Genomic DNA, 229,551 nt, shown 5'->3' with positions numbered 1-229,551 from the left:
CATGATTTAATGCATTTTGTCGACGAATGTCATAAATATGGAATCGGTGTCATTTTAGATTGGGTGCCGGGGCATTTTTGTAAAGATGCTCACGGTTTATATTTGTTTGATGGTACACCGACCTATGAATATAAAGATAAAGATGTACAAGAAAATCCAGTATGGGGAACTGTCAATTTTGATTTAGGAAAGAGAGAGGTACGTAATTTCTTAATTTCAAATGCGTTATTTTGGATGAGATATTTCCATATTGATGGTTTCAGAGTTGATGCAGTTGCGAACATGTTGTACTGGAATAAAGAAGGACAAGAGCAAAGTAATGAGCATGCTGTTTCATTTTTAAGAGAGTTAAATGAAGCAGTGTTTGCAGAGGATGAAGATTTTCTTATGACGGCAGAAGATTCAACAGCTTGGCCACTTGTAACAACTCCAACGTATGAAGGTGGGCTTGGATTCAATTACAAATGGAACATGGGCTGGATGAATGACGTGCTGAAATATATGGAGTGTGCGCCTGAATATAGGAAACACATTCATGAGAAAATGACGTTTTCTTTACTATATGCGTACTCTGAAAACTTCATATTACCGCTTTCTCATGATGAAGTCGTTCATGGGAAAAAGTCGTTATTAAATAAAATGCCAGGTGATTACTGGGATAAGTTTGCTCAACTTCGTTTATTATATGGATATTTCTTTACTCACCCAGGAAAGAAGTTACTTTTCATGGGAGGAGAATTCGGACAGTTTGATGAGTGGAAAGACCTCGAAGATTTAGATTGGAATTTACATGATTTTGAAATGCATCGTTATATGCATGATTACTTTAATGAGCTCATAGCATTGTATAAGCGCTCAAAACCACTTTGGCAACTTGACCATTCACCTGAAGGTTTTCAGTGGATTGATGCTAATAATAATGAGCAAAGTATTTTCTCTTTTATTCGCCAAGGGGATAAACAAGAAGATGCGTTAGTTGTCGTATGTAATTTTACGAAAGCTACATATGATAACTATAAAGTAGGTGTACCAGATTTCGAGTATTATAACGAGATTTTAAACAGTGATGCACAGCAATATGGCGGTTCGGGGCAAGTGAATAAGAAACGTCTTAAGACAATTCTAGAACCGTACCATAATCAAGCGGCACATGTAGAGATTACAATTCCACCATTTGGCGTATCCATATTACGACCAGTGAAGACGAGAAAGGGGAGCAAAAAACAAGATGGCTCAAAAACAAAAGTGCGTAGCAATGTTACTAGCAGGGGGAAAAGGTAGTCGTTTAAGTGCATTAACAAAAAATTTAGCCAAGCCAGCTGTTCCATTTGGTGGTAAATATCGCATTATTGATTTTACGCTAAGTAACTGTGCGAATTCTGGTATTGAAACGGTTGGGATTTTAACACAATATCAACCACTTGAACTTCATAATTATATCGGAATCGGAAATGCGTGGGATTTAGACCGAGTAAACGGTGGGGTCACAGTATTACCTCCTTATGCGGAGTCTTCAGGGGTTAAGTGGTATACAGGTACGGCAAGTGCCATTTATCAAAATTTAAACTATTTAAGTCAGTATGAACCGGAGTATGTTCTTATTTTATCAGGCGACCATATTTATAAAATGGATTACAGTAAGATGCTAGATTACCATATTGAGAAAGAATCGGATGTATCCATTTCTGTTATTGAAGTACCTTGGGATGAAGCGAGTCGCTTTGGCATTATGAATACAAATGAAGAGATGGAGATTGTTGAGTTTGAGGAGAAACCACAATTTCCAAGAAGTAATCTTGCATCGATGGGAATCTATATTTTTAATTGGTCAATTTTGAAAGAGTATTTAGAGATGGATGCAAGAAATCCTGAATCTAGTAATGATTTTGGAAAAGACGTCCTTCCGCTTTTATTAGATGAAGGGAAGAAGCTAATGGCGTACCCGTTTGAAGGATATTGGAAAGATGTTGGAACGGTGAAGAGCTTATGGGAAGCGAATATGGATTTGCTTCGCGATGAAACATCACTGAATTTAAACGATCGTAATTGGCGTATTTACTCTGTTAATCCAAACGAACCGCCTCAATATATTGCTGAAAAGGCGAAAGTAGAAGAATCGCTTATTAACGAAGGGTGCGTCATTGAAGGGGACGTGAAGCATTCTGTGTTATTCCAAGGAGTGACGGTGGAAGAAGGTAGTATGGTGATTGATTCTGTCGTTATGCCAGGGGCTAAGATTGGTAAAAATGTTGTGATTGAAAGAGCGATTGTTGGATCAGAAATGGTTATCGAAGATGGAACAATCATTCGTCCAGAAAAGAATGTTGACGATGTAGTATTAATTGCTGAAGGGAAATAGAAAAGGGGGATGAAATGAATGGGAGAAAAAATGTTAGGAATTATTAATGCAACGGGAAGTTTTCCTTCCTTAAAGAAAGTAACAGGGCATCGTTCACTAGCGGCGTTACCGTTTGGGGGCCGTTATCGACTCATTGATTTCATGCTTTCAAATATGGTGAATTCTAGTATTCATAGTGTGGCAGTTTTTACAAGCCATAAAAACCGTTCGTTAATGGACCATGTTGGTTCAGGAAAACAGTGGGATTTAGATAGAAAACGAGACGGACTATTTTTATTCCCGCCAAACTGCCAATGTGACCAAGATGAGTTTGGGTCTTTTGCACACTTTAGAAGACATATTGATTATTTTCTAAGAAGCAGAGAAGAGTACGTTGTTATTACGAATAGCCATCTCGTAACAGCATTAAATTTTCAAGCTGTGTTAGAGCGACATATACATACGGCGGCTGATATTACGGAAGTTTGCCATGAAGGGGTTTCGCTTCAAACATACGTGTTAAAGAAACAATTATTATTAGATTTATTTGAGACATATAAAGATGTGGAGCAATACAGTTTATTTGATGTAGTGAGAGAAAAACGCGGGAAATCATTACACATTGCTACATATGAACATACTGGATATGTAGCAATTATTGACTCGATCGAAAGTTACTATAAACATAGCTTAGAAATTTTGCAACCTGCTATTTGGAAGCAATTATTTAAGAAAGAAGCGCCGATCTTTACGAAAGTAAAAGATGAGCCACCAACTCGTTATCTAAAGGGTGCAGTCGTGAAAAATACAATGATTGCAAATGGCAGTATTATTGAGGGGGAGGTAGAAAACAGTGTTATTTCCCGTTCAGTTAAAATTGGAAAAGGATCAATTATTCGTAACAGTATTATTATGCAAAAGAGCCAAATTGGAGATAACTGTATAATAGACGGTGTTATTATTGATAAAGACGTGAAAATTGGCGACGGTGTCGTATTAAAAGGAAATATCGATGAGCCGTATGTTGTAGAAAAAGGAAGCGTACAAAACAGTACGATTAATAGTTATTCCTAAAGAATCAGTGGGGGCTTTTTCCTCCACTGATTAAAGTTTTAATTTAAATGAAAACTCGAAGGGAGGAAGCTGCAAGAGGAGTAATAAAAACTTTTCGCGCAGTGGGACAACAAGTGAATATTTTATTTGCAGTATCAGAATGTGTACCGTTTGTGAAATCGGGAGGATTAGCTGATGTAGCGGGTGCGCTCCCAAAAGAGCTGAAAAAATTAGGAGTGGACGTTCGTATTATACTTCCGAATTATAGCCTCATTCCGAAAAAGTTAAGAGATGGGTGTACGTTACATAAAGTAATTAACGTCCCGCTCGGGTGGAGAAATCAATATTGTGGAATTTTAAAAGGTGAGCAAGACGGAATTACGTATTACTTAATAGATAATGAATATTATTTTAAGAGAGATTCTCTGTATGGTCATTATGATGACGGGGAGCGTTTTTCTTATTTCTCAAAAGCAGTGTTAGAGTGTATTCCGCACCTTGATTTTGAAGTGGATGTTCTTCATAGCCACGATTGGCATACGGCTATGGTTAATTTCTTACTTCGTGAAAAGTATCAAGATAACCCGTTATATGAGCGTATTAAAACGGTATATACGATTCATAACTTGCAGTTCCAAGGAGTATTTCCTCCTGAAGTGATGTACGACTTGTTAGAGCTTGGTGATGAATATTTTCATAGTGAGCAGCTAGAGTTTTATGGAAACATAAACTTTATGAAAGGCGGTATTATCGCTTCGGATCAAATTACAGCGGTGAGCCCGACGTATAAAGAAGAAATTCAATATGAATTTTTCGGTGAGAAGCTAGATGGATTACTGCGAAAATATAATGATAAGCTTAGCGGCATTGTAAATGGTATTGATACGAGCGTATATAATCCAGAAACGGATTCGTATATTAAGGCTCAGTATGATGCAGAGTCATTATATGAAAAGAGTGAAAATAAACGCGCTTTGCAGCGTTATTTTGGTTTGCCAGAAAAAGAGGATACACCAATTATTTCAATGATAACGAGATTAACGAAGCAAAAAGGTCTTGATTTAGTACGCACTGTATTCCGCGAAATAATGGAAGAAGATGTACAATGTATTATTTTAGGTTCAGGTGATTCGGAATATGAGCAATTCTTTGAGTGGATGGCATATGAGTATCCGGAGAAGGTAAAAGTTTATATCGGATTTAATGAAGAATTAGCGCACCAAGTGTATGCGGGAAGCGATTTGTTTTTAATGCCATCGCTGTTTGAACCATGTGGACTTGGACAACTTATCGCATTAGCGTACGGTACGATTCCAATTGTAAGAGAAACAGGTGGATTAAACGATACAGTACATTCTTATGATGAAGAAACAGGCGAAGGAAATGGTTTCAGTTTCACGAACTTTAATGCACATGACATGCTGCATACGGTTCACCGTGCAATTGAATTTTATCACGATAAACCAGTGTGGGAGCAGCTTGTAAAACAAGCGATGACTGAAGATTATAGCTGGGAGCAATCGGCTCTTGCTTATAAGGAATTGTATAAAAGTCTCATGGAATAACATGTAGGTGGTGAAAAAATGTTTACTCATGTTGAAAGTTTTAAATCAACTTTTCTAGAAAAGTTAGAGACGATGTATGGGAAAAGTTTCAAAGATTCTACAACTCGTGATCAATATAATACGCTCGGTCATATGGTACGTGAGTATATGAATAGTCAATGGATTGCAACGAATGAGAGTTATCGATCCGGAGAGCAAAAGCAAATGTATTACTTGTCTATTGAGTTTTTGCTTGGACGTTTGCTTGGAAGTAACATCTTGAATTTAGGTATTAGAGATGTATGCGAGCAGGGGTTATCTGAACTAGGGATTTCGTTGCAAGAGTTAGAAGAAGTGGAAGCAGATGCAGGCCTTGGTAATGGTGGGCTTGGACGCTTAGCAGCCTGTTTTCTCGATTCACTTGCATCTTTAAACTTACCAGGACACGGCTGTGGAATTCGTTATAAACATGGTTTGTTTGATCAGAAAATTGTTGATGGTTATCAAGTTGAATTTCCAGAACAGTGGCTTCTTCATGAAAATGTATGGGAAGTAAGAAGGCATGATCAAGCTGTGGAAGTAAGTTATTTCGGCAGTGTTGAACCGCTAGAAATTGACGGGCGTTTAGAGTTTAGGCATACAAATGCAGAAGTCATTATGGCAGTGCCATATGATGTGCCGGTAGTAGGCTATGAGACGAGTACTGTAAATACACTTAGACTTTGGAATGCTGAACCAGTTCCGTTCCCGCAAAACTGCAAAGATATTTTGAAATATAAGCGCGAAACAGAGGCTGTATCGGAGTTTTTATATCCAGATGATACGCATGATGAGGGGAAAATACTTCGTTTAAAACAACAGTATTTCCTCGTATCAGCAAGTTTACAAAATATCGTTCGAATGCATAGAGAAAGATATGGTGACCTTCGTCAACTACATGAAAAAATTGCGATTCACATTAACGATACACATCCGGTTTTAGCAATTCCAGAACTGATGCGTATTTTACTAGACGAAGAAAAGTTAACATGGGAAGAAGCTTGGCACATAACGACGCAGACGATTTCTTATACGAATCATACGACGTTATCAGAAGCACTCGAAAAGTGGCCAATTCACATTTTTAAACCATTATTACCGAGAATTTATATGATTATTGAAGAGATTAATGAACGTTTCTGTCATGAACTTTGGGAACGTTATCCTTATGAATGGCATCGCATTGAAGACATGGCAATTATTGCGCATGATCTTGTGAAAATGGCTCATTTAGCAATTGTCGGTAGCCATAGCGTAAACGGTGTAGCAAAAATTCATACGGAAATATTAAAGCAGCGGGAAATGCGATTGTTTTATGAATTTTATCCAGATAAGTTTAATAATAAGACGAATGGAATTGCTCATAGGCGCTGGCTTATGAAAGCAAATCCACAGTTAACAAATCTCATTTCAGAGGCGATTGGAACAGAGTGGAAGAAAGAACCGATTAAGCTTCAATCGTTGCAAACAGTTCAATATGATGCTAGTTTCCAAGAGGAATTTGCAGAGGTAAAACAAGAGCGTAAAGAGATTTTAGCGGAGCGCATTCATAATACAATGGGGATTACGATTGATCCAAATTCTATTTTTGATGTGCAAGTGAAAAGATTACATGCTTACAAACGACAATTATTAAATGTTCTTCATATTTTATATTTGTATAACCGTTTGAAAGAGGATGCTAGTTTTACATTTTATCCGCGTACTTTTATTTTTGGAGCGAAAGCATCACCTGGCTATTATTACGCGAAAAAAATTATTAAATTAATAAATGAACTCGCAAGAAAAGTAAATAATGACCCGTACGTCAGTCAATATATGAAAGTTATCTTTCTAGAAAACTATCGAGTTTCTTTAGCGGAAGATATATTCCCAGCGGCGGATGTAAGTGAACAAATTTCAACGGCGAGTAAAGAAGCATCGGGAACAGGTAATATGAAATTTATGATGAATGGTGCGATTACACTCGGAACGTTAGACGGAGCTAACATTGAAATAAAAGACCGGGTCGGTGATGATAACTGTTTTATTTTCGGCTTAACAGCGGAAGAGGTTCTTCATTACTATCAAAATGGTGGATATCGTGCAAGTGATTATTATCACCACAATAGGCACATTAAAAAAGTAGTTGATCAATTAACAAATGGTTTCTTTGCACAATCGGGAGCAGAATTTGAAGCGATTTATGATTCTCTCGTTATTCAAAATGATGAATATTTCGTTCTACGAGATTTTAGCCCATATGCTGAAAAACAAGAAGCTGTCGGTAGAGCTTATGAGAACCGAACAAAGTGGCTAGAAATGTCGATTTTAAATATTGCACAGTCTGGTCATTTTGCGAGTGATCGAACGATTTTGCAGTACAGCAATGAAATTTGGGGTATTGGTAATGCAGTTAAACAGTTTTAAAGAAGTTGCTATATTGGGAGATATATTATCGATTTACCAACAAAAATGGATATTAATAAATAAAACGGGCTTAATAAAATTAAGCTCGTTTTATTTATTTTGCTTAAGAAAGAAATGGAACAGTGGTATATATGATACCTGCCCCATCATACTCTCCTGTCGCAAAGTATGAAAATGTAAAGAAACCTGTGACCGTAAAAATTACAATAAGAAAAAGTGTGAAGATAAATTTTAACATGTAAGGTCCCCTCATCCAAAAATAACTTCATAGAGTATTATAGTATACGAATATTTTATTTCCAATTGTTTACTGGTTAAAAATGAGAAGTCAGACATGTTTTGTATGTTGTAATGGAATGATTATTTGTAATGGATTTTGTATTTTTTGTAAATGTCATATTGTGATGGACGTGTGCATACTCCCAATCATGATCATTAAAATTTATGTTTCGGGGAGGGAGAAGTGGAACGACATCGAACAAGTTGACGAAACGAAAGCTACTAGCTACTTGTAGTTTATAATAATTTCGAAAAGCGATATCTCCTACTTTTGGAGAAGCGAATGTATAAAGTCCATACTGTGCGAAGGCAGTATTTATACGTGCATCTAATATGTGTAATGTGGCAAGCGCACCACCTAGACTATGCCCAGTAGCTAGCAGTTTTTTATGTGCTGGCAATGATACGAGCATATCCATAATAGAATCACGACAAGACTCATAAATAGAGAGAAAGCCGTTATGGACATTTCCGCTATTTAAAGCATAAGGATAAGGTTTTTGATTGACGAGAGAGTCAATAATCCAATCAGGGTCTGTTTGAGTGCCCCTGAAGGCAACGATAATTGTATCCTCAGATTCTAATATAAACCCGAACCATTCTGTTGTTTGAATGGCTTTTCCTTGAAACCCTTGTACATATTGAAAACCATCTGGTATTTCGAAAATACCATTTTGTTTATATTGTTCATACGTTAACTCACAACAAGAAGCTAACAGTATGGCAGTGTCTTTATCAAAGGATAAAGGAGTACGCATTAAGGAAGCCCTCCTTAAGAAAAGGTATAGTTTAATATATGCGGTGAGGAACTTGATTCATGCTTTTGGAAAAAAGACTTGAACCTACAGTTACGTGAGGGAGTATGATTTTTGTAAACATATTGTTAGGAGGAGTGTAAGATGAGCAAAAGAGAAGGCTGTTCAATTGGTGAGTTTTCAAAGAGGACAGGCACATCAATACGGACACTACAATATTACGATGAAATTGGACTACTTAAACCTGGAAAGAATGTTAGCTCTGGTCACCGTTTGTACAAAGGAAAAGATATATTAGAGCTACAGAAAATAGTGAGTCTTAAAGTATTAGGATATAGTTTAGAAGAAATACGCGTTATGCTGAAAATGCCAAGTTTGAATGTAAATTTAAAAGAAACGTTGGAACAACAAAGAAAAGCCTTTGAAGAAAAGAGAAGACACATTGAAGTTTCGATAAAGGCGCTTGAACGAACAATGGTATGTCTTGAGGAAGATGAAGAGTTGGATAGTGACATATTAATGAGTCTAATTAACAGCATTCAAAAACAAAACGAACAACGTTTATGGCTTAAAGGATATGTATCAAAAGAATTGGCTGATGGATTATATAATAAGTCGGAAGAAGAGGGCATAGCACTTGATAAAGAGTTTGTGCGTTTAGCAAAAGAAGTGAAAAGGTTATTTGGAAGACAAATTGAGGATTCAGAAGTGCAAAAATTGGTTGATGAACATATGAAGGCGACTCTTAAGTATGTTGGTGAAGAGACAATGTATTCTTTAGGTAAATTAGAGAATGTAGAAGAACAATATAATAATATGATGCCATCTCCTTACAAAGAAGAAGAAGAGGCATGGCTTAATGAAGCGATGGAGTATTATATGATTCGAAATGGTATGTATAGCCCTCCGCAGTAAAAATAAAGTGCCATAGTCATAAACTTTAGAGAAATGCCTCCGATGTTTTTTTGCATTGGAGGCATTTTTTACTCTTTTCCATCTAAAAGGTGAACAAGGCCACCTAATATACTACTTTCACCAGTACTTTATAATGCTGGTCTTGTAAGAGGTTTGAAAAAATAGCCTGTATATATTTGAACGATGATTACCTATTTACTTGTGTTTGTTCGCACTATATACCGAAAATTTCGGGAAACGAAACATATTATTTATCTGTTTGTTTTTGCTTTTTTTTCAAATACTCCGCACGTAATTGTTCAAGTTTCTGCTTTTTATCAAATTTGGCAGGCTTCTGTTTTTCATGAAACTTTGCCACAGCTACCTGACTTTTGGAATCCAATTGATATTTTCCCACTTTGTTCACCTACTTTTCTTGTCTTGAAAGAGAATCTATTCAACAAATATAATATACCTTATTTTACTGAAGTAAACCTTATTACTTTATTTCATCTGCTTTTTCTCGTTTGTAGACGTAAATTAAAACACCCTTTCACTGCATTACTGCAAGCAAGGGTGTTTAATTTTAGTATTATATTAGTCGATGGACAAGCCTGCATAAGGGCCCTTTTTACTCTTTCCCATCCAATAAACGACCAAGGCCGCCTAATACACTACCTTCGCCAGTACTTTGCGCTGCTGGGCTTGTAAGGCGTGCTGCTAATCGGCTAAGTGTTAAGGACTGAATCCAAACTGTTCCAGGACCTTCTAATGTTGCGAAGAATAAACCCTCGCCGCCAAATAGAGCTGTTTTTACTTTACCAACGAATTCGATATCATAGTTAATATCTTTTGTCATGGCAACGAGACAACCTGTATCAATGCGAAGTTTCTCACCAGGTTTTAATTCACGTTTATATACAGTTCCACCTGCGTGCATGAAAGCAAGGCCGTCACCTTCAAGTTTCTGCATGATAAACCCTTCACCACCGAAGAAACCAGTTCCTATTTTTTTCGTAAATTCAATTCCGATAGAAACACCTTTTGCGGCACAAAGAAAGGCATCTTTTTGACAAACTACTTTTCCTTGATATTCTGTTAAATCTACAGGAATAATTTTACCAGGATAAGGAGCAGCAAATGAGACGTGGCGTTTGCCGTGACCTGTATTTGTAAATACAGTCATAAACATACTTTCGCCTGTAACGAGACGTTTACCAGCGCCCATTAATTTGCCGAATAAACCGTTAGATGGGCCAGAACCGTCACCAAAGATTGTTTCCATTTCAATGTAATCTTCCATCATCATCATTGCGCCAGCTTCTGCGATAACGCTTTCTTTTGGATCTAATTCAATTTCAACAAACTGCATATCATCGCCATATAACTTATACTCGATTTCATGTGCTTGCATTTTTTCACCTCATAAATATGTAGTAATTATATTGTACAGAAGTTAAAAGAATTAGAGTACTGTATTTTTGTTAATTTTTGAATAAAAATAGAATAAAAATTTAAGGTTATACTAGGATTATAAAAAATGATGGAATGAAAGTGTTCTCATTTGACGTTTTCGATATAGCATGATATAGTGAAAGCACTATTGAGCTACATAATGTGGTACGGAAATAAAGCACGTTGTATTAAAGGCTGTAAGCTTGTTATACATTCATGTCCTTTATATCCACCTTTTCATGTGGATTCATAGTTTCATTTTTATTTAGGAGGTACATGACATGCAAACAGGTAAAGTTAAATGGTTTAACGGCGAAAAAGGTTTTGGCTTCATCGAAGTTGAAGGCGGAGAAGACGTATTCGTACATTTCTCAGCTATCCAAGGCGACGGCTTCAAAACTTTAGAAGAAGGTCAAGAAGTTTCTTTCGAAATCGTTGAAGGAAACCGCGGACCACAAGCAGCTAACGTTACAAAAAACTAATTAGCTAGCGATAAAAAGCATTCCGATTTTCGGAATGCTTTTTTTTATTCTTTGGAACTAGATTCATTTGAAGATAATTCACCTTTGAAGGTACGTTCTTCAAAATCATCAAGCATTTGTTCATATTCTTCATGCTCTTCTGTAGCGAAAACTTGTGGGTTTTTCCCGTACATATCCGTACCGATAAAGTTTTCAAAATCCTCCACGTAGCCTACGTTTTCTTCACTATTTACATACATGCCATTATAGTTTTTTGAATCTTGTCTTTCTAAATCAGACGGCGTTTCAGATGTTCCGTAATTTGCGACATCTTGCCACGCATCTTCCGCATCGTACTCAACAGAATGGTCCTCATCATGCTTGTGGAAAGAAGGAGACAACACTTCTTCTTCAACTGGTCGTGTATTCATATTTAACTTATTTGTCGCGTGCTGTATGCATGTTGTAGCAGTCGGCATTGCTTCCAATCTTTCAAATGGAATTTCTTCGCCAGACACTTCGCAAATGCCGTACGTACCTGCTTCTATTTTTTGTAGGGCATGTTTCGTCTCCTCAAGCTGTTTATGCCAAAGTTCAATAAGCCCGAAGTCTTTTTCCCGTTCATATAGCTCTGTAGCCATATCACCTGGATGGTTGTCATAGCTAGACAGTTCTCCTACTGAATCGCGTTCAGAAGCACGATCTGTATTTTCATGAGTTTGTATCGTTTGTTCCAGTTCTTGTTTTTGTTTTTCTAAAATGGATTTAAATTGACCTACTTGTTGTGGAGTTAACATAGTCGTCCACCTTCCTACAATTCAGTTTCTTTACATAGTATGAGCGTTGAGAGTAGGAATTATGAGATGAATTTCAGATATGAAAAAGGAGCCGCATAAGCAGCTCCTTTTATAGAAAGTATCCAAGTAATAATCCGATTCCCATTAGGAAACCGAAGATTGTATTTGTTTTTGCTGTTGCAATCATCGCAGGTACCATTTCCATTGGAATGCTTTTGCCGATAAAGCCTTTCGTCGCTTTAAATGCTTTTGGTGCACTTAAAAATACGATAAGCATCCATGGTGACACGATGCCCACGATAATTAAAGCAATTGTCCAAATGTAGGAAACGATGAACATCGAAGCAAGTACACCAACAGCTCTTTCACGTCCAACGAGAATTGCTAACGTTTTACGACCGTTTTCTTTATCGCCATCCAAGTCACGAATATTATTAGCTAGTAAAATGGCACCAATTAAAATGGAGCTTGGAATAGATAGTAAAATGACTTCTGATGTTACAGTGCCAGTTTGAATAAAGAATGAAATCCCAATAATAATGACACCCATAAATAATCCGGCTGTCAACTCTCCAAATGGTGTATATGCAATTGGAAGTGGGCCACCTGTATAAAGGTAAGCAACGGCCATACAAACAAGACCGATTGCAGCAAGCCACCAGCTAGAATTCATACAAATATAAACACCTAATAGTATTGCGATGCCGAAAAATCCAAATGCTAAGTTAAGCACTGTTTTTGGCTGAATGCCATCGCGAACGATAGCGCCGCCGATACCAACTGAACCTTCGTGATCAAGTCCTCTTTTATAATCAAAGTATTCATTAAACATGTTTGTTGCTGCTTGAATGAGAAGACAAGCAAGAAGCATCATAAGGAAAAGAGGAAGATGTATTTGATTTATACCTCCGACCTGCATCGAATATGCTGTTCCGATGAAAACAGGTACGAAAGCGGCTGTTAATGTATGGGGACGTAGTAAACTCCACCAGATGCGCCAGCCTGTTTGCTTACTTGGCTTTGGCGCCGTAGGAGAGGAATTCGTTTTGACGTTCATTTCCATGTTGAATCCTCCTTTGGTCACATATTGTACACAACTAAGTGTAGAAAAAGCATCATTTAGTGTCAACGTTTATTTTCTAGGAAGAGAAGGTGAATTTCTCAGAAATGCTAAACGTTGACAGGCCTTTCGTTTGAGGTGTATCTTAAAATCAAGCGTAATTATGACTATTTTTCGCCCATAGGGGGGAGACAATTGTGATTCAAACGAAACAAAAAGGCTTGCAAGAAGTTCTTATTGCAGCTATCAAGCGTGCAACTAACGAAAAAATATTGGTTAGTTTTGTAAAACAAATAGACTGGGTGGATCCGCTTCTGTTCTATGCAGCAGGAAAAAGGATTTCATTCGAAAATAGATGTTATTTTGCAGACCCGGCTCAGCATGTAATATTTGCAGGAATTGGCTCTGTTTTCACTATAGCAAATTCTTCTCATAAGCGCTTTCAAACCGCTCGTGACGAGTGGGAGAAAGTAAAAGAGAATGCATTTGTCCAAAGAGATGAATATGAATTTGGAACGGGTCCGCTTTTATTTGGTGGTTTTTCATTTGATCCAGAAAAAGAGAAAACGGACCTATGGAAAGAATTTAAAGATACGACATTTTCACTACCAGCATTTTTATTAACTGTAAAAAATGAAAAAGCATGGTTAACGATGAATACATTTGTTGCAGCAACAGATTGTGCAGAGACTCTTTATAATGAAATGATTTCTTTAGAAGAGAAAATTTTTGAGGAGAGTAAATGTGCGCTAAACGGATCGAAATTAACTGTTATTTCTAAAGTAGAAGTGGATCCGAAAGGCTGGATGAAAGCAATTGAAAAAGTACAAGATGAGATGAAGCAGGGTAACGTGCAGAAGGTTGTATTGGCGAGGGAACTAAAAGTAGAGATGAACCATTCGATTGATTCTGCTCTTGTTTTAGAAGCACTTCGCATTGGTCAACCGGATTGTTACGTATTTTCTTTTGATTATAAAGGAGCATGCTTCTTAGGAGCGACGCCTGAGAGATTAATTCGCAAAGAAGATGAGAAATTTACATCGATGTGTCTTGCTGGTTCAATCGGTCATGGTCATTCTATAGAAGAAAGTGAACGAAATAGTAATGCGCTTCTTCATGATGAAAAGAATTTAGCTGAACATGGTTATGTTGTTAACATGATCCGCTCGGTACTAAATGAACATTGCGAATACGTTAATATTCCGGAAAGCCCAGGTTTATTAACAACGAAAAACTTAATTCACTTATATACGCCTGTAGAAGCAAAAGGCGATGCGAGTCTTTTAACAATGGTAGAAGAATTACATCCAACACCAGCTCTTGGCGGGACACCTCGTTTGGAAGCGATGAAACTGATCCGTGATGTTGAATTGTTAGACAGAGGGTTGTATGGTGCACCGATTGGCTGGATAGATGATGAAGGAAATGGTGAATTTGCGGTTGCGCTGCGCTGCGGATTATTAAACGGCGAGAAAGCATCCTTATTTGCCGGTTGTGGTATTGTAATTGATTCAATCCCGCAGCTTGAATATGAAGAAACAAGTTTGAAGTTTAGACCGATGCTTGGTGCTTTGGAGGAATTAATGAAATGAACAATCATATAGAAGCATTATCATATTATTTAGGCGCGTTCGTGGATGAACTGACGCGTCTAGATGTATGTGATGTTGTCATTAGTCCAGGCTCACGGTCAACGCCGATTGCTTTACTAATGGAACAACACGAAGGAATGAACACATATTTACATGTAGATGAAAGATCAGCTGGATTTTTCGCGCTCGGTATTGCGAAAGCGAAAAAACGCCCAGTAGCATTATTATGTACGTCAGGAACAGCAGCAGCTAATTACTATCCAGCTGTATGTGAAGCTTTTCATTCAAGGGTCCCGCTTATCGTCTTAACAGCGGATAGACCGCATGAATTAAGAGATGTGGGTGCACCACAAGCAATGAATCAATTTAATTTATACGGTACTTTTGTGAAACAATTTACAGAGATGGCACTGCCAGAAGCGAGTGAAGCGATGTATCATTACGCTCGTATGACGACGCAGCGCATAGTAGCAAATGCTTGTTTAGCGCCGCAGGGTCCTGTTCATCTTAATTTTCCAGTTCGCGAGCCACTTATCCCTGATTTCTCACTAGAAAGCTTATGGGATAAAGGACGTAGTGAATATACAGGAGTAGTTCAGCAAGGAAACGTGACGATGCCGAGTGAATATGTAGATTCTCTTGTAGGGCGCCTTTCACATATGGAAAAGGGGCTTATTATTTGTGGAGATGATAGTCATTCAGAAATTGCAATGTTTGCAACGCAACTAGCTGAAAAAACTGGCTATCCTATATTAGCAGACCCACTTTCTAATATTCGTAGCGGACACCACGATAAAACGATGGTAATTGACTGTTATGATACATTTTTACGAAATGAGCAGTTAAAAGAAAAATGGAAACCGGACGTGTTAATTCGCTTTGGTGGTATGCCTGTTTCTAAATCATTAACGCAGTTCATAAAAAAACAAACGAAAGCAGTTCATATCGTTGTCGATGAATCAGGACAATGGAGAGATCCAGCTCTTGTTGCGACAGAAGTTGTGCAAGCAAGTGACATTGAATTCTGCAAGGCAGTAATAGAAAAAATGCCAGTTATGAAGAAGAATGATTGGTTCGTAATGTGGCAACATATAAACGAAAAAACGAAGGAAACGCTTCGTGAAATGGAAACATATGAAACTGCATTTGAAGGAAAGGTTATTACAGATATTGTGCGCGTATTACCAGAAGACGCAACGTTATTTGCGAGCAATAGTATGCCAATTCGTGATACAGACTCATTCTTCTTCACATCGGATAAAAACATCCATGTGATGGCAAACCGTGGCGTAAATGGTATTGATGGAATCATTTCGACAGCTTTAGGAGCGAGCATTATTTGCGATCCACTTGTATTAGTGATTGGTGATTTATCATTTTATCACGATTTAAATGGGCTATTAGCAGCGAAATTACATGAATTAAATATAACAATTGTCGTTGTAAATAATGATGGCGGGGGTATTTTCTCATTCTTACCACAATATGAGAAAAAGGAACATTTTGAATCATTATTTGGAACACCAATTGGACTTGATTATGAGCACGTTGTCAAAATGTACGGTGGTTCATTTAGCCGTGTAAATGGTTGGGAGCAATTCCGTGAAGAAGTACAAAAGGGAGCAACGACAAAAGGTTTACACGTTGTGGAAATTTGTACGAACCGTGATGAAAACTTAACATTGCACCGTACGTTATGGGCAAAAACACAGGACGTAATTACTACATCGTTGCAAGGTGAATCAAAATGAACGTAACACTGCAAGGTGTATCGTATGAATATGAAGTAGTTGGAAGCGGGGAACCACTTCTACTTCTTCATGGTTTTACGGGAAGCATGGAAACGTGGCGTTCCTTCGTTCCTTCTTGGAGCGAGCAGTTTCAAGTCATTTTAGTAGATATTGTTGGGCACGGAAAAACGGAAAGCCCTGAAGATGTGACGCATTATGACATCCGAAATGTGGCATTGCAAATGAAAGAACTATTAGATTACCTTCATATTGAAAAAGTACATATACTTGGCTATTCAATGGGCGGTAGATTGGCGATTACGATGGCATGTCTATATCCAGATTATGTACACTCTCTTTTATTAGAAAACTGTACAGCTGGGCTCGAAAACGAAGAGGATAGAAAAGAACGTCGTGAAAAAGATGATCGACTTGCCGATAAAATTGAGCGAGAAGGCATAGAAAGTTTTGTATCCATATGGGAAGATATTCCACTTTTTGAAACGCAAAAACGTTTAGCAAAAAACGTACAAGAAGCGGTACAAAAAGAGAGGCTTGCTAACAACCCAAAAGGGCTCGCAAATAGCTTGCGCGGCATGGGAACTGGGGCTCAGCCTTCATGGTGGGATGAGCTGAAAAACTTAAAAATACCTGTTCTTTTAATGAACGGAGAATATGATGAAAAGTTCTTCCGCATATTAAAAAACATCGAAAAATGCGTGTCTGATGCGAAATTTGTCAAAATTCATGGCGCTGGCCATGCAATTCATGTGGAACAACCGGAAAAGTTTGATACAATAGTAAAGGGATTTCTAAAAACTATGCAGTGATACTTTTTTCAGCAAGAAGGAAGCCACACTTATAGGTGAAATCAGAAATATACAAGGAGGTAGTTGTAATGGCTATTGAATGGGTAAAAGAAGGCAATTACGAAGATATTATTTATTCAACATACAATGGTATCGCAAAGATTTCGATTAACCGTCCTGAAGTACATAACGCATTCCGTCCAAAAACGGTAATGGAGTTAATCGATGCTTTTGCACAAGCTCGTGATGATGCAAATGTTGGCGTTATCATTTTAACAGGTGAAGGTGGACGTGCATTCTGTTCTGGCGGCGACCAAAAAGTTCGCGGTCATGGTGGATATGTAGGTGACGACCAAATCCCTCGTTTAAACGTATTAGACTTACAACGTCTAATTCGCGCAATTCCTAAACCAGTTATCGCAATGGTAGCAGGTTATGCAATCGGTGGTGGACACGTACTTCATATCGTATGTGACTTAACAATCGCTGCAGACAACGCTGTATTCGGACAAACAGGTCCTAAAGTAGGAAGCTTTGACGGTGGATACGGAGCTGGTTACTTAGCTCGTATGGTAGGCCACAAGAAAGCTCGTGAAATTTGGTACCTATGCCGTCAATACAATGCACAAGAAGCGCTTGATATGGGCTTAGTAAACACAGTAGTACCATTAGAAGAGCTTGAAGCAGAAACAGTACAATGGGCACAAGAAATTTTAGCAAACAGCCCAATGGCACTTCGTTTCCTAAAAGCTGCATTCAACGCAGACACGGACGGTCTAGCTGGTATTCAACAACTAGCTGGAGATGCAACGTTATTGTACTACACAACTGACGAAGCAAAAGAAGGTCGCGACGCATTCAAAGAAAAACGCAGTCCGGACTTCGGTCAATTCCCTCGTTTCCCGTGATGAAAGCGGAGCCGAATGTTTAGCCCCGTTGGCTAAGGTTCTTTCGCACAGAAAGTGTTTTTTACGTTCTCGTGCGGAAGGTTCTTAGACGGAAGGGGCTAGGAGGCGTAGCTAGATGAGATTAAACCGGAAACAAAACAACTAAGAGACTTGATATCATATCAAGTCTCTTTCTTTCATGAAAGGAGAATGAATGATGGAGACGATGCCAAATTGGTTAATGCAACGTGCATTTTTAACACCAGATCGCACTGCAATTGAAATAGAGGAAGAGAAAGTTACTTTTATGGAGCTGCATGAAAAAGTAGTATCTGTTTGTGAACACTTTACGCATGTTGGAGTGGAGCGAGGGCAAAAGGTGGCTGTTCTGATGAAAAATGGTATGGAGATGATTACAGTTATTCACGCCCTATCTTATGTAGGTGCAGTAGCTGTGCTTTTAAATACGCGTCTTTCAAGAGAAGAGCTACTTTGGCAAATGGATGATGCTGAAGTTATTTGTTTAGTGACGGATCAACAGTTTGATGCGAATAATGTTCCTGTCTATTCATTTGCTGAAGTGATGAATGGACCGAGGGCGGAAGCATTTATACAAGAGGAATTTTCTTTAGAAGAAGCGATGACAATTATTTATACGTCTGGGACGACAGGCAAACCGAAAGGCGTTATTTTAACGTACGGCAATCATTGGGCAAGCGCAGTCGGTTCGTCGCTTAATTTAGGACTTCGTGATGATGATTGTTGGTTAGCCTGCATGCCGATGTTCCATGTTGGCGGGCTATCTCTTTTAATGAAAAACATTATGTACGGCATGCGTATTTTACTTGTTCCGAAATATGATGCTGATTTTATTCATAAAGCACTTCAAACGAGAGGCGTAACGATCATTTCTGTCGTATCCAAAATGTTAACAGATTTATTAGAGAGACTTGGAGAAGGGACATACCCTGCTTCTTTACGATGTATGTTACTTGGCGGAGGACCAGCGCCGAAACCGTTATTAGAAACATGTGTGGAAAAAGGAATCCCAGTGTATCAAACGTACGGTATGACAGAAACATCTTCGCAAATTTGTACGTTATCCGCAGATTACATGTTAACGAAAGTAGGATCAGCTGGAAAACCACTATTTCAGTGCCAACTTCGTATTGAAAAAGAGGGCGTAGTAGTGCCACCATTTGCGGAAGGTGAGATTGTAGTAAAAGGACCGAACGTAACAGGTGGTTACTTTAACCGTGAAGATGCGACGCGAGAGACTATTCAAAACGGATGGCTTCATACTGGCGACCTCGGTTATTTAGACGAAGAAGGGTTTTTATACGTATTAGATCGCCGCAGTGATTTAATTATTTCTGGCGGAGAGAATATATATCCAGCTCAAATTGAAGAAGTGTTGCTTTCTCATCCGGCAGTAGCGGAAGCTGGTGTTGTCGGCATGGCTGACGATAAATGGGGACAAGTACCAGCTGCTTTTGTTGTGAAAAGTGGGGCGGTAACAGAAGAAGAAATTCTTCATTTTTGCGAGGAGAAATTAGCGAAATATAAAGTGCCGAAGAAAGCATGTTTCTTAGAGGAATTACCACGTAACGCTTCGAAAAAATTGTTAAGACGAGAGTTAAGACAATTAGTGGAGGAGATGTAGGTGGAGATAAAAAAAGCGACACTGTATATAACGGAAATGCCACTCGTCATCCCGTTTGCTGCAAGCTACGGGACTTACGAAAAGCGTGAGAGTATCGTTATTGAATTAGAGGATACGGACGGGTACATCGGATTTGGGGAAGTCGTTGCATTCTCTGAACCGTGGTATACGGAAGAAACGGTGAAGACAGCGCTGCATGTACTGCAAGACTTTTTAATACCTGATTTATTAAAGGCTGAAATTTCTCATCCGAATGAGGTACCGGGTCTATTTCAACATATAAAAAGAAACCGAATGGCAAAAGCCGGAATAGAGGGGGCTGTTTGGGATTTATATGCGAAGCGTCAAAAGAAATCGCTAGCGACAGTACTTGGCGGAACTAGTCATGAAATTGAAGTCGGCGTTGTAATTGGCCTTAATACGATTCCAGTTATGTTAAAACAAATCGAGAAGTACGCGGAAGAAGGATACGAGCGTTTTAAAGTGAAAATAAAGCCAGAGCATGATTATGAGTTATTAAAAGAAATTCGAAAAGAGTTTCCGCATATCCCGCTAATGGCTGATGCAAATTCAGCATATACATTAGCGGATACAGAGAGGCTGAAACGACTAGATGAATTCCAATTAATGATGATTGAACAACCGTTAGCGGATTACGATTTTCTTGATCACGCGGAGTTGCAAAAGAAAATTGAAACGCCGATTTGTTTAGATGAAAGTATTCATGGTTTAGAAGACGCACGCGTTGCGATTACGCTTGGTAGTTGCCGCATCGTTAACATTAAGCCAGGGCGAGTGGGCGGATTAACAGAGTCGGTTCAAATTCATAATTATTGCATGGAGCATAACATACCAGTTTGGTGCGGTGGTATGGTGGAGATGGGGATTTCACGAGCGCAAAATGTTGCTCTTGCTTCATTGCCGAACTTTACGATTCCAGGCGATATATCCGCTTCTAGCAGACATTGGGAGAAGGATATTATTTCGCCGGAAGTGATGCTTGAGAGCGGGAAAGTGATTGTACCACAAAGCGTTGATACTGAGTATGAAGTAGACCGCGGAAGGCTGGCGGAAATCACGAAGCAGCGGATTGTTTTTGAACGGTAAATGGAAGTTGCGTTAGGATGCCCGCAAATAGCGAGAGGATTTTATCGTTCATTGTCGGTAAGTCGATATTTCTTGTTGAAGTGCTGATGAAACTTTATTCACTAACATAAAATCAAGAAAATGGTACTCTTATGGGGCATAGCCACGTCGCTATCAAGCTAAGGCTTTTAAGTACCCCCTAAACGAAAAATTTATTTCTCTATAGTTAGTAATTGGGGGAAATCAGTTCATTTTTTGTTTTTGAGATGTTTACTTTTCTTAAGTTGATAGGCAATGGATCACCATATCAAAAAAGATAATTGTACGTTAAGAAATATTTTTGAAACATGTTAATTAGCTCACAGTTCACTATGCATCTTGTTTTGTTAAATATATTAAACCACCTCCCGATATTCGAGAGGTGGTTCATGTTTATTTATTCACAATTCTATTATATGAATTAATGGTTAAAAAGTAGTAAACAAGGTAGATCACACCATACGTTATCATAGCATAAATAAATGAAATGACATCTTGTTGTATGTCCATGCTATATTGTAAGGATACTGACATTGTTAAAATGGCTGCATTTAGTATGCCAATAATTAGCGGAAAGAGAAATATAAATAATGTTTGTTTTGCTATGGTAGTCCGTACTTCTTTTTTATTTACACCAATTTTCCGTAAAATTTCATAACGATTTTTATCTGAATGTGCTTCTGTTAGCTGTTTGAAGTATATAACACTTCCTGTTGCAACTAGTAAAACTAATGCTAAAGAGCTAACTACAAAGATTTTCATTCCCGTAAGTGCCTTTATTTTTTTATACTCTTTATAGAACGTACGCATATGAGTATCGTTCCCTGCTAGCGTCATTACTATTTCAGATGTTTCCTTTGTTGTTTTTTCATCCGCTACTTTATAAGCTTTATATGTGATTGGACTGATTTGTTTTGCTACACTGTCAAACTTTGCATTATCAATTACAATGTATAAGAGCTCAGAACCAGAGGTTAGTCGTATCGCTTTTTTTTCTAACTTGTTGAGCTTAAAAGTATAATTTCCCGCAGGTAACTGAATATTGACTTTATGATCAATAAAATCAGTGGCTGGTTGATTAATGTATTGTTGGAATGCAATAGCATGCTCACCAGAAAGATTTGGTATATCTCCTAGTTTTAGAATTTTGTTCATTTTATGAAATCCACTTTCTGAAATCAAATTAACAGATAGATCATTTTTATTTTGGAATGGTGCTGAAGTATTCCCTTTTACTTGAATAACCGGAATATCTAGTTGCGCTGTAATCGGATGATCTTTGTCTTTTGAAATAACCCGTTTGATTTGATTGTCAGATGTTTCATCTTTTGAAAGATGAATATAGCTAAAAGGAGCTGTTTCATGAGCATCTTTCTCAGTGATAGAATATTCCGAGAAGCTCGCTTGAAGATATGGCAGTGCTACAGAAATTAGTAATGCGATAATTGTAAGCATAAGGGCATTTCCTTTTATACGATACAACAAGTGAGATGTTCCAATGATGTTAATCCCTTTATAGTAGTTCGGTTTATTTTTTTGTGCACGCTTTAGTAAATACACAGTTAAAGAACGAAATAATAAATATGTTCCAATAGCGACAAGAGGCATAGAAAGCATTGTTGCCCCGTTAAACATAAACCAATAACTACTTACGAGTAAAATAATCGAAACTACGGCAGAGACGATAGATGCTTTTGGTACTTTCTCCCCTTTTTTCTCTGCTTGGAATAATTCAATTAATTTAAAGCGATAAATTAAAAGATACGATTGAAGGGATGTAAAAATTGTAATGGCCGTAAATGTAATAGTGGTATTCATAATTGCTTCCATAGGAATACTAAAATTCACATCGACTGGAGCACCTACGAGTTTAAGGAGTAACATGATAAACAATCTGGATAATATTACCCCTAATACGAGCCCGCATATTAAAGTGATAGCCCCGATGATTACATTTTCAAAAAATAGCATTCTTGCGATGGTTTTTTTTCTAACGCCAAGTAGGGAGTATAGACCTACTTCTTTTTTACGTTTTTTCGTGAAAAATGCATTAGAATATCCAATGAAAACTGCTACGAATCCTATTAAAACGAAAGAGGTTTGTGACATTGTACCTTCCATATTATTAACGGCGTTTTTAATTTCTGGTGTATACAATAATGAGTTGAAAGTATAGCAAATCACGACACTAATCACCATAGAGAAAATGTAGAGAAGGTAGTTGTTTAAATTGCCTTTAATATTTTTTTTCGCTAAACTAAATAACGTCACTTGTACCACCTCCAAGAATGGACAAAACATCTAATATCTTTTTGAAAAAATCTTTTCCGGAAGAATTCCCCTTTACAAGTTCGGTAAACAGCGTACCATCTTTAATAAATAAAACGCGTTTACAATAGCTAGCTGCAAAAGCATCATGTGTTACCATGAGGATGGTTGCGTTATCTTCTTGGCTTAAATTTTGTAAGCTCTCCAATAAGTCTGCTGCCGATTTTGAATCGAGTGCACCAGTCGGCTCGTCAGCTAATATTAAGCTGGGTTTAGATACCATTGCACGTGAAGCAGCTGTACGCTGTTTCTGTCCCCCTGAGATTTGATACGGGTATTTGTCTAAAATAGAACGAATACCAAAACGCTCTGAAATCTCATTAACTCTGTTTTCTATTTCTCGTACATCCATTTTTGCCAGTGCAAGTGGCAATAAAATATTATCTTTTACTGTTAACGTATCCAATAAATTATAATCTTGAAAAATGAAACCGAGTTTATCCCGCCTGAATGCAGATAATTGTTCTTCTTTCATATTTAGTATGCTCGTCCCATCAATCAAAATCTCACCGGACGTCGGTTGATCTATGGTCGCCAAAATATTTAAAAGTGTGGACTTTCCGGCACCTGAAGGTCCCATAATTCCAACAAACTCACCTTCGCGAACAGTTAAATCAATATCATGTAATGCAGTAAATGTATTTCCTTTTGTTCCATACATTTTTTTGATTTGTTTTGCGTCTACTATTGATTTCATATATATAATTCCTCCATTAAAGACGTTATTTTTTCTTACAGGATTTATTCTATATGATGTAACCCTTCAATAACCTTACAGTTTTTTAGGTTAACCTTACAGTTTTGTCACCTTACAATAAATATTCCTTTTTTTCTTTATTTTTTCCACTATAATGTGAAATAGAAGATTATGCCATCGTAATTTAATGCAGCAGTATGGGAAGTAAATATACAACGTAAATTATCTTTAATATAAGATTTTGGAGGAATAACCGTGAAAATTATGATTGTAGAAGACGAAAAAACGATTAGAGATATGTTGGGAGAGACAATAGAAAAATGGGGATTTACTACAGTAAAGGTAGAAGATTTTGACCAAGTATTATCAATATTTTTAAACAATAGTCCTCATCTTGTACTAATGGATATTAATTTACCATCATTTGATGGATTTTACTGGTGTAATAAAATGAGAGAAACTTCAAAAGCGCCGATTATTTTTCTTTCATCTCGTAATACACCAATGGATATGGTAATGGCGATGAATATGGGTGGAGATGATTTTATTAATAAACCGTTTCATACTGATGTTTTAATGGCAAAGATTAATGCGCTCTTGCGCAGAACGTATACGTATATAGAAGACATAGAGTTAAATGTTATTGAGCATGATGGGGTTGTGCTCAACCTTAAAACCTACAATGTTTCTTATGTGAATGAAGCCATTACGCTAACTAAAAATGAATTTATTATTTTAAAACTTCTCATGCAAAATAAAGGAACAGTTGTAAGCCGAACAAAGATAATGCGCAGTCTTTGGGCTGATGAAAGATTCGTGGACGAAAACACCTTAACCGTTAATATTACACGGATACGCAAGAAAATTACTGACCTCGGTAAGGAAGGATTCATTACTACTAAGAAAGGGTATGGGTATATCATTTTATGAGTTTTTTTCAATATATAAAAGATAAACGATTCTTTTTCATACTGTACTTTATATTAATGTTGTTTGTTTCATTAATTATGGTTGTAAATGATAGTCAGAATCTCGTGATTAAAAATCTGTTCTATACTCACATTATTTGTTTCCTTTCCGTAAGTCTGTATATTACTGTTGGATATTATTATCGGAGATCTTTTTACCTGGAGTTAAATAATCTAATAGAGAATCAAAAGGAAGATTTTCCTATAGAATTGATTGAGCCACAAAATTATGAACAAGCTTTATATGTCAAAATGATAAAAATAGTACGGGACAATCATTCTAAGCAACTTCAAAAGTTGATTCACGAGAAAGTAGATCACCAAGATTTTATTATGTCCTGGGTTCACGAGGTAAAGCTTCCAATTGCCGCAAGTAATTTACTCATTGAGAACAGTACGGGAAAAACAGTAGATTTTCTTGTAGATAAGTTTGAAGATGAGCTGAACAAAATTGATAATTATGTGGAACAGGCTCTTTACTATTCACGGATTGACTCGTTTTCTAAAGACTATTTCATTACAGATGTACAGTTGAATCAAATCATTAAACAAAGTGTAAAAAAATATGCCAAAATCTTTATCACGAAACGAATTCACTTTCATATGGAGGAAGTGCAGAAATTCGTTCAAAGTGATAGCAAATGGCTTGCATTTATCATAGACCAAATCACTGCAAATGCTTTAAAGTATGTAAATGAAGGTGGAGAGATTTTTTTTCGTTTTGAGGAGGATCATGAAGAAAAACGATTGCTTATTCAAGATACAGGCATTGGGATAAAGCAAGAAGATATACATCGTGTGTTCGAAAGAGGATTCACAGGTTCTAATGGAAGAACACATACAAAATCTACTGGGATGGGGCTGTACCTTGTAAAACAAATGGTTTTGAAATTGGGACATGATTTTTCTATTCAATCACAAGAAGGAAAATATACAAGGGTTACCATCCATTTCCCAAAAATAAGAAATTACTATCATTTCCTGTGAAGAGTAGACCAGGAATGCTTTTAGAATACTTTTAAAAAATATTAAAGTATGTCTATATGTATAAAGAGTTACCTAATATAGAAAGACACCCAAAAGTTATCAAAGGTTCTAATTCGCCTTTTCAATCTTCTACAGCAAAACGGGCGGAAATCTCATCGATATGAGAAGAAAACGGTCTTTGATATATTAGGTATCGTTTACAATTGTACCATGTCTGATAATCAAGCGGCTTAATTCAAAAAATGAAACCCTTTAGGGTTTATTTCGTATGCTAATCTTTAAATTTCCTTATATTTTTCATGTTGTAAACCTCCATTGTATTAATAATATTATTTTATATAGTATCACAAATATAATAGGTTAATAGTCATTATAATGTGAAGAAAGATACTTAATTGACGGAGAACTAAACAAAATAATGGATAACAAAACGATCGAACTTTTTATAAAAATTGCATAGTAATTTATGCTCTTAAGTTGATGGGGATTATTCTAGTAGGTAACCATTTCTCATTGTACAAATTGCATAGACTAGTTTAAAATCGAGCGTATAAAGGGGGCGTAAAATGAAGCGCATTTCAATTTTAATAGCTGATGATGAGGCAGAAATTGCTGACTTAATTGAGATACATTTAGAAAAAGAAGGGTACCATGTTGTGAAAGCAGCGGATGGGGAAGAGGCAGTTCATATTATTGAAACGAAGCCAATCGACTTGGTAGTTTTAGATATTATGATGCCGAAAATGGATGGTTATGAGGTGACGCGTCAAATTCGCGCGAAACATCATATGCCGATTATTTTTTTAAGCGCGAAAACTTCGGACTTTGATAAGGTGACAGGTCTTGTACTAGGTGCGGATGATTATATGACGAAGCCTTTCACACCAATAGAATTAGTTGCACGTGTAAATGCACAACTGCGTAGGTTTTTTACGTTAAATCACCCGAAAGTAGCGGAGAGTAAATCTGCTTTAGAAATAGGCGGAGTCGTAATTAATCCTGAGCGCAGGACGGTTGATGTGTATGGTGAGCAAATTGAATTAACGCCGAAAGAGTTCGATATTCTATATTTATTAGCAAGTCATCCGAAGAAAGTATACAATGTGGAAAATATTTTTCAGCACGTATGGGCAGATGATTATTATGAAGGTGGAAATACAGTAATGGTACATATTCGTACTTTGCGGAAGAAACTTGGAGAAGATAAAAGAAAGGATAAATTAATAAAAACAGTGTGGGGAGTAGGTTATACTTTCAATGGCTAATATGATGAAAAGCTTTCGATTTAAAATGATTGCCTTATTTGCGTTAAGTATGGTGCTTGCAGCAACTGTAACTTATATAATTTATAAAGGATTGCAGTTGTATTATAAAACGATGGTTCGCTACGAAGAGCCTTTAGCACAATTTAGGTCAATGGTAAGGGAATTTGGAGACATTAACTTCTTTTTAATTTTCTTTATTCCGTTATCTATAATCTTTTTCTTCTTTTTGACAAAACCGTATTTAAAATACTTTGATGAAATTTCTAATGGGATTCATCATCTTGCGAACGGTAACTTTACGAATAAAGTTCAAGTTTCATCAAATGATGAGTTTGGAAATATCGCGCGTGAAATAAATGTTGCAAGTGAAAAGTTAAAAGAAGCTGTTGAAAGAGGAGACTTTGCTGAAAGTAGTAAAGATCAGCTTGTTGTGAATTTAGCTCATGATTTAAGAACACCATTAACATCCGTGTTAGGATATTTAGATTTAATTCTTAAAGATGAAAATTTAACCAAAGAACAAATTAAACATTTCTCCACAATTGCATATACAAAATCGCAAAGACTGGAAAGTTTAATTGATGAGCTATTTGAAATTACACGTATGAATTATGGCATGCTAAAGCTGGATAAAAAGCCGATTGATATAAGTGAGTTGCTTATACAGTTAGAGGAGGAATTGTATCCGTTATTAGAAAAACATCATTTAGAAGCTAGATTGAATGTCGATCCTCATTTACCGATGTACGGTGATGGAAAATTGTTAGCTAGAGTATTTGAAAACTTGTTAACAAATGCCGTTCGTTACGGGTATGATGGGCAATTTGTTGATATGAATGGGTATGTTGATAATGGAGAAGTTGTCGTACAAATTATGAATTACGGAGATAGCATTCCAGAAGAAGATTTACCTTATCTTTTTGATATGTTTTATACAGGTGATAAAGCGAGAACAGAGAACCGTGGCGGGACAGGCCTTGGACTATTTATTGCGAAAAATATTGTCGAGCAACATAACGGTACGATTTCTGCTGAGAGTAATGTAGTTAGAACAATGTTTGAAGTGCGATTGCCAAAAGCCGAGAACGTAATAATTTAATAAAAATTTAAACTTTACCCCACTTTTTATTTTAATAGTTTTTTCTATTCTATACGTAAGTTACGTTAAGGAGGAACTAGAAATGAAAAAGTGGGTATTTATTTCTTTTTTTATAGCATGCACAGTATGTGTAGGCGTTTATATATCACCGTTATTTCAAAAGGAAATCGATGTTAAAATTGTCGGGAAAGATGAGCTAGTAAAGGCGGCAAACACCGAGAGGAAAGAGATTACGAAGGAACAAATTTATAAGGGTGATTTATTATTAGTTAATAGGGATTATCCAGTAAAAAAAGATAGTATTAGGTCTGATATTATAAATATAAATCATAATAGTGAATTAGTGAGAGGCTATGTAATATTTGATAGAAATCTTCGTTTATCAAAGGATGTTGTGAAAAAGTTTTTGAACGTTGTCGATGCGGCTGGCAAAGAAAGTGTTAACCATTTTTTGATTAGTAGTGGTTATAGAGATTTCCAAGAGCAAAAACAGCTATATGAAAAAATGGGATCTGATTATGCACTTCCAGCAGGATACAGTGAACATAATTTAGGATTATCACTGGACATTGGGTCTACTCAAAAGAAAATGGAGAAAGCGCCTGAAGGAAAATGGATTGAAGAGAACGTATGGAAGCATGGCTTTGTATTACGTTATCCGAAAAATAAAAGTAACATTACTGGAATTCAATATGAGCCATGGCATATCCGTTATGTCGGCCTACCTCATAGCGCAATTATGCAAAAAAAGAATTTTACACTAGAGGAATATTTAGAGTTTTTAAAAGAGAAAAAAGAGGTTTCAACTGAAGTAGAAGATAAGAAATATACTGTTTCTTATTATAAAGTTTCTGAGAATACGAAAGTGAACGTTCCAGCAAACAAGCAGTATGAAATTTCCGGGAACAATATGGATGGGGTTATTGTGACGGTTCAGGAATAGAGAAAAAGGCTGTGCCATTTGGGGCAGCCTTTTCTTATATAAGAAAGGAAGTGACGTTTTTTGTCGGTAAATCGATATTCTTTGTCGAATCGTTAATATATTATAAGTTATGATAGATATAATTGAAAAATCGTTGATATATTGTAAGTTATGATAGATATATTCAAAAAATCGTTGATATAATTTCCTATACTATTAGCATTTTGGAGGAACATCTTTTTATGTATTTTTAAACGTTATAACGTTATATTTACTTCTCCCTTTTTTTGTGTTACGCTAAACGTGTGAAAGAGATATAAAATGAAACTTTAATGTAAGCGTATTCTTATGGCTTCTTATAGAAAAGGGTGGAAATACAATGACAGAACGATTCGTACTACGTAATGTGAAACGTGTGAACGGGGAAGAGATTGACATTGTAATTGAAAATAACAAAATCGCACAGGTGACGAAAGCTGGTGCTGGCGAGGGTGGAAAGGTTCTTGATTACTCTGGTACTTACGTATCGAGTGGTTGGATTGATTTACACGTTCATGCTTTTCCAGAGTTTGATCCGTATGGCGATGAGGTGGATGAAATTGGCGTTAAGCAAGGGGTAACGACAATTGTTGATGCGGGTAGTTGCGGTGCTGATCGCATTGCAGATTTAGTAAAAAGTAGAGAGCAGGCAAAGACAAATTTATTTGCCTTTTTAAATATTTCTCGCATCGGTTTGAAACGAATTGATGAATTATCCAATATGGAATGGATAGATAAAGAGGAAGCGATAGAAGCAGTAGAAAAGTATAAAGATGTAATCGTTGGGTTAAAGGCGAGAATGAGTAAAAGTGTCGTTTGTGATAGTGGAATTGAACCGCTGCATGTAGCGCGCGCTTTATCCCATGAAACATCATTACCGATTATGGTACATATCGGTTCAGCGCCTCCTCGTATAGAGGAAGTTGTACCTCTTTTAGAAAAAGATGATGTCATTACACATTATTTAAACGGGAAAGAAAATAATTTATTTGATGAAGAAGGAAAACCGCTACCTGTGTTACTAGATGCGGTGAATCGCGGCGTGCATTTAGATGTTGGTCACGGTAATGCTAGCTTTTCTTTTAAAGTAGCAGAAGCGGCGAAGCGTCACGATATTGCCTTTAATACAATTAGTACGGATATTTACCGGAAGAATCGTATACATGGTCCAGTGTATAGTATGGCTCACGTTCTTTCGAAATTCCTTTACTTAGGTTATCCGCTAGAAGAAGTGATTGATGCGGTTACGAAAAATGCGGCAGAGTGGCTTAAGAAACCAGAGCTTGGCCGCATTCAAGAAGGAGATATTGCAAACTTAACTTTATTTACGGTTAAAGATGAGAAGGTTACGTTAATTGATTCAGAAGGGGATCAGCGCATTGCTGAAAAAAGAATTGATACGAAAGGGGTTGTAATTAATGGGTCATTCATTGAATGCTAAGTACGGATTAAAAAGAGTAATTAATGCGAGCGGTAGAATGAGTATTTTAGGTGTATCTGCTCCTACAGATACGGTAATGGATGCGATGAAACATGGTGGACAAAATTATGTAGAAATTGCTGATTTAGTAGATAAAGCAGGAGACCATATTGCGAGAATTCTAGATTCAGAGGCAGCGGTCGTTGTGAATTCAGCATCGAGCGGAATTGCGCTTTCTATCGCTGGTATCGTTACAGAAGGAAATCGCCGTAAAAGTGAAAGACTTCATCAAGAAGTAATCGCGAAAAACGAAGTGATTATGTTAAAAGGCCATAACGTTCAATACGGTGCTCCTGTTGAAACGATGATTTACTTAGGTGGAGGAAAACTCGTTGAAGTTGGCTACGCAAATGAAGGGAAAGCAGAACATATTGAAGATGCGATTGGCGAAAATACAGCAGCAATTCTTTATGTGAAATCACATCATGCAGTGCAAAAAAATATGATTTCTGTTGAAGAAGCATGGGAAGTAGCGCAGCGAAATAACGTACCACTTATCGTTGATGCGGCAGCTGAAGAAGACATTCAAAAATATGTGAAGTATTCAGACCTTGCCATTTATAGCGGTTCAAAGGCAATTGAAGGACCTACTTCTGGTATTGTTGGCGGGAAACGAAAATATATCGAATGGCTGAAAGTGCAATTACATTGCATCGGAAGAAGTATGAAAGTCGGGAAAGAGACAACTTTTGGCTTACTTCAAGCGCTTGATGAGTATGGAGTAAAAGAAGATAAGAGCGAGCAAGAAAAAGAATTGCTACAAGTACTTATGCCGCTAAAAGAATTAAATGGTGTAAATGTAACGATCGTTCAAGATGAAGCTGGAAGAGCAATCTTTAGAGCTCGTATTCATATTAACGAGAAAGAGTTAAATAAATCGGCAAAAGACGTTGTGACTGCATTACGCGAAGGGGAAATCGCAATTTATACACGTGATTATGGAGTAAGACAAGGATTCTTTGATATCGATCCACGTCCACTTCAAGGTGATGATATACATGTGATTGAAGAAAAAATGAGAGAAATTGTAGGGGGAAACTAAAATGACAAACATTCAAAAACGTTTTTATAAAGGACGCGTAGCATTAAATGTATTAGCGAACAATATCCAAAATGCGAAAGATATTTTTGAAGCAGCAGAAGGTTATGTAGTAGTGGGAGTGTTATCAAAAGACTACCCAACAGTAGAAGAAGCTGTTACAGCTATGAAAGCATACGGAAAAGAAATTGATGACGCTGTATCAATCGGGCTAGGAGCAGGAGATAATCGTCAAGCAGCAGTTGTAGCTGAAATTGCGAAGCATTATCCTGGTAGTCATATTAACCAAGTATTCCCTTCAGTTGGAGCGACACGTGCAAATCTTGGCGGAAAAGATAGCTGGATTAATAGTTTAGTATCACCAACAGGAAAAGTAGGGTACGTAAATATTTCTACTGGTCCAATTAGTGCAGCAGGAGAAGAGAAAGCAATTGTTCCAATTAAAACAGCAATCGCACTTGTACGTGATATGGGCGGAAATTCATTGAAGTACTTCCCGATGAAAGGTTTAGCTCATGAAGAAGAATATCGCGCAGTTGCGAAAGCTTGTGCAGAAGAAGGATTTGCATTAGAGCCAACAGGCGGAATTGATAAAGAAAACTTCGAAACAATTGTACGTATTGCACTAGAGGCAAATGTAGAGCAAGTTATCCCGCACGTATACTCTTCTATTATTGATAAAGAAACTGGTAATACGAAAGTAGAAGATGTTCGTGAATTATTAGCAGTCGTGAAAAAGCTAGTTGATCAATATGCGTAAGAAAATTGCAGCGTTCGGCGAAGTAATGATGCGCCTGCAAGTACCTGGATATGAATTGTTGTCGCAAGCTAACACGTTAAATTACTCATTTTCAGGTACAGGTGTGAACGTTGCAGCGGCACTTTCTCACTTAGGGCATGAAGGGCTTCTTATTTCAACTTTACCGGAAAATTCGGTTGGAGATGCAGCTTTATCTTACCTTCAAAAGTTAGGTGTGCAAACCTCGCGTGTTTCAAGAGGCGGTAAATATGTAGGTATGTATTTTTTAGAAAATGGATTCGGTGCACGTGCAAGCCGCGTTACATATTCGAATCGATTAGAAAGTAGCTTCAATACGGCATGTGAAGAAATGTATAAATTTGAAGAAATCGTAAAGGAAATTGATATCGTTCATTTTTGCGGTATTACACTTGCGATGAATGATACGGTGCGTCATCATATGAAATCTTTAGCGAGAGCAGTTAAAGAAAACGGAGGAACCGTCGTTTTTGATTGTAATTATCGTCCCTCACTTTGGGGAGAAGACGGATATGAACAGGCAAAACCGCATTATGAAGAAATGCTAGGACTTGCTAATATTGTTATGATGAATGAAAAAGATGCGATGTTCGTTCTTGGGATGAAAACAGAAGAGACGGAGCGTGAGGCGCAGCTGCTGGATCTCATTCCAAAGGTAGCTGAAACGTATCATATCGCTACAATCGCTGGTACTCATCGCTCTATTAACAGTGATAATACACATTCGCTTCGCGGGTTTATATGTAAAAATGATTCGTTCACTTTTGCAAAAACACTTACGTTTTCTGTATATGATAGAATAGGTGCTGGAGATGCTTATACGAGCGGAATTATTCATGGCGAGATAAAAGAGTTTGCACCAGAGAAAGCTGTTTCATTTGCGTCAGCAGCTGGAATGCTAGCACATACAATCGTCGGTGATACGCCAATGTCATCAGAGAAAGATATACTTCGGGCGATGACGGCATCAGTAGGTGATGTAGAAAGGTAGTGGGTGTAACAGTGAACGTAACGAGGAAAAAAGGACCATTATATTTACAAATAAAAAATATTATTCGTGATCGAATATTGCATGGCGTATATGCGATTCATACGAATATTCCTTCAGAACCGCAATTAGAAGAAGAGTTCAAAGTTAGTAAGATTACAGTGCGTAATGCGATTAAAGAACTCGCTCAAGAAGGATATTTGGAAAAGAAGAGCGGCAAAGGAACGAAAGTGATTCGTAATACTTCTGCGACAAAACTGTCAAAGGGTAAGAAATTTACAGAAGTGTTAGTGGAAGAAGGATATAAAGTACAGAAGAAATTATTAAAAGCAGAAATCGTTCATAATGAAGAAGGAACAGTGCCGTTTCGATTATTCGGTAAAGAGAGTTTTCGTATCGAGCGCCTATATATGTTAAATGATACGCCGTACATTCATTATACGCACTATTTCTCAGCTCGAATGGCAAGTACAGATTTATCGGACTTTGATTTACAATCGCTTTATGATTTAGTTGAAGACCGAGGTATACATTTAGAAAACTTCAGAGATGAATTCGCGGTTGGCCTTGCACCTAATTTCGTTGCAGAAGCGCTAGGTGAAAAAGAGGGAACAGCGTTATTAAAACGTATGCGCTATTCTTATGATGAAGTTGGCGAAGTAATTGAATATAGCGAAGGCTACTACAATACAGAAATGCAGCATTATGTAGTGAATTATGACGTATAAAAAAGAGGGGATGTTCCCTCTTTTTTTATAAAGTAAGGGGTAACTAACTGTTGCGATTTATTTAACCAATTATAACGAAAGTTAATTAAATATATCAGTAAGCCCTGCTAGTCAAGTGATTGGCTAGTAGTGAGGGTTTAACTGCGGGCAATCCCTAAAGCTGATTGAACTACAACGTGGCTAGAAATGGCGAGCGTGAATGTTGCGAAAGCAGAAAAAATCAATCAGATTGTGCAAGGTTAAATCCTAAACACTAGAACAATGGGTCTTCCGCCTCGAATCATCTAAGTCAAAATAGATAAGATGAACGTTCAACGACTATCTCGTATAACTGACGAGAGTACATCACAAGCCTATGGTGCTGGAAAAATTAAAGAGATAAACATATAGTCTGCGCTCATGTGAAAATATGAGAAGTTCATAAGAGAACTGGCTAAGGAATTGAGCCCTTAGTTGAACGAGATAAACTTAATTAAATCTATCAAACTTCCTTGAAAATGCAGAACATACGTGCTATGTTAGATTCAATGAGGTAAGAATAATAATGGAATTTTTACGAGTTAGTTAAGTATCAGAATTAACAGGTTTGCATCCGAGTAGTCTCAGGAGAATGCTGGTGGAACACGCTACGATTCAGAAGAACAAATCTTTCATTAAAGGAGTTACATTCTGATGATATTGGCGAAGAAAGTTAGACTGATTCCAACGCCTGAACAAGAAAAAGTACTTAGAAACCATGCTGGTGCTGCAAGATTCGCTTATAACTATTGTAAAAGAATGAGTGATAGATACTATAAGCTATTTGGAAAATCTGTTTCACAGTTAGCTTTACAGAAACGATTTACAAAGATCAAGAAGCGAAAGAGGTATGAGTGGTTAAAAGACATCAACGCACAAGTTCCCAAACAGGCTTCAAAAGATTTTGATAAGGCAAGGAAGCATTCGTTCAAAAAGTACAAAAATGGTTATCACACTTCTTATAAATCTAAAAAAGATGTAATCCAAGGATTTTATGCCAATTATGAAAGACTGATTATAGGAAAAAAAGTCGTTCATATTCAGTCTATTGGAGAAGTGAAAACAAGCCAACAACTACCAAGAAACAAAAAACCATCCAATCCAAGAGTTACCTTTGATGGTCGTCACTGGTGGATGAGTGCAGGATTCCAAGAAGACTTTGAATCACAAGAACTAACGAATGAATCGATTGGTGTGGATGTTGGTTTAAAAGAACTTTTTGTAGCTTCTAATGGTATGAAAGAACGAAATATAAACAAAGATGCCAAGGTTAAAAAACTTTTGAAAAGGAAAAAGTCAGCGCAAAGAGATATGTCTAGGAGATTTAAAAAAGGTGTGAAAATTCAATCTGCCGGGTATGAAAAAGCGAAAGCTGAGCACCTGCGGTTATCTAGGAAAATTACGAATATCCGAAATAACCATATCCATCAAGCAACAGCTAAATTGGTGAAAACCAAACCAATGAGGATTGTTGTGGAAGACTTACCTATCTCAAACCTGTTAAAAAACAAAAAACTATCGAAAGCATTTTCATTTCAAAAATTACACTTCTTCTTTCAATGTTTATCATACAAGTGCGAGAAGTATGGCATTGCGTATGTAAAAGCTGATAAATGATTCGCTTCAAGCAAGATTTGTTCATGTTGCGGAGTAAAATACGACCATTCAGTTCAACCAGAAGGACAGTGGAGTTTAAAAATTCGTGAGTGGCGTTGTGCTTCATGCAATAGCCATCACGATAGGGATGTAAATGCGTCGATAAATTTATCAAGATGGGTAAAATAAATGCTTGATAATAGGAGGTAACGATACTGCCTCGTGTGGAGTGTTATACCCCTCGTCCCTTTGGGGCTGCGAGAACACGATGAAGCACTAACTTGTGTAAATTTGATTGAATTGTATAGATTTAGTTAAGTTTATCGTATCGGTTATACCTGAAAATGAACCAGAGCTTGTTCGAGTTACGACAGTATCAACTGATTTGCCAAGTCGTAAAGTTTCATTCTTTATTATTTTATTACCAGTTGTATTGATGATTTTATCAGTAGTTGCACCATATATTTCATTACCGAAAAAATTGACTGAATTTTTCGTGTTTATAGGAAGTCCAGTAATCGCCTTACTTATTTCATGTTTCGCAGCATTTTATTTACTTGGTATCAAACAAGGTATTAATAAAAAGATGATTAAAAAATTAACAGACGAAAGTTTATTACCGGTCGGTTCCATTATTTTAATTATCGGTGCAGGCGGTGGATTTAAACAAATATTAATTGAAAGCGGCGTTGGAACAGCTATTGCACAAATGGCAGAACATATTTCGTTATCACCAATCGTATTAGCTTTCATGGTAGCTGGTTTAATTCGAATTGCAACAGGTTCAGCTACAGTAGCATTAACGACAGCAGCAGGGATTGTTTCACCAGTTATTCAGCACATGTCTGGTGTGAATTTAGAGCTTCTCGTTATTGCAACCGGTGCAGGTTCATTAATGTTTTCTCACGTAAATGATGCAGGGTTCTGGCTTGTAAAAGAGTATTTAGGTTTGACGGTGAAGGAAACGTTTAAAACGTGGACGGTACTCGAGACATTGTTATCATTTATTGCATTTGGTTTTGCTCTTTTGTTGAATATGTTTCTTTAGGAGAGGAGATCAGATTTAAACGAATAAAACCTACAGAGGAAATGTAATTTCTCTGTAGGTTTTATTTGTTTTTTGTGCTTTCTATTACTTAATGGAACGGACATACTGATCTTCTCCATCGTCTTTGACAAAGACTCCTAGCTCATTCAAATCTTTGCGTAAATGCTTCTTTTTTTTCGAGTTTCCTTCTCGAAGGGCATTTCGTCTTTCATACAAAATAGTATTTATGCTTTTATTAAATCGCTCATCCTCTAATTTCCATAAGCTATACTCATGTTTATAAGGATCTTGTTCCACCCAGGGGAAGCCTTGCATTAAGAAAGTATCTTTAATTTTGCTTGGGTTAATGTCAGATGTTTCACGTAACCATTCTCGGTCTTCTTGATCAATGATAACCACTTGACGCTTATCTACAAAAACGGCTTTTACATTTGATCTGGTGATTTGTTTCTTTTGATCGTCCTTATTCACGTGAATGCTTTCCGAAGTAATGTTCATCTTTAAAGCGTCACTATAAATAATTAAAGAAAATAAAATTCCTGCAAAAACACCAATTAGCATGAGGATAATAGGAAGCCAGAAGGGGTTAATAAAATTTAAAAGTTCTATAATTTTTGAATCAGAAAAGAGAGGAATCCTTTTTATAATCTCTATTAATTTAGGTGAAAAATATCCAATAATGCCTAAAAGGATTGGGCTTACTATAGCAAGTAATTTTTCTAAAAAACCTAATCCAATGACAGATGCCTTTTTCATGTGTAGTTCATCCTTTCATATATATTTTTTTAATCAAGGCATATTTAAACAGTGAGTTTCTTCACCATTTTTATGAGCTCATCTGAGTAATTTTCTATGGATATAGATGAATTTGCCTTCAGCATTCTTTCTTCGATTGCTCCTAAAATAAATGAAGCTAATGTGTCGGTTTGGAAAGAATCGGAAAACACGCCATTTTGTTGACCAGTCTTCAAAATATCTAATAACATCGTTCTAAGAGCATCCTCCTCTTCGTCGTCTTCGATTCTGTAATAAGGAACGTTCTCTTCATTTCTTGCATTAAAGACAATCTCAATTAAGGCAATATTATTTTTGTAATGAGTTTCTTGATAAGCCAAGTGTGCTTCAATAAAAGCCTCTAGTTTATTTATTTCAGATTGAGCTAATAGTACTCGATTACTAATAAATTCATGTTGTTTGGTAACTAAAAATTGTAATGTGCGATTCATAAGGTAAAGCTTATCGTTAAAATGATAAGAAATAAGTCCGGTGCTAATCTTAGCTTTTTTTGCTACCTTCGTTAAGCTTAAGTTGTTATATCCAACCTCTTCTAATGTATCAATACATGCAAGAATAATTTGTTCACGCCTAGCCTCTGCAATAAAAGAATCAGTCACGCTATTCAACTCCTAATTTATATGATTTAAATGTATAATCAAAAAATTGATTGGTCGTTCAATTAAATATTAGTAAGAAATTAAGAGCATGTCAAATGTTTTATGCTTACATCTGGATAAGGCTCATTCGCTTTTTAATAAAGCCCAATTCCTAAAACAAGCCCGTTTTTAGGTAAGCCAAGCTTCCTATTCGCCCTGAAAACATAATATAAATGGAATCCCCTCATTTAGAACAAGAGGAACTTGTTATGAATGATACTAAAGGAGGAATAGGGTAATGAGCGAAAAGTGTGAACACAGACATGATGATTGCGATCGTAGACGTGGATGCGGAGGCGGTTTTGCGCTTCTAATCGTATTGTTTATTTTATTAATTATCATCGGTGCTAGCTGCTTCGGCGGAGGCGGCGGTTGTGGCTATGGTGGTTACGGCGGTTACGCAGGCGGCTATGGTGGATATTGCTGCTAATTATTAAAAACTATTGAAAATGGCCTTGTGCGTATTGCACAAGGCCATTTTATTCATATTTTTATATGCTGTGATAATTTATTAATGTACAGAGAACGGATTAAGAAGAAGAAAATAATCTCGATAATCCCGAAAAAGGTGAGTACGATACATGTCTCTTTTAGTAAGGAGAAAGAAAACATACTTTGTAAAAACTTAACCGCAAATAATGTGTGAACACCAGCAACGATGTAAGGAACGAAAAATAAAATTCCTAATTGAATCGTTGCAGAGCGAAACATTTCTGATTCAGTTAAGCCAAGATTTGTAATCGTAATATACTTTTGTCTTTCAGTTGTTAAGTCATTATACATACGGAAATATAAAACACTAGCTGCTCCGATAAAGAAAATAAAGCCGAGAAATGCCCAAATAAAGAATTGAGCGACTGCATTTCCTTTACTATGAACGAGTTCATCCGTAGCTGTATAAATATAAAATGGTTTAATGAAATCTTCTTCATTTTTATGTGCTTCATACAAGGTTTCTGCATCATGATTTAAGCTTTTTAATATATTTTTTGTTGGGACAATTGCATTTTCCCAATTTTCCACGAAGTAGTTATAGACTGTAATTGTTTCAATATGAGGAATCATATTTTCAATTACTTCATCTTGCATCACAATTAAGTGAGGTAATGCAAAGGGAGGCTCAATTCCTCTATTAATAAAACCTTTAATTTGAAATTCCTTTTTATTAGAGCCAAGTGTAATCGTGTTCTGCTTCGCAAATGGGTTAGACACGAGATTTAATAACACTGGTGAATAGCGAGAAATATTATAAACTTGTGAAGAATCGAGAGTGATTTTTGGTCTGTTTAATTGCTGTGCTATTGCGTTATAATCACTCATTTTCATAATGGCAATTGATTCTTTTGAAGCTGTATCTTTTAAAACGGTAAATTTATATTTGTCATATTGAAAATTAGCATTTGTAAGTTCAGTTTCAATCGTAGTAATATGCTTTTGTTCAAATGCATTAACACCTTCTGATGTATAGGTGAATGGTATTGGATATCGTTCTAGTATGGGTGCTTTCGTATTATTGTTTGCAGCAAATAACCCGATAATAATTGTAAATGCAAGTGCAGATAGCATAGAAACAATAAAGAGTACATTAATATTACTGCGTGTACGAGAAACTAAATCTGAAATCCATAACATATTTATTTGTTTTAAATAAAACTTTCTTCGTTTCTTTAAAATATAGATAAAGAGAAGAAATGTTTGTGAAAAAAATAAATACGTCCCAACTACTACAAGCGGTAAAATAGATAGCATAATTAAGAATACAGATCCATTTTGTGCATTTTTTTCCGTTATGTAGCCTTGCGGATAACCAGCAATATAATAGCATAGTCCTAAACAAGTTAAAGCAAATAGTGAAATCAGTATAGATGGTTTTTTTTCGCTCTTCTCTTTGTTAACGCCCTTAATAAGCTTCGTTGTTTTTCGAGTACGAATAAACATTGGTGTAAATGTAGAAACGATTAAAAATAAGATGATAAACGTTACGGTTGTAACGATAATCGCTTCTGTTGGCCAATATAAATAGAGACCTTTCGCGTTTGTTAATTTCGAAGTGACTAATAAGAAAAAGTTAGAAAATACAAGTCCACCTTGAATGCCGATAAAGATGGATAATATCCCAATTATCATGTTTTCGGTAAATAACAATCTTTTTAATTGTCTCTGTGAGATACCAAGAATAGTGAGTATCCCGAATTGCTGCTTCCGCACATTTAAAAATGTTCCAATTGAATATAAGAGAAAGAAGAACGAGAACATAACAATCACAAGCTGTGCTGTACTAGCTAAATTCATTAGAGGATCACGTTCTTGAAAGCTTTGTACACTCTGTAAGCGTGGATGATATGCGTATACAGTAAATGAAAAGAAAACCATGATAGAAAACGCACTACTTACAAAGTAGGCGAAATATGCTTTTGAATTACGTGAGACATTTTTAAATGCGAATTGCCAAAACGTCATCCACGTCTTCCTCCTAATAAGGCTAGAACATCTAATATTTCTTGATAAAACTTCTCGCGATATAATCCGCGGTGCAGTTCATTGTAAAGCTCTCCATCTTTAATGAAAATAACACGGTTACAATAACTTGCTGCAAACGGATCGTGCGTAACCATTAAAATCGTTGCATCTTCTTCTTTGTTTAATTTCGTAAATAACTCCATTACATCAATAGCGGCTTTCGAATCTAAGTTCCCTGTCGGTTCATCAGCTAGTAAGAGAGAAGGGTGATGAATAACAGCACGTGCTACTGCAGTACGCTGTGCTTGTCCTCCAGAAACTTCAAAAATACGTTTGTCTAAAATATGATCAATCCCAAGCTTTTTTGAAATGTTATCAAGCTTTTCATCCATTTCTTTTAATGGAACATTATCTAATGTTAAAGGTAGTACGATATTTTCACCGATTGTTAGTGTATCTAGTAGGTTAAAGTTTTGGAAAACAAATCCTAACTCTTGGCGGCGGAAAATAGCTAACTTCTCTCTACGAAATGTGTGTGGTTTTTTTCCGTTAATAACGACGTCACCAGAAGTAGGAGAATCAATTGTAGAAATAACGTTTAAAAATGTAGATTTCCCGCTACCAGATGGCCCCATAATGGCAACGAATTCCCCTTTATCTACGTGTAAATTTATATTTTTTAAAGCAGTATGAGGGACTTTTCCCTCATATACTTTTGAGACGTTTTTTATGTGTAATACTTCTTCCATAGTAATCACCTTTCTACTTTTAAAACTTAATATGTTGTGATAATTTTTGCATATAAAAGGAACGAATTAAAAGGAAAAATAAAATTTCAACTGTTCCAAAAATCAACAGTACGACTGTAATCTCAGCGAAGAACGAGAGATGTAAAACTTCTTGTAGCATCTTTGTCGCAAACATCGTATGGATTGATGCCATAATGTAAGGCACGAAGAAAAGAATCGCAAGCTGAATTGTCGATGAACGTTTCATTTCAGTTTCAGTTAAGCCAATTTTCGTAATCGTTATATATTTTTCTTGCTCATTTGTTAAATCTGTATACATTCGGAAGTAAAGAACACTACCAGCACCGATAAAGAAAATAACACCTAAGAAAGTACCAATTAAGAAGAACGAAGCGACATTTAGTTTTGTTGTGTATAGAGAATCGCTCGCTTCACTTGCATGGAACGGTGGATGCTCTGCTTGAATTGCTGCATTGTCGTTATTGATTTTTGTGATAAACGATGAACCGATATTATGTGCTTTTTCCCAATCTGTAACTTTGAAGTTATATACACTCATTTGTTTGGAAACTGTGGATAAGGATTCTACAGTTTCATCAGATAGTATGAGTAATTGGTATATTAAGCTGTTTGGGAATGGGCTATAACTTTTATATTCTTTCACTTGTAGTTGTAAATTGTTTTGAGTAAGTGTAAGAGTATTTTTCTTTTCTTCATTGTGAAGTGTTCCAATAACTTGATCATCTAAGTCTTTCATAAGAATATAAGATTCATTCTTATTTACCGTGAGTTTTTCCCAATTTAATGCTTTAGCAAGTACATTATAGTCACTTTGTTTAATTGCGTAATAGAGCTGCGTGTTATCTTCAGCTGAAGATACTTCATATATATCCGTTTTAAATTTCGTATAAGTAAAATGCTCTTCATTAAATTTCTGCTCTAACCAGTTTAAATGTTCATCAGCTAATGTATTTTCAGTATGTGATAAATACGTAAACGGGAAAGGGTTTTGTCTAATTGCATCAAACTTTGTAAATTTCCCAAAACCGTATAAGAATGTAATCATTGTAAAAGCGAGTGTTGATAGCATCGCTACAATAAAGAGCATGTTAATGTTTGTCCGAATGCGCGCTGCTAAATCCGAAATCCAAAGCATATTAATTCGTTTCATATAAAACGTTCTTCGCATTTTTAAAATACGAATAAGTAAAAAACTAATTTGTGAAAAGAAAAAGTATGTTCCAGCTGCAATAAGCGATGGAATAACAAATATACTAGAGACGGCATATAAAAGCCCAATGGTATCGCCTAACGACATAAAATATAATGGATTGGATTCTAATACATATCCAGTTATTAAACATGCCGCACCAAATAGAGAGATGAGCACGGATGCTTTTCTTTCTTTTTGTTGTGTTCCTTCTTTTAAAAGACGTACGGCTTTTCTCGTACGAATGAGCATCGGTGTAAAAGATGATACGAGAATGAAGAGCCCAAGAAAGATGATGATAGTTAAAACGATAGCACTTGTAGGCGGATATAAATATAAACCAGGTACGTGTGTAATTTTGGCGGTAACTAATAAAAAGAACTGTGAAAAGACAACTCCAAGTTGAATGCCAAAAAATATAGAAAGAGCACCAATTAACATATTTTCTATAAATATGAGTCGCTTTAATTGTTTTTGAGATATGCCAAGTACTGTTAAAATCCCGAACTGTTTTTTTCGTACTTTTAAAAACGTCCCGATTGAATACAGTAAAAAGAAAAATGAAAAGAACACAATGACAACTTCTGAAATTGTCATTAATATGTTCAGAGAATAATTCACGTCTGTCATATGCAATTTAGGATGAAATAAATAAACTGCAAATGAGAAAAAGATTGCGATGGAGAACGCACTGCTTACAAAATAGGCGAAATAAGCTCTGGCGTTCCGCGTCACGTTTTTAAATGCAAACTGCCAAAATGTCATTCACCTGAACCTCCTGATAGGGTGAAGATGAGAAGAGCATAGGAAATACTCTTTTCATCAAGTTTGTTTTAAATATTTTGTCCACTCGTGTATTGTGATAATTTTTGCATATAAAGTGAACGAATGAATACGAAAAATACGATTTCAACGAATCCAAAAATAATAAGAACGGCTGAAACCTCTTTGAACAGAGATAAACCAATTACATCTTGTAACATTTTTGTTGCAAACATTGTATGAATGGATGCCATAATGTACGGAATGAAAAATAAAATACTAAGTTGAATGGTTGCAGATCGTTTCATCTCTGTATCTGTTACACCGATTTTAGAAATCGTTATATATTTCTCTTGTTCGTTCGTCAAATCCGTATACATTCTAAAGTAAAGAACGCTACCAGCTCCAATGAAGAAAATAACTCCTAAAAATGTCCCAATTAGGAAAAATGCAGCACTGCCTGATGTTATTTTGTATAACGATCCTGCTGATTCAAAGGAGCGAATAAGAGGTCCTTCATACTGGGATTTATTTCGATCTTTTTGCACTTTTTCTATAAAATTATCAGCAATTTCATATGTCTGTTCCCAGTTTTGAATTTTGTAATTGTATGCTGATATATGCTTTACGGTGCTAGGTAAGTTATTTACGATAACATCAGGCAAAACTATCGTTTGATATGAAAAGCCAGATGGAATTGCATTCACATGCTCATAGCCTTTCACTCGTAATTTCGTATTTGTACTAGAGAGTGTAATGTAATCTCTTTTGTAGCTTTGCTCAAATTCGTTGAATATGGTGTTATAAGATGTCCCTGTTAGCACATATGCTTCGTTATCATCCATAAATAGTTGTTTCATTCGTAAAGAATCTGCAAGTTTGTTATAGTCACTTTGCTTAATTGCGTATACGTCATTATAAATAGCTATATCTTTATCTTCTTTTAGTGGTGTTTCATATATATCAGCTTTTATTTTTTGATAGGGGAAATGCTCTTTTTGTAATTGTTGCTCAAGCCAATTTAAATGCTCTGTAACAAAAGGGTTCGCATCATAAGAAAAATAAGAAATTGGGAAAGGAGAAGTTCTATTAACTTCTAGCTTAATAAATTTCCCGAATCCATATAGAAACGTAATCATTGTGAAAGCGATAGTAGATAGCATCGCTACAATAAAAAGCATATTAATATTCGTTCGAATACGGCTTGCTAAATCCGAAACCCAAAGCATATTAATCCGTTTCATATAAAATTTTCTTCTTTTCTTTAGAATATAAATGAGTAAGAAGCTAATTTGAGAAAAGAAAAAATATGTTCCGATTGTAACAAGCGTTGGGATAACGAAAATACTTGAGACCATATATATAACACCGATTTGCGGGCTTACTGATACGAAATATTTAGGATTTCCAGCTAACGCATAACCACCAAATAAACAGATCGCACCAAAGAAAGAAACAAGTATGGATGGTTTTCTTTCTTTTTGTTTTCCAACATTTGTTTTTAAAAGGTGTACCGCTTTTTTTGTACGAATAAGCATTGGTGTGAATGCAGATACAATGATAAAAAGACTAAGGAAAACAATGGTTGTTAAAATAAACGCGTTAGTCGGACCGTATAAATATATTCCTGGAACATGCGTAAGTTTGGCTGTTACTAATAAGAAAAATTGAGAAAAAACAACTCCAAACTGCATGCCGAAAAAGATAGATAAAACCCCGATTAACATATTCTCCATAAAAACAAGACGATGTAATTGTTTTCTCGATATTCCTAAAATAGTCAAAATCCCAAATTGTTTTTTTCTAACTTTTAAAAAAGCACCAATGGAATATAGTAAAAAGAAGAAAGAGAAAAATACAATTATTACTTCTGAAAATACCATTAATCCTGAAATTTCAGAGGTCATACCAAAGTTTTGTAATTTCGGATGGAATAAGTAAACAGCAAATGAAAAGAACACAGCAATGGAAAAGGAACTACTTACAAAGTAAGCAAAATAAGCTCTCGAGTTGCGCGTGACGTTTTTAAATGCAAATTGCCAAAATGTCATAGATTATACCTCCGGCTAGAAGATATAGAAGTAGTTGTATTGCAAAAAATGTATGAGAGTGAGTTCTCATACATTTTGCTTGCATATGTTACGATCATGCTTCGGTCACCTTCTCCGTATGTTCTGCCTGATTATTTGCAGCGTTGTGGAAGATGATTTTAATCGTCGTTCCTTTACCAACTTCAGAATCTAGTTTGACCGAGTGACCTAAATAATCACAAATTTTACTTACAATATAAAGGCCCATACCAGTAGATTCTCCGAATGCGCGACCGTTTTTCCCAGTGTAAAACGGTTCAAATACTCTTCGAATATCTTCTTGCGGAATACCAACACCTTCATCACGAACTTCTAAAATAATATCTTTTCCGTTTCGGTAAGCAGATAAGAAAACTTTCTTTCCGCGCTCACCAGAGTAACGAACAGCATTTGTCATTAACTGATAGATGATAAATTTTAGCCATTTCGCATCAGAAGCAACTTTTAAATCAGAATGGACTTCTAAAACAGGGAAGACACCATTACGAATGAATAGTTCTTTTAAGCCATTAATATTTTTTGTTACCGTATCTTTTAATGAAATCGTCTCGACATGGAAATCTTCATGGAAGTTATTTAACCTAGCCATGTATAAGGCCATATCAAGCCCTTGGTTTAGACGCTCTAATTCTTTTTTAAACTTTGGAATTAAATGCTCGTCTTCCATTTCTAGCACCATAAGCTGCATAACAGAAACAGGTGTTTTCATTTGATGTACCCAATGGTTAATGAATAGTTGATGTTCTTGTTGTTTTACTTCATACGATTGTAGTTCTTTTTGGAAGAGGCGGTACTGCGTACGCACGAGTTCATTGACACCGTGAGGCATCGGAGCAGTCGCTCTTTCAATAAACGCATCTTCCATTTTTTCTGGTTGCTCACTTAATCTATGGTACATTCTACGATTGCGAACGTAACGATAAGCGAGGAAACAAATGAATAAATATAAACTTAAAACGACGAAGTAAAATTTATTGTTTTGAAATCCATCTACTGCATCATAAAGAACGAAAATGATACCGAAGTTTAATACGTACAGTAGGAAAAATGCAAAATGATCACGTAAAAATAGCTTCATGCTTATTCACTCCAAGTTGCGTTAAAACGATATCCAAGTCCACGTACTGTTTCAATAGAGTTCTCAATACCAAGCTCATTAAACTTTTTACGAAGACGCGTAATGTTTACGTTTAATGTATTTTCTTCAACGAAGCTCTCGTCATCCCAAAGCGCAGCTAATAAATCTTCACGGCTTGCTGTACGAGGGAATTTAGATAATAACATTTCAGCTAAAATAGCCTCTTTCTTCGTTAAAAGAACTTGTTCAGATCCGAAGTGAATTTCAGGACGTTCTGGGAATAGTTTTAAACCTTCTACTTCAACGATACGTTCAGAAATATTTGGTGCATAATCACCGTAAATACGACGTAATTGTCCTTTAATTTTCGCCATTACAACGTCGTAATGGAACGGTTTTGTAATGTAATCATCCGCACCGCTTTCAATTGCCATAATTTGTTCCATCTCACCAGCACGCGCTGAAATGAAAATAATTGGACAAGTAGATTCATGACGAATTTGACGGCACCAGTAGAAACCATCGAATTTCGGTAAGTTTACATCAAGTAAAACAAGATGTGGTTTCACAGCGTTAAACGATTCCATAATATCATCGAAATTCTCCGCTACCACAGCCTCATAACCGTACTTCTGAATGTGAGATTGCAGTAATGATGAAATATTTGGATCGTCTTCAACGATTAAAATTTTATACATATGTATATTCCTCCTCAAAAAAACAATTGTAGCTATAGTGTATCATGTGTTTCAAGTCTTTTCATTATGTTGAAAGATAAGCTAGTAAACAGTATAGGTTAAAAGTGAGAAAAGTAAAAAGGGCGCTGGATGAAATTGACAAATAACGGTAATCGGTTTAACATTTAGATAAATATCTAAATGTCTAATTATTGAAAGGAAGAAAGACATTGAATCAAGCATTCAAAGCATTAGCAGATCCAACAAGGCGAAAAATTTTAGACTTATTAAAAGAAGGTGATCTAACCGCTGGTGAGATTGCTGAACATTTCAATATGACAAAACCAAGTATTTCACACCACTTAAGCGCACTTAAAAATGCTGAACTTATTCAAGATGAAAAGAAAGGGCAATTCGTTGTGTACTCTTTAAACACAACGGTCTTTCAAGATTTGTTGACTTGGGTGTTTACATTTACGAATAAGGGGGAAGAGGGGAAATGAGGAAGCATCTTTTTGCAATCTTATTAATTGTTATAACTTGTTTAGCTTGGGCGTTTGCTTGGCCACATTTACCGGATACAATTGCAACGCATTGGAGCGGCGGTAAAGTAGATGGATATTCTTCTAAATTGTATGGAATGCTTTCTATGGTTGGAATTATGATTGTTTTATATATTTTTCTAAATGTGTTACCAAAGATTGATCCAAAGAAAGCGAACTACGAGAAGTTTTCTAAAGCTTTTATGATGATGAATAACGGGATATTACTGCTACTATTTGTAGGGAATATAGATATTATTACAAGTGGATTAGGATACAATTTATTCATTAATCGCGTGCCGGAATTATTAGTAGGTATTTTATTTATAGTCATCGGAAACTATTTACCACAATGTAAACCAAACTATTTTGTAGGTATAAAAACGCCGTGGACGTTAAGTAGCGAAGAAGTATGGAGAAAGACACACCGTTTTAGCGGAAAGGTGTTTGTTGCATTGGGGATCATTATGATTTTAAGTGTTTTTGCACCAGTAACGTGGAAATCTTTCGTAATGGTTGGAATTGTTATTGGTGCAGTAGGATTAACGATGGGATATTCATATATTGCTTATAAAAAAGAAATAGGGGCCTAATAAAAAATTATGGGGGAGAGAGGATGAAAAGACACGTATTACCATGGAGTTTAATTATTGGCATTGCAATTGGATGGTATATTGTATGGCCATATTTACCAGAACAAATTCCACGCCATTATAATGCAGCAGGAGTAGTAGATGGATATTTTTCTAAAATAGAAGCAAGTTCATTCTCGATAGGTAGTATGGTAGTGCTCTATATGATATGGCTAGTTTTTGGATTCATAAAAGATAAGTCTACACAGCAATCCAAAGTTCTTTCAGCGATTAATTATGCCATTCTCTTTATCGGATTTGGATGTAACATATTTGCACTATTAGCAGCGTCTAATTATATTGCATCGGGCTCAATTGCATTTAATTTTGGACTTGGAACATTGTTTCTTGTACTAGGTAATTACATGCAACAAACGAAGCCGAACGGGTTAGTAGGCATTCGAATGGACTGGACATTAGAAAATCCTGTAGTTTGGAGAAAAACACATAGATTTGCTTCGAGGGTATTTGTAATAGGTTCACTTTGTATATATGCCGGGGCTTTGCTTCCAGATCTATGGGGATTGGAATCATATTAATATGTATTATCGTATCAACAATAAAGTCATATAGTATTTATAAAGAAGAGTTGAAAATGTAAATAAAGCTGCTTTTCCTTTTAGGGAAGAGCAGCTTTGTTTTTTTATCACTTCTTCAAAACCGGTATCCAAATTTCACTTTTAAAGTTTGGAGAAGATATGTGTTTCTGTTCATTCCACAATACTTCCGGTCCTTCCGCTAGTTCATAGTTCGAAGAAGGGAACCATTCAGAATAAATACGCCCCCATACATTTTGTAGTGCATCAGGAAATGGACCGACAGCTTCAAATATAGCCCATGTTGAAGCTGCGACTTCAAGTTGCGCGAATTGCTCTGGACAATCCTTTGTTGTGGCTACTCCAATATAGTGATCAAGTTCTCCTTTTTCCTCCATTCTTCCTTCAGAAAAATTAGTAGAAGCACTAATAATTCCAGTAGGTTCAATGTTTGAAAGGGACTTTAATGTTTGAATAGACTCTGGGTTTAAACTTTTCCACATAGAAGCAATTTCTTCATTTACACCGTTAAAAACGATTGGTACTCGTTTTGTAATACCTATAATTCGAAAGGGCTCTTTTTCTTCAATTCGATAGTTCATTTCATTTCCTCCTTGAATGGATAATTGGAAGGTCATTGGTGAATAAGCCTTCAAAGAATGGCTACTATTTCGGGCCTCTGAAGGTGTTATACCGTGCAAGTTTTGAAATGCACGAGCGAATGAATCTGGTGAGTTGTATCCATATTTTATAGCGATATCAATGACTTTTACATTGTTGTTTTTTAGTTCAAAGGCAGCGAGAGTAAGACGTCTACAGCGAATATATTCTGATAGTGATATGCCAGCTAAAAAAGAAAACATTCTCTTGAAATGATATTCGGAGCAGTAAGCTATTTTTGTGACTTCTTTAAAATCAATTTCATGTGTAAGGTTGTTTTCGATATACTGCATTGCAGCATTCATATTTTTAAGTGAATCCATATTATGACCTCCTCTGTACATAGAATAGCAGGAACGGAATAGCTCCATCCGACATTTCGTGCACAACTTTGTAGGTGCATTTTTTACCTTACAAAATTGTAATGTTCCTGTAAGGAGAATGAATGGATGGTATGATATCCCAATGTTATAGTAACAAAGTACTTTAATTCATTACGTTAACTTTTTGATTTCTTTACTTATGTGCCTTACATAACTGTCATGTTTGTGTAAGAAACATCGATAGTGGCAAGAGTAGAGAGTGTATATAGTTGAAAATAGAGAATAGAAGAAATGAGGGATGTCGAGATGAAAACAGTATTAGAAGCAAAAAATATTGAAAAAGTATATGACACGGGTGGTAATAAATTTGCAGCGTTAAAAGGTATTAACTTACAAGTAAAAGAAGGTGAGTTCGTTGGAATTATGGGACCTTCTGGTTCTGGTAAGACGACTTTACTAAACGTTCTTTCTACAATTGATAATGCGACGAACGGTGAAATTTTAATTGATGGAAAAGATATTGTGAAAATGAATGATGATAAGTTAGCGTTATTCCGCCGTGATCATTTAGGCTTCATTTTCCAAGATTATAACTTATTAGATACGTTAACAGTGAAAGAGAATATCGCTTTACCACTTGCGTTATCAAAGGTGAAAGCGAGTGAGATTGATCGCCGCGTTCTTGAAATCTCAAAGAAATTTGGCATTGATCATATTTTAAGTCAGTTCCCATATCAAGTATCTGGTGGACAGAAGCAGCGCTGCGCAGCATCACGTGCAATCGTTACGAACCCAAGTATGATTTTCGGAGACGAGCCAACTGGAGCGCTTGATTCTAAATCTGCAACAGATTTACTTGAAAGTATGAAGTCATTAAATGAATATGATAACTCAACAATTTTAATGGTAACGCATGATGCATTTGCAGCAAGTTATTGTAAACGAGTTATTTTCATTAAAGATGGTGAACTATATAAAGAATTGCACCGTGGTGAATCAACGCGTAAACAGTTCTTCCAAAAAGTCGTTGACGTAATGTCTTCTATTTCTGGAGGTATGGCTGATGACCTTATCTAGCATTGCCCTCCGCAACATACAGCGGAACTTTAAAGACTACTTTGTATATTTCGCATCTATGATTTTTAGTATTGTTATTTATTTTACATTTAAAGCACTGCAATATAATTCACAAATGGAAAAAGCAGCAGAAGCTTCAAAAAAAATTAGCGGAGCGTTCCAAGTTTCCAGTGTGATGCTTATCATTTTCGTAGCAGTGTTCATTATATATTCGAACGGATTCTTTACACGTAAACGTAAAAAAGAAGTTGGCTTATATTCGTTATTAGGTATTCGTAAAAGACAAATTGGTAAAATGCTCTTTTATGAAAATATGTTAATGGGATTAATGTCATTAGTAATCGGGATTGCGATCGGTAGTGTCCTTTCGAAATTATTCCTTGAGTTATTAGTAAATATGATGGGATTAAATTTAAACGTTCATTTTGAAGTACCGATGGCTGCCATTATTGATACAGCAATTATTTTCTTTGTGATTATTTTATATACATCACTTCAAGGATATCGTTTAATTTATCGCTTTAAGTTAATTGAACTTTTCCGTGCAGAACGTGAAGGAGAAGCAATGCCAAAAGGATCTGTCATCATGGCATTAATTTCAGTTTTCTTAATCGGTTCAGGTTATTTTTTAGCGCTAATGTACATGAAAGCAGTTATGTATGCAGACTTTATGGTCGTTGCATTATATATTTTATTAGCGACAGTAGCAGGGACTTATTTACTGTTCATGTTCTTCACAGTATTTGTATTGAAACGTGCAAGAAATAATAAGTCAGCATTTTATAATGGTATGAATATGGTAACGACATCGCAGTTACTATATCGTATTAAAGGAAATGCGAAATCATTAGCGACAATCGCTATTTTAAGTGCAGTTACATTAACAGCGGTTGGTACGTCAGTTACGATGTATTACAACACATTTACGCAATCAAAAGTTGCTGCGCCGTATAGTTATTCCTATGAGAAAAAAGATGCAGCATTAGATAAAAAAGTAAATGAAATACTTGCTGGAGAGAAGAATAATCACCCAGTCACATATGAATCAGAAGTTGAAATGATTCCTGTGAAAGGAACATTTAAAGGTGAAAGAGCTGATCAAGTTCTGAACACACACTATAATGTTACGAATCAGTACCAGCTTATTTCTCAATCAAGCTTTAATAAACATGTGAAACATTTAGATGTAGAACCTGTAAATTTAAGTGCGAATGAAGCTTTCGTATATGATAGCTTATATATTGAGAAACTTGATTTTGGTCCTCTTTATACAGGAAATACAGCTGTATTCCCTGTTGGAAATGAGTCAAAAGAATTAAAAATTAAAGGTGTAAATAATAGAAGCCTTACAAATTTAAATGAACTATTTGTAATCGTTCCTGATAAAACATATGAGCAAGTGAAACAAGTAAACGAAACGCGTACTGTAAAAAATATTGATGTAAAAGGTGAGCGAAATAGTAAAGAGTTAACAGCAAAATTAGCAAGCATTATGCCAGCTGGAGAATCAGAAGTTTTAAAACCATTTAACGATTTCTATACAGGATTCCAAATGGGGCTTGAAACGACAGGCTTAATGATGTTTATTGGGTTATTCTTAGGATTAGTATTCCTATTAGCAACAGGCTCAATCATTTACTTTAAACAATTAACAGAAGCAAGTGCTGACCGTGATCGTTACATTGTCCTTCATAAAGTTGGTGTAACGAAGCAAGAAATGAAGAAAGCTATCGCAAAACAAGTAAGCTTTATCTTCGCTATTCCGTTAGTAATCGGTATTTTACACAGCTTATTTGCACTAAAAGGTTTATCAAATATATTACCATTTGAAATTATGATTCCGCTTCTCATTAGTATTGGAGTATACGGTGTCATCTATATTGGATATTACTTCTTAACGGTTCGTTCTTATTATAAGATCGTGAGTGCGAAGTAATAAGGGGCAGCTATCGCTACACGCGATAGCTGTTTTTTTTATTCTTCATAAAATCTTAAGAAACTTCCTCAATTTTTATTAAGAAACGATAGTTATACTTAGACACAAGTTAAAAACTATCGAACGAATGAGGAGAGGTTTACATGCAGCTCATTACATTTTTACATGAATTTATAAAGCATCCAAAACATACTGGTGCAATTGCGCCAAGTTCAAAAATATTAGCAAAGAAAATGGTCGATGTAATTGATTTTAATAAAGCGAAATGTATTGTAGAGTTAGGGCCTGGCACAGGGGTTTTTACGAAAGAGATTATGAAGAGAAAAAAGAAGGAAACAATATTTCTTCTTATTGAAATTAATGAAGTATTTTTCAAAGAATTAAAAAGAAAGTTTAAAGATGAGCAGAATGTCATTGTTGTACACGGTTCAGCTGAAAATATAAAGAAGTATATGGAGGAGCTCAATATAGAATGCATTGATTACGTTTTATCAGGGTTGCCTTTCACTTCTTTACCAGAAGAAGTTTCAAAGCGCATTTTAAATAATGCGATGGAAGCGATACATGAGAATGGTGAATTCATTACATTTCAATATTCACTTGTGAAAAAAGGGTTTATACAGCATTTCTTCCCTGAAATTACACTAGAAAAAGTATGGCTCAATTTCCCGCCAGCCTACGTCTTTAGTTGCAAAAAAGAACTAAGGAGAGCGTATGCATAATGGAATTACATGAATTATTATCCTATATCGAGCAATACGGTTATTGGGCATTATTTTTCTGTTTATGGTTAGGTATTATCGGTATGCCAATTCCAGATGAAATGATTGTTATGAGTGGTGGTTTCGTATCTTCAGTAGGTATATTAAGTGTTGTTCCTTCATTTGTATTAACATATTTAGGTGTTGTATCAGGGCTTTCTTTAGGATATATATTAGGGAAGGTATTTGGCACGAAGGTACTCCATAAATTGATGAAAAAGAAAAAAGCGAAGTATTTAATAAAATCACAAGAAATGGTTGATAAATACGGACAGTACGCGTTAGTTACAAGCTATTTCATACCAGTTGTAAGACATATCGTGCCGTATTTAGTTGGAATGAATAATATGTCATTTAAGACGTATGCTTTGTATTCTTATACGACAGGATTTGTTTGGACACTCGTTTACTTTGTGCTCGGTGCTTTATTTGGACAACATATTGAAAGTATTGTAGCGATCGCGATAGAATATGGCGTGTATTTTGGCGTGATTGTTTTTATAGTTACAGGTATTCTTTATTTATATAGACAAAAAAGAATCACACTGATGAGTAAATAGAAGTAAAGAAAGTTTCTTCCAGTATGAAGGACAAGATAGGATTATAAGTATAAAATTATCTTTATTTAATGGTAAAATATAGGTAAGTAGTTAAGGAAGGAAGAGCGTTGTGCTACTTATTTTTAGCCTTATCTTAATTGGAATTATGTGCAGTATGAAAATAGTATCCTTACACATGATAGAACGACAAAAGGTAGAGGAACGATATGTATATTGTCCAAAATGTGATACGAAAATTAGAAGAGGAAATTCAGCTCCTTTTTAAGTAAACATTAATCCACCTAGTTCTCTTTCGTTTGTTTATTAGCTAAAATGGAATATGGATAACAATAGTATGTAAACGAAAATAAATATAGATGTACATATGGAGTGCTATATTTGGAGATTTTAATCATAGTAGGATGCCTATTAATAGGAATTATTTTGATTAGTATAAGTAATTATCGATTTATAAAAGAATTAAAAGAAAAAAATTCAAAGAAAGAGAAATGGAAAGTAGTAGCTGGAAATTTGATAGAGTTATTTAGTGATCCATTGCATGGAGCGCCGTTCTATTTTTTAACTGGGGGTCTCTTTTTTGTAATCGGACTGTTGTTATTTCTTTCTATGGGAATGGGTTGGCTTGAAATTGATTAAGGCGTATTAACAAAGATATTTCATAGTTGTATTGCGAAGAGGAGAGAGCAAATGCCGGTTATAAGAGATATACAATTGAGTTTTCTAAAAGTAAAAGAGCATACCAGAAACATAGAGGCATTACAGTTAACATCTACAAGCAACTACGATGAAGACATCTCTTTTGGTAAAGAGACGAGCAGTATTACTTCTTTATATTGTCGACATATGCCAAAGTTAAGAATGGATTATGAGAAAGGGATTTTGATTCATTGTGTGGATGATATTTCATTACTCGATGAGTGGGAGAAGAAATATAGAATTTTCCCTGAATATATGAATGTTTTTGTGGAGTATGAGAGTGTGAAGGCTTTTCCATATTTATCAGATAGAGAGAAAAAAGAATTAGCCCTTCAAATCGTTCATGTTGAAATGAAACGTTTAGCTGTGAAATATGATTGGGATATAGAAGAGTTAGAAAAAGTGAAGAATAAGATACTAGAATTGAATTATAGAAACGAGTTCGTATATATAAAAAAGAGTAGTCCGAATAAAAAATACGTATGTAGTATAACATGTCAGCATGAAATGGCTTATGCTGACGTGTACTTAGAAATAAGAGAGTATAGAACGAGGCGGTTAATCAAAAAGGAAAAGCTTATCAAAGAAGATATGTATAAGATGTTTCATCATGTTAGTGAAGTGGCTTGGAAGTTAAACCATAAAGTACTGCTGATGAACGATAAAGGAAAAACTGTATGGATGTTAACCTTTTTAGAGAAAGATATCCCAGCTAATTTAGTTTGGAAGATTGAAAGAATAGATTGAAAATAGATGAGAAGTGGAGTGCATATGATGGAGACACAAATCGTTATTGGAGTACCTGGTTTATGGAAAGATAGAACAGAATTAATAAAAGAAGTTGTGAGTAAAAGTAACTATATATTAGCGGGAAATGTTATGCACCATAAGGAGAAAGAGATTGGCTTTGAAATTGATATATATAAACAAGACCCTTCTTTGAGAGAGGCTTTCTTCTATGCAGGTGGTGAGCGTTTTGATGAAGAATTGCTTCAGGAGTTGGAGAAGCATACTTATACAGTGTATGTTATTGCAAAAGTTGACGATACAGAGAGATTACAAGAAGTAATTGATGTAGGAATGGAACTTTTAAATGCAGGTGGACTTGCTTTAAAAGTTGAAACAGCAGGTGTGGCTTATTCGAAAGAAGAATGGCAAGAGCTTGCAGAGAATAAGGAAATATTCCCGATGTATTCGCACCTTGTAACTTTAGTTGGAGATGAAGAGGACGGTTACTATTCATGTGGAATGCAAGCATTTAATCTACCAGACGTTGTTTTAGACGGAGGGATAGATCCGGAAGTAGCTGTAGATTTATTAAATGATTTTAACCTACATAATATATTGGAAAAACCTAATTTGAAAGATGGAGATACAATTAGTTTCACAGAAGATGCTCCAGTGTATCTTTTATCTCATTATATAGATAATCGTTATGAACAAGAGGATCCATTTTATAACCAGTGTGGGGTATGGAAGTTAGAGAGTGCTTCGGCAAAGAAATCTATCTTTCAAAAATTGGGGAGTGTGCTAAAAGGATGGAAAAATACATAAAAGAACAGAGGGGTATATGTGATAAATATAAAGCGGAGTATGTAGAATCTCCGAATGACTTGAAATTAGGAATAGCGCAAAATGTGAAAGATGGTATCGCTCCGATTAATGGGTTACGAATGCCTATAGAAAATGGAACGACAGGTTGGTACATTTGGGCTGGTGAAGAAATGGGGACAGAAGAAGATTTCTTTCTTCCTTTACACGTTCAACATATTGATGAATGGGCACCTGAAATAAAGAAGTATTTAGGGTTACCACCTGGTTGGAGATTTTTAATTGCTGGAGATTACGAGGACGTGTGGTATGATCCGAATTTGTTTGATGAAGATTTAGAAGAGGATGCAGATGAATGGGAAGAAAATATGCTACAAGAGTATGGATGGTACATGCATAGCATATTAGCAGAAGATATTGATGGCATCCATGCTAATTATCATACGCATGGTCTAAGAGATAACTTTAATCATCAAGATTTACAAATAGCATTAAATATGGATCCTGAAGTCGCGCATAGTGTTTTTTGTACCATAATAGAAGAAATAAAGAGCGGAAAAAAGTTTGAACAAGGGATTGAGTATACGAATATTATTGAAGGATATCCCATTATTATGAAGTCTTTCGTAGAGATGGATCGAGAAGTTTTGAGGGTTTTATTACCTGATGAAAGAGGGATTCTTCCTACGAGTCCAGAGTGTGATAAATGTTATAAGACTCAATTGGATGATATTGAGGAGAGTTGATAAAAAAGAGCTTGAAACTATTCAAGCTCTTTTTTTATGACTATTTATGTCCTAAAATATGCTCAATCTCATGCAAACTTAATTTACTTGCCTTAGCAATCGTTTCAAGTGGTATACCAAGATCATACATATTTTTAATCATTTGAATTTTCCCCTGTTGAACTCCTTCTTTTCGACCTTGTTCAATGCCCTGTTCAATGCCTTTTTCAAGCCCTTTTTTAATTCCTTGTTCCATTCCTCTTTTTATTCCTTCTGTCTCTGCATGGGCGAATTTTGCTGTTTCATCCATTAAAACTTTCTCCCTTGCGTCATAGGCTTGCCGGAAAGAAGAATCTTGACTCATACGTTCCCATTTATTTATCGCTTTTTGTAAAATAGGATCTTCGTTCATAGCAATATCCTCCAATAGTTTAGTTAAGTGCTCATCCTCATTTGCTGAAAGCAATAAAAGCCAACGAACAAATGGATCTTTCCACGGATTTACTTTTTCTTCATGCCATTGTTCAGTTAACTTTGGAATTTCTATAATGTGGATTTCTATGTCTTCACTCAGGAGTTTTTGTTGTTGTGTATTCCATAATATGCTCGTTGTATGGAAGGCTGGGTGTTCCGAAAACATTACGAAGTTTAGTAAGTTTATGGTGATGGTTTTGTGAAGTGCACTGTAGGGCATCCCTTTTTGTAGTTGAGATGTGTATAGTCTTCCCCAATAATATAAACTGCGTTTAACCATATCGTGATTATTATTGAGTTGTATTTCTACATTAACTTTTGTTCCTGTGTCTAATGTCGCTGAAATGTCTAAAATAGATAACTTATCCTCTTCATATTCCCTGTGTAAATGTGGATCTTCTAGTTGTAGAGAAGCAATGGGCGACTCTAAAGACTCTTGTAACATAGCATTTAAAAATGCAATTAGAATATCTTCGCTACCATTCGTACCAAACAATTGTTTAAATGCAAAATCAATGCGTAAATTAACTAACTGTTGGTTGAACAAAGTTTGTCCTCTCCCTTATATGAAGGTGCTTCTTTCCTTCATTGTACATAAAAAGAACTAGAGTATGCAAACAAGCCATTCTTCTATTTTTTAGTAGTGTTATTAGAATGTCACAGTTAAGTATGGTTATGTTATACTCTAGTGAAATTAAAAAAATATTTTTGTTTATATCGAGGTGAAGATGCTACATATGCAAAAAGATATTTTAAAACTATTAGATAAAAAGCAAAGTAACTATGAATTTCCTGCATTTGATAATGAATATATGGATATTTCGCAAGTGAAATTCTCTCTTTTCTTTAACGATACTAAGGATTGGTTAATGGTGTTTCAACTTGTTGGTGTAGGTTCATTAGGTGTATGTAATGATATTCAAGTATATGGAGATAGAATTACTCATTCAATGGGTGATGATTGCATTTTACAATTAAATGATGGCAATTATGAGTTGTTTGATGATGAAGGTGAATTTATGCCGAATATTTATAACGGCAGTCTAAAAATTCGTGAGCATCATTTTGAATATGAATTTACAGAAGAGGATTATATAAATAATGGAATAGAAGTACAAACGACAGAGCATTATCCAACATACTTTATGCGTATGCTTGCTACTAATGAGGAAGCTCAAAAATTATTGTGGTGGGATAAAGGAGAAATTTTAGAAGAGTTCGGTTTAGAAGGCGACTGGGAAGTAGCGTATGAAACGGAAGAATGGAAACATGTTGAAGACGAAAAAGTAAGTGAAAATGAATTCTTCCAATCAGTAGCCTCTGCAATAGAGAAGAAAGATCCAAGTGTTATTGTGAATGAAAATGCTAATACGCATTGGAGAAATTGGGTAGAGTTTGATTGTGACTGAAAAGGATAGGAGAAAGAATAAAAAATGAAAAGAAGAAGAAAATCCGGAGAAAAAGTACAAATGCATCGTTTTGCACTACCTCTATGCTACGGAAGTGAAGCGCCATATTATTATTACGAGGTAGCGCCCCATGAAAGAGAGGGACGCTTCCATTTAACATCGGATCTTTGTGTAATGGATGATGAACATTATTTTATTAGAGGATGTTTAGAGATTCCTATCATTGATTACCACGAAAATTTCATATGGACTGTGTGGGTATCACTTAGTAAAGAAAGTTATGATGAAGTATTAGAAAAGTGGGATGAGAGAGGCCGAGAAAATAGTGATCCTTATTTTGGTTGGTTATCTGTAGAAATACCAGTTTATCCAGAAACATTAAATTTAAAAACAAATGTACATATAAGAGAAGTTGGAACGGCACCGTATGTTGAATTAGAGCCAACCGAGCATCCTTTAGCAATCGAACAAAGAAATGGAATTACTTTAGAGAGAGTTAAAGAAATACAAGAAATGATTCAACGACATAGCTAGATTAGAAGAGAAAAAACGAGTGCTAGCACTCGTTTTTTTCTTTACACAACCGCAGGATTATAAATCATCGTAAAGTGTCCTGGTAATAATTCAATGTGACAAGGTGTATGAAGCGAACTTTCTCCATCTGTATCTACTTCTTTTTCTTCTTTCGTTTCAATATAAATGGATTTTGCTTTTACGTGGAAGATGTCATTTTCATTTGAATCCTCGAATAGTTTCTTTCCGATGTAATCTTTAAATGCTTGAATACCTGTTGATTTGACTACGAAAATATCAAGTGTTCCGTCATCACATTTTACGTTCGGAATAAAGGATGGAATACCACCAAGATATTCACCATTTCCAACCATGACAAGGACAGCTTCGTCTTCATATACTTGTCCGTCATAAGTAATTTTTACTGGGAATGTTTCAGCATTTTTTACAGTTCGAATTGTGCTTAAATAGTAACCGATTTTACCAAGCTTTGCTTTTTCTTCTGCATCGATATTGTTTGATACTTCAGATACGAGACCAATCCCCCAGAAGTTTAAGAAATGTTGTCCATTTGCTTTTGCAACGTCAACTGGTTTTATATGTTCTTTTGTAATAAGTTTTGCCGCTTCTGCAATGTTTTGCGGAACACCAAGTGTGCGAGAGAAGTCGTTGCAAGTTCCACCTGGAATAATTGCAAGTGTAGGTCTAGTTTCGAGAGGTGCTAAGCCATTTGTGCATTCAAATACTGTTCCATCCCCACCAAAGACGATAATTAAATCTACTTTACTAGCAAACTCTTGGCAATATTTTGTTGCATCACCTTGTTTTTTCGTATGAAGGATATGTAGATCAGGAAAAGCTGCGGCAAGAGGTGGTACGATTTTTGTTAAATTTGTATGTAAGTCACCTTGACCAGCTTTCGGATTTACGATGAGGAGTACTTTTTCAAATTTTGTCTTTGTCATTTTTATTCTCTCCCTTTGTCTTTTACGAATCGTGATAGAAAATAAACTTCCATCAGTAATTGATGGAAGCTTATTTTATTATATTACTCCGTTACAACTGAAGCGATAAATGGTAAGTTACGATATTTCTCAGCACAGTCGATACCGTAGCCAACGATAAATTCGTCTGGAATTTGGAAGCCAACATATTCAGCTTTTAAGTCCACTTTACGGCGTTCTGGTTTATCAAGTAATGTACAGAACTTGAGTGCCTTTGGTTTATGCATAAAGAAGTGGTCTTTTAAGAAATGAAGTGTTAAACCAGAATCGATAATATCTTCTACAACAATTACGTTTTTTCCAGTAATGTTTACGTCGATATCTTTTAGTAGTTTCACTTTTCCTGTCGTTTCTGTTTGATTTCCATAACTAGATGCAGAAATGAAGTCAATTGTTACATCGTTTTTAATGTGACGAATTAAATCAGCAGCAAATACGAATGAACCTTTTAATACGGCGATAACTACGATTTCTTCTCCTTCAAAGTCACGTTCGATTTGAAGTGCTAATTCTTTCACTTTTGCTTGTAATTGTTCTTCAGAAATTAAAGTGTCTTTTATTTCAATATTCATTGTAATCCTCCTACAGTGTAAAACTTGCGAACATTTCGACTGTAAAGGATAGAATAGAAAAAGTCAAAGAAGATAGTAATTTTTTACAAAGACAACGACAAAATCATCTGATGATATGATATACTAAGTATATTAAGAAAACGCTTCCATAAAGGGTGAATATGATGAAGAAGAAACAGTACACAAGTGTAACATTTATAAAAGCATTACTTTTAACAATTGTTCTTGGCCTGTTGGCTTACGTAATTGATGTACCTGCGATTCGTATTTCATTAATTGGAATGACTTTAGTGTTAGGAGCAATTTCGCACGGTATGATGTCGCAGCTAAAAGAAGCTGGACTTGATGATATGAGAGATCATATAGATAACAAGTAAGAAACCTTCATTATATAGAGTGAAGGTTTTTTTGTTTCTTACAAAAATGTAAGGTAGTTGTAAGGCAAATCGATAGTTGCATAATAGCATTTTGGATAAACTATGGGTGTAAGGTAAAAGGCAAGCATATTTTAGGTAAATTAAGTTTTAGGCACTCTATATGTGAAAAAGGAGTAGGAGGGCATGGAGAAACGTTGGACGACCTTTTCTTTTTTAGCGACTAGTAACACCGTAATGCTAGATGGAAAAATGGATTTTTTGCACTTGTTTGATCGTGAAGATGATCATTCTTCTTCTAAATTTACAATGAAATGGAATAAATGGAGCGAAAGTTGTAGGTTTGAAGAAGAGGCCCCTAACGAAGAGCAAAAGATTATTTTAACAAACCCTATTAAAGCGTGGGTTGTTCAACGTCGTAAGTGTAACGTCAAAAATCACTTCAAGAAAACTGAGCCGAGACAATTAGTTATCGCTCCGGCCCGTTCTACTTCCAAATCACGCGAAAGTAACATGTAAATATTGAGACACACACCCGAAAAAACATCGTACATATTACGATGTTTTTTTCTTTTTCTACAATGAAATCTTTAAATGAAATATATTTCATCTGCATCTTATATTTATATCTCTTGCTTATTCTAGTAATACATCCGGTGCGAGTTGATGTGAATAAAATATAAGGAGAGAATGAAGATGAAAAAGAGACTATTACCAATTTGTGCAATGGCACTTTTAACAGTAGGATATTCTTCAGTAGCGAGTGCGGATACTGGAACAGTAACAAAGGAAGAAGAAGCGCAAGTGCAACAAGATAAAGCTAAAAAAGAAGAAGCAATTAAGGAACAGCAAAAAAATGAAGTAGAGAAAAAACAAGCGGCCCAAGTACAAGAAAAAAATGATATGGCTAAAAAAGAGGAAGCAATAAAAGCTGAGAAAAAGAGTGAAGAAGAGAAAAAGAGAATAGCGCAAGAACAGTTAAAAAATGATATGGCAAAAAAAGAAGCAGCGATAAAAGTCGAGCAAAAGAATGAAGTAGCTAAAAAAGAAGTAGTAAAGCCAGTTGTACAAGGTGAAAAATTACCAAATACAGCATCAAATAATGTAGCAATGATGGGATTAAGTGCATGTCTTGTAGCGATAGGTACATTATTTGGTTTGAATCGTCGCAATAAGATTAAAGTGTAAATAAAATATTTTCCTATAAAGAATGGAATAATTTCATATATTAAAAATGGTAGGTTACTCCTACCATTTTTTGCATGGAGGGATGAAGAATGAAGTTACTCAATTATATCGGTATCATATTGATGGCTATTGGGCTATTCATGGGATCCTATTACGCTGTGGAATGGTATAAAGGAAAAAGCTCTGCTCAAGAATTAACGAAAGAAGAAATAAAGAGCCTTAAAAATATACAAGATACTCAACTTTCTCATGAAACACCTGTAACTTCTCAAGTGCCTTCTTCTCAAACAGAACATAAAGAAGGTGAAAAGGTAGCGATGTTAAACATACCGAAAATAAAGAAGAAGTTTTCTATATATTGGGGAGCGGATGATACGACTTTGAAAAAAGGAGTTGGTATGTTTGTTAGTGATTTAACGACAACCCCATCTGGAGGAGGACATACTGTACTGAGTGGACACCGAGATACTGTATTTACAGATTTAGGAGAGTTGAAAGAAAAGGATACTCTTGTTTTAGAGTATGATAATAAAACGTACACATATGAAATTCAAAAGACATGGATTACTCATGCGGATGATCGTACTGTTATTATAAAAAAAGAAGAACCGATATTAACACTGACAACTTGTTACCCATTTGATTATATAGGGGATGCACCAGATAGATATATTATCGAGGCGACGTTAACTGGCAGTTATTCAAAGTGAAATTATAGTTTCTGAAAACGGGAGGGGGATATATCAGTTATGTCAAAAAACATTTTAATTGTTGAAGATGAAGACATATTACGTGAAATATTAAAAGATTATTTTTTAAGTGAGCAATATGTAGTGTTTGAAGCGAGGGACGGGAAAGAGGCTTTAGTTGTATTTGAAGAAGAAGAGGTTGATTTAGTTATTTTAGATATTATGTTGCCAGAACTCGATGGATGGTCTGTTTGCCGAAGGATTCGAAAGACGTCCGAGGTGCCTATTATTATGCTAACGGCGCGCGTAGATGAAGACGATACGCTACTTGGTTTTGAACTTGGGGCAAATGACTATGTGACGAAGCCGTATAGTCCGCCAATTTTATTAGCAAGAGCGAAAAGGTTGTTAGAAAGCAGAAAAGTGACAAAGCAACTTTTAGAGAATGAAGATGATACATTATCAATCCACGATATTCACGTTCATTTTCCGTCACGCACTGTTACGGTAAATCGAACTGATATTAATTTAACGCATACAGAATTTGAAATATTAGCGTATTTCATGAAAAATCAAGGAATCGTTTTAACGCGAGAGCAACTCATTTCAAGAATTTGGGGATATGAATTTGCTGGTGATGATCGAACGGTTAATAGTCATATTCGTAATTTAAGAAATAAATTAGGAGAGAAAGCAAAGTACATTACAACTGTAGTACGCACAGGTTATAAATTTGAGGGCAATGTATGAGGAATGGAATTGTACTAAAATTATTTACTCTTACAACAGCATTGTGCATGTTGATTTTAGCGACGATATTTATTGGACAAACGATATTTTTTAAACAATATTATGCGAATCGAAAAGTGGAAGATATTAAAGTGAATTTAAATTCCTTTGGGAAGAACTATTTAAATCATGCAGGAAATGCAGAAGAAATTCAGAAACTAGAGCAAGACTTTTTAAGAGAAAATAATACGTGGATTACGACATTAGATAAGAACGGGAATTTAAAACATGCAGATGATTTTTATTTTGAAGTAACGATAGATCGTAGGCAACAAAAGAGCTTTGGACAACAAATATTCAAAATTCCCTTAGGTAATCTCGTCAATATAGAGGAGATTGATAATAAATTATCAGAGCATTTTTTAGGGCAAGAAATTTATTTTTCTGGAGTGAGAAAAGAAGATAGTTTTATTCCATTCTCTTTTTCTTTATCTAAACAGAATTTAAGCGGATCTAATAAACCGCTAGAAAAAGCATTTAATGAGAAAATGAGAAAATTATATGAGGAGAAAAAGAAAGCAACCGGGGAACAAGTTGTTAAGGAGAAGAGGCCAGCCGTTCAGGAGCAAGCTGCCCCAGAACCAGATGTTTACATAGGAGGGCGTGTTACGAAAGTACAGTTTCCAGATGTAAAAGGCCCCGTAAATCCAATTTATAAAAATACTTTATTTTTGGATAGTATAAAAGAATTTCAAACGGATGTATTACTAAAAGAGAGTAATCAAATAGAGTATTCAACAAAGACAATGGACTATGAAAAGAATGATATAAAATATAAATTATTAATGAAACCAATAAAAGAAAAAGATGGATCAGTAACATATATTTATGCGATGGCTTCTTTACAGCCCGTAGATGAAGCTGTACAAATGGTGCAAGATTATTACATCTATATCATTGCATTTGTAGTCGTTCTTATTTTTTTAGCTTCGTTTTATTATTCAAAACAAATTGCAAAACCATTATTAAAAATAAATGATACGACGAAGAAAATAGCACAATTAGATTTTACAGAAAAAATACCGATTACTTCAAAAGATGAAATTGGAGATTTATCGAAAAATATTAATGTGCTATCAAATAAACTCCATTCGCATATTGGGCAGTTAGAAGAAGATATTGAAAAGGAAAGAAAGTTAGAAAAGACGCGAAAAGAATTCATTTCTGGTGTTTCACATGAATTAAAAACACCGCTAAGTATTATGAAAAGCTGTATTTCTATTTTAAAAGACGGGGTAGCTGAGCATAAAAAGGATTATTATTTTCAGGCGATGGAGAGAGAAGTAGACAAAATGGATACGTTAATTTTGGATATGCTTGAGTTAGCTAAATTTGAATCTGGTACATATAAAATGAAAAAGGATTCGTTTTATATTGATACAGTAATTGAAGACATATGTGAACATCTATCTGTGGAAATAGAGAAAAAAGAGCTTCGTGTTCATAAAAATATATGTTCATTTGAAGTGATTGCAAATCAAGGCCGGATTGAACAAGTCATCGTGAATTTCATTACGAATGCCATACGTTATACACCAAATAAAGAAGATATTATTATTTCTACAATAGATGAGAAGGATCGTATAAAAGTGTGCATTGAAAATAAAGGTACTCACATTGAAGAAGAACAATTAGATAAAATTTGGGATCGTTTTTATCGAGTGGATACAGCTCGTCAGCGTTCACAAGGTGGGACGGGGCTTGGGCTTGCCATTTCAAAGAATATTTTAGAACTACATGATACTGAATATGGGGCAGGAAATACAGAAGATGGTGTGTTATTTTATTTCTATTTACCGAAAAAAGCGTAGAAAATATAATCTACGTTTTTTTAAATTATTTTCATATTATCTTTACCTAATCTTTATTTTTAATCAGTATAATTTGTTTAGAATATGAGGTTATGTAAGGAGTCGATGAACCGTGCATAGCAATTGGCTAAGTATAATGGTATTTATTTTCTTTTGCGCATTTATTGTATTTTTAATTAATATTACGATATGAAAAAAGAGCGCTCATTAAGCGCCCTTTTTTTGTGTATTCATTTGATAAGCACTGATGCTTTTGAATAAGCGTGGTGAAGTGATAAATAAAAATATAAGTAAAACGGTACATAGAATATAGGAACCAATCATTGTACTACCGTTAAATATTAAAGAATATAGGAAAGCCGATTGGCCTTTTGGTGCATATTGTCCCCAGAAAATGATACCAGCGATAAAGTGACAGAAGTAACGAGCTAGACTACCGATAAAAGTAGCGACGATAATGTATCCAATTACTTTCTTTCCTTGGTTTGGTTTTGATGAAGGTTTGTCTTTACGGCTACCTAAATTTGATTGTTCTTCGCTAGTTTCATTTGACGCTAAAAGCGCCTTTTGAATTGGACGGTAGAATAAACCAGCAAATCCAATGAATGCGAAAGCAACAAAGTATTCAATTAATACTTGAATTGGTGTGACGATAATGGCATCGCCTACGACAATTTGTAATAATCCCCAAATTAAGCCTCCTAAGAAAGCCATTTTGAAGCCCCAGCGGTATGCGATAATAAAAATAGGAATCATAGCAAATGAAATGGAACCGCCTGTTGCTGATATTTTGATTGAAAGTGGTAAAATGTCGATGACCAAGGCGAAGGCTGCAAGAATAGCAGATTCGATCATCGCTTGTAAATTGGTGTTACGCATGTTGTCTCCCCCTAAATCCAAGTTGTACAAAAAAGAATAGATATCATAGGAGGATACGAAATACGTAAATAAAAATGAGGTATGTATTTCGGACGTTTGCACAATCCCTGCGTTAGCATTAACTAACAGGTTCGAAGGGTCGGAACGAAGTGTTCCCTCTCAGCGGCATGGCTCCCCCAGTGATAACGAGATTCTTTATTTGCTATTGTTTATTGTAAGCGAAATGGATGAGAATGGCAAACAAATGCTGTATGACAATAATTGAAATAGAATTGTAGCGAAATGTTAATAAATATGAAGCAAAAGGGTATAGTACAAGAGAAATTGGGTGTGGTATAATTTTTTTGAAAATAATTATCATTCTCTTCTGAGGGGGAAGGTTATGAGCTTAGTAGATATTAAAATTGGAGAGAAAGTGTTAGTAAAAAGTATTCAGTCTTTAGATCAGCTATTAAAGCGTAGACTAGCTGCTTTCGGTCTTGCGGAAGGAAGCGAACTTCGCTTGAAACAGAAAGCGATGTTCAAAGGTCCTTGTACATTGGAGTGTCGTGGACAGTTAATTAGTATTCGTCATTGTGACGCGAAAATGATAAAGGTGGAATTAGCGTGAATAAGGTAGCTTTGCTAGGGAATCCGAATACAGGGAAGACATCATTATTTAATGCACTTACTGGTTCTTATGAATACGTAGGAAACTGGAGCGGTGTAACAGTAGAAAAAAAGGTTGGTAAATTAAAAGATAGACAAGGAACATTAATTGATTTACCAGGTGTGTATGATTTAAATCCAGTTTCACGTGATGAAGGTGTTGTAACAAACTTTCTATTAACAGAAGAATTTAATCATATGTTAAATATTGTAGATTCTTCGCAGTTTGAGAGAAATATGCATTTAACGTTGCAATTACTTGAATTTGGTAAGCCGGTCTCAATTGGTTTAAATATGGTTGATGTGGCGAAGCAAAGAGGAATTGTCATTGATGTAAAACGATTATCAGAACTATTAGGTGTAACAGTCGTTCCTGTCGTTGCAAGAAGTGGAAAAGGTTGTGAAGAACTACTTGCGACTCTTAAAGAAAATGACAAAAAGGAGAAAAAGCCATTCCTTATTTCATATGGTGTACAAATGGATGAAGGAATTGGAGAAGTAATTGCTCTTTTAGAGACAGCGAATTATGAGCATCCGAGATGGTTAGCACTTCAATTTTTAAGCAATAACGAAGTAGTAGAAAAAGAAATGAAAGCATTACCAATTTATAAGGAACTCATAGCCATTCGATCTCGCTTAGAAGGAAAACTTGATTGTACGTTAGAAGAGCACATTTACAAAACTCGTGAAGCGTATATTGAAAAGTTAAAAACAAATGTTATGAAGCATGAGAAAGAAGGAAAAATTCCTTTTTCAGAAAAAATTGATAGATTAATTACACATAAAATTTTAGGACTTCCAATCTTTTTAGCAGTTATGTTTTTTATTTTTCAGGTTACGTTTACGTGGATTGGTACACCTTTATCGGATATGTTAGATGAGTTTTTTGGTGGTCAGCTTACGGATTGGGTGACGGCTGGACTTACAAGTATTGGAGCTTCTGATTTTATTCAAGCACTCGTTACAGAAGGTATTATTGCCGGTGTTGGTGCTGTATTAGTATTCGTACCACAAATCTTTGCACTATTCTTTTTCATTTCATTATTAGAAGACTCAGGATATATGGCGCGAATTGCAGTTGTTATGGATAGAATTATGGAGTTCTTTGGCTTAAACGGTAAAGCTTTTATTCCGATGATTATCGGTTTTGGATGTAACGTTCCGGGTATTATGGCAGCGAGAACGATTGAACAGGAGAAAGAGCGCTTACTTACAATTTTAGTAACACCGTTTATGTCTTGTTCAGCACGATTACCTGTATATGCATTATTTGCGGGCGTATTCTTCCCTAATAGTCAGGCGACTGTTGTATTTTCTTTATATGTCGCAGGTATTGTTCTTGCGTTATTAGTTACAAAAATTATGTCTCTTACGATTTTGAAAGCAGAAAAATCTATTTTCGTAATTGAGCTACCGCCTTATCGTGTGCCACAAGCGAAAACGTTATGGCTGAGCACGTGGGAGAAAGGAAAGGGATTTGTTCGTAAAGCTGGTACATTCATCTTTGGTGGTTCGGTTGTTATTTGGTTATTAAATTATGCAGGTCCATCAGGATTTGGCGTTGATATGGGAGATAGCTACTTAGCGATGATTGGTGGATTTATCGCACCATTATTTGCACCGCTCGGCTTTGGAACGTGGCAAGCTGCGGCATCCCTTTTAACAGGATTTTTAGCGAAAGAAGTTGTCGTTTCTACAATGGCAATTATTTATGCGGTTAAAGAAGATGTGCTTGGAAATGTAATGGGAGCACATTATACAGCATTATCAGCTTATGCATTTATGTTCTTTATTTTATTATATGTTCCGTGTTTAGCGACCGTAGCTGTTATTAAACGTGAAACAGGATCAGCGAAATGGACGATTTTCTCAGTCGTGTATCCACTCGTAGTTGCTTATGTATTAACGCTCATTATATACCAAGTTGGATCCCTACTCGGATTCTAGAAGGAGATGTATTGTGATGATGGTCAATATTATAATTGGAGCTATCATTTTTGGTTATGCAGCATATACGTTAGTTAATTTTGTAAAGAGAAGTAAAAAAGGAAAATGCGCGGCATGTTCTTTAAATAAGTCATGTCAGTCGCAAACTTGTAGCCCGGATATGGAGCAAATTGCTCATAATAAATAGAAAAAAGCTTTGCGAAATTTCGCAAAGCTTTTTTGTTTTACTTTTTACTTTTTAATTTTTACAAGTTGAGAAGCTTCTACGCCTTTGTAACCAGGGAATTCTTTACTCGGGTCTTTATCAAATTTTAATACACCTACAGATTTTTCATCACCTTTTACATTGCTGTAAGTTGCGTCATCAACAATCGCATACATATCTGTATATGCACGGCCACTTCCGATAATTGTGTTGCCTTCATATTTTAATTTCGCTCCATCAAGTGTAGCATTTTCTACTTTCTCTTTTGCGAATAATACACCTTGTTCTGTTGTTACAGCTGGTAATTTATCAAGTGATTTCGTGTTGTCTTTTTCATCAACTTTGCTAAGTAACTCTTTTTTCACTAGTTCTTCACCAGTTTTCTTATCCATTACAAGAACTTTTTTACCATCTAATGTTGTCATTTTCATTTTATAGAAGTCTTTTTCTTTCACTTCTTTTTTGTTTTTATCTGTAATTTGTTGAACTTGTTCTTCTGAGCCGTACAGTACAAAACCGTTCGCTTTCTCTCCTAATAAAGAACAACCTGATAATGCTCCAAATGAAATTGCTGCTGCTAATCCGATTCCTACTAATTTTTTCATGATGATTTCTCCTTTTATATGTTTTATAGTAAATACAATTTTTGTATTAGTGCTTACATGTGAAGAAGCTTGTTTGTTGCTTCTGGTATTAGTGTATAAGAAATATCGGAATGCAACTATCGAGTTAGCTTACAGTAACATTACACTTATGTAATTTAGTGAAATTGCACAAAAGTAAGTTAATTTCAAAGAGGGATAATGAGAATATATTAGAAATGCAATATTGTATATAGAATGTCATATTATAATGGATGTATTTTGGAAATAACATGTAAGGACATATTAGTTTTGTTATAATAAACACATAGGCTGTAAAAATGAATATTCTTTACTGTAAAGGGAGATTTTTCAGTTTTCCAAGTAGTGAATTTGAAATATGAGGTATATCATAGGAGGAATTTAGATGTCTGTATTTAAACGATTAAGAGATTTAACAATGTCGAATGTGTACTCGTTAATTGAAAAAGCGGAAGATCCAGTTAAGATGACGGATCAATATTTACGCGATATGCAAGCGGATGTACAAGAAGCTGAGAAAAGTGTAGCAGCTCAAATCGCACTTGAGAAGAAATTCAAAATATTATTTGAAGAGCAAGAAGCACTTGTGAAAAAACGTGAAGAGCAAGCTCATATGGCTGTTCAAGCTAATAACTTAGATCTTGCGCGTCGTGCATTAGAAGAAAAACAAAATGCAGAGCAAAAGATGAATGAGTATAAAGCAAGCTACGAGCAAAATAAAGCTGCTGCTGATAATCTTCGTCTTAAGTTAGAAGAAATGCGCAAGCAATTAACAGAGCTGAAAAATAAACGTGAAACACTTGTAGCACGTGTAAATGCAGCGAAAGCACAGAAGAATATTAATCAGGCGATGTCTGGATTTGATTCAAATTCAGCAAAGGCTGGTTTAAGCCGTATGGAGGAGAAAGCTCTTCAATTAGAGGCTGAAGCGGAAGCAAGCGGTGAAGTTTATAAGAAAGAAAAGTCATTAGATGATGAATTCGCAAGCTTAAACAAAAATTCTGCTGTTGACGATGAATTAGCTCGTATTATGAAGCAGTATGAGAAATAATATAGAATAGAGACAAATGAACCGACATGTCTAAACAAATTCATGTCGGTTTTCTATTATATTTTTGAGGAGGTTTTGCAATGACATGGATGAATGTAGTTGCCATGCTTGTATGGACTGGAGCGAGTGCAGTACTTTTATTTGCAATTATGTGGGTTGATTCGATTTTTACAAAATACAATGATTTAAAAGAAATCAAAAATGGAAATACAGCTGTAACAACTCGTTTTATTATGAAATTATTTGCACAAGGGTACATTTTATCTCAATCGATAACGAAAGCAAATGATTTATGGCAAGCACTTCTTGCATCAGCAGTTTCTTTCGTTATTTTATTAGTGGTAGAAATGTTTATCGAATTCGTATTAAAGAAAATGTCTGGTCTTGATTTAGAAGAAGGTACGAAAGAAGGTAGCGTTGCACATGCGATGTTAGCCGGATCATTACATATTGTTGGTGCACTTATTTTAGGTGCTTGTTTATAAAGAGAAAAGGAGGGGTAGATCATGAGTTTATTTAAACGAATTAAAAATATAATGAAAAGCCCAGAGCCACCGAAGCCGGAAAAGAGTCTTTTAACGTTAGCTCCTGGTGATATGATTGAAGTTTCATTAGTCATGTACCAATTAACTGGGAAAACGAGTATGCATTCTCGCAAGGAAATTGTTTTAACACTGCAAGACGGGAAAGACATTCGTTATTTAAAAATTGAAGATCGTGAAAATACGTATTACAAATTATATACACCAATTGATGGTCGCTTAGATTCAATTGAGGAAATTCCGACGACAATTGAAATGGATGATACAGAGTACCATATGGAAGAACAATATAACGGACGTGTTGTTGTGATGGGGAAAACACCATTCTCAGCTTCAGAGGAACAGTACGTCTGGGAATTCCAATCAGATAATCGAAAATTATTGCGTATTGAATGGCAAAATGGTCGTACAATGATGTATGAGGGAGAAGCAATCATTCCTGCTGATGTACAAATTATAAGAGCAACGTAAGGGGGCGTAATCATGTCAAACCGATTGTTTACCATGATTAAATCGTTTGTGATCCCTATACTTGCTATCGTTACATTACTTGTTGTTGCTGGTTATGCCTTATCAGGTTGTCAAGGCGGGCAGACAAAGTCGATTCAAGACCGTTATCCGCTTGAGTCTGTCGCAAAGGAAGGTAAACAAGAATCTTACGTGTATAGGGCCGCCAATCGGTCAGTTCCTGAAGTCGCGAAGGAACTTATAGCCGAAAGGAAACCGAAACAAGCATCTAAAGAAGACGAAAATCAAATGTTTCTCGTTTATTCGGATAAAATGTATAACCTTCAAAAGGATAAAGAGAAACCATCTGATACGTTAATTGAAGTAAGTAATGAAGAATTTGTCCGTCAAAACTACCAACCGTCCTTCTTGCAAGGATATATTATGGGTAGCATATTAAACGATATATTCGGTTCACGAAAATCATCATATGGTGATTATCGAGGATATAATGACAGACAAAATCATAAACCAGTTATTCCAGAGAGACCACCTACGAAAGAAGAAAAGAAAACCCCACCTCCAATTACGAAGGAAGGGAAAGGGTCTATCATTAAGCGAGGCGATAATGTAGATTCGAAACCATCAGTAGGTGATAAGGGAAGTATTACTGAAAAAGGAAGTAATACGACGCCCCCACCTTCTACTGGAAGCAAGGGTAAAATTACAAAAACACCAGGTGGTTCAAGTGGATCAGATGTGAAGCCGAAATCATCTATTAAAACGCCGCCAAGAAATACATCTCCTCCGAAAACGAGGGTCGGTGGTTCAGGGAAAATTACGAAGAGAAGATAGTAGAGAGACCGAAAAGTGTAAGTTGCTTTTTGGTCTTTTTGTGGAAATTAATTCCTTATAACTGGTACAATTGAAGTATAAGGAGGGGATAGTATGACTACGTATAAAAGATTTAGTGTAATTATGTTCCTTGTATTATTCCTCAGCTTGTTTATTAGCACGACAATGAAATTTCATTTTGTAGTAGGTATTCTATGGATACTGTGTACATGCACTTTATTGTTGTATATCCCGCTGCGTTTTCAACATGAAGTGACGGCTTTTCAAAAGTATGTAGCGTGGATTAAACGTGGGAGTCGGTGGGGCGAGTAAAAATATATCTACTTACTGAAAAAAACTGACAACGATAGCAACTTAATAATAAGAAGAGGGTGTGCCAAAATGTTAGCACACCCTCTTTTTTCATAATGATTAATGAATATCACGTTTCTTGAAATTACCGCCTTTTACTTCTGCTACATCATAAACGGTAATAAAGGCATTAGGATCGATTTCATTAATAAGTTCTTTCATTTTACTTTCTTCTAAACGGTTAATTACGCAAGAAATTTCTTTGAATTTCTCTCTTGAATAACCACCGTATACTTCGTTATATGTTGCACTTCGGCCTAAACGATCACGAATTGTTTCTACCATCAATTCAGGCTCTTTTGTAATGATTTTAAATGCTTTCGAACCACTTAAACCAACTTCAACGATATGAATCACTTTCGAAGCAATAAAGTAAGCAATTGCCGAAAGGATAGCTCCTTGAAGACCGAATACGGTTGATACGAAAATAAATACGAACATGTTTAAGAATAAAATAAGGTCACTCGTTCCAAATGGTAACTTACGAGAAAGCAATACAGCAAGCATATCGATTCCATCTAATGCTCCACCGTTACGCAATGCTAGTCCCATACCAAAACCGATGATAATACCACCAACAACTGTAACTAATAATGTATCGCCTTCAATAATAGCTGGTATTCCGTGCATGACAACGGTACCTATTGCTAATGAAGCAATCCCGATAATGGAATAAATAGCAAAGCTTTTACCGATTTGCTTATACCCTAACCAAACGAAAGGAATGTTAATAACTGCGATTAGAGCTCCTAATGGCAATCCAAATAATCTTGAACTAACGATACTTAAACCAGTTACACCACCGTCTGATACGTTATTTGGAATTAATACTGCTTCTAATCCGTACGCTGTGATAAATGCCCCAATAATAATCATCAAAGCTTTAGAAGCAATTTTTAGCTTATTGGGCTTGTTTTTGATAATTTTCTCCATGTAATTTCCTCGTTTCAAACTAGTTTCTTATTTGTTACGTAATTCACACCTAAATTCCATTTTAACATTTAATTTGAAAAATTTCTCCTTTAATGGATGTATGCAGGGAATATTATGACCATATTATTATTTAAAATACAACAGTAGAAGATTAGAGAGTGGTCATAATTTTAATATGAAAAAGTAGAATGAATAGTATGGATATATACATTTGGGGCACTAACCTTAGGGAGGGGATTCTGTGGGATACTGTACGAAATGTGGAAATGAAACGAACGAAGGCAATAAATTTTGCGGACAGTGCGGGGAGAGTCTTAGCTATAAAACGGTAGAGGGAAGTTTTCCAAATAGCAGTTCTAATAGTAGTATAGAAGTTTTTTTTTTAGTTGGTTTCATCACTGGATTAATATCTTGGTTTATAAACTTATGGGGGCTTATTGGTAGTGTAGCTATCGTATTTTCTATATTGGGTTTAAACAAAAAAGTGACAGGTACGAGTAAAACATTTGCTATTGTTGGATTGGTTTCTGGAATAATTAATGTGTTGTATGCTGTTATGTTACTTATTTAAATCTAATGAACTGAAAGATATAAAAAAGGCCCCCCTTGTATAAAGCATTCAGGGGACCTTTTATTTAATAGCTATTAAGAAACAATAAAACTAAGGGCTGTTAGGAATAAAGCGAAACCTAAAATAGTTCCACATATTTTCATATGGCGCTTACGTCCCATTACGACAATCGCAACATATTCACGGATCATTGCGTTAGGCCAGTAATAAAATGCAGTTTTTGATCCGATTCCTTGGCTGTTAAGACCAGCTTGTCTTGCATATATACCAGCGCGGAAAAGGTGAAAATTATTTGTAGTAAAAATACTTTTGTATTTACCTTCAGGCTTTAAAGAATCCATAATTTCTTTAGAGAATGACATATTTTGATATGTGTTTACAGAGCGATTTTCTTGCACTGTATGTTCAATCGGAATGCCTTTTTCAACAGCGTAATTTTGCATTGCTTCTGCTTCAGGAAGTCCTTCATCTGGACCTTGACCGCCAGAGAAAATAATTGTTGGTGGTGTATTCACAGCAGCTTGTTTCCAATAAAAGTCGATAGCTTTATTAATTCGGCTTGCAAGTAAAGGTGGTACTTTATCATTAATTAAGCCGCTACCGAGAACGATAATGAAATCTTGATTACGTCTTGGTCTGTTGAATTGGTATAAAAAATATGCGCTTAAGAAGTTAGATAAATGCACAAAGAAATACATAGTTATAAGAGAGATAGCAGCAAAGATAAATTGAAAATGCTCTGAGAATAAATTTGCTGGATTTATGATAGGGAGCATTATAAAGAATAAAATCCCTAAAGCAGCAATTAAAGTTAAAGAGTTTGTGAAGCGTCTTCCTTCACGTTGCATTAAAATTTTTGCATTAAGAAAGAGTCCAAACATTAAAGCGACTATAGCAAAAGGAATCATTACAAGTAGTGCTAACATGGGGATGATAACGATAAAATGTAAATCGTTATTACCAGACTCAAATGAGGCTATAGCGCAAAATAATAGAAATGAACAGATAAAGGCATTAAATAAAAAGCCGTTTATTATTTTTCGCGGATCTTTTAAATAGGAAATAAGAAAAATAATAAATAGTATAAGAGGAATAATTCCGAAATACATCATAAATATAGTACACCTCAATTTGTATAAGAATTTGACATACCTTTTATATTACATGATTTTATAAGTAAAAATGAAAGAAAAAATGATTTTGAATTTTCTCAATAAAATATATAGATACGTATGTTACAATATATTCAAAGCGATATATTAAAAGTAAAATGGTTGAAAAGGCACTCAGTAGAGTGCTTTTTCTTTTTGTATGCAATTGTGCATATTATATTTTTTTTCAAATGAAGAGGATTACAATATAAGTTGTAGACAGACTTTATAAAGCAGAATTTCATACAAACATTTCCCTCTACTTTTTGTATCTAACAATCGTATAACAATAAATAATTCTGTTTTATAGTGTCTGTTTTTGAAAGGTGGCTTCTTTGAAGGCACCTTTTTTTTATTAGTATAGATAGTTTTCACTGTTAGCATAGTGTAAACTATCTATACTAAACATTAGCAATCTTCCGTATAAATATTATCAATTTACTATATATTCCAGTGGTGTTAACCTACATATGAAAGGCTTTCTTTTTCAAAATATTACCCCTAATAAAATTTTGAAGAAGTCAACTGTCTCCAAACTTGTCTTTATGCTTAAAGAAAAAGCACTCAATTTGAGTGCTTTTTCTTATTGAAACATGCTATTTTTCTAGGCGATTTTCATAAAATAAAAGTAAAGAAATGAAAGTGGGTGACAAAATGCCGGCAGTTGTGGAAGGTGTTATTATTGAAAACTGCAATGGAACAATTAATGTAGGTGACAAATATAACGTACAGCCGATTGAAAAGACGAAGGCTTATAATGGATCGGGATCATCAAATACAGGAATGAAAGTACAAACGTTTAGCGGGATTAGTACAGCTGATGTATGGGATAATGATGTGTATGATCAAGTTATTCAATCAACGTTATAATTTTAAAATGCAAAATTGCATAAAGTAACATGTTTGTTGTATGTTACACTTTAGCTGTGAGCTGTTAATGATTCTTCTGTATTATAGTTGTTAGATTGGAAATATAACATCTTATCCCGCATTAACGGACAGTAAGACTCCCACTTCAAGAGTCAGCTGTAGTAAAGAGGTTAAGAGGAAGATTAACTGCCCGTAAATGCCCGATTGGTTCAACTAATAATCCGTAGGGGTGCCCCCACGGATTAAAGTTTCACTTTATCGAAAATCATACATGAAAAAGACACTTCAAACGAAGTGTCTTTTTTATTTTAGTGATATCCTTTAGCAGAGTCTTTATGAATTTTATTTTTAAAAATACTGTAGCTCCAAAGCTGATATCCAATAACGATTGGTACCATGACCATTGCTACGAAGAACATAATTTTTAAGTTTAATTGACTACCAGCTGCGTTGTATAACGTTGTACTGTATGCATCGTTAATACGGGATGGTAACATTCTTGGGAACATACCTGCAAAGCCAGTTGTCATAAACATTGCGATTGTTAGGCAAACGAATGTGAATGCAAGGCCGATTTTATGTTTGTACACCATAATAAGTGCGAGTACACTCATTAGCATTGCAAGTACTGGAAGAATGAATAGTACCGGATATTCCGTAAAGTTTTGGAATAAGTTTGTCCGATTAGCAGTCGCTACATAGAAGATAGCTAAAATAATAGCTGCTGCCATTGAAAATGGTCTTGCGATTTTATAAGCACGGTCGGATACTTCACCAGTCGTTTTAATCATGACCCAAAGGGCACCGGATACGACAAATATAGCAGTGAAGAACAACCCTCCTAAAATACCGTAATGGTTTAGTAAGCTAAGTAAATTTCCTTCATAGCCATTTTTTCCGATTTGTAGTCCGTAATACAAGTTAGCGAATGTAACACCGAATAAGAAGGCGATTAGGAAACTGCCAATTGCAAATGCCCATTTACAAGTTTTTTGCCAAATCGGTGAATCATCTTTATGCATGAATTCCAGTCCAGCGGCACGCGCAAACAGTGCAAGTAATACTAAGAATAACGGTGTATATAGATAACTAAACATATTTGCATATGTGACTGGGAAGGCAGCAAATGTTGCGCCACCAGCTGTAATTAACCACACTTCATTACCGCCCCAGAATGGGCCAATTGCTTCTTGTAATTGATTTCGTTCTTGTCGATCTTTCGTAACGAAAGGAAAGATCATTCCGTTACCAAGTGCATACCCGTCAAGGATGAAGTAAACTGTCCAAATCACGCCCCATAAACCGAACCAGATGATTGCAAGCATATCATGAGACATGGGCCACACCTCCCTCAGTAGCAGGTTCTTCTAATGCTGCAGGTCCTTTTTTCGCGAACTTCAGCATTAAGTATACGTCTGCGATTAAAAGTAAAGTGTAGAACAAAATTAAACTAATTAATGAGAACCAAATTTGCGGGACAGATATAGGTGATACAGATTCTGCTGTACGCATTAGTTTATATACTGTCCAAGGTTGGCGACCTACTTCAGCGACAATCCATCCTGCGTTAATCGCGATATAAGGAAGTAAGACAGACCATATTGTAATTTTTAAATAACGTTTTGAGTTTTCTAGTTTTCCTTTTCGGTTTAAATAGAAGCCATACCAAGTTAATGCCATAAAGAACATACCAAGTGCAACCATTAAGCGGAAGCTATAATACACGAGGTTAACATTTGGACGTTCATCTTTCGGAATATCTTTTAAGCCAATAATTTCGCCATCAAATGAGTTTGTATAGAAGAAGCTTCCGAGTTTTGGAATCGTAAGGAATTCAAAGTTTTTCTCATTTTTTACATCAGGAATTTGAACAATTGAGAAGCCTTGTCCTTTTCCAGTTTCCCAAACTGCTTCCATCGCAGCTCCTTTTGCTGGTTGATATTTAGCTGCTGATACACCAGATTGATGTCCCATAAACGGTGTAATTGTTGCGGCGAATAAGCCTAACATTAAACCAAACTTAAATGATTTTTTGAAGAATTCCACTTCATTTTTACGTAATAAGTGATAGGCACTAATTGCCATAACGAAGAAAGCACCTACGATATAACAACCAATGACAGTATGGAAGAACATATTCCAAGCGTATGGATTCGTAACGAGTGCCCAGAAATCATTTAATTCAGCGCGGCCATTACGTACTACGTAGCCAACAGGGTTTTGCATAAATCCGTTTGCTGTAATAATCCAAAGTGCGGAAATGTTTGTTCCAAGTGCAACCATCCACATACAGAAGGCACGGAACTTTGGTGAAATTTTGTCTTTACCGAATAACCATATTCCCATGAAAGTAGATTCTAAGAAGAAGGCAACGAGTGCTTCGATTGCGAGAGGTGATCCGAAAATATCTCCCATATATTTGGAGTACTCAGACCAGTTCGTTCCAAATTGGAATTCCATCGTAATCCCAGTTATAATCCCCATTACGAAGTTAATTGTAAATAATTTACCCCAGAAATTTGCCATTTTACGGTATGTTGGATTCAATGTGCGGGCGTATTGAGTTTCCATACATGCTACTAAAATGACAAGTCCGATTGTCAAAGGTACAAATAAAAAGTGATAAAAAATAGTAATTGCAAATTGAAAACGACTCAGTAACAGAACGTCGGACATAATAAATATTCACTCCTTTTTTACATTATCTACAATCAGTTTATAGTGAAAATACGTTTAAAGTATGTGAGACTTGTTACAAAGCTGTGTGTATATTTTGAAAGAATTATGTCGATTATCTGAAAATATCTTATTTTTACTATAAAGCGATATCCTTTTTGAGTTTTTCATATTTTGGTACACTATATAAGTAATGTAAATGAGAGAAAAGAGGGTTTTTTACTATGAAGTCATTAGAAGAGATTTTACAATACAATGAAAAATTTGTTGAAGAGAAAAGATATGAAGAGTATGAAACGGGAAAATTCCCGAATAAAAAAATGGTAATTATCTCTTGTATGGATACTCGTCTTGTTGAATTATTACCAAAAGCAATGAATATGCGTAACGGTGATGTGAAAATTATTAAAGTAGCAGGAGCTGTTATCTCACATCCATTCGGAAGTATTATGCGTAGTATTTTAGTTGCTGTATATGAACTTGGTGCTGATGAAGTTTGTGTAGTTGGTCACCACGATTGCGGTATGGCAAAAATTCAAGCAAGCAGTACAATTGAGAAGATGAAAGAGCGGGGTATAACAAATGAGAAATTAGATACACTCCGTTATTCTGGAATCGATTTAGAAAGATTCCTACAAGGGTTCTCTAGTGTAGAAGAAAGTGTAGAACATAGCGTATCGATACTTCGCAACCATCCATTACTTCCAGAAGAAGTACCTGTTCACGGTCTTGTTATAGATCCTGATACAGGAAAATTAGATTTAGTTGTGAATGGTTACGACAATTAAGAATTTACTTTGTCATCCTTTTTATCTGGGACAGGATCAAATCCTCCCGGGTGGAAAGGGTGACATTTTAATATACGCTTACAAGTAAGCCAAAAGCCTTTGAGGGCACCATGTTTTTGAAACGCCTCTAATCCGTAATGAGAACAAGTCGGATAAAAGCGGCAAGTTGGTGGTGTCATCGGAGAAATGAACTTTTGATAAAAGCGTATAATCCCAATAAAAATCTGTTTCATAATGATCTCCTTTTCAGCATAGTCTTAAAGTATTATAGCACGACTGTACATAATACTTTACTAATGTGCATTTCCGTTATATCATATTGGATATAACGGAATTAAATTAAAAGCGGGAGAGATGTTGTATGCCATCAGTAGAAAGCTTTGAATTAGATCATACGATTGTAAAGGCACCTTATGTAAGACATTGCGGAGTTCACAATGTAGGTAGTGACGGTATTGTAAATAAATTTGATATTCGTTTTTGCCAACCGAATAAACAAGCAATGAAACCAGATGTTATTCATACGTTAGAACATTTATTAGCATTTAATTTACGTAAATATATTGATCGTTATCCGCATTTTGATATTATCGATATTTCACCGATGGGCTGCCAAACAGGATATTATCTTGTAGTAAGCGGAACACCGACAGTACGAGAAATCATTGATTTATTAGAATTAACATTAAAAGATGCGGTTCAAATTACAGAAATTCCAGCTGCAAATGAAACGCAATGTGGTCAAGCGAAGCTTCACGACTTAGAAGGAGCACAACGCTTAATGAACTTCTGGTTAAGCCAAGATAAAGATGAACTTGAGAAAGTGTTTGGATAAGAAGAAAAACTGCCTGTGAAAGGGCAGTTTTTTTATTGTGCTAAGAGCAACCATACTCTTCTTTTTTATGAAAATATATTACATACTCCAACATATAAAACAAAGGCAGAACAGAGAAAATAAACAAATGCTTTCATTTTTTGCTGCTTCTTTATTTCATCGATTCCAAAAAGGATACACATAATACTTAAAAGGATAAACACGTAAGGTAAAAGAATAGTGAAGTTTGCAAAGAAGCTAAATAGGGCGAGAGAAAGAGCGATAGTGGCGATTATAATTTGAATGTTTTTTAACATGGAATCCCCCTTAAGTAGAAAGAAATAGTTACTGAGAGAAAATAATTATAAATGCTAAATTGGTCAAAATTTCATTCTACATATAACGAAAGTAGTTTGATATTAAAAAGAAGAATATGAGACTGGAAACGAAAAAATACGGGATACTCATTGATTTTCGTCCGGATTTCAATTCATTAATTCCTAGAAGAATAAAGAAACAAATGAGAATAAATTGTACGTATGGGAGAAGTGAAAAATTATCGGTAACATGGATATAAGTGCTTAGAATGAGTAAGAGAAGCATGAGAAATGCTAAAAAACTCCGTAATATAGTTAGAGTTAGCATTGTATAGCCTCCTTTAGACCATTTATCGGAATATTTCTGTGAAACCAATAAATAAAGCAGCGGCTCCTGCTAGTAGAGCGAGCACACTACCTCCTGTTTGCTGTTTTAATATTTCCTCTAAACTTATGGTGAGGGCCATAACTCCTAAAGAGATAAACATATACGGCATTATTTCTCTATTACTAGTAAAAAATCCATAGATTGCTATAGATAAAGCAATAAGTGATAAAGTAATCCGTACTCTTTTTAGCATGCATGTACCTCCTTTTATTTGATATAACTAATGATGAGAACAATCCAAATGAAAGCACCGGCAATAATACAAATAAATCCAGTTGCTGATTCCTTTTTCTTTATTTGTTCAAATGCGATGAGAAACATTAAAGCCCCTAATAGAAATTGTGAAAGAGGTAAAAAATTATTTTGACCTGTATATAATCCAATTGCCGACATAACGATCACAGTGAGTGCTACTATGATGCGAAGTATACGAAGCATATTAGGAATTCTCCTTATTCTTTTTTGTATAAGGATTGTCTTCTAGTTTATCGACGGAATGTTTATAAGCATAGCCTTTATTAATTGTCATGATGGAGAGTACGAGGATGATTAGGACGATGATAATACCGATAATTAATATTTTGAACATAAAATCCCTCCTTTTCTTTATTTTACATAATTTTGTAATTGATGAAAACAATAGAAAATAAAAGGATGAAAGAAGGGTGTTACATGGAGACGAAAAAAACATATTATATATCAATAGGAAATGGTCAAATTTCACAAGTGAAGACGGCGGATACGTATAATTTTGAGATTTCCGCAAATGATGAGGAAATTACGGAATTAAGAGAGCACTTTGATCAAGCATATGTAGAAGATTTAGGGTCATTTGTACGCTCCCACGTTCCATTTGTTGAGTATCATCATGATTCAAATAATGACCGATATGATGAACAACTACAAAAAGCATATAAAATGATTTACGATTTAGGAAATCATGAGACGAAAGAATTAGTCGCGCAAATGGGAATAATCAATGGATTGTAATTGGATAATATTATGCAGAAAAGCGAGAATATGCTACAATTTGTGGTAGGAAAAACTTGTAACCATCAATAGGGGAGTAATGGCATGTACAAATTTAAAGATTATTACCACAACACTGTACAATTATCGTTTGAACGTTATCCATTTTCTCCTGAGCCAAAGCATGTTTGGGTTGTATGCCGGTACGGGGATCAATGGTTATTAACACATCATTTACGTCGCGGTCTTGAATTTCCAGGTGGTAAAGTAGAAATAGGGGAAACACCGGAAGAAGCGGCAGTTCGAGAGGTTCATGAAGAAACCGGCGGCATAGTTTCTGATTTAACTTACTTAGGACAATACAAAGTATCTGGAAAAGACAAAATAATCATTAAAAACATTTATTTTGCAACAATTAGTGCGGTAGAAGAACATACGCATTACGAAGAAACGAAAGGGTCTGTTTTATTAAAAGACATTCCTGACAACATTAAAACGAATAGAAAATTTAGCTTTATAATGCGCGATGACGTATTAGCGCGTACGATGAAACATATAGAAGAAATCGGCTGTTTTACGAAGTAAAGTGGCCGGTTTCTTTTTTTTGTATGTAAGAATAAATGTAAATATATCTTTACATTATTTTGGGTATATTATACAATTTTGTAAAGATATATTTACATTTTAGGAGGGGGAAGATGGATAAAAGAAAAGGAACGACTGTTGCTGTGTCTATGGTTAAATTAAATGTCTATGCATTTCTTATAATATTTGTTTTGGCATTTGGAATTAGTTTTTTACATGCACTTCTTTCAGGCGGGGTTCAAGTTGAAATTACGTTACCAACTGTGTTTCTTTTTATTATCGCAATGATTGTTCTCGTTTGTATTCATGAAGCGATACATTTAATTGGCTTTCGCTATATCGGAGGTGTTCCGTGGAGTGAACTAAAATGGGGCGTTAATTGGAAATTAGGTGTTGCATATGCTCATTCTAAACAGGCGGTTACAGTAAAGCAAATGAAGAAAGTGTTAATGCTTCCGTTTTTACCAACTGGAATTTTGCCAATTGTATTGGGATTAGCTATGAATCTGGAGCCACTCTCATTTTTAGGAATTCTACTAACAGCAGGTTGTATCGGCGACATTGCCTTATATCAAAAAGTTTCAAAATTTCCAGATGATGCGCAAGTGATAGATCATCCGAGTAAACCGCAGTTTACAGTATATGAATAATAAAGGAAGAGGAGGCGTTTTTGAACAACTGCCTCCTCTTATTATTTTTTGTCGGTGAATCAAGATATCGTGAAAATTGTTGATATAATTTAATTACTATTATTGTGTTTTTATCTCCACCTCTAAAAACAAAAGCACCTCCAACAAATCATCTACGATACGTGAATGCTTAAAATCACCCCAAAACGAATCTTTTTTCCAAACACCAAGAATTCCTACTTGTTCAGAACCAAGCACATCGTTTTCTGGATGATCTCCAACATAAAGACATTCTTCTGCCTTAACATCTAGTCTTTGCAAAGCACGTTCGAAAATTTCAGGGTGAGGTTTTTTAATTCCTTCAGCTTCTGAAACGAGAATGGTGTTTGTATACGTATGTATATGTAGTACTCGAAGGTTGCTCATCTGAAATTCAGTAAAACCATTTGTGATAATACCAATTTTAATGTTTCGCTGTTTTAACTGTTGAAGTAGTTCATGCGTGTTTTTGAAAGGAATACAATGATGTTGGAAGTTTGTAATATAGTCGTGTAGCAGTTGCTCTTGCGTTAAAGTAGTAATGTTGTATTCGGAAAGGAGAGTAGCATATACTTTATCCTTCCACGTATAACCATTATTATCGAGTTCAAGAAATCGAGAACAATACTCTGATTTCTCTATACTCATCAAATGTGAGGAGAAGCGATTATATTGCTCATAAATAAATTGTTCTAAAGATTGGCGCCGATCTAATAGTGTTCCATCTAAGTCGAATAAGATTGCACGAATCATGAGAAGCCTCCTTGCAGTTTTATAATTAATTATCGCATATTCGTTAAAAAATGATTATTATATTTTTGTAGAATGTATTGATGGAGGACTGTATGAAGAGACTGTATGGCAAGTTAGTAGGGGTTATCGTTGCAATCGGCTTACTAGCAGGATGCGAAAGTTCTATGAAGAGTGTGAAAGAAAAAGAAGTGTGTAAAACAGACGAAGAATGTGTGGAAATAGGAGATAAGAAACTTCAAAAAGTATATGAAAAAATAGATGGATTATCTGAGCTTGAAGCAGTAGAAGATTATGAAATAGAAGAGCATGAAAGTGCGGATATGAAAGAGGCAGAGCAGAAAAAAGATGATGAGGATGATGATGAAAGTTATTTCTTTTTAGCTTCTTATTATATCGATGGTGATGAAATTGTAGATCCTTATTTTGAAAAAATAGAACGGAAACGTTTAAATAAAGTATTCGCTGAAGATAAAGAAGCGAAAGAAGAGGTGCTACAACAACGTCAAGATAGAGGGTATCATGAAGACTTATGGGATATGTATCGTACACTCATTCCAGCTAAATATCGTGGGAATATAACAGAATTTGATTTAATAACAGATGGTTATGACGGTGTTGTTGCCCATGTTATGCCGAGTATGGAGAATCCGAAAGACTGGACTCTTAGCCTAGATACGCTTGATTCTGCGGTAAATATCGATGAAGTGATGAAAACATTAATTCATGAGACGGCTCACGTGTTGACGCTCGGGCATAAGCAAATACCAGTAGATGAAAACTATGTAAAGGCTTTTGAAGAAGATAAAGATATTTCAACGTACCGAAATAAATGTGGAAATCTTTTCTTACAAGAGGGATGTGCGAAGGGAAAATCTTATATTAATCAATTTTATAACTCTTTCTGGAAGCCTATTGAGCAAGAGTGGACAGAAAAGAAAGTAGAAGAAAGTGAAGAAACTCAAATTGAGTTTTTTAAAGAAAAGCAAGATGAGTTTGTCTCACAGTATGGAACGACAAATGTAGCAGAAGATATCGCAGATACATTTACAGCGTTCATTTTACAAGATTCAAAAAAAGTGAAAGAAGGAACAGAGTTAAAATATAAGAAAATTGCTTTCTTCTATCAGTTCCCTGAGCTTGTAAAAATGAGAGCGGAAGTGCTGTCAGGATTATATGATGTTTCGAAAACGATAGAACAACAAAGTGGAGACTAATGTAAGTTATGTGTTCGATATAGTTTCGTTAAAGTAAAGCGTGAAGAATTTTTAATTCTTTGCGTTTTTTTATGTTGATAAAATTGAAAATTCTGTATTTTTATTTAAAAGAAGAAGGAACTGGAGGTATAAAATAGAATTAGTATAAAAATGTCACAATTTAGACACAATTATAATGCGCGTGTTGTAGGGACTATAAGTTTACTCTCGAGGAGGTAATGAAACGTATGAAAACGATTCTTGCTGTTGCTGGTCTCATTTGGGTAATGTCTCACGGTTTTCCGATTTTTGAAGGGGAGCAAATTCGTAGTGCTTTGAATGAAAAGTTTAATGATTATCATGTGATAGATCGAAAAGATAATGTCGTTACAGTACGTGTGAAAGACTGTTTCCATACAGTTACGGTTGCGGATGGAAACATTACAAATGAAACGAAAATGTGTGATAAAAGGTAAAAGAAAGAAGCTGACTATAGCGTACTGTTTTGAGTCAGCTTCTTTTTCTTTTTCCAATTAGAATTTTTTCAAATGCCTCAACAAATACATACATAAGAGTTGCAAGAACACATGTGAGTAGTACGCTAAGTAAGACGAGTGTGAAGTTAAAGACTTGGAATCCGTAGCTAATTAAGTAGCCAAGTCCTTGTTTGGAAACGAGAAGTTCTCCGAAAATAACACCGACCCAGGATAAACCAACGTTTACTTTTAACGTTGAGATAATTGCTGGAAAGGATGCAGGGAGAACGACTTGCTTATAACATTGCCATTTATTTGCACCAAATGTGTCCATCACTTTTATATAGTTAGAATCGACTTCTTGAAATGCACTGTAAATAACGAGAATGGTAATGATGATGGAAATGATTACTCCCATTGCGATAGAAGATGAAATGTTTGGACCGAAAATAACGATGATGATTGGACCGAGTGCAACTTTTGGCATTGCATTTAGGACGACGAGATAAGGATCAAGTACGCGGGCTAGAAGTGGCATCCACCAAAGGAACGTGGCAATAATAGCACCAAGTACTGTTCCGAGAATGAAGCCTACTCCTGTTTCCAGTAATGTCGTCCATATGTGGACCCAAAGTGAACCGTCGATCCATTTCGTTAAGAAGAGATCCCAAATACTCGAAGGAGAGCTAAAGAGTAAAGGATCAATCCATTCTTTTTTACTAGCTATTTCCCATAGTGCAAAGAAAAGAATAAGTAGTAAAAGTTGTAGCGAGCGAGCAATCCAAGCGCGTCTGCGTTCGTTCTTTCGAAATTGTTCATGTAGTTGTTTTATATTATCCAAGTCGTTCCAGCTCCTTCCATATATCTTGAAAGAGGGCTGGGAAATCGTAGTGATGGCGTGCTTCTAACGGTGATAAAGAACGGATACTTTCCGGGACGATAAAGATTTTTGCGATTTTTCCGGGATTCGCTTGCAGTAAATAAATACGATCACTCATCGCGATCGCTTCTTCAATATCATGAGTAACAAGTAGTGATGTTTTCTTATATTTATTTAGTAAGTTGAAAACGAGTTCTTCTAGTTTTAATTTCGTTTGATAATCGAGTGCGGAGAATGGTTCATCTAGTAATAAAATTTTCGGATCAGTCGCTAATGTTCGAACGAGAGCGGCACGTTGACGCATACCGCCGGATAGTTCACGAGGATATTGTTCTTCTACACCATGAAGACCGACTTGTTTTAAAAGATTTAAAGTATGTTCTTTCATCTGCTCATCATAAATCTTTCGAATATGAAGTCCAAGCATAATATTTTCTTCAATCGTTTTCCAAGGGAATAAGTAATCTTGTTGCAACATATATCCCATAGATGATGTTTTCGTTGTAATCGGTTCACCATCTAAAAAGACGATACCGTCAATTGGATCAAGTAGTCCAGCAATGATTGAGAGGAGCGTTGTTTTACCGCAACCACTTGGACCGAGTATAGAAATAAATTCGCCTTCTTCCACTTGTAAGCTCATATCTTCGAGAATAAGTTTGGCATTCTCTTTTGCAAAAAAACAGTGAGAAACGTTACGTATTTGCAAAAAACTCATACACTTCGCCTCTATTTCTTAATAACGCTTTCGGCAATTTTTGTATTGACGAGCGCTTCATGTGGGACTTCTTTTTGTAATTCACCAGCGTCTTTCATAATAGTTTGGAGCTGTTTCCATTCTTCTGCATCTAATAGTGGATTTGTCGCATAAGAATGTTGCTTTTTATACCGTTCAATTACTTTTACTGTAATGTCTTTTGAAGTGTCTTTAAATAGCGGGGAAACAGTATCAGCAATCTCTTCTGGACTATGTGTATCAACCCATTGCTGTGCTTTATAGAGAGCACGTGTGAACTTTTCAGCAGCAGTTTTATCTTTCTTTAAGAAACTTTCTTTTGCCATGAACGTTGTATAAGGAACAGTACCAGATTCATTTCCGAATGAAGCGACGATATAACCTTTACCTTCTTTCTCAAGTATACTTGCAGTCGGTTCAAAGAGCTGTACAAACTCTCCAGTACCAGATGCGAAGGCATTTGCAATATTAGCAAATTCGATATTTTGAATTAAGTTTGTATCTTTATGAGGGTCAATGCCATTTTTCTTTAAAACGTATTCTCCAACCATTTGCGGCATGCCGCCTTTACGTTGTCCTAAAAACGTAACACCTTTCACGTCATTCCAATTAAAAGAGTCTAGTTTTTTACGTGAAACTAAAAATGTCCCATCTGTTTGTGTAAGCTGTGCAAAGTTAATGACAGGGTCTTTCGCTCCTTGTTGATGAACGTAAATAGACGTTTCAGAACCGACGAGAGCAATATCAATTCCGCCAGATAATAGGGCGGTCATCGTTTTATCGCCACCAGCTGTTGTTTGTAGGTCAATATTTAGTCCTTCATCTTTAAAAAATCCTTTTTCAATCCCAACATATAATGGGGCATAGAAGAGAGAATGGGTAACTTCGCCGACGCGAATGTTTTGAGTTTGTTCTTTCGTACCTTCTTTTTTACTACTACAAGCAGCAAAAGTAAAAACAGCTAGTAACATGATGCAAAAAATCGCGATTAATTTTTTCACTATATAACACCTCCTAGAAGTCACTCTACAAGCATGATATGTAGGTAATCGCCCATATGTGAGTGTAGATAGCAGGAATTTTTTTGGTGGTAAAGAAGTACAAATATAAGGGGTGATAAAATGGAGTACGAATACGATGATAGCGTACATTTACATCTTGATTATTTCGGGACGGAATGTGATATGGAATCGATTGCTTATAAGAGAAAGAATGAAGACGTATGGGATGTGTATTTTAATTTTGGAGTATACGGTATTCAGAAAGACGATGTAAAGTTAGGGAGATTTATGGACGAATATGCTGGTCATTACGTTTTTTCTGTACATGCTCGCGATCTTAGCTGGGAATTTGGAAGTGCCCAGTTTGAAGAGTGGGTTTTGAAAAATCGGATAGTAGAAAAAACGCTACAAAAATAGGAGGAATTTTGTGATTGGATTTCTCATCTTATTATTTATTTTTGTGGCCGGATTTTTTATCATGCAAATGCTTATTTACCGATTTGCAAAGAAAAACATCCATAAATATACAAAAATAAAGTGGTTTCATATGTGGCTACATATGAATATGAAAAAAGGTCCGAGATTAGATTTTTTTGATTTTGTAATTATAGTACTCGTATGTATCGTATGGAAAATATGGCTGCTTCCCTTTATATAATACACATACTAATCATTTTCTCTTTTATCATAAAATAACGAAAAGAACCTGTCTTGTGGCAGGTTCTTTTCGTTATAGTAATAGTTGTTAAAAACGTGCAACGCCTTTTTATTAATTCTTTCGTATTTTCATGTTAAATCTTTAATAGCAGGACTTCTAAAAAATAGTTATTGTATCATAAAGTGGAATGCTGAAATTAAGTTTTTCAAGAATGAGTAATTTGTATACCACAATTTAACTATTGATTAAGGAAGTATTAAGGAAATATATTTATAGTAGAAGCAAGTTTGCAGACGAAATATAGGATATATGTTATTTTAATACAAATAGTTTTTACGATGCGGGGTGAAATTAATACATAGAAACGAGGGAATGAATTGAAATATGGTTCTACACTTTTTCATCTTCCAAAAAGAAATATATTAATTTCTAGCATTATAAGTAGTATGGTGACATTATTAGTAATAACTATGCTGTTTATGATTTTAAAGGTTTTTAATTTAGACATGATGAAAGATCATTTAAATCAAAAGCTTGTTTTAAGTGTTATGATGATTTTCATATGGGGCATAACATTTTATATTACTCATTTCAATAAAAAAGAGATGTCTATATGTAAGGCATCCCTGAGAGTGCATTTTATATTATTTTTGCTAGCTCATACAGTAGCATTATTTTATATTGTCATGCAAGTTAATATGATTTTCATAGAGACAATGAATTGGATTTACTTTTATAATATGCAGTTTATATTAAGTTTTGTAGTAATTTATGCAATATATATTCTTGTATATAATTTAATAGGTAAGGTTTTTCTAAGTATGGTTTTAACGAGCTGTACGTTAGTCATTTTAGGTATTGTGAATTATTTAAAGCTTATTTTCAGAGGCGATCCGTTATATCCTTCTGATTTCACACAAATTACGCATATGCAATCTGTTATACCGATGGTGATGGACTATTTTAGCTGGAGCTATATTTTTGTCATTATCTTAAGTATCGTAGCTTGTATTGTTGCAGGGATATATATGAGAAGCAATATTCAAAATGTAAAGATTCATCTAGGAATAAGAGCCTTATTAGTAGTAGGATCTATTTTTGTTCTATATGCGTACGGTAATTTTGCGAATACATTTATGAATAAAGTATTTCAAAAATCAGGTGTAGATTTTGTTTTGTGGAATCAAAATGAGAACTATGCTTCAAATGGTTTTGTACTTGGGTTTATTAGCAATTTAGATACAACAGTTATGGAAAAACCAAAAAATTATTCTAAAGAAAATATGCTTCAAATAGCAAACGATATAAAAAAACAATATAGTGGAAATATAGGGAGCCAAAAGAAAAAAGAGAAACCGAATATTATTTTTGTAATGAGTGAATCGTTTTGGGATCCGACGAAAGTAACTAACCTTTCTTTTAGTGAAGATCCTGTACCAAATTTACATCATTATATAGAAAACTTTCCTGGTGGACAAACTATTTCTCCTACATTTGGGGGAAATACGGCGAACGTTGAATTTGAGGCATTAACAAGTTATTCAATGAGTTTGTTAAAGCCAGGTTCTATACCATATCAGCAGGTTATTACAAATAAGAAAGAAATTCCATCAATCCCTACGGCGTTGAAAAAAGAAGGTTATTATACAAGTGCAATTCATTCATTTGGTCGCACATTCTTTAAACGTGACGATGTATATAAGGTGTTAGGATTTGATAAGTTTAATGCAGAGGACACGATGGAAAATGTGGATATTGATGGAGATTATATTAGTGATTTAGCGATGAGTAAAGAGATAATTGCTGAGTTAGAGGAACAAAAACAGCCAACATTTATTCATGCAGTTACGATGCAAAATCATTTTCCATTTACAGAAGGCCGATTTGGTGAAAACCTAATAGAAATTAGCGGTCTAGAAAATGAAGAATCAAAGGGAGAATTAGAGACGTATACAGAAGGATTAAGACGTTCAGATGAGGCCCTTCAATATTTAATAGAGCAACTAGATAATTTAGATAGACCTACATTATTAGTATTCTTTGGAGATCATCTTCCATCATTAGGAACAAATAAATCTTTTTATAAAGAAAATGGGTATATAACGAATGAAAAAACACCGAGCGAACGTTTAGCGATGGCGCAAACGCCGCTATTAATGTATGCAAACTTTGATATGCCAAATGATAATTTAGGTTTAGTAAGCCCAATTCATTTTTCTAATCTTATTTTTGATTATGCAGGATTAAATAAATCCTTATTTTATCAATTTTTATCGGAACTTTACAAGGAAATACCAGTGCTTAGAGATGAATTAAAAGTTGATAAAAATGGAGAAGTAATCAATGATTTAACAAAGAAACAAAAAGAAATGTTAGAGCAATATAAAATGCTTCAATATGATTTACTCGTTGGAAATCAATATAGTAAAGATATCCTCTTTAAATAAAAGAAACAAAAAGAACTTGTATAACGATACAAGTTCTTTTTTCATAGTATTTAACGGGGTAACCAGACAAGCTGGGTTTAGGGAGTATTACTTGTACATTTAGTATATATGAAAATATAATCGTTTTATTTGTGTATTTGTGAGAAATGTGTGAATTTTATGTTTTATAAAAAACGATTATGTTAACTTTCATTCTTATATTGCAGTTGTTATGTTTGTAAAAATTTTATCAGTTCTTTATTTAATTCATCCGCTTGATCGATTGGTGAACCATGACCACTATTTGTAAGAGCATGTAACTGAGAATTTTTAATTCGTTGTTGCGTAAGTTCAGCACTTTTGTAAGGAATTAGTTGGTCGTGAACGCCGTGGAAGATTTTTGTTGGGACGTTAATTTTATTTAAATCTTTCGTTACATCTTCATTTGCAGCTGCTTGTAAAATTTTGATAAGGGCATAAGAAGCGGACTGCATACCGAGATAAGAAAACCATTCAAGGGTTGCAGCTCCTAAGTTTCTATTGAAAAAGGATAAAGATACATCATTTAAAAATTTTGGTAAATTAGCATACATTTGATTAATGAGAGCATCTGCTTGTTCTTTCGGTACACCGTAAGGGGACTCTTGATTTTTAACGAAAGAGGGAGAGACAGCGTCAATTAATGCGAGCTTAGAAATGCGGCGCCCATTATAGCGAGACATATATCGAATAGAAAGAGCACCACCAACTGAGAAACCGACTAATGTAGCGTTCTCTACTTGGAGTGCTTCTAGAACAATTGCGATATCATCGGCTAATCGATCATACGTGTAACCAGTCCATGGCTTATCAGATTGTCCATTCCCTCGTATATCCATGGCGATACAGCGAAAGCCATGCTCTGGTAAAACATTGAGTTGATATTGATACATTTGATGATTTAAAGGCCATCCGTGAACGAAGAAAACAGTCTTACTACCTGGACCAGGATTAACGTCTTGCACAAAAATATGCACATCTTTCTCGACAGTAACAAACATAAATTCCCCCCTATTTTATGAATATGCTCTATCCCAAAAGCGTTGTTTTGTCATAGCTTTAATAAATTCATTTGCTAGTCGCGTAGGGTCTTGTTCTATTAAAACACCAGGCTTTCCTTCGATATTTAAAGATTGAATAATAGAAGAGCCGTTTTGGAAGGAGCCAATCGGCTTAAAGTGATTATATGATTCTACGACAAATGAACTTGCTTTGTTAAGAAAATGATCATCCATCTTTCCGCCAATAAGAAGTAATCCATCATAAAGGAGTGGTGAGCCTGTTAAGAAAGTATCATTTACTTCCCACTGTCCATTTGGCGTTCCCTGCACTATGCCTAATCGTTCGGAAACGATCACTGGTTGAAGACCTACTTGTTTGAACTGATTTATTATATATTGTGCGCTTGGTCCATCATATCCATTTGCAACAATGACACCTACTCGTAATGTATTAGGACTAAAGGTTGTATTTGCCATACTTAGTGCTGGAGATGATTTTGTAACGTTGGATTCTTGCACATTTGGGACTTTTGCTCCGAGAGCTTCTGCAACTAAAGTAGCCAATTCTGTACTAATATGTCCAATCATATCCACGACTTGTTGGCGGACAGATTTACTTTTGACTTTTCCTAATTCAAAGGAGAAAGCCTGCATAATATGGATTTTTTCGACGTGACTCATACTATTCCAAAATAAACGAGCTTGAGAGAAGTGGTCTTTGAAGCTAGCAGCAGTTTCCCTTGTTTTATGACCAGATACAGTAGAAGGATATGTAACGAATCCCCCATTTGTTCCAGGTACAGTATAAGGAGAATTATTTGCTAAGGAATTGTTATGGTAGGCAACTTTTCCTTTGTCGATTATATATTTAGACGCACCATCTCTTTGGTTGTTATGAAATGGGCATATTGGACGGTTAATCGGTAGTTCTTGATAATTTGTACCAACGCGTGCTAATTGTGTGTCTGTATAAGAAAAGAGTCTACCTTGTAAGAGAGGGTCATTGGTAAAGTCAATACCACGGACGATACTTCCAGGGTGTAGTGCCACTTGTTCAGTTTCAGCAAATACATTATCTACATTGCGATTTAAGGTCATTTTCCCAATGATTTTAACGGGAAAATCTTCTTCAGGCCAAATTTTCGTTGCATCTAATATATCGAAGTCGTATTTAAATTCGTCCTCTTCTTCTAAAATTTGAATGCCAAGTTCGTACTCAGGATAGTTTCCAGCATTAATATTTTCCCACAAATCACGGCGATGGTAATCTGGGTCAGCACCACCTAGTTTTTGTGCTTCATCCCAAATTAACGAATGAACGCCAAGCTTTGGCTTCCAGTGGAATTTCACGAATCGTGACTTTCTATTTTTATTAACTAGACGAAATGTATGAACGCCAAATCCTTGCATCATTCGAAAGCTTCTTGGAATTGCACGATCGGACATAATCCACATCATCATTGCAGCTGATTCTTGATTGTTGGCGATGAAGTCCCAAAAAGTATCATGTGCTGTTTGACCCTGTGGAATTTCATTATGTGGCTCTGGTTTAAGGGCGTGAATAAGATCAGGAAATTTAATGCCATCTTGAATAAAGAAAATGGGAATATTATTTCCTACTAAATCAAAATTTCCTTCTTCTGTATAAAATTTAACGGCGAATCCTCTTACATCTCGATTCGTTTCATTTGCTCCTTTTGATCCAGCTACTTCAGAGAAACGAATAAAAAGCGGTGTTTTTTTTGAAGGGTCTTGTAGAAAGGGGGCCATTGTTAGCTCTTCTAAAGATTCATATAACTCAAAAATGCCATGTGCTCCGTATCCTCGTGCGTGAACGACTCGTTCTGGAATTCGTTCACGGTCAAAGTGAGAAAGTTTTTCTCGCATAAGGAAATCTTCTAGAAGGGTAGGGCCACGATCACTGGCAGTTAAAGAGTTTTCATCATTTGAAATTTTAACACCTGTATTTGTTGTCATCTCCTTTCCTTCATTTTCACGCGTGAAAGATTGGAGTTGTTCTGTCTTTTTATTTTTTTTGCCGTCCATAAAAAACACCTCCCATAATATACGTATTATTGTTTATGTTTTTTATGCTTGTATATAGCATGAAGATGTTGCGTCGTTGGGATGATTTTCCTCAAATGTTCGATTTATCTTTGTTTGTCTATGAAAATCATTTATTATAATAAATGGTATTCTTCGAGATATTATTTTGAAGGGGTGTTGAAGTGAAAGAAAGTTTTCTATCATATAAAGAAGAAGAAAAGAATGCAAAAATCCTTTTATGGGTGTTATATGTCATTGTTATTGTATATCAAATTTTCTATGCAATCGTATTAGACGATAAATCAATAATGGATAAGGGATACAACATAGTATGGCAAGTTATTTGCGGAGTAGCAATACTGTGCGTGAATATATATTTAATGAAAAAAGAGAAGGCAAACCTTGTTAAATATGCATGGATATTTGCATACATAGGGATAGAAATCGCTAATATATTTTCATATATTTTTTATAATAAGGCGGCGTTTGATGCGATAAATATAATAGAAATTATTCTCATTTTCTTTGTACCCATATTTTTAAATAAAAAATTTTATGTGATTTTACTTTCTTCTATTGTAGGAAAATATTTGATTTATTTATTTGTATTAGAGGAAGTAAAAGCATTTATGTATCTTATTATGTATACACTTATGCTAATTGCGGCGTATATCATTTTAAACCGATTTTTACAATATCTTTCAGCTGTAAAGGAAAGTATTGCGATTGCTAGTGAATCGCAAAAATTAGCAGTAATCGGAAAAATGGCAGCGACGGTTGGACATGAAATTAAAAATCCACTCGCTTCATTAAAAGGATTTACGCAATTACAACGAGAGAAGCATGAAGAGGATCCTATTTATAAACGTATGATTTTTGAAATAGAAAATATGAATAATATGATAAGTGAGTTAATGGAAGTTGCTACATGCAAACCTTCTATTTATAAGAAACATGATGTAGGAAAAATTGTATTACAAGTAATAACAAGTCTTCGCGAAAAAATGAATGAATTAAACGTGCAGTTTATTTCTAATGTGGAAGAAAAAACAATAGAAATTGAATGTGATGAACGAAAAATAAGAGGAGTCTTTTTATATACGATAAAAAATGCTTTAGAGGCAATGGAACAAGGTGGCATATTACATTTGCAATTAGAAGATAAAGGAAAAGAATATGTAATAATCAGTATAATCGATAATGGTCATGGTATTAAGCAAGAAAACTTAATTCGTGTTACAGAGCCCTTTTATACAACGAAACAGGATAAAATTGGTCTGGGACTTACGGTAGCGAATCGAATTGTCGCCGAGCACCTTGGTGAGCTGCATATTTCAAGTGAAAGAGATACTGGAACGAGAATAGACATCATTCTCCCAAAGAAGTGTGGAAATACTGAAATCGAAGTGGAAGAAAAGCTAGGAGTTACCATATGAATAAAGGCTATATATTTAAAAACGAAGAAATAAAGGCGCTGAAAGCATTTTTAAGTTTATTTTTCATTATATTTTTTGTATATGATCTTGCCTATGAATTTATCGTACCGTTAATCGGTGGAGAGCAAGAAGGTGTAGGAGAGTTTGAAGATGGTTTAGGTTTATGGCTTTACTTTTTGATGGTGGTATTGTTTTGCGTTGGGATATACTTTATGAAATGGAAGAATGCTTTTGCGGTAAAGTATATTATTCTAATTGGCTATAATGTATTAGATTTTATCCATAACATTATGATTTATTATGGTAGCGATGCAGAATTTGACGGTGGAAATATAGTAGAAGGATTTTTTATTTTGTTTGCACCAATCTTTGTGAATAAAAGATATTTCTGGTTAATTCCAGCGATACTTGTCGGAAAGTATGCTCTTACAGGAATCATTATTCAATCTTCTCTCGTTTTAATCCCAATGGCATTATATAGCGTATTTACTATCATATGTTGGATTATATTTTTGAGGGTTCAGTCTTATGTTCGGACGCTTGAGATGATGGACAAAGAAATAAAACAGACAGAAAAACTAGCAGCTGTTGGAAAGATGGCAACGGTTATTGGTTATAAGATTAGAAGACCTTTAGCAAACTTAAAAAAACTTGTGAATAAACAAGCAGACAAGCATCCAGAGGATAAAATTTATAGTGATATTATGAAACAAGAAGTAGATCGGATTCATATAATTGCTACAGAACTTAGTGGATTTGAGAAATCTAAATCACTAGAATCAGAAACTCATAACATACAAGAAATTATCTCTTATGTTATTCGAGTTATGGAAAAGCCTGCTTTAAAACAAGGAGTCTACATACAAGGTATTTACAGTAAAGACTTACCATCAATTACATGTGATGAAAAACGATTAAAACAGGTCTTTTTTAATTTAATTAAAAATGCAATTGAAGCAATGTCAGTTGGCGGAACAATTACGATTAAAGTTACTGTAAAAGATGGAATCATCATTCAAGTGAAAGATGAGGGATGCGGCATTCCGAAAGATAAAATTCCAAAGTTAAATGAAGCCTTTTATACAACGAAAGAAACAGGAACTGGTCTAGGTTTAGTAGTTACAGAAAAAATTATTAAAGACCACAACGGTAAAATGAGTTTTGAAAGTGAAGTTGGGGTTGGAACGACGGTTGAGGTTATGTTACCACTGCATTAAATAGAAAAAACATCACTTCCAAATAAGTGATGTTTTTCTATTTTATCTTGCTATTTGTGGATAGTAAAAATCTCATTTTATCGATAAAGAATGTATGATGTATTTCTAAGATCAAAATGTTTTTTTAGTTTTTATTATGGATTTTCCAGTAAAAAATTTAGACTATAAAAATTAATTGTTTTTTTCTAAAAAAACTATTTTCTTTTTTGGGTTTTAATGGTATATTCAAAACACGATAAATAAATACCTATTTTTGGCACACTATTCGAAAGGATAGGTCGCAAAGCTAAGAGTCTAAAGTAATGAAAATTACTATGATAGTCTGGTTGCAGTTTGGATTTTCACACATAGTTGTATGTATGAAAATCGAAGAGGCAACCGGATTTTTTATTGTCTTAAAAAGAAAAAATAAATGGGCACACTATTCGAAAGGATAGGTCGCAAAGCTAAGAGTCTAAGGTAATGAAAATTACTATGATAGTCTGGTTGCAGTTTGGATTTTTACACATAGTTGTATGTATGAAAATCGAAGAGGCAACCAGATTTTTTATTGTCTCAAAAAGAAAAAATAAATGGGCACACTGTTCGAAAGGATAGGTCGCAAAGCTAAGAGTCTAAGGTAATGAAAATTACTATGATAGTCTGGTTGCAGTTTGGATTTTCACACATGTTGTGATGTATGAAAATCGAAAAGGCAACCAGGCTTTTTATTTTCTAGGAATACACATTATGATTGTAAATTTAGCTGAATAATAAATTTAATGTTCGAAATATTCGGTTCATAAGAAGTGAGGGAGGGAAGTACATTGCAAAATCAAATAGGTAAATTTGGGCGTATACTTCTCGCTGGAGGAATATTATTTACGCAAGTTGGTGTGCTAGATTACTCTGCAACGAAAGTTTATGCGGTTACAAACGACGAGCAAGGACGTTTTATCGTTCATATGGATAAAGAAGAAATAAAAGTTGATGAAAATGTAGTATTAAAGATTACAAATACAAATAAACAAGATGCTAATATCGAGCTGAAATTATCTAATGAACAGCTGTTCAATGAAGCAGAAACGAAAAAAATGAACGAAAACAATAAAGCGATTCAAAACATTTCAGTAACAGAAGATCACATTGTAAAAATTGAAAAGAATGAACAAAGTAATTTTATCGGTGACGTATATGTAGTCATTCAAATGAAAAAAGCTGGAGAGTACAAATTTGAACCGATAGTGAAGTTTGAAGGGAATGAAAAGAAAATTGAATCTCCTTCTCTACATGTTGTAGAGAAAAAAGAGGCTTTAAATGTAGACATTTCTGATGAAAATCCAAAGGCTTCAGAGGAAGTTATGAAAAAAGAAATAAGTGAAAAAGTGAAAGTATCGGAAGAAAATAAAAAACAAGAAATAAATTCTACTAATGCTGAAGTTCCAAAAGAAACGAAGACTTTAGCGAAAGAAAAGGTTAATGAAGAACTCATACCAAAGGAAAATGAATTAAAAGAGAGCAATAGGATAAACGAAAATAATCAGGAATTACCTGCTATTCAAGCTGAGAAGGTATTAAAGAGCAAATCTCTACTAGCTGCTAGTCCTGTTACAAGTATTCTTAAATATCCAAATGTAAAGGTAATAAATAATAGAACAGGTGAAGGGCCTTCTATCTCGGGTAAATATGCTTTTAGATTTGTTTGGAGCCCACAAGTAACATATGAGGTAAAGGGTAGTAGCAATGACAGAACTGGTCAAAGTCAATATACATTTAGAAATTCAAATAGAGAACAGTACGTATTAGTAAAAAAAGCTGGTGAATATCAAGGGAAATGGATTGATGTCCGTATTAATATTCACTCTATGACAGCTTCATCTGTAGATGTTAAAACACCAATAACTAAAGGTGATGCAAAAAACTTTTTACAATTATATGGGAACGGAAGGTCAGGACAAACTTATAATGCTTCCTTTGAATTTTATGAACACGGAACAAGTAAAAAAGTACCATTAACGGCAATGTGGAATTTCAAAAGGATAAATAGTTATAAAAATGTAACGTTACGTAATGATGGTAGTCATTTAACGAATTTATACGTGTATGATACGAGTTCAATTAGGTATCAAGACAAAGGGAATAATAAAATCGAGTTTTCTGGAACAGCAGGTCCAGTAGCTACTCCAGAAGCAGATATGACAATTACATTTGATAATTTAACAGAATTACCGCTAGAAGTTAGATTAAATGCTTCAGGTGTTAATGTATCATACGACCAATTAGCGATTGCACAAATTGAAATTCCAGCTCCAAGTGTAATAGGAGATATTGTGGAAGATAATTCCCGTCAACTTTCTTATAAGGTATATCAAAATATGCCTGCTCAATCGAAAGAGATTCACTATGCGAAATCTTTTGTATTAGAAAGTGAAGTGAATAAGGATTTTACTGTGAATGATGTTTCCATTCAAGATGTGGAGAGTGGAGATGATGTAAGTAGCTTCTTTGATATTAGCAGGACAAACAATAAAGTCACTGCGGTTGCGAAAGTAAATGCGCTAAAAACAGAAGAATTCAACGGGAAAATTTATGAAATGACAATTACAGGTTCTCCTGTAAAAGGTGCTAATGTAATGAAATATTACAAAGATGGTTATCTTGAAATACCGGTGTCAGCTAAAAATTATTTAGATGGCGATAAGAATGGACAAGATAGTAATCGAGATGGAATCGCAAAAATAAGGTATAAAGGTATTCCAACTGGGAAACCAGTCCCACAAAAAGTAGTGCAAGGAACAGATTTAACAAAAATGGATATTTCTAAATTTGTGACAGATTTATCTGTAGATACGAATTTGGATGTAGATAAACCAATATCAGTAGTGAAGTTAATCAATATTCCAGATACCAAAACAATAGGGAATCATACTGTAACGGTTGTAATTGAAACGAAGCAAGGTGTACAAGCGGAGATTCAAGTGCCGGTTACTGTCGTTGATGGGACTTTAAAGTTAGTAGACGTACCAAAAGAAATTACATTTGGAGATTTAACAATTCCATCGAAAACAACGACATACGCACCGAAGACGATTTCAAATCCTTTAAAGGTAACCGATGATCGTGTTAAAAAGCAAAAATGGAGTGTATATGTAAAGGAAATCACACCATTAACTTCAGCACAAAATGACACATTGACAGGAGCATTGATTTACAAACGAAATGGAAAGGATACACCTTTAAGTACCTCTAGTATAGAAGCATTCTCGTATATTTCTAAAAACGACGAGGAGGTTTCACTAAATTGGAAGGAAAACGAAGGAATTCATTTACAAGTAAAACCAGGGCCGAATGTCAAAGCAAATACTAAATATGCTGGACAGCTAGAATGGACATTAACCGATGCTCCTCTCTAAAAATATATGAAATATATAAATTTTAGAAAGGAGAGAGTAATGAAAAAAATAGTTGGTATTATCGTTTCCACAGTTATATGTGTGCCGTTTCTTATGGCAAATGTAGTAACGGCTACAAGTACGAATTCAAAAGCGGGTATTACATTTTCGAATAGCTATACACCAAATACATCAACTGATCCGACAAAGATAAATACAAAAAAAGAGACAGTTGATAAAAATAAAAATGGAGATAAATATTTACCGAAAACAGGAGGCCAGACACGGGACTTCAAACAATATATAGGATTGTTTTCGATTGTTTTATCTCTATATGTATTCAAAAGAATTAGGGGAAAGCAAGTGTATTCAAAATAAAAAATAGATGAAAACAGAGAAAAGGGGAAGGTACATATGAAACTAGCAAAATTAGCATTAATCGGTGCAGTATCATTAACATCAGTTGCAGCAGTAGGAACTTCAGCATTTGCGGAAGAGAAAGCAAATATGAAATCAAAAACAGATGTAACGTTTATTGAAGATACAAGCACAACAGATCCAAACAATCCAGAAAATCCAAATGAAAAAGTTACACCAGAGAACCCTGGTGACCATGAAATAGGAACAAAAGGTCCATTAAGTATTAACTACGTTTCTAACTTACACTTCGGCGAGCAAGTTATCTCTGGTAATGATCAAACGTACTTTGCAAAATTGGATAAAGTGAAACAAGGGAGCAAAACAGTTGAAGTACCTAACTTCGTATCTGTAACAGATAACCGTGGTACAAATGCAGGATGGAAATTGAAAGTAAAGCAAAATGCACAATTTAAAAGTGGTAATAGTGAGTTAACAAATGCAGCTTTAAGCTTAAGTAACCCAGCTGTAAATTCTGTAACTGATGCACAATATGCACCTACAACATTTAAAAATAAAGTAACGCTAGCTCCAGGTGGAGATGCGGTGGAAATTACTACTGCCGCAAAGAATAAAGGTATGGGTGATTGGACGACTGCATTCGGTAAAGGAACAGAACAAGGTAAAAAGAGTGTGAGCTTATTCGTACCAGGTACGACAGCGAAAGAAAAAGGTGCGAAATATTCAGCTGAGTTAACTTGGACTTTAGAAGATACACCAAACTAAGCTTATACAAGATTTAAAATTAAGAATGACTGAATTTTAAAAATAATCATAAAGGGGTATAAAACTATGAAACTAGCAAAAATAGCATTAATTGGAGCGGTAACATTATCATCAGTATCAGTAGGAACGTCTGCATTTGCAGCTGAGAAAGATGGCGGGAAATTAGACTCAAAAGCATTCATTAAATTCGAGAAAAATACAGATAAAATTGATGTTGTTAATCCAGAGAATCCAGATGAAACTGTAGATCCAGTTGATCCAGATAAAAAAGGTACAGATGGTCCACTAAGTATTGATTATGTATCTAACTTCAACTTTAAAACACAAAAAGCATCAGGGAATAACGAAATCTACTTTGCAGAATTAGATAAAGTAAAGAAAAAAGTAGACGGTTCTGTAATTGACGTGCCGAACTACGTTCAAGTAACAGATAATCGTGGTACAAATGCTGGATGGCATTTAACAGTAAAACAAAATGGTCAATTCAAAACTGCAGATGATAAAGCGTTGGATGGCGCGGCATTAACATTAAAAAATTCAGCTTTGAAATCAAATGCAGGTAGCGACGCACCAACAGCAGAACAATCTATCACATTAAATCCAAGTGGTGCAGCATCTGATTTAATCGATGCAAAAGAAAACCAAGGTATGGGTACATGGGTAAATACGTTTGGTAAAGATGCAACAGAAGCGAAACAAAGCGTAGAGTTATCTGTACCAGGTAAAACGAAAAAAGAACAAACACAATACACAACTTCACTAACTTGGGAACTAACAGACGCTCCTATGTAAGTAAGAGGAATTTTAAGATAAAAGAGGAAAATGAGAAGAGATAAGGGAATGGCTTTAACCTTGTCTCTTTCTTGTCTATAAAATGGATATGAAGGGGATTACATAAGAGATGGTAAAAAAACTATTTACTAGCTTACTATTAATTACATTCTTCATGGTAAACGCTTTTTCAGTATATGCAGCTGAAATGAAATTCGCTGTGACAGCAGTTATACCAGAAAATCAAATTGATAAAAATCAAACGTATTTTGATTTGAAAATGCAACCTGGACAAAAGCAAACAATTCAAGTCCAAATGAAAAATGATACGAATAAAGAAGTTGTGGTAGAATCGTTTGCTAATACAGCAATTACGAATAGCAATGGTATTACAGATTATAGTACAGTAGAACCAAAAACGGATTCTACTTTGAAATATCCGTTTTCTAAAATTGCTAAAATGCCAAAAGAAACGAAAGTCCCAGCTAACAGCATAGTGACAGTTGATATAAACCTAGAAATGCCAAATGAGTCGTTTGATGGTGTTATTTTAGGTGGTTTATACTTTAAAGAAAAAGAAGATGAGAATGCAAAGAAAAAAGATGAAGGTGTGCAAATTGAAAATAAATATGCATACGCAATTGGTGTTGTTTTAAAAGAAACAGATGCTGAAGTAAAACCAGACATGAAATTAAACGAAGTAAAGCCAACACAAATTAACGGGCGTAACGTTGTTACTGCAAATTTACAAAACGTAAAGCCAGCAATGTTAAAAAATTTAAGTGTTGATGCAAAGGTATATAAAGAAAAAGGTACAGACATTTTATTTGAAGCGAAAAAAGAAAATTTAAGAATGGCGCCAAACTCAAACTTTGATTACGCTATTAGCTGGGAAAACAAAGCATTTGATCCAGGAACGTACCGAGTAGAAGTGAAAGCCACTGATGGCGATCAAAAATGGGAATGGACGAAGAAATTTACAATTGAAGGAAAGACAGCTGATAAGTTAAATGATACAGCGGTAGAAGCGAAAAAAGACTACACACTATATTACATTATCGGCGGAGTACTACTGTTAATTATATTATTAGTTCTTGTATTCTTCTTAGGTAGACGTTCTAAAAAAGAGGACGATAACGAAAAATAATATATTGATAGTGTAAAAAGAAATTAATGGATGTTTTACTACGAAAAATATATAATGGCTTTGTCTGTTATTTGTTGTAGTTCATTTATATTTCTATTTGTTGACCCGAATCTCGGGTCTTTTTTTATGAAATGAATTGCTATATGTTAGTAATTAGAAAAACAGAATATACAGCACTTGCAGTATGAATATAAAGAGCGGTTGTATCCTCTCACAAAAATAGGTTTCCAACTGTAATACTGGTAGCACCAGTAAAGTCGGTGCTACTAGTAGGTTCATTTTTCGGCACAACGAAAGCATTTACGTAGGTACATGTGCTTTCTCATTTATCTATTTTTTTGTGGTCGGTTGTATTGTGTATATAAATTAAAAAAATGATAGTGTTAGAGCCACCATTTCTCCTGCGGAAGCAAAATAACATCCACATCAAAATTCTCTTTAAACCAATCATACATCAATGTCTCTTTCACTAAATATTCAGAGGCAGAGTGTGATACCCCAATTAGAGACATATTCGTTTCTTTTACATAATCCATAATGAGAGAGTATTTATGTCGGCCGTAATCATTGTCGATATGGCAATGGATTTCTCCTGTAATATATGCTTCAGCACCTTTTTCTTCTGCTTCCTTCATTAAAGATACAACATCGCCACATCCAGCGATAATTGCGATTTTTTTGATGGAATCATGTCGTTTACCTTCGAAGTCTGTGTAAGGAATCTGGAAGAGTTGTTTTAGATGTTTTTGGAGTGCTTCTGTTGATGTTTCATCTATTTCACAAATAAGGCCAATTGGTTCTTGTTCTGGACCTCCATATGCAAAGTCGTCCACTACAGTAGCGTTTAATGCTTTTGCAATTGAAATACTCGTTCCATGTGTTTGATGAAAATCCATTGGTACGTGACATGTATATATAGAAAGTTGTTTTTCTTTTATTCCTTGCAAATATTTTTCAGGAATTGGTATGAAACCGCGGCCTGATCTTCCAATTGGATCACCGCACTCCATTACAAGGGGATGGTGCATAAAGAGTAAATCACCGGGTGTGGATTGTGAAATGAATGTTTCAAGAACGTCATCTGTAGGGAATACAGCTAAAAATACTTTGTTTACATTTTCAGATCCGTGCATCATAAGGCCGTTAAATAAATCTACAAAATTTGCTTCGAAAAATTGTTGCCAAGGAAATTTGATAGGATCATATACGGCTGGGATAAATCGACTAAAGGCGCTATCTTTTCCGTATTTTTCAATTTGAAATAAGTGATCGAGTGATTGCTCTATTTTTTTTAAGGCTGGCATGTTTAAAAATCCTCCTTAAGATGATTCTTGCTTTATGAGTTGTTTATATTCTTCGTAGCAAAATAAGAAGCGGATAGGAAACAAATAAAACCTAGAATCCAGCTAATAGAAGGAGAATAGGGAAGTACATGCTGTAATAGCATTCCGCTAGAAATGAAGAAAATACTAAATAGACCTAATAACATAGGATAGCGTTGTAGTTTGAACACAGATAGTAAACATCCTTTCTCCTGCATGAACTACTCATAAAAGCTCGATTGCTGAAACTTTATCACATATATTGTATATTAGTCTTAATTTTCTGTATATAACTTTTAAGAAAAATGGTGATACAATATATGAATGATAAGAGAAGAGAGGATGAAGATTAACATATGTACGTTACTGTAACAGAAGCAGCATATAAAAAGATTATGGATACGATTCCAAGTGAAGCGAAATATATAAAGTTATTTTACGATAATGAGGGTTGCGGTTGTGTTATGAGCGGAATCATCGATTTAGTAGCTGTAGCAGAGAAAGATGAGCGCGATGTGGATATTGAATCAAGCACAATGAATTTTATCGCTGATCGTACAAAGCTTGTATTTATGGATGATAAGTTAACGGTTGATTGGCATGAAGGTGGAGGAACTTTTCAGTTGAAGAGCCCAAGCCAGTTTTATAATCCAAATATGAAATTACACGTTCGAGTATAGTAAAGGAAATGTGAGTCCAAAATGTATTTTGGACTCACATTTTTTTATTTTATAAGTCGCTATTATTGTCGATATATTGAAAAAATCGCTGATATAAATGGAGTTGCGCTGATATATTCAGAAAATCGCCGATATAATTTCATTTACCAAAACGTCCCAATAGTAAAAAGGTTTTTTCACATAATGAAATGTACATGTGATTGAATTTTCTGTATAATCTTATTTGCGGAGGGGATACGCATGAGAAGATGGGGAATTGAGTTATTAATTTTAAGTGTTGTTATTATTTGGGGGATTAACTATACGATTGCAAAGTATGGATTTTTAGAATTTACAGCAATTGAATTTACTGCACTTCGTATGATGGCGGCGGCACCGCTCCTGTTACTTCTTACCTTTTTTATTGAAAAGTCGGTTTATATGGAGCGAAAGGATATACCTAGATTAATCATTGTTAGCGTTGTAGGTATTGTACTGTATCAAACGTTATTTATGGAAACTGTCAAATATACATCCGCTACAAATGCCTCTTTACTCATTTCTATTTCACCTATTTTTACAACTGTATTTGCGATTTTTCTGAAACAAGAAAATTTTTCTTCTCGAAAGTTAATCGGTTCTATGATTGCTTTTGTTGGTGCAGCATTAGTTTTAGTAGCAGGACATTCACTTACTAGTTCTTTTTATGGCAATGGAATTGGACTTATTACATCAATATGCTGGGGGCTTTATCCTGTTTTAGCAGGACCATTAATTAAAAAATATTCAGCATTACGTGTTACAGCATGGTCTGCATTAGTGGGTGCGATTCCGCTATTATTGTTAAGTGGTCCGCATGTGTTTGTCATGCCATTTCACATTACTCACGGAATGACACAATTTGCTTTACTATATTCTATTTTCTTTGTCACAGTATTTGGTCTAGTAATGTGGTATGTTGGTGTTCAAAAAATTGGGGCGTCACATACGATGGTATATATGTATATAACGCCGCTTGTAGCTGTTTTATTTGCAGCTGTCTGGGCAAATGAATATGTATCGTTTCAACAGATCATCGGTGGAATTATCATTTTTGTCGGTCTATGGTTTGTGAAATCGGAGAAAGTAAAAGTTCATTCTATTGCAGGGGAACCTATATCAAAATAGGAAAACAGATCACCTATGATCTGCTTTCCTATTTTTTTATTTTTGGTAAGAAGATGAGAAATAAGATAGCAGTAATAAGTGGGATTAAGTTTAAAAATGGAATACGGAAGAGTGTAATAAGAATAATACCTGGAAGAAGAACACCGAGGACAGCGTAAAAAATGCTATGGTTTTTCGTGTACCAATACAATGAAAGTCCGATAAGTGCAGGGATAATGAGGTGAATGAGAGCCATTAAAAAATAAATCATTAGACGCCCCCTTTATTTGTGTGCTTATTACATCATATCCGTATGTTCATAGATTGATATCATTTTTTTCATAAATGGACGAAAAAAGTTTGAAAAACCGTCACAAAATATGAGAATATAATGTTTGAAATCTTGTATAATATTATTTTCTAAAAACATTTAAACAACATAAACATACTGTTTATGTTGTTTTTAATTTGAGTGAAATGGATGTAAAGAATATGAATTTGAAAGAATTTTTTTGTCGGATAGATAAGAACGAATGAAGAGAGGTACAGCATGATTAGTATGTCACTAAGATCATTTAAAATCCAATCGTATTATATACTAGGTATTTTGTTACTAGGTTGGATGTTAACACCGTTTTCAGCACACTTTTTAGGCGCTGGAATTGGGCTTATTGTAAGTATGTATTGCGTTTGGCTTTTAGGGAGAAGAATTGAGAAGCTTGGAGATAGTATTGTAAAGAAGACGAAAGCACCGACACTCGGTATGTTTAACCGTTTTGCAGCTGCCATTTTGGGTGCTATTATTATGTACGAAATTGAGCACCACATGGTTATGTGGGCATTTGCAGTAGGGATTATGGGTGGTTATTTCTTAATCGTTGTGAATTTAGGATACTATAGCATGAAAGATGAGAAAGAACTAACAAAGAGCTAAAAGAGATAAAAAGATAAAAGACTTCTTTTTAGATGGAATAGATGATCCAGCCACGAATAGAAGCGGTCAGGGCCTTTTTTAACCCCATACGATGTGAAACCCGAGAGATGTAGCGAGTAGGGATATAATGTATATATTCGAAGCTGTAATTTTATAATCTAGGTCACAGATGAAGAGATTAGCATTTCACTTTATATAAGATATAGAAAGAAGCTTACGTTTTCACGTAAGCTTCTTTTTTATGTAAGTGTGTGTAACCGTTAAGCCGCATTGGGTTTTGTCGGTGAGTACGCGAAACTTTACGGTTACACGACACTTATTCATATGAGTAAAGGGTTATTCCAACAGAAAGTTTTAATTTAAGCGATTGGACCGCCTAAGTTAATAATATCTTCAGAAACGCTTTCGAACTTTTTGAAGTTCTCTTTGAATTCATTTGCAAGCTCGATTGCTTTTGCTTTGTAAGCAGCTTTATCAGCCCAAGTTTGTTCAGGCATTAACACTTCGTCAGGTACACCTGGTACGTGAAGTGGAACTTCAAGACCGAAGATGTCATGTTTAGCTGTTTCAGTTTTTGCAAGTTCGCCGCTTAATGCTGCTTGAATCATTGCACGAGTATAACCTAGGTTCATACGTTTACCAACTCCGTACTCGCCGCCAGTCCAGCCAGTGTTTACTAGGAATACTTTCGCATCGTGTTTCTCGATTTTTTCACCAAGCATTTCAGCGTAGCGAGATGCATCAAGTGGTAAGAATGGTGAACCGAAGCAAGTTGAGAATGTAGCTTGCGGAGATGTAACGCCGCGCTCTGTTCCTGCTAGTTTACTAGTGTAACCACTTAAGAAATGATACATAGCTTGCTCTTTTGATAACTTACTGATTGGAGGCAATACGCCAGATGCATCAGCAGTTAAGAAAATAATTGTATTTGGGTGTCCAGCAACACTTGGCAGTACGATATTGTCGATCGCATGCATAGGGTATGCAGCACGAGTATTTTCTGTTAAAGTAGTATCGTTGTAGTCGGCGATACGCGTTTGGTCATTAATGATAACGTTTTCTAAAACAGATCCAAATTTGATTGCATCGAAAATTTGTGGTTCTTTCTCGTGAGAAAGGTTTACACATTTTGCATAGCAACCGCCTTCAATATTGAATACACCGTTATCAGACCAACCGTGCTCATCATCACCGATTAATTTACGGTTTGGATCAGCAGATAATGTTGTTTTACCTGTTCCAGATAAACCGAAGAATAGTGCTACGTCGCCTTCTTCACCTACGTTTGCAGAGCAATGCATAGAAAGGATATCTTGTTCAGGTAATAAGAAGTTCATAATAGAGAAGATTGATTTTTTCATTTCTCCAGCGTATTCTGTACCACCAATTAGTACGATACGTTTTTCGAATGAAACCATAATGAATGCCTCAGAGTTTGTACCGTCAACAGCTGGATCAGCTTTGAAATTCGGTGCAGAAACAATTGTGAACTCTGATTCATGAGTTGTTAATTCTTCTTCAGTTGGACGAATGAATAATTGATGTACAAATAAATTGTGCCATGCATATTCGTTAATAACTTGAATTGGTAGGCGGTAATTGCGGTCAGCGCCTGCAAATCCTTTGAAGACGAATAACTCTTCTTTTTCTTTTAAGTATTCTAAAACTTTAGTATATAATTTATTAAAATGTTCTTCAGAAATCGGTTGGTTCACAGCTCCCCAAGCAATTTTGTCAGCAACCGATGCTTCTTTCACAATAAATTTATCTTTAGGAGAACGTCCTGTATATTTTCCAGTTGAAGCAGAAACGGCACCAGTCGAAGTTAATTTCCCTTCATTTCGCATTAATACTTTTTCCACTAATTGCGGAACACTTAGTTGAATCTGTGCATTGCTTCCGTTCAATAATTCGTGTAAACCAATTTGGACATTCACAGTACTCATATTTATATACCATCCTTTTCATTTAATGAAATATTTCTCGTAATCCCCAACAAGAGTATAACACAATTATATAAATAATGTATACTATTTATTTCTTTTTGTTTGTGTGAATGCATTATTTCCCTATTAATATTTCATTTCAGGCGTATTGAGAAAAACTTTCAGGAAAATGTGAATATTAATTGACAAATGAATATCATTTCTTTAGTATAGGTTGGGACGGATACTCTCTTATCCCGAGCTGGCGGAGGGACAGGCCCGATGAAGCCCAGCAACCTCACTTGTATTGATAAATGCAGGTGAATAGGTGCTAAAACCTGTGCGAGGCTACAGGTCTCGAACGATAAGAGCGAAGGGCAAAAAGCAGTATGCAAGTAGCAAATTAAACCTTTCCTCTATGTAAAGTAGGAAAGGTTTTTCTGTATGCTTGTGTGGGAGAATAAATGTATGTCGCAGTTTGTGGCAAATTAAGGATGAGTTCCGTACAATATATACAATTACTGTAGGGAGGTTTACCACATGACAAAAAAACGTCATCTGTTCACATCTGAGTCTGTAACTGAAGGACATCCAGATAAAATTTGTGACCAAATTTCTGATTCAATTTTAGATGCGATCTTATCAAAAGACGCAAATGCACGTGTAGCTTGTGAAACAACTGTAACAACTGGTTTAGTATTGGTAGCGGGGGAAATTACGACTTCTACTTACGTAGATATTCCAAAAATCGTTCGTGAAACAATTCAAGGCATTGGTTACACACGCGCAAAATACGGATTCGATGCAGAAACTTGTGCTGTTTTAACATCTATCGATGAGCAGTCTGCTGACATCGCTATGGGTGTTGACCAAGCGCTAGAAGCACGCGAAGGTCAAATGACTGACGCTGAGATTGAGGCAATTGGTGCAGGAGACCAAGGTTTAATGTTTGGTTTCGCATGTAATGAAACACAAGAGTTAATGCCACTTCCAATCTCGCTTGCTCACAAATTAGCTCGCCGTTTAACTGAAGTACGTAAAGATGATACATTATCATACTTACGTCCAGATGGAAAAACGCAAGTTACAGTTGAGTATGATGAAAATGGTAAACCAGTACGTGTTGATACTATCGTAATTTCTACACAACATCACCCAGATGTTACATGGGAAGAAATCGATCGCGACTTAAAAGAGCACGTAATTAAAGCTGTAGTACCAGCAGAATTAATGGATGGAGAAACGAAATTCTTTATTAATCCAACTGGCCGCTTCGTAATTGGTGGACCACAAGGTGATGCTGGTTTAACAGGACGTAAAATCATCGTTGATACTTACGGTGGATACGCTCGCCATGGCGGCGGTGCATTCTCTGGTAAAGATGCAACAAAAGTTGACCGTTCTGCAGCATATGCAGCTCGTTATGTTGCGAAAAACATCGTAGCAGCTGGTCTTGCTGACAAAGCAGAAGTACAACTTGCATACGCAATCGGTGTAGCACAACCAGTATCAATTTCAGTTGATACATTCGGCACAGGTAAAGTATCTGAAGACGTACTAGTAGAACTAGTTCGTAACAACTTCGATCTTCGCCCAGCTGGTATTATTAAAATGCTAGACTTACGTCGCCCAATTTACAAACAAACAGCAGCTTACGGCCACTTCGGACGTACTGATGTAGATCTTTCATGGGAACGTACAGACAAAGCTGCAGCTTTAAAAGAGCAAGCTGGTCTATAATATATGAAAAAAAGCTTTGCGCGGTGAGCGCAAAGCTTTTTTTATTTCGTTTTACTTACAATTTGAATGCATGATTTGCAATATACTTCGCCTTCTAGCTCAATATACTTTTTCGTATTAGTCATGCCTTTTCATACGTTTGTATTTCCTTTTTACATGATTTACAAAGGGTGGTTTTTTACTGGAACATATGCAATCAACCTTTCATTTGACGTGCTTTACCTGCGCAAAAGGCACTGCTTAGTAAAAATAGTGTCGCGAATATAATGCTTACTAATGTAGCGTATGGAATTGCACCTTTTAAGGAAAAGCCGACAGTGATTGAAGCGATGAATAAGAGGATGAATGTTGTTGTTAATTTTTTATAAAGTTCCATACTATGTAGACCTCCAATTTATTTTTTAGTACAAGTTTTAAAATTGAATTCTATTATGTAGAAAATATAAAGAGTAGCTAAAGATGTGTAGTCTAGGAGTATAAGAAAGTGCACTTTCCTTTTTGTGGGTTAGTATACTTATATTGTATCATGGCGCATTATTGGCTTCATACATAATTGTGTAAAGATATGTATGATAAAATGAAGAAAAGTCTTTAAGAAAGGAAAGATAAAAAATGAGTGTAACTGAACATAAAAAACAAGCTCCAAAAGAAGTGCGTTGCAAGATTGTTACGATTTCCGATACACGTACGGAAGAAACGGATAAGAGCGGACAACTATTACATGAATTGTTAAAAGAAGCGGGCCATACAGTAACCTCTTATGAAATTGTAAAAGATGATAAAGAAAGTATTCAGCAAGCAGTGTTAGCTGGTTATCATAAGGAAGATGTAGATGTTGTATTAACAAATGGCGGTACTGGTATTACGAAGCGTGATGTAACAATTGAAGCAGTGTCAGCTCTATTAGATAAAGAGATTGTCGGGTTTGGTGAGCTGTTCCGCATGATTAGTTATTTAGAAGATATCGGAAGCAGCGCAATGTTAAGTAGAGCAATTGGCGGTACAATTGGACGCAAAGTAGTTTTCTCGATGCCAGGGTCGAGCGGAGCGGTTCGTCTTGCGATGAATAAATTAATTTTACCGGAATTAGGCCATATTACATTTGAGCTGCATCGCCAATGAGTAAGTGGGCTGGAATTGTATTAGCGGGCGGTATGTCGAGTAGATTTGGTGAGCCAAAAGCGTTAGCGAGCTGGCAAGATAGTACTTTTATTGAGCATATTTTGAAAGAGATGACAAGTGCGCTCCAAGAAGTGGTAGTCATTAGTCATTCTGATATAAAAGAGCGAGTAGAGCAATTCGTACAAGTTCCTGTTATAGAAGATATTCCGCACTATAAAGGAAATGGGCCGCTTGCCGGCATTGTATCAGGAATGGAATACATAGAAGCAGATTGGTACGCTATTATGCCTTGCGATGCGCCAAATGTTTCGCATGAATGGTTTACCATTTTACTGGAGCAAACGAGCAATGAATATGATGCGGTTGTACCTATTATTAATGGAAGAAAACAGCCGCTACTTGCAGCGTATCATAACCGCGTGAAAGAAAAGATTTATGCTTTACTTCAGGAAGAAAAAAGAAGTATGGGGCAGCTTTTATCACAATGTAATGTGAAGTATGTTTCTGGAGAAGATGTACAAGTGAATGCGGGTTGGTTTATAAATGTAAATACGAAAGAAGAATATGTGCAGGCTCAAAAAGACCTTTCAAATGAATGAAAGGTTTTTTTGATATACAGAATTGGGGAACAATTGCTGTATAAAGGTATGTGAGTAAGTTGATTTTAAGGGGAATTCTTAAAATCATTATACAGCAAAAACACTGTATAACCATATATTAATTTTTATGGGTTTTTATTACAAGTCTGTTTAGTTATGTTTATTTTTGCTATAATGAATATGGAAATAAATGATATTTCACCTTATGTATCATTCATTCAACTAAAATTTACAAGTGTGTAATAAACTCCCTTCGTTTTTTGAAGGGAGTTTTTCTGTTCAAGCAAGTAACTCTGATGCGGTATGCTGAATGACTTCTTCATACTGGTTAAGTAAGCCGCGAAAGATCTCATCCCAGCTTTTTGATTTCGCAAAAGATGAAGCTGCTATTCCCATTTGCTCAAGTTTTTCTTCATTTTGCAATAAAGAATAAATGGATGATAGAAATGCATCCACATTTTTAGGGGGACAAAGAATTCCGTTTTTTCCATCTGTAATAATATTTTTAACCCCGCCACTATTTGCACCAATAACAGGTGTACCGCATGCGAGTGATTCAAGTACGACATTTCCGAATGTTTCAGTAGCTGATGGAAATACCATTATGTTAGAACAAGCATATGCTTCAGCTAAATCCCCGCCTTGTAAATAGCCAGTAAAAGTGACATTTGTTTGCGGAACAGCTTCACGCAAATTTGTTGCTAGAGGGCCGTCTCCTGCGATGAGCCAATGAATGTCGTTTCGAGTATGCGATGTTTTAACGATAAGGTTTTGCAACGTATCAATATCTTTTTCAGGAGCAATTCGTCCTACATAGGAAAGAACATACTTCGCTGTAATATTATATTTTTTTCGGAATAGGTCTGTATTGTAAGCTGGATGAAAGAGTGTGCAATCTACACCACGTGCCCAAATGGAGAGGGCCTGAAAGCCTTTATTTTTTAATTGATGTAATGTTTCAGGGGAGGGAACGAAATTTTTTTGCATATGACTATGAAACCATTTTAAATAGTTCCAAAGCATATTGGAGAGAAATTCAATTTTGTAATAGCGTAAATACGCATCGAAATCAGTATGATAAGAACCGACAACTGGGATGTTTAATTTTTTTGCGTAATACAGTCCACAAAGTCCCATGTTGAAAGGTGTGGCAATGTGAATAATGTCAGGTTTAAAGGAATGAAGTTCCCGTTTAATACGCGGAGTAGGAAAAGAAAAGCGACATTCTGGATATAATATTGTTAACGGGATACTTCTCATCTTGTTCACATTAGCCACGAAATTATCTTCAGCTGTATGTTGAGGGGCGAAAACAGAATAGGCGATCTGTTCTTTCTGAAAGTAACTTGTTAATCGTTCTAACGTTTTCGTAACCCCGTTAACTTGTGGCGTAAAAGTATCGGTAAAAATGGCGACTCTCATCATATCACTCCTTTATGTGAAAAGTGGGATGAATTGATAAAAAGAGATGATGCCAGAGCAAGTGCCAAGGCACATGCCGACGAACACATCTGACGGATAGTGAAGCCCTAAATAAATACGAGAAATACCGACGCATAATGCTAACGGTAATAGGAAAGCAAGTAAGCTTGGATTATAGCAAATAAATGGAATGAAGACAGAGAAAACGGCTGTTGTATGACCAGACGGGAAAGAGTGGTCTTTTAATGGATGGACTGGATATTTCGCATCCTGAATTGTTAAATACGGACGTTTTCGTGGATACCACCTTTTTAATATTTGTACAGGAATATGGCTAATTGCTAAAGAAATAGCATCAGCGATTGCCGCTTGGTGTAAAGTCCCTTTTGCAAAAATTAAAAAGAAAAGTGTAAGTGCAATGGAGAAAGTAGCACCCCCGATATGGGTAATATTGCTGAAAAAGATATTTAATGTTTTTTGATCAAAGTAGCGATTAATTCCTTTAAAAATGTAACATTCTATTTTATATAATCCACTGACCTTCATGAAAATTCTCCTCCCTCGTTTACATATATATGGAGATATTAGCTTTTATTTTAATAAGATTTTGTTGAGGGAGTAATAATGTTTTGTAAAGAAAAAGTTAGTTTTTATATAAAAAAAGCTGCCAGTATTATGGCAGCAGTAAAATCATTTTTGTAGTGATTTATAATATTGACCTTTTTCAACATACTGCGTACGAATACGCTCCATATCTTTACGGTCTGCTTCTGTTAATTCACGAATGACTTTCGCGGGGCGACCGAAAGCTAACGTGTTTGGTGGAATTTTCTTTCCTTGTGAAACGAGGCTTCCAGCGCCGATAAAAGCTCCTTCGCCGATTTCAGCACCATCTAATATAATGGATCCCATTCCAATTAAAGCATCTTTTTTAATATGACAGCTATGTAAAATAACTTGATGCCCAACTGTAACATCATCTTCTAAAATAAGAGGATACTGAGGGCTTTGGTGGAGGGTACATTGGTCTTGTACATTTACTCGGTCTCCAATGATTGTTGGTGACACATCACCACGGATGACCGTATTAAACCAAATACTTGATTCCTCTCCAACGGAAACATCGCCTGTAATCGTAACATAGTCAGCGATAAAAGCACTACTCGCAATTTTCGGATTTTTTTCTTTGTAAGGATATATCATGTAAAGTCTTCCTTTCCTAGAGACTAGTTTTAGTGTATCAAATTATGAGAAAGAGTGAAATGGAGGAGGTCCGTATGTGGAATTATGAAGCAGAGGAAGCGAAAGCTGTCATTGTTATTGTGCACGGCGCAATGGAATATCACGGACGTTACGAAGCCGTTGCGGAAATGTGGAATCATATCGGCTACCACGTCGTGATGGGGGACCTTCCGTCACATGGAACGACTTCAAGAAATAGAGGACATATTGATTCATTTGATGAATACATAGAGGAAGTTAAATTATGGGTGAAAGAAGCAAGAAAGTATAGATTACCTATTTTTCTATTCGGTCATAGTATGGGTGGTCTTATTGTCATTCGTATGATGCAAGAAACGAAGAGAGAAGATGTCGAGGGTATTATTTTAAGTTCGCCTTGTTTAGGGGTAGTGACTGGACCCTCTGCTCCGCTGCAATTTGCTTCAAAAATATTAAATATTGTGGCTCCAAAATTGCAATTTGCAACGAATCTTACGGTGGAAATGTCAACACGTAACCATGAAGTGAGAGATGCAATGGAGAATGATTCTTTGTTCTTGCGCAAAGTATCAGTACGTTGGTATAGTGAATTGATTAAGTCTATCGAAATTGCTCATAAAAAAATAGATGATTTTCCAGATGTTCCGCTCTTGCTAATGCAAGCTTGTGAGGATAAACTTGTAGATAAAACACGTGTCCGCACTTGGTTTGATAATGTTAAAATAAGTGATAAGGCTTTTAAAGAATGGCCGAATTGTTATCACGAGTTATTAAATGAGTATGAGCGTGATGAAATTTTGAGTTATATTCAGTCATTTACTGAAATGCATGTCAATAATATAGTAAAAACAAACAAATAAATCATTATTTGTACATTTAATAGAGGAGATGAAGGAAGAAGTGAACGTACCGAGTAATCCCATAACGCTCATGGCGAAAGTATACCGTGATGTGTTTCCGGTTGTACACCATGAGCTAGCGATGTGGAAAGAGCGTGCCTACCATATTCCGAATGATGAGCTTCATAGTCAGGCAATCGCAAGTATTGAGCATAAAACGTTTCATTGTGAGGGTGGTGGCATTTTATCGCTGCTAGCAAATGAACACCGAGAGGAATGTATTCGTTTTATCGTAGCGTATCAAACAATCAGTGACTATTTAGATAATTTATGTGATCGCAGTACATCACTTGATCCGAATGATTTTGCCGCGCTACATGAATCAATGTTAATGGCACTATCACCTGAAGTGGAAGGTGGCGGTAATTATTATCGTTATCGTGATGATCAAGATGATGGTGGTTATTTAGATGAACTTGTTGAAACATGCCAAGATGTTTTAAAGAAAACGAAGCACTATGACAAAATTGCTCCTGTTCTTCATGAACTGGCTTGTTATTATTGTGATTTGCAAATTCATAAACACGTGAAGTTAGAAGAAAGAGAGCCGCGCCTGAAAATTTGGTTTGAAGCACATAAAGAAAACTTACCTGAGATGAGCTGGTTTGAATTTTCAGCATGTGCCGGTTCTACGCTTGGAATTTTCTGCCTTGTAGCATATGCATTTCATGATGAATTACATGATGAAGATATTGCGAAAATTAGACAAGGGTACTTCCCTTACGTACAAGGACTTCACATTTTACTTGATTATTTCATCGATCAAGAAGAAGACCGCATAGGCGGAGATTTGAATTTCTGTAGTTATTATGAAAACGAGCAAGCTATATTAGATCGTATGAAACACTTTGTAGAAGAAGCAGAGAAGAGCATTGGTGATTTGCCTCATGCGAAGTTTCATCGTCTTATAAGCCGAGGATTGCTTGGTATTTATTTATCAGACCAAAAAGTATCAGCACAAAAGAATATGCACAAAATGGCACGGCGCATTGTAAAATACGGAGGGCTTACTTCACGATTCTTCTATTGGAACGGGAAGATGTACCGAAAGAAAATGGCGCAGTGATGAAGAAAACCACTCATGTAGAGTGGTTTTCTTTTTATTATGATCGTATTTTTGAAAATACATATATGAGAAGTTCAATCGCAAAAATAACTAAAACAGATAGTCCGAATAAAGGCATGACAGCGCCTAGTATAATCATCATGATAAAGAAAACGAGTACGCTTTTCTTATCTCTTTGCTTTGGAGGTGCTGCTAATTTTCCTTTTGGCTTTCTTGCTAACCACATTTTTACTCCGTAATAAATAAGAAGTAATAGAGATAATGTTGTTAGTAAGCATAATATTTTATTTGGCCATCCGAATAAATGTCCTTCGTGAAGTGGGATGCCGTAAGTGAACCATTGTGCAAGTAATCCATAATCACGATAGTCCGTTTTTGAAATGAGTTCCCCGCTATATTGATCAAAGTAAGCTGTTATCTCTTCACTTGGTGCAACATGCATCCCTGTAATACCAGAACCGCTCGATTTCGAAACAGTGAATACACCTTTCGGATCAGCTGGTAGTGAAATAACATATGGCTTCTTTATTTCAATTCCTTTTTGTAATTCATCGACAGAAATTGCTTTCGGTTCATTTGAATTCGATTCAGGAGGAGCTTCTTTTCTTGTTGCCCACGGCAATTCTTTTACCTTTGATTCAGGCGGTGCCATGTACAATTTTGGATATCCGAGTGATTCATTAGAAGATGCAATTTTATAAATTTGGTTCCCCATAAATCCTGACCATGGCAATCCAGATGCGATTAGCAGAAAGAGAGGAATTGTAAATATAATACCGATAATAGAATGACGTCTTTTTGCTTTTTCTCGCTTATTGGATGATGGTGTGTTTTTGAATTGGCGTATACTCATGTACAATCCGGTTACGATTAAAAAGATTGTCCAGCATGCTGCAAGTTCTACAGTATAGTTGACGACAGTGCCACCAACTAAAAGAGAACTATGTAATTCCCTCATTATATTGGCAAACGTTTCACTTGCGTTTTGATCCCCAACAATTTGATTATTACTATCTAAATACACATATTTTTGTTGCCCAGTATACTCATTTGCAATTGTAAGTCTCGTATTATAATCCCCATTAAACTCACTAATTTTCGCCACGCTATAATGTGGATATTTTTTCTCTGTTAAGGAAATAGAATCAGACATCGAAATAGATTCTGTTTGAGCACTCTTCCCAAAATATAAATCTTTATAGATGAAATCTTCAACTTCCTCCCGAAATAAATACCCAATTCCGCTCAGTGACAACGTAATAAGAAGCGGCGTAATAAAAAGTCCAGCATAAAAATGCCAACGCCAAAAAATGTAATGAAGCGAACGATTTTGTTTCATACTTTCAGTTCCCCTAACCTTCCCTATATGAATAACTACTTATTTAATATAGCGAGATTAAGTGTGATTACTTTGAAAGAATTGTGAAGAAAGTTAAAAGTTTTTAGGGTTTTCAACGTTTATAAATGTTTCTACTTATTTGATAAATACATTTCAACAACCGCTTCAGCAAGACATTGAGCAGAATCAACAAAATCCTCACTCGCCACCACATTCAAATCGGTACATGCGATAATTGCAGTATCTACTTCATCTTCCAACTGTAAAACGAGCGCATTCCATAATTCGCGAGCTTCTTCAACCTCCCCAGATTTAATATAAGTAATGATTTGATTAATCATTTCCTGCCATTTTTCATGATGAATATACTCTATATTACGTTTTACAATCCCGTCTTGGTAAATACCGGCTTGAATTGTCGCTTCTGTTGCGAGAAGAGCAACTCTTTTTGTATTTTCAGGAATTGCTTGTAACGTTTCATCGACTATATTTAAAATCGGGATAGAAAGCGAACGCTGTAATTCTTCAAAATAAAGATGCGCTGTATTGCACGGCATAGCGATAAAGTCTACGCCAGTACTTTCAAGTTTTTGTGCCCCTTCAATAATCGCTTTTTTCATCGTCTCGTGATCAATAGGACGATCCATGTAAAACGGTGTTGGGCACGAATAAATCATCATATGAGGAAAGTCCATATCATGTTTTGCTCCGTATATTGTTTGGCACCTTGCTACAACTGTATCGACGAATGGACCAGTTGATTTTGGCCCCATTCCTGCTAGTATTCCGATCATTGGTTTGTCTCCTTTAAGAATGTATATATCCATTATATAGGAGAATAAAAAAAGACGTGCAGTGAATGCACGTCTTTTTTTGTTATGTTTTGTCGAACAATCGATATATCCGAGAAATCGTTGATATATTGTAAGTTATGATAGATATATCGAAAAAATCGTTGATATATTATCGCTTCTCAATCGCCACAATAAATGGCGGGTTATTTTGTTGATTAATGAAGCCGTATCGCAGTACGTGTGCTTGTTTTTGGTCTAGTTCTTCGGCAAATTTGAGAACAGCGTCGCGTTCTACTTGTCCTTCTGGGTGTCCGTGGTAAATAACAAGGACGATGATACCTTCAGGTGCCATTACTTCTAATAATTGTTCGATCGCTGAGATTGTTGAGTTCGGTTTTGTAACGATATGCTTGTCTCCGCCTGGAAGGTAACCTAAGTTGAAAATTGCGCCTGTTACTTTTCCTTTTGCATCTTCCGGTAATACGGATAGAAGCGTATCGTGACTATCGTGAACTAAAACAGTACGTTCAAAAAGCTCTTTTTCTTTTAGACGAGTTGTTGAGCTTTCAATTGCCTCTTTTTGAATATCAAATCCAAATACTTTTCCGTTATCTCCAACGATTTCAGCTAGGAAGCAAGTGTCATGGCCGTTTCCTAAAGTTGCATCTACAGCGTAATCGCCTTCTTTTACTGCTGTTTGCAAGAGAGTGCGAGCAAACGGTAATACACGTTCTAATTTCATTTTTGTTTCTCCTCATTTGCATATTTTCCTTGCCAGCTTCCGCGGCGCACAAATTCTGCATCGATGGAATTTAATACTTCCCATTTATTTAAGCTCCACATTGGGCCAATCATTAAATCAGGTGGACCGTCACCTGTGATACGGTGCACAATTACGTCTTCTGGAATAATTTCAAGTTGGTCAACAACGAGACTTACGTAATCCTCAAGAGAAAGGAACTCGAGTTGTCCTTTTTCATATTGCTTCACCATTGGCGTTCCTTTTAATAAGTGAAGTAAGTGGATTTTAATTCCTTGTACGTCAAGCTTCGCTACTTCACGAGCTGTTTCCATCATCATGTCGTAATCTTCAAGAGGAAGACCGTTAATAATATGAGAGCAAACTCTAATGCCGTGCTTACGTAATTTATTTACACCTTCCACGTAAGATGGGTAATCATGAGCGCGATTAATAAGGTTTGCAGTGCGTTCATGAACAGTTTGTAGTCCGAGTTCAACCCAAAGATAAGTGCGTTTATTTAAGTCCGCTAAATATTCAACAACATCGTCTGGTAAACAATCCGGACGAGTTGCGATAGAAAGACCGACAACGTCTTTTTCTGCTAGAAGCGGTTCGAATTTTTCTTTTAACACTTCAAGTGGTGCATGTGTATTTGTGTAAGCCTGGAAATAAGCGATACATTTTCCATCTTTCCACTTTGAGCGCATTTTTTCTTTCATTTCATGATATTGCGTTATAACATCATCGCGGCGATCGCCAGCGAAGTCACCAGATCCAGCAGCACTGCAAAATGTACAACCGCCATAAGCAACTGTACCGTCACGGTTCGGGCAATCGAAGCCAGCATCTAATGAAACTTTAAAGATTTTTTCACCAAATTCATTTCGTAAATGATAATTCCATGTATGATAACGTTTATTGTCGTTTGTATATGGAAAAGGGTTTTGAACCTTCATTACTTTCCCTCCTAAGCCGAGTCAAAATAACACAAAATCCATTATAACATACTCATAAGGTTCATAAGGAAGGGACACACTAAAGGGGAATTGAAGCAAGGAGGGACAATTATGGCAGAGCGTCAATCACTTGAATCGTATATTACACAAGCGGAACAAGCGGTGGAATATGCGAAAGAACAATTAGATCTTGGTATGAGACAGGAGCATTATAATACGATGGAGTATTCGGATGCGCAGCTACAATTAGAACAAGCATATAACGATTTACAAACGATGCAACAACATGCGAATGATGAGCAACGTGAGCAATTAAATAGAGCACGTATGGCAATTCGCCAATTGCAACATCAAATGATTATTACACCGCACTAATAAGGAGTGAATGTAATGGCGAAACGTTCAGATCAAAATAACCCAGAGCAAAAAACGCAAAATGGACATAACGCTGAGTTTTCGAATGAGCTTGATCCGATTGTTCAAGTGAAACAGCGTAATAGTAAAAAAGGACAACCTCAAAAATCGAAACAATCAGAGTAAACCAGGTCGAAATATGACCTGGTTTTATTTTGCTATATGACAATAATGTAAGATTTATGTAAGGTTTGTCGATAGTTGTGAACAGCTTTCTCCAGTAGAGTAAGGAAGGATTAAATTTTATACAAGGAGTTGCTTTATGGGGAACAATATTACAAACAAGCGAATTGATGAGTTAGATTACATTCGTGGCTTTGCATTACTGGGGATTATTTTAGTAAATATTCTTGCACTACTTCATATTAAAATCCCAGATCCTAATACAGTGGATGCGAGCTATCAAAGGTTTCTATACTTATTTGTAGAAGGTCGTTTCTTCTCAATCTTCTCATTCTTATTTGGAGTAGGATTTTATATCTTTATTTCAAGAGCGATTGCGAAAGGGAAAAATGGCTATGTTTTATTTTTACGTCGCTTAGTTGCATTATTTATTTTTGGTTTAATTCATCAAATGTTTCAGCCTGGAGAAGCACTAGCGTTATACGCAATTTGCGGGTTAATCGTTTTACCGTTTTATAAAGCGAAAAAAGAAGTGAACCTAGTACTAGGACTTATTTTGACAATTGCCTTCAGTGTAATGGGAGTTAAAGAACTATTACCACTTGGCTTAATTTTATTAGGGCTTGCTGCAGGACAATATCGTGTATTTGAAAATCTCGCGCAAAATATAAAGAAAGTCGCTATTTTTACAGGTATTATGTTTGTTTTAAGTGTCATAGCTGTATGGTATCAATATGGGCACGTTCCTGCTGAACCATTTATAAATATGATACTTGAGAATGAGGATGGAACAATGAATGCTGCAAGCCAATTTTTAAAAATTGGTGTTACAGTTGGACCGATTATTTCAGCTTTCTATGTTGGAGCATTAATTTTATTACTCCAATTAAAACCAGTTCAAACATTGTTAGTACCACTGAAATATTATGGCCGCATGGCTTTAACGAATTATATTGGACAAACTGCAATGATTTTAATCGCAGGAAGTGTATTTAACTTTGCAGAAAACTTAACGTACATGCAGACTTTATATGTGTGTATTGCAATTTATGCAATTCAAATTGTATTTAGCGTAATTTGGATGAAAATCTTTAAAATGGGTCCATTAGAATGGATTTGGCGAGTTGTTACGTATTGGACGGTAACACCTTTAAAGAAATAGAGAGAGAAATGGGCTATTCCTTTTGTGGAACAGCCCATTTTTATTTTCATCTTTTTCGGAAAGTTGATATTCCTTCGCGAATCGCCGATATATATTGGAAATCGCTAATAAAATTTCATTTATCAACGAACCTTACACACTTATCTTTTTTATATTACAAAAGTGTAAGGTAAATGTAATGTTAACAAATAGCAGTTCGCCTCTAAAAAGCGCAAAATAGGTAATGGAAAAACAAGCGTAGGAGGATATATATGACGAAACCAGTTGTAGACGTGAAAAACGTTCAAAAAGTGTACGGTAAAAAAGGTGAGAACCAATCACATGCATTAAAAGGTGTTTCATTCTCAATTCAAGAGGGTGAGTTTGTAGGGATTATGGGACCATCTGGTTCTGGTAAAACGACATTATTAAATGTAATTTCAACGCTTGATAAAGCAACGGGCGGCGTTGTTGAAATTGCGGGTACGGATATTACGAAAATGAAGCAAGGTGAGCTTTCTGATTTCCGTTCACAAAAATTAGGATTCATCTTCCAAGACTTTAACTTATTAGAGAACTTATCTATTTATGAAAACATCGCACTTCCATTATCTCTTCAAGGTGTCGCGTCACGTAATATTGGACCGAAAGTAGAAAAAGTAGCGGATATGTTAGGGATTACAGAAATTCTTCAAAAGTATCCATCTGAAGTATCTGGTGGACAGAAACAACGTTCAGCAGCAGCGCGTGCTTTAGTACATGAGCCTGCAATTATTTTAGGGGACGAGCCAACAGGAGCGCTTGATTCTAAAAATGCAACGAGTTTACTTGATGCGATGACAAACTTAAATAAAGATCAAGGCGTATCTATTATGATGGTTACACATGATCCGTACAGTGCAAGTTACTGTCAGCGTATTTTATTCATTCAAGATGGTGAGCTATATAAAGAAATTCACCGCGGCGGTACACGTGAAGAGTTTTATAAAGAAATTTTAGATGTGCTTGCGGACTTAGGCACACAAAAAGCGTAAGAAAGGGGGTTCTAGAGCATGTTATTCAAACTTTCCATGTCAGGGCTAAAGAGTAAGCTAAAAGATTACATCGTCTTACTTGTCGGTCTTGTCATGTCGATTTCAATTTTTTATATGTTTCAAACGTTAGCACTAAATGAATCATTTCTTGAATCTAATTCAGTGATTAAATCAATCGGATTTGTATTCCAAGCAGGTTCATTTTTATTAGCAATCATAACGTTCTTCTATATTTTATATGCGAACTCTTTCTTACTATCTCTTCGTCAAAAAGAGTTTGGTATGTATATGATGTTAGGAGCAAAAAAGCATAAAGTTACATTACTTATGTTTATTGAGACAATTGTATTAGGCGCCGCATCTCTTGCGATCGGTATTACAGTTGGTGTAGGACTTGCAGAAGGTATCGGTCAATTATTAATGAAACAATTAGAATTTGCTGGTGAAGGCTATAAAGCATTTTACCTGCCATCAATGACTGTTACTTGTATTTTCTTCTTTGCATTATTTGTACTATCAGCAATTATGAACAGTATTAAGTTATCACGTATTTCTGTATTGCAACTTGTACATGCAGATGCACAAACAGAACGTGTTGCAGTAAAAGGAAAAATGACAGGTTTAGTTGCATTCCTAGCGGTTATTTTATTAGGAATTGGCTATGCATCAATGATTTATATGGAAAAATTAAGAGAGATGGGAATCCTTATTGCATTAATTACAACAACAGCTGGTACTTACATGCTATTTGGATCACTTCTTCCAGTCATTATTAAAAAGTTAAAAAGTAATAAAAAGCGTAGTGAAAAAGGACTTAATGCTTTTACATTTGCACAATTAAATTTCCGTATTAATAGCTTAACGAAAGTACTTGCAACAGTAGCGATGTTAGTTGCTCTTGGAGCTGGTGCAATTTCAGGTGGTATGGCGTTTAAAAATAACGTTATAAAAATGGTTGATGGTTTAGTAATCTATGATTCAGTAGTTCATAATCCGACAGCTGAAGAAAAGAAAATTTTAGACGGTATTACATTTAAAGAGAAAAGCGAATATCGTTACAAAGTAGATGATAAATACGTTTACTATGTAAAAGAAGATTTAGAGAAAAATCGTCCTTTAGTAAAAGATATGGAAAATATGAAGTCGATGAAGGATTTAGTAAATACGAAGAAGGCTTCACAGGAATTACCAGTAGGCGCAGTTTCTAGAGAAATGAATGAAAAAGATGCGAACGCTAAAGAACTTCCAGAAGAATGGGTCGATGCTTTTAGCACAATTCATCCATATTATATATATGAAGATCATGCAATTAAAATTGTAGATCAAAAAATGTACGATGGGATAAGTGGTAAAGAAGGTATAGCATTTATCGGAAAAGCAGATGATTTCTTAACATATACAAAAGAATGGAAAAAACTTGACGAGTTGCAACTAGATAAATATAAAAATGTAACAGCTGAAAGAATGAACAGTAAATATCAATCTTACGACATGTTCTATGGTGTTGCGAGTGGAACAGTATTTATGGGCTTCTTCCTTGGAATTGCTTTCTTAGCAATGATGGCAAGTTGTTTAATGTTCAAAATTCTTTCTGGTGCCTCAAAAGATATTACGCGTTATCAAATGCTTCGTAAAATCGGGGTACGCCGTGAATTATTAACAAAATCAATTTATAAAGAGTTATTCTTAGTATTCTTATTCCCAGCAATTGTAGGTATTGCTCACGTATTAGTTGGTATGAATATTTTCGGATTTATTTTACTTGATCCGTACTTCCGTATTTGGGTACCGATTGTTATCTTCGTAATTATTTATGCAATTTATTACTTCATTACCGTTCAATTGTATAAAGGAATTGTTCTTCCGAAAGAAGATTAATAAAAAACCGAGCGAAATTGCTCGGTTTTTATTATTTTCAGAAAAAACACTTTAATGTTACTGAAATATATAATATAATGTAAATAAGTAACGTAATATAAAAGTAGAAGCAGCTGGATAAGGAAAGGAGGAATCCAATCTATAGAAAGAAGCTGAACTTTTATCCCCTATTTCTTTTCAAACCACAACGTATTTGTACAATCGTAAATTTCCAAATTGAAAATTGCTTGAATCACAAAAGTATATTGTGAAAATAATGGATAATACATGGAAATCTCATAGCATGATAAGGTAAAATGGACAACATGATGAGAAAATTACCGTTCATAAGATGAGGAGAATACATGTATGGAAGTTGTAGAGGCATTAAAAGATATAAGCCAAATTGAAGCTATGAAAAAATATTTAAAAGAGCACTCCCAGCGAGATTATCTTTTATTTGTTATTGGAATTAACACAGGATTAAAAATTACAGAACTACTTAGTATGAAATTTGAAGATGTATTAAATGAAGACGGGACTATTAAAGAGTTTTATACTCTTCCTGTGAAAGATGAAAAATTTAAACAAGATATTTATTTAAATACAAAAGTAAAAGAAGCGCTTTTAGATTACGTACAATCTATTGGCGTTAAAAGAGAAAATTACGTATTTCAATCTAATAAAACGCCAAATTCAATTACGCGCCAACAAGCGTATCGTGTAATTCATAATGCTGCAGAAGCAGTTGGAGTTGTTGGTAAGATCGGAACAAATTCAATGCGAAAAACGTTTGGATTTCATGCGTACAAAAGAGGGATAGCGATTGCGTTATTGCAAAAACATTTCCATCACGCGACTCCATCAGAGACGCTAAAGTATTTAGGCATCTCAAAGGATGAGACCTTTAAAACGGAGATTGATGTCGATTTATAAAAGCCGTAACTAAAAAAATTAGGAGGCGGAAAATATGAATATTAGAGAGAGTGAACTGCCGGGTATTGGATGTAAGTTTGAAGTGATTACAAAAGGTAATGAAAAGATGGTTATCGTTATTCATGATGATGGCCGAAGAGAAATGTACCATTTTGATGCTGATCATGAGGAGAGTATTTCAAGCGTCTCTCTTCGTGATTCCGAAGCGAGACAAATTGCAGCTATATTGGGCGGAATGGTATATAGGCCACAAGCTTTAGATACGATTGAAATGGCCTTTGAAGGATTATCAATTGAGTGGTTTAAGGTGGAAAATAATGCACCAGTGGTACAAAAAACAATTGGTAGTTTACATGTCCGAAACACATATAATGTAACGATCATTGCCATTTTGAAAAAGAATATGAAGAAGTTCTTTAATCCAGGTCCAGATTCTATCATTGAAGCTGGCGATATGCTTGTATTATCAGGCGAAAGACATGAAGTAAAAAGAATTATTAATGAGTTGCTTTCAGTAGGAGGGGATTCATAATCGATGGATACTTTAATCTTTGAAGTTGGGACTGCGTTAGTATTAGTCGCTTTTGCAGCTATTCTCGCTGCAAAGTTAAAGTTCTCGATTATTCCGTTTCTCATTATACTCGGTATGCTAGTGGGGCCACATGCGCCAGATTTAGGGCTTATCGATTTAAGATTTATTGAAAGCGGAGAAGTTATTTCCTTTCTCGGCCGTGTTGGCGTTATATTCCTCTTATTCTATTTAGGCTTAGAATTCTCAATTAAAAAATTAATTAAATCTGGAAAATCAATTGCTTTTGGGGGGACTGTTCATATATCGCTTAATTTTATATTAGGTTTACTTTACGGATATATAATGGGTTTCCCCTTATTAGAAACATTAATTATTGCTGGGATCATAACAATTTCATCGAGTGCAATTGTTGCGAAAGTAATTGTTGATTTAAGAAGATCTGGTAATAAAGAGACGGAGCTAATTTTAGGAATCATTATGTTTGATGATATCTTTTTAGCAGTATATTTATCAGTCGTTTCAGGATTAGTACTCGGAGGGGCAACGTCATTTGTAGGTGCTCTTACATCTATTTTAATCGCAGTAGGGTATATGCTACTATTCTTTGTAGTTGCTAGAAAAGCTACACGATTCTTAAATAAAATGTTAGATATTTCGTCCAATGAAATTTTCATTATCGTAATATTCGCTATTTTATTCTTTGTAGCAGGATTTTCAGAAACGATTCATGTCGCGGAGGCAATTGGAGCATTATTATTGGGGCTCGTCTTTTCAGAAACAGAGCATAGTGATCGAATTGAACAGCTCGTTGTTCCGTTTCGTGATTTCTTTGGAGCTATATTCTTTTTCAGCTTCGGTTTAAGTATAGACCCATTTTCGCTTGGGGGAGCAGTTTGGTTGGCATTAGGAGCAGTTTTCATTACTCTTATCGGTAATTTTACTGCTGGAATGGTAGCGGGGCGTAAAGCTGGGTTATCGCATAAGGCTTCTACGAATATCGGTTTAACACTTGTATCACGCGGAGAATTTTCCATTATCGTCGCGAATATTGGAATTGCGGGCGGCTTAATGGCAACGATTAAACCATTCTCAGCTTTGTATGTTTTAATATTAGCATCGTTAGGACCTTTGTTAACGAAAGAATCTGGGAGAATATATTCCTTATTAGATAAAATATTTAAATGGAGCGCTAAAGAAAGTGCAAAGCGAGAAAAAGAAGTTGGATAGTATAAATAAGGGTAGACTGCATGAAAATTTCATACAGTCTACCCTTTTATATATTGTTACTGTTGTCGTTTTTTGTCGGTAAGTTGATATATTTTAATAATCGCTGATATATTTCAAGTTGTGGTCGATATAATTGAAAAATCGCTGATATATTTTGAGTTGCGGTCGATATATTTCCAAAATCGCTGATATATTTTCAAGCAGGGATAAATATAATTTCATTTACCGTCGAACCATTATCTGAATTTCATCAACTATTAATCAGTTGCCTTCCTATTTAAAAACGACTACAATTTTACTGTTATATATATGAACGAAAAAAATAGAATAGGAGGGGAAACTATGCCAAGGAAAGTATGGCTATTAGTAGCTGGGATGATTATTAATGTCACGGGTGCTTCTTTTTTATGGCCTTTTAATACAATTTATTTGCATGATCACCTAGGCAAATCTTTATCTGTGGCCGGAATGGTATTAATGATCAACTCGCTTACTGGTGTAATCGGAAACTTGCTCGGCGGTGTTTTATTTGATAAATGGGGCGGTTATAAATCAATTTTAGTAGGGATTGTCATTACACTTGTATCGATTTTAGGTCTTGTATTCTTCCACGGTTGGCCGTTATATGTTGTGTGGCTAGCGTTAATCGGCTTCGGTTCTGGGATGGTCTTCCCATCGATGTACGCGATGGTTGGTACGGTTTGGCCAGAGGGCGGAAGACGAGCGTTTAATGCGATGTATGTTGGACAAAACGTTGGTATTGCGATTGGAACAGCGTGCGGTGGTTTAGTTGCTTCATATCGTTTTGATTATATTTTCTTAGCGAACTTTATTTTATACTTTGTTTTCTTCTTAATTGCTTTTATCGGATTCCGTGGTATGGAAGACAAGAAAGAGCCAGGAGTGCAAAAAGAAGTCGAAACGAAAAAAGGGTGGTCACTTACACCTGGATTTAAAGCACTTCTTATCGTGTGTGTAGCATATGCTTTATGCTGGGTTACATACGTACAGTGGCAAGGAGCGATTGCAACACATATGCAAGAATTGAATATTAGCCTTCGTCACTATAGTTTATTATGGACGATAAACGGAGCGATGATTGTTTGTGCGCAGCCACTTGTTAGTATGCTAATTCGTTGGATGAAGCGTTCTTTAAAACAGCAAATTATGATTGGAATCTTCATTTTTGCGGCGTCATTCATTGTGTTAAGTCAAGCGCAGCAATTTACGATGTTCCTCGTTGCGATGGTAACATTAACAATTGGTGAGTTATTTGTATGGCCTGCGGTTCCAACGATTGCAAATATACTTGCACCAAAAGATAAATTAGGGTTTTATCAAGGGGTCGTAAATAGTGCGGCGACTGTAGGGAAAATGTTCGGGCCGGTCGTTGGCGGAGCAATTGTGGATTTATACAATATGGAAGTATTGTTTATAGCAATCATGGTAATGCTTGTAGTAGCGCTTATAGCAACGAGTATTTATGATAAACGAGTAAAAGTAGAAGAAACAGTTGAAGAAAAAATTGCAGTTTAGTTTGACGGAACATGTTCACATGTTTTAGAATATATTTAAATAAAACAACCTTTAGAACAAGGGAGATAGCTCGGCTGTCTTAAGATGAATTCGTTAGTTATTAAGAGTAACGATTAACCGAGAAGTCCTCGCTTTAAGTAAGCCCTTAAGAGATACTAGGTGAAGGATAGTTCACTTAACTTATATGTGTAATAACAGTGAGAAGGAGTAGTAGTAATAGAAGCTGGTTTAGAGAGTTGACGGTCGGTGCAAGTCAATCCACGTTTCGTTATGAACTCGCCTTTGAGTTGCAGTTGTGAAACTAATAGTAGCAATTGCCGTTAATCCACGTTACGGATCTAAGCGAATGTATATTTTTACATTAATTTAGGGTGGTACCGCGGGAATCTATAACCTCTCGTCCCTTTCTAGGGATGAGAGGTTTTTTGTATTTTGGGCGGTGAAAATAAATAGAATTTCAAGGAGGGTATCTCATGAGCTTTAATCATCAAGACATTGAGAAGAAGTGGCAAGGGTACTGGGAAGAGAATAAAACATTCCGTACGCCAGATGAGACAGAAAAACCAAAATTTTATGCACTAGATATGTTCCCATATCCATCAGGTGCAGGCTTACACGTAGGACATCCAGAAGGTTATACAGCGACAGATATTTTATCTCGTATGAAGCGTATGCAAGGGTATAACGTTCTTCATCCAATGGGATGGGATGCATTTGGTCTTCCAGCAGAGCAATATGCACTTGATACTGGAAACAGCCCAGCAGAATTTACAGAGCATAATATTAATACGTTCCGTAACCAAATTAAATCATTAGGTTTCTCTTACGATTGGGACCGTGAAGTAAATACAACAGATCCAAACTACTATAAGTGGACACAATGGATCTTCCTGAAATTATTTGAAAAAGGTTTAGCTTACGTTGATGAAGTACCTGTAAACTGGTGCCCAGCACTTGGTACAGTACTTGCAAACGAAGAAATCATTGACGGTAAGAGTGAGCGTGGTGGACATCCAGTTGAGCGTCGTCCGATGAGACAGTGGATGTTAAAAATTACAGCTTACGGAGATCGTCTATTAGAAGATCTAGATGAGCTTGATTGGCCTGAAAGCTTAAAAGATATGCAACGTAACTGGATCGGTCGTTCTGAAGGTGCAGAAGTACACTTCAACATCGAGGGTACAGACGAGAAGTTCACGGTGTTCACAACGCGCCCTGATACACTATTTGGTGCAACATATTGTGTACTTGCTCCGGAACATGCACTTGTTGCAGAAATTACAACAGCAGAACAAAAAGAAGCGGTAGAAGCTTACATTAACGCTGTAAAAATGAAGAGTGACCTAGAGCGTACAGAACTTGCGAAAGAGAAAACTGGTGTATTCACTGGTGCTTACGCAGTTAACCCAGTAAATGGTGAGAAATTACCAATCTGGATCGCTGACTATGTTCTTGCAACTTACGGAACAGGTGCTGTAATGGCAGTTCCAGCTCACGATGAGCGTGACTATGAATTCGCATCAGTATTTAATCTTCCAATGAAGGAAGTTGTAAAAGGCGGAGATATTACGAAAGAAGTGTACACAGGTGATGGTGCACACGTAAACTCAGCATTCCTTGATGGATTAAATAAAGAAGAAGCAATCGCAAAAATGATTGAATGGCTTGAAGCAACGAGCGCAGGAAATCAAAAAGTAACGTACCGTCTACGTGACTGGTTATTCAGCCGTCAACGTTACTGGGGTGAACCAATTCCAGTAATTCACTGGGAAGATGGTACAATGACAGCTGTGAAAGAAGAGGAATTACCATTAGTTCTTCCGAAAACAGAAAACATCCGTCCTTCAGGTACAGGTGAATCACCACTTGCTAACATTGACGAGTGGGTAAATGTTGTTGATCCTGAGACTGGTAAAAAAGGTCGTCGTGAAACGAACACAATGCCGCAATGGGCTGGTAGCTGCTGGTACTACCTACGTTACATCGATCCAAACAATAGCGAAGCACTTGTAGATCCTGAAAAAGTAAAACAATGGCTTCCAGTTGATATTTATATCGGTGGTGCAGAACATGCTGTACTTCACTTGCTATATGCTCGTTTCTGGCATAAAGTATTATACGATATCGGTGTAGTTCCAACGAAAGAGCCATTCCAACAATTATTCAACCAAGGTATGATTCTAGGTGAAAACAACGAGAAAATGAGTAAATCAAAAGGTAACGTTGTAAACCCTGATGATATCGTAGCAAGTCACGGTGCAGATACACTTCGTCTATACGAAATGTTCATGGGACCATTAGATGCTTCAATCGCTTGGTCTGAAAATGGTCTTGACGGAGCTCGTCGTTTCTTAGACCGTGTATGGCGTCTATTCGTTCAAGATAACGGTGAATTAAGTGAGAAGATTACTGACGCACCAAATAAAGAGCTTGAAAAAGCTTACCACCAAACAGTGAAGAAAGTAACAGAAGACTATGCAGAGCTTCGCTTCAACACAGCGATTTCTCAAATGATGGTATTCATCAACGATGCATACAAAGCTGAAACACTTCCGAAAGAATATGTAGAAGGTTTCGTAAAAATGATTGCACCAGTTGCACCTCATATCGGGGAAGAGCTATGGAGCAAACTTGGATACAATGAAACAATCACATATGCAAGTTGGCCAACATTTGATGAGTCTAAACTTGTAGAAGATGAAGTTGAAATCGTTGTTCAAGTTATGGGTAAAGTTCGCGCAAAACTAACAATGAGTAAAGACGCATCAAAAGAAGAAATGGAACAACTTGCACTTGAAGCAATTCAAGACCAAATTGAAGGGAAAACAGTTCGTAAAGTAATTGTTGTTCCTGGAAAACTTGTTAACGTTGTTGCAAACTAAATCATTTAAAAAAGCTCAGAGCGTTTATGCTCTGAGCTTTTTTGTGTAGAAAATAATCTCAGGGTCACCTTCATCTAAATTTTCAATTATTCCACTACGTACAAATAAAAGAGCGGAATTCCAATACAGACAAACACCTATTTTTCTATAGGAAATATGATAAAAAAGGTAGGCTAAATTGAGTAGAAGAGGTGAAAGGAATGAAAGGGATGGACAATAATGCACCACATGGTTTCTTCGGGAGTGGGTCGGATAGTTATGAACAAATGATGTTAATGGGAGGAGGACAACAAGGATACGGTGGAATTCCGAGCTGGATGGGCGGAACACCTGGAGGGTTTTCTACATCAGTAGCGGGTGTACAAACTGGAATTCCAACATTAACAGGAGGATTTCCATCATCGGTAGCCGGAGTGCAAACTGGAATCCCGACATTTGTTGGCGGAGCAGCGGGAGGAGTACCAGTAGGCGTACCAACTGCATTTCCATCTTTCGTTGGAGGAGTACAGACAGGATTTCCTGTACCAGGAGTAGGTGTTGTAGCAGGAGGAGTAGGTGGATATCCGCAAGTAGTTCACGGTTACCATGGTCATCATCACCATCATCAAGGTCAACACGGCCATCATGGTCATCACCATCATCAAGGTCAACACGGCCATCATGGTCATCACCATCATCAAGGTCAACACGGCCATCATGGTCATCACCATCATCAAGGTCAACACGGCCATCATGGTCATCACCATCATCAAGGTCAACACGGCCATCATGGTCATCACCACCATCAAGGTCAACACGGCCACCAAGGTCACCAAGGTCACCAAGGTCATCACCATCATCAAGGTCAACATGGTCATCAGGGGCAACAAGTACATCACCAAGGCCACCACCACATTCATCCGCAAGCTGTTCTTTATCAAACTCATCAAGGCCAACACGGTCACCATGGACAGCACCACCAAGGCCAACATCATGGACACCATCACCAAGGCCATCAAGGCCAACACGGTCACCAAGGTCACCAAGGTCACCAAGGTCACCAAGGTCACCAAGGTCACCAAGGTCACCAAGGTCACCAAGGTCAACAGCACCAACAATATCAGCAATATCAACAACAGCAACAATCTTCTCCTTGGACAGGTGGAATGGGAACAGGAGGAGCAGGGGCAGCAGCAGGAGCAGCTAGTATTAGTGGGGCAGCAGGACACGCGGGGCACGTGGGTCATTAATGAGTTGCAGAGAAAAAGACATAATAAAAAACTGCTAGGAAATCCTAGCAGTTTTTTTCAGCTTCTTGACGCTGACGTTCAATTTCAGCACGAAGTTGCGGCTCTGGTGCTTGCCAGCCTTCTGGTTTTAGAATTTTGCCATCACCTTCACGGAATCGAGGTTTTCCATCAGGGAATAATTTTGCCATGTTTGCATTATTTACAATTTCGAATCCTTTATCTGGACGTACGCCCATTTCTGTAAACGTTCCGAATGCAAAGTAAATAAGGTCAATTAGTGCATCGTATTGATCTTCAACAGTTGTTGCTTCTAGAAATTCTTCTAGCTCTTCTTGCATAAAACTCGCACGAATTTTTGCGCGCTCTTCAGCTAATTTGGTTGGAGTATGTGTCACAGGATGTCCGAATACTTCGTGCATTTTCGCAACAAGTTCGTACCCTTTATCTAAACCTTTTTCGTTTGTCATGTTGTTTCAATCCTTTCTCGTTTTCTGCCGAATTTCATTGTAACATAAGGTGATTATGAAATGAAAAGAACATCTTATCGAAATAAGATGTTCGCTCGTTATTCTTCTTTTTTTATTAAAAGGGATGAAATAAGATCGATGCCAAAAATACCGACCAGTAACATTGGTATAACGACAAGCAAGTAACGTGTGAAGGAAACATTTTTTAAGTATGTATGAGCAAATAAAAAGACGCCGAGAAATAAAATACCATTTAAAATAGGCTTTACTAATTTTTTAGACATAAGCTCCCCCATAAATATCTTCTCTCTCTATTTAATAATAAAAAACTCCTCTCTCCGTTGTATCATGCTGGAGAGAGGAGTTCAATCATTTCTCATTCAATGACACCAGAATTTGTAATATTTACGGTGTATTTTATATGAACTGGAACATCTTTATACATTTGTCTCCATTCTTCTAATTTGAATGGGCGATAATGTTGCTTATACTTTGCACCTAGCCCGAGAGGATCGACGTTTAAAGATTTAAACTGCTTAATTAATTTGGCAGCCTGTATGTCCAATTGTTTTTGGACATTTTTTTCAATCTTTTTTGTGTTCTTGTTATTTTCTAAGTTAATTTGTTTCGATAGTTCTTGAATACGTGCATCAAGATGAACGTGAATGAAAAAGGAAGGCTTCCCGTTTTTAATTTTTATATCGTAAGTTGGAACAGAACGAATATTATTAATCATTACGTACGCAGAATCTGTTTTAAATTCATGTGAATCTAATTTATGTTTCTCTAATAGTCCTTTAAATATGAACATATCTTTTTCCGCAATTTTACCGATATATTTATCCTTTTTAAAAAGGCCAATTCCGGTAATTTTTATTTTATCACCATGCTTCTTTAGAATGGGAATATAGTAGTCTTTTCCTTCTTGGTAATAGCGAAATGCTCCTATATGTAGATTATCCGCTGGTAAAGGTCCGGTCTCCATGTTATGTTCTAGCAATTTTTTTATATAAATTGCAACGTTGTATGAAGTCGAATATTTGCCTTTTAAAAGTTCAGTACCATTCCCATCTAATAAAGCAGCATATAAAGCGTTCCCTATATTCACATCTCGAAGTAATGTATCGAATGAAGTAGACATTCCTGTTTTGGCAAGTCTTATTGTATATAGAGCGACACGCATTTGTCCGCTAGCAAATGGTTGAGAAGACTCTAAAGATGTGTCTGCTTTTACTTGTTTTACCGCATTTGCACTGCCTTCAAAAACTTGAACTTTATTTCCTTTTTTCTGAATGGGACAAACGAATGTCACTTTTACTTTATTATCTTTTGCGACATCAAAAACGCTTCCTTGAATAAGTTGTACATCATCGATAATATTTTTTTGTAAACATCCAGTTAGACTGAAGAATGTTATACAAGAAATAAGTATTAATTTACTTGTGCTTTTGATTTTTTCCATTTTCTTTTCACCCACACAATAATAAATAGGATTGGGATGTATACGTAAATGAGCCAAAAACTAACTTTTGATACATTACTAATAAAGTTATTAATATCGTGTCTGTTTGTTAAAAGTTGCGAAACAATGAGAGTGATAAAGATAAAAGCAATTAAAACACCCCTTTGTTTTACACGGAATATTTCATGAGTTCCTCTCATTGACGCCCATAAAGGGAGGATAAAACTTGAAATAATAACGAGTGCATAGCCTGAAATTGCAATATATTCGAGTCTTTCTATAAATGGTAATTGAATGACTTGGGTCATAGAAAGTTGTGCCCATATTGTTTTTAACAATTGCTTCTCACTAAAAAATGCAAAGGCTAAAAGGGTACTAAATAGATATAGAAGATTTGAAAATAGTGCTCCAAGCTGAGCGTATTTATGAGATTGCATAGGCTTTTTCACAAATGGATACACCATGAGGTAAATCTCAAAACCGGTCATACTGTAGATTGACAGTTGAGCGGATTTTAAAATGTCTGAAAAAGAATGTGTGAATATAGGTAGTAAATTATCCCAATGTGAATATTTCAAAACGAATAAGCTTAGAAATAAATATCCTAATGTACCACCAACAGAGATGACGCAAATACCGGTAATGACACGAAATCCAGAAGAGATAATGTAATAGCTAACTAAGCATAAAAAGAGTGTTAACATAAAGGTGGAAGCGGTAGGAAACATCCATACTTGAATAATTTCAACATATGTTCGGATGACTGAAATACTAACGATTAAAAAATAAGCCATAAAGATGATGCTAATGCCATTTCCTAGCCATTTTCCAAATGTTTGCCGATGTAAATCAACTAAATTCCCATTTGTTTCTTTTAATAAGACATACATCATCCATATAATAATATGGATGAAAATTCCTGTGATTATAACTCCCATCCAGCCGTCGTATCCAGCGGCTTTTGCGATAATTCGAGCGAATCCGAGAACTCCAGCTCCGAACTGTGCACCGTGAATTAAGAAGAAAACAAAGACAGGAGATATTTGATATTTTTCTTGAACGTTACTCATCGAATGCACCTCATTTCTTAATCATCAAAGTCTGATCTATGTTTTGTTGAAATTCCTTTCGCTGCTTTTTTTACATGTTGTGGCCTTGCTTGTACATCTCTTGTATCAATCATTGTTAAAGGAAAACGAATCCAAGAATCTTTAACAGATTGTTGTCTTGTTGGATAAAACAAAGCGTACGGCTTGCGTAAAGAAGTAAGCCTGAATAGATGAGTAAATAAGAAGATAAATCCAAGAGAAATCCCGAACAATCCGCCTATTTCTGCAAACATAAGAAAAGGAAAGCGTAGTAATCGAACAGCGTTACCCATTTTATAAATAGGTGTAATAAAGGAAGCAAGTGCTGATAAGGCAACGATAATTAATAAAATATTGCTCGTTAAACCAGCTTGTACAGATGCTTGCCCGATTACGATACCGCCTACAATACCGAGCGTTTGACCAACTTTCATTGGTAACCTTGCGCCGGCTTCTCTTAATAAATCAATTGCAAGTTCTAAAAAGAGCGCTTCAATTAAAGGTGGGAATGGTACTTGTGCCCTTGATAAAATCAAAGTTTCAAGTAAATCACTTGGAATAAGTTCATAATGATAATTTAAAACTGCAACGTATAACGGTGTAGCGCAAATTGAAAATAGAACGGCAATTAATCTTAAAATCCTTGAAAATGTAGCGTACATCCAGGAGACGTTATAGTCTTCTGGTGAAATGAAAAAATCGAAATAGGATACAGGTGTTAGTAAAACACTTGGAGAACCATCAACGAAAATAGCGATTTTTCCATCAATTAGTGCTTTTGTAACTCTATCAGTGCGTTCTGTATTGATATAGAGAGGGAAGATTGATTTTTCACCCATCAATTCTTGTATATAAGCACTATCATTAATTTGATCATACTCAAGAGCGCGTAATGATTCTTCTAGAAAATCTACATTATCTTTTTCAGCGAGGTTGTCTAAATACATCATGACAACTTTTGTTTTGGAAAACTCGCCGATAATCATTTCTTTTGTTTGTAAATCCAAAACAGGAAGACGTTTTCGAACTAAATTAATGTTTGTATCAATATCCTCTACGAAACCTTCTTGCGGACCAATAACAGTTGATTCGTTTAAAGGAGGGGTTGGCGCACGATAATTATCAATTGCAATGTTTGCAAGCATACATTTTTGATCTTGCTGATTTAATTGAATGATCGCATGCCCCTTTAAAACCATATCCTCAATTTTTTGTAAATCGTTCGTAATTGTAATGCCGCTCATCGGAATATGTTCTTTTAGTTGTTCTAGAGAAGCACAAGGTTTCTCTAAAAGAGTAGGCATTAAATATTTCTGTAATTTCTCTCCATCAAGTGAAGGGCGATAGTAAGAAATCCAATAAGGCATCGTTTCATCGTCAGATGTATGGTAATTAATAAAATCACTAGACTTTTTAAGTTTCTCTATTAAATCTTGTAGGGAATGAATACGGTCTTTTTCTGGTTTTGTAAAGTCATAAATACTATTACCTCCAGAGCTTTGTTGCTTACTTTGAGAAGGTTCATCTTGCTTAGTATTTTGTTTTTTATCTTGAGAAGAATCACCTTGCTTAGCGCTTTGCTGCTTATCCTGAGAAGAATCACCTTGCTTAGCGCTTTGCTGCTTATCCTGAGAGGAATCACCTTGCTTAGCGCTTTGTTGCTTATCCTGAGAGGAATTCTCTTGCTTAGCGCTTTGTTGCTTATCCTGAGAGGGATCCTCTTGTTTAGCACTTTGTTGCTTATCTTGAGAAGAATCACCTTGCTTAGCGCTTTGTTGCTTATCCTGAGAGGAATCCTCTTGTTTAGCACTTTGTTGCTTACCTTGAGAGGAATCCTTTTGTTTAGAGCTTTGTTGTTTATTCTGAGAAGAATCCTCTTGTTTAGCACTTTGTTGCTTATCCTGAGAGGAATCCTTTTGTTTAGAGCTTTGTTGTTTATTCTGAGAAGAATCCTCTTGTTTAGCACTTTGTTGCTTATCCTGAGAGGAATCTTTTTGCTCGTTATTTTTACCCTTATTATGTTTCATACTTCTAGTCTGTTCTTCGTTATCACCCTCTTGATTGTTAGAATGCTGCTCCCAGTTATCTGTTTCGTTTGCTTCTGGTGTATTTGATTTTTTTTTCTTACGTAACCAATTCCAAATCATATGTACGCCCTCTTTAATCTTGTAATATAGTGCTATTTTGTGGCTAATTTTGTATATTATTCATTTATTTATGAAAAGAAGAAGGAGATTAGTTTGCACAGAAAAAAGTCTTTAGTAAGCAGTTCATACTATAACGGGGAGAGGGAGAGTCTGTGCAAATTGTAAAAAAAGAGAAATTTGTTTTAAAAGAGTTTGCGTTTGAAAATGGCAGAGAAATTCCTGTTCAAATGGGATACGAGACATATGGTACGTTAAATAGAGAAAGGTCAAATGTGATTTTGGTTTGTCATTATTTTAGTGCAACAAGTCATGCGGCAGGAAAATATACAGTGCATGATGAGGAGTCTGGTTGGTGGGATGGGCTCATTGGACCTGGGAAAGCAATTGATACAAATAAGTATTTTGTTATATGTACGGATAACCTTTGTAATGTGCAGGCGAGGAATCCATATGTGATTACAACAGGACCGAAATCGATTAATCTAGAAACTGGAGAAGAATATGCTATGGATTTTCCGGTTTTTACATTTCTTGATGTAGCTCGTATGCAATATGAGTTAATAAAAGGTATGGGAATTTCAAGGTTACACGCTGTAATCGGACCGTCGGCGGGGGGAATGATTGCACAACAATGGGCGGTTCACTATCCACATATGGTAGAGCGGATGATTGGCGTTATTACGAACCCACAAAATCCAATTATTACGTCTGTAAACGTAGCAAAAAATGCGATTGAGGCAATTCAACTGGATCCAAGTTGGAAAGATGGAAAATATGGAGAAGAGCAGCCTATAAAGGGGCTTCATTTAGCGAGTAGAATGATGTTTATGAATGCGTTTGATGAGCATTTTTATGAAATGGCATTTCCTCGTAATAGTATCGAGATAGAACCTTATGAAAAGTTTTCTACATTAACATCATTTGAAAAAGAGATAAATACAGCGACATATAGAAGTATAGAGTTAGTAGATGCAAATTCATGGATGTATACTGCGAAGGCAGTTTTATTGCATGATATTGCACATGGGTTTTCTTCACTAGAAGAATCTCTTTCTAACATAGAAGCGAATGTACTTATGATTCCGTGTAAACAAGATTTGCTTCAGCCGTCTCGTTATAATTATAAAATGGTAGATATTTTGCAAAAACAAGGAAAATATGCGGAAGTGTATGAGATTGAAAGTATAAATGGGCATATGGCAGGAGCATTTGATATTCATTTATTTGAAAAAAAGGTTTATGAATTTTTGAATCGGAAAGTATCTAGTTTTGTGTAAAAGACAAATGATGGGGAAAAGGTGCAATGTTTGTAGTAGGCACCTTTTTTTACATAATTTGTAGACGGAAAATATATGTAGCGATTGCTATACCGAAAAACGCTATGCTGAGCAATAGAAATAAGAATGACATTTCTTGTGGGGAGTTTATTTTTCTATTATTTTTCATACTAAGAGCAATAATTGCAGCGAGTAAGAACACAATGCCCATAATGAAAAGAAAAAGCGTCATTTTAATCGACTCCTTTCATAAAACAAGTATATTGAGGATACAATGTGCTAGTTATGTTTGTAAAGAATAAATTTTTAGAGAAAATTGAGAAATAGTTTTTCGATTCTTTGCGTTCTTTCTTTTGCGTGCTAAAATTGGTAGAGAATGTTTGTGAAAAAGAAACTAAAGGTTTTATTGTATATAAGGAGGAACTACATATGACAGAAGTTAATACAATTACTACAGAAGAGGTACAAGAGCGTTTAGAAAATGGAGAAACGTTATTTCTAGTAGACGTAAGAGAAGATGAAGAAGTAGCGGCAGGAAAGATTCCAGAAGCTGTACATATTAAAATGGGCGATATCCCACATAAAGTAGATTTCTTTAATAAAGAGAATGAATATATCTTTATTTGTCGTTCGGGAATGCGCAGTGAAAATGTATGTCATTATTTAAATGAGCAAGGGTTTAAAACAGTGAACATGGTTGGCGGTATGCTTCAATATGAAGGTGAAACGAAATAGTTAATAGTTAAAAACTTGAAGCGAGTCTGTTTCAAGTTTTTTTCTTTTGCATACAGTATAAAAAAGGAGGAGGGGGAAATGGGAATTAATTTGCGTAAAGTGAAAATTATTAATAATACAGGCGCTGTTAATGTCGGTGACTGTTATGATATCTCGCCTTTAGCTGTGGCGAAAGTATATGCAGGTGCTGGAGGATCGAGTGCGGCTATTTTTTTAAATGGAAAAAGGCAGCCAGAAGCGGTGATTAGAACATCGGTATTTCTTCCGCCTTTGGCAACAAGTACACGTACGTTAGGTTCATAAAGGAAAGGTAGAGTGTAATTATGCCTGCGCATATAAAAGAATTTGTTATTGTTAATAATACTGGGAATATATTTACAGGTGATAATTTGAGTGATACTTCATTTACTGCTTCGAAATCATATAGTGGTTCAATGGGGTGCACTTGGATTGATGTTGTTACAGTAATAGGGACGGAGACGAAGCTTTGTTTACAGCCGGGTGATTCGGTGACGACAACATATACAAGAGGCACTCCTGCTGGTACTGTAACAGGAACAAATATGGGGCAAAGTGTAAATGCATCGGGTATAGCGCAAGCTGTCCCTAATACAGATAATATGGATTCAATTGCAGGACTCCCTTAAGGAATTAAGGGAGTTTTTATTTATTTGAAATAAAAATAGTCTTGGAGATTATTTTTGTAAATAGATTAAGAAGAGGTTTATTTATTATGAAAAAGACGGTTTGTAGGTGGTGAAAGTGTGAAGAATCGTGATAATAATCGGAAGCAAAATTCGTTAAGCTCTAATTTTAGAATTCCACCCGAACTTATTGGACCTACTTTCCCCCCTGTTCCAACTGGATTTACAGGTATAGGGATTACTGGTCCAACAGGTCCACAAGGTCCGACTGGACCGCAAGGACCGAGAGGATTTCAAGGTCCAATGGGGGAGATGGGTCCGACTGGACCTCAAGGTGTGCAAGGGATTCAAGGGCCAGTTGGACCAATAGGCGCAACGGGACCAGAAGGGCAGCAGGGGCCACAAGGATTGAGAGGACCACAAGGAGAAACTGGAGCGACAGGACCTCAAGGGGTGGAAGGGTTACAAGGGCCGATTGGTCCAACGGGAGCGACTGGGGCACAAGGTATACAAGGAATACAGGGATTACAGGGGCCAATTGGAGCGACGGGACCTGAGGGACCTCAAGGAATTCAAGGCGTCCAAGGGTTACCGGGTGCAACTGGTCCACAAGGAATACAAGGAGCACAAGGGATACAAGGAACACAAGGACCGAGTGGAAATACAGGTGCAACCGGAGCAACGGGTCAGGGGCTAACAGGTCCGACTGGAATAACAGGCCCAACAGGGATAACTGGACCATCTGGAGGACCTCCTGGTCCAACGGGGCCAACTGGTGCGACAGGTCCGGGTGGTGGACCGAGTGGAAGTACAGGTGCGACTGGAGCAACGGGAAGTACTGGGGCTACAGGAAGTACAGGGGTAACAGGAGCAATGGGAACTACAGGTCCGACTGGAAGTACGGGAGCACAGGGCTTGCAAGGAATACAAGGAATTCAAGGGCCAATTGGCCCAACAGGTCCAGAAGGACCGCAGGGGATTCAAGGTATTCCTGGTCCGACAGGAATAACTGGTGAACAAGGAATCCAAGGAGTTCAGGGTATTCAAGGGGGAACGGGAGCAACAGGAGATCAAGGTCCACAAGGTATACAGGGGGCTATAGGTCCTCAAGGGGCCACAGGAGCAACAGGAGATCAAGGTCCACAAGGAATACAAGGAGTACCAGGGCCATCAGGAGCAACAGGACCACAAGGAGTTCAAGGGATACAAGGTCCAATGGGCGATATAGGACCAACAGGTCCAGAAGGCCCAGAGGGACTTCAGGGCCCGCAAGGAATACAAGGAGTACCGGGGCCAGCTGGAGCAACGGGTCCAGAGGGGCCACAGGGGATACAAGGAATTCAAGGACCGGTAGGAGCAACAGGCTCACAAGGTCCCCAAGGAATTCAGGGAATTCAAGGTGTGCAAGGGATAACGGGAGCAACAGGAGTACAAGGAGCAACTGGAATTCAAGGTATACAAGGAGAAATAGGAGCAACGGGTCCAGAGGGTCCCCAAGGAGTGCAAGGTGCTCAAGGGGCGATTGGTCCAACAGGTCCAATGGGCGCACAAGGAGTGCAAGGAATACAAGGGATTCAAGGCCCAACAGGTGCACAAGGAGTGCAAGGTGCTCAAGGAATACAAGGAATTCAAGGTCCGACGGGTGCAACAGGAGATACGGGAGCAACTGGGGCGACAGGGGAAGGCACTACAGGCCCAACAGGAGTAACTGGTCCGACAGGGGTAACAGGACCATCTGGAGGACCAGCAGGACCGACCGGCCCAACGGGGCCATCAGGTCCGGCGGGAGTGACTGGTCCATCGGGTGGACCACCTGGCCCGACAGGAGCAACTGGGGCGACAGGAGTAACAGGGGATACCGGGGCGACGGGCTCAACTGGAGTGACAGGAGCGACAGGAGAAACGGGAGCAACCGGAGTGACGGGTTTACAAGGTCCGCAAGGAATCCAAGGTGTGCAGGGAGAGATAGGTCCGACGGGTCCCCAAGGTGTTCAAGGTCCCCAAGGAATTCAAGGAGTAACGGGGGCCACTGGAGATCAAGGTCCGCAAGGGATTCAAGGCCCACAAGGCGACATAGGTCCAACAGGCCCACAAGGAATTCAAGGCCCACAAGGTTCTCAAGGAATCCAAGGAGCGACAGGGGGAACAGGAGCACAAGGCCCACAGGGAATCCAAGGTCCGCAAGGTGACATAGGTCCGACTGGGCCACAAGGTCCAACTGGAATCCAAGGGATACAAGGAGAGATAGGTCCAACAGGTCCAGAAGGCCCAGAGGGACTTCAGGGCCCGCAAGGAATACAAGGTGTGCCAGGGCCAGTTGGAGCAACGGGTCCTGAGGGTCCTCAAGGGATACAAGGCATTCAAGGACCGGTAGGAGCAACAGGCCCACAAGGTCCACAAGGAATACAGGGAATACAAGGTGTGCAAGGGATAACGGGAGCAACAGGAGCACAAGGAGCAACTGGAATTCAAGGTATACAAGGGGAAATAGGAGCAACAGGTCCAGAGGGGCCCCAAGGAGTGCAAGGTATACAAGGGGCGATTGGTCCAACAGGTCCGATGGGCGCACAAGGAGTGCAAGGTATACAAGGGATTCAAGGAGCAACAGGAGCACAAGGAGTGCAAGGACCACAAGGAATTCAAGGAGTGCAAGGTCCGACGGGAGCAACAGGAGAAACGGGAGCAACCGGAGCGACGGGAGAAGGAACTACCGGTCCAACAGGAGTAACCGGTCCAACAGGGGTGACTGGCCCGTCAGGAGGGCCTGCAGGACCGACCGGCCCAACGGGGCCATCAGGTCCGGCGGGAGTGACAGGTCCATCAGGTGGACCACCTGGCCCGACAGGAGCAACAGGTGCGACAGGAGTAACAGGAGATACCGGGGCGACAGGCTCAACTGGAGTGACAGGAGCGACAGGAGAAACGGGAGCAACCGGAGTGACGGGTTTACAGGGTCCGCAAGGAATCCAAGGTGTTCAAGGAGAGATAGGTCCAACCGGTCCACAGGGTATTCAAGGTCCGCAAGGAATCCAAGGAGTAACGGGGGCAACAGGAGCACAAGGTCCCCAAGGAATTCAAGGCCCACAAGGCGACATAGGTCCAACCGGCCCGCAAGGAATTCAAGGTCCACAAGGTCCTCAAGGAATCCAAGGAGCGACGGGGGCAACAGGAGCACAAGGCCCACAGGGAATCCAAGGTCCGCAAGGTGACATAGGTCCGACCGGCCCACAAGGCCCGCAAGGAATTCAAGGCCCGCAAGGAATCCAAGGTCCAACGGGAGCAACAGGAGCAACCGGAGCGACCGGTCCCCAAGGAATTCAAGGCCCCCAAGGAATTCAAGGCCCGCAAGGAATTCAAGGTCCAACGGGAGCAACAGGAGCAACCGGAGCGACCGGTCCCCAAGGAATTCAAGGCCCACAAGGAATCCAAGGCCCGCAAGGAATTCAAGGTCCAACGGGAGCAACAGGAGCAACCGGAGCGACCGGTCCCCAAGGAATTCAAGGCCCGCAAGGAATCCAAGGTCCAACGGGGGCTACAGGAGCAACCGGTTCACAAGGTCCAACTGGAGATACAGGTCCAACCGGAGCTGGAGCAACAGGAGCGACCGGGGCGACTGGAGTTAGTACAACTGCAACGTATGCGTTTGCGAATAATACATCAGGAACCGCTATTTCCGTTTTATTAGGTGGTACGAACGTACCATTACCGAACAATCAAAATATTGGCCCAGGAATAACCGTTAGTGGTGGAAATACTGTATTTACAGTTGCGAATGCAGGAAACTATTATATAGCCTATACAATTAATTTAACGGCAGGTTTACTTGTAAGTTCTCGTATAACTGTAAATGGCAGTCCGCTTGCAGGAACGATAAATGCCCCGACAGTCGCTACTGGTTCATTTAGTGCAACAATAATCGCTAACTTGCCTGCTGGAGCTGCTGTTAGCTTACAGTTATTTGGAGTAGTTGCAGTAGCTACATTATCTACGGCAACGCCAGGGGCTACTCTAACTATTATTAGATTAAGTTAATAAGCAGAAAACCTTGAAACTTTTATGTTTCAAGGTTTTTTATCCTTGTACTTGTAAGTAAACTCGTTAACCAGGGGGAGTGGATACCCTCTAATTATTTAAAGTTTCACTTTATTCACTTGAGCAAAAACATCGCAGTTCGAAAATATATTATAATAGAATGAAAAGAAAGAAATTTGGCAGAAAGGGAGGGTGGCGATGCAGGAGATGGTTAAAGATTTTTTTGGACGCCCACTTCAAGATTTACGTATATCTGTCATTGATCGTTGCAATTTTAGATGTACATATTGTATGCCAGCGGAAATATTTGGGCCAGATTATGCTTTTTTGAAAGATGAGTTTTTACTAACTTTTGATGAAATTGAGCGTTTGGCAAAATTATTTGTTAACATCGGTGTACGAAAAATTAGAATTACTGGCGGTGAGCCACTACTTCGTAAAGATTTAGCAAAACTTATTGCACGTCTTGTGAAAATTGATGGGCTAATAGATATAGGGTTAACTACAAATGCTATCCATTTAACGAAACAAGCGAAGGCATTAAAAGAAGCTGGATTACATAGAGTGAATGTTAGTTTAGATGCGATAGATGACGACATATTTAAGAATATTAATGGTCGAAATATTAATACGAAACCGGTGATTAAGGGAATTATAGCAGCTAAAGAGGCGGGGCTGGAAGTAAAGATAAATATGGTTGTGAAAAAAGGGATGAACGATCATCAAGTACTTCCGATGGCTGCGTATTTTAAAGAGCAAGGAATCACGCTTAGGTTTATTGAGTTTATGGATGTTGGTAGTACAAATGGGTGGAATTTTGATCAAGTGGTTACAAAGCGAGAATTGATTGAGATGATTCATAAGGTGTATCCGCTTGAGCCAGCTGAAGCCCATTACTTTGGTGAAGTTGCGAAGCGATATCGGTATGTTGGAACAAATGTTGAAGTTGGTTTTATTACATCTGTTTCTGAGTCATTTTGTGCCTCTTGTACGAGGGCGAGAATTTCGGCAGATGGAAAGTTTTATACGTGCTTATTTGCGACAGAGGGTTTGAATGTAAGAGAACTTCTTAGAGGGAATCTGTCGGATGAGGAGTTATTAAGTGTTATACAAGATGTATGGATGAATAGAAAAGATAGGTATTCGGATGAACGGACAGAAGAAAGTGCAAAAAATCGTCCGAAAATCGAAATGTCTTATATAGGAGGATAAGAAAGGGGGCTATCGCATGCAGGAGCGATATTCAAGACAAATATTATTTTCTGGTGTTGGAGAAGAAGGACAGAGAAAAATAAGAGAGAAGCATGTGCTTATTATAGGTGCTGGTGCTCTCGGTGCGGCCAATGCAGAAGCGATTGTTAGAGCAGGGGTTGGAAAAGTAACGATTGCTGATCGGGATTATGTAGAATGGAGTAATTTACAAAGACAACAACTATATACGGAAGAAGATGCAAAGCAGTATAAACCGAAGGCGATAGCGGCTGCAGAACATTTACAAGCAATTAATTCTGAGGTGGAAATAAATCCGGTTGTGACGGATGTAACGGTGCAAGAAATGGAAGAGTTAGTGCGTGATGTAGATTTAATATTAGATGCGACAGATAATTTTGAAACGCGTCTTCTCATTAATGATATTTCACAAAAGTATAATATTCCATGGATATATGGTGGTTGCGTCGGGAGTTACGGAGTAACGTATACAATTTTACCAGGGAAAACACCGTGTTTTCGCTGTTTAATGGAGCATCCGGCGAGCGGAGCAACATGTGACACAGCTGGTATTATACAACCGGCAGTACAATTAGTAGTTGCGCATCAAATTACGGAAGCGCTGAAAATATTAGTAGAAGACTTTGGGGCGCTTCGTGAAACGATGTTATCGTTTGATCTTTGGAATAATCAACAGATGGCATTTAAAGTGAATAGGCAGAAAAAAGATACTTGTTTATCTTGCGGAAGGTTACGTACATATCCGAGCTTAACATTTGAAGCACAAACAAAAACAGAAGTGTTATGTGGGCGAAATACAGTACAAATTCGCCCGGGTGTGCGGAAGAATTTTAATTTAGAAGAAATTAAAAAGCGCTTACAAAGAAGCGTAGAGATAAAGGCGACACCTTATTTATTATCATTTCCGGTAGAAGAATATCGTTTTGTTTTATTTACAGATGGCAGGGCGTTTATTCATGGGACGAATGATATGAATGTAGCGAAAAGTTTATATGCAAGGTATATAGGTTGAACCTAAAGGAAACCCTTTAGGTTCAACGGAGAGAGGATTATGAATTTCTCGTATAATCTCCACTTTTTCCACCTGTTTTTTCAAGTAAGTACGTTTCGCCGATAATCATACCTTTATCGACAGCTTTACACATATCATACACAGTAAGAGCGGTAGCGGAAGCAGCTGTTAAAGCTTCCATTTCAACACCGGTGCTACCTTCTGTTTTAACTTTTACTTCAATGAGTAAACGATATTGTTCTTCTGATTGTTTCCAATCGAAAGAAACGTCAACACCTTTTAATAATAAAGGATGGCACATTGGGATAATATCAGAAGTTCGTTTCGCAGCCATAATGCCTGCGATTTGCGCAACTGCTAATACGTCACCTTTCCCAATTTCATTGTGAGAGATTTTATCGTAAATTTCTTTCGTAACGACAATGCTAGAGCACGCAATTGCTGTTCGAACGGTTGTTTTTTTATCGCTTATATCAACCATTTTTGCGCGTCCTTGGTCATTAAAATGTGTAAATGAAGACATGGAATTCCTCCTTGAAGTAATTTCTATTGAATACATAAAGTTTAATCGAGATAAAAAAAATTGCAAATATGAGGTGAGAAACGATGGTAGAAAAACGAATTCCAATTCAAGTTGCTGAGGCAGTAGAACGGGTAATGAAATATGCGAAGCATGGTGAAGTAGAAGAAATTTCTATTACGGAAAGTTACGGGAGAATTCTCGGGGAAGATGTTGTCTCAGATCATGACGTTCCTCATTTTGATCGTTCCCCTTACGATGGTTTCGCCATTCGAGCAGAAGATACGAAAGGAGCAACCCAAGAAAATCCAATTGAATTTGAAGTAATAGGAGAAATCGGGGCGGGGTCTGTTTTTTTAGAAGAAGTAGGAGCTTTTAAAGCGATTCGCATTATGACAGGAGCAGCTATTCCAGAAGAATGTAATGCAGTCGTAATGCTCGAGCTGACAGAAGGGTTTGAGAAGAACGGGAAAACATATATGAAGTTAAAACGCCCTTTTAATAACGGTGACAATGTGTCGTTTAAAGGAGAAGACATAAAACAAAATCAAGTTCTCGTTAAGAAAGGTGTTGCAATTAATCCAGGTGTTGCGGCCTTACTAGCAACGTTTGGATATAGCACTGTGAAAGTTGTAAAACAGCCTGTTGTCGGTATTGTAACAACAGGAAGTGAATTATTAGAAGTACATGAGCCTTTAGAACCGGGGAAGATTAGAAATAGTAACTCGTATATGATCGCAGCTCAAATTATGAAAGCTGGCGGGAAAGTTCGTTATTATGGTCAACTCGCCGATGAGCTAGATGCATGTTTTACAGCTGTTCAATTAGCGATGGATGAGGTCGATATTTTAATTACAACAGGCGGTGTATCAGTAGGAGATTATGACTACTTACCAGCTATTTATGAAAGGTTACAGGCGAATGTACTCTTTAATAAAATAGCGATGAGACCGGGAAGTGTAACGACAGTAGCTGAAGTTGATGGGAAGTTACTTTTCGGTTTATCAGGAAATCCGTCTGCTTGTTATGTAGGCTTTGAATTATTTGTGCATCCAATTATAAAAACGTATTTGTATGCGAAGGAACCTCACGTATATAGAGCGGATGCTATTTTACAAAAAGATTTTTCAAAGCCAAATCCATTTACTCGTTTCGTAAGAGCAAACGTAACGATTGTGGACGGGGCGTTACAAGCGATGCCGGTTGGTTTAGATAAATCGAGTGCGGTATCTTCACTTGCAGATGCGAATGCTTTTATCGTGTTACCTGGAGGAACGAGAGGATTTGAGACTGGGATGAAAGTATCCGTATTATTGTTAGAGCACTCTGAGGGATGTGATTGGCCATGGGCAAAGCCCCTTCAATCTTACAAATAGTAGGATATCAAAATAGCGGAAAAACGACACTTGTAGAGAAAATTGTGCATGTGTTAGCTGAAAGTGAAATAAAAGTTGCTACAATTAAACATCACGGGCACGGAGGTTTTCCAGAAGTAGCGCAAAAAGATAGCGAAAGACACCGTAAAGCTGGTGCTGTCGTAAGTAGTGTAGAAGGTGCTGGATTGCTTTCACTTTCTTCACTAAGAAAGAAATGGTCCTTGCAAGAAATTATTCGCTTATATGAGTTTTTTGAAGTGGATACAATTTTAATAGAGGGCTGTAAAAAAGAGAACTACCCGAAAGTAGTGTTACTTCGTTCTGCGGAAGACGTTGAACTTTTACATAAAGTAGAAAATATAGTGGCGATTATTACGTGGTATGATGTCCCGGCAAATATACGAGAAGAATATAAAGTATTTCATATAACAGAAGAAGAGTTGTACATAGACTGGTTTTTACAAACGGTTAGGAGTGCGAAATGACAAATACATATTATGAAGTAATTGATACAGAAATCTCGATTGAAGAGGTAACGAAGAAAGTGATTCGACGTGAATGCGGTGCTGTTACAACATTTATTGGAACGGTTAGAGAGTTTACGAAAGGGCGTCGTACATTATACTTAGAGTATGTTGCTTATAAGACGATGGCAGAAAAGATGCTAGAGAAAATTGGTCTGGAAGTGAAAGAGAAATGGCCGGGTACATATGTTGCGATTACACATCGCATCGGTACGTTGCAAATTTCTGATATAGCGGTTGTTGTTGCTGTTTCAACACCACACCGTAAAGCGGCTTATGAAGCAAACGAATATATTATGGAACGCATAAAACAAATTGTTCCGATTTGGAAAAAGGAGTTTTGGGAAGATGGTGACTCATGGATTGGTGATCAATTAGAAAAAACACCATATCCGGCGGGAGAGCCTGGGAAGGAGCTATAAGTATGATTCGAGTATTGTTATTTGCGCACTTGCAAGAAGAGGCAGGAACAAGTGAATTACAAATAGAGAAAGAAAATATTACGGTTGCAGAGTTAAAAGATGTTGTTGCGAAAGAATATAATGTACCAGTTTCAGAGCCAATTATGGTTGCGATTAATGAAGAATACGCAAATGAAGATGACAGGGTCCAAGATGGTGATGTGGTTGCACTTATACCACCAGTGAGTGGTGGTTAATATTGGATTCATTAAAACGACTTTCCTAAGTAGGGGAAGTCGTTTTTTTATGGCGTTTTTGAGAACACTAACTTATAGGATAAGGAGGACGTTATGAAAAAAATATGTGTAATTATTACAGCGATATGTTCTATCTTTTTCTCTTCTCCAAGCGATTCTTTCGCGAAAGAATCAAGAGAACAGCTTTTAGAGAGTGCGTTATTGAATAGGTACTATTCGGTTATTAGACAAGTGACAGAAGATCAATATGAATGTGATGCAGTTATAAATATAAAGCGTCTCGGCAGGAAAGATGAATTTGTTCCTAGATTTGAAGTGACGCTACAATTTCTTACATTTCAAGGGGCGCATAATCCGCCAAATGACAAAGTTACACTTATTTTGGAGGATTATTTAGATCATATAAAGGTAAAAAATGTGGAGCGAGAAAAAAATGTTTCTAATGATGTTGTAGAAAAGATTTGTGCTCGCAAAAAAGAAAAAATGAAAGCTCATTCTAATGATTGAGAGCGGTAACTTATTCCGCTATTTGCGGGATGATTAAAGTTTCAATTTATGACATTTTACAGAGAAAGGTAATGGGCGATGGATATATTTTTAGCAATTTTACCAGCTATATTTTGGGGGAGTATTGTGTTATTTAACGTAAAACTGGGCGGGGGACCGTATAGTCAAACGCTTGGAACAACGTTTGGAGCACTTATTTTCTCAATTGTTGTTTATATTTTTATGAAGCCAGTATTAACACCTACTGTGATTGGGGTTGGAGTTGTGTCAGGTTTATTTTGGGCGCTTGGTCAGGCGAATCAATTGAAAAGTATTGATTTAATGGGCGTTTCGAGGACGATGCCAATTTCAACAGGACTTCAATTAGTTGCGACGACTTTATTTGGCGTTATCGTATTTCATGAATGGTCCACGACAATATCGGTCGTCCTTGGGATTTTAGCGCTCGTTTGTATTATTGTCGGTGTTATTTTAACATCACTTCAAAGTGAAGAAGAAAAGAATGCAGAGCAAGCAGCAAATTTTAAAAGAGGTATCATAATTTTATTAATTTCAACAGTCGGTTATTTAGTTTACGTAGTAGTGATTAGACTATTTAACGTAGATGGTTGGTCAGCTTTATTACCACAAGCAGTTGGTATGGTATTAGGAGGGATTTTGCTTACCTTTAAACATCATCCATTCAATAAATATGCAATCCGAAATATTATTCCAGGATTAATTTGGGCAGCTGGAAATATGTTTTTATTCATTTCGCAGCCGCGTGTTGGAGTCGCAACAAGTTTCTCGCTATCGCAAATGGGGATTATTATTTCCACGCTTGGTGGGATCCTTATATTAGGTGAAAAGAAAACGAAACGCCAATTAACGGGTATCGTTGTCGGTATCGTTTTTATTATTGCAGCCGGAATTATGTTAGGTATAGCAAAAAGTTAAAGGAGGTATTGAAATGTATAGTGATTTAGAAGGAAAAGTGGTCGTTATTACAGGATCAGCAACTGGTCTTGGTAGGGCGATGGGAGTAAGGTTTGCTAAGGAAAAAGCGAAAGTGGTTATTAATTATCGCTCACGAGAATCAGAAGCAAATGATGTGTTAGAAGAAATTAAAAAGGTAGGCGGAGAAGCGATTGCTGTAAAAGGTGATGTCACGGTCGAATCAGATGTTGTGAATCTCATTCAATCTGCTGTGAAAGAATTTGGTACGCTTGACGTTATGATTAATAATGCAGGGATAGAAAACGCGGTACCGTCGCATGAAATGCCACTTGAAGATTGGAATAAGGTAATTAATACAAATTTAACAGGTGCTTTTTTAGGAAGTCGTGAAGCGATTAAATATTTTGTAGAACATGATATTAAAGGGTCTGTCATTAATATGTCTAGTGTTCATGAGAAAATTCCGTGGCCACTATTCGTGCACTATGCAGCGAGTAAGGGGGGGATTAAACTGATGACAGAAACGTTAGCGCTAGAATATGCGCCAAAAGGTATTCGAGTAAATAATATTGGACCAGGTGCAATTAATACGCCGATTAATGCAGAAAAGTTTGCTGATCCTAAAAAACGTGCTGACGTAGAAAGTATGATACCGATGGGCTATATTGGAAACCCTGAAGAAATTGCAGCAGTAGCAACTTGGCTCGCTTCTTCAGAGGCGAGTTATGTAACGGGCATTACGCTATTTGCAGATGGTGGAATGACGTTATATCCATCGTTTCAAGCTGGGCGTGGGTAATATAAAAGGACGAAGAGATAAAACTCTTCGTCCTTTTTTTACAAAAAAAATAGCGGCCAGCTATTTTAAATTTAGTGATTAATTGTATCTTGAAGAAATTCTGTTGCTTGATGTTCAGTAACATTTTGTACGAGCGCGACTTCGCTAATCATCATTTTTCGTGCATTATCTAGCATTTGTTTTTCGCTCGCATTTAATGCTCTCTCTTTATTGCGGCGAAGTAAATCCCGAACAACTTCTGCGCTATCTTGTAAATTGCCATTTTTCATTTTTTCCATATTCATTGTATATCTTTGTTTCCATGAGAGTGATGGGTCTGACTCCCCGTTTTGAAATTCAAGAAGTATATCATCTAACGTACCTCGATCAACGATATAACGAATACCCGATTTTTTTAATTGATCCATCGGAAGCATTACTTGCATATCTTTACTAATGATGCGTATCACACAATATTGACGTGAAGTACCTAATATTTCTTTCTCTTCAATTGCTTCAATGATTCCTGCACCGTGCATTGGATAAACGATTTTATCACCAATTTGAAACAAATCATCCACCTCCATATGTGGTAACCACTTTTAATGATAGCATACGTATGTAAAAATGTCAAATTTTATATAATAACATAATATTTATATTCGAGTCAATAAGATAAAGTGCTTTTTTATGTTTTTTTTGGGACCTTATTTATCGTGATTTTTTTAGAAAAATAGTACAGGTGAAGAAAGAAGGCATATCCACTTATTTTTAAGCATAAAATGTAAAAGCGCTAATACAATATACCTAAATCCGTTCTTTGCAAAGGAGGGAGAGAAGGTGGGGCGCACAATAAAAATTGATATTACAAATAAAGTTGTAGCTAAATTTAGACAAAATTATTTGGAATTATATACGAGTAAATTTATGATAGGTAAGTTTTATGTCTATACTGAAGATAAAGAATATGTGTTAGAAGACGGATATATATATGAGAATGGAAAGTTTTATCGCATCATAGATACGCACCGTGGCAATAATCAAGCGGCGGAGGGCTGCGATCTAGGACGGTGTTAACATGATTCGTGTGAAAGTATTTGATGAAAGTCACGAAAAAGACTTGGAAGATGCTGTAAATGTTTTTTTGAAAAAGATTGATGATAGCAACTTTGTAGATATTAAGTATCAAGTTGGTGTTTCCATTAACGACGATGAAAACCAAATTTATTGTTTTTCAGCAATGATCGTTTATAAAGCATAAAAAAGAGCTGGGTGAGCCAGCTCTTTTTTATGCTTTATGTTGGGACAACATGTGTCGGTAATACATTCATAATAGATTGGGGGGCGCCTAATTTCTTTGTCGTTAAAAGAGGCTCCCCTGTTTCATGGTTTTGGGCATCTTTACACATACCAAGGTGATAACGATCACCTAAAAATGGATCAATATAAAAACCGTTTTTGAATACTTTATCATTTGGATGTTTTTCATGATGAATATCAGAGCAGTTAATACAATAGAACATAGCGTTCAACCCCTTTTTATTTTGTTTGAAAAAAGTGAGTCGGTAGTCATTTCGCTCCTAAGGAAATGTTGAGGAGAAGAGAAATAACTACCTACTCAAATGGTGGGCATATTCCTTCTGATTTGTCATATCTCGCGTATTGTCCCTGAGGGAAGGAGGAGAGACGAAGTACGCATGATATAAGTAAGGCGTTTCTTTCAATATGAATGATGGAGTTTCATGTTGAGAGAAGTTTTTATTTTGTATTGCCTTTGTGAGTATATTATGAGGAAATGCTAAGAGGGTGTTTGTCCTGTTGAAAAAATGTTGAGAATTTCTCAACAGTAAAAGAATTAGCGTTGACATGAAACTAAAAGGTGTTATATTATCGAAGTGTAACCAAAAGGTGTTATGTTATAACGCCGAGTAAAGGAGAATGAACATGGAACAACAAAATACATTAAATGATATTAAACAAACAATCGTTTTTAACGCGTCTATTCAAAAGGTATGGAGTGTAGTATCAACTGCAGAAGGGATTGCGTCATGGTTTATGCCAAATGATTTTGTATTAGAGGTAGGACATGAATTTCATGTGCAATCGCCATTTGGGCCATCACCATGTAAAGTGTTAGAAATTGATGAGCCAAACCATTTATCTTTCTCATGGGATACAGATGGCTGGGTTGTTTCATTTAATTTGAAAGACTTAGGAGATAACAAAACAGAATTTACGTTAATTCACGGCGGCTGGAAACATCCTGATGAAATTCTTCCGAAAGCGAATGCGAAGAGCTCTATTATTCGCGATAGAATGAGCGGTGGTTGGGTAGCGATTGTAAATGAAAAACTGAAAAAGGTTGTCGAAGGCTAAGTGTCCTCGTCAGCAGCGAAATATGATGTATTTCAAGCAATTGCTGATCCAACCCGCCGAGAAGTAATACGGTTATTAAGTGACAAAGAGTTACCGATTTCCAAAATAACGGATCATTTTCCGATGAGTCGTACTGCGGTTGTAAAGCACCTTCATATTCTTTCGGAAGCGAATTTAGTAAGTGGAAGAAAAAGCGGAAGAGAGAAGATATATCGTTTGCATCCAGAACCATTAGAAGAATTACAACAGTGGCTCTCGTATTATGAACGTTTTTGGGATAATAAATTATCCATGCTGAAACATATTGTGGAGAATGAAGAATAAAAAAAAGGGTGACCAAAATGGTCATCCTTTTTATTGTTGCTCACTTGTTTGTGTAGCTGGCTTTAATAAAAGCCAAGCAATAATTAATGTAAATACTGCTAATACGAAAGTGCTCATATAAATGACATGTACGCTTGATGCTAATGCGGATTGTGATTCGGTTACTACGTTTGCTGTAGTACCGCCATGTCCACCAGATACAAGATCAAGATTTTTAATACCACGTGCGTGAATCATCGTATTGAAGATTGTACCGAATATTGCAGCACCTAACGTTTGACTAAATGTATTAATAAATGTATTTAAACCAACAGCTGTTCCGCGTGTATGAGCTGGTACGGCTGCTTGAATTGTTACCATGTAAATCGGTGTCACAAGCCCCATTCCTAAGCCGAATAATCCGACTGCTATATAAATGAGGAACGATGGTGAATTGGTTGATAGTGTAAATAATAAGAACGTAGCGACTGATAAAATGCTAGCTCCAAGTAAAATGATTTGTTTCGTTTTTAATTTGCCTACTAAGTTACCAGAGAAAATAGCGCCAAATGTCCACATAACAGGGATTGGCATTAAAATAAGTCCAGCTTCTGTTGCATTTTTCCCTAATACACCTTGACTCCAAATTGGAAGGTACATTGTAATACTAATAATCATTGCGCCAGCAATAAGAGTTAATATATTTATCGTAGATAATGTACGGTTAGAGAAAAGTGCTAGCGGAATTAATGGTTCCGGAGATTTTTTCTCGATGAACAAGAAAATAATGAATGAAATAGCGGCAAAGATTAATAGGCCGATAATTGTCATGTCTCCCCAGTTTTGCTTACTGCTACCTGTTAATAATGCATATAGTAGAGCGATTGTACTTAATGAAAAAACTGTTGCACCAAGATAATCGATATGATGTTTAGCAGGTTTAATAGATTCTTTGTAGTAAATTACAATCATTAAGCAAGCGATAATTCCGAATGGGACGTTTAAGAAGAAAATATAACGCCAAGAAAGAGAATCAACTAAAAATCCACCTACTAACGGTCCGATAACACCGGATACACCCCAAACGGCACTCATCCAACCTTGTGCTTTCGCGCGGTCTTTCGCTTCGCTATATAAGTCTCCAATAATCGTCATTGTGATTGGCATAACAGCACCAGCACCGATACCTTGAAGCGCGCGGAAGAAAATTAATTGTTCCATCGATGTAACGACTCCGCAAAGTGCAGAACCGACTAAAAAGATTGTAGCCCCGATCAGTAAAACCTTTTTACGACCGAATAAATCAGCGAGCTTTCCGTATATTGGAGTCGAAACAGCTGTTGCAAGCATATAAATTGCATATACCCAACTAACAAGTTCGACGCCTGACAAATCACTCGTTATACGAGGGATTGCTGTACTAACAATCGTTCCTTCTACCGCAGAAAGAAACGTCATTAACATTAAAGACATCATGACTTTTTTTCTCATTTGTTTTCCCCTTACCCTTTTTAAATATTCAACAATATAAAATATAAAGGTACTAAGGTATATAAAGCAACAAAAAAGCAATGGAAAGTTACATGGAGCAGATGTTTATCGCTTCTTGTCGGTAAGTCGATATATTTGAGAAATCGCCGATATAATTACAGAATCGCTGATATATCTGTGGAATCGCCGATAATGATTTCATGGCAATATTAAAAAAGAAACAGGAATCCCTGTTTCTTTTTTTAATATTGCATTTTCGCGTTTTCTCCAGCAGTCGTTCCAGCAATTCTACCAGTAACAAGGGCTGATGTAATATTATAGCCACCAGTATAACCGTGAATATCAAGAACTTCTCCGCAGAAATATAAGCCGTTCGTAAATTTAGAAGACATTTCTTTCGGATTAATTTCTTTCACGGATACACCTCCGCCAGTAACGAATGCTTTTTCAATTGACTGCGTACCATTTACATTCACAGTAAACTCTTTAAAGTCTTTCACAAGTGCACGAATCTTTTCGTGAGAAACTTGTCCAGCTTGTTCACTACCGTCAATTTCATTTTTTTCTAATAAGAATAGGAAGTAACGTTCAGGGACATAACCTTTTAAAACGTTTTTAATTCCTTTTTTCGGATCTTCTTTCATTTGTTTCAGCATGCGCTGAAATAATTGCTCACTATTTTCCTCTGGCAATGCATCAATACTCATTTGTATTGTATTCGTTTTAAACTTTTTAAGTGCTTTCACGACGAATTGACTACAGCGAAGAGCAGCAGGACCAGATAGGCCGAAATGAGTGAAGAGCATGTCCATTTTGTGAGAAATGATAGCTTTTCCTTTCGGGTTTAATACGCTTAAGTTTATATCACGTAAAGCAAGACCTTGTAATGAGCGATCACGTATAAACGGCTCGTTTGACAGGATAGGTACTTCTGTTGGGAATAATTCTGTAATTGTATGACCTGCTTTTTCAGCCCAAGCGTATCCGTCTCCAGTAGATCCAGTTTGAGGAACTGATTTTCCGCCAACAGCGATAACGACGTGATTTGTTTCTAACACTTCGCCTGTTTGCAGTATAACTGCTTTCGTTTGACCATTTTCATATTCAATCGTTTCAACAGGTGTATTTGTACGGATTTTTACACCTAAGTTTTTTAATCGTGTTAAAAGTGCGTCTACAACAGATTGCGCTTTGTTTGACACAGGGAACATGCGACCGTGGTCTTCTTCTTTCAATTTAACACCAAGATTTTCGAAGAATGTAATAATATCTTCATTATTAAAAATAGAAAAAGCGCTGTATAAGAAGCGACCGTTTCCTGGTATATGTTTAACAATTTCATCAAGTGGTAGACGGTTTGTTACGTTGCAGCGTCCGCCACCAGAAATCGCAAGTTTACGCCCAAGTTTATTTCCTTTATCAAGAAGTAAGACATTTGCGCCTTCTTCTGCAGCACCAATTGCAGCCATTAGCCCAGAAGGACCGCCGCCGATGACAATAACATCATAATGCATAATATATCGACCTCATTTTCTACATTTCCTGCCTAAAAGAATAGCATGTTTTCCCTTAAAAGAAAAATAGAGTGAAGTACTGCTTAATGAGAGAATTGTGGTACAATACAAAAGTTAGAGTTCAGCACTATCCTGCTATTTGTAGGCGATAAGACTAAAACCTCAAGATTTAGGAGAAGTAAATAGGGAGTCTGTTAGCCTGTAAATGCTCGAATGGTTCAACTAATAAGGAGTAGGAGAGAAGTCTCCAACTAATTATAGTTTCACTTTATGTAGATGTAGGAGGATTTTTGTATGTCCGATTCGAAATTTCTGCGCGGAACGCTTATTGTTACGCTAGGGACATTTTTAGTAAAGTTCTTAGGCATGATTTACGTCTTTCCGTTTCATGCATTAGTAGGCACAGAAGGCGGAACGCTCTATACATATGGATACATTCCATATACGATCTTTTTAAGTATCGCAACGGCAGGTGTGCCGCTTGCTGTTTCAAAATTTGTTTCCAAATATAATGCGCTTGGCGATTATAAAACGAGCCGGAGAATGTTCCGCTCGGGAATGGTTATGATGATAGTAACAGGAGTTCTTTCGTTCCTAGTACTGTACATGACGGCGCCATTGTTTGCAGAAGCGATGCTTGGTAAACAAAGTATACACAATAATGTAGGAGAAGTTACGACGATCATTCGTCTTGTAAGTTTCGCACTTATTGTTGTACCAGCAGCGAGTTTAATTCGTGGTTATTTCCAAGGTCACCAGTCTATGGGACCAACTACCGTTTCACAAATTATTGAACAAATTATTCGTATCGTCTTTTTATTAGCTGGTAGTTTTATCGTTATTAAAGTACTTGGCGGTACAGTTGCAACAGCAGTTGGAGTAGCGACGTTTGCTGCGTTCGTTTCAGCGGTTGGAGCACTCGGTGTGTTAATTTGGTACTGGTTAAAACGTAAAAAATATTTGGATCAATATTTAATTGAACAAACTGTACCAGAATCAACAGTAAGTACCGTTCAATTGTTTAAAGAGTTATTCGCATATGCGATTCCTTACGTTGTAATTGGGTTAACAATTCCTTTATATCAACAAATTGATACATTGACATTTAACTCAATTATGCAGGCGATTGGTCAAGGTGATATCGCAGAGCGAGCGCTTGGTATTTTCACAATGTGGACGCATAAGTTAATTATGATTCCTGTATCACTTGCAACAGCGTTTAGTTTAACGCTTGTACCAGCAATTACAAAATCATTTACTGAAAAACAATACCGCTATTTGAAATTACAAATTACACAAACATTCCAAGCAAATATGTTTTTAACATTGCCAGCAGTTATCGGTATTTCAACACTTGCATATCCAATTTACACTGCTTTCTATGACTCAGATCCATTAGGTGGACAAGTATTAATGTGGTATGCACCAGTTGCATTGTTATTTGCTTTATTTACAGTAACAGCGGCAATTCTTCAAGGGATTAATCAGCAAAAGCATGCGATTGTCGCGCTTATTATGGGTGTTATTTTGAAATTTGTATGTAACGTAATCTTTATTCGTTATTTCGGTACAGTAGGAGCAATTCTAGCGACCGCAGTTGGTTTCTTAGCTTCTGTTTGGTATACAAATCGACAAATTAAAAAATACGCACACTATTCATTCGGTGTTGTATATAAAAGAACATTCCAAATTGCAGTACTGACACTTATAATGGTCGTTGCTGTAAAACTATCACAATGGCTTCTATCCTTCATGATTTCGCCTGATGGCCGTATTGGTGCTCTTATAACAGTTGCGATTTGTGCAGGTATTGGTGGTCTTGTTTACGGATTGTTAGCAATTCGCACAGGAGTACTTGAAAGAGTATTTGGCGGAGAAGCATTAGATAAAATTCAACGTAAACTTGGTAGTAGATTTAAAATAAAGTTGAAATCAAGAGGGGCGTAATTACGTCCCCTTTTCTATGATAAATAAAGAAGGTGAAAAACGTGAGATTAGATAAATTATTAGCGAATATGGGATATGGAAGTAGAAAAGAAGTAAAGAAATTATTGAAAGATGGCGTTGTGAAAATTGATGGAACGCCAGTAAAAGATGCGAAAGTTCATGTAAATGTAGAAGAGCAAGAAGTTATGATTCACGGTGAAGTTGTGGAATACAAAGAGTTTGTTTACTTAATGATGCATAAACCACAAGGTGTTATTTCAGCGACGGAAGATGATAATCATGAAACAGTAATAGATTTATTAGAATTAGAAGATGCAATCTTTGATCCGTTCCCAGTTGGACGACTTGATATCGATACGGAAGGTTTCTTATTGATAACAAATGATGGGAAGTTATCACATCAATTATTATCTCCGAAAAAGCATGTGCCGAAAAAATATTATGCACACGTTGCAGGAGTAGTAACAGAAGAGGATGTAAAAGAGTTTGCTAAAGGTGTTATTTTAGACGATGGCTATGAAACAAAGCCCGGTGCGCTTACAATATTGAAAAGCGATGATATTTCTGAAATTGAGCTTGTGATTACGGAAGGGAAATTCCATCAAGTGAAGCGTATGTTTGAAGCGGTAGGGAAAAAAGTAGTCTACCTAAAAAGAACAGAGATGGGTCCGTTAGTATTAGATGAAGAACTAGAACTTGGACAATACCGAGAGCTAACAGATGAAGAAGTAGAAATGTTAAGAACATATCAAGTAGATACTGAAAAGTAGTACCTTTATAGGTGCAGAAAAAACCCCTTTCTAATAGTTAGAAAGGGGTATGTATTTATTTACATACAATTATTTTTCGTTATGAGGTCATTCTCACTTTCTTTCCTGTTGTTGTCCACTTACCGCGGCAAGGGCTATACACGAGTTCATTAAACTGCAACACATTTAGATCACGTTGTATCGTTCGCGGTGTGATCCCGAACTCATCTACAAGGTCTTTCGTCGTTACCGTTCCGTTTTCATTGATGTACATATAAATTGATTTAATGCGTGTTAGCATACGAGTAGTTGTAGGTTTCAAGAGAAAACCACTCCTCTACTAGTTTTTTTGACCCCATTCAGGAAAGAAGGTCGTTACTACCATTGTACTCTACATGATAAAATTCATGCTTTAATCTACTTAAATTTTACAAAAGTTTAACAAATATTTATATAGAAAAATATTGGTAGTTGACATTGTATATATGGTCAGTCAACTAACACATAAAATTCTACGTAAAACGCCAAATTCCTGCAAATTTTTTTGAAAAAATAAAAGAAAAACTAATAAGAAATGTCTGAAATATTACAATTGTTCGGTATTTAGTTTTCGTGTATGGCATAAGGGATTTCGGTTTGCTATGATGAAAGAGATAATATAGTGAAGGATGGATGCGTGATGTCAGCGATTAATTGGACTGAAGAAGTTGCAAAACGAAAAGATGATTTAATTCGTGATACACAACAATTTTTACAAATTAAAAGTGTATGGGAAGAAGAATCGGCGAAAGAAGGCGCACCATTCGGTGAAGGTGTAGAAAAAGCGCTATCTTTCATGTTACATAAAGGAGAAGCTGAAGGTTTTGCTTCTAAAAATTTAGAAGGATATGCAGGTCATCTTGAAATGGGACAAGGAGAAGAGTTAGTAGGTATTCTTTGTCACGTTGATGTTGTACCAGAAGGAGATGGCTGGACGACTCCTGCGTATAGTGCGGATATTCGCGACGGAAAGATTTTTGCACGTGGTGCAATTGACGATAAAGGCCCAACGATGGCAGCATATTATGCGATGAAAATTGTGAAAGAATTAGGCTTACCTCTTTCAAAACGTGTTCGTATGATTATAGGAACAGATGAGGAAAGCAATTGGAAATGTGTAGATCACTACTTTAAAAACGAAGAAATGCCAACAATCGGTTTTGCACCAGATGCAGACTTTCCAATTATTAATGCAGAAAAAGGAATTTCTGATATACAAGTTGTGCAAAATGGTAGTGAAGAGAAAAAAGGTACATATGAACTTGTTTCATTTGATTCAGGGCGTCGTTTAAATATGGTTCCTGATTTTGCAGAAGCGGTTATTACAGGAGAAGATGTAAATGCACTTACAGTAGCATATGAAGAGTATTTACAAACTGCTAAAAAAATAGGGAAATCGACTATAGAAGGCAATACAGTGACGTTGCAAATAGAAGGAATTTCAGCGCACGGATCTACTCCTGAAAAAGGAGAAAATGCAGGTTTATTATTAGCAAACTTCTTAACTACAGTTTCACTTGATGGAAAAGCAACTGCATTTGCGACATTTGCAACAGAAACATTTACTGGTGATATTTTTGGTGAAAAAGCTACTATTGCTTATAAAGATGAAATTAGCGGTCCATTAACAGTGAATGTTGGTCGCCTTTCTTATACGAAAGAGAATGGTGGTAATTTAGGATTAAACGTACGTTACCCAGTTACGACTAACTTTGAAGAAATGATTGCAAAGTTAAAAGAATATGTAGGTACGTATGGATTTGCAGTAGCAGACTATTCTAACTCTCGTCCGCATCACGTTGATAAAGATCACGAGTTAATTCGTACGTTGCAACGTGTATATGAGGAACAAACAGGTGAAAAAGCTGAATTGTTAGCAATCGGCGGAGGTACTTATGCTCGCTCATTAAAAGCTGGTGTGGCATTTGGACCGCTATTCCCTGGAAAAGAAGAACTTGCGCATCAAAAAGATGAGTACATTGAAATTGAAGACTTATTAAAAGCAACAGCAATTTATGCGCAAGCAATTCATGAACTAGCGAAGTAAAGTGAAACTTTAATCGCCGATATATGAATAATGACCGCTCTCTACTTTAGAGGGCGGCTTCTTTTTAATTGAATGAGATAAGAAAGAAAAGAAACAATAGAAAGAAGGAGACGGTGTACATGGATAGGCATTATTTTGTCGCAATTACGTTACCAAATCATATAAAAGAAGTGCTGTCTAACTATAAAGAGGATACGAATGCGGAATTACCATTTCGCTCGTGGGTACATAAGGAAGATTATCATATTACCCTTTCCTTTTTAGGAGGTGCGACAGAAGAACAGTTAAAAGGGATAAAGAATGGATTACAAACACTTACAAAAACAAAAGAACTATCGTTCACGTTACAAGGTTTTTCAACGTTTGGTAGAGAAGATCAGCCCCGTATTTTTTGGGCGAAGGTAAGTGAGAATCACGGTTTGTTTCAGTTGCAAAAGCAAGTACATGTCATTTGTGAAGAAAATGGATTTTCTCTAGAAACACGCCCGTATCATCCGCATATTACTGTTGCTCGTAAATGGATAGGAGAAGAAAAGTTTCATTTAGAAAGTATAAAAGAAGTACCTGAAATATCATTTCAAGCAGATACAATTACTTTATACGAATCCCACGTGAAAGAAACCCGGAAGTATAAATCGATTGCTGAAATAAAATTACAAAAATAGAATGGTGAAAACGTTTTTTATGCAGGTGAATATAATATAGAGAAGAATGGAGTTACTGTATAGAGTCTTGTTGATAAGAAAAGCCTTATCATTTGCAGCTCATTTTATCTCGCTCATTAAAGTTTCACTTTATTTTAACTTTGAGAATGATGGTGATTTTTTTATGTTGAAAGTAAAACGTCCATTTGATGCCTATTTAGATGAAATGAATAAAATTACAATTTTGCTCCCACATGCGTATGGAACAAGTCGGACATTTCGTTTGCAAGAAGGAAGTAATGTGAAAGATTTACCGATTGCTCATACGATTGCGCTTCCAGATGCAACGAAGTATGAGTGCTTTATAGAAGAGCCGCTAGATGTGGGAAAGTATTATACAGTACGAGATGAACGGAATGAAGAAACGGATTTACAAATAGGTGCTGTTATTCGAACAACAATTTTCGATGAAAAGTATTATTACGAAGGTACAGATTTAGGTGCTGTGTATCAAAAAGAAGAAACGACATTTAAAGTATGGGCCCCAACTGCAAGGCTTGCGAAAGTAAGAATTTATAAGAGCGATAAAGAATATGCCGATCATGAAATGTACAGGGGAGAAAACGGAGTTTGGATTCAAACATTACAAGGTGATTTAGACGGAGCACGCTATACATTTCTCGTTTGTATTAATTTAATATGGAACGAAGCTGTAGATCCTTATGCAAAGTCGGTGACGGTAAACGGAAAACACGGTGTTGTTATCGATTTAGAAAAAACGAATGTAACAAGAAGAGAAGGATTACCACCATTACAATCAATGACAGATGCCATATTGTATGAACTGCATATTCGTGATGCGACTATACATCAAAATAGTGGAGTGATTCAAAAGGGAACATATAAAGGATTGATGGAAGAGGGAACAACAGGACGGAATGGGACTTTAACAGGGTTGTCTCATATAAAAGATTTAGGTGTTACACATGTTGAACTATTACCGTTATATTGTTTCGGTGGTGTAGATGAGGCGAATCCTTCGTCTGCCTATAATTGGGGCTATAATCCATTATATTACAATGCACCAACAGGATTTTATGCTACAAATCCCTCTGATCCGTATAACAGGATAGTAGAGTGTAAACAGTTGATCGAGACATTTCATGAGCATGGCATTAGGGTAATTATAGATGTTGTATATAATCATGTTTATGAAAGAGAGCTATCATCATTTGAAAAGCTTGTTCCAGGATACTATTTTCGTCATGGTGAAGATGGTATGCCTTCTAATGGGACGGGAGTCGGAAATGATATAGCATCTGAACGGAAAATGATGAGGAAATTCATTGTAGAGTCTATTTTATATTGGCTTACTGAATACAATGTCGATGGATTCCGATTCGACTTAATGGGAATTTTAGATGTTGATACAATGAATATGATAGAAAAAGAAGTGCGAAACATAAAACGAGATGCTTTGTTATTAGGAGAAGGATGGGATTTACAAACACCGCTTCCTCGTGAGGAAAAAGCAACGTTAAATAATGCGAAGAAAATGCCACATATGGCGCAGTTTAATGATCAATTTCGTGATGGGATAAAAGGGAGTACATTTCATATAAATAAGCGTGGTTTTGCATTTGGTGGGCATGTAGACTGTAATCATTTGCAGTATATTGCAGCAGGAAGTCTTTTAAGTATGAAAGAAACAGGGCTGTTTCTAGAGCCGGCGCAAAGCATTAACTATGTAGAATGTCATGATAATATGACGATGTGGGATAAACTAGTGCGCAGTAATGAAGAATCAGAAGCGATTTTGAAAAAACGTCACCTGCTAGCGAGCGCAATGGTTATTCTTTCACAAGGTATTCCTTTCTTACATGCAGGACAAGAGTTTTATCGTACGAAGAAAGGAAATGAAAATAGCTATAATGCAAATGATGAGATCAATCAATTAGATTGGGATCAAAAAGAGAAAGAAATAGAGACCGTTAACTATATAAAAGGTTTAATTGCGATTCGTAAAGAGCATGGGGCATTCCGATTACAAAACGCAGACCTTATAAAAAAACATATGACTTTTTTACAAACATCTACAGAAGTACTTGCATATCACCTAGAGCATGCAGAATCGTTTGGGCCGTGGAAAGAGATTATCGTTTTATTTAATAGCGGTTTAGAAGCTAAAACTGTGCAACTTCCGAAAGAAGAAACGTGGCATGTGATAGTAGACGAAAAGCAAGCGAAAATAGAGCCAATTTCTTCATTTAGAGGAAAGGAACTTAGGCTCGCTCCAATTAGCACGTATATATTGACGATAATGTGACAAATCGCTACTTGACGATGAGAATGTAATAAATGTAGAATTGACAAAGGTGACGATTTTGATAAGTTGTCATTCTATGACAGGTTTTGTAAAATAAAATAGAGAATTTTTGGCTGAGGCTAATTTTTCTTTTCATTTACAGTAAAATATATGAATCCACAACATGTGTAGAAATGTTGCGGTTTTTCTTTTCATAACTATAAAAGATAAGGATTTGTTAACGGGTAATGAATATGGAATGGTTGGAACAATTATTAGGAAAAGAGTGGAGTCTTGTACCGGCTGGTGGAGTAACGGGCGATGCATATATTGCGCAAAACGGACAACAGAAGTTATTTTTAAAGCGGAATACATCGCCCTTTTTAGCGGTATTGTCAGCAGAAGGAATTGTTCCAAAATTACTTTGGACAAGAAGGGTAACGAACGGTGATGTAATTTCTGCTCAAAAATGGCTTCCGGGACAGAAGTTAGAGCCAGAGGATATGAAACTAGAACGTGTTGCGAAACTTTTGAAGAAAATTCACTCCTCTAAAGCGCTTGTACAAATGATTCAAAGACTTGGGAAGCAACCGCTTCACGCACAAGAGTTATTACAACAACTGCAACTCGTTTTAAGAGGAGATATAAGGGATGATGAAACAATTCAGCAAGGCCTTCAATATTTAATGGATTCATTAAAAGCTATTGAATACAATGAATTCGTTGTATGCCATTGTGATGTAAACCATAACAACTGGATATTGTCGGATGAAGATGAGTTGTTTTTAATTGATTGGGATGGAGCTGTAATTGCTGACCCAGCTCTAGACCTTGGTATGTTATTATATTGGTACATTCCGCGCCAGGAGTGGAGTGAGTGGCTCGGTTTTTATGATATTGAAATGGATGAATCGCTGCTTAGGCGCATGAGATGGTATGTGATAGCACAAACGATTTTGTCTATTCAATGGCATACAACAAAAAAACAGCAAGCAGAAGCTGAATATTGGCATCAATATTTACAGCAACTACTTGCTTCAGAATAATACTTAAGAAAAATTGTCCATTCCAGCAATCCACTGAGTAAGTTGTTCTTGATTATTGGAAATATGGTTGTCCAAATTAGAGGAAGATTTACCCGATTGACTATAAGAATATACATCGTTTAGCATTGTTTTAGCGTCACTACTTATATTATCGTTTGCGAGTAACGATTGAATGAGGCGCTCTAATTGCTCGCATTCTGAAACTGTCCCGCAGCAATCACTTTGGTGGTTGACTAAAATATCTTTCAGCACTTCTAATTGATGTTGTTGATTAATTGGCATGAACGGATCATCCTTTCGATTGTTTTTCTCTTCAAATGTAAGAGAAAAAGCTGTTTCGTCATGGAATGTTTAATGCTGTATGTAGTTTTTATCAAAATGGTACATCTTATACTTGAAAGAAACGGACCGAGTGCTCGTACGTACTTGGTTTTTTGTTTGGTAGATTGATTAAAAAACAGAAAGAAGGAATTATTCCTTTAAAATAGTTTTGTAAAGAGAGGGAGACATCTATGCGTTTAAGACATAAACCATATGCAATGGATCGAATTAATGAGTATTCACATATCGTAATCGGAAACCCAGAGGAGCGCGCTGGTAATTGGAAAGAAGTATTTGGAAATGAACAACCAATTCATATTGAAGTAGGTACAGGTCGTGGCCGCTTTATGTATGATATGGCAAAAGCGAATCCACATATTAATTATATTGGAATTGAAAAATTCACAAGTGTTGTTGTAGATGCACTTGATAAATTAATTGAAGAAGAAGTGCCGAACTTAAAGTTAATTAATAAAGATGCTGAAGATTTAACAGTTTTCTTTGCAAAAGGTGAGATTGATCGCGTTTATTTAAACTTCTCAGATCCATGGCCAAAGAAGCGTCATACGAAGCGTCGTTTAACGTATAAAACGTTTTTACGCAATTATGAAGAAGTGTTAGTAGAAGGCGGAGAAATTCATTTCAAAACAGATAATCAAGGTTTATTTGAATATTCTCTTATGAGTATGGCTGAGTATGGTATGTTACTAACGTACTTAAGCTTAGATCTTCATAACAGCGACTTTGAAGGTAACATCATGACTGAATACGAAGAGAAATTCTCTAGTAAAGGTCATCGTATTTACCGAGTTGAAGCAAAATATCGTACAGAGCCTATGCAGTAATGCATAGGTTTTTTTACATCTAAAATAATCAGAATTTTATGTTAAGATTAATTGAAAGGGGGATGTGTAATGGAACAGTTACAAATTGGAGATATAAAAGTAACGTGGTTAAAAGGCGGAAATACACATTTAGATGGAGGGGCAATGTTTGGTGTTGTGCCGAAAGTACTTTGGTCACGTAAATATAAACATAATGACACACATCATATTTACTTACGAACAGATCCGTTACTTTTACAAACGAAAGATGGAAATATGCTCATTGATTCAGGAATAGGAAACGGTAAGTTGAATGAGAAGATGAAACGAAATCAAGGTGTAACAGAAGAATCATCGGTTTATGAATCGTTAGAAAAACAGGGATTAAAGCCTGAAGATATTCAATATGTTTTAATGACACATCTTCATTTTGATCATGCATCTGGTCTAACAAAATGGGAAGATGATCACCTTGTGCCGGCATTTCCAAATGCGAAAGTTTACGTAAGTGAAACAGAATGGAATGAAATGAGGAATCCAAACATTAGATCACGTAATACATATTGGAAGGAAAATTGGGAGCCAATTGTAGATCAAGTTGTTACGTTCCAGCAAGAAATAGAAATTACAGATGAAATCAAGATGGCGCATACGGGTGGGCATAGTGATGGACATGCAGTCATCGCTTTGGAGAGTCAAGGGGAAACGATGCTACATTTAGCAGATCTCTTGCCGACGCACGCGCATCAAAATGTATTATGGGTAATGGCATACGATGATTATCCGATGACCTCGATTGAAAATAAACAAAAGTGGATGAAGTATGGTGCTGACAAAGAGGCGTGGTTTACGTTTTATCATGATGCATATTATCGTGCTGTGAAGTGGAATGAGGAAGGGCATATCGTAGAAAAAATAGAACGGAAAACGAGTATAGAAGCATAAAAATAGGAAGTTGTTCCATCATATTTATTGGAGCAGCTTCTTTTTTATTGTGGGGTTTTGTCGGTAAGTCGATATATTTAAAAAATCGCCGATATAATTTGAGTTGCGCTGATATATTCGAAAAATCGCTGATATAATTTTAAACAATACTCGCAATTTCAAAAAAATAAGAGGTTCACCTAATGGGAACCCTCCGTTTTATGCTGCTATAACCTCTAAAACAGTACCTGTTTTAGCATCAACTAAAAATTCAAATCGTTCTTGTATATCATCTAACATTGTTGTAAGACCGCCGCGATAAACTTCATATGCGACATCATATTTTTCAAATGTCTCTGGAACCATATGTACCCAAGAGCCAGTAATTTCACCTTTATGACTTAATGCTTGTTTCACCATTTTCAATGCTTTTTCTGAAGAAATATGGGATTGTTCTTGTACTTTGTTTGCAACGAGATAACCAGCTGCGAACCCAACGCCAAGACCTGCTACTAAACCTTTCCAGCTCATATATTCACCTCAATTCTATAAAATAAAAATAGTGTACCAATAATAATTATAAAGCAAATACAGCTAAAAAAGAAGAAACTAGAAACATTTCGAAAATTTCGTTACAATAAAAGAGGTATTCTACTAAGGTTTGAAAGAAGGGGACTTCGTGAATAAAGAGACATTGCAATTATTTCGTACGTTAACAGAATTACAAGGTGCATCAGGTTTTGAACATGATGTACGCCGTTTTATGAAACAAGAATTAAGCAAATATGCGGATGAAATTGTACAAGACGGTTTAGGTAGCGTATTTGGTCTGAAAAAAGGGGACGAAACTGGCCCGCGTGTTCTTGTAGCAGGTCATATGGATGAAGTAGGTTTCATGGTTACGCAAATTACGAAAAACGGAATGCTTCGTTTTCAAACGTTAGGCGGCTGGTGGAGCCAAGTTTTATTAGCGCAGCGTGTACAAGTTATGACGAAGAATGGTCCTGTTATTGGGGTTGTTGGTTCTATTCCTCCTCATTTATTAAGTGACGCGCAACGTGCAAAACCGATGGATATAAAAAATATGTTAATTGATATAGGTGCAGATAGTTATGAAGATGCGATTGAAATTGGTGTAAAACCGGGACAACAAATCGTGCCGATTTGCCCATTCACACCGATGGCAAATGAGAAGAAAATTATGGCGAAAGCTTGGGACAACCGTTACGGATGTGGTCTTGCAATCGAATTGTTAAAAGAGTTAAAAGATGAAACATTACCAAACACATTATATTCTGGTGCTACTGTACAAGAAGAAGTAGGCCTTCGCGGAGCGCAAACCGCTGCAAATATGATTCAACCAGACATTTTCTATGCGCTTGATGCAAGTCCAGCAAACGATGCATCTGGTGACAAAACGCAGTTCGGTCAATTAGGAAAAGGTGCCCTTCTTCGTATTTACGATCGCACGATGGTAACACATAGAGGAATGCGCGAATTCATTTTAGATACAGCAGAAACAAACAACATTCCGTACCAATACTTTATTTCACAAGGTGGTACAGATGCTGGCCGTGTACATACAAGTAACTCTGGTATCCCATCAGCAGTAATTGGTGTTTGCGCACGCTACATTCATACACATGCTTCAATTTTACATGTTGATGATTATGCAGCGGCGAAAGAATTAATTACGAAGCTTGTAAGAACAACAGATAAAACGACGTTAGAGACAATTAAGAATAACGCGTAGAGAAGAAGGGCGAAAAACCCTTCTTTTTTTAGATTGAAGAGATGGCCCATCCATGAGTGGGAGCGGTCAGTGCCTAATTGGTGCTCGAATGTTGTATTAAGACCCTGGATAGGAAAAGAGAGGAAGGCTGTTTTTGTTTTTGAAGACGGTAATGTTGCTAGAAAAAACCTTCTTTTTTAGGCTGAATAGATGACTTGGTGATATGTGGTAGTGGTTGATACTTAATTCGTATCTGATGCGGATATTAGAATAGAATGATGAATTTTTATAGAGGTGAACGAAATGAAGGTAGTAGTTGGATCGAAGAATAAAACGAAGGTTGGCGCTGTGGAGAAGGTTTGGAAAGATGCTGAAATTACATCTCTTTCTGTTCCTTCAGGAGTAGCAAATCAGCCGTTTTCAGATGAAGAGACGATGCAAGGAGCGATTAATAGAGCGAAGCGAGCGCTAGAGGAAGGAGGAGCTCAAATTGGTATTGGGCTAGAAGGCGGTGTAATGAAAACGGAGTACGGTTTATTTATGTGTAATTGGGGCGCGCTAGCAACAAGTGATGGTAAAATATTTGTTGCCGGCGGGGCACGTATTACGTTACCGGATGATTTTTTAGCACCTCTTGAAGAGGGCAAGGAGTTAAGTGAAGTGATGGAAGAGTTTGTACAGAGAAAAGATATTCGTAGTCACGAAGGTGCAATCGGTATTTTTACAGATGATTATGTTGATCGCACGGAATTATTTGTACACGTTGTTAAGTTACTTGTTGGGCAATATAAGTATGACAAAAAGCAAGCATAAACCTTGCACCATGCGTGATGTATGGTAGTATAAAAGAAAGATTATAACATGAAAACATGCACTCGTTAGAGGAGGAAATATAGATGAAGTCATTAGAAAGCATGGAGCAATTCCAACAATTAAAAAATGAAGAGAATGTAGTCTTTATGTTCTCAGCAGAATGGTGCCCAGACTGCCGTTTTGTAGACCCATTTATGCCAGAAGTAGAAGAGAAATATAGTGATTTCTCATTTTACTATGTAGATCGTGATGAGTTTATTGATCTATGTGTAAAATTAGACGTATTTGGCATTCCGAGCTTTGTAGCGTACAATAAGGGTGAAGAAACGGGTCGCTATGTAAACAAAGATCGTAAAACACAAGAACAAATCGAAGAGTTTATTGAAGGTTTAAAATAAGGCAATTTGCCAATTGAATTGTAAAACAACCTCTACCTTCGCGGGGGAGGTTATTTTTTTGGAAGGGAGGAAAAAGAGATGAAGATGACAAGTAAAAAGATGAAAGACGAGTTAATGAAGAAATTATCTCGCCCAGAATGGGACTTTCAGTATGATAGCGAGAAAGAAGTTCTACGTATTGAACAGAAAGACTCTAAAAAAGGTATTAACGTATCGCTTCCAGGAGTTGTGGCAAAATGGGAAGTGAATAAAGAAAAAGCAATTGAAGAGGTTGCTTATTATGTACAAGAAGCGCTAATTGCGATGCATAAAGAAGAAAATAGCGGAGCGAAAATTTTACCTGTTATTCGCTCTACTTCTTTCCCGAAACAAGCAGAAGAAGGAAATCCGTTTATTATGACGGATCATACGGCGGAAACACGTATTTACTATGCGTTAGATTCGAATAAAACGTATCGACTAATCGATGAGCGTCTGTTACAAAAATTAGAACTTACAGAACAGCAAGTACGTGAAATGGCATTATTCAATGCTCGTTCATTAGGTTATGAATTTAAACAAGACACAGTAGCGGGTAATACATTCTACTTTTTAAACACAAATGATGGATATGACGCGACGCGTATTTTAAACGAATCGTTACTACAATCGATGCGTGAAAAGATTTCTGGTGACATGGTTGTTGCTGTTCCTCACCAAGATGTATTAATTATTGCTGATATCGTTAACGAAATCGGTTATGATATTATTGCACAAATGACAATGAAATTTTTTGCCGAAGGGCATGTTCCGATTACATCACTTTCATTCGTATATGAAGATGGAGAGTTTGAACCAATCTTTATTTTAGCGAAAAATCGGAAGAAGACAGATGGAAAAGAGAAAGGATGAACGAAGTGAACGTTTTTTACAACCTTGAAGGAATTGGTGACACTTTAATTGTTGCCTTACAAGATATTACTTTAGAGAACCGTACTTTTGATCGCAAAGGAGATGTTGCTCGCGTTTATGATCGTGAAAGCAACGTAACGGGAGGATTCAACATCTTTAATGCATCTTCTTATTTAGAAGTAACAGAAACAGGTAACCTTACATTAACGAAAGAGCTTGTTGAGAAAATCAACGAAATTTTAGCGAAGAACGGCTTTGAAGAAACAGTAGAAGCAGATCTTTCTCCGAAATTTGTTGTAGGTTATGTAGCTGAAAAAGAAAAGCATCCAAATGCTGATAAGTTAAACATCTGTAAAGTAGAAATCGGTACAGAAACATTACAAATCGTATGTGGCGCACCAAACGTTGATGCAGGACAAAAAGTTGTCGTTGCAAAAATCGGTGCTGTAATGCCGAGCGGTATGTTAATCAAGCCAGCTGAGCTTCGCGGTGTTCCTTCTTCTGGAATGATCTGCTCTGCACGTGAATTAGAGCTTCCAGACGCTCCACAAGAAAAAGGTATTCTTGTATTAGAAGATAGTTTTGAAGTTGGACAAGAATTTAAATTTTAATTGATATAAGAAAAGAGAGGTTGTCCTTTTGGGCAGCCTCTCTTTTTTGTCATTTTTGTTGGTAAGTCGAAATTTCGTGTTGAATTGTTGATATATTGAGAGTTGTGATAGATACACTCAAAAAATCGTAAATATGGTCAGGGTGTCACCTTTTGTCTTAAAATCTATATTGTATTTTATAAACAAACTAGTTAAAATTTAGAAAAATAGAAGGGGATAGACGTATGAAACAACAACCAAAAATCGCAGAACTTCTAAAACGAATTGAAACTTCAAAACAGCAAGATGTTGAACTAGGTACTTATGAAATATATGTGTTTAGTGAAAGTGAATTAGAAAAAGGACAAATCGGTTACCGATATGATAAACATAAAAAGTCATTAATAAGTGAAGAAAACGGAAAGTGGCAAGAAGGATGGATTGCAATTGGATATGAAACGGATATGGGCGATCCAGTTTTCGTAAATATAGATGATGACGCTTATCCAGTTTATACTGCAGAACGTGGTACAGAAACATGGCAGCCAGTTTATATTGGAAATATGGATGAGATTATAGGGCAATTATAAGAAAAACTTTGAATCCGGTGCAAAGTGATGGGAGAGAAGTATGAAGTATATAAAAATAATGAGCATGATTGCATTCATTGGAATATATATGGCCGGTTGTTCACAAGAGCAGCCGAAAAAAGAAACTACATCTTCTATACAAGAGAAAAACAAAGATACCAAAGAAGACGCACCGGTAGAAAAGCAGCAAGAACAAGAAAAGAACGAAGAATCGCAAGTAGAACAGAGGCAAGAGGAAGTATCAGCCGAGGAAAAGAAAGAAGAAACTACAACGGTGCAGCCAATTGAGCAACCAGTGCAAAATAATGAACAAAAAGTAGAGAGTAATGAAAAGCAAGGAAAGTTTCTCGTCGTTATTGATCCAGGGCATCAACAAAAAGCGAATTTAAATTTAGAGCCGATTGGACCAGGGGCAACAACGCAAAAATATAAAGTGACAGACGGTACAACAGGTGTTGTGACGAAAAAGAGAGAGGCTGTACTTGTATTAGAAATGGCTTTTTTATTAAAAGAAAAGCTTGAAGCAAAAGGGATACAAGTGTTAATGACGAGAATATCACAAGACGTTGATATAAGTAATAAAGAACGGGCGACATTCGCAAATAATCATAAGGCTAATTTATTTTTACGTCTTCATGCAGATGGTTCTGAAAATCCAAACCAAAGTGGATTTGCTGTATTGACGCCGGCAGAAGGAAGTCCGTATACGAAAGAGATTTATGCGGAAAGTCTTCAAATCTCTCAAACGATAGTAAATAAAATGAGAGAAAATCAGCAAGTGAAAGTAAATGGAATTAAATTTAGGGATGACCTTTCTGGATTCAATTGGTCCAAAGTACCTGGCGTACTATTAGAACTTGGGTTTATGTCAAACTATGAAGAAGATAAAAAATTATCTGACCCGCAGTATGTAAATTCTTTATTGCAAAGTGTAACGGATAGTGTAGATGCATATCGGAAGAGTAAAGCTTAAGCGCAGTCTTACATGAAAGGCTGCGTTTTTCCATATGAAAACACTCGTAAATTAGAATATTGTGGATAAATATGACATGCTTAATTTTACCTGCACTTTTTGCCGAATGCTGATACAATAAAGGATGTTACTATTTAGTAGAAAGAGTGGTAAGCATGTTAGATTGGATGAAAAAGCTGTTTAACAAAGAGGAAGAACAAACAGCGATGAATAAAGAAGTACCAAAGCAAATTGAAAGTCAGCCGAAAATTCCTCGTGTAAACCACTACACTGAAGCAAGAGAAGCACAAATGGCAAGTAGGAATGCAGGTAAATGCCGTTTTCCTTTAGTACCGGATAATGGGTTCGATGAAGAGGATGAAAGCGAAGTAAATCACTTTGAAGAACAACCTGTTCAAGGAGTAGCATATGAAGAACCGACTGCCCAAAGAGGAATAAAGGTGGAAAGAAGCAGACGACCGTATGTGGAAAAGGTAGTTTCTACATATGAAGAGCCGGAAGTGCAATATGAACCGGTGCGGGAGTCTGTCGTTAAAAAGGCATCTGCACCTTCGCAAGAGAGTAACCGTAGACCATTTCGTCCAACAGAAATGATTTCGCCAATTTATGGATATAATCGTCCTTCAGTAGAGAAAAAGGTTGAAAAGCAGGAGGAAGTAAAAGAAAGAGAAGATCTTGAAATATCTGTAGAGGGAAAAGCAGTTGTTGATGCATGGTTAGAGAAAAAAGGATATAAATTATCTGATTTCTCAGAAGGACAAGCAACGTCTTCTGCTCCAGGTGAAGTAGTTGAACAGAAAGGCCAACAGGGCAAAAAAGAAGAAAAATCAGTTGTTGATCAATGGCTAGAGAAAAACGGTTATGAAATTGAACGCCAAGTGCCTTTAGTAGAAGAAAAAGAAGTGATTAAAGAAATGAGTACACCGCAGGAAGTTTCAGCGGATGAATTACTTCATAAAACAGTAGCTGAGCAGATGGAAAGTGCTAAGCTAGAAAAAGATGTAGTGGTGTTAAACGAAAACAATCTACAAGGAGAATTAGTGGCTTCTAAAGTAGAGCATGAGGATACAATATTATCAGAAGAAATTAAACGTAATACAGAAATAAAACAACCTACTATTGAAGTAGAAAAGCAAGCTCCAGAAGAATCAGTGATTGTCAAAGCAGAAGAAAAACTTGAAGAAACAATCATTGTGGAAATACCAGAAGAGCTAGAAGAAGTAGAAGTAATTGCAGAAACAGAAGAGCTAGAAGAAGTAGAAGTAATCGCAGAAGCAGAAGATTCAGAAGAAGTGGAAGTAATTGCGGAAACAGAAGAGCTAGAAGAAGTGGAAGTAATCGCAGAAACAGAAGAAGTAGAAGTGATTGCAGAAACAGAAGAATCAGAAGAAGTGGAAGTAATTGCAGAAACGGAAGAGTCAGAAGAAGTAGAAGTGATTGCAGAAACGGAAGAGTCAGAAGAAGTAGAAGTAATTGTGGAAACGGAAGAGCTAGAAGAAGTGGAAGTAATTGCGGAAACAGAAGAGCTAGAAGAAGTAGAAGTAATCGCAGAAGCAGAAGATTCAGAAGAAGTGGAAGTAATTGCGGAAACAGAAGAGCTAGAAGAAGTGGAAGTAATTGCGGAAACAGAAGAGCTAGAAGAAGTAGAAGTAATTGCGGAAACGGAAGAGCTAGAAGAAGTGGAAGTAATTGCGGAAACAGAAGAGCTAGAAGAAGTAGAAGTGATCGCAGAAACAAAAGCGCCTGTAGTAGAGACATTTGTAGCACTTGAGGAAATTCAGCAAGAAGATGAAGTAATTGAACAAAACAGTGAATTCATACATGTAGCTGAGGCTGATGAACAGACAAAGAACGATGTTCAAAGCTTTGCGAATGTTTTAATTGCAGAAACAGAAGAAAATAAACGAGTTGTAGAAGAAGCACCGGTCGTAGAAGAGCAATCAGTTGAAGAAGAAGTGCCGGTCGTAGAAGAACAACCCGTTGTAAAAAAAGAAGAACCAAAACGTGAGAAAAAGCGTCATGTACCATTTAATGTTGTTATGTTGAAACAAGATAGAACACGATTAATGGAAAGACATGCAGTTAGAGCAAATGCAATGCAGCCTTCTGCTAATGTACGAGTAGAGAATAAGCCAGTACAACAAGAGGTAGCAGAACCACAAGTGGAAGAAAGCCCAGTGCAGCAAGTAGTAGCAGAACCACAAGTGAAAGAAAGCCCAGTGCAGCAAGTAGTAGCAGAACCACAAGTGGAAGAAAGCCCAGTGCAGCAAGTAGTAGCAAAGCCACAAGTAGAAGAACAACCAATGCAGCAAGTAGTAGTAGAACCACAAGTGGAAGAAAGCCCAGTGCAGCAAGTAGTAGCAGAACCACAAGTGGAAGAACAACCAATGCAGCAAGTAGTAGCAGAACCACAAGTGGAAGAACAACCAATGCAGCAAGTAGTAGCAGAACCACAAGTGGAAGAGCAACCAATGCAACAAGTAGTGGTAGAGCAAGTACAAAAGTCAATTTCAAGTACAGAACCAAAAGAGAAAGCATATGTTGTAAATCAAAGAGAGAACGATATGCGAAATGTATTGCACACCCCACCGACATATACTGTTCCGCCATTAGCGTTGTTGTCAATTCCACAGCAATCAGCGCTAGATAATACAGAATGGTTAGATGAGCAAAAAGAATTATTAGATACAACGTTTAATAATTTTCATGTTGGAGCACATGTTATTAATGTATCGCAAGGGCCAGCAGTAACTCGTTTTGAAGTGCAACCAGACCCAGGCGTGAAAGTAAATAAAATTACAAATTTAAGTGATGATATTAAGTTAAGTTTAGCTGCGAAAGATATTCGTATTGAAGCGCCGATTCCAGGAAAGAGTGCAATTGGAATTGAAGTTCCAAATAAAGAAAGTAAGCCAGTATTTCTTCGCGAGATTTTAAGAAGTCCTGTGTTTACAAAGAGCGAATCACCGCTTACAGTTGCGCTTGGACTTGATATTTCAGGGGATCCAATTGTAACGGATATTCGAAAAATGCCGCACGGACTTATTGCGGGTGCGACGGGTTCAGGTAAAAGCGTGTGTATTAACGCGATTTTAACGAGTATTTTATATAAAGCAAAACCACATGAAGTGAAGTTAATGTTAATTGATCCGAAGATGGTTGAGCTTGCACCATACAATTCTGTTCCGCATCTTGTAGCACCTGTTATTACGGATGTAAAAGCAGCGACAGCTGCGTTAAAGTGGGCAGTTGATGAGATGGAGCGTCGTTATGAATTGTTTGCGCATGCTGGTGCTCGTGATTTAACTCGCTATAATACAATTGTAAGTGAGCGAGATATTCCAGGTGAGACATTACCTTATATCGTTATCGTTATTGATGAGTTAGCCGATTTAATGATGGTAGCACCAGGTGATGTTGAGGAAGCAATTTGTCGTATTGCGCAAAAAGCACGTGCTTGTGGTATTCATTTATTAGTTGCGACGCAGCGTCCATCTGTAGATGTTATTACAGGTTTAATTAAATCAAATATTCCAACGCGTATTGCGTTTACTGTATCATCTCAAGTTGATTCACGTACGATTATCGATATTGGGGGCGCGGAAAAATTACTTGGCCGTGGTGATATGTTATTTTTAGGGAACGGTACATCTAAGCCAGTTCGTGTACAAGGTGTATATGTATCGGATGATGAGATTGAAAAAACAGTTGATCATGTGAGAAAGCAAATGAAGCCGAATTACTTATTTAAGCAAGAGGATTTATTAGCGAAAACAGAACAGGCTGAGTCGGAAGATGAACTGTTCTTTGATGCATGTCAATTTGTTGTAGAACAAGGGGGAGCGTCCACATCTTCTGTACAGCGAAAATTCCGTATTGGTTATAATCGCGCAGCACGTCTCATTGAAGAGATGGAATCGCAAGGGATTATTTCTGAAGCGAGAGGAACTAAGCCGAGAGATGTCCTTATTTCTGAGGATGAATTTGCTGCTATGCAGGAAACGAATGTATAGTCCACGGTTTTGCTGTATACTAATAGAAAATGTTGGATAGTAAAGTAGGGAGTAAAGCGACATGAAAGAAATTGAATTAAAATTAAAAGGTGAAATAAATCGACTAACAAATAAAACATTTAAATTTGACGAACGCGTTGGGGAAGGTTGGTTCTCCGCCGTTTACTTTTTAAAAACTAGAGAAATTATTGAAGAATTTCGCCCAAAAAGTGTTGTAACGATGCAATTTTTCCAAAAAGAAAATGCAGTTCTTTGCGGAACAGATGAAGTAATTGCATTGCTGCAAACATTCGCTAAAAATCCTGAGGAACTTGAAATTAACTCTTTAAAAGATGGCGATAAAATTAGTCCATTTGAAACAGTGTTAACAATTCATGGTCCTTATGAGAATTTCGGATTTTTAGAAGGTGTTATTGATGGGATTTTAGCTCGTCGTACATCGGTTGCAACAAACGTATATAATGTTGTCCAAGCTGCACGTAGTGTAGATAAAGAAAAACCAGTTATTTTCATGGGAGATCGTGACGATCATTATACACAACAAGCTGGTGACGGTTATGCAGCATACATCGGAGGTATGAGCGCACAAGCGACGCATGCGATGAATGAATGGTGGGGCAGAAGTGGTATGGGAACAATGCCTCACGCATTAATTCAAATGTTTAATGGTGATGTTGTAGAAGCGGCAAAAGCATATCATAAGAAATTCCCAGAAGATGAATTAGTTGTACTAATTGATTACAATAATGATGTTATTACAGATGCACTTCGTGTAGCGCGTGAGTTTGGATCAACATTAAAAGGTGTGCGTGTAGATACGTCTCGCACAATGATTGATCAATACTTTATTCGCCACCCAGAAGTACTTGGAACATTCGATCCACGTGGTGTAAACCCATCGCTCGTATTTGCACTTCGCAAGGCGCTTGATGAAGAAGGATTCCAGCATGTAGACATCGTTGTAACTGGTGGATTTGATGAAAAACGTATTCGTGAATTTGAAGCTCAAAAGGTACCTGTTGACATATACGGGGTAGGAAGTAGCTTGTTAAAAATGAATATTGGCTTTACTGGTGATAATGTAGAATTAAATGGGAAACCAGAAGCAAAAGCTGGTCGTAAATATCGTCCAAACCCACGTTTAGAGCGTGTTCAATTAGAAAAAAGAGAAGATATGTAAAAGAGAGAAAAACTGATAGGTGATTGACCCTATCAGTTTTTCTGTTATCATAGTATAGCGGCTTCTTTTTTGCTATAATGGACTTGTTATGGACATATAAAGAAGTACGTACGAGTTTATCCTGATAAGTGAAGGGAAAGAATAACTTCACTACATCAAAAATGTATGATGATTACCAAAATAAGAAAAGATTCATATACTGTCTTATAGATAGGCCGTTGTATTAGTTCGAAATGTTGGAGGTTCTTTAAGATGACAGTTTACCATTTTGTAGGAATTAAAGGAACAGGAATGAGTTCATTAGCGCAAATTCTTCATGATATGAAGCATACTGTTCAAGGGTCTGATTATGAAAAGCGTTTCTTTACACAAACAGCGTTGGAAAAGCGTAGTATCTCGATCCTTCCTTTTGATAAGAATAATGTAGAAGAAGGACAAGTGATTATTGCAGGAAATGCATTTCCTGATACGCATGAAGAAATCGTAGCAGCAAAAGAATTAAACATCCCAGTCCATCGTTACCATCACTTCTTAGGTGACCTGATGAGCCAATACACAAGTGTTGCTGTAACTGGTGCACACGGAAAAACATCAACAACAGGTTTGTTAGCCCATGTAATGCAAGGTGCACACCCGACATCTTACCTTATTGGAGATGGAACAGGGCATGGGGTAGAAAATAGTAAGTATTTTGTATTTGAAGCTTGTGAGTATCGTCGTCATTTCTTGTCTTACAATCCAGACTATGCAATTATGACGAATATTGATTTTGATCATCCAGATTATTTTGCAGACATCAATGATGTATTCAGTGCATTCCAAGAGATGGCATTGCAAGTGAAAAAAGGCATTATTGCATGTGGAGATGATGAAGAACTTCAAAAAATTCAAGCGAAAGTACCTGTTATTTTCTATGGATTTGGAGAAGATAATGATTTCCAAGCACGTAACATTCAAAAGAGAACAGATGGCACGATATTCGATGTATTCGTTCGTAATACGTACTATGACACGTTCAAAATTACAGGATACGGCAACCATAGCGTATTAAATGCATTAGCAGTAATCGCGCTTTGTCATTATGAAAACGTTGATGTAGAAGCAGTAAAACATCAATTAACAACTTTTGAAGGCGTAAAACGTCGCTTTAATGAAAAGCCGATGGGAGAGCAAGTAATCATCGATGACTACGCACACCATCCGACAGAAATTAATGCAACGATTGAAGCAGCTCGTCAAAAACATCCAGAGCGTGAAGTTGTCGCTGTATTCCAGCCACATACATTCTCACGTACAGAAAAGTTCTTAGATGAGTTCGCAGAAAGCTTAAGCAAAGCTGACCAAGTATACTTATGTGATATTTTCGGATCAGCACGTGAAAACAAAGGTGAATTAACAATCGAAGATCTGCAAAAGCGTATTGACGGTGCAGAATTAATTACAGATACAACAACGGATGTATTAAAGAAACATAAAAACGGCGTTCTAATTTTCATGGGCGCAGGTGACATCCAAAAATTCGAAGCAGCTTACGTAAAAGAAGTTCAAGTTGCAGAGAAATAATAGAAAAGACGCATAGCGGTGGCTGTGCGTCTTTTTTGTTGTGTTCAACTTTTATTTATGTATTGACCTAGAGCTAACTCTAGGTTGTAAGATGAAAATGTAAAAAAAAGGGGGAGAGAACATGTATAAAATCGGTGAAGTAGCAGAATTAACAGGGATGGGCATTCACACTTTGCGCTACTATGAGAAATTAGGTTTATTACCACCACCAACGCGATATAGCGGTATTCGTCAATATACAGAAGGCGATGTACGTTTATTAAAATTTTTATATTCATTAAAACAAACTGGGATGTCATTAGAAGAGATGGCTGAGTTTGCAAGTGATGGGTGCATTATAGAGGAAATTAGGCAGAAGAAAGAGGAAGTACCAGCGAAAGTAAAAAAGAGAATTTCCATTTTAACAACGCACTTGGAGCGATTAAAAGAACAGCAGGAACAATTGCAAAAAGTTGTTCAGCTAACGGAGGAGAAGTTAGAAATTTATTACGGTTTTCTAGAAGAAAAGGACTTGGAGGCTGGCAATGAAAAATAAAGTATATACGCAGTTATTAGGTTTTGCGATATTTACTGGTGGGACATTTAATGCTTCGAAATATGCGGTGCAGTATTTCGAAGCAATTCATATAGCAGCATGGCGTTTTGGGATTGCTGCATTTGTGATGTTATGTTTGTTAAAAATACGAAAAGATTTTGATTTGGAAGTATGGATGCAGAATAGGACCTATTATCTTTTGCTAGGTATTGTCGGTGTATTCGGCTTTAACTTCTTTTTCTTTTTAGGTATGAAATATACAGAAGCTGTTAATGGTGCACTTATTATGGCGACAAATCCTCTCGTTACGACGCTGTTAGCAAGTGTCATTTTACGAGAGAAAATTGTGAAGCGCCAAGCTATTGGAATGTTACTTGCACTAATTGGCGTTGTTTTTGTACTTACACAAGGTTCGTTTACAATACTACAACATTTATCATTTTCAAAAGGGGATTTTTATATTTTATTAGGGAATATTTGCTGGGCGTTATACGGCGTGCTAGGCAGACGGTTTATTAAAACTGGTAATCCAATACAAACGACGACATATACGATGACTATTGGTGCACTTGCCTTTATTATCATATCTTCTACACAAAAAAGTATAGTACCAGTTTTAGAAATTCCTTTGTTGGCATGGGGAGCAATTCTCTTTATGGCAATTGGAATGAGTGTGCTTGGTTACTTATGGTGGAATAATGGAATTGCTCAAATTGGTGCAGCAAGGACATCTTTATTTTTTAATCTAGTGCCTGTTGTTACAATACTTATTTCTTTTATTGGAGGAGTCAATATAACATCTGCACAATCTGTAGGAATGATATTAGTTATTACGGGAGTATCGTATTCTTCTGGTTTTATACAAAGAAAATCAAAAGAAAGTGTTAATATTTAACTTTTTACACCTAAAAATGTTAGAATAATAAGAAAAATAAAAGGGGACTAAAAAATATGTTCACACTCCGAGTAGATGACGAAATCGAACTACAATTATTAGAAAAACATCATAAAGAGGAATTATATCAATTATTAGATCAAAACCGTAATCATTTAAGAAAATGGCTCCCTTGGGTAGATGGGACAAAATCTGCTGATGCTTATGATGAAATTTTCCCGATGTGGTTAAAGAAGTTTGCAGAGGGAGACGGTTTTGAAAGTGGTATACGTTACAAAGGAAAGCTCGTTGGGATGGTAGGTATTCATCCAGTGAGCTGGGGGAAGAAAGCCGCGAGTCTTGGGTATTACCTTGCAGAAGATGCTGGAGGAAAAGGCGTTATGACGCGTAGCGTGAAGGCTGTGCTTCAATATGCATTTGAGAATTTAAAATTAAATAAAATGGAAATCCGATGCGGTGTTGAAAATGCGAAAAGCCGCGCAATTCCAGAACGTTTAGGATTTAAGTTAGATGGTATTTTACGAGATGAAGAATGGCTATATGATCATTTTCATGATATCGCTGTATATAGTTTACTAGCTTCAGAATGGAAAGAGATTCGATGAACGAGAAGATTCGTATTGTTCCATATGAAGGTACGTTTCAAGAGGAAGTAGTAGATCTTATCGTTCATATTCAGCAAAAAGAGTATAATGTTCCCATTACGAAAGAAGAGCAACCTGATTTACTTGAAATAGAAACATTCTATCAAAAGGATCACGGAAACTTTTGGGTAGCAATTTATGATGGTAAAGTAGTTGGAACAGTAGCTTTATTAGATATTGAGAATCATCAAGTAGCGCTAAGAAAAATGTTCGTGAAGAAAGAGTTTCGCGGAAAAGAATGGGGCGCATCACATATGTTGCTTCAAACAGCAATTTCATGGGCTGAGGATAAAAAATTAAAAGATATTTACTTAGGAACAACAGTAAAATTTTTAGCGGCACATCGTTTTTATGAAAAGAATGGTTTTCAAAGTGTGAGTATAGATCAGTTGCCGAAAAATTTTCCAGTGTTACAGGTAGATAAGAAATTTTATAGGTACATTGTGTAAAAGGTCATTTAGAAATGGCCTTTTTCTATGAACTAAAATGGAAATAGTGGTATAATTTGGATTAGGGGGTGTAGGTATGAACTTTCCAATTCAAAGAAGTAAGTCAGTAGTCATTTTTGTTTGTCTTACGTTAGCTTTTATGTGTATATATCCAATTTTCATGCTTTTCACTAATAAAGCGCATTGGATATCGGCGTTGATTGGGATGGGTTTATGCTTCATTGTAAATGTACCACTTGTTTGGGAAGTATTTATTAAAAAACATAAAGTAGAAAATGGCGTATTAAAGTACGGTGTTTTAAATGACGATATTGTATTGAAAGAGATAAGAATAATTCGTCAAGTTGGGAAATCGCTTGAAATTACGACGAATGCATATAAAGTACATATAATTGCGATGCCACAAAATATGAATAAATTTTTGGCGCTTATCAAGAAAGAAAATCCACATGTGAAAATAGAAATGGTAGGTAAGAAATGAAATATGTAAAACCTTTGTTTTGTTTGGAAATTTTGCTTGTGTTTGCTATTTGCACTAGAGTATATATGAAATGGGATCTGCCTTTATATGAACCAATATTAATAGGTACTATCGCAGTGGCGCTTTTATATTATTTTCATTTTCAGCAAACAAAAAGTAAGAACAGTAGATCGATATAGGGTGAGGATAATAAAAAAACGCTCGGATATAATTCCAAGCGTTTTTTATTATTTTAAGTTCTCTGGGTTTAAAGCTTCTAATTCAGGTACAACGAAGCGTCCGTCTTTACGGATTAGTACGTCGTCGAAGTAAATTTCACCGCCGCCGTATTCAGGGCGTTGGATGCATACTAAGTCCCAATGGATGTTTGAGTTGTTACCATTCCATGCATCGTCGTAAGCTTGTCCAGGAGTGAAGTGGAAGCTGCCATCGATTTTTTCATCGAATAGGATGTCTCCCATTGGATGTAAGATGTATGGGTTTACGCCGATTGCGAATTCACCAACGTAGCGTGCGCCTTCGTCTGTATCGAAGATTTTATTAATGCGTTCTGAATCGTTTGCAGTTGCTTCAATGATTTGGCCGTTCTCGAACTTAAGTTGTACATTTTCAAATGTATAACCGTTGTAAGGAGATGGTGTGTTGTAAGAAACTGTACCGTTAACAGAGTCACGAACTGGTGCAGAGTATACTTCACCATCTGGAATGTTTAAATGACCTGAGCATTTAATTGCTGGAATGTCTTTAATAGAGAATGTTAAGTCAGTTCCAGGACCAGTTAAACGAACTTTATCTGTTTTATTCATTAATGTAACAAGGCTATCCATCGCCTTATCCATTTTACCGTAGTCTAAGTTACATACTTCAAAGTAGAAGTCTTCGAAAGCTTCTGTACTCATTTTAGCAAGCTGTGCCATAGAAGCATTTGGGTAGCGAAGAACAACCCAGCGTGTTTTTGGAACGCGAATGTCTCTATGAACTTTTTTGCCAACCGTTTGGCCATGAACTTTCATACGCTCACTTGGAACGTCAGCTTGTTCATTAATATTATCGCCAGAGCGAAGACCGATATAAGCGTCCATGTCTTTCATTACGCTTGCTTCATATGCAGCGATTTGTTCGAAATGTTCTTCAGTAGCACCCATTAATAAAGAGCGATCTACTTGATGATCTTTTAAAGAGACGAATGGGAAACCACCAGCTGCATATGCTTCTTTTACAAGTGCAGTTACAAGTTCTTTTTGTAAGCCAAAGTTTTCAATTAATACTTTTTCACCTTTTTGTAAGCGGATAGAGTAGTTAATTAAATTGTATGCTAACTTTTCAATACGTGGATCTTTCATATGTAAAGCCTCCCTACTAATTATGTATCCTCTCCTATTGTAACCTACTTAGTGGAATTTGTTGAATGATTTATGTTACAGTTAACGAATAAGTATGAAAATTCTAATGATGAGATAGGGATTAGAATGAAACGGAAAATGATTGTATAATAGGGGAAAGTATGAAAAAGATAAAGGAAGTGATGAAATGCAAGTTCTTTTATATGTAAGTGCGGCTATTATCGCGGTTGCTTTCGCAGTATTAGTAGTGTATGTATGCAGAACGTTGTTATCGGTTCAGAAGACGTTAGAAAACGTTGCAAGCACGTTAGAAGGTTTAGAAAAACAAATGCAAGGAATTAGCGTAGAGACAGAGCAATTATTACATAAAACGAATGCGTTAGCTGATGATATTCAACAGAAGTCACAGTCATTAAATAAAGTGGTAGCGGGTGTAGATGGGATTGGAACGACAATCCAATCTTTAAATACGAAGCTTCGTAATGTATCAGACTCTGTAACGGACGAAATTGAAAATAACGCTGATAAAGTAGCGCAAGTTGTACAGTGGAGCAGTGCGGCGATTGAAGTATACAATCATTACCGTGCGTCGAGACAAGAGAAGAAGGTTGAAAAAGAAGAGCGTAAATTAGAAAGAATTGAGAAAAACGCTGAAAAGAAAGAGAAGCGCTCTAGATTTCGTATGAGAGGTGAATCGTGATGAATATGACAAAGCTTGAAACAATTGAAGAGCTTGAAGTCTTAGTAGAAAAGAATGAGCCGTATGTTCTTTTTAAACATAGTACGACATGCCCGATTAGTCACGGTGCATACACAGAATTTCAAGCGTATTGCAGTGAAGAAAGAGAAGTGCCAGCGTATTACTTATACGTACAAGATGCAAGAGATGTGTCAAATCGTGTTGCAGAACAATACAGTATTAGACATGAATCACCGCAAGTGCTATACATAAAAGATGGGATGGTAGTATGGAATACATCTCATTGGAATATTAAAAAAGATGCTTTAGAAGAGAATATAAAGTAAAAAGAAGCAAGCTAAAGGTGCTTGCTTCTTTTTTTTGTTTTTGTTGAAATATATTTAATGGTACACTATTAATAGTTCAAACTAAATAACTAGATTGTTGAAAGTAGGTTTTAAGTAATGAAGAAAATGGCATTATCCTTCGCAGTCGTAAGTTTATTACTGGGAGCTTGTAGTAACAATAGTAATACGATTAGTAAGAAGGATGAAGTTATACAAAAAGATACAAAAGAAAAAAGTATGATTCCGAGAACTGCTGTTTCTAAAGATTATTATAGAACTGTTATTCCTTTAAAAGAACAAAAGGTTATTAATACAGCTAATATAAAAACAAATTCTAAATTAGATTTAGCAGAGTATGAAAATGGTTTAATAAATATTGCAACGCAGCAATTTGATACAGAGAGCCACGTACTGCAATTAAATCAGTATATTCCAGAGAAACTAGTTGATGAACTAGTTGCGAAAGTAGAAGCGCCAGTTTTGACGAATATTATAGAACAAGACTATTTCGGAAAACAGAATTCAAATGAATTAAGTTTATCTGGTGTTATGATTGGCTTAGCTATGTCTTCAAGTGTATCGAATGAAGAAGCTATGTCTAAAGGGTCTGAAGTTGCTAAACAACTTATTGAAGCTATTAACAAAAATGATAAATATAACAAATCTCCAATTACGTTTGCTATCTTTAAGCAAGAAAGTACAAGTTCTTTAAAAAATGGTACGTATATTGCTAGTGCTACTGTTCAAAAGAATGATACGAACCTTGGAAATTGGAGTACAATTGATGAAAAGTCGTATTCATATCCTTCTGATGAATTTACACAAGCACATGGAGAAGATAATACAAAAATAACTAACTTTGCTAAGGAAATAAAAGGTTTTTCTACTGGAGATTTTATTCCAGTCAACGCAAAAGTTTCTTATAAGAAAGATCAAATGGATACATTAAATATGAATATTGTTATTAAATATAACGGTAAAACAGAATTAATGGCTCTTACCCAATTGGCTGCGCAAGGTATGTTGGACAAATTGCCTAAAGATGCGAAAGTACAATTACAGATCAAGTCCGAGAGTAAAATTGAGGCCGTTATTATAAAAGAGAAAAACAGTGATAAACCGTTTGTTTCCTTCTTGTAAAAAAGACAGTATGTAAACTGTCTTTTTTTTATTTTAAATGAAAATATACAATGTTTTTTGATGATAATTCATTGCTGTATATCGTGTGACAATCGTATATGTATCAACTATAATAAGTTATCTTAAAAAAGTAATATATAGGAATTTGAAAGATGTGGCTTTTTTATGGCATCACAACAATTAGGTCGTTTAAGTTCTGAAATTGATCAACTTAATTTACAAATATTAGAGTTATTAAACGAAAGAGGTCGTCTCGTACAAGAAGTTGGTACTTTAAAAGAAGTATAAGGTGTGAAACGTTTTGATCCTGTACGTGAAAGAAATATGCTGGATTTAATTGTAGAGAATAATAATGGTCCATTTGAAACTTCGACTTTACAACATATTTTCAAACAAATTTTTCAAGTTGGTTTAGAGTTACAAGAAGAGGATCATCGTAAAGCACTACTTGTGTCTTGTAAGAAAAAATAGAAGATACGATTGTTGAAATTAATGCGTGGTGGTGCTTTCAAGCCACATACTTCACCGTATGATTTTCAAGGTCTTGGATTAGCAGGATTACAAATTTTACGCCAAGTAGCAGATAAATATGATTTGGCTGTTATTAGTGAAATTTTAAATCCAAATGATATTGAGATGTCATTAGATTACGTTGATGTTATTCAAATTGGCACTCACAATATGCAAAACTTTGATTTGCTAAGGGCAGCTCGTGCTGTAAATAAACCAGTATTATTAAAACGTGGTCTATCAGCAACGATTGAAGAATTCATTAATGCGGCAGAATATATGATGGCAAAGGGAAATGGGAACATTATTTTATGTGAACGAGGTATTCGCACGTATGAAAGAGTGACGCGTAAGACGCTTGATATTTCCGCTGTACCGATTTTAAAGAAAGAAACACATTTACCTGTTGTTGTCGATGTAACGCATTCTACAGGGCGACGTGACCTTCTCTTATCAACTGCAAAAGCAGCGATGGCAATTGGTGCAGACGCAATTATGGCTGAAGTACATCCAAATCCCGCTGTAGCTTTATCAGATGAGGCGCAGCAAATGAATATTCCGCAGTTCAATGATTTTATGAATGAATTAAAATCATTTGGAAGTAAATGATAAAAAATTTTAATGAGCTGTTCCAATAAGGCGTTTTGGGGCATCTGTATAGAGACTGTCATTGTCGATTTTTGTCGGTAAGTTGATATATTTAAAAAATCGCTGATATAATTAGAGTTGTGGTAGATATATTTAAAAAATCGCTGATATAATTAGAGTTGTGGTAGATATATTTGGAAAATCGCTGATATATTTCGAGTTACGGTTCATATATTCGAAAAATCGTCGATATAAATTTCATTTACTATCGTACTGCTTAAAATAAGATTTCTACTTAGGAAACATCTATTTTTTTACAAAAAATGCTCTTTTTTCATAAAAAATACGAAAATACGAGAAAAGAAGCGAATTTTTTCGAAACTTTTGCGGGAAAATATTGTATGAGCCTGCGTTTTTATCGTATCATTAGTAAAAGGAAGAACTCGGGACGATTGGTGGCATCTGCAAATAGAGTTGATGTCTTTTTTTCATTCAAGTAACCGATACATAAAAATAGATAACAAAAATAGAAGGAGTGTGCGATGAGATGAACGTAACAATCTATGATGTAGCGCGCGAAGCGAACGTTTCAATGGCTACCGTATCACGCGTTGTGAACGGTAACCCAAATGTAAAGCCTACAACAAGAAAGAAAGTATTAGAAGCAATTGATCGTTTAGGGTACCGCCCAAATGCGGTAGCACGTGGACTAGCAAGTAAGAAGACAACTACAGTAGGTGTTATTATTCCTGATATCTCAAATACGTTTTATGCAGAACTTGCACGTGGAATTGAAGATATCGCAACAATGTACAAATATAACATCATTTTAAGTAACTCTGACCAAAACAAAGAGAAAGAGTTCCATTTATTAAATACGATGCTTGGAAAGCAAGTGGACGGAATTGTTTTCATGGGTGAAGATATTACAGACATTCACATTGAAGAATTTAAAAAATCTCCAGTACCAATTGTATTAGCAGCGTCATTCGATGAGCAAAATGAAACGCCATCAGTAAATATTGATTATACACAAGCAGCTTACGATGCAATGAAGCACTTTATTGAGCAAGGACATAAGCGTATCGGTTTCGTCTCTGGTCCATTCATTGATAAAGCGGGAAGCGCGAAAAAGTTACAAGGTTATAAAAAAGCTTTAGAAGAAGAAGGTATTTCATATGATGAAAATCTTGTAATCGATGGAGATTACACATATGACTCAGGTATCGAAGCATTCGAAAAGCTTTGGAGCAATGATGAAAAGCCAACAGCAATCTTCGTATCGTCTGATGAAATGGCACTAGGTGTAATCCACGCAGCACAAGACGCTGGATTAAACGTACCAACTGACGTAGAAGTACTTGGTTTCGATAATACACGCCTTGCATTAATGGTTCGTCCGCAACTTTCAACAGTTGTACAACCGATGTATGATATCGGTGCAGTAGCAATGCGTCTATTAACAAAGTATATGAACAAAGAAAAAGTGGAAGATCACACTGTTATCTTACCTCACCGTATCCAATTTAGAGATTCAACGAAGTAAGTATAAAAAAGCTCACAGCATTTGCTGTGAGCTTTTATTTGTATTCAGGATAGTATTTTTGTACTACTGTATCTGCCGTGTTATTTTTCTTAACGTGTAAAAATCTTGCGTACAATTCTTTTCCAGTTTCAAATGGGGTATCGTCTAATTCAAACACATGCAACACTTTTCGGAACGTCCATGTGATTTGCTCATCATACATATTATCGTATGTGTGCTCCGATTGTATAGCTATCTTTTCACCTAGTTCATGAGCTTCTTCTAAACTGTTTGCTTTAACAAGAATAATACTTTCTTCAAAAAGTGTATCGTGATTCTCTTCATAATGCTCATCAATTTTCGTAGGATCAGGCTCACCAGCATGAACAGACTCAAACAATAATTTTACAGCGTACACATTATGCTGCATGTTTCACTTTATAAATAATACTTGCGACAAGTGAAGCAGGTATTGTAAATAAGTTACTTTGATAATGGTAATGTACTTGGGATTCTTCATAAGACATGTTGTCATATAGTTCGTTTTGTGAGACATTCATTTTTTTCTGTTTTTCTTTGAGCATTTTAATGTAGTTGTACTGTATTGGGACGAGAATGATGAAATAAGCTAATACGATTAGTGAAATCCAAATCATTATGAACACTCCCTTACAAAGAATATTTGTATATGGTAATTATATCAATTTATATGAAGAATATCCATATTTTCCTAGTGGTCAATTTCTTTTCCAAAATGCAAAAAGTTCTTCAGCGCTTCGTAAATTATGTTCAAGGCATGTTTGGGCAGTGCGTTTTAAAACTTTGTATTAACTGTTCTAATCTAGAAGGATCATATTGTTTCACATGGCCAGTAATAATGGTTTCATCTTTGTCTAAGTCAATTGTAATTTAATCGAATCGCTCTACTTGTTTAAAATATCCTACAATATCATCTTCCAATTGAAATTCTCCATAGTTTATAGCTTATTTAGAAGATTTCTCTATAAATTGTATGATTCCTTGTTATATGTCACATAAGTGCAAATTTACCTATTATAGGGCAATGTCATGTATAATAGAAAGAAAAGGCTTGTGAGGGGGGAGAAGAGATGATCGTTCTTTGGATAATTACGCTTTGTATGACTGCTATTTTTGCATATATGACGTTAAAACAAAATGGTTTAAAGCGATTTGTTCCAGGAAGTATTCTTGCAGGAATTGCCCTTATCACGTATGTAATTTCTATTTTTATTGAAAGTGTATCAGTAGATATGAGCACAAGTTTAATGTTTATTGGTATTACACTATTTGCAGGTAGCATTATGGTACTTATGGTTGCTGGTATTATTTTATTTATTCATATGAATTCGGAAACGTTATAGCATATAGAAAAGGCATGTCCCGAGGGACATGCCTTTTTATCCGTTCAATTATGCTCTATCTTTAGAAGAGTTTTGCTGTTTTAGTAAGTCGCGAATTTCGCCAAGAAGTTCTTCTTCTTTTGTTGGTTCTGGAAGTTCTTCCTCTTTTTCTTCTTCTCTTTTAGATGTTAGTTTGTTGAAAACTTTAACAAACATAAAGATAGCAGCTGCAATAATTAAGAAATCAAAAATAGTTTGGATGAAGTTACCATACATAATAGATGATTTACCGAATGTAATTTTTAAATCTGTAAAGTCAACGCCACCTAATACCATACCAAGTAATGGTGTGATGATATCTTTTACTAAAGAACTAACGATTTTACCGAATGCAGCACCGATTACAACCCCGACAGCTAAATCGATTACATTACCTTTGAATGCGAATTTTTTAAACTCGTTCCACATGTGTTAATCCCATCCTTTCCACGATTCATTATGAAATTTATAATTCCTATCAACATATTCTATAGAAATTTACGAGAGAAATAAAGAGGAAATGGGAATGAAAGTAAATTCTGAAAAATGTATCCGTTTTAATTTTTGTTTACATCATCTAGTAAAGATTGTAGCATTTGCTGCGTTTTTAATCCTTCTAATCCATCTACAACAGGCTTTGTATCGCCTTGTACACACTCAATAAAATGATGAACAGCATCTTCAAAACCACGTTGTTTTAACGTCGTATCCCATGATGGGGAACCACTTTGTGAAATTGAGTTTTCCTGTTCAATTTCAAATGTATTCATATTTTTTACGCGAATGATTTTCCCTGGCGTTACAAGTTCAATTTGTTCTAAATTTGTACCGGCATGGCGATGCATTGCAGTAGAAAGTAACAGTCCACTTGGAGTTGTATATGTATGATGTCCGTAAAGAAGTTCATTCTTTTCATTGATTTGCATCATATTGTGAACGACGTTAAGGTCATTATTAGCTAACCAGCGAGCTGTATCTACAATGTGTAAATAATCATCTAACATAGTGAAATCGTACGTATATGGCCCGACTTTATTTGTGCGATGCTTTTCAATTCGAATCCATGAAATATCATTAGCCTGTTCTTTGGCAGCGACATACATAGGAACGAATCTGCGATTAAATCCGACCATTAATTTTCGGTTATATTTCTCGCTCAACTCGACTAGTTGCTCAGCTTGTTCCACTGTAGCTGCTAGCGGCTTATCAACATAAACGTCGATCCCTTTTTTCAGAAGTTCAGAAACGATTTCATAATGTGATGCAGTTGAACTATGCACGAAGATTGCATCGCATTCCGAAGCTAACATTTCAATAGAATGAAAGTCTTGAATCCGGTATTGCTGGCAAACTTGTTTTCTTTTTTCTGCGTTAGGTGTAAACGCCCCTACAAAATTCCAATCTGTTTCTTTTGTAAGTGTTGGAAGATAGGCCTTTTGCGCAATACTTCCAAGTCCAATCATCCCAATTTTAGGTTTGTTCATTTTTATTCCCACCCTATTAATATTAATGTAACGGCTTAAATGTAGCATAGGGTGGGGGAGGAAGGCAAAAATTAGCTTTTTACTTACGTCCTTCTAACAAAATCTTCTCTATCTCTTCAAAGTTATGAGCGCGAGCATGCTCTAACGGGGTAACACCATCATGGTCTGGAATATTTACATCTGCACCGTGCTCAATAAGAAGGCGAATGACTTGTTGCTGTGTTTCGTTTCCGTTACTTAGTACGATGGCTTCCATTAAAGCTGTCCATCCGAGGTTATTTACATGATTTACATCAATAGTTGTTCGAGTGAGGAGTTCTTTTATAACGTCAATATAGCCATGTTCTGAGGCTGGGATAAGAGCTGTTCCGCCGTAACGATTTGTAATCATAGGATCTGCACCAGCATCAATTGTTAGCTTTAAAATGTCTAAGTAACCTTCCGCACCGGCGTATAGAAAGGGATTGTTTTTCATGTCATCTTGGATGTTTACGTCAGCACCAGATTCGATAAGCGCTTTTGCGGTTTTTACATCATTTTTGTATGTAGCAATCATAAGTGGAGTGCGTCCTTGATTATCCGTCGCATTTATATTTGCGCCTTGTTTTAGTAAAGATATAACAGTATTCGTTTCATTTTTTTCAGTAGCTGCTAGTAGTGCAGTCTCCATGTTTGTCATCTCCTTTTTTACTTCTTGTTCTTGCGAGCATCCTTGTAAAAAAATTACGCAACATATCATACTGAATGTTTTTTTGAACATGGAATTTCAACCTCCTAATTTCAACTGTAAAATAGGAACATTAAATTTTTATAAACTGACGCTAAAATTACTATAAAATCGCTTGAGTATTTGAACATATATTTTTATGCTTATGAATATGAAGGATGGGTAAAGTGAGGATGTAAATGATGTCTATTAAAACAAGGTTTTTATTTTCTTATATTGCTGTAATTCTCGTTTCTATTACGCTCATATTAGTCGCGGGATTTTTAATTGTTTTTTCGATAACAGGTGACTTGGAAGCAGTGAAAAATTTCTATAAAAGTTCTTACATTCAAAAGCCGCTTACATCAGAAGAAGAGAATGCCTATCTTGAATTAAAATTAGCGGCAAAGCAACATCAATCTCAATTATTAGATGAATCGTTCGTTTCATCAATTGAAAAAGAAGGCGTGAAAATAATTGTAAGAAAGGGAGAAAACATTTCTTATGCTACAAAGGGTTTTGAAAGTTCGACTTTAACAGAAGCCCTTCCGAAATTTGAAGCAGCAAATATTAATAGTCGTGGTACAACGGAACTAGGTGATACATTTTATCGATATGTAAAATTTGATTTTTATTTTGCAGAGAAAGAAGAAGGGAGTATATTTGTACTAAAAAAGCAAAGTTCATTTGTAGATCTTACACAAAAATTATTTCCAATCTTATTCGTATCGCTTTTACTATTAGCTATTTTACTTATTGGGTTATTAAGTTATCTCGTTTCAAGAAGTGTAATAAAACCAATTTTTGTATTGAAAGGCGCAACAGAGAAAATTAAAGAAGGAAATTTAGATTTTCAAATGCCAGTTACATCGCACGATGAAATAGGTCAATTAAATCAAGGATTTGAGGAAATGAGGAAGAAGTTAAAAGAATCGATTGAAGTACAAACGCAGTATGAAGAAAATCGAAAAGAACTTATTTCAAACATATCGCATGATTTAAAAACACCGATTACATCTATTATCGGATATGTAGAGGGAATAAAGGACGGGGTAGCAAATACGCCAGAAAAAATGGATAAGTATTTAACGACAATTCACACGAAGGCAAAACATATGGACACACTCATTGATGAACTCTTTTTGTTTTCAAAGCTCGATTTGAATCGAGTTCCATTCCAATTTGAGACAGTTGAATTAAATACGTTTATGCAAGAATTAATAGAAGAGATGCAGATGGATTTAAGTGAAGAAGGTATAGAAGTTAACTTACAATTACATTCATCGCCATTATATGTAACGGCTGATTGCGAAAAGATAAATAGAGTTATATCAAATTTAATTCATAATAGTGTGAAGTACATGGATAAAGAAGAGAAGAAAATTACTGTAACAGTATCGAGTGATAACAATAAAGTTATTGTGAAAGTGATGGACAATGGATCAGGTATAGAATCTGATACGCTACCGTATATCTTTGAACGTTTTTATCGTGCAGAACAATCGCGAAATTCTAGCACAGGTGGAAGTGGACTTGGTTTAGCAATAGCGAAGCAAATTGTTGAAGAACATGGCGGGGAAATTTGGGCGGAAAGCGAGCTTGGTAAAGGCGCAAGCATTTTCTTCTCATTGGAAAAAGTAGAGGAATGTGGTGAGTAAATTGAAAAGAATTTTACTAATAGAAGATGAAGTAAGTATTGCAGAATTACAGCGAGATTATTTAGAAATTAATGATTTCCAAGTTGATGTAGAGCATTCAGGAGAAACAGGTTTACAAATAGCCCTGCAAGAAGAATATGATTTAATTATTTTAGATATTATGCTCCCGAAAATGAACGGATTCGAAATTTGTAAACAAATACGTGCTGTAAAAGATATTCCGATTCTACTTGTTTCAGCAAAAAAAGAAGATATAGATAAAATTCGCGGGCTCGGATTAGGAGCGGATGATTATATAACGAAACCGTTTAGTCCAAGCGAATTAGTTGCAAGAGTAAAAGCACATATTGCCCGTTATGAAAGATTATCAGGAAATGTAAGTAAGCAACGTGATACGTTATATATTCACGGAATTTCTATCGATCAACGAGCGAGGAAAGTTTTTATAAACAATGAAGAAGTGGCATTTACAACGAAGGAATTTGATTTATTAACATTCTTTGTAACACATCCAAACCAAGTATTAAATAAAGAACAGTTATTTGAACGCATTTGGGGATTAGATTCCGCTGGTGATTTAGCCACTGTTGTCGTCCACATTAGAAAGCTACGTGAAAAAATTGAAAGAGATCCTGCCCACCCGCAATATATTGAAACAGTATGGGGAGCTGGTTATCGTTTTAATGTGTAGGGAACCTGCCGAGTAATTGGCAGGTTTTTTGTATGTTATTCGAATGAAAAGGAAGGGATAGGTAATTTATGTTAAAATGTAAAGAGAAACAAAACAGAGGAGAGCATGGGGAGCGTGCTATATGTTGGGGGATATATTAAAAGATAATAAATCAAACAAGGCTTTAAAGATTGGAACTAATATCGTACTTATCTTATTGATTATTGGTGCAATACAAATGTTTTATGATGAAGATTCTACGAATGATCATTTTGGTTGGTTCTTTTTTGCGATCTTTTGGGTAATTAAAAGCATTTCTAGCTCTAAGGAAAGTTTAAAAGATAGAGATAAAAAGTCGGTATTACTTGATGTGGGTTTAGTTGTTATTTCTTGTATTTTTTTAGTTGTTTTTAGTGTGAAATATTTCTTTTGAAAAAAGCTCATAGTCTTATAGAGGCTGTGAGCTTTTTGTCAGTGTTTAGGTTTTCTTAATAATAACGGTACTAACGATTTATAAAATGTTTGAGTAGTAGAAGTAAACTGAGTAGCCTCTTCTAAAAAAGGATAATGGTTGCTGTTTTCAAATGGAATGAAGATAGAATTACGTATCCCATCATGCATCTTGATAGAATACTGAATTGGGCACTGTACATCATATCTTCCGCATATAATAAGTGTCTTTGTTTGGATGGAAGGTAAATACTCCCTTAAATCAAATAACGGATATTCATTGACGAAAGCATTCATCCGGCTAACGGACATTGTTTTTTTGATTGGTTTACAAAAATAAGAGTTGTAGTTTTCTGGTTTATACAATGATAATTTTGTTCTCTTAGTAGATAGTTTTTTCCGTCCTTCACTTGTAAGATGAGGGCTTTTTAAGTTTTCGATGAGCTCTTGCATATAATGAAATTGTGAATGTTCGGGATGATAAATGCAAAATGGTGTTTCGGTATAGTTACTTGCTGCAGCTCCTACTACGGCTAATGATTGTAAGGAATTTGGATATGTAATCGTATATAAAAGTCCAAGCATACCACCTGTTGAATGGCCAGCGAAATGCCATGTTGGAAGTTGTAATGCTTCTCGTATGGCTTCCAAGTCGTGGATTGTTTCAATCATGCTTAATTCGTTTTCTGACTGGGCGGTTACAGAGCTACCAGTATCTCGTAAATTAATGAGAAATACACGATGCGTAGCAGTAAAAACATCCGCAAAGTAATCACCAGTTTCATTAAATTGTGAATAGTGATGTGTAATACAAAGCGATTCGCCATCTCCTTTTGTAAAGAGTTCAAATGTGCCACGTTTCGTGTGGATCATTTGTCGTTTCCACATAATATCACGACCTTTTCTCATAAAAGTTGGGCCAGGCTGTTATGAAATGAAGATATATCGGCGCATCTCGAAATATATCAGCGATTATCAAAATATATCGGCGCATTTCGAAATATATCAGCGATTATTAAAATATATCGACTTACCGACAGAAACCGACAATAAATAAAAGGAGGCTATTCAAAAACGAGCCTCCTTTTCGTTTAGTATAAAGATTTTGTCATATTATTCCGAATAATTTCAAGGGATTTTGCTACAGTTAATGCATTTTTTTCTTCAATTTCTGGTTTACGGGGGATAGGTTTATACATGTTGTCTGGATCTTCCCATGTGAGGGGAAGTTCTGTTTCTGCTTGTCCTTTCCAAGCTTCAATCCATTCTGGAGGGAGATAACCTGAGATGTTTTGGATGTTGTTCATTTCGAGCCAAATGAGCGCCCATGCTCTTGGTACGACGCGCCAATGGTCATAGCCGCCACCACCGACAGCGATCCAGCGACCGTCGCAATATTCATTAGCAATTTCACGAGCGAGCTTCGGTATTTCGCGGTAAATATTCATTGTTGCACAAAGATGTGTAAGTGGGTCATAATAATGTGCGTCAGCACCATTTTGCGTTAAAATAATATCCGGTTTAAAGTACGCCGCAACTTCTTTTACAACAGTTCGATATGATTCTAAGAACGATTCATCTTCTGTAAAAGCATCGAGTGGAACGTTAAAAGAATAACTATAACCATTACCTTGTCCACGTTCGTTTACAGCGCCAGTTCCAGGGAATAAATAGCGACCAGTTTCATGCAGTGAAATGGTGCATACGTTAGGGTCATCATAAAATGACCACTGAACGCCATCGCCGTGATGAGCATCTGTATCAATATATAAGACGCGTAAACCGTATTTCTTTTGAATATATTTCATTGCGATAGAACTGTCGTTATAAATACAAAAGCCAGATGCTTTGCCGCGAAAGCCGTGATGTAAGCCGCCACCTAAATTGAGAGCGTGCTTTACTTTCCCAGAAAGAACAGCATCGACAGCTGTTAATGTACCACCAACGAGCAATGCGCTTGCTTCGTGCATATTTGGGAACATCGGTGTATCTTCTGTTCCAAGTCCATATGTCATCGCAATTGATTTTTCTAACTTTCCTTCTCCAGCACGTTTTACCGCATTTATGTACTCCTCTGTATGAACGTAGGCAATTTCTTCATCTGTAGCCATCCGTGGTGAGATGATTTGGGAAGAAGAGATGAAACCGCCCTTTTGTAATAAATCATACGTAAGTGTGACGCGCAGTTGGTTAAAAGGATGATCAGGGCTAAATGAATAGCCCCGAAAGTCATCCGAATAAATAAACGCGCTACTCATGCTTGCATCCCCATGATGTTCGGCCATAATACGCGATAGCCTTCTGCTTCAAGTGCATCAATCACTTTGAGAGGATTCATCGTTTGAATGCGGAAAACAAGTACTTTATCATTCTCATCTTTTGCTGGATAGACGAGAACGCTCACGATATTTATTTGTAAATCACTAAAAATAGCAACGACTTTTCCAAGAATACCAGGCTCGTTTTTTACTTGAATTTCAATTTGTGAACTCGGTTGATGTGCCCCTGTTAATTTCACTAACGTGTGCAGTACTGTAGATTCTGAGATGATACCAACTAACTTACCAGCCTTTGTAACAGGAAGGCAGCCAATTTTATTTTCAAAAAATAAAGTAGCAATTTCCTCAACGAAATCGAGAGGATGGCAAGTCATTACAGGATGTTTCATAATAAGTTCAAGCGGTTGCTGTAGCATATCGAGTGAAACTTGTTCATCTAGAATAGACGGACTTGCATCTCTTACATCCCGATCAGAAATAATGCCTACGACGTGATTATTTTGATCGACAATTGGAATGTGCCGAATTCCTTTCGTGCGAATCGTTCGGATTGCTGTTTCGATTGTATCGTTTGGATGTAGTGTAACTACATTTTGATTCATAATTTCTTCTACAATCATTCCAGTTGCCCCCTTTATTAATACATAAAACGATTGTGAAAACGTAGACGATCAAAAGCTTGAATAGAATCCGTATCAACGCGTTTACCGATGCGGACCATTAAACAGTTGGCAGGATGTGAACAAATTTCAGGATCGTCTGTAGCCATCCATTGTAACCCGCCGGCATTCATCATCTTTTCCATTACTTTTCGGTATTCCCACACATTCAATCCTGTTTGTTTCAAATCCCAGTGCCAATAATATTCAGTCGTCAATATAATGTAATCTTCCATATAATCGTCCATCATAGAAACCTCTAGTAAGTTCTTTCCGACAGAACTCCCGCGGAAGGCTGGGACTACTTCGATTGCCCCAAGCTCAATTAAGTTTTCCATTTTTCCTTCTGACCATCGTTCAAGTGGATCAGGATATAAATATGTAACATATCCAACAATCATTTGGTCATGTCTAGCAATAATGAGTCGAGCTTCTGGTAATTTAGAAATTTCGACAATTGCTTTATATTGCTGTTCAGCAGGACGAAATGCAACTAAATCTGGATGAAATTCATACATTTCAAGATTATGTGTAGAGACAGGACCTTCAATAATTAAAGTGCCTTTCGCTGTTTTTAAGTTTCTAGCATTGTATATTTTTTTATGAATCAATGTATTGCTCACCACCTTGAGGGTTTGTGAATCTATTAATATCGTACTTTATAATATATGCGATGTGAATCGAATTTTGTCATTAAAAATTTGTCTAAAAATCAACAAATATACTGAAAATTTTAAATAATATCATTATAATAGATAATAGAATACATAGGAGGGGGATGTAAAGTATGAAAGTAGAAACGCTTCCTGTCATTAAAGGAGAAAATAATTTGCCGAATTATGATGAGGCATACGCGAATTTTAACTGGGAAGAGGTTAATAAAAACTTTACTTGGAATGAAACAGGCCGAGTAAATATGGCGTATGAGGCAATTGATAAGCATGCGAAATCCGATCGAAAGAATAAAGTAGCTCTTTATTATCAAGATGGATCGCGAAAAGAGAAATATACATTTAAGGAAATGAAGGATTTTTCTAATAAAGCAGGGAATGTCCTGAAAAATTATGGCGATGTAGAAAAAGGCGATCGCGTTTTTATTTTTATGCCACGTTCTCCAGAGTTATATTTCGCACTTTTAGGTGCAGTGAAATTAGGAGCAATTGTTGGACCGTTATTTGAAGCATTTATGGAAGGTGCGGTTCGCGATCGTTTAGAAGATAGTGAAGCGAAGGTGTTAATTACAACGCCTGAGTTATTAGAGCGTGTACCATTAAATGATTTACCTGCTTTAAAAACAGTTTTCCTTGTTGGGGATAATGTAGAAGAAGGCGGTAAAACGGTAGCGTTCAATCCTTTATTTGAACAAGCTTCAAAAGAATTACATATTGAATGGTTAGGCCGTGAAGACGGTTTGATTCTACATTACACGTCTGGTTCTACTGGTAAGCCAAAAGGTGTGCTTCATGCGCAAAACGCAATGGTTCAGCACTATCAAACGGCGAAGTGGGTATTAGATTTAAAAGAAGACGATGTATATTGGTGTACTGCTGACCCGGGCTGGGTAACGGGAACAGCTTACGGTATTTTCGCACCGTGGTTAGTTGGAGCGTCAAATGTTATTTTAGGTGGACGCTTTAGTCCAGAAGCTTGGTATGAAGCACTGCAAGATTACGGTGTGACGGTTTGGTACAGTGCACCAACAGCGTTCCGTATGTTAATGGGAGCTGGACAAGACGCAATTAAAAAATATGACTTATCACAAGTGCGCCACGTATTAAGCGTTGGTGAGCCGTTAAATCCAGAAGTAATTCGCTGGGGTATGAATGCATTTGGACTTCGTATTCATGATACGTGGTGGATGACAGAAACAGGTGGACAAGTTATTTGTAACTACCCTTGTATGGAAATTCGCCCAGGCTCAATGGGTAAACCAATTCCAGGTGTGAAAGCAGCGATTGTTGATAATGAAGGAAATGAAGTTCCTCCATACACAATGGGTAACTTAGCAATTGCGAAAGGTTGGCCATCTATGATGCGTGCAATCTGGAATAACCAGCAAAAGTATGAATCTTATTTCATGCCGGGAGATTGGTACGTATCAGGTGACTCTGCCTATATGGATGAAGATGGATACTTCTGGTTCCAAGGACGTATTGACGATGTAATTATGACGTCAGGTGAGCGCGTTGGTCCGTTTGAAGTAGAAAGTAAATTAATCGAGCATGCTGCTGTTGCAGAAGCAGGTGTAATTGGTATTCCTGATCCGGTGCGCGGCGAAATTATTAAAGCATTTATCGCACTTCGAGCAGGATACGAACCATCTGATGAATTAAAAGAAGAAATTCGTCAATTTGTAAAGAAAGGCCTAGCAGCTCATGCAGCGCCAAGGCAAATTGAATTTAGAGATAAATTACCGAAAACGAGAAGTGGTAAAATTATGCGCCGCGTATTAAAAGCGTGGGAGCTGAATTTACCAACAGGTGACTTATCAACGATGGAAGATTAAGAGAGGAAGGTCTGAACGAAAAATGTTCAGGCCTTTTTTTATGTTATTATTAACTTATGTATATAAGTTAAAAGGGGGAGTATGATGAAAACAGAAAAAGAAAAGATGATACTAGGAGAAATGTACATACCGGCTGATCCAGTTTTAGTACAAGAAAGAGAGCAAGCACGTATATTAACGAGAAAATTAAATGATACGCCAGAAGAGCAATTAAAAGAGCGTAGCGAAATCGTAAAAGAATTATTTGGAACGACAGGAGATAATATTCATCTTGAATCTTCTTTTAGATGTGATTACGGTTATAACATTCACGTTGGCGAAAATTTTTACGCGAACTTTGACTGTACGATTTTAGACGTATGCCCGGTAACAATCGGAGTGAACTGTATGTTAGCTCCAGGTGTTCACATTTATACAGCAACACACCCGCTTGATCCAGTAGAGCGCATAAGCGGATCAGAATACGGAAAACCAGTTACAATTGGCGATAACGTATGGATTGGCGGAAGAGCAATTATTAATCCAGGTGTAACAATTGGAGACAATGCGGTGATCGCATCTGGTGCTGTCGTAACGAGAAATGTACCTAATAATGTAGTAGTTGGCGGGAATCCCGCAAAGATTATAAAAAAATTAAAATAATATTTGAACGAAGTGTCTTCCTCGTCTGTATACATTTGTGAAAGAATAGATGAGGGAGGCTTTTTTATGTCTAATAAATTACTTCTTGCTTTTGCTTTACTTGGAATTATAGTCGTATTTTCTTGTGGTTTGCTATTACCGATGCCAATCGGATTTAAAGTTTCAATGATTACAGCTGGCGTTATGATGATTGTTATGTTTTCAATCATTATTCCGTTTGATAGAAAACATATAGTACGGAAAAAAGGATATAAAATTGATTTTACAAAAACAAAAGTGTACTTTCGCTGGAATGTATTTGATACGATTTCAGCTTGTCTGGCAGTGTATGCATGTATATGTGTGCAAGTATTAAATATTTTAGTTTCAACCGGGCAGACAATTCAAAACCCGTGTGTTCAATTTTTTACGAATCAATCGCAAGTATGGATTATTGTTGCTAGTTGCTATTTAATTTCCCGTATTTCGTTAACGTTAAAAGGAATAAAGGAGATCAAAAATCATGGCGCAGATTGGGATTGAGGAAGAGCTCATGCTTGCGTATCAAAGTGGAGATAAACAAGCGGGAGAAAGACTATATATTTTAATCAAACCAACGCTATACACATTTTTATATCGATTTAACCGAGATGAACAATTAAGTATCGATCTTGTGCAAGATACGTTTTTGACGCTAGAGCGTAAGAAACATATGTATGAACCTGAAAAGGGCAAAATAAAAACGTATTTATTTCAAATCGGTTATCGTCTTATGATTAATAAATTAAATAGGAGAAAAAAGTGGCGTACGCTTTTGCCATTTTTAGTGCCGATTCCGGAAAAAGAATTTTCTCACGAAGATCGGCTCACAGTAAGAGAAGCAATTTTGAAAGTTCCAGAAGAGCAAAGAGCGGTCCTAATCCTTTCTTATTATCATAATATGCAGCAAAAAGAAATTGCAGAAATATTAAACATTCCGATTGGAACAGTGAAGTCGAGACTCCATAACGGGATAAAGAAATTGAAACAATTGCTGGAGGTGGATGAAATTGAGCGAAAATCCCTTTAAGAGTGAATATAAGTTAAAGCAACATTTAGATAGTGATCATGTAGAAATACCAGACTTTCCAAAAACGGTAAGTCGATTCGATCGATTAATCGGGTTTCTTGGTTCCCCGGCGAAAGATCCTGTGGAGGCGACCATTGGAAATGATTTATCGGTTGTGTTTCATGTATCGTTGTTAGTTGGGCTTCCGGTTATTTCTATAATTATGATATTAATTATAGGATTTTAAATAGGGTAGGAGAAATGAAGTGCATAGTGAAAGCTATGTGCTTTTTACATTTAGACATATTATGAAATTAATTCCAAATTAAATAATAATATGTTAATATACAAATATATAATTAATGTATTATTGAGGGGAAGATAAATTATGAGACAGTGTTCCAATTGTGGAAGTCAGGTGCGACAGCATGATAATTTTTGTGGGGATTGTGGTATGAATTTAGAGAAACAACAATGTTCAGAGGAGATATTAGAAACGAACAATGAATGGAATGTAGAGAATAAGAAAAAAACTAGTTTTCTAGCCCATAAACGATTCGTAGTTGTAAGTGCAATAGCCTTAATAATCGTTGCAAGCACTATTTATATTTTTTTAACTCATTCTTCTACTTTTAATAAGATGAAAGGGTATTGGTATGCTGGCGGTAAAGGGGCTTACCTTCAGATTCAAGAAATAGACGATAAAAATATTGAAATAGTGTTTTATGAAAAGAGAGGGAAAACAGAAAGAGTTAAAGGGAGTGTAGTAGATTATAAGGATAATCAAGTAATATGTAATATGTCATACCCTTGGAATGGAAGAGTGAAATTGGAATTATTGGATGATACAACGTTGTACATGAGTGAAGAGGGAAAGAAATCGCATAAATTAAAACTGACAAAGGTTTCCGAAAAGGAGATGCAAGAGTTTTATGGAGGGGAAAAATCTTCAAGGTAGTTTGTATATAGTATTTTCTTCAATTTGACACATGCTAGTAAATAATGATATAAAGAAAAGTATATGAATAATTGAGCGTGGAAAGGGAGAAGTAGTGATCATTTCCCTGTTTTAGAGAGCTGATGGTCGGTGAAAATCAGCACATAGATGATCGCGAATTACGCCCCTAGAGCATCTTTTTTCGATTGAATTGTATTCAAAAGGGAAAAGACGGTGCTAAGCCGTTATGTAAATAAGGTGGTAGGCTTTTTGGCCTGCAACTAGGGTGGTAACGCGATAATCAAAATCGTCCCTTATTTGAAGGGGCGATTTTTTTATGTTTTCAACCTTCACGCCAGTAATGAACTTAAAGGAGAGTATGTAGGATATGGGTATTTTACAAGATCTTGAATTTCGCGGTCTAATTAATCAGCAAACAGATGCTGAGGGCCTTGAGCAATTATTAGAAAAAGAAAGCGTTAAATTATACTGTGGTTTCGATCCGACAGCAGATAGCTTACACATCGGTCATATGTTACCAGTATTAATGTTACGTCGTTTCCAATTAGCTGGTCACCAACCAATCGCACTTGTTGGTGGTGGTACTGGTATGATCGGTGACCCAAGTGGTAAAAAAGCAGAGCGTACATTAAATACGAAAGATACAGTTGCTTACTACACAGAAAGCATTAAAAACCAACTTTCAAACTTCTTAGAGTTCGAAAACGTGGACAACCCAGCAACAATGGCTAACAACTATGACTGGCTTGGTAACTTAGATGTAATTTCATTCTTACGCGATATCGGTAAAAACTTCGGTTTAAACTATATGTTAGCAAAAGATACAGTAGCATCTCGTTTAGAAACTGGTATTTCATTCACTGAGTTCAGTTACATGATTTTACAATCATACGACTTCTTAAACTTATACCAACACCATAATTGTCGCCTACAAATCGGTGGTAGTGACCAATGGGGTAACATTACAGCGGGTCTTGAATTAATCCGTAAATCAGAAGAAGATGCGAAAGCATTCGGTTTAACAATTCCACTTGTTACTAAATCTGACGGTACGAAGTTTGGTAAAACAGAAGGCGGAGCAATTTGGTTAGACCCAGAGAAAACAACTCCTTACGAGTTCTACCAATTCTGGATTAACACAGATGACCGCGATGTTGTTAAATACTTAAAATACTTCACATTCTTATCTCATGAAGAAATTCTTGAGCTTGAAAAGCAAGTAGCTGAAGCGCCAGAAAAACGTGCAGCACAAAAAGCATTAGGTTCTGAAATGACAAAACTTGTTCACGGCGAAGAAGCATTAGAGCAAGCGATTAAAATTTCAGCTGCATTATTTAGCGGTTCTGTAGCAGAACTAACTGCAAGCGAAATCGAGCAAGGATTCAAAGACGTACCATCTGTAGAACGTACTGCAGAAGATACAGTATTAATCGACTTACTTGTAGAAAGCAAAATCTCTCCATCAAAACGTCAAGCACGTGAAGATGTAACGAACGGCGCAATCTACGTAAACGGTGAGCGTACACAAGCGTTAGACTACGTTGTAACAGAAAACGACCGCATCGAAGGTAAATTCACAATCATTCGCCGCGGTAAAAAGAAATATTTCTTAATTCGTTACTAATTAGAAACGAATATAAACAAATAATACCCCGAATTATAGGCTGAAAAGTTTATGATTCGGGGTTTTTTATGTATGGATTTAAATCGCCAGATCTTTTTTTGAAAATAGAATATAAAGAATTAATATGAGCATATAAAGTAAACTAACTAGCATAACGATAAATGCTGTTGGATAAAATTTTGCTGCATATATAAAGAAATCAATTTGATAAATATCTTGGTAATTTGAAACGGTGCCTTTGAAGTAATTCGTAAACTTAGCGCTATATTTCCATTCATCAGGATTATCTATTAAATTACTCCCCTGATACCAACTCATCAGTGCTGAAGTAATAAACAACATAAATGAACTTCCGAGTTGAACCATTTGGTTTATTGTCAAAAAGAATCTACCTCCTATTTTATGGTTATTATAGCGTGCATTCATATGCTTGTAACCATTTTGTTGTAATCTCCTTTTCGAGTTCATACGGAAATCACATGTAAGCGGTATGATAAACGTATAACAAATAGAAAGGAGTGGTAAAATAAAATGTCACTAGAAGCGCTCATTATTTTTTCTTTGCTAAATGCGGGTCAGCTTGCAGAGAATTCGAAGGTGGATGTACATAAAGAGCAGAAAGATGCTTATGTATATGTTCAAAAAGAGGAAAATAAATAATTTTATTTTATATATAAACGAAAAAAGCCAATCCACAGGATTGGCTTTTTGTCATTAACGAGAGTAGAACTCTACGATTAATGCTTCGTTGATTTCAGCTGGTAACTCAGCACGCTCAGCGTGACGAGTGTAAGTAGCTTCTAATTTGTCAGCATCGAAAGTTAAGTATTCTGGTACGAAGTTGTTAACTTCGATCGCTTCTTTAACAACAACAAGGCTGTTAGATTTTTCGCGAACGCTGATAGTTTGACCAGGTTTTACACGGTAAGATGGGATATCTACGCGAGCGCCATCAACCATGATGTGACCGTGGTTTACTAATTGGCGAGCTGCACGACGAGTGCGAGCTAAGCCCATACGGTAAACTAAGTTGTCAAGACGAGCTTCAAGAAGGATCATGAAGTTTTCGCCGTGCTTACCAGGCATTTTACCTGCTTGGTCAAATGTGCGACGGAATTGACGCTCAGTCATGCCGTACATGTGACGAAGTTTTTGTTTCTCTTGTAATTGTAAACCGTATTCTGAAAGTTTCTTACGTTGGTTAGGACCGTGAGGACCTGGTGCGTAAGGGCGTTTTTCTAATTCTTTTCCTGTGCCGCTTAGAGAGATTCCAAGACGACGAGACAGTTTCCAAGCTGGACCTGTATAACGAGCCATAGTTGACTCCTCCTTTAAAAATGTTTTTATTTACGTAAAATAAAAACAGACGTAATCGATATTTACGGGCATTTTGTTTTCATGTACCTTCGCTCCAGCAGCAGGGAGTTACGAGATACACCTCCGTAGAGGAACAAAATACAAACGATAAACTCACATTACAAGGCTGCCTTTTTATTTTACACAAACGCTATTATATCTTTTACCCAGAGTTTCGTCAAGCGAGTACGTTTTTGTTTTATGCATATAAATTTTGGAAATTAATATAAGAAGGAATTTAAAACAATATAAAAGAAGAGATAGAAACACAAATAAAACGCTTACATAAAATGTAGTAAAAACGTTCATCAGTTTTTTACTGGTGAATATGCGGTAATAAAAACATAAAGGGGATGTTTTTATGAAAAAGAAGCATATGGAGACAGCGTTAATTCATCACGGTTATACACCTGAGGAACATAAAGGAAGTTTAACACCACCTTTATTTCAAACCTCTACGTTTACATTTGAGACTGCGCAGCAAGGAGAGGCGAGTTTTGCGGGAGTGGATCCATCTTATATTTACTCAAGGCTTGGAAATCCGACTGTGAAATTATTTGAAGAACGTATGGCGGTGTTAGAAGGAGGAGAAGAAGCACTTGCCTTCGGATCTGGTATGGCAGCTATTTCAGCAACTTTAATCGGTTTTTTAAAGGCTGGAGATCATATTATTTGTTCAAATGGATTATATGGGTGTACGTACGGTTTTTTAGAAGTGTTAGAAGAAAAATTTATGATTACGCATTCGTTTTGTGAGATGGAGACAGAGGTTGATATTGAAAATAAAATTCGTCCAAATACAAAGCTTATTTTCGTTGAAACACCGATTAATCCGACAATGAAATTAATCGATTTAAAACAAGTTATTCAGGTTGCGAAGCAAAATGGTTTACTTGTCATTGTTGATAATACGTTTTGTTCACCTTATTTACAAAGACCGCTTGAGCTTGGCTGTGACGCTGTTGTGCATAGTGCGACAAAATATATTGGTGGCCATGGTGACGTTGTAGCGGGTGTAACAATTTGTAAAACGAAAGCGTTAGCTGAAAAGATTCGCCCGATGCGAAAAGATATCGGCGGCATTATGGCGCCGTTTGATGCGTGGTTATTATTACGCGGGTTAAAGACGTTAGCGGTAAGAATGGATCGTCATTGTGATAATGCAGAAAAAATTGTATCGTTCTTAAGAAAACATGATGCGGTAGAAGGTGTTTGGTATCCAGAAGGGGAATTAGCATCTCGTCAAATGAAGCGCGGGGGCGGTGTTATTTCTTTTTCAGTAAAAGGCGGAAAAGAAGAGACGCAAGCATTTATTAATGACCTCCACTTTATTACAATTGCGGTGAGTTTAGGAGATACAGAAACGTTAATTCAGCATCCAGCAACGATGACGCACGCTGCGATTCCAGCTGAACTAAGAAAAGAAATGGGCATTTTCGATAATTTAATACGCTTATCGGTTGGTTTAGAATCTTGGGAGGATATCGTTTCTGATTTAGAGCAAGCATTAAAGAAAATATCTACTGTTAATCAATAAAAAAAGAGTGAGCTATCGGTTTTGTACAGGACGTACTAAATCGATAACTCGCTCTTTTCTTTTTACATATGTTTTAGGAGTGTTTCCACAAACTTTTCTAAATAGCACTGATCTACTTCATCAAAACGATTCTTTTCAGGACTATCAATGTCAAGTACACCAATGACAGCTCCTTCTTTCACAATCGGTACAACGATTTCTGAATTAGAAGCACTATCGCAAGCGATGTGACCTGGGAATTGGTGAACGTCTGCTACAAGCTGCGTTGTTTTCGTTTCAGCTGCTACGCCGCAAACGCCTCGTCCAAATGGAATGCGTACGCAAGCAGGCATTCCTTGGAACGGTCCAAGGACAAGCTGATTTCCTTCTGTTACGTAAAAGCCAACCCAATTAACGCGATCTAAAAATTGGTTTAATAATGCGGACGCATTTGATAAGTTTGCGACTACGTTTGATTCGCCAGTTAATAACGCATCCAGTTGTTTAATTACTGTCTCATATTGCTGCACACGAGATCCTGCATAACTTTCTTTAGTAAACATGGAAACAGCTCCTTTTTTATCGAGATGTGTAAAACATTAGCAAAATACGATGTATTTCACATGACTTTGTCGATAGAAAATTAAAGGAATTTGTCTTAAAAGTCAAGAAATTTAAACTATAGCTGTTCATTGAGAGGAAGTGAGCGCATGAAGCAGACGAAACAAAAAGTAATTGATGCGGCAATATCGTTGTTTAATACGAAAGGTTATGATGGAACGTCGGTGCGAGACATTGCAAAGCGAGCGGATGTGAATGTAGCGAATATTTCATATTATTTTGCTGGGAAGCAAGGTTTATTAGAACAGCTTATTACTGATTTTTTAGAAGGGTATATTCATGTGATTGAAATTTCGTTTGAACAGAGAGAGTATTTGTCGGCTAAAGATGTGATGGTGCAAATGGTGCGTGGGATGTTACGATATCAATTTGAAAATAGAGAACTAACACGTTTCTTCTACCGAGAGCTTTCGCTTGATACGACATTAATTCGTGAAGTAATGACCGTTTATTTTTCTAAAGAAAGATATTATATAGAGCAAATTATTAGACAAGGACAAATGAAACAAGAATTTCAGAAAGTATCATTTACAATGTTTATGACGCAATTAAAAGGTATGATAAATATGCCGTTTTTATATCCACAATATATATCAGAAGTACTGCATTCTTTCCCGTCTGAGACATTTTTCATAGAAATGTATACGAAAGAGATTGAGCAATGGATGGAACAAGCATTATGTAAAGCAAATATGTACCATGAATGGCCAAGAGCTGTTCATATGTGAAGAATCCCCACCTAACGAACTGAGGTGGGGATTTTTATGTTTACTTTTCTTTGCCATAAATTGTTACATAATAGAGCGATAATTGTTAATGCAGCTCCAGCGATTTCAATTTTATCGACTGTATAACCTCGAAAGATAGAACCGATCAGGGCAAGGATAGGAACTAAATTCATAAATAATATGCCGTTAATAGATGAAATATAGCGATTTCCCATATTCCAGCAAAATACAGCGATAACTCCTGCGATAATCGACATATAAAAGAGCTCAAAACGAACGCTCACAACTGTACGCAGTGACGGCATAGTAACTATATTTGTATACGTTAAGAAAGTAACAATAACGATGAGTGAAATGGAGCCAAATAAACAAGTTAATGTCGTATATCGAAGTGGTGACCAAGATTGAAAACGAGCACCCCCGTTTGTATAAATGACCCAGCAAGTAACGCCGCATAGCATCAATATATTTGTCGATAAGTGGCTTGCAGCTCCAAATAATAAGTGAATATTTCCTTTTGAAATGACAAGCATAACACCGAGTAATGCAACGAACATACAAAGGAATGTGTAGTTTTGTGGGCGCTTGTTTTTTGTTATCCATTGTAATGATAAGGCAATTAGTGGCATGAGAGACTGAATCATCGCTGCATGGATTGCTCCAGAAGGCCCGGCAAGTTGTTGTCCGTAGAAAACGAGAAAACCATATCCTGCGAAACCGACTGTCCCGTAAAAGAACAGAGAAAGTGTTCTTTTTTCTAAGTGGAGTGAAGTCTTCCCTTCAGTAATTAATAGCAAAATAAGAAAAATAATAGCTGCTGATCCATAGCGAATCGTTGTGAAGAAGAACGGATCGATAAATTGCAGGGCATTTGTCATTACAGGAAACATAAATCCCCAGGCAGTTACGGCGAGTAAGCATAGAAAGGATCCGAGTAGCATTTGTTTTTTGTTCAAGAGTATCTTTCCCCTTTACATTTCGTTATAGTAAGTTGATGAAATAAGTATAAAGAGTAATTGTTTATAGGAGGAAATATCGATTTCTTATAACGGTTATAACTTTTTGTTAGAGGTGTGTACGATGGATTTGGAGGCAGTACGATCGTTTATCGAAGTGAAGCATACGCGAAGTTTATCAAAGGCAAGTAAGATTTTACATATATCTCAACCAGCGCTTAGTAAGCAAATTCAAAAGTTAGAAGCGGATTTAGAGGTTACTTTACTTAAGCGTTCTGCGCAAGGAGTGGAGTTAACGGAGGCAGGAGAGTTATTTATAAAAAGAATGCTACCGATTTTGGAACAAATAAATGAAGCAAAAACAGAAATGAGGGGGTATCAAGAGAACCGAAAGTTTTCAATTGGTATACTACCGAGTTTAGCAGAACATTATATATTAGAATGTAAAGATGTATTAGGTGATGAGTTCGAAGTAGAGTGGCAAATCGGACATACGGAAGTATTAAGAGATTTATTTAAAGCGCGGGAGATTGAAGCGATGTTCATCGATTCAGTAGTAGAAGGTGCTACGTATATAAAAGAAGTGCAACAAGAGAAAATTGTTTGTGCCGTTTCAAATAATCATCCGTATAAAGAGAAGAAAGTCATTCAAATAGAAGAGCTGCAAAATGAAAAATTAATTGTATATCCAGAAATATGCGATGTAAGGAAAATGATTATGAACATGTTTCATGAGATAGATGTAAAACCAACTATAGCTGTGGAAACATCTTACGCAGAACCGATGCTTGCAATGGTAAAAGCTGGCCTTGGCATCACTTTACTTCCAGAAAGGGCAGTAGAGCAGTCTGTAAGGCAGGGAAATGTACATGGAATTTCTGTTGAACCACCACTCATGCGGAAAATTTCTTTCGTATCTCATACGAAAGATTGTTTGTTATTACAATCATTTGAGGATAGGTAGTGAGGTAGGCGGAATATTGAGAAAGATTACAATCGCATTGAAAGAAACATGAAATTTTAAAAAAACTAGGTCAAAAACAAGCCATTACATGGTATGATTAGTACATTGTTAGTTGTTAAATATAGGGGAATTCCCTTTTTATACATAATGCCTTCCATTTCATAAACGGAACGGACAAAAAAAGAGATATAACTAGGAGGCTTTTTTGCATGGATTCTATCCTGACGATCGTTATCATTGTAGTAAGCTCTATTCTAGTGCTGCTCATGATAGAGCTTGTGATAAGAAATCGTTCATATAAAGATATTGAAGCACTGGAGCAGTGGAAACAAGAGATAAAAGATAAACCTGTGGCAGATGAACTAAAACGGGTAAAAGATTTAAACATGACGGGTCAAACAGAAGAACTGTTTGGTAAATGGCGTGAAGAATGGGATGAAATTGTATCAACAACCCTTCCGAAAGCTGACAAAGATTTAGCGCAAGCGCGAAAATTCGCCTCGCAATTCTCCTTCCGAAAAGCAAAGCATGCGATGAACGAATCCATAAGTGGTTTAGATGACGCTGATAATCGTATTACAGGTGTTTTAAATGAATTACAGCAATTGTTAGAAAGCCATGAGAAAAATAGCTCGGAAATTGAAGGGTTACGTGATACATATCGTAGTATGAAAAAGAGTGTTCTTGCTCATAGACATATGTATGGAGCAGCAGAGCAGAAAATCGAAGAGATGCTAGACGCTGAATCTAATAAATTTAAAAGCTTTGAAGAAGCAACAGATAATGGTGACTACTTAAAAGCGAGAGAAATTGTTATTAGTTTAGAAGAAGGTTTAGCAAGTTTAGAAATCATTATTCACCAAATTCCAGATTTATTAGTAGAGTGTCAAGCGACGCTACCAGTTCAACTGGAAGATTTATTACAGGGTCATAATGATATGGTAAGACAAGGTTATGTATTAGAGTATTTGGAAATCCCTAAAGAAGTTCGTGATATGACGACACAACTAAACACATGTTTAATGGATATACAGGAGCTTCATATAACAGAAGCGGCTGAAAAAGTGGAAGACTTAAAAACTCGTTTAGATGGTTTCTATGATCAACTTGAGCAAGAGGTGCATGCGAGACATTATGTGGAGCAAAAAACACTTTCTGTTTATGAAGACTTAGAAGAAATACGTATCGAAACGATTGAAACGAAAACAGAAACACAACTTGTGAAACAAAGCTATCAATTGCAAGATAAGGATATTGAATCTCAAAAAGTAATTGAAAAGCAAATGCACATTTTAACGAAACGTTTTGAAATGCTACAATTACGCGTTGCTGAACAAGATATTGCCTTCTCTATTATTCGTGAGGAACTAGAAGAGGTTTATGAGCAATGTGAAACGTTAAAAGTACTTCATGCAGAATATAAAGAAATGCTGCAAACGATGCGTAAAGAAGAATTTGAAGCGCGTGAGAAGTTACAAGAAATGCGAAATACTATTTTCGAAACGAAACGCTTTATGCAAAAGTCGAATTTGCCAGGTCTTCCAGAGAGTATTGTGGAAGATTTAAAAAGAGGGCAAATGGCAATGCAAGCTGTATATGAACAATTAGAAGTGAAGCCGTTAAATATGAACGCTGTAAATAGCAGTTTAGAAGAAGCATACACAACTGTGAACGGTGTAGCTGAAATGACAGAAGAGTTAATTGGACAAGCGTATTTAGTTGAAAAATTAATTCAATACGGTAACCGTTACCGCAGTCATGATGAAAGCCTTGCAGAAAGCTTAAATTATGCGGAGAAATTATTCCGTGAATATCAATACGATGCAGCTTTAGAACAAGCCGCTTCTGTACTAGAGCAACTTGAACCTGGTGTTGTTCAAAAAATAGCTGAATATGTAGACAATGAACAAACCCTTTCATAAAAGGGTTTGTTTTTTTGTGTAATTTTGCAGGCGATGTTGCTATAATGAATAGCGGAATACAGTAAGGTTATTCGTTTCAAAATAAAGTGAAACTGTAATCAGTGGGGGTATCTCACTAATTATTATTCACTAATCGGGATAAAACGGAACCTTTGCGTAGTCTTAGCGTAATGACACGTATTTATGATATGATTATATGATGTGATAGCGCTGAAAGGGGAAGAACGATGATCTATTTTGATAATAGTGCGACGACGAAGCCATATCCAGAAGCTCTTCAATCGTACGTGACGGTTGCTGGGAAATATTTTGGTAATCCTTCTTCTATTCATTCGCTTGGAGGAGAGGCAGAGCGTCTATTAACACAATCAAGAACGATTGCAGCGCAGCTTCTTCACGTTAAACCTTCTGAAATTATTTTCACATCAGGTGGAACGGAAGGGAACAACCTTGCGATTAAAGGGATAGCGATGAGGAATCGTTCGCGCGGCAAACATATCATTACAACAAATATTGAACACGCGTCTGTGTTTGAGGCATATAAGCAATTAGAAGAACTCGGATTTGATGTAACATATTTACCGGTTAACGAGCACGGTGTCGTATCGGTAGAGGATGTAAAACGAGCACTTCGTGAAGATACGATTCTTGTGTCAATTATTCATGTGAACAACGAAACTGGAGCAATTCAGCCCGTTGCTGAAATTGGAACGTTATTATCGAATCATCCGAAAATAAGATTCCATGTAGATCATGTACAAGGGATAGGAAAAGTACCGCTTGATTTATATGCTTCTCATATTGATCTTTGCTCAATATCTGGACATAAATTCCACAGTGTAAAAGGAACGGGTCTTCTTTATATACGTGATGGCGTAAGATTAGATCCGATTTTATCAGGTGGTCAACAAGAGCTTAAGTATCGCTCTGGTACAGAGAATTTACCTGGCATTGTAGCGATGGTGAAAGCACTTCGCATGACAATGGAACAAGTGAAAGAAAAGGTAGCTCATTTGCAAAGTTTACAAGCAGAGCTTGTCAGCTTCTTTAAAGAGATGGAAGATGTGACGATTAATACATCGCTTGCATATGCAGCGCCGCACATTTTAAATGTATCATTTGTTGGTTTAAAACCAGAAGTAGTCGTTCATGCTTTAGAAGAGCACGGTGTATATGTATCGACGAAGTCTGCTTGTTCTTCAAAAGCAAATGAAGTGAGCAGAGTGTTAGTGTCAATGGGAGTGCCGCATGCAGCAGCTGCAAGTGCTATTCGTATTAGTTTGGCACCAGACAACACGATGGAAGAAGTAAAACAATTTGAAGGTATTGTAAAAGAGACGATGCCAAAATTATATGAAGTGATGAGGTAAAGAAATATGATGACATATGAATATATTTTAGTGCGTTACGGAGAAATGACGACAAAAGGTAAAAACCGTTCTAAATTTGTAAGCACATTAAAAGATAACGTGAAGTTCAAACTGAAAAAGTTCCCAAATATTAAAATTGATGCAACGCATGACCGTATGTACATCCAGTTAAATGGTGAAGATCATGAAGCAATCTCTGAAAGATTGAAAGACGTATTTGGTATTCATAAGTTTAACTTAGCGATGAAAGTACCATCAGAATTAGAAGATATTAAAAAAGGTGCATTAGCAGCTTTCTTACAAGTAAAAGATGATGTGAAAACATTTAAAATTACAGTGCACCGTTCTGATAAGCGCTTCCCAATGAAGACGATGGAGTTACTTCCAGAAATCGGTGGGCACATTTTAGAAAATACAGAGGATATCACAGTAGACGTCCATAATCCAGATGTGAATGTACGTGTAGAAATTCGCAGTGGTTACAGCTATATTATGTGTGGTGAGCATATGGGAGCTGGCGGTTTACCAGTTGGCGTTGGCGGAAAAGTAATGGTACTTCTTTCTGGTGGTATTGATAGCCCAGTAGCAGCGTACTTAACGATGAAACGCGGCGTATCTGTGGAAGCAGTTCACTTCCATAGCCCACCTTTCACAAGTGAGCGTGCAAAACAAAAAGTAATCGATTTAGCACAAGAGTTAACGAAATACTGTAAACGTGTAACGCTTCACCTTATTCCGTTTACAGAAGTGCAAAAAACGATTAATAAAGAAATCCCATCTAGCTATTCAATGACGGTTATGCGCCGTATGATGATGCGTATTACAGAGCAGATTGCTGAGGAGCGTAATGCACTTGCAATCACAACTGGTGAAAGTCTTGGACAAGTGGCAAGCCAAACATTAGATAGCATGCATACGATTAACGAAGTAACAAACTACCCAGTTATTCGTCCGCTTATTACGATGGATAAATTAGAAATTATTAAAATTGCTGAAGAAATCGGCACGTATGATATTTCAATTCGTCCATACGAAGATTGCTGTACAGTATTCACACCAGCTAGCCCGGCGACGAAGCCGAAGCGTGAAAAAGCAAATCGATTTGAAGCGAAATACGATTTCACATCGTTAATCGAACAAGCTGTAGCGAACAAAGAAACAATGGTATTACAAACAGTTGAAGTAGTGGCGGAAGAAGAAAAATTCGAAGAACTTTTCTAAAACCATAAATTACCATATCTAAAATGTGTATGAAGTCATGTTATTTATCACACTCTATACTCACAAGGAGGTGATATAACATGGCACGTAGCACAAATAAATTAGCGGTTCCTGGTGCTGAATCAGCATTAGACCAAATGAAATACGAAATCGCTCAAGAGTTTGGTGTTCAACTTGGAGCGGATGCAACATCTCGCGCTAACGGTTCTGTTGGTGGCGAAATTACAAAACGTCTAGTTTCACTAGCTGAGCAACAATTAGGCGGTTTCCAAAAATAATCCCATATACGATGGCTTAGAAAGAGCGGGTTTTCCCGCTCTTTCTTTTTGTTGTTCAAATTAGTATAAATTCATTTCGACAAAAGCATAAAAAAATTGTCAAAAGAAGAGGGTTCAAAATTTACTGAAAATTCTTTATTATATAAGGGAGGCATAAAGAAAAAGGAGGATGTTTATGAAGAGAGAGGAATTGTTGGCACCACCATCTTATAATTTAGTTTCAGAAATAGAGAAATATACAGACGATAAAGAGAAGCTTGCTTTAATTTGGCAAGATGATAAAGGGAATAGACGAGAAGTTACATATTTTGAATTAATGCAAGGTGCAAATAAAATTGGAAACGCTTTTATAAAAAGTGGCTTACAAAAAGGGGACAAGCTCCTTATTATGATGCCGCGTTTAATTGAAGCGTACATGACGTATATCGCTGCGATTAAAGCAGGATTTGTTGTAATTCCGAGTTCGGAAATGTTGCGTAAAAAAGATATCGAATATCGAATTGGACATGGCGAAGTAAAAGCGATAGTAAGCTATGAGCCGTACATTGGACAGTTTGATGATATAGAAGCAATGGAATCTCTTCAAAAATTCGTCCTGAGCGAGCAGTCAGTAGACGGATGGATCAATTTAAAAACAGCATTAGAAACAGAAAGTGACATGTTAGAAATGGCGAAAACAGATAAAGAAGATATGGTCTTTTTATCTTACACGTCAGGGACGACAGGAAACCCGAAAGGTGTCGTTCATACGCACGCGTGGGCATACGCTCATTTACGTACAAGCGCCCCAAATTGGCTCGGAATTGAAGAGAATGACGTTGTATGGGCAACGGCTAGTCCCGGGTGGCAAAAGTGGATTTGGAGCCCGTTTTTAGCAACTCTCGGTTCAGGGGCAACAGGATTTGTATACAACGGTAAGTTTGAACCGAAAACGTATTTAAATTTATTAGGCGATAATAAGGTGAATGTGCTTTGTTGTACACCGACTGAGTATAGATTAATGGCAAAGGTAGAAGATTTAAGCGAGTACAATTTAGAGGCGTTACATAGCGCTGTATCCGCAGGTGAGCCGTTAAATAGAGAAGTCATTGGAACATTCCAAAAGCACTTTGATATTACAGTAAGAGACGGCTATGGGCAAACGGAAAATACACTACTTGTTGGTGTAATGAAAGGGATGGATATTAGACCAGGATCAATGGGGAAACCAACGCCAGGTAACCACGTCGATATCGTAAATGAGGAAGGTATTCCAGTTAAAGTAGGCGAAGTTGGTGATATTGCAGTTCACATTGAAACACCGGCACTCTTTAAACAATATTATAAAGACGATGAGCGTACAGCGATGCAATTCCGCGGTGATTATTATATTACAGGTGATAAAGCGAAGAAAGATGAAGACGGCTACTTCTGGTTTGAAGGGCGTGGTGATGATATCATTATTAGCTCTGGTTATACAATCGGGCCGTTTGAAGTAGAGGATGCGCTTGTAAAACATCCTTACGTAAGAGAATGTGCGGTTGTCGCAAGTCCTGATGAAATTCGCGGAAGTGTCGTGAAGGCATTTATCGTATTAAGAGAGAATATAGAAAAGAACGAAGAAACATTAATTCCAACACTCCAACAACACGTCAAAGAACTTACTGCACCATATAAATACCCTCGCAAAATTGAATTTGTAGATGAACTACCAAAAACGATTTCTGGAAAAATTCGCCGTATTGAACTTAGAAAACAAGAGATGGAGATTCCGTCAAAATAATTTTGAAAACAGTGAAGTAAATAGTTGAATGAAATGCAAAACAATGATAATATAAAAACGAACACAAGTTCGATTTTATAAATTTAAAAAAGAGGTGTCCGTATGATTTTAGGTATTAATCCGTACTTAGTTTTAGATGGTAGTGGGCAAGAAGCTGTACAGTTTTATAAAGAGGCTTTAGATGCAAAAGTAGAAGTCATGCAAACTTTTGGTGACATGCCTGAAAATCCAGAATACCCGATTCCAGCTGAAGCGAAAGAGCGCGTTTTACACGCTACTTTAAAAATTGGTAATACGGATCTTATGATTTCTGATACATTCCCAGGTCAAGGGCATGCAATCGGATCTCAAGTAACAATCGTAATTCAAATTAGTAATGCAGAAAAAGCAAAAGAAGTATTCGATAAGTTACAAGAAGGTGGAGAAGTTATCATGCCACTTCAAGAAACATTCTGGAGCCCAGCATACGGACAAGTAAAAGATAAATTTAATATTGAATGGCAAGTTACAACGTCTACTACTGAACAAAAGTAATTTTTAGAAAAGCACCATGTTTTGAAATGGTGCTTTTTTTTATACAATAAAAAATAAAGGAGATGGGATATATGGGAGAAATTTGGTATGGCGGTACCATTTACACAATGAGAGAAGAAAATGAAAAAGTGGACGCTGTTTACGTTGAAAACGGTACGATCGTTGATTTTGGAAGTAAAGAAGAGTTAGAAAACCAATATGCCGCGGTTACATTGCACGATTTAAAAGGCAAAACAATGATCCCAGGCCTCGTTGATAGCCATATGCATCTTATTGGGCATGGAGAGAGATTACTCCGTCTAGATTTATCAAATTGTACATCTTATGGTGAAGTGCTTACTCTTGTTCAGAAGCGAGTGAAAGAAGCTCCAAAGGGCTCTTGGATTATTGGAGAAGGATGGAATGAAAATAACTTTACAGATACGAAAGATGTTCACGCGCGTGATTTAGATGAAATTTCGAAAGAACACCCCATTTTATTAAAGCGAGTTTGTCGTCACGTTACATGGGTGAATTCATACATATTGCAAGAAGCGAACATAACAGAAGCGACGCAAAATCCAAAAGGCGGGAAAATCGGTAGGGATTCATCAAATAAGTTAACAGGACTTTTATATGAACAAGGACAAGAATTAATTAAACATGTTCAGCCTGAAATTGTTGAAGCGTATTTACAAAGAGCTTTGCAAACAGCGATTAAAGATTGCTGGAAATACGGACTTGTTGGCGGGCATACGGAAGATTTAAATTACTACGGTGGTTTTAGAAAAACGCATAATGCGTTTTCTCACGTTATAAAAAAAATGCCATTTAAAGCACATTTGCTCGTTCACCATGAAGTAGCACATGAACGAAAAGAATATGAAAATGAACATTATATTGAATTTGGTGCAATGAAAATTTTTTCTGACGGTTCTTTTGGCGGAAGAACAGCATTATTAAGTGAACCGTATGAAGATGCGAAGGAAACGAATGGGGTTGCAATTTTCTCACGTGAAGAACTTGCAGAATTAGTGAAGAAAGCACGAGACTTACATATGCCAGTTGCGATTCATACTATCGGTGACTTGTCGCTTGAATATGTTATTGATGCACTCGAATTATATCCACCAGCAGAAGGGTTACGTGACCGTATTATTCATTGTCAGCTTGCTCGTGAAGAGTTGATAGAAAGAATGAAAAACTTGCAAGCCATTATCGATATACAGCCAGTCTTTCTTTCATCAGATTTTCCATCAGTCATTGAAAAACTGGGAGAACACCGTCTTCGTTATGCGTATGCTTGGAAGACATTACTGGAAGCAGGACTACATTGTAATGGTGGTTCAGATGCTCCTATTGAACAAGTAAATCCGTTTCTAGGCATATATAGCGCTGTTACACGTAGAAGTTTTATTGACGGTGTATGCTATATGCCTGAGGAAAGATTAACGGTATATGAGGCTGTTTCTTTATTTACAACAGGAAGTGCCTATGCAATCGGAAAAGAAGCGAAACGAGGGCAAATTACAAAAGGATATGAAGCAGACTTTACAATATTAGACCGCAATATTTTTGAAATTGAGGCAGAAGAAATAAAAGAAGTACAAGCAGAAATGACTGTAATAGATGGCCGAGTTGTCTATAGAAAAGATGTGTAAAAATATATCAGCGATTTTCGGAATATATCGACCGTAACTCGAAATATATCAGCGATTATTAAAATATATCGACTTACCGACAAAAACTGACAAGAATAACGGCCGGATAGTAAGAGATTATTGTTCGCGTCAATCGGGGTAAATAAATAACCGCAGAATTATGGAATTCCATAATTCTGCGGTTATTTTAATCCTATAAAAACGTTCTCTGTACTTTTTCCCAGAACGAATTATTTTTTAATTTAACTGTTTTAATTTGTTTATCGCTTAAGCGTACAACAGCTTTTTCCACTTGTTTAATGCTAAGCGCTTCGTTATCCATGCCAATAACAGGATAATCGTTACCGTCTGGTCTTAGTTTTAAAGTTAATGTACGTTCGTGATTTAAAATGAACGGTGAACCGAGCGTACGGTAAGTGTTGTTGTTTAAAGATGCTAGTTCGCTTACTTGGAAACATGGAATAAGTGGGTCAACAACTGCACCATGCAATGATTTATTGTAAGCTGTACTTCCTGTTGGGGTAGAAACTACTAAACCGTCCCCTCTAAATGTTTCGAAATATAAATCATCAACGTGAACATCTACAACGAATGTTTTAATAATGCTAGAACGTAATGAGAACTCATTTAAACAATGGAAAGATGTACTGTGATCTACATCTACCTGAATTGTTGGATATTTTCGCACTTCAATTTCATTTTTTGTAATTTCTTGAAGGGCTGTATCAATGTGATCAATGTGAAAATCGCAGTAGAACGAAGTTTCATCTTTCGTAGAAATCCCTGCGTATAAGCAATCTTCCCTAAAACCAGTTTTACGAACGGCTTGTAAGAAGGTTGCATCATCTCCAACACTGACGATAGCGTTTGCATTTTTTGGATGATCTAATATGGTAAATCCATTCTCTTCTAAAATACGATAGATTGGTTTCATTTTTTCAACGAGCGTTGCTTTGTCATCACCATAAAAGAAAAATAAATTGCGACGATCTGCCATTATGTATCCCTCCACTGCAGTTAAATTTTCTGTTTTTCGTGCTACATATCATTAGAGTCCGTTCCCTGATGATATGTTCAAATAATATATTTCGATACAAATTGTCAAAATACCTTTTTATTTTTAGAAAAATTTTTATATTCAATCTTATGGGACTCTGTTTAATGATGAATAAAGTTGTCGATAATGGGTACGGAGTGAAAGGATGATACGTATGAAGTGGCTCGTAATTGGAATAATAATTCTTCTCCTTTTTATTTTGCTTATACTATTGTCGAAAATATCGCTTAAGGTGACATTTTTATATTCAGAAATGGAAAAGCAATGTTTATTTCAAGTGAAAATATGGATGATTCGATATACATTTGATGTATTGGAAAGAATTGAAAAACAGCAGAAAAAAACAGGACAGAAAATCGAAAAAGCTGAAGAGGACGGCGGACTAGATAATAAAATTATGGCGCAACTTGACAGTATTGGGGAACTGATAAAAAGGCTTCAAAAAGTTCATACTATCGTTAAAGATTTTCTCAAACGAGTGAAAATCAATGGTTGGAAATGGCATACGCAAATTGGAGCAGGCGACGCAGCTAGTACTGGAATTGTCACTGGATATGCATGGGGGACAAAAGGAATGGCTGCTGGAGTTGTCGGACAATATATGCATATTGTCGATGTACCAGAATTTGAAATTACTCCTGTTTTTCAAGGGAAAGGATTTGCATCGAGATGCGAGTTAACAGCATCTTTTCGTATATTTCGTACTATAAAAACAGCGGTGAAATTGCTCATATTTATGAGGCAGCAAAAATCTGGTATGACAGAAAAATCTGTTCAAGCATAGGGGGGATATAGAATGGACCATCCAATTCAAGGTTTAATGACAACCGCAATGCAGCATTTAAAACAAATGACTGATGTAAATACAATTGTTGGTGACCCAATTAAAGCGGCAGATGGAAGTGTAATTCTTACTGTTTCGAAAGTAAGTTTCGGATTTGCTGCTGGTGGAAGTGAATTTGGTAGGGTAGAACATTCAGGCCGTCATCCATTTGGCGGAGGAAGTGGAGGAGGAGTTTCTATTAATCCTGTTGCCTTTCTTGTTATAAATGGAGATGGTGTGAAAGTATTACATTTAGATAAGCAAACGCATGTCATCGATAAAATAATTGAATTAGCGCCACAAGCTGTTGATAAAGTGAAAGAAATGATGGATAAACGAAAAGAAGATGATCCTGAATTTCAAATTTAACGAATAAAGAAGCTAATCAATAGGTTAGCTTCTTTTATTTTTTTGTAAATAAAGCGATTTTATTTGCATTATCGATAGGGACAAACTATCATTTACATTGTACATATTTTGTTTAAATAAGGGAGGATTTTCAAGTGGCAAACGTAACTTTTAAAGGTAATCCAATGACTTTAGTTGGAACAGAAGTTAAAGTTGGCGATCAAGCGCCAAACTTCCAAGTATTAGCAAACGACTTATCTCCAGTGAGTTTAGAAACATACAAAGGCGAAGTAAAATTAATTAGTGTTGTACCTTCAATCGACACAGGTGTGTGTGATGCACAAACACGTCGTTTTAACCAAGATGCAGCAGGTATTGAAAACGCAAAAGTATTAACAATTAGCGCTGATTTACCATTCGCTCAAAAACGCTGGTGTGCAGCAAACGGTTTAGAAAATGTTGTAACACTTTCTGACCACCGTGACCTTTCATTCGGTGAAGCTTACGGCTTAGTAATGAAAGAACTTCGTTTACTTGCTCGTGCAGTATTCGTAGTAGATAGCAACGACAAAGTAGTTTACGTAGAATACGTAGGCGAAGGTACAAGCCATCCAAACTATGAAGCAGCATTAGAAGCAGCTAAATCTGCAAAGTAATGTGAAGGAAATGACCTCTTATAAAGAGGTCGTTTTTTCTCATATATCGCTGCGTAACGGTGCCGATATATGAGAAAAAACGTTATATCATATATAACTTGAGAGGGAGCTCTTTACAGGAGGTCGCTTTTTCTTTTTGGAAAAAATCACTTTGTGGTATGATATAAGTTATGTGTAAAAGAGAGAAGGAGGAATGTACGTGAGTCAGACAGTGGAAACATTATTTTCTATTTTTGATTCTTCTGCGGTAGTTTTACGTAAAGAATTAGATGTGACATATTTAGAGGCGCTTGTAGAAACAGGTGATAACTTGTTTGAGGGAGCGATTTTACAAGAGGAATTATCCGAATCAGCAATTGAAAGGCTGAATCGTGAATATAGTACGTTTAATGAAGAAACATATAAAGGTGAAGAAATTCGTAAAGCATTTCAGTTAGCCATCTTAAAAGGAATGAAAGAAGGCGTACAAGCGAATCATGAAATGACGCCTGATGCAGTTGGGATGTTCATGAGTTACTTATTCCATAAATTTATGCAAGGTCAAAACGAAATTACAGTTTTAGATCCTGCAATCGGAACAGGAAATTTAATGACTACAGTGTTTAATAGCGCCAAAGAAGGACTAACAATGAGTGGATTTGGTGTAGAAGTGGATGAAGTGCTAATTAAACTTGCTTTAGTAAATGCAAATTTACAAAAGCATGCAATCGAATTCTTCCATCAAGATGGACTAGCACCACTTTATATCGATCCAGTTGATGCAGTCGTTTCAGACTTACCGATTGGTTACTATCCAAACGAAATCGGTGCCAGTGAATATAAATTAAAAGCAGATGAAGGAATGTCGTATGCTCATCACTTATTTATTGAACAAAGTGTGAAACATACGAAAGAGGGCGGGTACTTATTCTTCTTAGTACCAAACTTTATTTTTGAAAGTGAACAGGCACCGAAATTACATGCATTTATTAAAGAAACATGCTTTATTCAAGGGTTATTACAGCTACCTGTTTCCATGTTTAAAAACGAGAAAAATGCAAAAAGTATATTTGTTCTCCAAAAGAAAGGCTCTAATGTAACAATGCCAAAACAGGCGTTATTAGTGGAGTTGCCTAAATTCTCTAACATGAAGGCGATGGAGAACATTATGGATCAATTAAATACTTGGTTTGCAACACATAAATAAAGCTGGGTATATGTAACAGAGTTAGTGATTCATGTAGTACAGTTTTATATAATATGTCATATTTTTAAATATATACTAGATTTAACTGAATTTTTTTGAAATCTGTAATATATATTTTTTCTTGGTGTTACAATTTTTTCACTTGAAATATATGTCGGACGATGTTTAAATTAAAATCGTGAGTATAAAATTTGCTAATGATGAAACGTTTTCATATTTAGTAAATTTAATTAGATAAAATCGAGCGGTTTGTGGAAACATCCACACAACTACCAAGAGAAAAAGGGGCGAAAGACTAGATGTCAAAAATCATCGCGATTAACGCAGGAAGCTCTTCCTTAAAATTCCAATTATTTGAAATGCCAAGTGAAACAGTATTAACAAAAGGTTTAGTAGAACGTATCGGTTTAGAAGATAGTATCTTCACTATTACTGTAGATGGCGAAAAACAAAAAGAAATTACAAACATTCCAGATCACGCAGTAGCAGTTAATATGCTTCTTAAAAAATTAACTGAAAACGGAATCGTTAAATCTCTAGATGAGATTGGCGGTATCGGTCACCGTGTTGTTCACGGCGGCGAAAAATTTGCTGACTCTGTTTTAATTACTGATGAAGTATTAGCTGATATCGAAGAATTAAGCGATTTAGCACCACTTCATAACCCAGCAAACGTTGTTGGTATTAAAGCATTCCAAGAAGTATTACCAAACGTACCAGCAGTAGCAGTATTCGATACAGCATTCCACCAAACAATGCCGGAATCTGCATTCCTATACAGCTTACCATATGAGTACTATGAAAAATTCGGCATCCGTAAATACGGTTTCCACGGAACTTCTCATAAATATGTAACTGAGCGTGCGGCTGAATTATTAGGTCGTCCAATTGAAAGCTTAAGCTTACTTTCTTGTCACTTAGGTAACGGTGCAAGTATCGCAGCAGTAGAAGGCGGTAAATCTATCGATACTTCTATGGGCTTCACTCCACTTGCTGGTGTAACAATGGGTACACGTTCTGGTAACCTTGACCCTGCGTTAATTCCATACATCATGGAAAAAACAGGCCAAACAGTAGAAGAAGTAGTTAACGTATTAAACAAGAAGAGTGGTATGTTAGGTCTTACTGGTTACTCTAGTGACCTACGTGACATCATTGCGAAAGAAGAAGAAGGCGACCACCGTGCGAAAGTAGCACTTGATGTATTCGTAAGCCGTATCCACAAATA

The 229,551-nt window shown here is 36.3% G+C and carries 239 protein-coding genes, 5 pseudogenes, 5 riboswitches and 2 other annotated features (2 of these 251 running past the window's edge); of the genes and pseudogenes, 166 read left to right on the top strand and 78 right to left on the bottom strand.

Annotated elements, in window-relative coordinates; all coding sequences use genetic code 11:
• The 5 genes from glgB to glgP all read left to right on the top strand — a co-directional run.
• Positions 1–1,281: the 3' portion of a 1,4-alpha-glucan branching protein GlgB gene (gene glgB, locus ACW0JX_RS23790; protein WP_053563457.1), read on the top strand. 657 nt of this gene lie to the left of the window's left edge; the window shows 1,281 of its 1,938 coding nt (coding positions 658–1,938); its start codon lies off the left edge, out of view; the stop codon is at positions 1,279–1,281.
• The gene (glgC, locus tag ACW0JX_RS23785; RefSeq protein WP_000057604.1) at positions 1,229–2,359 is read left to right on the top strand and encodes a glucose-1-phosphate adenylyltransferase; all 1,131 of its coding nucleotides are present in this window, start codon (positions 1,229–1,231) and stop codon (positions 2,357–2,359) included. The genes glgB and glgC overlap by 53 nt, the downstream gene beginning before the upstream one ends.
• 18 nt (positions 2,360–2,377) lie before the next feature.
• The gene (glgD, locus tag ACW0JX_RS23780; protein WP_016079899.1) at positions 2,378–3,412 is read left to right on the top strand and encodes a glucose-1-phosphate adenylyltransferase subunit GlgD; all 1,035 of its coding nucleotides are present in this window, start codon (positions 2,378–2,380) and stop codon (positions 3,410–3,412) included.
• Between the two features lie 113 nt (positions 3,413–3,525).
• On the top strand, positions 3,526–4,956 hold the full coding sequence (gene glgA, locus ACW0JX_RS23775) for a glycogen synthase GlgA (RefSeq protein ID WP_459245795.1): 1,431 nt from the start codon (positions 3,526–3,528) through the stop codon (positions 4,954–4,956).
• Positions 4,957–4,974: 18 nt separating this feature from the next.
• Positions 4,975–7,383 carry a glycogen phosphorylase gene (gene glgP / locus ACW0JX_RS23770; RefSeq protein ID WP_459245126.1) on the top strand — a complete coding sequence of 803 codons (2,409 nt, stop codon included), beginning with the start codon at positions 4,975–4,977 and terminating at the stop codon, positions 7,381–7,383.
• Positions 7,384–7,486: 103 nt separating this feature from the next.
• On the opposite strand, the gene ACW0JX_RS23765 is transcribed toward glgP, so the two are convergent.
• Together ACW0JX_RS23765 and ACW0JX_RS23760 are read right to left on the bottom strand one after the other, a co-directional pair.
• A complete protein-coding gene (locus ACW0JX_RS23765) occupies positions 7,487–7,621 on the bottom strand; it encodes a hypothetical protein (RefSeq protein ID WP_016079902.1) in 135 nt (44 codons plus the stop codon).
• Positions 7,622–7,697: 76 nt separating this feature from the next.
• Positions 7,698–8,420 carry a lipase family protein gene (locus tag ACW0JX_RS23760; protein ID WP_001260112.1) on the bottom strand — a complete coding sequence of 241 codons (723 nt, stop codon included), beginning with the start codon at positions 8,418–8,420 and terminating at the stop codon, positions 7,698–7,700.
• A gap of 141 nt (positions 8,421–8,561) precedes the next feature.
• On the opposite strand from ACW0JX_RS23760, the gene ACW0JX_RS23755 reads away from it, so the two are divergent.
• Complete coding sequence (locus tag ACW0JX_RS23755; protein ID WP_459245125.1) at positions 8,562–9,332, top strand: MerR family transcriptional regulator; 771 nt, start codon at positions 8,562–8,564, stop codon at positions 9,330–9,332.
• 247 nt (positions 9,333–9,579) lie between these two features.
• Here ACW0JX_RS23755 and ACW0JX_RS23750 read toward each other — a convergent pair whose 3' ends face one another.
• The gene (locus ACW0JX_RS23750) at positions 9,580–9,729 is read right to left on the bottom strand and encodes a hypothetical protein (protein ID WP_000521637.1); all 150 of its coding nucleotides are present in this window, start codon (positions 9,727–9,729) and stop codon (positions 9,580–9,582) included.
• A 213-nt stretch (positions 9,730–9,942) separates the two neighbouring features.
• Positions 9,943–10,725: a TIGR00266 family protein gene (locus tag ACW0JX_RS23745; RefSeq protein ID WP_001147841.1), complete on the bottom strand. Its 783-nt coding sequence runs from the start codon at positions 10,723–10,725 to the stop codon at positions 9,943–9,945.
• A gap of 322 nt (positions 10,726–11,047) precedes the next feature.
• Here ACW0JX_RS23745 and cspD point away from each other — a divergent pair, with 322 nt between their 5' ends.
• The gene (gene cspD, locus ACW0JX_RS23740; RefSeq protein ID WP_001193052.1) at positions 11,048–11,248 is read left to right on the top strand and encodes a cold-shock protein CspD; all 201 of its coding nucleotides are present in this window, start codon (positions 11,048–11,050) and stop codon (positions 11,246–11,248) included.
• Between the two features lie 44 nt (positions 11,249–11,292).
• Here cspD and ACW0JX_RS23735 read toward each other — a convergent pair whose 3' ends face one another.
• Together ACW0JX_RS23735 and ACW0JX_RS23730 are read right to left on the bottom strand one after the other, a co-directional pair.
• Positions 11,293–12,024: a yteA family sporulation protein gene (locus ACW0JX_RS23735; protein ID WP_000957398.1), complete on the bottom strand. Its 732-nt coding sequence runs from the start codon at positions 12,022–12,024 to the stop codon at positions 11,293–11,295.
• A 109-nt stretch (positions 12,025–12,133) separates the two neighbouring features.
• A complete protein-coding gene (locus ACW0JX_RS23730; protein WP_000425770.1) occupies positions 12,134–13,087 on the bottom strand; it encodes a 1,4-dihydroxy-2-naphthoate polyprenyltransferase in 954 nt (317 codons plus the stop codon).
• 194 nt (positions 13,088–13,281) lie between these two features.
• Here ACW0JX_RS23730 and ACW0JX_RS23725 point away from each other — a divergent pair, with 194 nt between their 5' ends.
• From ACW0JX_RS23725 to menC, 6 genes are all read left to right on the top strand, one after another.
• A complete protein-coding gene (locus ACW0JX_RS23725) occupies positions 13,282–14,676 on the top strand; it encodes an isochorismate synthase (RefSeq protein WP_446025860.1) in 1,395 nt (464 codons plus the stop codon).
• Positions 14,673–16,427: a 2-succinyl-5-enolpyruvyl-6-hydroxy-3-cyclohexene-1-carboxylic-acid synthase gene (menD, locus tag ACW0JX_RS23720; RefSeq protein ID WP_144465157.1), complete on the top strand. Its 1,755-nt coding sequence runs from the start codon at positions 14,673–14,675 to the stop codon at positions 16,425–16,427. Before ACW0JX_RS23725 ends, menD begins: the two co-directional genes overlap by 4 nt.
• Positions 16,424–17,236 carry a 2-succinyl-6-hydroxy-2,4-cyclohexadiene-1-carboxylate synthase gene (menH, locus tag ACW0JX_RS23715; protein ID WP_197242916.1) on the top strand — a complete coding sequence of 271 codons (813 nt, stop codon included), beginning with the start codon at positions 16,424–16,426 and terminating at the stop codon, positions 17,234–17,236. Before menD ends, menH begins: the two co-directional genes overlap by 4 nt.
• Before the next feature lie 68 nt (positions 17,237–17,304).
• Positions 17,305–18,123: a 1,4-dihydroxy-2-naphthoyl-CoA synthase gene (gene menB, locus ACW0JX_RS23710; RefSeq protein WP_000963881.1), complete on the top strand. Its 819-nt coding sequence runs from the start codon at positions 17,305–17,307 to the stop codon at positions 18,121–18,123.
• Positions 18,124–18,319: 196 nt separating this feature from the next.
• Positions 18,320–19,765, top strand: coding sequence for an o-succinylbenzoate--CoA ligase (locus tag ACW0JX_RS23705; RefSeq protein ID WP_459245124.1), 1,446 nt, complete (start codon positions 18,320–18,322; stop codon positions 19,763–19,765).
• Positions 19,766–20,872, top strand: coding sequence for an o-succinylbenzoate synthase (gene menC, locus ACW0JX_RS23700; RefSeq protein WP_098678735.1), 1,107 nt, complete (start codon positions 19,766–19,768; stop codon positions 20,870–20,872).
• Positions 20,873–21,283: 411 nt separating this feature from the next.
• On the opposite strand, the gene ACW0JX_RS23695 is transcribed toward menC, so the two are convergent.
• Positions 21,284–23,161 carry an ABC transporter permease gene (locus tag ACW0JX_RS23695; RefSeq protein ID WP_459245123.1) on the bottom strand — a complete coding sequence of 626 codons (1,878 nt, stop codon included), beginning with the start codon at positions 23,159–23,161 and terminating at the stop codon, positions 21,284–21,286.
• Positions 23,148–23,915 carry an ABC transporter ATP-binding protein gene (locus ACW0JX_RS23690; RefSeq protein ID WP_053563466.1) on the bottom strand — a complete coding sequence of 256 codons (768 nt, stop codon included), beginning with the start codon at positions 23,913–23,915 and terminating at the stop codon, positions 23,148–23,150. The genes ACW0JX_RS23695 and ACW0JX_RS23690 overlap by 14 nt, the downstream gene beginning before the upstream one ends.
• A 255-nt stretch (positions 23,916–24,170) precedes the next feature.
• On the opposite strand from ACW0JX_RS23690, the gene ACW0JX_RS23685 reads away from it, so the two are divergent.
• From ACW0JX_RS23685 to ACW0JX_RS23625, 13 genes and pseudogenes are all read left to right on the top strand, one after another.
• On the top strand, positions 24,171–24,845 hold the full coding sequence (locus ACW0JX_RS23685; protein ID WP_053563467.1) for a response regulator transcription factor: 675 nt from the start codon (positions 24,171–24,173) through the stop codon (positions 24,843–24,845).
• Entirely contained in the window at positions 24,842–25,870 is a 1,029-nt protein-coding gene (locus ACW0JX_RS23680; RefSeq protein WP_459245122.1) for a sensor histidine kinase, read from the top strand. The genes ACW0JX_RS23685 and ACW0JX_RS23680 overlap by 4 nt, the downstream gene beginning before the upstream one ends.
• 81 nt (positions 25,871–25,951) lie before the next feature.
• Positions 25,952–26,104 (top strand): annotated as a pseudogene (locus ACW0JX_RS23675) (IS4 family transposase); the annotation flags it as partial.
• A gap of 332 nt (positions 26,105–26,436) precedes the next feature.
• On the top strand, positions 26,437–27,135 hold the full coding sequence (locus tag ACW0JX_RS23670; RefSeq protein WP_048564352.1) for a response regulator transcription factor: 699 nt from the start codon (positions 26,437–26,439) through the stop codon (positions 27,133–27,135).
• Positions 27,128–28,234, top strand: a complete 1,107-nt coding sequence (locus ACW0JX_RS23665) for a sensor histidine kinase (protein ID WP_459245121.1) — start codon at positions 27,128–27,130, stop codon at positions 28,232–28,234. The genes ACW0JX_RS23670 and ACW0JX_RS23665 overlap by 8 nt, the downstream gene beginning before the upstream one ends.
• An 82-nt stretch (positions 28,235–28,316) precedes the next feature.
• Positions 28,317–29,177, top strand: coding sequence for a M15 family metallopeptidase (locus ACW0JX_RS23660; protein ID WP_459245120.1), 861 nt, complete (start codon positions 28,317–28,319; stop codon positions 29,175–29,177).
• A gap of 358 nt (positions 29,178–29,535) precedes the next feature.
• On the top strand, positions 29,536–30,636 hold the full coding sequence (locus tag ACW0JX_RS23655) for an amidohydrolase/deacetylase family metallohydrolase (protein ID WP_095690077.1): 1,101 nt from the start codon (positions 29,536–29,538) through the stop codon (positions 30,634–30,636).
• Complete coding sequence (locus ACW0JX_RS23650; RefSeq protein WP_078438786.1) at positions 30,614–31,717, top strand: DgaE family pyridoxal phosphate-dependent ammonia lyase; 1,104 nt, start codon at positions 30,614–30,616, stop codon at positions 31,715–31,717. The genes ACW0JX_RS23655 and ACW0JX_RS23650 overlap by 23 nt, the downstream gene beginning before the upstream one ends.
• Before the next feature lies 1 nt (position 31,718).
• Positions 31,719–32,474, top strand: coding sequence for a 2-dehydro-3-deoxy-phosphogluconate aldolase (dagF, locus tag ACW0JX_RS23645; protein WP_053563472.1), 756 nt, complete (start codon positions 31,719–31,721; stop codon positions 32,472–32,474).
• The gene (locus tag ACW0JX_RS23640) at positions 32,467–33,483 is read left to right on the top strand and encodes a sugar kinase (protein ID WP_089171895.1); all 1,017 of its coding nucleotides are present in this window, start codon (positions 32,467–32,469) and stop codon (positions 33,481–33,483) included. The genes dagF and ACW0JX_RS23640 overlap by 8 nt, the downstream gene beginning before the upstream one ends.
• Positions 33,483–34,208 (top strand): GntR family transcriptional regulator, encoded by a 726-nt coding sequence (locus ACW0JX_RS23635; RefSeq protein WP_000539259.1) that lies wholly within the window; start codon positions 33,483–33,485, stop codon positions 34,206–34,208. Before ACW0JX_RS23640 ends, ACW0JX_RS23635 begins: the two co-directional genes overlap by 1 nt.
• Before the next feature lie 672 nt (positions 34,209–34,880).
• A pseudogene (locus ACW0JX_RS23630) lies at positions 34,881–36,011 on the top strand (RNA-guided endonuclease InsQ/TnpB family protein).
• A gap of 106 nt (positions 36,012–36,117) precedes the next feature.
• Positions 36,118–36,870 (top strand): GntT/GntP/DsdX family permease, encoded by a 753-nt coding sequence (locus ACW0JX_RS23625; protein ID WP_276568060.1) that lies wholly within the window; start codon positions 36,118–36,120, stop codon positions 36,868–36,870.
• A gap of 84 nt (positions 36,871–36,954) precedes the next feature.
• Here the strand turns inward: ACW0JX_RS23625 and ACW0JX_RS23620 are convergent, their stop codons facing one another.
• Together ACW0JX_RS23620 and ACW0JX_RS23615 are read right to left on the bottom strand one after the other, a co-directional pair.
• The gene (locus ACW0JX_RS23620; RefSeq protein WP_088021550.1) at positions 36,955–37,626 is read right to left on the bottom strand and encodes a YqeB family protein; all 672 of its coding nucleotides are present in this window, start codon (positions 37,624–37,626) and stop codon (positions 36,955–36,957) included.
• 44 nt (positions 37,627–37,670) lie between these two features.
• A complete protein-coding gene (locus tag ACW0JX_RS23615) occupies positions 37,671–38,264 on the bottom strand; it encodes a TetR/AcrR family transcriptional regulator (RefSeq protein ID WP_000132257.1) in 594 nt (197 codons plus the stop codon).
• A 277-nt stretch (positions 38,265–38,541) separates the two neighbouring features.
• Between ACW0JX_RS23615 and ACW0JX_RS23610 the strand changes: the two genes are divergently transcribed.
• Positions 38,542–38,733 carry a YjcZ family sporulation protein gene (locus ACW0JX_RS23610; RefSeq protein ID WP_001290386.1) on the top strand — a complete coding sequence of 64 codons (192 nt, stop codon included), beginning with the start codon at positions 38,542–38,544 and terminating at the stop codon, positions 38,731–38,733.
• Between the two features lie 53 nt (positions 38,734–38,786).
• On the opposite strand, the gene ACW0JX_RS23605 is transcribed toward ACW0JX_RS23610, so the two are convergent.
• From ACW0JX_RS23605 to ACW0JX_RS23580, 6 genes are all read right to left on the bottom strand, one after another.
• Complete coding sequence (locus tag ACW0JX_RS23605) at positions 38,787–40,763, bottom strand: FtsX-like permease family protein (RefSeq protein ID WP_459245119.1); 1,977 nt, start codon at positions 40,761–40,763, stop codon at positions 38,787–38,789.
• Positions 40,760–41,512 (bottom strand): ABC transporter ATP-binding protein, encoded by a 753-nt coding sequence (locus ACW0JX_RS23600; protein WP_000393250.1) that lies wholly within the window; start codon positions 41,510–41,512, stop codon positions 40,760–40,762. Before ACW0JX_RS23600 ends, ACW0JX_RS23605 begins: the two co-directional genes overlap by 4 nt.
• 19 nt (positions 41,513–41,531) lie before the next feature.
• Positions 41,532–43,487 carry an ABC transporter permease gene (locus ACW0JX_RS23595; RefSeq protein WP_144465152.1) on the bottom strand — a complete coding sequence of 652 codons (1,956 nt, stop codon included), beginning with the start codon at positions 43,485–43,487 and terminating at the stop codon, positions 41,532–41,534.
• Positions 43,488–43,555: 68 nt separating this feature from the next.
• Complete coding sequence (locus ACW0JX_RS23590; RefSeq protein ID WP_098975960.1) at positions 43,556–45,535, bottom strand: ABC transporter permease; 1,980 nt, start codon at positions 45,533–45,535, stop codon at positions 43,556–43,558.
• Between the two features lie 94 nt (positions 45,536–45,629).
• Positions 45,630–46,652 (bottom strand): sensor histidine kinase, encoded by a 1,023-nt coding sequence (locus ACW0JX_RS23585; protein ID WP_000765341.1) that lies wholly within the window; start codon positions 46,650–46,652, stop codon positions 45,630–45,632.
• A gap of 2 nt (positions 46,653–46,654) precedes the next feature.
• Positions 46,655–47,350: a response regulator transcription factor gene (locus tag ACW0JX_RS23580; RefSeq protein ID WP_000276738.1), complete on the bottom strand. Its 696-nt coding sequence runs from the start codon at positions 47,348–47,350 to the stop codon at positions 46,655–46,657.
• Positions 47,351–47,559: 209 nt separating this feature from the next.
• On the opposite strand from ACW0JX_RS23580, the gene ACW0JX_RS23575 reads away from it, so the two are divergent.
• From ACW0JX_RS23575 to ACW0JX_RS23565, 3 genes and pseudogenes are all read left to right on the top strand, one after another.
• The gene (locus ACW0JX_RS23575) at positions 47,560–47,832 is read left to right on the top strand and encodes an autorepressor SdpR family transcription factor (protein ID WP_001070531.1); all 273 of its coding nucleotides are present in this window, start codon (positions 47,560–47,562) and stop codon (positions 47,830–47,832) included.
• Positions 47,829–48,464 carry an SdpI family protein gene (locus ACW0JX_RS23570; protein WP_459245118.1) on the top strand — a complete coding sequence of 212 codons (636 nt, stop codon included), beginning with the start codon at positions 47,829–47,831 and terminating at the stop codon, positions 48,462–48,464. The genes ACW0JX_RS23575 and ACW0JX_RS23570 overlap by 4 nt, the downstream gene beginning before the upstream one ends.
• 23 nt (positions 48,465–48,487) lie before the next feature.
• Positions 48,488–49,104, top strand: a pseudogene (locus tag ACW0JX_RS23565) (SdpI family protein).
• A 45-nt stretch (positions 49,105–49,149) separates the two neighbouring features.
• On the opposite strand, the gene ACW0JX_RS23560 reads toward ACW0JX_RS23565, so the two are convergent.
• Positions 49,150–50,022: an AraC family transcriptional regulator gene (locus ACW0JX_RS23560; protein WP_459245117.1), complete on the bottom strand. Its 873-nt coding sequence runs from the start codon at positions 50,020–50,022 to the stop codon at positions 49,150–49,152.
• A 306-nt stretch (positions 50,023–50,328) separates the two neighbouring features.
• Here ACW0JX_RS23560 and ACW0JX_RS23555 point away from each other — a divergent pair, with 306 nt between their 5' ends.
• The 8 genes from ACW0JX_RS23555 to ACW0JX_RS23520 all read left to right on the top strand — a co-directional run bounded on the left by ACW0JX_RS23555 (position 50,329) and on the right by ACW0JX_RS23520 (position 57,349).
• On the top strand, positions 50,329–51,099 hold the full coding sequence (locus tag ACW0JX_RS23555) for an ABC transporter ATP-binding protein (protein WP_000859656.1): 771 nt from the start codon (positions 50,329–50,331) through the stop codon (positions 51,097–51,099).
• Complete coding sequence (locus tag ACW0JX_RS23550; protein ID WP_000176150.1) at positions 51,086–53,035, top strand: ABC transporter permease; 1,950 nt, start codon at positions 51,086–51,088, stop codon at positions 53,033–53,035. The genes ACW0JX_RS23555 and ACW0JX_RS23550 overlap by 14 nt, the downstream gene beginning before the upstream one ends.
• A 143-nt stretch (positions 53,036–53,178) precedes the next feature.
• Positions 53,179–53,757 (top strand): class I SAM-dependent methyltransferase, encoded by a 579-nt coding sequence (locus ACW0JX_RS23545; RefSeq protein WP_001176064.1) that lies wholly within the window; start codon positions 53,179–53,181, stop codon positions 53,755–53,757.
• Positions 53,757–54,356: a DedA family protein gene (locus ACW0JX_RS23540; protein WP_000418941.1), complete on the top strand. Its 600-nt coding sequence runs from the start codon at positions 53,757–53,759 to the stop codon at positions 54,354–54,356. The genes ACW0JX_RS23545 and ACW0JX_RS23540 overlap by 1 nt, the downstream gene beginning before the upstream one ends.
• 378 nt (positions 54,357–54,734) lie before the next feature.
• Positions 54,735–54,992 carry a hypothetical protein gene (locus tag ACW0JX_RS23535; RefSeq protein WP_182812193.1) on the top strand — a complete coding sequence of 86 codons (258 nt, stop codon included), beginning with the start codon at positions 54,735–54,737 and terminating at the stop codon, positions 54,990–54,992.
• Between the two features lie 51 nt (positions 54,993–55,043).
• The gene (locus ACW0JX_RS23530; RefSeq protein WP_089171885.1) at positions 55,044–55,799 is read left to right on the top strand and encodes a hypothetical protein; all 756 of its coding nucleotides are present in this window, start codon (positions 55,044–55,046) and stop codon (positions 55,797–55,799) included.
• 27 nt (positions 55,800–55,826) lie between these two features.
• Positions 55,827–56,606 carry a DUF4261 domain-containing protein gene (locus ACW0JX_RS23525; protein WP_459245116.1) on the top strand — a complete coding sequence of 260 codons (780 nt, stop codon included), beginning with the start codon at positions 55,827–55,829 and terminating at the stop codon, positions 56,604–56,606.
• Positions 56,591–57,349, top strand: coding sequence for a DUF4262 domain-containing protein (locus ACW0JX_RS23520; RefSeq protein WP_459245115.1), 759 nt, complete (start codon positions 56,591–56,593; stop codon positions 57,347–57,349). Before ACW0JX_RS23525 ends, ACW0JX_RS23520 begins: the two co-directional genes overlap by 16 nt.
• A gap of 40 nt (positions 57,350–57,389) precedes the next feature.
• Here ACW0JX_RS23520 and ACW0JX_RS23515 read toward each other — a convergent pair whose 3' ends face one another.
• Positions 57,390–58,349 carry an Rpn family recombination-promoting nuclease/putative transposase gene (locus ACW0JX_RS23515; protein WP_459245114.1) on the bottom strand — a complete coding sequence of 320 codons (960 nt, stop codon included), beginning with the start codon at positions 58,347–58,349 and terminating at the stop codon, positions 57,390–57,392.
• Positions 58,350–58,539: 190 nt separating this feature from the next.
• Between ACW0JX_RS23515 and ACW0JX_RS23510 the strand changes: the two genes are divergently transcribed.
• Together ACW0JX_RS23510 and ACW0JX_RS23505 are read left to right on the top strand one after the other, a co-directional pair.
• Complete coding sequence (locus tag ACW0JX_RS23510; protein ID WP_078401145.1) at positions 58,540–59,211, top strand: DUF7003 family protein; 672 nt, start codon at positions 58,540–58,542, stop codon at positions 59,209–59,211.
• A 24-nt stretch (positions 59,212–59,235) separates the two neighbouring features.
• A complete protein-coding gene (locus tag ACW0JX_RS23505; RefSeq protein ID WP_168410123.1) occupies positions 59,236–59,745 on the top strand; it encodes a DUF2199 domain-containing protein in 510 nt (169 codons plus the stop codon).
• A 41-nt stretch (positions 59,746–59,786) separates the two neighbouring features.
• On the opposite strand, the gene ACW0JX_RS23500 is transcribed toward ACW0JX_RS23505, so the two are convergent.
• Together ACW0JX_RS23500 and hpt are read right to left on the bottom strand one after the other, a co-directional pair.
• On the bottom strand, positions 59,787–60,689 hold the full coding sequence (locus ACW0JX_RS23500) for a YegS/Rv2252/BmrU family lipid kinase (protein ID WP_168410124.1): 903 nt from the start codon (positions 60,687–60,689) through the stop codon (positions 59,787–59,789).
• An 83-nt stretch (positions 60,690–60,772) separates the two neighbouring features.
• Positions 60,773–61,300, bottom strand: coding sequence for a hypoxanthine phosphoribosyltransferase (gene hpt / locus ACW0JX_RS23495; RefSeq protein WP_001019294.1), 528 nt, complete (start codon positions 61,298–61,300; stop codon positions 60,773–60,775).
• 161 nt (positions 61,301–61,461) lie between these two features.
• On the opposite strand from hpt, the gene ACW0JX_RS23490 reads away from it, so the two are divergent.
• From ACW0JX_RS23490 to ACW0JX_RS23465, 6 genes are all read left to right on the top strand, one after another.
• Positions 61,462–61,677, top strand: a complete 216-nt coding sequence (locus ACW0JX_RS23490; RefSeq protein ID WP_002041936.1) for a hypothetical protein — start codon at positions 61,462–61,464, stop codon at positions 61,675–61,677.
• 183 nt (positions 61,678–61,860) lie between these two features.
• Entirely contained in the window at positions 61,861–62,193 is a 333-nt protein-coding gene (locus ACW0JX_RS23485) for a hypothetical protein (RefSeq protein ID WP_000415613.1), read from the top strand.
• A 177-nt stretch (positions 62,194–62,370) separates the two neighbouring features.
• Positions 62,371–62,862, top strand: a complete 492-nt coding sequence (locus ACW0JX_RS23480) for an LPXTG cell wall anchor domain-containing protein (protein ID WP_069356357.1) — start codon at positions 62,371–62,373, stop codon at positions 62,860–62,862.
• An 89-nt stretch (positions 62,863–62,951) separates the two neighbouring features.
• Entirely contained in the window at positions 62,952–63,572 is a 621-nt protein-coding gene (locus tag ACW0JX_RS23475) for a class D sortase (RefSeq protein ID WP_053563488.1), read from the top strand.
• Positions 63,573–63,611: 39 nt separating this feature from the next.
• Positions 63,612–64,301, top strand: coding sequence for a response regulator transcription factor (locus ACW0JX_RS23470; protein WP_016079950.1), 690 nt, complete (start codon positions 63,612–63,614; stop codon positions 64,299–64,301).
• Positions 64,298–66,151: a sensor histidine kinase gene (locus ACW0JX_RS23465; protein ID WP_001243660.1), complete on the top strand. Its 1,854-nt coding sequence runs from the start codon at positions 64,298–64,300 to the stop codon at positions 66,149–66,151. Before ACW0JX_RS23470 ends, ACW0JX_RS23465 begins: the two co-directional genes overlap by 4 nt.
• 207 nt (positions 66,152–66,358) lie before the next feature.
• On the opposite strand, the gene thiT is transcribed toward ACW0JX_RS23465, so the two are convergent.
• Entirely contained in the window at positions 66,359–67,030 is a 672-nt protein-coding gene (thiT, locus tag ACW0JX_RS23460) for an energy-coupled thiamine transporter ThiT (protein WP_069356355.1), read from the bottom strand.
• Positions 67,031–67,116: 86 nt separating this feature from the next.
• Positions 67,117–67,218, bottom strand: a riboswitch (TPP riboswitch).
• 194 nt (positions 67,219–67,412) lie between these two features.
• Here thiT and ACW0JX_RS23455 point away from each other — a divergent pair.
• Genes ACW0JX_RS23455 through ACW0JX_RS23445 form a run of 3 tightly spaced genes read left to right on the top strand, consistent with a single transcriptional unit; the run spans position 67,413 to position 69,812 of the window.
• Positions 67,413–67,640, top strand: a complete 228-nt coding sequence (locus tag ACW0JX_RS23455) for a FeoA family protein (RefSeq protein WP_000060512.1) — start codon at positions 67,413–67,415, stop codon at positions 67,638–67,640.
• Entirely contained in the window at positions 67,637–69,625 is a 1,989-nt protein-coding gene (gene feoB, locus ACW0JX_RS23450) for a ferrous iron transport protein B (RefSeq protein WP_053563489.1), read from the top strand. The genes ACW0JX_RS23455 and feoB overlap by 4 nt, the downstream gene beginning before the upstream one ends.
• 16 nt (positions 69,626–69,641) lie before the next feature.
• Complete coding sequence (locus tag ACW0JX_RS23445; protein WP_000989598.1) at positions 69,642–69,812, top strand: FeoB-associated Cys-rich membrane protein; 171 nt, start codon at positions 69,642–69,644, stop codon at positions 69,810–69,812.
• 44 nt (positions 69,813–69,856) lie between these two features.
• Here the strand turns inward: ACW0JX_RS23445 and ACW0JX_RS23440 are convergent, their stop codons facing one another.
• Positions 69,857–70,435 (bottom strand): lipoprotein BA_5634 family protein, encoded by a 579-nt coding sequence (locus ACW0JX_RS23440; protein WP_459245113.1) that lies wholly within the window; start codon positions 70,433–70,435, stop codon positions 69,857–69,859.
• Positions 70,436–70,838: 403 nt separating this feature from the next.
• Here ACW0JX_RS23440 and ACW0JX_RS23435 point away from each other — a divergent pair, with 403 nt between their 5' ends.
• The 5 genes from ACW0JX_RS23435 (at position 70,839) to ACW0JX_RS23415 (ending at position 73,660) form a co-directional block, all read left to right on the top strand.
• On the top strand, positions 70,839–71,504 hold the full coding sequence (locus tag ACW0JX_RS23435; RefSeq protein ID WP_000110281.1) for a PspA/IM30 family protein: 666 nt from the start codon (positions 70,839–70,841) through the stop codon (positions 71,502–71,504).
• Positions 71,505–71,584: 80 nt separating this feature from the next.
• A complete protein-coding gene (locus ACW0JX_RS23430) occupies positions 71,585–71,989 on the top strand; it encodes a DUF350 domain-containing protein (RefSeq protein ID WP_000220087.1) in 405 nt (134 codons plus the stop codon).
• Between the two features lie 21 nt (positions 71,990–72,010).
• On the top strand, positions 72,011–72,517 hold the full coding sequence (locus ACW0JX_RS23425; RefSeq protein WP_459245112.1) for a DUF4178 domain-containing protein: 507 nt from the start codon (positions 72,011–72,013) through the stop codon (positions 72,515–72,517).
• A gap of 12 nt (positions 72,518–72,529) precedes the next feature.
• On the top strand, positions 72,530–73,348 hold the full coding sequence (locus ACW0JX_RS23420) for a DUF4247 domain-containing protein (RefSeq protein WP_065229475.1): 819 nt from the start codon (positions 72,530–72,532) through the stop codon (positions 73,346–73,348).
• A 93-nt stretch (positions 73,349–73,441) separates the two neighbouring features.
• The gene (locus tag ACW0JX_RS23415; protein ID WP_016123492.1) at positions 73,442–73,660 is read left to right on the top strand and encodes a hypothetical protein; all 219 of its coding nucleotides are present in this window, start codon (positions 73,442–73,444) and stop codon (positions 73,658–73,660) included.
• 99 nt (positions 73,661–73,759) lie between these two features.
• Here the strand turns inward: ACW0JX_RS23415 and ACW0JX_RS23410 are convergent, their stop codons facing one another.
• Positions 73,760–74,632 (bottom strand): YitT family protein, encoded by an 873-nt coding sequence (locus ACW0JX_RS23410; protein WP_000411241.1) that lies wholly within the window; start codon positions 74,630–74,632, stop codon positions 73,760–73,762.
• A 241-nt stretch (positions 74,633–74,873) separates the two neighbouring features.
• On the opposite strand from ACW0JX_RS23410, the gene ACW0JX_RS23405 reads away from it, so the two are divergent.
• Positions 74,874–75,203: a zinc ribbon domain-containing protein gene (locus tag ACW0JX_RS23405; RefSeq protein WP_459245111.1), complete on the top strand. Its 330-nt coding sequence runs from the start codon at positions 74,874–74,876 to the stop codon at positions 75,201–75,203.
• 74 nt (positions 75,204–75,277) lie between these two features.
• On the opposite strand, the gene ACW0JX_RS23400 is transcribed toward ACW0JX_RS23405, so the two are convergent.
• On the bottom strand, positions 75,278–76,312 hold the full coding sequence (locus tag ACW0JX_RS23400) for a YdcF family protein (RefSeq protein WP_069356661.1): 1,035 nt from the start codon (positions 76,310–76,312) through the stop codon (positions 75,278–75,280).
• 678 nt (positions 76,313–76,990) lie between these two features.
• Here ACW0JX_RS23400 and ACW0JX_RS23395 point away from each other — a divergent pair.
• The gene (locus ACW0JX_RS23395) at positions 76,991–77,224 is read left to right on the top strand and encodes a spore germination protein (protein ID WP_141240975.1); all 234 of its coding nucleotides are present in this window, start codon (positions 76,991–76,993) and stop codon (positions 77,222–77,224) included.
• 308 nt (positions 77,225–77,532) lie between these two features.
• On the opposite strand, the gene cydB is transcribed toward ACW0JX_RS23395, so the two are convergent.
• Complete coding sequence (gene cydB / locus ACW0JX_RS23390; RefSeq protein ID WP_000017662.1) at positions 77,533–78,561, bottom strand: cytochrome d ubiquinol oxidase subunit II; 1,029 nt, start codon at positions 78,559–78,561, stop codon at positions 77,533–77,535.
• A complete protein-coding gene (gene cydA, locus ACW0JX_RS23385; RefSeq protein WP_053563495.1) occupies positions 78,551–79,900 on the bottom strand; it encodes a cytochrome ubiquinol oxidase subunit I in 1,350 nt (449 codons plus the stop codon). Before cydA ends, cydB begins: the two co-directional genes overlap by 11 nt.
• A 224-nt stretch (positions 79,901–80,124) precedes the next feature.
• Between cydA and ACW0JX_RS23380 the strand changes: the two genes are divergently transcribed.
• Positions 80,125–80,688 (top strand): beta-class carbonic anhydrase, encoded by a 564-nt coding sequence (locus ACW0JX_RS23380; RefSeq protein WP_000838173.1) that lies wholly within the window; start codon positions 80,125–80,127, stop codon positions 80,686–80,688.
• Here the strand turns inward: ACW0JX_RS23380 and yidD are convergent.
• Entirely contained in the window at positions 80,685–80,921 is a 237-nt protein-coding gene (gene yidD, locus ACW0JX_RS23375; RefSeq protein WP_000809334.1) for a membrane protein insertion efficiency factor YidD, read from the bottom strand. The genes ACW0JX_RS23380 and yidD overlap by 4 nt on opposite strands.
• 128 nt (positions 80,922–81,049) lie before the next feature.
• Here yidD and luxS point away from each other — a divergent pair, with 128 nt between their 5' ends.
• Positions 81,050–81,523: an S-ribosylhomocysteine lyase LuxS gene (gene luxS / locus ACW0JX_RS23370; protein ID WP_001141371.1), complete on the top strand. Its 474-nt coding sequence runs from the start codon at positions 81,050–81,052 to the stop codon at positions 81,521–81,523.
• A 65-nt stretch (positions 81,524–81,588) separates the two neighbouring features.
• Here luxS and ACW0JX_RS23365 read toward each other — a convergent pair whose 3' ends face one another.
• The 4 genes from ACW0JX_RS23365 to ytzI all read right to left on the bottom strand — a co-directional run bounded on the left by ACW0JX_RS23365 (position 81,589) and on the right by ytzI (position 82,796).
• Positions 81,589–81,819, bottom strand: a complete 231-nt coding sequence (locus ACW0JX_RS23365; RefSeq protein ID WP_053563496.1) for a YczI family protein — start codon at positions 81,817–81,819, stop codon at positions 81,589–81,591.
• Positions 81,820–82,169: 350 nt separating this feature from the next.
• Positions 82,170–82,400 (bottom strand): DUF3953 domain-containing protein, encoded by a 231-nt coding sequence (locus ACW0JX_RS23360; protein WP_459245110.1) that lies wholly within the window; start codon positions 82,398–82,400, stop codon positions 82,170–82,172.
• A gap of 14 nt (positions 82,401–82,414) precedes the next feature.
• Positions 82,415–82,645 (bottom strand): DUF3953 domain-containing protein, encoded by a 231-nt coding sequence (locus ACW0JX_RS23355; protein ID WP_071740508.1) that lies wholly within the window; start codon positions 82,643–82,645, stop codon positions 82,415–82,417.
• A gap of 1 nt (position 82,646) precedes the next feature.
• A complete protein-coding gene (gene ytzI / locus ACW0JX_RS23350; protein ID WP_000472791.1) occupies positions 82,647–82,796 on the bottom strand; it encodes a YtzI protein in 150 nt (49 codons plus the stop codon).
• An 83-nt stretch (positions 82,797–82,879) separates the two neighbouring features.
• Here ytzI and ACW0JX_RS23345 point away from each other — a divergent pair, with 83 nt between their 5' ends.
• The 3 genes from ACW0JX_RS23345 (at position 82,880) to ACW0JX_RS23335 (ending at position 84,411) form a co-directional block, all read left to right on the top strand.
• Positions 82,880–83,197: a hypothetical protein gene (locus tag ACW0JX_RS23345; RefSeq protein ID WP_000448409.1), complete on the top strand. Its 318-nt coding sequence runs from the start codon at positions 82,880–82,882 to the stop codon at positions 83,195–83,197.
• Between the two features lie 84 nt (positions 83,198–83,281).
• On the top strand, positions 83,282–83,761 hold the full coding sequence (mutTA, locus tag ACW0JX_RS23340; RefSeq protein ID WP_000276382.1) for an antimutator 8-oxo-(dGTP/GTP)ase: 480 nt from the start codon (positions 83,282–83,284) through the stop codon (positions 83,759–83,761).
• Between the two features lie 113 nt (positions 83,762–83,874).
• Complete coding sequence (locus ACW0JX_RS23335; protein WP_095690103.1) at positions 83,875–84,411, top strand: DUF3267 domain-containing protein; 537 nt, start codon at positions 83,875–83,877, stop codon at positions 84,409–84,411.
• Positions 84,412–84,510: 99 nt separating this feature from the next.
• Here the strand turns inward: ACW0JX_RS23335 and ACW0JX_RS23330 are convergent, their stop codons facing one another.
• Positions 84,511–85,182: an HAD family hydrolase gene (locus ACW0JX_RS23330; protein WP_459245109.1), complete on the bottom strand. Its 672-nt coding sequence runs from the start codon at positions 85,180–85,182 to the stop codon at positions 84,511–84,513.
• A 92-nt stretch (positions 85,183–85,274) separates the two neighbouring features.
• On the opposite strand from ACW0JX_RS23330, the gene ACW0JX_RS23325 reads away from it, so the two are divergent.
• Both ACW0JX_RS23325 and ACW0JX_RS23320 read left to right on the top strand, forming a co-directional pair.
• Entirely contained in the window at positions 85,275–86,396 is a 1,122-nt protein-coding gene (locus ACW0JX_RS23325) for a hypothetical protein (RefSeq protein WP_063548865.1), read from the top strand.
• Between the two features lie 227 nt (positions 86,397–86,623).
• Entirely contained in the window at positions 86,624–86,851 is a 228-nt protein-coding gene (locus ACW0JX_RS23320; RefSeq protein WP_000849112.1) for a hypothetical protein, read from the top strand.
• A gap of 34 nt (positions 86,852–86,885) precedes the next feature.
• Here ACW0JX_RS23320 and ACW0JX_RS23315 read toward each other — a convergent pair whose 3' ends face one another.
• From ACW0JX_RS23315 to ACW0JX_RS23305, 3 genes are read right to left on the bottom strand one after another with little or no spacing between them, the layout of a single operon-like run.
• Positions 86,886–87,692: an ABC transporter permease gene (locus ACW0JX_RS23315; protein WP_000368798.1), complete on the bottom strand. Its 807-nt coding sequence runs from the start codon at positions 87,690–87,692 to the stop codon at positions 86,886–86,888.
• The gene (locus ACW0JX_RS23310) at positions 87,685–88,449 is read right to left on the bottom strand and encodes an ABC transporter ATP-binding protein (RefSeq protein ID WP_459245108.1); all 765 of its coding nucleotides are present in this window, start codon (positions 88,447–88,449) and stop codon (positions 87,685–87,687) included. The genes ACW0JX_RS23315 and ACW0JX_RS23310 overlap by 8 nt, the downstream gene beginning before the upstream one ends.
• Before the next feature lie 11 nt (positions 88,450–88,460).
• On the bottom strand, positions 88,461–89,468 hold the full coding sequence (locus ACW0JX_RS23305) for an ABC transporter substrate-binding protein (protein WP_063548861.1): 1,008 nt from the start codon (positions 89,466–89,468) through the stop codon (positions 88,461–88,463).
• A gap of 120 nt (positions 89,469–89,588) precedes the next feature.
• On the opposite strand from ACW0JX_RS23305, the gene ACW0JX_RS23300 reads away from it, so the two are divergent.
• The 3 genes from ACW0JX_RS23300 to ACW0JX_RS23290 all read left to right on the top strand — a co-directional run bounded on the left by ACW0JX_RS23300 (position 89,589) and on the right by ACW0JX_RS23290 (position 92,573).
• On the top strand, positions 89,589–89,885 hold the full coding sequence (locus ACW0JX_RS23300) for a DUF3986 family protein (RefSeq protein ID WP_098284240.1): 297 nt from the start codon (positions 89,589–89,591) through the stop codon (positions 89,883–89,885).
• Between the two features lie 10 nt (positions 89,886–89,895).
• Complete coding sequence (locus tag ACW0JX_RS23295; RefSeq protein ID WP_000578980.1) at positions 89,896–90,126, top strand: hypothetical protein; 231 nt, start codon at positions 89,896–89,898, stop codon at positions 90,124–90,126.
• Between the two features lie 377 nt (positions 90,127–90,503).
• Positions 90,504–92,573 (top strand): LTA synthase family protein, encoded by a 2,070-nt coding sequence (locus ACW0JX_RS23290; protein WP_459245107.1) that lies wholly within the window; start codon positions 90,504–90,506, stop codon positions 92,571–92,573.
• Positions 92,574–92,782: 209 nt separating this feature from the next.
• Here ACW0JX_RS23290 and ACW0JX_RS23285 read toward each other — a convergent pair whose 3' ends face one another.
• Entirely contained in the window at positions 92,783–93,592 is an 810-nt protein-coding gene (locus tag ACW0JX_RS23285; protein WP_000498279.1) for an alpha/beta fold hydrolase, read from the bottom strand.
• 15 nt (positions 93,593–93,607) lie between these two features.
• A complete protein-coding gene (locus tag ACW0JX_RS23280; protein ID WP_459245106.1) occupies positions 93,608–95,638 on the bottom strand; it encodes a catalase in 2,031 nt (676 codons plus the stop codon).
• Positions 95,639–95,820: 182 nt separating this feature from the next.
• Here ACW0JX_RS23280 and ACW0JX_RS23275 point away from each other — a divergent pair, with 182 nt between their 5' ends.
• The 7 genes from ACW0JX_RS23275 to ACW0JX_RS23245 all read left to right on the top strand — a co-directional run bounded on the left by ACW0JX_RS23275 (position 95,821) and on the right by ACW0JX_RS23245 (position 104,723).
• Positions 95,821–97,074 (top strand): ATP-binding protein, encoded by a 1,254-nt coding sequence (locus ACW0JX_RS23275; RefSeq protein WP_459245105.1) that lies wholly within the window; start codon positions 95,821–95,823, stop codon positions 97,072–97,074.
• On the top strand, positions 97,071–98,291 hold the full coding sequence (locus ACW0JX_RS23270) for an ATP-binding protein (protein WP_053563505.1): 1,221 nt from the start codon (positions 97,071–97,073) through the stop codon (positions 98,289–98,291). The genes ACW0JX_RS23275 and ACW0JX_RS23270 overlap by 4 nt, the downstream gene beginning before the upstream one ends.
• 245 nt (positions 98,292–98,536) lie before the next feature.
• Positions 98,537–98,625: riboswitch (cyclic di-GMP riboswitch) on the top strand.
• 71 nt (positions 98,626–98,696) lie between these two features.
• Positions 98,697–98,785, top strand: a riboswitch (cyclic di-GMP riboswitch).
• A gap of 71 nt (positions 98,786–98,856) precedes the next feature.
• Positions 98,857–98,945: riboswitch (cyclic di-GMP riboswitch) on the top strand.
• A gap of 152 nt (positions 98,946–99,097) precedes the next feature.
• Positions 99,098–101,683 (top strand): WxL domain-containing protein, encoded by a 2,586-nt coding sequence (locus ACW0JX_RS23265; protein ID WP_459245104.1) that lies wholly within the window; start codon positions 99,098–99,100, stop codon positions 101,681–101,683.
• 39 nt (positions 101,684–101,722) lie between these two features.
• On the top strand, positions 101,723–102,040 hold the full coding sequence (locus tag ACW0JX_RS23260; RefSeq protein ID WP_000724871.1) for a hypothetical protein: 318 nt from the start codon (positions 101,723–101,725) through the stop codon (positions 102,038–102,040).
• A gap of 36 nt (positions 102,041–102,076) precedes the next feature.
• Positions 102,077–102,805 carry a WxL domain-containing protein gene (locus ACW0JX_RS23255; protein WP_000761531.1) on the top strand — a complete coding sequence of 243 codons (729 nt, stop codon included), beginning with the start codon at positions 102,077–102,079 and terminating at the stop codon, positions 102,803–102,805.
• Between the two features lie 66 nt (positions 102,806–102,871).
• Complete coding sequence (locus tag ACW0JX_RS23250; RefSeq protein ID WP_000761506.1) at positions 102,872–103,597, top strand: WxL domain-containing protein; 726 nt, start codon at positions 102,872–102,874, stop codon at positions 103,595–103,597.
• A 109-nt stretch (positions 103,598–103,706) separates the two neighbouring features.
• Positions 103,707–104,723, top strand: a complete 1,017-nt coding sequence (locus ACW0JX_RS23245) for a DUF916 and DUF3324 domain-containing protein (protein WP_095690109.1) — start codon at positions 103,707–103,709, stop codon at positions 104,721–104,723.
• A gap of 383 nt (positions 104,724–105,106) precedes the next feature.
• On the opposite strand, the gene ACW0JX_RS23240 is transcribed toward ACW0JX_RS23245, so the two are convergent.
• Entirely contained in the window at positions 105,107–106,027 is a 921-nt protein-coding gene (locus ACW0JX_RS23240) for a Nif3-like dinuclear metal center hexameric protein (RefSeq protein ID WP_095690110.1), read from the bottom strand.
• A 374-nt stretch (positions 106,028–106,401) separates the two neighbouring features.
• Between ACW0JX_RS23240 and ACW0JX_RS23235 the strand changes: the two genes are divergently transcribed.
• Together ACW0JX_RS23235 and ACW0JX_RS23230 are read left to right on the top strand one after the other, a co-directional pair.
• Positions 106,402–106,725, top strand: coding sequence for an iron-sulfur cluster biosynthesis family protein (locus tag ACW0JX_RS23235; protein ID WP_000289570.1), 324 nt, complete (start codon positions 106,402–106,404; stop codon positions 106,723–106,725).
• A 240-nt stretch (positions 106,726–106,965) separates the two neighbouring features.
• Positions 106,966–107,871, top strand: a complete 906-nt coding sequence (locus tag ACW0JX_RS23230; RefSeq protein WP_053563509.1) for a DMT family transporter — start codon at positions 106,966–106,968, stop codon at positions 107,869–107,871.
• A gap of 28 nt (positions 107,872–107,899) precedes the next feature.
• On the opposite strand, the gene ACW0JX_RS23225 is transcribed toward ACW0JX_RS23230, so the two are convergent.
• Positions 107,900–108,121: a hypothetical protein gene (locus tag ACW0JX_RS23225; RefSeq protein WP_000639042.1), complete on the bottom strand. Its 222-nt coding sequence runs from the start codon at positions 108,119–108,121 to the stop codon at positions 107,900–107,902.
• Between the two features lie 279 nt (positions 108,122–108,400).
• Between ACW0JX_RS23225 and ACW0JX_RS23220 the strand changes: the two genes are divergently transcribed.
• On the top strand, positions 108,401–108,784 hold the full coding sequence (locus ACW0JX_RS23220; protein ID WP_000624926.1) for an ATP synthase subunit I: 384 nt from the start codon (positions 108,401–108,403) through the stop codon (positions 108,782–108,784).
• 359 nt (positions 108,785–109,143) lie between these two features.
• Here the strand turns inward: ACW0JX_RS23220 and pckA are convergent, their stop codons facing one another.
• Positions 109,144–110,730, bottom strand: a complete 1,587-nt coding sequence (gene pckA / locus ACW0JX_RS23215) for a phosphoenolpyruvate carboxykinase (ATP) (RefSeq protein WP_053563510.1) — start codon at positions 110,728–110,730, stop codon at positions 109,144–109,146.
• A 228-nt stretch (positions 110,731–110,958) separates the two neighbouring features.
• Positions 110,959–111,080, top strand: a riboswitch (SAM riboswitch).
• 169 nt (positions 111,081–111,249) lie between these two features.
• Between pckA and metK the strand changes: the two genes are divergently transcribed.
• The gene (gene metK / locus ACW0JX_RS23210) at positions 111,250–112,449 is read left to right on the top strand and encodes a methionine adenosyltransferase (RefSeq protein WP_000163117.1); all 1,200 of its coding nucleotides are present in this window, start codon (positions 111,250–111,252) and stop codon (positions 112,447–112,449) included.
• Positions 112,450–112,645: 196 nt separating this feature from the next.
• Here the strand turns inward: metK and ACW0JX_RS23205 are convergent, their stop codons facing one another.
• Positions 112,646–112,825: a hypothetical protein gene (locus tag ACW0JX_RS23205; protein WP_000424797.1), complete on the bottom strand. Its 180-nt coding sequence runs from the start codon at positions 112,823–112,825 to the stop codon at positions 112,646–112,648.
• 236 nt (positions 112,826–113,061) lie between these two features.
• Between ACW0JX_RS23205 and ACW0JX_RS23200 the strand changes: the two genes are divergently transcribed.
• Positions 113,062–113,571 carry a MogA/MoaB family molybdenum cofactor biosynthesis protein gene (locus tag ACW0JX_RS23200; RefSeq protein ID WP_000117130.1) on the top strand — a complete coding sequence of 170 codons (510 nt, stop codon included), beginning with the start codon at positions 113,062–113,064 and terminating at the stop codon, positions 113,569–113,571.
• Positions 113,568–114,170, top strand: a complete 603-nt coding sequence (locus ACW0JX_RS23195; RefSeq protein ID WP_089171868.1) for a molybdenum cofactor guanylyltransferase — start codon at positions 113,568–113,570, stop codon at positions 114,168–114,170. Before ACW0JX_RS23200 ends, ACW0JX_RS23195 begins: the two co-directional genes overlap by 4 nt.
• 279 nt (positions 114,171–114,449) lie before the next feature.
• On the opposite strand, the gene ACW0JX_RS23190 is transcribed toward ACW0JX_RS23195, so the two are convergent.
• The 3 genes from ACW0JX_RS23190 to ACW0JX_RS23180 all read right to left on the bottom strand — a co-directional run bounded on the left by ACW0JX_RS23190 (position 114,450) and on the right by ACW0JX_RS23180 (position 116,795).
• On the bottom strand, positions 114,450–115,592 hold the full coding sequence (locus ACW0JX_RS23190) for a glycosyltransferase (protein WP_168410135.1): 1,143 nt from the start codon (positions 115,590–115,592) through the stop codon (positions 114,450–114,452).
• Between the two features lie 12 nt (positions 115,593–115,604).
• Positions 115,605–116,138, bottom strand: a complete 534-nt coding sequence (locus ACW0JX_RS23185; protein ID WP_459245103.1) for a phosphatase PAP2 family protein — start codon at positions 116,136–116,138, stop codon at positions 115,605–115,607.
• Between the two features lie 144 nt (positions 116,139–116,282).
• Positions 116,283–116,795 carry a gamma carbonic anhydrase gene (locus tag ACW0JX_RS23180; RefSeq protein ID WP_440029868.1) on the bottom strand — a complete coding sequence of 171 codons (513 nt, stop codon included), beginning with the start codon at positions 116,793–116,795 and terminating at the stop codon, positions 116,283–116,285.
• Between the two features lie 74 nt (positions 116,796–116,869).
• Between ACW0JX_RS23180 and ACW0JX_RS23175 the strand changes: the two genes are divergently transcribed.
• Complete coding sequence (locus tag ACW0JX_RS23175) at positions 116,870–117,673, top strand: alpha/beta hydrolase (protein ID WP_459245102.1); 804 nt, start codon at positions 116,870–116,872, stop codon at positions 117,671–117,673.
• Positions 117,674–117,713: 40 nt separating this feature from the next.
• Positions 117,714–118,778 carry a tetraprenyl-beta-curcumene synthase family protein gene (locus ACW0JX_RS23170; protein ID WP_459245101.1) on the top strand — a complete coding sequence of 355 codons (1,065 nt, stop codon included), beginning with the start codon at positions 117,714–117,716 and terminating at the stop codon, positions 118,776–118,778.
• A 37-nt stretch (positions 118,779–118,815) separates the two neighbouring features.
• Here ACW0JX_RS23170 and ACW0JX_RS23165 read toward each other — a convergent pair whose 3' ends face one another.
• From ACW0JX_RS23165 to ACW0JX_RS23150, 4 genes are all read right to left on the bottom strand, one after another.
• Positions 118,816–120,117, bottom strand: a complete 1,302-nt coding sequence (locus tag ACW0JX_RS23165) for a PepSY-associated TM helix domain-containing protein (protein WP_422422972.1) — start codon at positions 120,115–120,117, stop codon at positions 118,816–118,818.
• Positions 120,118–120,248: 131 nt separating this feature from the next.
• The gene (locus tag ACW0JX_RS23160) at positions 120,249–120,911 is read right to left on the bottom strand and encodes an aspartate/glutamate racemase family protein (protein WP_459245100.1); all 663 of its coding nucleotides are present in this window, start codon (positions 120,909–120,911) and stop codon (positions 120,249–120,251) included.
• Positions 120,912–121,080: 169 nt separating this feature from the next.
• Positions 121,081–121,653 carry a class I SAM-dependent methyltransferase gene (locus ACW0JX_RS23155; RefSeq protein WP_000764489.1) on the bottom strand — a complete coding sequence of 191 codons (573 nt, stop codon included), beginning with the start codon at positions 121,651–121,653 and terminating at the stop codon, positions 121,081–121,083.
• A complete protein-coding gene (locus ACW0JX_RS23150) occupies positions 121,650–122,609 on the bottom strand; it encodes a TIGR01212 family radical SAM protein (protein WP_000868033.1) in 960 nt (319 codons plus the stop codon). The genes ACW0JX_RS23155 and ACW0JX_RS23150 overlap by 4 nt, the downstream gene beginning before the upstream one ends.
• A gap of 111 nt (positions 122,610–122,720) precedes the next feature.
• Here ACW0JX_RS23150 and ACW0JX_RS23145 point away from each other — a divergent pair, with 111 nt between their 5' ends.
• The 10 genes from ACW0JX_RS23145 to leuS all read left to right on the top strand — a co-directional run bounded on the left by ACW0JX_RS23145 (position 122,721) and on the right by leuS (position 134,291).
• Positions 122,721–122,984, top strand: coding sequence for a YtzC family protein (locus tag ACW0JX_RS23145; RefSeq protein ID WP_000840865.1), 264 nt, complete (start codon positions 122,721–122,723; stop codon positions 122,982–122,984).
• 15 nt (positions 122,985–122,999) lie between these two features.
• Positions 123,000–123,149 (top strand): hypothetical protein, encoded by a 150-nt coding sequence (locus ACW0JX_RS23140; RefSeq protein ID WP_001129340.1) that lies wholly within the window; start codon positions 123,000–123,002, stop codon positions 123,147–123,149.
• Positions 123,150–123,285: 136 nt separating this feature from the next.
• A complete protein-coding gene (locus ACW0JX_RS23135) occupies positions 123,286–124,308 on the top strand; it encodes a DUF418 domain-containing protein (RefSeq protein WP_459245099.1) in 1,023 nt (340 codons plus the stop codon).
• A 251-nt stretch (positions 124,309–124,559) separates the two neighbouring features.
• Positions 124,560–125,321 (top strand): ABC transporter ATP-binding protein, encoded by a 762-nt coding sequence (locus ACW0JX_RS23130; protein ID WP_000165837.1) that lies wholly within the window; start codon positions 124,560–124,562, stop codon positions 125,319–125,321.
• Positions 125,322–125,339: 18 nt separating this feature from the next.
• Positions 125,340–127,199, top strand: a complete 1,860-nt coding sequence (locus ACW0JX_RS23125; protein ID WP_053563518.1) for an FtsX-like permease family protein — start codon at positions 125,340–125,342, stop codon at positions 127,197–127,199.
• A 348-nt stretch (positions 127,200–127,547) separates the two neighbouring features.
• A complete protein-coding gene (locus tag ACW0JX_RS23120; protein WP_168410140.1) occupies positions 127,548–128,114 on the top strand; it encodes a tyrosine-type recombinase/integrase in 567 nt (188 codons plus the stop codon).
• A gap of 34 nt (positions 128,115–128,148) precedes the next feature.
• Positions 128,149–128,646, top strand: coding sequence for a cation:proton antiporter regulatory subunit (locus tag ACW0JX_RS23115; protein WP_001026053.1), 498 nt, complete (start codon positions 128,149–128,151; stop codon positions 128,644–128,646).
• A 3-nt stretch (positions 128,647–128,649) separates the two neighbouring features.
• The gene (locus tag ACW0JX_RS23110; RefSeq protein WP_000380176.1) at positions 128,650–129,873 is read left to right on the top strand and encodes a cation:proton antiporter; all 1,224 of its coding nucleotides are present in this window, start codon (positions 128,650–128,652) and stop codon (positions 129,871–129,873) included.
• A gap of 342 nt (positions 129,874–130,215) precedes the next feature.
• On the top strand, positions 130,216–131,409 hold the full coding sequence (locus ACW0JX_RS23105) for an MDR family MFS transporter (RefSeq protein WP_001137538.1): 1,194 nt from the start codon (positions 130,216–130,218) through the stop codon (positions 131,407–131,409).
• Between the two features lie 188 nt (positions 131,410–131,597).
• Positions 131,598–131,817, top strand: a binding site (T-box leader).
• Between the two features lie 65 nt (positions 131,818–131,882).
• Positions 131,883–134,291: a leucine--tRNA ligase gene (gene leuS / locus ACW0JX_RS23100; protein ID WP_459245098.1), complete on the top strand. Its 2,409-nt coding sequence runs from the start codon at positions 131,883–131,885 to the stop codon at positions 134,289–134,291.
• Positions 134,292–134,315: 24 nt separating this feature from the next.
• Here the strand turns inward: leuS and ACW0JX_RS23095 are convergent.
• Positions 134,316–134,396 (bottom strand): annotated as a pseudogene (locus ACW0JX_RS23095) (GNAT family N-acetyltransferase); the annotation flags it as partial.
• 95 nt (positions 134,397–134,491) lie between these two features.
• Between ACW0JX_RS23095 and ACW0JX_RS23090 the strand changes: the two are divergent.
• Positions 134,492–135,520 carry a hypothetical protein gene (locus tag ACW0JX_RS23090; protein ID WP_459245097.1) on the top strand — a complete coding sequence of 343 codons (1,029 nt, stop codon included), beginning with the start codon at positions 134,492–134,494 and terminating at the stop codon, positions 135,518–135,520.
• Between the two features lie 44 nt (positions 135,521–135,564).
• On the opposite strand, the gene ACW0JX_RS23085 is transcribed toward ACW0JX_RS23090, so the two are convergent.
• The 5 genes from ACW0JX_RS23085 to ACW0JX_RS23065 all read right to left on the bottom strand — a co-directional run bounded on the left by ACW0JX_RS23085 (position 135,565) and on the right by ACW0JX_RS23065 (position 140,684).
• Complete coding sequence (locus tag ACW0JX_RS23085) at positions 135,565–135,987, bottom strand: pyrophosphohydrolase domain-containing protein (RefSeq protein ID WP_098127456.1); 423 nt, start codon at positions 135,985–135,987, stop codon at positions 135,565–135,567.
• A gap of 98 nt (positions 135,988–136,085) precedes the next feature.
• Positions 136,086–136,271 carry a hypothetical protein gene (locus tag ACW0JX_RS23080; RefSeq protein ID WP_000038781.1) on the bottom strand — a complete coding sequence of 62 codons (186 nt, stop codon included), beginning with the start codon at positions 136,269–136,271 and terminating at the stop codon, positions 136,086–136,088.
• Positions 136,272–136,363: 92 nt separating this feature from the next.
• A complete protein-coding gene (gene gerHC, locus ACW0JX_RS23075) occupies positions 136,364–137,449 on the bottom strand; it encodes a spore germination protein GerHC (protein ID WP_069356328.1) in 1,086 nt (361 codons plus the stop codon).
• Positions 137,419–138,519 (bottom strand): spore germination protein, encoded by a 1,101-nt coding sequence (locus tag ACW0JX_RS23070; RefSeq protein WP_459245096.1) that lies wholly within the window; start codon positions 138,517–138,519, stop codon positions 137,419–137,421. The genes gerHC and ACW0JX_RS23070 overlap by 31 nt, the downstream gene beginning before the upstream one ends.
• 17 nt (positions 138,520–138,536) lie before the next feature.
• Positions 138,537–140,684, bottom strand: coding sequence for a spore germination protein (locus tag ACW0JX_RS23065; RefSeq protein WP_459245095.1), 2,148 nt, complete (start codon positions 140,682–140,684; stop codon positions 138,537–138,539).
• Positions 140,685–140,836: 152 nt separating this feature from the next.
• Here ACW0JX_RS23065 and ACW0JX_RS23060 point away from each other — a divergent pair, with 152 nt between their 5' ends.
• Positions 140,837–141,961 carry a homoserine O-acetyltransferase family protein gene (locus ACW0JX_RS23060; RefSeq protein ID WP_459245094.1) on the top strand — a complete coding sequence of 375 codons (1,125 nt, stop codon included), beginning with the start codon at positions 140,837–140,839 and terminating at the stop codon, positions 141,959–141,961.
• A gap of 49 nt (positions 141,962–142,010) precedes the next feature.
• Here the strand turns inward: ACW0JX_RS23060 and ACW0JX_RS23055 are convergent, their stop codons facing one another.
• Positions 142,011–142,193: a hypothetical protein gene (locus ACW0JX_RS23055; RefSeq protein WP_000171889.1), complete on the bottom strand. Its 183-nt coding sequence runs from the start codon at positions 142,191–142,193 to the stop codon at positions 142,011–142,013.
• A gap of 197 nt (positions 142,194–142,390) precedes the next feature.
• Between ACW0JX_RS23055 and ACW0JX_RS23050 the strand changes: the two genes are divergently transcribed.
• The 6 genes from ACW0JX_RS23050 to ACW0JX_RS23025 all read left to right on the top strand — a co-directional run bounded on the left by ACW0JX_RS23050 (position 142,391) and on the right by ACW0JX_RS23025 (position 149,614).
• Entirely contained in the window at positions 142,391–142,696 is a 306-nt protein-coding gene (locus ACW0JX_RS23050; protein WP_000141254.1) for a rhodanese-like domain-containing protein, read from the top strand.
• A 78-nt stretch (positions 142,697–142,774) separates the two neighbouring features.
• On the top strand, positions 142,775–142,999 hold the full coding sequence (locus ACW0JX_RS23045; RefSeq protein WP_000512463.1) for a spore germination protein: 225 nt from the start codon (positions 142,775–142,777) through the stop codon (positions 142,997–142,999).
• A 20-nt stretch (positions 143,000–143,019) separates the two neighbouring features.
• On the top strand, positions 143,020–143,343 hold the full coding sequence (locus ACW0JX_RS23040; RefSeq protein WP_001110852.1) for a hypothetical protein: 324 nt from the start codon (positions 143,020–143,022) through the stop codon (positions 143,341–143,343).
• A 117-nt stretch (positions 143,344–143,460) separates the two neighbouring features.
• Positions 143,461–147,372, top strand: a complete 3,912-nt coding sequence (locus ACW0JX_RS23035; RefSeq protein WP_459245093.1) for a BclA-related collagen-like exosporium protein — start codon at positions 143,461–143,463, stop codon at positions 147,370–147,372.
• A 198-nt stretch (positions 147,373–147,570) separates the two neighbouring features.
• The gene (gene moaA / locus ACW0JX_RS23030; RefSeq protein ID WP_089171859.1) at positions 147,571–148,584 is read left to right on the top strand and encodes a GTP 3',8-cyclase MoaA; all 1,014 of its coding nucleotides are present in this window, start codon (positions 147,571–147,573) and stop codon (positions 148,582–148,584) included.
• Positions 148,585–148,600: 16 nt separating this feature from the next.
• Positions 148,601–149,614, top strand: a complete 1,014-nt coding sequence (locus ACW0JX_RS23025) for a molybdopterin-synthase adenylyltransferase MoeB (protein WP_016080015.1) — start codon at positions 148,601–148,603, stop codon at positions 149,612–149,614.
• Positions 149,615–149,651: 37 nt separating this feature from the next.
• Here ACW0JX_RS23025 and moaC read toward each other — a convergent pair whose 3' ends face one another.
• On the bottom strand, positions 149,652–150,137 hold the full coding sequence (gene moaC / locus ACW0JX_RS23020) for a cyclic pyranopterin monophosphate synthase MoaC (RefSeq protein WP_000094153.1): 486 nt from the start codon (positions 150,135–150,137) through the stop codon (positions 149,652–149,654).
• 83 nt (positions 150,138–150,220) lie between these two features.
• Here moaC and ACW0JX_RS23015 point away from each other — a divergent pair, with 83 nt between their 5' ends.
• From ACW0JX_RS23015 to ACW0JX_RS22985, 7 genes are all read left to right on the top strand, one after another.
• A complete protein-coding gene (locus ACW0JX_RS23015; protein WP_459245092.1) occupies positions 150,221–151,510 on the top strand; it encodes a molybdopterin molybdotransferase MoeA in 1,290 nt (429 codons plus the stop codon).
• Positions 151,480–151,995 carry a molybdopterin-guanine dinucleotide biosynthesis protein B gene (gene mobB, locus ACW0JX_RS23010; protein WP_459245091.1) on the top strand — a complete coding sequence of 172 codons (516 nt, stop codon included), beginning with the start codon at positions 151,480–151,482 and terminating at the stop codon, positions 151,993–151,995. Before ACW0JX_RS23015 ends, mobB begins: the two co-directional genes overlap by 31 nt.
• Complete coding sequence (gene moaE / locus ACW0JX_RS23005) at positions 151,992–152,456, top strand: molybdopterin synthase catalytic subunit MoaE (RefSeq protein WP_000185943.1); 465 nt, start codon at positions 151,992–151,994, stop codon at positions 152,454–152,456. The genes mobB and moaE overlap by 4 nt, the downstream gene beginning before the upstream one ends.
• Before the next feature lie 2 nt (positions 152,457–152,458).
• Positions 152,459–152,692: a molybdopterin converting factor subunit 1 gene (moaD, locus tag ACW0JX_RS23000; RefSeq protein ID WP_000621772.1), complete on the top strand. Its 234-nt coding sequence runs from the start codon at positions 152,459–152,461 to the stop codon at positions 152,690–152,692.
• Between the two features lie 93 nt (positions 152,693–152,785).
• A complete protein-coding gene (locus tag ACW0JX_RS22995; protein WP_459245090.1) occupies positions 152,786–153,199 on the top strand; it encodes a DUF3888 domain-containing protein in 414 nt (137 codons plus the stop codon).
• Between the two features lie 78 nt (positions 153,200–153,277).
• Positions 153,278–154,135 (top strand): glucose uptake protein GlcU, encoded by an 858-nt coding sequence (gene glcU / locus ACW0JX_RS22990; protein WP_000350865.1) that lies wholly within the window; start codon positions 153,278–153,280, stop codon positions 154,133–154,135.
• Positions 154,136–154,148: 13 nt separating this feature from the next.
• Positions 154,149–154,934: a glucose 1-dehydrogenase gene (locus tag ACW0JX_RS22985; protein ID WP_053563527.1), complete on the top strand. Its 786-nt coding sequence runs from the start codon at positions 154,149–154,151 to the stop codon at positions 154,932–154,934.
• Between the two features lie 71 nt (positions 154,935–155,005).
• Here ACW0JX_RS22985 and ACW0JX_RS22980 read toward each other — a convergent pair whose 3' ends face one another.
• Complete coding sequence (locus ACW0JX_RS22980; protein ID WP_000451442.1) at positions 155,006–155,500, bottom strand: CarD family transcriptional regulator; 495 nt, start codon at positions 155,498–155,500, stop codon at positions 155,006–155,008.
• 253 nt (positions 155,501–155,753) lie between these two features.
• Between ACW0JX_RS22980 and ACW0JX_RS22975 the strand changes: the two genes are divergently transcribed.
• Both ACW0JX_RS22975 and ACW0JX_RS22970 read left to right on the top strand, forming a co-directional pair.
• Entirely contained in the window at positions 155,754–155,990 is a 237-nt protein-coding gene (locus ACW0JX_RS22975) for a DUF2553 family protein (RefSeq protein WP_000533806.1), read from the top strand.
• Between the two features lies 1 nt (position 155,991).
• Entirely contained in the window at positions 155,992–156,174 is a 183-nt protein-coding gene (locus ACW0JX_RS22970; RefSeq protein WP_000621751.1) for a sporulation protein Cse60, read from the top strand.
• 34 nt (positions 156,175–156,208) lie between these two features.
• Here the strand turns inward: ACW0JX_RS22970 and ACW0JX_RS22965 are convergent, their stop codons facing one another.
• Entirely contained in the window at positions 156,209–156,436 is a 228-nt protein-coding gene (locus ACW0JX_RS22965) for a DUF3973 domain-containing protein (protein ID WP_016080023.1), read from the bottom strand.
• Between the two features lie 421 nt (positions 156,437–156,857).
• On the opposite strand from ACW0JX_RS22965, the gene ACW0JX_RS22960 reads away from it, so the two are divergent.
• Both ACW0JX_RS22960 and ACW0JX_RS22955 read left to right on the top strand, forming a co-directional pair.
• Positions 156,858–157,289, top strand: coding sequence for an SRPBCC family protein (locus tag ACW0JX_RS22960; protein WP_000437769.1), 432 nt, complete (start codon positions 156,858–156,860; stop codon positions 157,287–157,289).
• Complete coding sequence (locus tag ACW0JX_RS22955; protein ID WP_000098837.1) at positions 157,290–157,613, top strand: ArsR/SmtB family transcription factor; 324 nt, start codon at positions 157,290–157,292, stop codon at positions 157,611–157,613. It abuts the gene before it with no gap.
• Positions 157,614–157,643: 30 nt separating this feature from the next.
• Here ACW0JX_RS22955 and ACW0JX_RS22950 read toward each other — a convergent pair whose 3' ends face one another.
• Together ACW0JX_RS22950 and ACW0JX_RS22945 are read right to left on the bottom strand one after the other, a co-directional pair.
• Positions 157,644–159,083, bottom strand: a complete 1,440-nt coding sequence (locus ACW0JX_RS22950) for an MDR family MFS transporter (RefSeq protein WP_053563529.1) — start codon at positions 159,081–159,083, stop codon at positions 157,644–157,646.
• A 242-nt stretch (positions 159,084–159,325) separates the two neighbouring features.
• Positions 159,326–160,597: a BaiN/RdsA family NAD(P)/FAD-dependent oxidoreductase gene (locus ACW0JX_RS22945; RefSeq protein WP_078400688.1), complete on the bottom strand. Its 1,272-nt coding sequence runs from the start codon at positions 160,595–160,597 to the stop codon at positions 159,326–159,328.
• A gap of 294 nt (positions 160,598–160,891) precedes the next feature.
• On the opposite strand from ACW0JX_RS22945, the gene ACW0JX_RS22940 reads away from it, so the two are divergent.
• Together ACW0JX_RS22940 and ACW0JX_RS22935 are read left to right on the top strand one after the other, a co-directional pair.
• Complete coding sequence (locus ACW0JX_RS22940; RefSeq protein ID WP_001284026.1) at positions 160,892–162,544, top strand: putative polysaccharide biosynthesis protein; 1,653 nt, start codon at positions 160,892–160,894, stop codon at positions 162,542–162,544.
• 41 nt (positions 162,545–162,585) lie between these two features.
• A complete protein-coding gene (locus tag ACW0JX_RS22935; protein WP_001234948.1) occupies positions 162,586–163,314 on the top strand; it encodes a pseudouridine synthase in 729 nt (242 codons plus the stop codon).
• A gap of 79 nt (positions 163,315–163,393) precedes the next feature.
• Here ACW0JX_RS22935 and ACW0JX_RS22930 read toward each other — a convergent pair whose 3' ends face one another.
• Entirely contained in the window at positions 163,394–163,615 is a 222-nt protein-coding gene (locus ACW0JX_RS22930) for a DeoR family transcriptional regulator (protein ID WP_000805512.1), read from the bottom strand.
• 357 nt (positions 163,616–163,972) lie between these two features.
• Between ACW0JX_RS22930 and pepV the strand changes: the two genes are divergently transcribed.
• The 4 genes from pepV to ACW0JX_RS22910 all read left to right on the top strand — a co-directional run bounded on the left by pepV (position 163,973) and on the right by ACW0JX_RS22910 (position 169,374).
• Entirely contained in the window at positions 163,973–165,379 is a 1,407-nt protein-coding gene (gene pepV / locus ACW0JX_RS22925) for a dipeptidase PepV (RefSeq protein ID WP_001274237.1), read from the top strand.
• A gap of 119 nt (positions 165,380–165,498) precedes the next feature.
• Positions 165,499–166,044 carry an RNA 2',3'-cyclic phosphodiesterase gene (gene thpR, locus ACW0JX_RS22920; protein ID WP_459245089.1) on the top strand — a complete coding sequence of 182 codons (546 nt, stop codon included), beginning with the start codon at positions 165,499–165,501 and terminating at the stop codon, positions 166,042–166,044.
• A 163-nt stretch (positions 166,045–166,207) separates the two neighbouring features.
• Entirely contained in the window at positions 166,208–168,349 is a 2,142-nt protein-coding gene (gene pulA, locus ACW0JX_RS22915) for a type I pullulanase (RefSeq protein ID WP_459245088.1), read from the top strand.
• Positions 168,350–168,576: 227 nt separating this feature from the next.
• Positions 168,577–169,374 carry a phosphotransferase family protein gene (locus tag ACW0JX_RS22910; protein WP_002094168.1) on the top strand — a complete coding sequence of 266 codons (798 nt, stop codon included), beginning with the start codon at positions 168,577–168,579 and terminating at the stop codon, positions 169,372–169,374.
• Between the two features lie 3 nt (positions 169,375–169,377).
• Here ACW0JX_RS22910 and ACW0JX_RS22905 read toward each other — a convergent pair whose 3' ends face one another.
• Complete coding sequence (locus tag ACW0JX_RS22905) at positions 169,378–169,656, bottom strand: YtzH-like family protein (RefSeq protein ID WP_001122235.1); 279 nt, start codon at positions 169,654–169,656, stop codon at positions 169,378–169,380.
• Positions 169,657–169,886: 230 nt separating this feature from the next.
• Between ACW0JX_RS22905 and trmB the strand changes: the two genes are divergently transcribed.
• The gene (gene trmB / locus ACW0JX_RS22900; RefSeq protein ID WP_001239383.1) at positions 169,887–170,540 is read left to right on the top strand and encodes a tRNA (guanosine(46)-N7)-methyltransferase TrmB; all 654 of its coding nucleotides are present in this window, start codon (positions 169,887–169,889) and stop codon (positions 170,538–170,540) included.
• A gap of 69 nt (positions 170,541–170,609) precedes the next feature.
• On the top strand, positions 170,610–171,464 hold the full coding sequence (locus ACW0JX_RS22895) for a YtnP family quorum-quenching lactonase (RefSeq protein WP_459245087.1): 855 nt from the start codon (positions 170,610–170,612) through the stop codon (positions 171,462–171,464).
• Between the two features lie 198 nt (positions 171,465–171,662).
• Here the strand turns inward: ACW0JX_RS22895 and ACW0JX_RS22890 are convergent, their stop codons facing one another.
• The gene (locus ACW0JX_RS22890; RefSeq protein WP_000118541.1) at positions 171,663–171,974 is read right to left on the bottom strand and encodes a PepSY domain-containing protein; all 312 of its coding nucleotides are present in this window, start codon (positions 171,972–171,974) and stop codon (positions 171,663–171,665) included.
• A gap of 148 nt (positions 171,975–172,122) precedes the next feature.
• On the opposite strand from ACW0JX_RS22890, the gene ACW0JX_RS22885 reads away from it, so the two are divergent.
• From ACW0JX_RS22885 to ACW0JX_RS22810, 16 genes are all read left to right on the top strand, one after another.
• A complete protein-coding gene (locus ACW0JX_RS22885; RefSeq protein ID WP_001031517.1) occupies positions 172,123–173,196 on the top strand; it encodes a M42 family metallopeptidase in 1,074 nt (357 codons plus the stop codon).
• A gap of 282 nt (positions 173,197–173,478) precedes the next feature.
• Positions 173,479–173,988, top strand: coding sequence for a DUF84 family protein (locus ACW0JX_RS22880; RefSeq protein ID WP_095690125.1), 510 nt, complete (start codon positions 173,479–173,481; stop codon positions 173,986–173,988).
• Between the two features lie 83 nt (positions 173,989–174,071).
• Positions 174,072–174,386, top strand: a complete 315-nt coding sequence (locus tag ACW0JX_RS22875) for a thioredoxin family protein (protein WP_000838193.1) — start codon at positions 174,072–174,074, stop codon at positions 174,384–174,386.
• A gap of 78 nt (positions 174,387–174,464) precedes the next feature.
• A complete protein-coding gene (locus ACW0JX_RS22870; protein ID WP_000784606.1) occupies positions 174,465–175,277 on the top strand; it encodes a DUF1444 domain-containing protein in 813 nt (270 codons plus the stop codon).
• Entirely contained in the window at positions 175,274–175,888 is a 615-nt protein-coding gene (gene ytpR / locus ACW0JX_RS22865; protein WP_001006777.1) for a YtpR family tRNA-binding protein, read from the top strand. The genes ACW0JX_RS22870 and ytpR overlap by 4 nt, the downstream gene beginning before the upstream one ends.
• 224 nt (positions 175,889–176,112) lie before the next feature.
• On the top strand, positions 176,113–176,457 hold the full coding sequence (locus ACW0JX_RS22860; RefSeq protein ID WP_000813348.1) for a hypothetical protein: 345 nt from the start codon (positions 176,113–176,115) through the stop codon (positions 176,455–176,457).
• A 40-nt stretch (positions 176,458–176,497) separates the two neighbouring features.
• A complete protein-coding gene (locus ACW0JX_RS22855; protein WP_459245086.1) occupies positions 176,498–177,430 on the top strand; it encodes an N-acetylmuramoyl-L-alanine amidase in 933 nt (310 codons plus the stop codon).
• A 155-nt stretch (positions 177,431–177,585) separates the two neighbouring features.
• Positions 177,586–181,443, top strand: coding sequence for a DNA translocase FtsK (locus tag ACW0JX_RS22850; protein WP_459245085.1), 3,858 nt, complete (start codon positions 177,586–177,588; stop codon positions 181,441–181,443).
• 61 nt (positions 181,444–181,504) lie between these two features.
• Positions 181,505–182,623: a nicotinate phosphoribosyltransferase gene (locus ACW0JX_RS22845; RefSeq protein ID WP_000658372.1), complete on the top strand. Its 1,119-nt coding sequence runs from the start codon at positions 181,505–181,507 to the stop codon at positions 182,621–182,623.
• 252 nt (positions 182,624–182,875) lie between these two features.
• Positions 182,876–184,186, top strand: a complete 1,311-nt coding sequence (gene murC, locus ACW0JX_RS22840; protein WP_000219469.1) for a UDP-N-acetylmuramate--L-alanine ligase — start codon at positions 182,876–182,878, stop codon at positions 184,184–184,186.
• Between the two features lie 121 nt (positions 184,187–184,307).
• A complete protein-coding gene (locus ACW0JX_RS22835) occupies positions 184,308–184,721 on the top strand; it encodes a MerR family transcriptional regulator (RefSeq protein ID WP_000276605.1) in 414 nt (137 codons plus the stop codon).
• Positions 184,711–185,616, top strand: a complete 906-nt coding sequence (locus ACW0JX_RS22830) for a DMT family transporter (RefSeq protein WP_071731400.1) — start codon at positions 184,711–184,713, stop codon at positions 185,614–185,616. Before ACW0JX_RS22835 ends, ACW0JX_RS22830 begins: the two co-directional genes overlap by 11 nt.
• Positions 185,617–185,672: 56 nt before the next feature.
• Positions 185,673–186,221, top strand: coding sequence for a GNAT family N-acetyltransferase (locus tag ACW0JX_RS22825; RefSeq protein WP_053563537.1), 549 nt, complete (start codon positions 185,673–185,675; stop codon positions 186,219–186,221).
• The gene (locus ACW0JX_RS22820) at positions 186,218–186,709 is read left to right on the top strand and encodes a GNAT family N-acetyltransferase (RefSeq protein ID WP_071731401.1); all 492 of its coding nucleotides are present in this window, start codon (positions 186,218–186,220) and stop codon (positions 186,707–186,709) included. Before ACW0JX_RS22825 ends, ACW0JX_RS22820 begins: the two co-directional genes overlap by 4 nt.
• Positions 186,710–186,785: 76 nt before the next feature.
• On the top strand, positions 186,786–187,190 hold the full coding sequence (locus tag ACW0JX_RS22815) for a PH domain-containing protein (RefSeq protein WP_089171846.1): 405 nt from the start codon (positions 186,786–186,788) through the stop codon (positions 187,188–187,190).
• Positions 187,187–187,369: a hypothetical protein gene (locus tag ACW0JX_RS22810; protein ID WP_023523191.1), complete on the top strand. Its 183-nt coding sequence runs from the start codon at positions 187,187–187,189 to the stop codon at positions 187,367–187,369. Before ACW0JX_RS22815 ends, ACW0JX_RS22810 begins: the two co-directional genes overlap by 4 nt.
• Before the next feature lie 48 nt (positions 187,370–187,417).
• Here ACW0JX_RS22810 and ACW0JX_RS22805 read toward each other — a convergent pair whose 3' ends face one another.
• Complete coding sequence (locus ACW0JX_RS22805; protein ID WP_088023141.1) at positions 187,418–188,533, bottom strand: aminopeptidase; 1,116 nt, start codon at positions 188,531–188,533, stop codon at positions 187,418–187,420.
• Positions 188,534–188,720: 187 nt separating this feature from the next.
• Between ACW0JX_RS22805 and ACW0JX_RS22800 the strand changes: the two genes are divergently transcribed.
• The 5 genes and pseudogenes from ACW0JX_RS22800 to ccpA all read left to right on the top strand — a co-directional run bounded on the left by ACW0JX_RS22800 (position 188,721) and on the right by ccpA (position 193,343).
• The gene (locus tag ACW0JX_RS22800; RefSeq protein WP_001197721.1) at positions 188,721–189,233 is read left to right on the top strand and encodes a DUF948 domain-containing protein; all 513 of its coding nucleotides are present in this window, start codon (positions 188,721–188,723) and stop codon (positions 189,231–189,233) included.
• Complete coding sequence (gene ytxJ, locus ACW0JX_RS22795; protein WP_001057469.1) at positions 189,233–189,559, top strand: bacillithiol system redox-active protein YtxJ; 327 nt, start codon at positions 189,233–189,235, stop codon at positions 189,557–189,559. The genes ACW0JX_RS22800 and ytxJ overlap by 1 nt, the downstream gene beginning before the upstream one ends.
• A gap of 117 nt (positions 189,560–189,676) precedes the next feature.
• Entirely contained in the window at positions 189,677–190,699 is a 1,023-nt protein-coding gene (locus ACW0JX_RS22790; protein ID WP_000738029.1) for a CamS family sex pheromone protein, read from the top strand.
• Between the two features lie 165 nt (positions 190,700–190,864).
• Positions 190,865–191,818, top strand: a pseudogene (locus ACW0JX_RS22785) (bifunctional 3-deoxy-7-phosphoheptulonate synthase/chorismate mutase).
• Positions 191,819–192,344: 526 nt separating this feature from the next.
• Positions 192,345–193,343, top strand: a complete 999-nt coding sequence (gene ccpA, locus ACW0JX_RS22780; RefSeq protein WP_001103303.1) for a catabolite control protein A — start codon at positions 192,345–192,347, stop codon at positions 193,341–193,343.
• A gap of 34 nt (positions 193,344–193,377) precedes the next feature.
• Here ccpA and ACW0JX_RS22775 read toward each other — a convergent pair whose 3' ends face one another.
• A complete protein-coding gene (locus ACW0JX_RS22775) occupies positions 193,378–193,740 on the bottom strand; it encodes a DUF4288 domain-containing protein (protein ID WP_340784963.1) in 363 nt (120 codons plus the stop codon).
• A gap of 1 nt (position 193,741) precedes the next feature.
• Complete coding sequence (locus ACW0JX_RS22770; RefSeq protein ID WP_000637898.1) at positions 193,742–193,978, bottom strand: DUF3949 domain-containing protein; 237 nt, start codon at positions 193,976–193,978, stop codon at positions 193,742–193,744.
• Positions 193,979–194,431: 453 nt separating this feature from the next.
• On the opposite strand from ACW0JX_RS22770, the gene ACW0JX_RS22765 reads away from it, so the two are divergent.
• Positions 194,432–194,704, top strand: coding sequence for a DUF3917 domain-containing protein (locus tag ACW0JX_RS22765; protein WP_000636589.1), 273 nt, complete (start codon positions 194,432–194,434; stop codon positions 194,702–194,704).
• A gap of 48 nt (positions 194,705–194,752) precedes the next feature.
• On the opposite strand, the gene mscL is transcribed toward ACW0JX_RS22765, so the two are convergent.
• From mscL to ACW0JX_RS22750, 3 genes are all read right to left on the bottom strand, one after another.
• The gene (mscL, locus tag ACW0JX_RS22760) at positions 194,753–195,151 is read right to left on the bottom strand and encodes a large-conductance mechanosensitive channel protein MscL (protein ID WP_000267003.1); all 399 of its coding nucleotides are present in this window, start codon (positions 195,149–195,151) and stop codon (positions 194,753–194,755) included.
• 128 nt (positions 195,152–195,279) lie between these two features.
• Entirely contained in the window at positions 195,280–196,206 is a 927-nt protein-coding gene (locus tag ACW0JX_RS22755; protein WP_340782503.1) for a Gfo/Idh/MocA family protein, read from the bottom strand.
• A gap of 79 nt (positions 196,207–196,285) precedes the next feature.
• A complete protein-coding gene (locus ACW0JX_RS22750; RefSeq protein ID WP_340782506.1) occupies positions 196,286–196,966 on the bottom strand; it encodes an ankyrin repeat domain-containing protein in 681 nt (226 codons plus the stop codon).
• 149 nt (positions 196,967–197,115) lie between these two features.
• Here ACW0JX_RS22750 and ACW0JX_RS22745 point away from each other — a divergent pair, with 149 nt between their 5' ends.
• The 3 genes from ACW0JX_RS22745 to ACW0JX_RS22735 all read left to right on the top strand — a co-directional run bounded on the left by ACW0JX_RS22745 (position 197,116) and on the right by ACW0JX_RS22735 (position 199,673).
• Positions 197,116–198,570, top strand: a complete 1,455-nt coding sequence (locus tag ACW0JX_RS22745) for a HAMP domain-containing sensor histidine kinase (protein ID WP_459245084.1) — start codon at positions 197,116–197,118, stop codon at positions 198,568–198,570.
• A 1-nt stretch (position 198,571) separates the two neighbouring features.
• The gene (locus tag ACW0JX_RS22740) at positions 198,572–199,261 is read left to right on the top strand and encodes a response regulator transcription factor (protein WP_003271808.1); all 690 of its coding nucleotides are present in this window, start codon (positions 198,572–198,574) and stop codon (positions 199,259–199,261) included.
• A 121-nt stretch (positions 199,262–199,382) separates the two neighbouring features.
• A complete protein-coding gene (locus tag ACW0JX_RS22735; protein WP_459245083.1) occupies positions 199,383–199,673 on the top strand; it encodes a hypothetical protein in 291 nt (96 codons plus the stop codon).
• A 38-nt stretch (positions 199,674–199,711) separates the two neighbouring features.
• Here the strand turns inward: ACW0JX_RS22735 and ACW0JX_RS22730 are convergent, their stop codons facing one another.
• From ACW0JX_RS22730 to acuA, 4 genes are all read right to left on the bottom strand, one after another.
• On the bottom strand, positions 199,712–200,599 hold the full coding sequence (locus ACW0JX_RS22730) for an alpha/beta fold hydrolase (RefSeq protein ID WP_459245082.1): 888 nt from the start codon (positions 200,597–200,599) through the stop codon (positions 199,712–199,714).
• A 182-nt stretch (positions 200,600–200,781) separates the two neighbouring features.
• Positions 200,782–201,948 (bottom strand): acetoin utilization protein AcuC, encoded by a 1,167-nt coding sequence (gene acuC, locus ACW0JX_RS22725; RefSeq protein ID WP_082187973.1) that lies wholly within the window; start codon positions 201,946–201,948, stop codon positions 200,782–200,784.
• Complete coding sequence (locus ACW0JX_RS22720; protein WP_000634583.1) at positions 201,945–202,589, bottom strand: acetoin utilization AcuB family protein; 645 nt, start codon at positions 202,587–202,589, stop codon at positions 201,945–201,947. The genes acuC and ACW0JX_RS22720 overlap by 4 nt, the downstream gene beginning before the upstream one ends.
• A 17-nt stretch (positions 202,590–202,606) precedes the next feature.
• Positions 202,607–203,239 (bottom strand): acetoin utilization protein acetyltransferase AcuA, encoded by a 633-nt coding sequence (gene acuA / locus ACW0JX_RS22715; RefSeq protein ID WP_000581393.1) that lies wholly within the window; start codon positions 203,237–203,239, stop codon positions 202,607–202,609.
• Positions 203,240–203,415: 176 nt separating this feature from the next.
• Here acuA and acsA point away from each other — a divergent pair, with 176 nt between their 5' ends.
• From acsA to tyrS, 7 genes are all read left to right on the top strand, one after another.
• A complete protein-coding gene (gene acsA, locus ACW0JX_RS22710) occupies positions 203,416–205,134 on the top strand; it encodes an acetate--CoA ligase (RefSeq protein ID WP_000862047.1) in 1,719 nt (572 codons plus the stop codon).
• Positions 205,135–205,215: 81 nt separating this feature from the next.
• Positions 205,216–205,776 carry a maltose acetyltransferase domain-containing protein gene (locus ACW0JX_RS22705; RefSeq protein WP_459245081.1) on the top strand — a complete coding sequence of 187 codons (561 nt, stop codon included), beginning with the start codon at positions 205,216–205,218 and terminating at the stop codon, positions 205,774–205,776.
• Positions 205,777–205,842: 66 nt separating this feature from the next.
• Positions 205,843–206,298, top strand: a complete 456-nt coding sequence (locus tag ACW0JX_RS22700) for a hypothetical protein (RefSeq protein ID WP_459245080.1) — start codon at positions 205,843–205,845, stop codon at positions 206,296–206,298.
• Positions 206,279–206,824: an RNA polymerase sigma factor gene (locus tag ACW0JX_RS22695; RefSeq protein WP_459245079.1), complete on the top strand. Its 546-nt coding sequence runs from the start codon at positions 206,279–206,281 to the stop codon at positions 206,822–206,824. The genes ACW0JX_RS22700 and ACW0JX_RS22695 overlap by 20 nt, the downstream gene beginning before the upstream one ends.
• Positions 206,805–207,050 carry a hypothetical protein gene (locus tag ACW0JX_RS22690; protein ID WP_001293780.1) on the top strand — a complete coding sequence of 82 codons (246 nt, stop codon included), beginning with the start codon at positions 206,805–206,807 and terminating at the stop codon, positions 207,048–207,050. The genes ACW0JX_RS22695 and ACW0JX_RS22690 overlap by 20 nt, the downstream gene beginning before the upstream one ends.
• Before the next feature lie 141 nt (positions 207,051–207,191).
• Positions 207,192–207,761: a zinc ribbon domain-containing protein gene (locus ACW0JX_RS22685; protein WP_232733558.1), complete on the top strand. Its 570-nt coding sequence runs from the start codon at positions 207,192–207,194 to the stop codon at positions 207,759–207,761.
• Positions 207,762–207,830: 69 nt separating this feature from the next.
• Positions 207,831–208,058 (top strand) — a binding site (T-box leader).
• Between the two features lie 70 nt (positions 208,059–208,128).
• The gene (gene tyrS, locus ACW0JX_RS22680) at positions 208,129–209,385 is read left to right on the top strand and encodes a tyrosine--tRNA ligase (RefSeq protein ID WP_000512081.1); all 1,257 of its coding nucleotides are present in this window, start codon (positions 208,129–208,131) and stop codon (positions 209,383–209,385) included.
• A gap of 78 nt (positions 209,386–209,463) precedes the next feature.
• On the opposite strand, the gene ACW0JX_RS22675 is transcribed toward tyrS, so the two are convergent.
• Positions 209,464–209,811 carry a YjdJ family protein gene (locus tag ACW0JX_RS22675; RefSeq protein ID WP_459245794.1) on the bottom strand — a complete coding sequence of 116 codons (348 nt, stop codon included), beginning with the start codon at positions 209,809–209,811 and terminating at the stop codon, positions 209,464–209,466.
• Between the two features lie 105 nt (positions 209,812–209,916).
• On the opposite strand from ACW0JX_RS22675, the gene ACW0JX_RS22670 reads away from it, so the two are divergent.
• Positions 209,917–210,045: a hypothetical protein gene (locus tag ACW0JX_RS22670; RefSeq protein ID WP_000050944.1), complete on the top strand. Its 129-nt coding sequence runs from the start codon at positions 209,917–209,919 to the stop codon at positions 210,043–210,045.
• 54 nt (positions 210,046–210,099) lie between these two features.
• On the opposite strand, the gene rpsD is transcribed toward ACW0JX_RS22670, so the two are convergent.
• A complete protein-coding gene (gene rpsD, locus ACW0JX_RS22665) occupies positions 210,100–210,702 on the bottom strand; it encodes a 30S ribosomal protein S4 (protein WP_000135315.1) in 603 nt (200 codons plus the stop codon).
• Between the two features lie 400 nt (positions 210,703–211,102).
• Between rpsD and megL the strand changes: the two genes are divergently transcribed.
• Positions 211,103–212,278 carry a methionine gamma-lyase gene (gene megL, locus ACW0JX_RS22660; RefSeq protein WP_000726576.1) on the top strand — a complete coding sequence of 392 codons (1,176 nt, stop codon included), beginning with the start codon at positions 211,103–211,105 and terminating at the stop codon, positions 212,276–212,278.
• 62 nt (positions 212,279–212,340) lie between these two features.
• Here the strand turns inward: megL and ACW0JX_RS22655 are convergent, their stop codons facing one another.
• Positions 212,341–212,820, bottom strand: coding sequence for a GAF domain-containing protein (locus ACW0JX_RS22655; RefSeq protein ID WP_000494338.1), 480 nt, complete (start codon positions 212,818–212,820; stop codon positions 212,341–212,343).
• A gap of 147 nt (positions 212,821–212,967) precedes the next feature.
• Between ACW0JX_RS22655 and refZ the strand changes: the two genes are divergently transcribed.
• Positions 212,968–213,606 carry a forespore capture DNA-binding protein RefZ gene (refZ, locus tag ACW0JX_RS22650; protein ID WP_000814914.1) on the top strand — a complete coding sequence of 213 codons (639 nt, stop codon included), beginning with the start codon at positions 212,968–212,970 and terminating at the stop codon, positions 213,604–213,606.
• An 11-nt stretch (positions 213,607–213,617) separates the two neighbouring features.
• On the opposite strand, the gene ACW0JX_RS22645 is transcribed toward refZ, so the two are convergent.
• On the bottom strand, positions 213,618–214,562 hold the full coding sequence (locus ACW0JX_RS22645; protein WP_098851855.1) for a DMT family transporter: 945 nt from the start codon (positions 214,560–214,562) through the stop codon (positions 213,618–213,620).
• 124 nt (positions 214,563–214,686) lie between these two features.
• Here ACW0JX_RS22645 and ACW0JX_RS22640 point away from each other — a divergent pair, with 124 nt between their 5' ends.
• From ACW0JX_RS22640 to ACW0JX_RS22605, 8 genes are all read left to right on the top strand, one after another.
• Complete coding sequence (locus ACW0JX_RS22640; protein WP_459245078.1) at positions 214,687–215,526, top strand: LysR family transcriptional regulator; 840 nt, start codon at positions 214,687–214,689, stop codon at positions 215,524–215,526.
• Between the two features lie 209 nt (positions 215,527–215,735).
• Positions 215,736–217,448 (top strand): septation ring formation regulator EzrA, encoded by a 1,713-nt coding sequence (gene ezrA, locus ACW0JX_RS22635; RefSeq protein WP_098678532.1) that lies wholly within the window; start codon positions 215,736–215,738, stop codon positions 217,446–217,448.
• Positions 217,449–217,675: 227 nt separating this feature from the next.
• Complete coding sequence (locus ACW0JX_RS22630) at positions 217,676–218,818, top strand: cysteine desulfurase family protein (protein WP_000638976.1); 1,143 nt, start codon at positions 217,676–217,678, stop codon at positions 218,816–218,818.
• Positions 218,819–218,824: 6 nt separating this feature from the next.
• Complete coding sequence (gene thiI, locus ACW0JX_RS22625; protein WP_459245077.1) at positions 218,825–220,039, top strand: tRNA uracil 4-sulfurtransferase ThiI; 1,215 nt, start codon at positions 218,825–218,827, stop codon at positions 220,037–220,039.
• Positions 220,040–220,119: 80 nt separating this feature from the next.
• Positions 220,120–220,317: an alpha/beta-type small acid-soluble spore protein gene (locus ACW0JX_RS22620; RefSeq protein WP_000124490.1), complete on the top strand. Its 198-nt coding sequence runs from the start codon at positions 220,120–220,122 to the stop codon at positions 220,315–220,317.
• A 175-nt stretch (positions 220,318–220,492) separates the two neighbouring features.
• Complete coding sequence (mbcS, locus tag ACW0JX_RS22615) at positions 220,493–222,079, top strand: acyl-CoA synthetase MbcS (protein ID WP_098678530.1); 1,587 nt, start codon at positions 220,493–220,495, stop codon at positions 222,077–222,079.
• Positions 222,080–222,181: 102 nt separating this feature from the next.
• Positions 222,182–222,613, top strand: coding sequence for a VOC family protein (locus ACW0JX_RS22610; protein WP_459245076.1), 432 nt, complete (start codon positions 222,182–222,184; stop codon positions 222,611–222,613).
• Positions 222,614–222,684: 71 nt separating this feature from the next.
• Positions 222,685–224,253 carry an amidohydrolase gene (locus tag ACW0JX_RS22605; protein ID WP_459245075.1) on the top strand — a complete coding sequence of 523 codons (1,569 nt, stop codon included), beginning with the start codon at positions 222,685–222,687 and terminating at the stop codon, positions 224,251–224,253.
• A 193-nt stretch (positions 224,254–224,446) separates the two neighbouring features.
• Here the strand turns inward: ACW0JX_RS22605 and ACW0JX_RS22600 are convergent, their stop codons facing one another.
• Positions 224,447–225,250 carry an NAD kinase gene (locus ACW0JX_RS22600; RefSeq protein WP_200458489.1) on the bottom strand — a complete coding sequence of 268 codons (804 nt, stop codon included), beginning with the start codon at positions 225,248–225,250 and terminating at the stop codon, positions 224,447–224,449.
• 205 nt (positions 225,251–225,455) lie between these two features.
• Between ACW0JX_RS22600 and ACW0JX_RS22595 the strand changes: the two genes are divergently transcribed.
• The 5 genes from ACW0JX_RS22595 to ackA all read left to right on the top strand — a co-directional run.
• Positions 225,456–226,094, top strand: a complete 639-nt coding sequence (locus ACW0JX_RS22595; protein WP_002094156.1) for a DUF2953 domain-containing protein — start codon at positions 225,456–225,458, stop codon at positions 226,092–226,094.
• A gap of 12 nt (positions 226,095–226,106) precedes the next feature.
• Entirely contained in the window at positions 226,107–226,502 is a 396-nt protein-coding gene (gene ytfJ, locus ACW0JX_RS22590) for a GerW family sporulation protein (protein WP_000350007.1), read from the top strand.
• A 134-nt stretch (positions 226,503–226,636) separates the two neighbouring features.
• Positions 226,637–227,137, top strand: coding sequence for a thiol peroxidase (gene tpx, locus ACW0JX_RS22585; protein ID WP_000024527.1), 501 nt, complete (start codon positions 226,637–226,639; stop codon positions 227,135–227,137).
• Between the two features lie 199 nt (positions 227,138–227,336).
• On the top strand, positions 227,337–228,323 hold the full coding sequence (locus ACW0JX_RS22580; protein WP_016512246.1) for a class I SAM-dependent methyltransferase: 987 nt from the start codon (positions 227,337–227,339) through the stop codon (positions 228,321–228,323).
• Between the two features lie 299 nt (positions 228,324–228,622).
• Positions 228,623–229,551, top strand: partial view of an acetate kinase gene (gene ackA / locus ACW0JX_RS22575; protein WP_459245074.1) — the 5' portion only. Its footprint extends 265 nt past the window's final position; 929 of the gene's 1,194 nt are visible here — the first part of the coding sequence; it begins with the start codon at positions 228,623–228,625; the stop codon falls past the right edge of the window.

The sequence above is a fragment of the Bacillus sp. C-3-6 genome, from assembly GCF_054509685.1.
Note: the sequence above shows the minus strand (reverse complement) of the source record. Positions and strands in the feature narration are given on the sequence as shown.

What these genes read in the sequence shown, in the direction of transcription:
- glgC (WP_000057604.1), top strand. Translation starts at nt 1,229, where the DNA reads ATGGCTCAAAAACAAAAGTGCGTAGCAATGTTACTAGCAGGGGGAAAA.
- glgD (WP_016079899.1), top strand. Translation starts at nt 2,378, where the DNA reads ATGGGAGAAAAAATGTTAGGAATTATTAATGCAACGGGAAGTTTTCCT.
- glgP (WP_459245126.1), top strand. Translation starts at nt 4,975, where the DNA reads ATGTTTACTCATGTTGAAAGTTTTAAATCAACTTTTCTAGAAAAGTTA.
- ACW0JX_RS23765 (WP_016079902.1), bottom strand. Translation starts at nt 7,621, where the DNA reads ATGTTAAAATTTATCTTCACACTTTTTCTTATTGTAATTTTTACGGTC.
- ACW0JX_RS23760 (WP_001260112.1), bottom strand. Translation starts at nt 8,420, where the DNA reads ATGCGTACTCCTTTATCCTTTGATAAAGACACTGCCATACTGTTAGCT.
- ACW0JX_RS23755 (WP_459245125.1), top strand. Translation starts at nt 8,562, where the DNA reads ATGAGCAAAAGAGAAGGCTGTTCAATTGGTGAGTTTTCAAAGAGGACA.
- ACW0JX_RS23745 (WP_001147841.1), bottom strand. Translation starts at nt 10,725, where the DNA reads ATGCAAGCACATGAAATCGAGTATAAGTTATATGGCGATGATATGCAG.
- cspD (WP_001193052.1), top strand. Translation starts at nt 11,048, where the DNA reads ATGCAAACAGGTAAAGTTAAATGGTTTAACGGCGAAAAAGGTTTTGGC.
- ACW0JX_RS23735 (WP_000957398.1), bottom strand. Translation starts at nt 12,024, where the DNA reads ATGTTAACTCCACAACAAGTAGGTCAATTTAAATCCATTTTAGAAAAA.
- ACW0JX_RS23730 (WP_000425770.1), bottom strand. Translation starts at nt 13,087, where the DNA reads ATGGAAATGAACGTCAAAACGAATTCCTCTCCTACGGCGCCAAAGCCA.
- menD (WP_144465157.1), top strand. Translation starts at nt 14,673, where the DNA reads ATGAACAATCATATAGAAGCATTATCATATTATTTAGGCGCGTTCGTG.
- menH (WP_197242916.1), top strand. Translation starts at nt 16,424, where the DNA reads ATGAACGTAACACTGCAAGGTGTATCGTATGAATATGAAGTAGTTGGA.
- menB (WP_000963881.1), top strand. Translation starts at nt 17,305, where the DNA reads ATGGCTATTGAATGGGTAAAAGAAGGCAATTACGAAGATATTATTTAT.
- ACW0JX_RS23705 (WP_459245124.1), top strand. Translation starts at nt 18,320, where the DNA reads ATGGAGACGATGCCAAATTGGTTAATGCAACGTGCATTTTTAACACCA.
- ACW0JX_RS23690 (WP_053563466.1), bottom strand. Translation starts at nt 23,915, where the DNA reads ATGAAATCAATAGTAGACGCAAAACAAATCAAAAAAATGTATGGAACA.
- ACW0JX_RS23680 (WP_459245122.1), top strand. Translation starts at nt 24,842, where the DNA reads ATGAGTTTTTTTCAATATATAAAAGATAAACGATTCTTTTTCATACTG.
- ACW0JX_RS23670 (WP_048564352.1), top strand. Translation starts at nt 26,437, where the DNA reads ATGAAGCGCATTTCAATTTTAATAGCTGATGATGAGGCAGAAATTGCT.
- ACW0JX_RS23665 (WP_459245121.1), top strand. Translation starts at nt 27,128, where the DNA reads ATGGCTAATATGATGAAAAGCTTTCGATTTAAAATGATTGCCTTATTT.
- ACW0JX_RS23660 (WP_459245120.1), top strand. Translation starts at nt 28,317, where the DNA reads ATGAAAAAGTGGGTATTTATTTCTTTTTTTATAGCATGCACAGTATGT.
- ACW0JX_RS23655 (WP_095690077.1), top strand. Translation starts at nt 29,536, where the DNA reads ATGACAGAACGATTCGTACTACGTAATGTGAAACGTGTGAACGGGGAA.
- ACW0JX_RS23650 (WP_078438786.1), top strand. Translation starts at nt 30,614, where the DNA reads ATGGGTCATTCATTGAATGCTAAGTACGGATTAAAAAGAGTAATTAAT.
- dagF (WP_053563472.1), top strand. Translation starts at nt 31,719, where the DNA reads ATGACAAACATTCAAAAACGTTTTTATAAAGGACGCGTAGCATTAAAT.
- ACW0JX_RS23640 (WP_089171895.1), top strand. Translation starts at nt 32,467, where the DNA reads ATGCGTAAGAAAATTGCAGCGTTCGGCGAAGTAATGATGCGCCTGCAA.
- ACW0JX_RS23620 (WP_088021550.1), bottom strand. Translation starts at nt 37,626, where the DNA reads ATGAAAAAGGCATCTGTCATTGGATTAGGTTTTTTAGAAAAATTACTT.
- ACW0JX_RS23610 (WP_001290386.1), top strand. Translation starts at nt 38,542, where the DNA reads ATGAGCGAAAAGTGTGAACACAGACATGATGATTGCGATCGTAGACGT.
- ACW0JX_RS23605 (WP_459245119.1), bottom strand. Translation starts at nt 40,763, where the DNA reads ATGACGTTTTGGCAATTCGCATTTAAAAATGTCTCACGTAATTCAAAA.
- ACW0JX_RS23600 (WP_000393250.1), bottom strand. Translation starts at nt 41,512, where the DNA reads ATGGAAGAAGTATTACACATAAAAAACGTCTCAAAAGTATATGAGGGA.
- ACW0JX_RS23595 (WP_144465152.1), bottom strand. Translation starts at nt 43,487, where the DNA reads ATGACATTTTGGCAGTTTGCATTTAAAAACGTGACGCGGAACGCCAGA.
- ACW0JX_RS23590 (WP_098975960.1), bottom strand. Translation starts at nt 45,535, where the DNA reads ATGACATTTTGGCAATTTGCATTTAAAAACGTCACGCGCAACTCGAGA.
- ACW0JX_RS23585 (WP_000765341.1), bottom strand. Translation starts at nt 46,652, where the DNA reads ATGAAGCTATTTTTACGTGATCATTTTGCATTTTTCCTACTGTACGTA.
- ACW0JX_RS23580 (WP_000276738.1), bottom strand. Translation starts at nt 47,350, where the DNA reads ATGTATAAAATTTTAATCGTTGAAGACGATCCAAATATTTCATCATTA.
- ACW0JX_RS23570 (WP_459245118.1), top strand. Translation starts at nt 47,829, where the DNA reads ATGAGGAAGCATCTTTTTGCAATCTTATTAATTGTTATAACTTGTTTA.
- ACW0JX_RS23560 (WP_459245117.1), bottom strand. Translation starts at nt 50,022, where the DNA reads ATGGATTCACTTAAAAATATGAATGCTGCAATGCAGTATATCGAAAAC.
- ACW0JX_RS23555 (WP_000859656.1), top strand. Translation starts at nt 50,329, where the DNA reads ATGAAAACAGTATTAGAAGCAAAAAATATTGAAAAAGTATATGACACG.
- ACW0JX_RS23550 (WP_000176150.1), top strand. Translation starts at nt 51,086, where the DNA reads ATGACCTTATCTAGCATTGCCCTCCGCAACATACAGCGGAACTTTAAA.
- ACW0JX_RS23545 (WP_001176064.1), top strand. Translation starts at nt 53,179, where the DNA reads ATGCAGCTCATTACATTTTTACATGAATTTATAAAGCATCCAAAACAT.
- ACW0JX_RS23540 (WP_000418941.1), top strand. Translation starts at nt 53,757, where the DNA reads ATGGAATTACATGAATTATTATCCTATATCGAGCAATACGGTTATTGG.
- ACW0JX_RS23530 (WP_089171885.1), top strand. Translation starts at nt 55,044, where the DNA reads ATGCCGGTTATAAGAGATATACAATTGAGTTTTCTAAAAGTAAAAGAG.
- ACW0JX_RS23525 (WP_459245116.1), top strand. Translation starts at nt 55,827, where the DNA reads ATGGAGACACAAATCGTTATTGGAGTACCTGGTTTATGGAAAGATAGA.
- ACW0JX_RS23520 (WP_459245115.1), top strand. Translation starts at nt 56,591, where the DNA reads ATGGAAAAATACATAAAAGAACAGAGGGGTATATGTGATAAATATAAA.
- ACW0JX_RS23510 (WP_078401145.1), top strand. Translation starts at nt 58,540, where the DNA reads ATGCAAAAAGATATTTTAAAACTATTAGATAAAAAGCAAAGTAACTAT.
- ACW0JX_RS23505 (WP_168410123.1), top strand. Translation starts at nt 59,236, where the DNA reads ATGAAAAGAAGAAGAAAATCCGGAGAAAAAGTACAAATGCATCGTTTT.
- ACW0JX_RS23500 (WP_168410124.1), bottom strand. Translation starts at nt 60,689, where the DNA reads ATGACAAAGACAAAATTTGAAAAAGTACTCCTCATCGTAAATCCGAAA.
- hpt (WP_001019294.1), bottom strand. Translation starts at nt 61,300, where the DNA reads ATGAATATTGAAATAAAAGACACTTTAATTTCTGAAGAACAATTACAA.
- ACW0JX_RS23490 (WP_002041936.1), top strand. Translation starts at nt 61,462, where the DNA reads ATGATGAAGAAGAAACAGTACACAAGTGTAACATTTATAAAAGCATTA.
- ACW0JX_RS23485 (WP_000415613.1), top strand. Translation starts at nt 61,861, where the DNA reads ATGGAGAAACGTTGGACGACCTTTTCTTTTTTAGCGACTAGTAACACC.
- ACW0JX_RS23480 (WP_069356357.1), top strand. Translation starts at nt 62,371, where the DNA reads ATGAAAAAGAGACTATTACCAATTTGTGCAATGGCACTTTTAACAGTA.
- ACW0JX_RS23475 (WP_053563488.1), top strand. Translation starts at nt 62,952, where the DNA reads ATGAAGTTACTCAATTATATCGGTATCATATTGATGGCTATTGGGCTA.
- ACW0JX_RS23470 (WP_016079950.1), top strand. Translation starts at nt 63,612, where the DNA reads ATGTCAAAAAACATTTTAATTGTTGAAGATGAAGACATATTACGTGAA.
- ACW0JX_RS23465 (WP_001243660.1), top strand. Translation starts at nt 64,298, where the DNA reads ATGAGGAATGGAATTGTACTAAAATTATTTACTCTTACAACAGCATTG.
- thiT (WP_069356355.1), bottom strand. Translation starts at nt 67,030, where the DNA reads ATGCGTAACACCAATTTACAAGCGATGATCGAATCTGCTATTCTTGCA.
- ACW0JX_RS23455 (WP_000060512.1), top strand. Translation starts at nt 67,413, where the DNA reads ATGAGCTTAGTAGATATTAAAATTGGAGAGAAAGTGTTAGTAAAAAGT.
- ACW0JX_RS23445 (WP_000989598.1), top strand. Translation starts at nt 69,642, where the DNA reads ATGATGGTCAATATTATAATTGGAGCTATCATTTTTGGTTATGCAGCA.
- ACW0JX_RS23440 (WP_459245113.1), bottom strand. Translation starts at nt 70,435, where the DNA reads ATGAAAAAATTAGTAGGAATCGGATTAGCAGCAGCAATTTCATTTGGA.
- ACW0JX_RS23435 (WP_000110281.1), top strand. Translation starts at nt 70,839, where the DNA reads ATGTCTGTATTTAAACGATTAAGAGATTTAACAATGTCGAATGTGTAC.
- ACW0JX_RS23430 (WP_000220087.1), top strand. Translation starts at nt 71,585, where the DNA reads ATGACATGGATGAATGTAGTTGCCATGCTTGTATGGACTGGAGCGAGT.
- ACW0JX_RS23425 (WP_459245112.1), top strand. Translation starts at nt 72,011, where the DNA reads ATGAGTTTATTTAAACGAATTAAAAATATAATGAAAAGCCCAGAGCCA.
- ACW0JX_RS23420 (WP_065229475.1), top strand. Translation starts at nt 72,530, where the DNA reads ATGTCAAACCGATTGTTTACCATGATTAAATCGTTTGTGATCCCTATA.
- ACW0JX_RS23415 (WP_016123492.1), top strand. Translation starts at nt 73,442, where the DNA reads ATGACTACGTATAAAAGATTTAGTGTAATTATGTTCCTTGTATTATTC.
- ACW0JX_RS23410 (WP_000411241.1), bottom strand. Translation starts at nt 74,632, where the DNA reads ATGGAGAAAATTATCAAAAACAAGCCCAATAAGCTAAAAATTGCTTCT.
- ACW0JX_RS23400 (WP_069356661.1), bottom strand. Translation starts at nt 76,312, where the DNA reads ATGTATTTCGGAATTATTCCTCTTATACTATTTATTATTTTTCTTATT.
- ACW0JX_RS23395 (WP_141240975.1), top strand. Translation starts at nt 76,991, where the DNA reads ATGAAAGTGGGTGACAAAATGCCGGCAGTTGTGGAAGGTGTTATTATT.
- cydB (WP_000017662.1), bottom strand. Translation starts at nt 78,561, where the DNA reads ATGTCTCATGATATGCTTGCAATCATCTGGTTCGGTTTATGGGGCGTG.
- cydA (WP_053563495.1), bottom strand. Translation starts at nt 79,900, where the DNA reads ATGTCCGACGTTCTGTTACTGAGTCGTTTTCAATTTGCAATTACTATT.
- ACW0JX_RS23380 (WP_000838173.1), top strand. Translation starts at nt 80,125, where the DNA reads ATGAAGTCATTAGAAGAGATTTTACAATACAATGAAAAATTTGTTGAA.
- yidD (WP_000809334.1), bottom strand. Translation starts at nt 80,921, where the DNA reads ATGAAACAGATTTTTATTGGGATTATACGCTTTTATCAAAAGTTCATT.
- luxS (WP_001141371.1), top strand. Translation starts at nt 81,050, where the DNA reads ATGCCATCAGTAGAAAGCTTTGAATTAGATCATACGATTGTAAAGGCA.
- ACW0JX_RS23365 (WP_053563496.1), bottom strand. Translation starts at nt 81,819, where the DNA reads ATGTTAAAAAACATTCAAATTATAATCGCCACTATCGCTCTTTCTCTC.
- ACW0JX_RS23360 (WP_459245110.1), bottom strand. Translation starts at nt 82,400, where the DNA reads ATGCTAAAAAGAGTACGGATTACTTTATCACTTATTGCTTTATCTATA.
- ACW0JX_RS23355 (WP_071740508.1), bottom strand. Translation starts at nt 82,645, where the DNA reads ATGCTTCGTATACTTCGCATCATAGTAGCACTCACTGTGATCGTTATG.
- ytzI (WP_000472791.1), bottom strand. Translation starts at nt 82,796, where the DNA reads ATGTTCAAAATATTAATTATCGGTATTATCATCGTCCTAATCATCCTC.
- ACW0JX_RS23345 (WP_000448409.1), top strand. Translation starts at nt 82,880, where the DNA reads ATGGAGACGAAAAAAACATATTATATATCAATAGGAAATGGTCAAATT.
- mutTA (WP_000276382.1), top strand. Translation starts at nt 83,282, where the DNA reads ATGTACAAATTTAAAGATTATTACCACAACACTGTACAATTATCGTTT.
- ACW0JX_RS23335 (WP_095690103.1), top strand. Translation starts at nt 83,875, where the DNA reads ATGGATAAAAGAAAAGGAACGACTGTTGCTGTGTCTATGGTTAAATTA.
- ACW0JX_RS23330 (WP_459245109.1), bottom strand. Translation starts at nt 85,182, where the DNA reads ATGATTCGTGCAATCTTATTCGACTTAGATGGAACACTATTAGATCGG.
- ACW0JX_RS23325 (WP_063548865.1), top strand. Translation starts at nt 85,275, where the DNA reads ATGAAGAGACTGTATGGCAAGTTAGTAGGGGTTATCGTTGCAATCGGC.
- ACW0JX_RS23320 (WP_000849112.1), top strand. Translation starts at nt 86,624, where the DNA reads ATGAAAACGATTCTTGCTGTTGCTGGTCTCATTTGGGTAATGTCTCAC.
- ACW0JX_RS23310 (WP_459245108.1), bottom strand. Translation starts at nt 88,449, where the DNA reads ATGAGTTTTTTGCAAATACGTAACGTTTCTCACTGTTTTTTTGCAAAA.
- ACW0JX_RS23300 (WP_098284240.1), top strand. Translation starts at nt 89,589, where the DNA reads ATGGAGTACGAATACGATGATAGCGTACATTTACATCTTGATTATTTC.
- ACW0JX_RS23285 (WP_000498279.1), bottom strand. Translation starts at nt 93,592, where the DNA reads ATGTTTGTTACTGTCGAGAAAGATGTGCATATTTTTGTGCAAGACGTT.
- ACW0JX_RS23280 (WP_459245106.1), bottom strand. Translation starts at nt 95,638, where the DNA reads ATGGACGGCAAAAAAAATAAAAAGACAGAACAACTCCAATCTTTCACG.
- ACW0JX_RS23270 (WP_053563505.1), top strand. Translation starts at nt 97,071, where the DNA reads ATGAATAAAGGCTATATATTTAAAAACGAAGAAATAAAGGCGCTGAAA.
- ACW0JX_RS23260 (WP_000724871.1), top strand. Translation starts at nt 101,723, where the DNA reads ATGAAAAAAATAGTTGGTATTATCGTTTCCACAGTTATATGTGTGCCG.
- ACW0JX_RS23255 (WP_000761531.1), top strand. Translation starts at nt 102,077, where the DNA reads ATGAAACTAGCAAAATTAGCATTAATCGGTGCAGTATCATTAACATCA.
- ACW0JX_RS23250 (WP_000761506.1), top strand. Translation starts at nt 102,872, where the DNA reads ATGAAACTAGCAAAAATAGCATTAATTGGAGCGGTAACATTATCATCA.
- ACW0JX_RS23245 (WP_095690109.1), top strand. Translation starts at nt 103,707, where the DNA reads ATGGTAAAAAAACTATTTACTAGCTTACTATTAATTACATTCTTCATG.
- ACW0JX_RS23240 (WP_095690110.1), bottom strand. Translation starts at nt 106,027, where the DNA reads ATGCCAGCCTTAAAAAAAATAGAGCAATCACTCGATCACTTATTTCAA.
- ACW0JX_RS23235 (WP_000289570.1), top strand. Translation starts at nt 106,402, where the DNA reads ATGTACGTTACTGTAACAGAAGCAGCATATAAAAAGATTATGGATACG.
- ACW0JX_RS23230 (WP_053563509.1), top strand. Translation starts at nt 106,966, where the DNA reads ATGAGAAGATGGGGAATTGAGTTATTAATTTTAAGTGTTGTTATTATT.
- ACW0JX_RS23225 (WP_000639042.1), bottom strand. Translation starts at nt 108,121, where the DNA reads ATGATTTATTTTTTAATGGCTCTCATTCACCTCATTATCCCTGCACTT.
- ACW0JX_RS23220 (WP_000624926.1), top strand. Translation starts at nt 108,401, where the DNA reads ATGATTAGTATGTCACTAAGATCATTTAAAATCCAATCGTATTATATA.
- pckA (WP_053563510.1), bottom strand. Translation starts at nt 110,730, where the DNA reads ATGAGTACTGTGAATGTCCAAATTGGTTTACACGAATTATTGAACGGA.
- metK (WP_000163117.1), top strand. Translation starts at nt 111,250, where the DNA reads ATGACAAAAAAACGTCATCTGTTCACATCTGAGTCTGTAACTGAAGGA.
- ACW0JX_RS23205 (WP_000424797.1), bottom strand. Translation starts at nt 112,825, where the DNA reads ATGGAACTTTATAAAAAATTAACAACAACATTCATCCTCTTATTCATC.
- ACW0JX_RS23200 (WP_000117130.1), top strand. Translation starts at nt 113,062, where the DNA reads ATGAGTGTAACTGAACATAAAAAACAAGCTCCAAAAGAAGTGCGTTGC.
- ACW0JX_RS23195 (WP_089171868.1), top strand. Translation starts at nt 113,568, where the DNA reads ATGAGTAAGTGGGCTGGAATTGTATTAGCGGGCGGTATGTCGAGTAGA.
- ACW0JX_RS23190 (WP_168410135.1), bottom strand. Translation starts at nt 115,592, where the DNA reads ATGAGAGTCGCCATTTTTACCGATACTTTTACGCCACAAGTTAACGGG.
- ACW0JX_RS23185 (WP_459245103.1), bottom strand. Translation starts at nt 116,138, where the DNA reads ATGAAGGTCAGTGGATTATATAAAATAGAATGTTACATTTTTAAAGGA.
- ACW0JX_RS23180 (WP_440029868.1), bottom strand. Translation starts at nt 116,795, where the DNA reads ATGATATATCCTTACAAAGAAAAAAATCCGAAAATTGCGAGTAGTGCT.
- ACW0JX_RS23175 (WP_459245102.1), top strand. Translation starts at nt 116,870, where the DNA reads ATGTGGAATTATGAAGCAGAGGAAGCGAAAGCTGTCATTGTTATTGTG.
- ACW0JX_RS23165 (WP_422422972.1), bottom strand. Translation starts at nt 120,117, where the DNA reads ATGAAACAAAATCGTTCGCTTCATTACATTTTTTGGCGTTGGCATTTT.
- ACW0JX_RS23160 (WP_459245100.1), bottom strand. Translation starts at nt 120,911, where the DNA reads ATGATCGGAATACTAGCAGGAATGGGGCCAAAATCAACTGGTCCATTC.
- ACW0JX_RS23155 (WP_000764489.1), bottom strand. Translation starts at nt 121,653, where the DNA reads ATGAAATTAGAACGTGTATTACCGTTTGCTCGCACTCTCTTGCAAACA.
- ACW0JX_RS23150 (WP_000868033.1), bottom strand. Translation starts at nt 122,609, where the DNA reads ATGAAGGTTCAAAACCCTTTTCCATATACAAACGACAATAAACGTTAT.
- ACW0JX_RS23145 (WP_000840865.1), top strand. Translation starts at nt 122,721, where the DNA reads ATGGCAGAGCGTCAATCACTTGAATCGTATATTACACAAGCGGAACAA.
- ACW0JX_RS23140 (WP_001129340.1), top strand. Translation starts at nt 123,000, where the DNA reads ATGGCGAAACGTTCAGATCAAAATAACCCAGAGCAAAAAACGCAAAAT.
- ACW0JX_RS23135 (WP_459245099.1), top strand. Translation starts at nt 123,286, where the DNA reads ATGGGGAACAATATTACAAACAAGCGAATTGATGAGTTAGATTACATT.
- ACW0JX_RS23130 (WP_000165837.1), top strand. Translation starts at nt 124,560, where the DNA reads ATGACGAAACCAGTTGTAGACGTGAAAAACGTTCAAAAAGTGTACGGT.
- ACW0JX_RS23125 (WP_053563518.1), top strand. Translation starts at nt 125,340, where the DNA reads ATGTTATTCAAACTTTCCATGTCAGGGCTAAAGAGTAAGCTAAAAGAT.
- ACW0JX_RS23120 (WP_168410140.1), top strand. Translation starts at nt 127,548, where the DNA reads ATGGAAGTTGTAGAGGCATTAAAAGATATAAGCCAAATTGAAGCTATG.
- ACW0JX_RS23115 (WP_001026053.1), top strand. Translation starts at nt 128,149, where the DNA reads ATGAATATTAGAGAGAGTGAACTGCCGGGTATTGGATGTAAGTTTGAA.
- ACW0JX_RS23110 (WP_000380176.1), top strand. Translation starts at nt 128,650, where the DNA reads ATGGATACTTTAATCTTTGAAGTTGGGACTGCGTTAGTATTAGTCGCT.
- ACW0JX_RS23105 (WP_001137538.1), top strand. Translation starts at nt 130,216, where the DNA reads ATGCCAAGGAAAGTATGGCTATTAGTAGCTGGGATGATTATTAATGTC.
- leuS (WP_459245098.1), top strand. Translation starts at nt 131,883, where the DNA reads ATGAGCTTTAATCATCAAGACATTGAGAAGAAGTGGCAAGGGTACTGG.
- ACW0JX_RS23090 (WP_459245097.1), top strand. Translation starts at nt 134,492, where the DNA reads ATGAAAGGGATGGACAATAATGCACCACATGGTTTCTTCGGGAGTGGG.
- ACW0JX_RS23085 (WP_098127456.1), bottom strand. Translation starts at nt 135,987, where the DNA reads ATGACAAACGAAAAAGGTTTAGATAAAGGGTACGAACTTGTTGCGAAA.
- ACW0JX_RS23080 (WP_000038781.1), bottom strand. Translation starts at nt 136,271, where the DNA reads ATGTCTAAAAAATTAGTAAAGCCTATTTTAAATGGTATTTTATTTCTC.
- gerHC (WP_069356328.1), bottom strand. Translation starts at nt 137,449, where the DNA reads ATGGAAAAAATCAAAAGCACAAGTAAATTAATACTTATTTCTTGTATA.
- ACW0JX_RS23070 (WP_459245096.1), bottom strand. Translation starts at nt 138,519, where the DNA reads ATGAGTAACGTTCAAGAAAAATATCAAATATCTCCTGTCTTTGTTTTC.
- ACW0JX_RS23065 (WP_459245095.1), bottom strand. Translation starts at nt 140,684, where the DNA reads ATGATTTGGAATTGGTTACGTAAGAAAAAAAAATCAAATACACCAGAA.
- ACW0JX_RS23055 (WP_000171889.1), bottom strand. Translation starts at nt 142,193, where the DNA reads ATGACGCTTTTTCTTTTCATTATGGGCATTGTGTTCTTACTCGCTGCA.
- ACW0JX_RS23050 (WP_000141254.1), top strand. Translation starts at nt 142,391, where the DNA reads ATGACAGAAGTTAATACAATTACTACAGAAGAGGTACAAGAGCGTTTA.
- ACW0JX_RS23045 (WP_000512463.1), top strand. Translation starts at nt 142,775, where the DNA reads ATGGGAATTAATTTGCGTAAAGTGAAAATTATTAATAATACAGGCGCT.
- ACW0JX_RS23040 (WP_001110852.1), top strand. Translation starts at nt 143,020, where the DNA reads ATGCCTGCGCATATAAAAGAATTTGTTATTGTTAATAATACTGGGAAT.
- moaA (WP_089171859.1), top strand. Translation starts at nt 147,571, where the DNA reads ATGCAGGAGATGGTTAAAGATTTTTTTGGACGCCCACTTCAAGATTTA.
- ACW0JX_RS23025 (WP_016080015.1), top strand. Translation starts at nt 148,601, where the DNA reads ATGCAGGAGCGATATTCAAGACAAATATTATTTTCTGGTGTTGGAGAA.
- moaC (WP_000094153.1), bottom strand. Translation starts at nt 150,137, where the DNA reads ATGTCTTCATTTACACATTTTAATGACCAAGGACGCGCAAAAATGGTT.
- ACW0JX_RS23015 (WP_459245092.1), top strand. Translation starts at nt 150,221, where the DNA reads ATGGTAGAAAAACGAATTCCAATTCAAGTTGCTGAGGCAGTAGAACGG.
- mobB (WP_459245091.1), top strand. Translation starts at nt 151,480, where the DNA reads ATGGGCAAAGCCCCTTCAATCTTACAAATAGTAGGATATCAAAATAGC.
- moaE (WP_000185943.1), top strand. Translation starts at nt 151,992, where the DNA reads ATGACAAATACATATTATGAAGTAATTGATACAGAAATCTCGATTGAA.
- moaD (WP_000621772.1), top strand. Translation starts at nt 152,459, where the DNA reads ATGATTCGAGTATTGTTATTTGCGCACTTGCAAGAAGAGGCAGGAACA.
- ACW0JX_RS22995 (WP_459245090.1), top strand. Translation starts at nt 152,786, where the DNA reads ATGAAAAAAATATGTGTAATTATTACAGCGATATGTTCTATCTTTTTC.
- glcU (WP_000350865.1), top strand. Translation starts at nt 153,278, where the DNA reads ATGGATATATTTTTAGCAATTTTACCAGCTATATTTTGGGGGAGTATT.
- ACW0JX_RS22985 (WP_053563527.1), top strand. Translation starts at nt 154,149, where the DNA reads ATGTATAGTGATTTAGAAGGAAAAGTGGTCGTTATTACAGGATCAGCA.
- ACW0JX_RS22980 (WP_000451442.1), bottom strand. Translation starts at nt 155,500, where the DNA reads ATGGAGGTGGATGATTTGTTTCAAATTGGTGATAAAATCGTTTATCCA.
- ACW0JX_RS22970 (WP_000621751.1), top strand. Translation starts at nt 155,992, where the DNA reads ATGATTCGTGTGAAAGTATTTGATGAAAGTCACGAAAAAGACTTGGAA.
- ACW0JX_RS22965 (WP_016080023.1), bottom strand. Translation starts at nt 156,436, where the DNA reads ATGTTCTATTGTATTAACTGCTCTGATATTCATCATGAAAAACATCCA.
- ACW0JX_RS22960 (WP_000437769.1), top strand. Translation starts at nt 156,858, where the DNA reads ATGGAACAACAAAATACATTAAATGATATTAAACAAACAATCGTTTTT.
- ACW0JX_RS22950 (WP_053563529.1), bottom strand. Translation starts at nt 159,083, where the DNA reads ATGAGAAAAAAAGTCATGATGTCTTTAATGTTAATGACGTTTCTTTCT.
- ACW0JX_RS22945 (WP_078400688.1), bottom strand. Translation starts at nt 160,597, where the DNA reads ATGCATTATGATGTTATTGTCATCGGCGGCGGTCCTTCTGGGCTAATG.
- ACW0JX_RS22940 (WP_001284026.1), top strand. Translation starts at nt 160,892, where the DNA reads ATGTCCGATTCGAAATTTCTGCGCGGAACGCTTATTGTTACGCTAGGG.
- pepV (WP_001274237.1), top strand. Translation starts at nt 163,973, where the DNA reads ATGTCAGCGATTAATTGGACTGAAGAAGTTGCAAAACGAAAAGATGAT.
- thpR (WP_459245089.1), top strand. Translation starts at nt 165,499, where the DNA reads ATGGATAGGCATTATTTTGTCGCAATTACGTTACCAAATCATATAAAA.
- pulA (WP_459245088.1), top strand. Translation starts at nt 166,208, where the DNA reads ATGTTGAAAGTAAAACGTCCATTTGATGCCTATTTAGATGAAATGAAT.
- ACW0JX_RS22910 (WP_002094168.1), top strand. Translation starts at nt 168,577, where the DNA reads ATGAATATGGAATGGTTGGAACAATTATTAGGAAAAGAGTGGAGTCTT.
- ACW0JX_RS22905 (WP_001122235.1), bottom strand. Translation starts at nt 169,656, where the DNA reads ATGCCAATTAATCAACAACATCAATTAGAAGTGCTGAAAGATATTTTA.
- trmB (WP_001239383.1), top strand. Translation starts at nt 169,887, where the DNA reads ATGCGTTTAAGACATAAACCATATGCAATGGATCGAATTAATGAGTAT.
- ACW0JX_RS22895 (WP_459245087.1), top strand. Translation starts at nt 170,610, where the DNA reads ATGGAACAGTTACAAATTGGAGATATAAAAGTAACGTGGTTAAAAGGC.
- ACW0JX_RS22890 (WP_000118541.1), bottom strand. Translation starts at nt 171,974, where the DNA reads ATGAGCTGGAAAGGTTTAGTAGCAGGTCTTGGCGTTGGGTTCGCAGCT.
- ACW0JX_RS22880 (WP_095690125.1), top strand. Translation starts at nt 173,479, where the DNA reads ATGAAGGTAGTAGTTGGATCGAAGAATAAAACGAAGGTTGGCGCTGTG.
- ACW0JX_RS22875 (WP_000838193.1), top strand. Translation starts at nt 174,072, where the DNA reads ATGAAGTCATTAGAAAGCATGGAGCAATTCCAACAATTAAAAAATGAA.
- ACW0JX_RS22870 (WP_000784606.1), top strand. Translation starts at nt 174,465, where the DNA reads ATGAAGATGACAAGTAAAAAGATGAAAGACGAGTTAATGAAGAAATTA.
- ytpR (WP_001006777.1), top strand. Translation starts at nt 175,274, where the DNA reads ATGAACGAAGTGAACGTTTTTTACAACCTTGAAGGAATTGGTGACACT.
- ACW0JX_RS22860 (WP_000813348.1), top strand. Translation starts at nt 176,113, where the DNA reads ATGAAACAACAACCAAAAATCGCAGAACTTCTAAAACGAATTGAAACT.
- ACW0JX_RS22855 (WP_459245086.1), top strand. Translation starts at nt 176,498, where the DNA reads ATGAAGTATATAAAAATAATGAGCATGATTGCATTCATTGGAATATAT.
- ACW0JX_RS22850 (WP_459245085.1), top strand. Translation starts at nt 177,586, where the DNA reads ATGTTAGATTGGATGAAAAAGCTGTTTAACAAAGAGGAAGAACAAACA.
- ACW0JX_RS22845 (WP_000658372.1), top strand. Translation starts at nt 181,505, where the DNA reads ATGAAAGAAATTGAATTAAAATTAAAAGGTGAAATAAATCGACTAACA.
- murC (WP_000219469.1), top strand. Translation starts at nt 182,876, where the DNA reads ATGACAGTTTACCATTTTGTAGGAATTAAAGGAACAGGAATGAGTTCA.
- ACW0JX_RS22835 (WP_000276605.1), top strand. Translation starts at nt 184,308, where the DNA reads ATGTATAAAATCGGTGAAGTAGCAGAATTAACAGGGATGGGCATTCAC.
- ACW0JX_RS22830 (WP_071731400.1), top strand. Translation starts at nt 184,711, where the DNA reads ATGAAAAATAAAGTATATACGCAGTTATTAGGTTTTGCGATATTTACT.
- ACW0JX_RS22825 (WP_053563537.1), top strand. Translation starts at nt 185,673, where the DNA reads ATGTTCACACTCCGAGTAGATGACGAAATCGAACTACAATTATTAGAA.
- ACW0JX_RS22820 (WP_071731401.1), top strand. Translation starts at nt 186,218, where the DNA reads ATGAACGAGAAGATTCGTATTGTTCCATATGAAGGTACGTTTCAAGAG.
- ACW0JX_RS22815 (WP_089171846.1), top strand. Translation starts at nt 186,786, where the DNA reads ATGAACTTTCCAATTCAAAGAAGTAAGTCAGTAGTCATTTTTGTTTGT.
- ACW0JX_RS22810 (WP_023523191.1), top strand. Translation starts at nt 187,187, where the DNA reads ATGAAATATGTAAAACCTTTGTTTTGTTTGGAAATTTTGCTTGTGTTT.
- ACW0JX_RS22805 (WP_088023141.1), bottom strand. Translation starts at nt 188,533, where the DNA reads ATGAAAGATCCACGTATTGAAAAGTTAGCATACAATTTAATTAACTAC.
- ACW0JX_RS22800 (WP_001197721.1), top strand. Translation starts at nt 188,721, where the DNA reads ATGCAAGTTCTTTTATATGTAAGTGCGGCTATTATCGCGGTTGCTTTC.
- ytxJ (WP_001057469.1), top strand. Translation starts at nt 189,233, where the DNA reads ATGAATATGACAAAGCTTGAAACAATTGAAGAGCTTGAAGTCTTAGTA.
- ACW0JX_RS22790 (WP_000738029.1), top strand. Translation starts at nt 189,677, where the DNA reads ATGAAGAAAATGGCATTATCCTTCGCAGTCGTAAGTTTATTACTGGGA.
- ccpA (WP_001103303.1), top strand. Translation starts at nt 192,345, where the DNA reads ATGAACGTAACAATCTATGATGTAGCGCGCGAAGCGAACGTTTCAATG.
- ACW0JX_RS22770 (WP_000637898.1), bottom strand. Translation starts at nt 193,978, where the DNA reads ATGATTTGGATTTCACTAATCGTATTAGCTTATTTCATCATTCTCGTC.
- ACW0JX_RS22765 (WP_000636589.1), top strand. Translation starts at nt 194,432, where the DNA reads ATGATCGTTCTTTGGATAATTACGCTTTGTATGACTGCTATTTTTGCA.
- mscL (WP_000267003.1), bottom strand. Translation starts at nt 195,151, where the DNA reads ATGTGGAACGAGTTTAAAAAATTCGCATTCAAAGGTAATGTAATCGAT.
- ACW0JX_RS22755 (WP_340782503.1), bottom strand. Translation starts at nt 196,206, where the DNA reads ATGAACAAACCTAAAATTGGGATGATTGGACTTGGAAGTATTGCGCAA.
- ACW0JX_RS22750 (WP_340782506.1), bottom strand. Translation starts at nt 196,966, where the DNA reads ATGTTCAAAAAAACATTCAGTATGATATGTTGCGTAATTTTTTTACAA.
- ACW0JX_RS22745 (WP_459245084.1), top strand. Translation starts at nt 197,116, where the DNA reads ATGTCTATTAAAACAAGGTTTTTATTTTCTTATATTGCTGTAATTCTC.
- ACW0JX_RS22735 (WP_459245083.1), top strand. Translation starts at nt 199,383, where the DNA reads ATGTTGGGGGATATATTAAAAGATAATAAATCAAACAAGGCTTTAAAG.
- ACW0JX_RS22730 (WP_459245082.1), bottom strand. Translation starts at nt 200,599, where the DNA reads ATGAGAAAAGGTCGTGATATTATGTGGAAACGACAAATGATCCACACG.
- acuC (WP_082187973.1), bottom strand. Translation starts at nt 201,948, where the DNA reads ATGAGTAGCGCGTTTATTTATTCGGATGACTTTCGGGGCTATTCATTT.
- ACW0JX_RS22720 (WP_000634583.1), bottom strand. Translation starts at nt 202,589, where the DNA reads ATGATTGTAGAAGAAATTATGAATCAAAATGTAGTTACACTACATCCA.
- acsA (WP_000862047.1), top strand. Translation starts at nt 203,416, where the DNA reads ATGAAAGTAGAAACGCTTCCTGTCATTAAAGGAGAAAATAATTTGCCG.
- ACW0JX_RS22705 (WP_459245081.1), top strand. Translation starts at nt 205,216, where the DNA reads ATGATGAAAACAGAAAAAGAAAAGATGATACTAGGAGAAATGTACATA.
- ACW0JX_RS22700 (WP_459245080.1), top strand. Translation starts at nt 205,843, where the DNA reads ATGTCTAATAAATTACTTCTTGCTTTTGCTTTACTTGGAATTATAGTC.
- ACW0JX_RS22695 (WP_459245079.1), top strand. Translation starts at nt 206,279, where the DNA reads ATGGCGCAGATTGGGATTGAGGAAGAGCTCATGCTTGCGTATCAAAGT.
- ACW0JX_RS22685 (WP_232733558.1), top strand. Translation starts at nt 207,192, where the DNA reads ATGAGACAGTGTTCCAATTGTGGAAGTCAGGTGCGACAGCATGATAAT.
- tyrS (WP_000512081.1), top strand. Translation starts at nt 208,129, where the DNA reads ATGGGTATTTTACAAGATCTTGAATTTCGCGGTCTAATTAATCAGCAA.
- ACW0JX_RS22675 (WP_459245794.1), bottom strand. Translation starts at nt 209,811, where the DNA reads ATGAATGCACGCTATAATAACCATAAAATAGGAGGTAGATTCTTTTTG.
- ACW0JX_RS22670 (WP_000050944.1), top strand. Translation starts at nt 209,917, where the DNA reads ATGTCACTAGAAGCGCTCATTATTTTTTCTTTGCTAAATGCGGGTCAG.
- rpsD (WP_000135315.1), bottom strand. Translation starts at nt 210,702, where the DNA reads ATGGCTCGTTATACAGGTCCAGCTTGGAAACTGTCTCGTCGTCTTGGA.
- megL (WP_000726576.1), top strand. Translation starts at nt 211,103, where the DNA reads ATGAAAAAGAAGCATATGGAGACAGCGTTAATTCATCACGGTTATACA.
- ACW0JX_RS22655 (WP_000494338.1), bottom strand. Translation starts at nt 212,820, where the DNA reads ATGTTTACTAAAGAAAGTTATGCAGGATCTCGTGTGCAGCAATATGAG.
- refZ (WP_000814914.1), top strand. Translation starts at nt 212,968, where the DNA reads ATGAAGCAGACGAAACAAAAAGTAATTGATGCGGCAATATCGTTGTTT.
- ACW0JX_RS22640 (WP_459245078.1), top strand. Translation starts at nt 214,687, where the DNA reads ATGGATTTGGAGGCAGTACGATCGTTTATCGAAGTGAAGCATACGCGA.
- ezrA (WP_098678532.1), top strand. Translation starts at nt 215,736, where the DNA reads ATGGATTCTATCCTGACGATCGTTATCATTGTAGTAAGCTCTATTCTA.
- ACW0JX_RS22630 (WP_000638976.1), top strand. Translation starts at nt 217,676, where the DNA reads ATGATCTATTTTGATAATAGTGCGACGACGAAGCCATATCCAGAAGCT.
- thiI (WP_459245077.1), top strand. Translation starts at nt 218,825, where the DNA reads ATGATGACATATGAATATATTTTAGTGCGTTACGGAGAAATGACGACA.
- ACW0JX_RS22620 (WP_000124490.1), top strand. Translation starts at nt 220,120, where the DNA reads ATGGCACGTAGCACAAATAAATTAGCGGTTCCTGGTGCTGAATCAGCA.
- mbcS (WP_098678530.1), top strand. Translation starts at nt 220,493, where the DNA reads ATGAAGAGAGAGGAATTGTTGGCACCACCATCTTATAATTTAGTTTCA.
- ACW0JX_RS22610 (WP_459245076.1), top strand. Translation starts at nt 222,182, where the DNA reads ATGATTTTAGGTATTAATCCGTACTTAGTTTTAGATGGTAGTGGGCAA.
- ACW0JX_RS22605 (WP_459245075.1), top strand. Translation starts at nt 222,685, where the DNA reads ATGGGAGAAATTTGGTATGGCGGTACCATTTACACAATGAGAGAAGAA.
- ACW0JX_RS22600 (WP_200458489.1), bottom strand. Translation starts at nt 225,250, where the DNA reads ATGGCAGATCGTCGCAATTTATTTTTCTTTTATGGTGATGACAAAGCA.
- ACW0JX_RS22595 (WP_002094156.1), top strand. Translation starts at nt 225,456, where the DNA reads ATGATACGTATGAAGTGGCTCGTAATTGGAATAATAATTCTTCTCCTT.
- ytfJ (WP_000350007.1), top strand. Translation starts at nt 226,107, where the DNA reads ATGGACCATCCAATTCAAGGTTTAATGACAACCGCAATGCAGCATTTA.